Source organism: Thermomonospora sp. CIF 1 (assembly GCF_001896795.1).
Classification (GTDB): domain Bacteria; phylum Actinomycetota; class Actinomycetes; order Streptosporangiales; family Streptosporangiaceae; genus Thermomonospora; species Thermomonospora curvata.
Map to the genome: position 1 here is coordinate 1 of NZ_MOYN02000023.1, position 221,198 is coordinate 221,198.

The following is a 221,198-nucleotide window of genomic DNA, read 5'->3' on the forward strand; positions in this document are numbered from 1 at the left end:
GGTCTGCTACCGGCGGCGGGGCCACAACGAGTCCGACAACCCCTCCTTCACCCAGCCGCTGATGTACGACCTGATCGACGCCAAGCGCTCGGTGCGCAAGCTGTACACCGAGGCGCTGATCGGCCGGGGCGACATCACGGTGGAGGAGGCCGAGCAGGCGCTGCGCGACTACCAGGAGCAGCTGGAGCGGGCCTTCACCGAGACCAGGGAGGCGCTGGCCAAGTCGCCGGAGCCCGGTTCGGTGATCAAGCCGGCCGAGCCCGAGCACGTCCCGATCGACCACGGGGCGGCCGGGACCGCGATCGATCTGGAGACCATCAAGCAGATCATCGAGACCCAGGTCGACCTGCCCGAGGGCTTCACCGTGCACCCGCGGCTGCAGCCGATCCTGCAGCGCCGCGCCCAGGCGATCTCCGACGACTCGGTGGACTGGGCCACCGCCGAGCTGCTGGCGTTCGGCTCGCTGCTGATCGACGGGCACCCGGTGCGGCTGGTCGGCCAGGACTCCCGGCGCGGCACCTTCGGCCAGCGGCACGCGGTGCTGGTGGACCGCAAGACCGGCGAGGAGCACACCCCGCTCAAGCGGTTCGACAAGGGCGTGTCGAAGTTCTACGTGCACGACTCGCTGCTGAGCGAGTTCGCCGCGATGGGCTTTGAGTACGGCTACTCGCTGACCCGCCCGGACGCGCTGGTGTGCTGGGAGGCGCAGTTCGGCGACTTCGCCAACGGCGCCCAGTCGATCATCGACGAGTTCGTGGTCTCCGGGGAGCAGAAGTGGGGCCAGCGCTCGTCGGTGACGCTGCTGCTGCCGCACGGCTATGAGGGCCAGGGCCCGGACCACTCCTCGGCCCGCATCGAGCGGTTCCTGCAGCTGTGCGCCCAGGACAACGTGACGGTGGTCTACCCGACCACCGCGGCCAACTACTTCCACCTGCTGCGCTGGCAGGTGCTCTCCCAGCGCCGCAAGCCGCTGATCGTGTTCACCCCCAAGTCGCTGCTGCGGCACAAGGGGGCGGCCTCGCCGGTCGCGCAGTTCACCTCCGGCGCCTTCCAGCCGGTCATCGGCGAGCAGGGCGCGATCGAGCCGTCCGGCGTCAAGCGGGTGCTGATCACCACCGGCAAGATCTACTACGAGGTGGTGGAGCGGCGGGCCAAGAAGGGCGTCACCGACACCGCGGTGATCCGGCTGGAGCGGCTGTACCCGCTGCCGGTGGCGGAGCTGAAGGCCGAGCTGGCCAAGTACCCCGCCGACGCGCAGCTGGTGGTGGTGCAGGACGAGCCGGCCAACCAGGGCGCCTGGCCGTACCTGGCGCTCACCCTGGGGCCGCTGCTGGAGGGCCGGCCGCTGCACCGGATCTCCCGCCCGGCCAGCTCCTCGCCGGCGGTGGGCTCGGCCAAGATGCACGCCATCGAGCAGGAGGCCCTGCTGCAGCAGGTCTTCCCGGACTGAGCACGCCGAGCCGTCCACACGGTTTCCCTTGGAGGGCCCCGGAAGCGTCTTCCGGGGCCCTCGCCCATGTCACCGTGCCGAACCGGGCGCGGTTTCCGCGGGGAAAACGGTTCGCTGAAAGGATCGGTACATGTACTTCACCGACCGTGGAATCGAGGAACTGTCGCAGCGGCGCGGTTCGGAGGAGGTCACCTTGGACTGGGTGGCCGAGCGGCTGCGCGAGTTCGTGGATTTGAACCCCGAGTTCGAAACGCCGATCGATCGGCTGGCCACCTGGCTGGCCCGGCTGGACGATGAGGACTGAAACCGTCACGGGCCGCTTCCGCGCCGGTGACTCGCCGAAAAGCGACATGTCTTGACTTTGCCAGGACGCGACATATCGTGTTACTCGGCACAGTCCGGTCGCGTCATCCCCAAGGCACGGGCACGAAAGGCGGCATGCGATGTCGCGTTGGACGATCGACAGCACGGCGACGCTGGAGTTCGACGGCGTGGTCGCCCTGAAGGCCACCATGATCGCCGGCAACATCAACGTGCTGGCCTCCGACGAGGCGCCGTCCGTGCTGGTCAGTGAGGTCCACGGGCCGCCGTTGCTGGTCAGCCACGAGGCGGGCATGCTGACCATCGCCCACGAGCGGATCCTGGAGGGCATGCTCGGCTGGCTGCGCAACCAGCGGGCCCGCGCCACCGTCACGGTGACCGTCCCCCGCGAGTGCCCCGTCCAGCTCAACCTGGTCTCCGCCGACGCGGTCATCACCGGCCTGTCGGCCCGCGCCGCCATCAAGAGCGCGACGGGCGACGTCACGCTGGACGGGGTGAAGGGACAGATCGACGCCAACACCGTCTCCGGGCGGATCGAGGCGCAAGGGGTGGACGGCGCGGTGAACTTCACCTCCGTCTCCGGCGACCTCACCCTGGCCGGAGGCTCGCTGGAGAGCCTGGGCGCCCGCACCGTCTCCGGCCGCATCGCCGCGGACGTGGCGCCGGTCAACGGGTGCGCCATGACCGTCAGCACCGTCTCCGGGGAGGTGGCGCTGCGGCTGCCGGAATCGACCTCGGCGAAGGTCCAGCTCGGCTCGGCGGCCGGCCGGATCGACACCTCGTTCCCCGGTCTGCAACGGTACGACCGCCCGGTGGCCACGAACGTCAGCGGCACGCTCGGCGACGGAGCCGGGCAGCTGGTCGTCAACACGATCTCCGGCGGCATCACGCTGCTCAGCAAGCCCGATGATCCGGCCAAGGCCGGCACGGGAGTGGAGGACAAGTGAGCCCCGTCTTCGGCCACGGCCGGCTGCGCCTGTACCTGCTCAAGCTGCTGGAGGAGAGCCCGCGGCACGGCTATGAGGTGATCCGGCTGCTGCAGGACCGCTTCTTGGGGGTCTACTCCCCCTCCCCCGGCACCATCTACCCGCGCCTGGCCCGGCTGGAGGCCGACGGCCTGGTCACCCACGAGGTGATCAAGGGCAAGAAGGTCTACTCGCTCACCGACGCCGGCCGTGCCGAGCTGGAGCGCCGCATGGACGAGCTGGCCGACCTGGAGGAGGAGATCGCCGCCTCGGCCCAGCAGTTCGCCCGCGAGCTGCAGCAGGACGTCCGCCAGACCGTCCGCTCGCTGCGCGAGGAGCTGACCCAGGCCGCCCGCGAGATGCGCAAGCAGGGCCGTACCGCCTCCAAGGAGACCTGGCGGGAGGTCAGGGAGCGGCACAAGGAGGAGTGGCGGCGGCACAAGGGGCACTGGCGCGAGCAGAGCCAGGCCCTGATGGAGGAGTGGCGGCAGAGCTGGGACGAGGCCTGGTGCACCGCCACCGGCACCGCCGAGGAGGCCAACCGCATCAAACTGGAGCGCGCGCTGCGCAAGTTCGCCGACAACGTCCGCAAGAGCGCCAGGCGCTCCGGCCTGACCGAGGCGGACCTGGCGGCGGTCCAGTCACTGCTGGAGGAGACCGCCGCCCGGATCCGCACCGAGATCCTCGACCGCTAGTCCTTCCAGGGCCGCCACAGCTCGGTGGGGATCTCGATCCCGAACGGCTCCGGCAGCTTGACGGTCTCGCCGAAGTTCCATACCCGGTGCTGCAGGTAGGCCCCGGCGGCCCGGTCCGGCGCCGAGTACAAGGTGACCTGAGCGGCCCGGGGATCACGGTCGACGAGCAGATAGCAGGGGATCCCCAGGCGTGCGTAAAGCTGCCACTTGGTGTTGGGGCGCAGGCTCGTCGGCTGGCGATCGGCCGCCGCGTTCGATTTGGAGGTGACCTCGACGGTCATCTCCACCTGGTCGGGCGTGAGATAAGGGGCCCCTGCCTCCCAGGCGGCGTTGAGGATCTCGGATTCGGCCACGATGAGGTCGGGCACGCAGCCCGTCTCCCGCTCCGGCACACGCAGGCCCGTGCCCTGCGTGCACTCCCACACGCACTCCGGATCAGCGGCCCGCGCGGCCCAGAACGCCTCAGCGATCTTGTCGATGATCCGGTTGTGCGGCATGACCGGAGCCGGTGATACGTAGATCTCCCCATCGATGACCTCGACCCTGGTGCCGTCGTGAGGAAGGGCGAGCACCTCGTGGAGTTCACCGCGCTCCCACAGCCGGTAGGGGGTGTCCGGGAGCAGGCACGCGCTGTGCACCTCGGCGGCGACCCCGTGGGACGGCGCGCCGCCGGCACGTCCGGAAGCGGCCATCGAAAGCCCGGCGGCGACGCTCACGCCGGGTGACTCCTTCCTCACGATCGGCTCCCGGTCATCATGGGAGTCATACGCACTCAGCGTACCCACAGCGGTGCGATCCGCTAGGGAGCCCGCCGTCAGGGCGTGAAGACGATCTTTCCGAAGAGGTCGCCTTCGGCCATGACGGCAAAGCCCTCGCGGGCCCGCGCCAGCGGCAGGGTGCGGTCGATCGGCGGGCGGAGGCCGCTGGTGACCAGGAAGCGGGACAGGCGGACCAGCTGGTCGCGGGTGCCCATGGTGGAGCCGACCACCGACAGCTGCAGGAAGAACACCCGGTTGAGCTCGGCGGGGGGCAGCTGGCCGGTGGTGGCGCCGCTGACCACGATGCGGCCGCCGGGACGCAGCGACTTCAGCGAGTGCGACCAGGTGGCCTGGCCGACGGTCTCCATCACCGCGTCCACCCGCTCCGGCAGGCGCGCCCCGGGCTCGAAGACCGCCTCGGCGCCCAGCTCCAGCGCCCGCTTGCGCTTGGCCTCGCTGCGGCTGGTGGCCCACACCCGGTAGCCGGCGGCCGCGCCGAGCGCGATCAGGGCGGTGGCCACCCCGCCGCCGGCGCCCTGCACCAGCACGGTCGCGCCGGGCTGCAGCTCGGCCTTGTCGAACAGCATCCGGTAGGCGGTCAGCCAGGCGGTGGGCAGGCAGGCCGCCTCCTCGAACGACAGCTCCTTGGGCTTGGGCACCAGGTTGCGGCGCGGCACGATCACCTGCTCGGCGAAGGTGCCCTGGTGGCGCTCCGACAGCAGGGAGCGGCGCGGGTCGAGGGTCTCATCGCCGCCGCCGGCGTCCGGGTCGCCGATCACCGAGTGCACGATGACCTCGTTGCCGTCGGCGTCCACCCCGGCCGCGTCACAGCCGAGGATCATCGGCAGCTGCTCCTGGCGGATGCCGACGCCGCGCAGCGTCCACAGGTCGTGGTGGTTGAGGGAGGCGGCCTTGACGGTGACGGTCGTCCAGCCCTCGGGCGCCTCGGGTTCGGGGCGCTCCCCCAGCTCCAGGCCGTTCAGCGGGTTGTCGGCGTCGAAACGTGCAGCGTAGACAGCGAACATGGCGCCCACCTTAGACGCCGGCGGCCCGCGCCGCCCGACCGGGGGCGCGGGCCGCCGTGCCCGGCCTCACAGGACCTTGGACAGAAAGTCCCGGGTCCGCGGATGTTGCGGGTTGGCCAGCACCTCGCGCGGCGGTCCCGACTCGACCACCACGCCGCCGTCCATGAAGACCAGCGAGTCGCCGACCTCGCGGGCGAACCCGATCTCGTGGGTGACCACGATCATCGTCATGCCGTCCAGGGCCAGCCGCTTCATCACCTCCAGCACCTCGCCGACCAGCTCGGGGTCGAGCGCGGAGGTGGGCTCGTCGAACAGCATCAGCTTGGGCTGCATGGCCAGCGCGCGGGCGATGGCCACCCGCTGCTGCTGGCCGCCGGACAGCTGGGCGGGGTAGCTGTGCATCTTGTCGGCCAGCCCCACCCGCTCCAGCAGCGCCCGCGCCCGCTCGCGGACGGCGTCCTTGGGCTCCTTCTTCACCCGGACCGGCGCCTCCATGACGTTCTCCAGCGCCGTCATGTGGGGGAAGAGGTTGAACCGCTGGAAGACCATGCCGATGTCGCGGCGCTGCGCGGCCACCTCGCGGTCGCGCAGCTCATAGAGCTTGCCGCCTTTCTCCCGGTAGCCGACCAGATGGCCGTCCACCCACAGCCGCCCGGCGTCGATCTTCTCCAGGTGGTTGATGCACCGCAGGAAGGTGGACTTGCCCGAGCCGGACGGGCCGATCATGCACATGACCTCGCCGGGCTGGACCTCCAGGTCGATGCCCTTGAGCACCTCCAGGTGGCCGAAGCTCTTGTGCACCTGCTCGGCCTTGACCATCGGGGGACGCTCGGCCTTCGAGTCTGTGACGGTCGTCTTGTCAACGGTCACTGGCCACCTCCTCCGCGCAGCGCGCGCAGCCCGCCCCTGCCGCGGCCGGAGTTCCCCACGCCCCGGCTGAAGTGCCGTTCCAGGTAGTACTGGCCGATCATCAGCAGCGTGGACAGGAACAGGTACCACAGGCACGCCATGATCAGCATCGGGATGATCTGGTAGGTGCTGGCGTAGATGGTCTGCGCGGTGAAGGTCAGCTCCGCGTACGGCACCGCCGCCACCAGCGAGGTGTTCTTGAGCATCGAGATGGTCTCGTTGCCGGTGGGCGGCACGATCACCCGCATGGCCTGCGGCAGCACGATGCGGCGCATGGTCTGCATCCGGGACATGCCCAGGGCGCTGGCCGCCTCCTGCTGGCCGGGGTCCACCGACAGGATGCCGGCCCGGACGATCTCGGCCATGTAGGCGGCCTCGTTGAGGATCAGCCCCAGCGCCGCGGCCAGCGCCACGTTGATCAGCTTCTGGGTCTGCCAGGTGTGGAACTCCGGGCCGAAGGGGATGCCGATGCCGATGGTGGGGATGAGCGCCCCGATGGCGCCCCAGATCAGCAGCTGGGTGTAGAGCGGAGTGCCGCGGAAGAACCACAGGTAGACGAAGGCCGCCCCCTTCAGCAGGGGGTTGGGCGACATCCGCATCAGCGCCAGCACGACGCCGAGCGCGATCCCGCCGGCCATCGCCGCGACCGTCAGCCAGATGGTGTTGCGGACGCCTTTGAGGACCGGCTCAGAGAACAGGTACTTCCACTGCTCGCTCCAGTTGAAGGCCGGGTTGTAGAGCAGGAAGTGCACGAACATCGCGGCCAGGACCAGCACCACCGCGGCCCCGGCCCAGCGCCCGGGATGCCGGACGGGGACGGCCCGGATCGCCTCGGGCCGTCCCTTCTCCACGTCTCCGTTGACGGTCATGAAGTCAGCTCTGGGCTCCGTTGATCACCGGCTCGGTGATGGCGCCGGACTCCACGCCGTGTTCCTTGAGGATCTTCATGTAGGTGCCGTCGGCGATCAGCGCCTTGATCGCCCCCAGGACGGCCTCCTTGAACTGCCCGGCGTTCTTGTTGATCGCGTAGCCGTAGGGTGCGGTGTCGTAGACCTGACCGATGATCTCCAGCTTGCCGGTGGTCTTGACCGCGCCGCCCACCACCGGGGAGTCGGCCGCCATGGCGTCGATCTTGCCCGCCACCAGGTCGTTGTTGACCTCGGTCTGCTGCTTGCGCACCACGGTCTTGATGGCCGGCTTGCCGGCCTCGGTGCACTTCTTGCTGCGCTCCTCCAGGTCCTTCACCTGAACGGTGCCCTGCTGCACGCCGATGGTCAGGCCGCAGGCGTCGTCGGGGTTGACGTTCTTGGGGTTGCCCCTGGGGGCGGCCCAGGCGGTGCCCGCCGAGTAGTAGGTGACGAAGTCGACGGCTTTCTCGCGTTCCTTGTCATCTGTGAAGGACGACACGCCGATCTCGTACTTGCCCGACTGGACGCCCGGGATGATGGTGTCGAAACCGGCGTTCTCGAACTCGGCCTTCAGGCCGAGTTTGGCCGCCACGGCCTTGAACAGCTCCACATCCCAGCCGACGATCTCCTGGGTGGACGGGTCGATCGACTCGTTCGGCGGGTAGGAGGCGTCGGTGCCGACCTTGATCTTGCCGTCGCTCTTGATGGCATCGGGGACCATGGCCGCCAGCGCGGCGTCCTGGGTTACGGTGGTGTCGGAACCGGCCCCGGATTCCCCGCCGTCGTCGCCACAGGCGGACAGGACCAGGGCACCCGTCAGCAGGAGAGCACCCGCCGCTACGGCGCGGCGGCGCAGAGAACCAGTGTTCACAGGTCCCCCTTCAACTAGTTCGTAGCACCTTCGCCGATCGAAGGCATTGCAGGACATCTTGTCCTAGACCACCGGTGGTCTCTATTAAGGTCAAGAAACGATCGCACAACAGGTCGCCCAGCCCTCCTACCTGGGAACATCCTGGATGGACCGCTCCAAGTACCGGTAGCGTACGCCGTTGGGAGTGACGGGTAACCCAAAACGGGGCACACCCTGCCCTCATGGAGGGAACAGACAGAGAACGGGCATCGTGGCACAGACCACTCCACCCGCCCGACGGTCGCCTGGAAGGCGTGTGGCACAATCGGACAGCGGGTGACCCCCGTACGTCAAGAGATGACCACCCGGAAACGGCCACCTAGACCGCACTGCAGGGGTGGCATCGCCCACACGCTCCATCGAGAGCCGTTTCGTCATGACAGGGGTCGCTGTGGCTGCTGAGTCCGATTCAAGCTTCGATTACGACAACGATCCGGCGTTCGTCCTGCACAAGGGTGGCAAGCTGGAGGTCCGCTCCACTGTCCCGGTGCGCAACAAGGACGATCTGTCCCTGGCCTACACGCCCGGCGTGGCGCGCGTGTGCACCGCCATCGCCGACAATCCGGAACTGGCCTACGAGTACACCTGGACCTCCAAAGTGGTGGCCGTGGTCACCGACGGCACCGCGGTGCTGGGGCTCGGCGACATCGGCCCCGCCGCCTCCATGCCGGTCATGGAGGGCAAGGCGCTGCTGTTCAAGCAGTTCGCCGGCGTCGACTCGGTGCCCATCGCGCTGAACACCACCGACACCGACGAGATCGTCGAGACCGTGATCCGGCTCGCGCCCAGCTTCGGTGGCATCAACCTGGAGGACATCAGCGCGCCGCGGTGCTTTGAGATCGAAGACCGGCTGCGCGAGGCGCTGGACATCCCGGTGTTCCACGACGACCAGCACGGCACCGCCATCGTGGCGCTGGCCGCGCTGCGCAACGCGGCCCGCCTGATCGGCAAGCCGCTGTCGGAGCTGCGCGCGGTGGTGGCCGGTGCGGGCGCCTCCGGGGTGGCGGTCAGCCGGATCCTGCTGAACGCCGGCATCGGCGACATCGCCGTCTCCGACAGCAAGGGCCTGATCTACGAGGGCCGCGACGGGCTCAACCCGGTCAAGCAGGCGCTGGCCCGCGACACCAACAAGCTCGGCCTCAAGGGCTCCACCGAGGACGCGCTGCGCGGCGCCGACGTGTTCATCGGGCTGTCGGGCAGCACCGTCCGCGAAGAGAGCATCGCCACCATGTCCGACAACGCGATCGTGTTCGCGTTGTCCAACCCCACTCCGGAGGTCCACCCGGATGTGGCGCGGCGGCACGCCAAGGTGGTCGCCACCGGCCGCAGCGACTTCCCCAACCAGATCAACAACGTGCTGGCCTTCCCCGGCATCTTCCGCGGCGCGCTGGACGTGCGCGCCCACAGCATCACCGAGGGGATGAAGCTGGCCGCCGCCGAGGCGCTGGCGAACGTGGTGGGCGATGACCTGAGCCCGGATTATGTGATCCCCAGCCCGTTCGATGAGCGGGTGGCCCCGGCCGTCACCGCGGCGGTGGCCGAGCAGGCCCGCAAGGAGGGCGTCAACCGGATCTGAAAAGCCGGTCTTTTCGGGCGGCCCGACAGGGCCGCGCACCAGCGGGCCGGACGGCCTTCACCGGGCCGTCCGGCCCGCCGCGCATCGGGAAAGCTCCGGGTGCGCAGCCGCGGGGGCGGCGCAGAGCACCGGCCGGGAACGGCTTGGATCGCTCCACACGGCGGGTTGTCAATTTTTAACAACACCCGTATATGCACGGACGATTATGGAAATATTTTGCGTGCATACCGCACAATATTTCATATTCCCGGCCTTCTCGCGGTGCCATCCCGCACAGCGCATGTGATACTCGATACCGGCGACGGACCGCCGCCGACGGACCGGGGTCGGCACATAAGGAGTGCCGGTGGACTTCGCTTCTTACGCAGACCTGGCGATCGAGCTGGTCAACAGCTCCGCCCCCGCCGAGGACTCGTTGCGCGACCTGGACTCCCTGCAACGGCTGCTGAAGATCAGGCCCCATCTCAGCGGCCGGGTCACCCACCGTGATCTGGACGCCATGCGCCAGCTGCGCGAGTCACTGCGCGCGATCTTCGCCGCCGCCGCCCGGGGCGATGAGGAGGAGGCCGTCGAACGGCTGAACACGCTGCTGATCCAGCACCCGATCCAGCCCCAGCTGTCCGGCCACGACGGCCAGCGCTGGCACCTGCACCTCACCGAGGGCGGCTCGGTGCCCGACCGGTACGCCGCCGGCGCCGCCATGGGGCTGGCCGTCAAGATCAGCGACCATGGCCTGGACCGGCTGGGCACCTGCCGGGCCGCCGGCTGCGACAACGTCTTCTTCGACACCACCGCCGACCGCTCCCGCCGCTACTGCAGCGAGCACTGCGCCGCACGCTCCGACGACCCGCGGCCCGCCCACGCGCCACCCGGCCCCGACGGCGAGTCCCCCCGGTGAGCCTTGGCGCCGGAAAAGCCGGCGTCAGCCGCCCCTCCCCCGGCGCAGCAGCGTGATGCGCGACGGCGGCCAATAACGCGCCACCACCCGTCCCTCGATCAGCTCCTCGGGGACGGCGCCGAAGTCCCAGCTGTCCTGCCGGCCCGCGGCGCGCTGGTTGTCGCTCTCCAGCCACCAGCCCTCCGCGGTGCGGCGTACGGCCCGCTTGACGATCAGCAGCCCCGCCCGCCGCGGATGCCGGGCCACCACCACGTCCCCGGCCGCGACGGGACGGCCCCGGCGCCGCACCAGCAGCCAGTCCCCCGGCCGGAGCGCGGGCAGCATCGACTCCCCGGACACCTCCACCGTCTGCCACACCGGCGGCTCCCTTCCGGATACCCGTGCCCCTACTCGCGCGAACGCCAGGCCATCGGGGTAATGTCGGTGACCTGAGCATGATCCGCTACCGAGAAGGGACGATGCAGGTGCTGGCAAAGCTACTGCGTCCGAAGACCACGGTCTTTGCGCACTGCGACCTGCCGTGCGGCGTCTACGACCCGGCGCAGGCGCGCATCGAGGCCGAGTCGGTCAAGGCCATCATCGAGAAGTACCACGCCAACGAGGACCCGGTCTTCCGCACCCGGGCGCTGATCATCAAGGAGCAGCGCTCCAACCTGGTCAAGGAGCACCTGTGGGTGCTGTGGACCGACTACTTCAAGCCGCACCACTTTGAGAAGTACCCGCAGCTCCACCAGCTGTTCAACGAGGCGACCAAGCTCGCCGGGGCGGCCGGCACCAAGCAGAGCGTGGATGTGAAGGTGGCCGAGGAGCTGCTGGCCAAGATCGCCGAGATCGACAAGATCTTCTGGGAGACCAAGCAGTCCTGACCCGGCCCAAGGCCGATGCCTCGGCAAGGCCCGCCCGGCGCGCCGGGCGGGCCTTCGCCGTCCCGGCGGCCCTCGATCGGATCATCCCTCGCGTCCCCGGCTTTCGCCCGATTCCCCCGTCCTGCACACCCCCTGCGGGGGCGCCCCCTACGCTGTCGGTGGACCGACCAGAGAGGGACGGGAGGCCGGTCGGTCCTCATGTGACAGGGGGCTATATCGTGGGGAAGCATTCCAAGCCGGCGACGCGCAGGTGCCCGGGATGCCGGGGCACCGGCACCAGCACGGCGACAGGACGGCAGTGCACCATCTGCTGGGGGGAGGGGAAGATATGAACTATCCCCCCGAGGGCTGCACCTACGAGGTGCGTTACTCCCTCGGCAGGCGCGGGCATACGCGGGAGTCCTTCCCCAACGAGTTCGCCCTGATGAAGTGGTTCGCGAAGATGACCGATCTGGGCGTGTTCGACCCGCTGGAGTTCGCCCGCCCCGACGAGGACGGCCGCAACGGCTACCAGATCTTCTGTGTCACCGGCGACGAGCGCGTCGGGATCAGCTACTTCCACCCGCGGCTGGTGCGAGCCCGCATCGAGGCCGCCCGCCCGGCCTCCGGCCGCGCCTGAGGGTCCGGCGCAGTGGGCGGCGGCGGTAGCCTCTGCCTGTGATTCGACCTGCTGTTCCCCAAGATGTCCCGACGATCCTGCGTCTGATCCGCGAGCTGGCCGACTACGAAAAGGCGCTCGAGGAGGTGGAGGCCACCGAAGAAGACCTGCAGCGCGCCCTGTTCGGGCCGCACCCGAAGGTCTTCGCGCACGTGGCCGAGCATGAGGGCGAGGTCGTCGGGTTCGCCCTGTGGTTTGAGAACTTCTCCACCTGGAAGGGCACGCACGGGATCTACCTGGAGGACCTGTACGTGCGGCCGCAGGCCCGGGGGCACGGGTACGGCAAGGCGCTGCTGACCGAGCTGGCGCGCATCGCCGTCGAACGCGGCTACCGGCGCGTGGAGTGGTCGGTGCTGGACTGGAACGAGCCGGCCATCGGTTTTTACAAGTCCTTGGGCGCGCTCCCGCAGGACGAGTGGACGGTCTACCGGCTGACCGGCGAGGCGCTGCGGGAACTCGGCCGCCGCTGAGCAGGGCCGATGGCGCGCGTCCGGCTATGGGCGGTTTCCCGCGGGGTGCGAAGATCTCCGGCACCGACCGCCGGCGCGATGCGCCGGCAAGTGAGAAACCCACGCGCGGCGAAGCGTCACGGCACGCGAGACAGGCGGTAGTTTCGAAGGAGGCGTGCCCAGCCAAGGGAGAAATGTGACCGAGGAAACCACTGCCATGCCAGCAAAGACGCCGGCCGACACCAAATCGGCGGTCCGTGACGTGGTGACCGTCAAGCTGCCCGCCGACAGCGCGTATCTGTCCGTGCTGCGCACCGCCACCGCCGGTTTGGCCGCCCGGCTGGACTTCACCCTCGATGAGATCGAGGACCTGCGCATCGCGGTGGACGAGGCGTGCGCGATGCTGCTCGCCCAGGCCGTGCCCGGCACCGATCTGGAATGCCAGTTCGAGCTGAGCGGGGACGCCATGCGCATCGCGGTGTCCGTGCTGACCGTGGACGGCGCACTGCCCAGCCGCGACACCTTCGCCTGGACGGTGCTGTCCTCGCTGGCCGGCGATGTGGACTCCGCGGTGGGCGCCGATGACCGGGTGACCGTGACGCTGCGCAAGCGACGTGGAGCGGCGGGGGCACAGTGAACCTTCATGAGCTTGCCTGCAGCCCGTCCGCCGAGGGCTGCGGCCGGGTCGGCACCGGCCCGGTGATGACGGCGGAGCGACCGCTGCGGCGACCGCCGGGCGAGGTGGCGCGATGACCGAGAAGATCACGCTGCCGGAGGGCAGTGTGCCGGGTCCCGCCGACGAGCGGCCGGACACCGGCGGAGTACCCGACCGCGCCCGGGCGCGGGTGCTGTTCGAGCGGCTGCACCAGCTGCCCGAGGGCGACCCGGAGCGCCAGCGGGTCCGCGACGAGCTGGTGGAGCTGCACCTGCCGTTGGTGGAGTACCTGGCCCGCCGGTTCCGCAACCGCGGCGAGTGGCTGGACGACCTGATCCAGGTGGCCACCATCGGTCTGATCAAGTCGATCGACCGGTTCGACCTGGACCGCGGGGTGGAGTTCTCCACCTACGCCACCCCCACCATCGTGGGGGAGATCAAGCGGCACTTCCGCGACAAGGGCTGGGCGGTGCGGGTGCCCCGCCGGCTGCAGGAGCTGAAGCTGTCGCTGACCAAGGCGATCAGTGACCTGGCGCAGCGGGAGGGCCGCGCGCCCACCGTCAGCGAGCTGGCCGAGCATCTGCAGATGAGCGAGGAGGAGGTGCTGGAGGGCCTGGAGTCCGCCAACGCCTACTCCACCGTCTCGCTGGATGCGCCCGACTCCGGGGACGAGGACGCCCCTGCGGTGGCCGACTCGCTGGGGATGGTGGACGACTCGCTGGAGGGCGTGGAGTACCGCGAGTCGCTCAAGCCGCTGCTGGAGAAGCTCCCGGCCCGGGAGAAGCGGATCCTGCTGCTGCGGTTCTTCGGCAACATGACCCAGTCGCAGATCGCCAACGAGCTGGGCATCTCCCAGATGCACGTGTCGCGGCTGCTGGCCCGCACCCTGGCCCAGCTGCGCGAGGGGCTGACCGCCGAGGAGTGAGCACAGCACACCGCCGGCCGCAAGGACCCGGCCTGAATCGACGCCGGTGAGCCGGGAGGGACCGCGGCGCCCTCCCGGCTCACCGGCGTTCGGACGATCGCGGCGGCGAGCCGGCCGGTCAGGATCGGGGACGGCCCTGCCCGGCCTCGGCGCTGTCCTCCGGCTCCTCCTCCTCCGCCAGCAGGAAGCGGGTGCTGGGGCCGCTGAGCACCAGCACCAGGGCGAGCACCGCCGCGGCCATCAGCGGCACCCCGTAGCGGTACTGCTCGCTCTGCAGCAGCGACCAGGACACCGGGAGCGCGAACAATTGGGTCAGCACCAGCGGGGAGCGGCTCCAGCGCTCGGCGGCCAGCAGCCCGCGGGCGACCGCCAGCATGCAGCACCCGCCCAGCAGCGCCATCCCGGTCACGGCCCAGGCGGTCACCACGTCCATCGGCTCACCGACCAGGGTCTCCCAGGCCACGAACGCACCGAAGCCGAGCGCGGCCACGCCTTCGGCTCCCTCGAGGGCGGCGGCCGCGGTCACGGTGAAAGGTCGGCGTCCGGACACAGAACCGAACCCTACTCGCCTTGGCCGCCACTGCGGGAATCACCCCCGCCGGCCGGGCGGATCCTCCCGCTCACCCTGCTGCGGCGGCCGGCCCTACCGTGGGTAACCTGGCGCCGTGCGCGCCCTGCTGATCGCCAATCCCAAGGCCACCGCCACCTCGCAGCGGATCCGTGACCTCCTGGTGCGGACGTTCTCCGGCGCTGTGGATCCGGAGCTGGTGGAGACCGCGCACCGCGGCCATGCCGCCGAGCTGGCCCGCCGGGCCGCCGAGGAGAAGTTCGACGTGGTCATGGCGCTCGGCGGCGACGGGACGGTCAACGAGACGGTCAACGGGCTGCTGGCGCACGGCCCGTCCGCCGAGCTGCCCGCGCTGGCGGTGGTGCCGATCGGCAGCACCAACGTGTTCGCCCGGGCGCTGGGGCTGCCGGGCGACCCGGTGGGCGCGACCCGGCGGGTGCTGGACGCGCTGCGCGCCGGGCGGTACCGCTCGATCGGGCTGGGGCTGGCCGACGACCGCTACTTCACCTTCTGCGCGGGGCTGGGACTGGACGCCGAGGTGATCCGGGCGGTGGAGCGGCGGCGCCGGGCGGGGGGCAACGCCAGTCCGGCCCTGTATGTGGGGATGGCGCTTCGGCAGTTCTTCCGCACCGACCGCCGTCATCCGGCGCTCACCGTGGAACGGCCGGGACGCCCGCCGATCGACGGGGTGTTCCTTTCCTTCATCGCCAATACCGCTCCGTGGACTTATATCCGCGGCTATCCGGTGAATCCGAGTCCGCGCGCGCACTTCGCCGGCGGGCTGGATCTGTTCGGGATGCGTTCTTTGCAGGTGCTTCCGGTGCTGTCGGCGGTGGCGGGGATGTTGCGGCCGGGCGGCCGTCCGGTGATGGGCCGGCATGTGGTGAACGTGCACGACGCCGAGGAGATCACGGTGCGCGCTCAGCGGCCCATGGCCTTTCAGCTGGACGGCGACTACCTGGGAGAACGCCGGCAGATCACATTCCGCTCCGTGCCCAAGGCGATACGCGTCGTAATCTGACTTCGCTCGGGCGGGTATTGTTAACGCGAAAGTCACACGTTTGACCCGCCGATGTGACACATATGACAGCCCATACTTTGAGAAACGTTTCTCAAAGGTCTTGCGTGCCACGATGGCGCCCTGACACGCTCAAAGTGCGCCAGTCGACATCAGGCCAGCTCAGCGGCCTCATGATCGAAAGCGCCACAGACAGACCTCCCCGGGACCCGACCAGGGTCCGGGTCGCCCGTGACATGTGAAGCAGTTCACAAGTGGAGCCACCCCTCCACCCTGACGAAGGAGTTGAACGCATGGACTGGCGCCACCTCGCCGCCTGCCGTGACGTGGACCCCGAGCTGTTCTTCCCCATCGGGAACACCGGCCCGGCCCTGCTGCAGATCGAAGAGGCCAAGCAGGTCTGCCGCCGTTGCGAGGTCATCGACGCCTGTTTGCACTGGGCTTTGGAGTCCAATCAGGACGCCGGCGTATGGGGCGGCATGAGCGAAGACGAGCGCCGCGCCATCAAGCGCCGCAAGGCCCGTGCCCGCGCCCTCGGCCGCGCGTACTGACCACCACGCCGCGACGGCCCGCAAGCGGTCTGCAGCACTTTCCCAAGGTCCCTCCTCGAAGACCTGAAATCCGGGCCTGAATTCCACATCGATTCCCATGGAACGGCCAAGTTTCAGCGGAGCGGTTCCAGCGGACAGGCGGCCTCCGGGAGGTTTTGCCGTGCAGATGTGGTCCCTTGAATCCAGACAGCTCCTCGAAGTGGCGTCCTGCGGTCTCCCTCCGCCGGGAATGCTTCTGGCGGCCGGCCGCGGCCCACGCCGGCCGTCGCTCGTTTCGACGTTCCGGTGAGCCCTTCGGTTCACGTGCCGGGCCGTTCGGTCCGATCGTAGCGGCAGGCAGTCTCAGCCCGTCCCGGTGGGGCGCTTGACGGAGGTCAGCGGGATGCCGACGAAGACCTCGGTCCCCCCGCCGGGGCGGGCTTTGAACTCCAGCCGCCCGCCCAGTTCCCCGACCACCAGGGTCCGGACGATCTGCAGGCCGAGGCTGGTGGTGCGCTCGGGATCGAAATCGGCGGGCATGCCGACGCCGTTGTCGGAGACGACCACCTCCAGCCTCGGCTGCGCGCCCTCCCGCCGGGCCGCCAGCACCTCCAGCTCCCCCTGACGGTCGGGAAGGCCGTGTTCCAGGGCGTTTTGCAGCAGCTCGGTGAGGACCATCGCCAGCGGGGTGGCGATCTGGGCGGGCAGCACCCCGAACGACCCGATGCGCTTGGGGACGACCTGGGTCTCGGGCGCGGAGACCTCGCCGGCCATGGTGATGACGCGATCGGCGATCTCGTCGAAGTCGATCATCTCGTCGGGGGTGAGCGAGAGGGTCTCGTGGACGATCGCGATGGAGCCCACCCGGCGGACCGCCTCCTCCAGCGCGGCCCGGGCCTCGGGGACCTGCAGCCGGCGGGCCTGCAGCCGCAGCAGGGCGGCCACGGTCTGCAGGTTGTTCTTGACCCGGTGGTGGATCTCCCGGATGGTGGCGTCCTTGGTCATCAGCTCCCGGTCGCGCCAGCGCAGCTCGGTGACGTCGCGCAGCAGCACGATGGCGCCGATGCGGGAGCCGGAGACCACCAGCGGGATGGTGCGCAGCTGCACCACCGACCCGTTGGCCTCCACCTCCACCTCGCGGGCCACGGTGCCGCCCAGCACCCGCACCAGCGACTCCTCCATCGGCTCGCCGGTGTCCACCAGCCGCTGCGTCAGCTCCCCCAGCGGTTCGCCCACCAGGTCCGCCGCCATCCCCAGCCGGCGGTAGGCCGACTGGGCGTTGGGGCTGGCGTAGGTGACCCGGCCCGCCTTGTCCAGCCGCAGCAGCCCGTCCCCCACCCGCGGGGAGCGCACCAGATTGGGCTCCTGGTTGGGGATGGGGAAACGCCCCTCGGCGATCATCTGGGCGAGGTCGCTGGCGCTTTGCAGGTAGGTCAGCTCCAGCCGGCTGGGGGTGCGGGCGGAGCTGAGGTTGGTGCTGCGCTGGATCACCCCGAGGATCTTGCCGCCCCGGCGCACCGGGATGGACTCCTCGCGCACCGGGATGCCGCTGCCCCACTCCGGGTCGCCCTCCCGGACGATCCGCTCCTCCCGCCAGGCCACGTCGATCAACCCGCGCCTGCCGGTGCGCACCACCTTGCCGACCAGGTCCTGCGGGTAGGCGGTCGGGCCGGTGGTGGGCCGCATCTGCGCCACGCACACCCAGCCGGGGACCTGGGCGCGGGGGACCGCGCCGCGCTCAGGAAGCCACAGCACCAGATCGGCGAACGACAGATCCGCCAGCAGCTGCCAGTCCGAGACCAGCGCGTGCAGCCATTCCAAATCGGCGGCGTCCAGATCTGTCCGGGTCCGCACTAGATCAGACATCGTGGGCACCCGACCATCATTCCAGGCCAGGTGGGAGCGGGAGCGAACCCGGTCGCCATCGCAAGCGGGCCGGACGGTGTAATGGGCCATACGGCCTTGCAGAGGAGGGAAGCACAGGTGGGGGATCCGCTGGCACGGCTGCGCGAGGCGATGGAACGGCGGGAGGCGGCCGGGCTGCAGCGCAGTCTGCAGCCGCGCACCAGCGACCATGACGGGCTCATCGACCTGGCCTCCAACGACTACCTGGGGCTGTCGCGCGACCCCCGGCTGATCGAGGGGGCGATCTGCGCCGTCCGCCGCTGGGGCACCGGTTCCACCGGATCCCGGCTGGTCACCGGCACCACACAGTTGCACGCGGAGCTGGACCGGCGGCTGGCGGCCTTCGTCGGCGCCCCGGCGGGGCTGGTGTTCTCCTCCGGCTACCTGGCCAATCTGGGGGCGATCGCCGCCTTGTCGGGTCCGGGCGTGCTGGTGGTGTCCGACCAGGTCAACCACGCCTCGATCGTGGACGCCTGCCGGTTGTCGCGCTCGCGGGTGGCGGTCGTCCCGCACCGGGACGTGGCGGCGGTGGAGCGGGCGCTGGCCGACCGGGACGAGCCGCACGCGCTGGTGGTCACCGACGCGGTGTTCTCCGTGGACGGCGACCTGGCGCCGCTGGGCGAGCTGCACCGGGTGACGCGGCGGCACGGAGCGCTGCTGGTGATCGACGAGGCGCATGCGCTCGGCGTCGTCGGCCCGGGCGGGCGGGGCGCGGCGCATGAGGCCGGGCTGGCCGGGCAGCCCGATGTGGTGCTGACGGTGACGCTGTCGAAGTCGCTGGGCTCACAGGGCGGCGCGGTGCTGGGGGCGCCCGAGGTGATCCAGACGCTGGTGGACGCCGGCCGCTCGTTCATCTTCGACACCGCCCTGGCCCCGGCCGGCGTGGGCGCCGCGCTGGCCGCCCTGGACGTGCTGGAGGCCGAACCGCGGCTGCCGCAGCGGGCGCGGGAGCGGGCCCGGCGGCTGCACGAGCTGGCCTCGGGGCTGGGTTTTGAAACCTGCGGGCCGCAGGGCCCGGCCGCCGCCGTGGTACCAGTGGTGCTGGGCGACCCGCACGCCGCGGTGCGGGCCCGGGACATCTGCGCCGAGCACGGCGCGCGGGTGGGCTGTTTCCGTCCCCCCTCGGTGCCGCAGGGCCGCGCGTGCCTGCGGCTGACCGCCCGGGCCAGCCTCACCGAGGCCGATCTCACAGTGCTGGAGGAGGCGTTGCTGAAGGTTAGGGCGGAAATCGGCCCATAAGCTTCCCGCGTAACATCAGGGCCAACCAACGGTGAATCCCAGGAGACGCGTGACGGTGTGCGGCCCGTTGTGTGCCGCCCTGCGAGCGGAGCGAGGCGCATGAGCATTGAGCGGGTCCCCATCAGCGGGCTTGGGCCGTCCGCCGGCGCACCCCGCATCCCCAAGTACTACAAGCTCAAAGAGCTGTTGGTTGAGCTGACGCAGTCGCTGCCGCCCGGCAGCCCGCTGCCGCCGGAGCGGACGCTGGCCGAGCGCTATGAGACCTCCCGCACCACGGTGCGGCAGGCGCTGGCGGAGCTGGTGGTGGAGGGGCGGCTGCAGCGCATCCAGGGCAAGGGGACCTTCGTGGCCAAGCCGAAGGTGGCCCAGGAGCTGCAGCTGACCAGCTACACCGAGGACATGCGCCACCACGGCCTGAACCCGGAGACCAAGATCCTGGAGATCGGGTACGTCAGCGCCGACGAGCGGCTGGCCCGGCTGCTGGGGATCCGGCCGGGCGGGCGGGTGCTGCGGCTGCACCGGCTGCGGCTGGCCGACGGGGAGCCGATGTCGATCGACACCTCCCACCTGCCGGCCCGCCGCTTCCCCGGGCTGCGCCGCGAGCTGCCGCGGCACCGCTCGCTGTATGAGACGCTCAGCACCGCCTACGACGTGCACCTGGCCGAGGCCGAGGAGACCATCGAGACCGTCCTGGCCACCCCGCACGACGCCCAATTGCTCGGGGTGGACGTGGGACTGCCGATGCTGCTGCTGTCCCGGCACGCCTTCGACACCCACGGCGAGCCCGTCGAGTGGGCCCAGTCCCTGTACCGGGGCGACCGCTACAAGTTCATCACCCGCCTGCGCAGGAACCGCTGACGCGCCGCCCCGGAACCAGGCCGCGCCGTCAGATCGTCTGAGAGAGCGCCTTGATGGGCATCTGCAGCTCGCTGAGCAGCTCCAGGTCCTGCTCGGCGGGGCGGCCCAGGGTCGTCAGGTAGTTGCCGACGATGATGGCGTTGATGCCGCCGAGCATGCCGGAGCGGGTGCCCAGGTCGCCCAGGGTGATCTCGCGCCCGCCCGCATAGCGCAGCAGGGTGCGCGGCAGCGCCAGCCGGAACGCGCCGATGGTCTTGAGCGCCTCACCGCCCTCCACCAGGCCGTAGTGCTCGAAGGGGGTGCCGGGGCGGGGGGCCAGGAAGTTCAGCGGGACCTCATCGGGCTCCAGTTCGGCGAGCTGGGCGGCGAACTCGGCGCGCTGCTCGACGGTCTCGCCCATGCCGATGATGCCGCCGCAGCACAGCTCCATGCCCACTTCCTTGACCAGCTTGCAGGTCTCCCAGCGCTCCTCCCAGGTGTGGGTGGTCACCACGTTGGGAAAGTGCGAGCGGGCGGTCTCCAGGTTGTGGTTGTAGCGGTGCACGCCCATCGCCACCAGCTCTTCGGCCTGCTGCCGGGTGAGCATGCCCAGCGAGCAGGAGACGTTGATCTCCACCGCCTCCTGGATGGCCTTGACGCCCTCGCGGACCTGCGCCATCAGCCGCTCATCAGGGCCGCGCACCGCCGCCACGATGCAGAACTCGGTGGCGCCGGTCTTGGCGGTCTCCTTGGCGGCCTCCACCAGTTCGGGGATGTTCAGCCACACCGAGCGCACCGGGGAGTCGAAACGGCCGGACTGGGAGCAAAAGTGGCAGTCCTCCGGGCACCCCCCGGTCTTCAGCGACACGATGCCCTCGACCTCCACCTCGGGGCCGCACCAGCGCATGCGCACCTGGTGGGCCAGCGCCAGCAGGTCCTCCAGCCGGTCGTCGGGCAACGTCAGGCACTGCAGCACCTGCTCGGCGTCCAGGCCCTTGCCTTCCTCCAACACCTGGCGGCGGGCCACCTCGAGAATGTCGGTCACGGCTTCTCCTTCATGTCGAGCGCAAAGGCGTTACGGAACGTAGCAGCATCGAAAGTGCCGCCCAGCGCCGGGGCCAGCCCCGCACGCGCGGCCAGCAGGAACTCGGCCGGGTCGAGCCGCCCGGCCGCCTCCGGCAGCACACCGGCCAGCGGGCGGGCGGAGATGGTCTCCAGGTCGGTGATGTTGCTGCGCATGGCCAGATCCGGCTCCCGCGGCCACTGGCCGATCACCACCCCGGCCAGCTGCACGCCGCGGTGCGCCATGGCCTCCAGGGTCAGCGCGGTGTGGTTGAGGGTGCCCAGGTCGGGGCGGGTGACCACGACCATGGCGGCGTGCAGCCAGCGGGCCAGGTCGGCGAAGGTGGTGCCGTCGTCGTCGTAGCGGACCAGCAGGCCGCCGGCGCCCTCCACCAGCACCAGGCGGCGCGTTTCGGCCAGCTCGCCGATGCGCTCGGCGACGTCGCTCAGCCGCAGCGGGGGCACCCCCGCCCGCCGGGCCGCCGCCGCCGGCGACAGCGGGTCGGGGAAACGGGCGAACTCGTGCAGGTCCTCCACGCCGGCCAGGCGGCGCACCACGTCCAGATCGCCGGGCTCATCGGGTCCCACCCCGGTCTGGCCCGGCTTGACCACGGCCACCGACGCCCCGCGCGCCCGGGCCACCGTGGCCAGCGCGGCGGTGACGATCGTCTTGCCGACCCCGGTACACGTCCCGGTCACCATGAGAACGCTCACGTCCCGCAGGCTAACGTGAGCCACTCGAGCCGGGCCTTCGCCGAATCCCACAGCTTCGGCGCGGGAGATTTGTACCGATCGCCACGGTGGCCCGGCCGCTCAGCGGTGGCGGGCGTCCAGCTCCTCGGCCACCTGGCGGGTCAGTGCGGCCAGCTCCGGGTCCAGCTGGTCCAGCCGGGAGTCCAGGTCGTCGGCGAAGCGCAGCCGCTCTATGCCCGGGTCGGCGGGCCGCGCCTGCGGCATCCACGCCGAGTGGATCAGGAAGGGGACGGTGGTGCCCTGCGGTGCGGCCAGCACGGCGATCGGGCCGCGCGAGACGTCGGCGGCGTCGAACAGCTCGATCCGGAAGCGGTCGTCGTTGTGCACCGCGACCAGCAGGTAGCCGTCGTGGCCGCCCGGGTCGGCCCCGGCATAGCGGGTCCGGCCCGGCGCGCCCGGGCCGCGCGGCACGAACACCGGGGAGGTCGGGTAGTCCTCCAGCGCGAAGGTCCACTCGGCCACCGGCCGGAGGGTGTGCCAGTCGAGGCTGCTGAGCACCGCCGGGGTCTCCTCGGCGGGGAACAGCTCGGGGTTCACCCGCCCCTCGTAGTTCTTCAGCGCCCGCTGGTTGATGGCCTCCGGGTGGAAGCCCAGGTGGATGAGGTGGTGCCGGGTGGGGTTGGTCTGTCCCTCAAAGCTCCAGTCGATCGCCGACAGCTCGGCCTGCCAGTAGCGCTCGGGGTCGAACAGGCGGGCCCGCTCGTGCACCCGCCCGGTCTCGGGGTCGAAGCGCAGCAGCGTGGTCAGCGCCGGGGACATGCCGTGGCAGTACATGCCGCGCAGCGCCGGGTCGATGGGGCGGCCGAAGGCGTCCAGGTCGTCTTCGCGCAGGTACATGCCGATGTCCAGGCCCGGGGAGTGCTCCATGATCACCTGGACGCCGTCGGTGTCGTCGTAGCGGGCGTAGAAGTGGTTGACCTCGGGGGCGATGCGGAAGGTGCGGCAGGGCACGCCGGCGCGCCCGGGCACCAGGTCGTCCTTGCGGATCAGCAGCACCGGGCCGTCGGGGTTGTTGGCGACGGTGCGCTCGGCGCCGAAGACCTCCTCGGGGTCCACCTTGTAGGCGGTGTCGGCCAGCACCAGCCAGTGGCGGGTCTGGGTGATGGTGTGGGTGGCCTGCGGCAGCACGGCGTCCTCGACCGCCCAGCGCTGCACGTGTTTGCCGTGCCCGTCGTAGCGGATCACTGAGACCTCGCCGGTGAGGACGTCCCGGCTGACGCTCCACAGGCAGCCCCGTTCGGGGTCGATCACCGGGTGGGCGGTGGTGGAGATCAGCGGCAGCACCGCCTGGTCGATGGCCGGCTTCCAGTCGTCGCGGTGCCCCACTTCGGCCACGAATTCCAGGGAGAGCGGGTCGATCTCGACCGGGCGGCCGGCGTCCCAGGTGGCCAGCAGCCGGTCGCCCCAGGGCAGCGGCGCGGTGTTGGCGGCGTTCACGAATCCCCACGGCGAGCTGGTGCCGACCGGCCCGGCGGTGAACAGGTCGGGACGCTTGCGCCGCAGCCGGACCGAGGGGGTGTCGATGACCCGCGCCCGCCAGGGGAAGCGCCCCCGCTCGTCGGGCCGCAGCTCCAGGCGGATCACCACGCCGTCGCCGAAGAAGGCGTGCAGCGGGCGGGTGCGCTGGTCGGAGGTGCAGATCACGTAGTGGCCGGTGATGTCCTGCGGCCAGGCTCCGGCGATCAGGGACAGTTCGAAGTCGGAAAAGTCGGTCCGGCTGAGGATCGAGCGTGGGATGGGCATGACGGCCGCCTCTGCTAGAACCGGATTCGGACGCTGGTGATGCAACTGAATCCCGGTTCACCGGAGCCGTCAAGACATGAGCTGCTTCGGCCGGGCGCCTTGAGAAGGCCCCGGCCGAAGCGCCGCGGCCGCTTTCAGGCCGAGGTGAGGGTGCCGTGCTCGACGCAATGGGCCGTCCAGCCGCCGGGCGTCACCTTGACGACCATGCGGCGGGCGCAGCGGGTGCAGTAGCGCGGCGGCTCCAGCGCCCGCGCGGCCCGGCAGCGCTCGTGCTCGGGGTCGGTGCCGGTGGACGGCCCTCCACAGCGGTCACAGTAGGTCGTCTCCACGGCCGGACGGCGCTCCTTCCCCTCCCTGCCGGCGGGCTACTCGATGACGGCGATCAGATCGCCCTCGCGGACGACGTCGCCCTCGCTGACCTTCAGGTGGGTGACCACGCCCTCGTCCTCGGTCAGCACCGGGATCTCCATCTTCATGGACTCCAGGATGACCAGCGTGTCACCGTCTGCCACCCGGTCGCCCTCGCGGGCGACCACCTTCCACACGTTACCGACTATCTCGGCGCGAACCTCGGCCACCCCGGGCTCCTTTCCCCTCGCGTTTCCTCTCGCGGTTCCCCTCGCGATCGTCGGCGGGCCGGCGGCCGCTCAGCGGCGCATCCGCGCCACCAGCCCGGTGTCGTACGTCCCGGCGACGAACTCCTCCTCGCCGAGCAGCTCGATGAAGAACGGCAGATTGGTCTTGGGACCTTCGATCTGGAACGCCCCGACCGCCTGCGCGGCCCGGCGCAGCGCGCTCGGCCGGTCGGCGGCGTGCACGCACAGCTTGGCCAGCAGCGAGTCATAAAACGGGGTGACGGTGTTGCCCTCGGCGTATCCGGCGTCGATGCGGATGCCCTCGCCGACCGGCTCCTGCCAGATCTTGATGTCGCCGGGAGAGGGCAGGAAGCGCAGCGGGTCCTCGGCGCAGACCCGGAACTCCACGGCGTGCCCGCGCGCCTCGGTGGAGGTGAACGTCACCTGCTCCCCGGCGGCGATCAGCAGCTGCTGCTCCACCAGGTCGATGCCGGTGACCAGCTCGGTGATCGGGTGCTCGACCTGCAGCCGGGTGTTCATCTCCAAGAACACGAACTCGCCGCTGTCGACGTCGAGCAGGAACTCCACGGTGCCGGCGCCCCGGTAGCCGACCGCCTCGCCGGCCCGCACCGCGGCCTGCGTCATCCGGGCCCGCAGCGCCGCATCCACCCCGGGCGAGGGGGTCTCTTCCACGATCTTTTGGTGGCGCCGCTGGACGGAGCAGTCCCGCTCCCCCAGCGCCACCACGGTGCCGTCGGCCAGGCCGAGGATCTGCACCTCCACGTGCCGGGCCCGTTCCACATAGCGTTCCAGCAGGATGTCGGGGTTGCGGAAGAACCGCTCGGCGCTGCTGCGGGCGCTTGCGTAGACCTTGACCAGCTCGGCCTCGTCACGGGCGGCGCCCATGCCGATGCCGCCGCCCCCGCCGGCGGCCTTGACCATCACCGGGTAGCCGATCCGCTCGGCCTCGGCGAGTGCGGTGGCGGCGTCCGGCACCGGCTCCCACACCCCCGCCGCCACCGGCACGCCGGCCTCGATCATCAGGTTGCGGGCGTTGATCTTGTCGCCCATCCGGGCGATGGCCAGCGGCGGCGGGCCGATCCACACCAGGCCCTGGTCGGTGACCCGCTCGGCGAACTCGGCGCTTTCGGCCAGGAACCCATAGCCGGGGTGGATGGCCTGGGCGTTGGTGCGCCGGGCGGCCTCCAGCACCCGGTCGGCGTCCAGGTAGCTGCCGGCGGGATGGGCGGGACCGATCAGGATCGCCTCGTCGGCCTCGGCCACGAACGGCAGGTCGGCGTCGGCTTCGGAGTACACGGCAATGGCCTTGAGCCCCATCGCCCGCACCGTGTGGATCACGCGGCTGGCGATCTCGCCGCGGTTGGCCACAAGCACGGACTCGAACATCGCTGTCCCCTTCCGCATCCCGACTTCGGTGACGATAGTGCGCGGCGTGAGCGGGAACCGGTCGCGCCGGCGACAAATCTGGACCGCGTGGTTTGGACGTCTCCGCACCACGACGTCCGCGCTCAGCTCCGGGCGCGGCGTTCGACGACCCGGGCCAGCGCCTCCACCACCGTCGGGTCGTACTCGGCCGTGGACTCCGCCCGCAGCCGGTCCAGCACCGCCGCGCCGCGGTCCCGGTCGGAGGAGTCGCCGACCAGGTCGTCGTAGGCGTTGGCGGCCTTGATGATCCGGCTGGCCAGCGGCGGCGGGGGCTCGGGCGGCGCCTCCCCCGCCGGGTCGCTGCGATAGGGGTCGGCCTGGCGGCGGACGATGTAGGCGACCCGGTCCAGCACACCGGTCTCTTTGATCACCTCGGCGCCCAGTTCGGCGATGCGGCGCCGCTCGTCGGGCGAGGCCAGCACGGTGGCGCCGCCGGGGATCGGGTCGCCCAGGGAGAGCTGGCCGATGTCGTGCATCAGCGCCGCGTACTCCAGCTCCAGCAGCTCCCCTTCGCTCATCCCCAGCTCGCGGCCCATCGCCACGGCCAGCTTCGAGACCCGGCGCGAATGCCCGGCCTCGACATAGCCGCCGACCTCGGTGACGCGCGACAGGGCCCGCACCGTCTGCAGGTAGGTGGCCCGGATTCCGGCATAGCGGCGGAAGGCGAACTGGGTGACCAGGATCGGGGCGGTGAACACCAGCAGCGCCGCCCGGCCCATCACCGAGGTGGCCACCACGATCAGCATGGCGGTCGCCCCGATCGCCGCGCACAGCGCCATCTTGGCGGCCATCTCATCGCGCAGCGCGATGCCGAACCGGGCTCGCACCGCCTCGGCCCGGATCAGCGCCGCCACGCACACCTCCAGAAAGCAGGCCGCCACGATCGTCACCGTCATCAGGCACAGCAGCGCCGTCCAGCCCAGCTCGAGGGAGGCCAGCGGACGGAACGCCACCGCCACGACGGCGACGGTCAGCAGGCGGCGGGCCATCGCGTCCGGCCGGGGCGCGCGGCCCACCGCGATGTGCGGCAGCGAGCCCGCCAGCATCCCGACCGCGGTGACCGCGATCGCCTGCAGCGCCGAGTGCCCGGCCGGTTCGGGGCCGACCGTGGTCAGCATGGCGTAGCCCAGCGCCCCGGCGGCGGCGATCGGCGCCACCTCGCGGTTGCCGGGGATCACCATGCGGAACAGCTCGCCCAGCGCCACCAGCGCCCCGAAGATCACCGCGACCTCGGGCTGCACCAGCCCGTCGGCGGTGACCTTGGCGACGGCGGCCACCGCCAGCGCGGCGGCGACGGCGATCACCACCGGCCGGCCGACGTCCGCCCGGTGCCGGCCGGGCCGGGCGGCCGGGCCGGTCTGTGCGGAGACGCTCATGAGCCGGCTATCTTGATCGGCACGCTCGGATCGTCGTGATCTTGCTGGGTGGTCTCCACCACGTCGTCCTTGGGCAGCACCACCGGCCCGGGCGGATCCCAGCCCTCGCGCTCCAGCGCCCGCAGGAACGCCTGCACCATCACCGGGTCGAAGTGGTCGCCGGCGCCCCGGCGCAGCTCCTCGACGGCCTCCTCCACCGTGCGGGCGGCCCGGTAGGAGCGGGTGGAGGTCATCGAGTCGAACGCGTCGGCCACCGAGATCACCCGGGCGAACTCGGGGATCTCATCCCCGGCCAGTCCCATCGGGTAGCCGCGGCCGTTCATCTTCTCGTGGTGGTGCATGATCCCGGCCAGTGCCTCGTCCAGGAAGCCGATCTCCCGGACGATCTCCAGTCCGCGCATCGGGTGCAGCTGAATGGCGGCGAACTCCTCCTCGGTGAGCGCGCCGGCCTTCTGCAGCACCTTGGTCGGCACGCCCAGCTTGCCGACATCGTGCAGCATCCCGGCGTACCGGATGGCCTCCACCCGGTCGGGGCGCATGCCGATCTCCTTGGCGATCATCACCGAGCCGCGGGAGACCCGTTCGCTGTGCCCGCGGGTGTAGTAGTCCTTGGTCTCCACCGCCTGGCACAGCGCGGCCAGCGTGGCGGCGTGCGCCTGCTGCTGGGCGTGGGTCTGGGCCAGCGCCCAGCGGGCCACGAACAGCGGCAGCAGCACCAGCACCGCCGACAGCGGGCCGAGCGCGTCCCACAGCCCGGCGATCAGCAGGCCGAACATGCCGTAGCCGAGGCAGACGAAGACCAGCTCGCCGCTTTCGCGCCGCAGCTCTTGAACGGTGGCCTGGCGGCTGAGCAGCAAAATCCCGGCCATCAGCAGCAGGTTGACGGCGACGAAGGTGACCAGCGCCCCCAGGAACGGGCCGATGATCTGCTCGACCCACCGGGCCCGGCCGGGGTGGAAGCCGCCTCCGCCGAGCGCTTGGAACACCACCCCGGACGCATAGCCGCTCAAGGCGAACTGCGCGCCGTTGAACAGCCGCTTGACCGGTGCGAAGAACCGCTGCCCGGTGACGACGGCGCTGGCCCCCACCAGTGCGGCGCCGCCCGGCCCGAGCAGCACCACCGAGGCCAGGCTGGCCGCGTAGCTGAGCGAGACCCGCGCGCTTTCGACGTTGAGCTTGACCGACGCCGAGTCGCAGATCAAAAACAGCGCCACCAGCACGGCCAGCACCTGCACGTTGAGCTCGGCGAACGAGGCCGTGGCCACGGCGGCCGCGGCGAGTGCGACGACGACGCTGACGTACGCCCAGGCAGCGGGAGGTAGTCCCCGCATGTGCCGCCCCCTCGGGAGTCGACGGTGGGCGGGGCAGCCGCTGATCGGCCGATTCTCCGCAATGCCGGGCGCAGACATCCGGCCACCGTGCCGGGAACGCGATCCGGCGGGCCGTCAAGGCTCCCCGCCGCCAACGGCCCCCAGCCTAACCGCCGAGCCCCTCCTCCCACAGGGAGACGGAGAATCGAGAGCGAAGCGTGAACAAATCGTCACCTCAGGCGACTCGCACCGCTCGCGCCTTGCCGGGCGGCCCGGTGCTGCCGGGCCCACTCGGCGGTCGCGGCCAGCCCGTCGCGCAGCTTGGTGCGGGGGAACCAGCCGAGGGCCTTGTGGGTGAGCGCCGGGTCGATGGCCATGGCGCGCAGGTCCCCCGGCCGGGGCGGGGCCAAAGCCGGCTCGTCGGGGGCCCCGACGGCCTCGGCGACCAGCGAGTGCAGCTCCAGGTCGGTGGTCTGCTCCCCCGTGCCGACGTTCAGCCGCATCCCGCTGCCCAGCTCCCCGCACGCCAGGGCGAAGGCGTCCACCACGTCCTGGACGTAGACATAGTCGCGGGTGTTGCCGCCGTCGCCGTACACCCGGGTGGGCGCGCCGGCCAGCAGGGCGTCGGTGAAGATCGAGACCACCCCGGCCTCCCCCTCCGGGGACTGCCGCGGGCCGTAGACGTTGGCGAGGACGAGGATGGTGAAGTCCAGGCCGTGCAGCTCGCGGTAGGTCTGCACGTAGATTTCGCCGGCCTTCTTGGAGGCGGCGTAAGGGGAGGCGGGCCGCAGCGGCGCATCCGACGGCACCGGCAGCTCCTCGGGCACCCCGTACACCGCGCAGCTGGAGGCGAACAGGATCTTGCGGGAGCCGGCGGCGCGGGCGGCCTCCAGCACGTTCACCGTGCCGAGCACATTGACGCGGGCGTCCTGCCGCGGGTCCTGGACGCTGGAGCGCACGCTGACCTGCGCGGCCAGGTGGCAGATCAGTTCCGGGCGACGCGCGGCGGCCAGTTCCACCAGCGCCGGATCGCACACGTCCATCCGGTGGAAGTCGATGTCGGGGCGCAGGTTGCGGCCGGTGGACAGGTCGTCCACCCCGATCACCTCATGGCCGTCGGACAGCAGCCGATCGACCAGGTGAGATCCGATGAAGCCGGCCGCGCCGGTGACGAGAACGAGCACCTGAGCACGATATCCCCGCCGCCGTCCGGCCGTGCGGCGGGCCCGCCGGGCGGGTCATGCCTCACTCCGCCGGGATGAACGCCCCGGTCAAGAGCGGGTGGAGGCCGGGTCAGATATCGGTGTCGACGGTTTCGGCCACGGGCTGCGGGCCGGCCTCGGCGCACAGCCGCTCGATGCGTTCCATGACCTTGGCGCGCAGGTCGGCGGGTACCGGCTCGCACCCGCAGGTCTTGTTCACCAGTTTCTTGACCGCCTCTTCGAGGCCGTACTCGCGCAGGCAGGGACCGCACTCATCGAGATGGCGGCGCACCTGGGCGCAGCCGTGCTCGTCCAGCTCCCCGTCCAGATAGGAGTAGACCCGGGCCAGCACCTCGGTGCACGGTGTCTCATGGGGTTTTCCGCAGCTCATCGCTCACTCACCTCGTCGTGCCGGAGACCTGCCCGGCGGGCGCGTCCCCGCGCGCCCGCCCGCCGATCATGACCCGTTCCCCGCCCGAGTCAGGCCGCGCTCGCGGGCGTAGTCCTCCAGCCTGGATCGGAGCTGTCGCCGTCCACGGTGCAGCCGTGACATCACGGTACCGATCGGCGTGCCCATGATGTCGGCGATCTCCTTGTACGCGAAGCCCTCCACGTCGGCGAGGTAGACCGCGATGCGGAACTCTTCGGGCAGTTCCTGAAGGGCGGTCTTGACGTCGGAGTCCGGCAGGTGCTCCAGCGCCTCGGCCTCGGCCGACTTCAGCCCGCTGGAGGTGTGCGACTCGGCCCTGGCCAGCTGCCAGTCCTCGATCTCCTCGGTCGCCGACTGCTGCGGCTGCCGCTGCCTTTTGCGGTAGCTGTTGATGAAAGTGTTGGTCAGGATCCGGTACAGCCACGCCTTGAGGTTCGTGCCCTCCTTGAACTGGTGGAAGGAGGCGAACGCCTTGGCGAAGGTCTCCTGGACGAGGTCTTCGGCGTCGGCCGGATTGCGCGTCATGCGCAGGGCGGCCGAGTACAGCTGGTCCAAGAACGGGAGCACATCGCGCTGGAAGCGTTCCTGCCGCTGCTCCACGCTCTCCGTCGTACTGGGGACCTGACCCACCTCCTCGATGCCGGCGGCGCTTTCACCGCCACACCTGTCAGAAGATATCGGTCCGCGCTGCCGCGCCACGAGGGCGACCCCTGTGGGCTCGGCAACTGCACTGGGCGTCGGCGCCACTTGGTCTCCAACCTCCCGGCCCGCCCGCGCGGGGAGGATTCCCCACTTCGTCGGCGTCACGGACGGCTACAGGCGTGTGCAACGCGCCGATGGGCCTTACCATTCCCTGACTCGGTGACCTGCGAAACCGGCAGGTCATCCGGCGGAGGAGAGCTCTGCGATCCCCCGGCGGGGCGACCCGGCCCGCCGAGGGCTCCGCCGCACCCGCTCGCCGACCGATCGTGACCCATCGGCAACACACACGGAGGGTGATGGCAGGCGTTGCGGGGGGAAGAAGTCACGTACATGGTGAGAACAGGAGCAACCTTGCTGCCGCTGCCGGCCACGCCCCCCGAGCGCTCGATCAGCAGCCTGCGCAACGCCTCGGGTGAAGGCGACGATCTGGGACTGTACTGGACCTTCTATTGGGCCGTGGCCGCGGCCCAGTTGCAGCGTTGGCTGCCCAAGAAGCGGTCGCGGGTGCTGGACATCTCCGGGGGACGCACCCTGACCTCCACGCGGGCCGCGGCGGCCGGCCATTCGGTGATCGAGGTGCTGCCCGCGCCCGCAGAACACCCGCCCGGCCGGGCCGACGCACCGATGGTGCCTCCTCCCGCGGCGGGTGAGACGGAGCAGCGGGGGCGGCACCGCAGCGGGATCCCCCCGGGCAGCCGGCACCGGGTGATCGCCGATGTCTCCTCGCTGGGGTTCCTGGCCGACGCCTCGGTGGACGCGGTGATCGCCGAAGACCGGGTGCTGTCGCGGCATCTGGTGACCGAGGCGATCGTCGCGGAGATCGCCCGGGTGCTGCGCCCCGGCGGCCGGGCGCTGCTGAGCGTGGACTCGCTGATGCTCGGCATGGCGATCCTGGCCGAGCAGAAGTTCTGGGCGCACCTGTCGGACGTGCCGCGCGCCGAGGTGGTGCTGGTGCCCTGGCCGGACGGCACGATCACCCGGTGCTTTTGGTCCGAGCAGCTGCGCGAGCTGCTGAGCGAGGCGGGGCTGGAAGTCGAGTGGATCCGGCCGCGCACGGTGCTGTCGCCGTCCACCGTCGAGCATGTGCTGACGGCGGACGCGCACGCGCTGGGCCGGCTGGTGCGCACCGAGCTGACCTCCCTGGTCACCGACGAGTCCGTGGGGATCCATCTGCTGGCCAGCGCGGTCAAACGGTGAGGCGGCCGGCCGCTTTCAGCGGCGGGCCCGGTCGTAGCGGGCCTGGCAGGTCAGGCAGCGGGCGGCGTCGGGACGGGCCTCCAGCCTGCCGGCGGCGATCGGCTTGCCGCAGGTGACGCACCGGCCGTAGGTTCCGGCGGCGATGCGCTGCAGGGCCGCCAGCACCGAGTTGCGCTGCCGCCGCAGCCTCTCCAGCGCGGCGTCGGCCTGCTCGGCGTCCGACAGGTGAGCGCCCACGTCGGCCGGGTGCGCCTCGAGGCGGGCACCCGCCACTGCGGTGCGCTCGCCCCTCAGCAGGGCCATGGATCGATCCAGATCGGCGAGCATCACCTCGAGCCGGCGGCGGGCGGCGGCGGTGTCCACGGCGGTCCGAACTCCCATCGGTCAGCCCCCGTAGTCGGGTCCGGTGGCGCCTCGCCGCGGCCGTCCCCGGCTGTTTACCGGGACGAGACCTCAGAACAAGGTGCCGGAACCGGAGTTTTCACCTGGAATATGCCCATCTGTGAGGGGCTGCAAGAGTTCTGGACCATTGTTTTTGACGTTGTTGACGGCCCTGGAGACCGGGTATGCCTCCATGGTCCCGCTCATGGCCGGCGTCAGCAGGTCGCGCACCCGCGCCACGTCGGTCAGGGCGGGGTCCAGCCAGGCGTCCCAGTCGTCGGGCCGCACCACCATGGGCATCCGGTCGTGGATGCGGCCCACGTCGTCGGAGGCCTGGGTGGTGATGATCGTGCAGGTCCACAGCCACTGGTCGTCCTCGGGGGAGCGCCACAGTTCGTACAGCCCGGCCATGGCCATCACCGCGCCGTCCCGGGGCCGGATGAAGAACGGCTGCTTGGCCGGCCGCCCGCCGTTGCGTTCCATCGTGTACCACTCATAGAACCCGTCGGCCGGCAGCAGGCAGCGCCGCTTGGCGAACGCCCTGCGGAAAGACGGTTTCTCGTGCACCGTCTCGGCCCGGGCGTTGATCAGCCGGTTGCCGATCTTGACGTCCTTGGCCCAGGAGGGCACCAGCCCCCACCGCAGCGCCCGCAGCTGCCGCACCGCCGGGACGGAGGCCTCGGCGGCGTGCGTCTCCTCTTGCGGAGGCCTGGCCAGCACCGCGAGCACCTCCTTGGTGGGCGCGATGTTGTAGTCGGGTCTGACGGCGTCGCCGGCGGCGTCGAGCTGGACGTGGAACTGTTCGATCAGTTCCCGCCGTGTTCTGGAGAGCGAGTATCTACCGCACATGCCCTCCATACTGCCCCTCCCCTCCGACAGGCGGCCGCGGACGCAAAAGGCGATAAACAAAAGGCGATAAATTCGCGCCGCGGTGGGCATGTAGGCGGACATGCAGCCCATCAGGATCGTGGCCCGGCCTCTTGTGGCCGCCTATTTCATCGCCTCCGGGGTGGAGGCACTGCGCGACCCGCGTCCACGCGCCGAGCAGATGGCCCCCTCCCTCAAGCCGGTCGCCGACCGGCTGGAGTGGCTGCCCGCCAAGGACCCCGAGACCTTGGTGCGGGTGCAGGGCGCGATCGGGGCGGGCGCCGGCGCACTGCTGGCACTGGGGAAGCTCAAGCGGCTGTCGGCGCTGGCACTGGCGCTGTCGCTGGTGCCCACGGTGCTGACCGAGCACCAGTACTGGACCGAAGACGACCCTGAGCGGCGCGAGACGCAACGCACCCTGCTGCTCCTCAAGGGCGGGCTGCTGGGCGCGCTGCTCACGATGGCCACCGAGCCGCGGCGCACGCGGCGCCTGGCGGAGCTGCGGCGGCAGACGCGCCAGGCCCGCGCGCTGGCGGCCGGGCAGACACGGGCGGTGCGCAGGCAGGCCCGGGCCGAGCTCCGGCAGGCCAGGCGCGAGGCCGCCCGGCAGGTCCGCCAGGCGCGCCGCCGGGCCGCAGGCGGGGTCCGGCGCTGAGGGCTCGGCGCCCTGCCGCCCGGGCGCGGCCGCCGGCCGTATCGTGATCGCCCGGGGCCGCCGCGCGCGGCACCCGGGCCGTGCCGTGCGCGGGATTCATCACCGGTGGCGGGACGAGGAGGCCGGTATGGACGGGCGGGTGGAGCACACCGACGTGGGCGCCTACGTTCTCGGCCTGCTCGAAGAAGGCGACCGGCGGACCTTCGAGGAGCACCTGGCCGGCTGCGCCCGCTGCCGGGCCGAGCTGGAGAGGCTGTCGGGGCCCGCCGAGGCGCTGCGCCGCATCCGGGACGAGGGCGGTGACGGCGGTCGCTAACCTTGCGGTTATGTCCACCCCGAACTGGCCCGCACCCACGGCCCGCGGCCCGCTGGCGGCGACGGTCGTGCTGCCGGGCTCCAAGTCGATGACCAACCGGGCGCTGATCTTGGCGGCGCTGGCCGAGGAGCCGACCCGCATCGTGCGCCCACTGCACAGCCGAGACACCGAGCTGATGGCCCAGGGCCTGCGCGAGCTGGGCGTACGGGTGGACGCCGAGGGCGATGACTGGCTGGTGACGCCGGGCGACCACGCCGGGCCGGCCGGGCCGGTGCACGTGGACGTGGGCCTGGCGGGCACGGTGATGCGCTTCCTGCCGCCGGTGGCGGCGCTGACCCGCGGCCAGGTCACCATCGACGGCGACCCGCGGGCCCGGCAGCGGCCGATGCGGCCGATCATCGACGCGCTGCGCGCCCTGGGCGCCGAGATCGACGACGGCGGCCGCGGCTGCCTGCCGTTCACGGTGCACGGCCGTGGCTCGCTGGCCGGCGGGTCGGTCACCATCGACGCCTCCGCCTCCTCCCAGCTGGTGTCCGGGCTGCTGCTGGCCGCGCCCCGCTTCACCAAGGGCGTGGAGGTGCGGCACGAGGGACCGCCGGTGCCGTCGGCCCCGCACCTGGCGATGACGGTGCGGATGCTGCAGGACGCCGGGGCGGTGGTGGAGACCGGGCGGAACCTGTGGCGGGTGGCCCCGGGGCCGCTGCGCGGCGGCGAGCAGGTGATCGAGCCGGACCTGTCCAACGCGGCGCAGTTCCTGGGGGCGGCGCTGGTCGCCGGCGGGCGGGTGACCGTCCCGGGCTGGCCGGCCGAGACCACCCAGCCCGGCGACGCGCTGCGGCACCTGCTGGCCGAGATGGGCGGGCGGGTCTCGCTGGGGCCGCAGGGGCTGACCGTGCACGGGGACGGGACGCTGCGCGGGCTGCGGGCCGATCTGCGCGATGTGGGCGAGCTGACCCCGGTGATCGCGGCGCTGGCCGCGCTGGCCGACTCCCCCTCCCGCCTGACCGGCATCGCGCACCTGCGCGGCCATGAGACCGACCGGCTGGCGGCGCTGGCCGATGAGATCAACGCGCTGGGCGGGGACGTCCGCCGGCTGCCGGACGGGCTGGAGATCCGGCCGCGTCCGCTGCACGGCGGGCTGGTGCGCACCTACGACGACCACCGCATGGTGATGGCCGCCGCCGTGCTGGGCCTGGCGGTCGAGGGCATCGTGGTGGAGAACGTCGCCACGGTGGGCAAGACCCTGCCCGGCTTCACCGAGCTGTGGACCGGCATGCTGGAGGGTTGACGCTGGCACGCCGTCTGAGAGATTTCGACGAAGACGATGTCCGGGTGCGTCCGGGCCGCCGTGGCTCCCGGCCGCGCACCCGCCGCCGTCCCGCCCACGAGGACGCGGTCACCGGTTTCGTGACCGCGGTCGACCGGGGCCGCTACCGGTGCCTGGTGGAGGACCGGACGGTGACCGCGATGCGCGCCCGGGAGCTGGGCCGCAAGAGCGTGGTGGTGGGCGACCACGTGGCGCTGGTGGGGGACGTCTCCGGGGACCCCGACACGCTGGCGCGGATCGTGCGGGTGCAGCCGCGCCGTTCGGCGCTGCGCCGCACCGCCGACGACGCCGACCCGTTCGAGCGGGTCATCGTGGCCAACGCCGACCAGATGGTGATCGTGACCGCGCTGGCCGACCCGCCGCCGCGGCCCCGGATGATCGACCGCTGCCTGGTGGCGGCCTATGAGGCCGGGCTGGACCCGCTGCTGTGCCTGACCAAGTCGGACCTGGCCGGTCCCGAGGAGCTGCTGGCGATCTACGCGCCGCTGGGCGTGCCGTATGTGGTGACGCAGCGGGGCGCCGACCTGGGAGAGCTGCGAAAGCGGCTGCGCGGGCGGCTCAGCGTGCTGGTGGGGCACTCCGGGGTGGGCAAGTCCACGCTGGTGAACGCGCTGGTGCCGGGCGCCGGGCGGGCGGTCGGGGAGGTCAACGCGGTGACCGGCCGGGGCCGGCACGTCTCCTCCTCGGCGATCGCCTTCGAGCTGCCGGAGGGCGGCTGGATCATCGACACCCCGGGGGTGCGCAGCTTCGGGCTGGCCCACGTCAAGCCCGAGGACGTGGTGGCCGCCTTCCCCGACCTGGCCGAGGGCGCCGAGCACTGCCCGCCGCACTGCAACCACCTGCAGGAGCATTGCGCCCTGGACGAGTGGGTCGCCGAGGGGCACGCCGAGCGGGCCCGGCTGGATTCGCTGCGCCGGCTGCTGGCCAGCCGGGAGCGCTCCGCGGAGGACTGAACCTCCCCGAGGGGCGGCCTGCGCCCGTCCCGGGCCGGAGAGGCGGGTCAGTCGGTGCCGCCGAACCAGCGGCCCGCCGTCCGGTGCTCGCCGGAGATCCGCGACGGCTTGATGATCGGCGGCGGGCCTGCGTTCCGTTCCGTCCTCCCGCCGGTCTCGGGCCCGTCCGCGGGGCGTTCCCGGGCCGCCCGGTCCGGCCCGTGCGCGGGATCTCCCGCCGGCAGGGCGGGCATCGGCCGGTCCGGCTCGTCCCCGGCGGCCAGCCCAATGATCAACAGCAGCAGCATGGCCAGGACGCTGATGCCGACGATCAGCGGCAGCAGGAAGTCGAACGCCGCGGCGCCGCTCGGCCGGCCCAGCGCGGGGTCGGGGTGGACGCGGACCGCGGCCATGCCGGTGTAGTGCATGCCGCTGACGGCCACTCCCATGCCCGCCGCGGCGCCCATGGTCGCCCAGGTCCCCGCCACCCGGGAGGCGAACCACAGGGCGGCGGTCGCCGCCACGATGGCGATCACCACCGACAGCGCGACGAACGCGGCGTCGTAGGAGATGCGCCCGGGCAGGCGCATGGCCCGCACGCCCAGGTAGTGCATGCCCGCCACGCCGAGCCCGGCCGTCACCCCGCCGGTCACCAGCGCGGGCGGGCGCATGCGGCCGAAACTCACGATGAACAGGCCGGCGCCCACCACGGCCACCGCCAGCAGGGCGCCGGCCAGGGTCAGGGGGACGTCATAGCGGATCTCCATGCCCGGCACGTGGAAGCCGAGCATGGCCACGAAGTGCACCACCCAGATGCCGGTGCCGCCGATGGAGACGGCGCCCAGCGCCAGCCAGGCCGCCCTCTTGCCGGCCGTTCCCTCCCGGCCGCGGGCCGCGCAGAGCAGGCCCAGGAACGACCCGATGCAGGACATCAGATAGGCCAGAACCGGCGTGAGAATCCCGAAAGAAAAATGCTGCACTTCGGCCATCGGCCTGTCCCGTGACTCCCCTTATTCCCCTATTACCCCGTCAAATGACGGTAATCGTAGAGGCCACGGCGTTCACAGGCCATACCCGAAAGGGGACACCCCCGAAGGCCCGTGCGGGACCCGCCGCGCCCGCGCAAAGGGGCACGGCGGTGCCGCATCGATGTGCCTGCAGAACCTCCCCGCTGGGGGCGGGCCGGCCGTACCGCTAAGAGCCCGCCGATGCCGCGAGCGCGGCGATCGAATCGTCGTCGCAGTCCGCCCAGAACGTCCCGACCACATCTTCCAGGTGGTCCAGCGACTCGGCGCAAAACAGCACGTCCTGGTACTTGGTGATGTCGTAGCCGGTGGTGCCCATGGCGGCGATGTCCAGCGGCCGGATGTTCATCTTCTGAAACTCCTCGATCTCCCCGTAGGAGGACAGGATCCCGGCGCCGTAGGCTTTCACTTCGCCGCCTTCGGTCATCACCCCGAACTCCAAGGTGAACCAGAAGACCTTGGAGACGAATTCCAGCGCCTCCTGACTTTCCACCCGGCGGGCCGCCCGTCCGGCCAGCCGGTACAGCTCGGCGAACCGGTCGGAGGCCAGGGTGTTGCCGTGCCCGATGACCTCGTGGATCACATCCGGCTCCGGGGTGTAGAACGGGGCGGAGTGGTGCCGGATGTACTGGGTGGAGTGGAAGAGGGAGTCGGCCAGCGAGCCGTAGAACTCCCGCAGCGGCACCAGTCCGGCGGCCGGCAGATAGCCGAACCCGGTCAGCTCCCCGAGCCGGTCGGAGACCTCCTGCAGCTGCGGGATCCGGTCCTGCGGCAACGCCAGCCTCTCCTTGGCCTCCAGGAACTCCCGCACCGCATAGCGGCGGTGCTTGGCCTGCAGTTCCCGGCTGACCAGGCGCCAGACCTCGTGCTCTTCGGCGGTGTACTCGACCACCGGGACGGGGTCGCCGCTCCGGTGCTCCAGTGCCAGCCGCGCGATCGCGTTGCGCCTGCTGCGATAGACGGGGTCCGCGAAACCAGGGTGGCTTTTGGCCAATTCCACGGTGACCTCACCGTGCTCGTCCTGGATCACGGGCGCGAAGTACTGCGCTTCCTCCATCATCTGCCGCCTCCTCATTGAAGCGATGCCATGCTTCCGAGAAGACCAGCTCTGGAAGGGGATGGCAAGAGCGTCCGGTTGCTCTCGCAGCGGGCGGTTCAGATCCGGGCCGGACGGCGGGCCCGGCGGAAAGCGGTTCCCCCGTGCGGCGCGGCGGGTGTGTCGGGGCGGGGGGTGATCGCGGTAGCGTGGCACCTCGTGGCGGACTACTCCGATGACCTGCGGCTGGCGCACGTGCTGGCGGACGCGGCCGATGACATCACCACCAAGCGGTTCCGGGCGCTGGACCTGCGCATCGACACCAAGCCCGACCTGACGCCGGTCAGCGACGCCGACCGTTCGGTCGAAGAACAGGTGCGCGGCACGCTCAAACGGGCCCGGCCGCGCGATGCGGTGCTCGGCGAGGAGTACGGGCGCTCCGGGCAGGGAGAGCGCTGCTGGGTGATCGACCCCATCGACGGCACCAAGAACTTCGTGCGCGGCGTGCCGGTGTGGGCCACGCTGATCGCGCTGATGGAGAACGAGGAGGTCGTGGTCGGCCTGGTGTCGGCCCCGGCGCTGAACCGCCGCTGGTGGGCGGCCCGCGGCGGCGGCGCCTGGACGGGCCGCAGCCTGTCGCAGGCCACCCGGATGCGGGTGTCGTCGGTGGCCGAGCTGTCGGACGCCTCGCTGTCGTTCTCCAGTCTGAGCGGCTGGGAGGAGCAGGGCCGGCTGGAGAACTTCCTGGACCTGACCCGTGCGGTGTGGCGGACCCGGGCCTTTGGGGACTTCTGGTCGCACATGATGGTCGCCGAGGGCGTGGTGGACATCTCCGCCGAGCCGGAGGTGTCGCTGTGGGACCTGGCCGCGCTGCAGGTCATCGTGGAGGAGGCCGGCGGCGTGTTCACCAACCTGGCGGGGGTGCCCGGCCCCGGCGGCGGCAGCGTGGTGTGCACCAACGGCCTGCTGCACGCCCGGGTGCTGGACATGCTGGGCGGCCGGGACGCATCGTCGCCCGCCTGAGCCGGACGGACCCGCAAAAGACGGCGCCCGGAACCACCGGCGGGCCGCGGTCGTTCTCCCGGTACCGGCTTGTGGGAGGTGTCGGCATTGGCCAACAAGGCTGTCATCGTCATCGGCGGGGTCGCCGTGGCGTTCATCGCGCTGAAGCTGCTGGGGCCGCTCATCGCGACGCTCATCGTGCTGGGCGTCATCGCGCTGCCGGTGGCGGCCTACCTGATGCTCGACCCCTCGCAGCGCCGCCGGCTGCGCGGCCAGGCCCGCAAGCGCCTGGGGAGCTGAGGGACGCCGGCGCGCCTCAGCCGGCGCGCCGGACGGCCAGGTCCGCGTGCGGGCGGACGGGCGGGACGGCCTCCAGCTGCACCAGCAGCAGCGCCGCGTCGTCGGCCGGCCGTCCCCCGGTGTGGCGCCGCAGGTCCCGCTCCAGCGCGGTCAACAGCCGCCCGGGGCAGTGGCCCTCTTGCCCGCGCGCCAGTTCCTCCACTCGCCGCGCCAGCGGGTAGCACATCCCCTCGCCGTCGCGGGCCTCGCTCACCCCGTCGGTGTACAGCAGCAGCCGGTCGCCGGGCCGCAGCGGCAGCGGCTCGCCGGCGCACCAGCCGCCGGCCAGCTCCAGCAGGCCCAGCGGCGGGAACTGCAGCACCGGCTCGACGCAGGCGGCCCGGCCGTCCCGCAGCAGCAGCGGGGGCGGATGCCCGCAGTGCACGATCTCGGCCGGCCGGTCGCCCTTGGGCAGCCCGACCAGCAGGGCGGTCACGAAGCCCTCCGCACCGCCCAGACGGTCGCGCACCAGCGCATCCAGCCGCATCGCCACCGCGGCCAGCGACGGTTCGCGCCGCGCCAGCTCCCGGAAGGCGCCCAGCACGTCGGCCGCCCCGCTCACCGCCTCCAGGCCCTTGCCGCTGACATCACCGATGATCAGCCGGGTGCCGAACGGGGTGGACAGCACGTCGTACAGGTCGCCGCCGACCTCGGCGGCGGCGTCGGCGGCCAGGTAGCGCACCTCGGTGCGCAGGTCGCCCAGCCGCTTGGGCACCGGCCGCAGCAGCGCCTGCTGCACCGCCTCGGCGACGCGGCGCAGCTCGGCCAGTTCCCGGTCGCGGCGGGTCACCGAGCGGGACCACAGCCAGGCGGGGACGGCCACTGCCGGGGCCGCCGCGGCCAGCGCCGGGGCGTTCCCCCAGTGCAGTACCGCCAGGGCCGTCGCCGCCCCCAGTGCCGCGGCCCCCGCCGCCACCTGCCGCATAGCGCCCCCATCCGCTTCGAACCCCCGACAGGCAGATCAATGAGGCGAATGGTAGTGAAATGATCACCAATGGTGAGGAGATTCCCCGGATTCGCCCGGACCGGCGCGATGCGCATCAGCCGATGGCCGGCGGCAGCAGGCGGAGCAGGTGACGGCGGGCCAGCGCGCGGGCGCTGTCGTCGTCGTAGACCGCCAGGCCGCCGCCGGGGACCAGCAGCAGCGACATCGCCACGCGCAGCAGGATCTCGCAGACCGCGTTCAGGTCCTCACCGTCTTGGGGGTGGTCGCGGCCCAGCCGCTCGGCCAGGATGTCGCGGGCGGCCAGCATGATCGCGCCGCCGTTCATGCTGAGCTGAGGCAGGAACACCTCCGGCTCGCTTTGCAGGACGCGGGTCAGCAGGGGGTTGGACCGGGCCTCCCGCAGCCCGGCCACGAACCCCTCCACCAGCGCGTCCCGGGCCGACAGCCCTTCGGTGGCGGCGGAGATCTCCGACAGGAACCGCCGGCACTCGCGCAGGATCACCGCCTGCAACAGCTGGTCTTTGTTGCTGAACCGCCGGTAGATGGTGGTGCGCGCCACCCCGGCCCGCCGGGCGACGTCCTCCACGCTGACCCGGCGCAGTCCATAGGTTTCGAACTCCGCCAGCGCCGCGTCCAGGATCCGCACATCCAGCGCGTCCGGCTCGGCCTCGGCCCGGCGGCTCAGCAACCCCTCCATCAGGCGCGGATCCGGGAGTCGTAGCCCTTGCGGGCGTTGCGGTCGAAGTCCAAAAAGAGGGTGTCCAGCCCGTAGTAGCGGGCCACGGCCCGCTTGACCGGGTCGGGAATGAGCCCCATCAGCCGCAGCTGGGCGGTGAGCCTGCGCGGCACCACCAGCTGCGGCACCGGCTTGGCGATCATGCGGGCCACCGCGGCGGCGATCTCCTCCGGCCGGCAGTTGCGCTGCCCGCGGGGGCTGCGGGTGCCGGCGATCAGCTCGGTGTCGGTGAAGGAGGGCAGCACCGCGCCGACCTTGATCCCGCGGTCGCGCACCTCCAGCCGGGTGGCCTCGGTGAACGCCACCACCGCGGCCTTGCTGGCGTTGTAGAGGGCCAGCCCGGGGGTGGGCAGCACCCCGGCCACCGAGGCGATGTTGATGATGTGGCCGTCGGCGCGCGGCAGCATCCGCTCCAGCGCCAGCTTGGTGCCGAGCATCACGCCGTGCACGTTGACGTCCAGGCAGCGGCGGGCGTCGGCGTCGCTTTCGCCGGTGACCGGGCCGATCGGCATGATGCCGGCGTTGTTGACCAGCACGTCCAGCCTGCCGAGCCGGTCCTCCACCGCCTCCAGGAAGGCGGTGAAGGAGTCCCGGTCGGTGACGTCCAGTTTCAGCGCCGGGATGTCCAGCCGCTCCCCGGCCTCCTTGACCGCGGTCTCGTCGATGTCGCCGATGGCGACCTTGGCGCCCTTGGCGACCAGCGTCCGGGCGGTGGCGTAGCCGATGCCGCGGGCGCCGCCGGTGATGGCGATGACCTTGCTCATAGGCGCTCCAGCCTGACCGGGAGGCCGTCCTTGGGGGACGGCAGGGAGGTGGTGTCCAGCGGCCACTCATAGCCGCGGGGGACGCTCCAGCGGTAGTTCAGCAGCACCTGGTGCAGCACGGACTTGATCTGGACGCCGGCGAAGTGCATGCCGATGCACTTGTGGGCGCCGCCGCCGAAGGGGGCCCAGGCGTAGCGGTGCACCTTGTCCTCGCGGCGGTGCTCGGCGAACCGCTCGGGGTCGAAGCGCTCGGGGTCCTTCCAGATCTCCGGCATGCGGTGGTTGGTCAGCGCCGCCACCACCACGGTGGTGCCCTTGGGGATGTGGTAGCCGAGGATGGAGGTGTCCTTGACGGCCCGGCGGGGCAGCGCGGGCACCGGCGGCACCAGCCGCAGCGCCTCCTTCATCACCAGGTCCAGGGAGACCAGCTTGTCGATGTCGTCGAAGTCCAGCGTGGGCTTGCCCAGGGCCTGGGACTCCTCGCGCACCCGCTCCTGCCACTCGGGGTGCTTGGCCAGGTAGTAGGCCATGGTGGTCATGGTGATGGTGGAGGTGTCGTGGGCCGCCATCAACGCGAAGATCATGTGGTTGACCACGTCCTCGTCGGTGAAGCGGTGCCCGTCCTCGGTCTCGGCCTGGCACAGCGCGGCGAACAGGTCGTCCCCGCCGTCGCGCCGCTTGGCGGGCAGGTGCCGGTAGAAGAACGCCTCCAGCTCTTTGCGGGCCTGCAGCCCCTTGTGCCAGCGCAGGCCGGGCACGGAGGTGCGGATGATGGCGGTCCCGGCGCGGACGGCGTCGATGAAGGCGCCGTTGAGCCGGTCGATCTCGGCCTGCTCCAGGTCGACGCCCACGAAGACGTCGATGGCCAGGTCGAGCATGAGCTGCTTGATGCGCTTGTAGAACTGGAAGCCGTCCCCGGTGGGCCAGGCCTTGATGCCCCGCGTGATGCCCGGAGTCATGATCTCCAGGTAGCTGCGCATCTTGGGCCTGGTGAAGGCCTGCTGCATGATGCGCCGGTGGTGCAGGTGCTCCTCGAAGTCCAGCAGCATGATGCCGCGCCGGAAGAAGGGACCGATGTAGTAGGTCCACGCGGGGCCGTTGGCGAACGCCTTGTCCTTGTTGACCAGGATCGCCTCGGCGCCTTCGGGGCCCTGCACCATCACCGTGCGCAGTCCCAGCGTCCATCCCCAGGTGACCGGGCCGAACCGCAGGTACCGGTTGCGCGCCATCCCGAACGGGTCGCGCATGGTCTGGAGGGTGTTGCCGATGAGCGGGAGGCCCGGGTCGCCGAGGACCGGCTTGAGGTCGCTGCCGGGAGGCGGTGGCGCGAGGACTTTGGGCATGGCTCCCCCTGGTGAGGAACAGAAGAGCAATTTCTGTAACTTCGTTGTATCGCGCCACAATCCGAACGTCTAGGGGCATGCAAGCCCTTACTTATGACAGTTGGATAAAGTTCGGCCTCTCCCCCAAGCACACCGCCCCCGGGACGGTCCGTCCCGGGGGCGGTGTTGACGGGCGTCTGGATCAGCCGATGATCCGCGCGCCCTCCATCCGTCCGGCCTGCAGGCGCTCCCACATGTAGCGGCGGCGCGGCTTGCCGCTGGAGGTGCGCTGGATCAGCCCGGAGCCGATCACGATCGTCACCGTCACGTCCCCGCCGAGCCGGCGCCGCAGGAACTCGCGGACCCGGCCCTCCCAGTCCGCCGCGTTCGTCTCGGCGAACAGCGCCACGCCCTTGCTGCCGGCGCCCGGCACGCTGGTCAGCACGATCCGGCCCTTGCCCAGCCCGGTGAGCTCGGCGATCTTGGCCTCCAGGTCCTCCACGTAGACGCTGCGCCCGCGGACCTTGATGCTGTCGCCCATCCGGCCCAGCACGAACAGCTGCCCGTCGTAGAAGAACCCGGCGTCGCCGGTGTAGACCTTGCCGTCGATGAACCGGGTCGACTTGCCCTGGGCCCCGGCGTAGTAGCCCCGGCAGGCCGAGGCCCCGCCGACCACGATCTCCCCCAGGTGCCCCTCGGGCAGCTCCCGGCCGTCGTCGTCGACGATGGTGACCGGCACGTCCTCCTCGGGCGTCCCGGTGCCGACCACCCAGCCGGACTTGGCGCCCACCGAGGCCGGGCCCAGGGTGTGGCGGTCCAGGATCCGCACCGGCTGCCCGAAGGCCAGCGACTCCGGATCGGGGTGCACCGCCAGCGGCTCGCGCAGCGCGTTGTCCATGGTCACCAGCAAGGTGGTCTCGGCCATGCCGTAGGCGGGCTTGAAGGCCTTGCGGGAGAACCCGAAGGGCTCCAGCAACTGGGCGAAGACCTCCAGCCCGTGCGGGTCGATCGGCTCGGCCCCCACCAGCGCCGTCTCCCAGCCCGACAGGTCCAGCCCCTCCAGCTGCTCGGGCTTGACGCGGCGGGCCACGTAGGCGTAGGCGAACGGCGGGGCGGCGGTGTGCTTGGCGGTGGCGAAGCAGCGGATCCAGCGGGCCGGGTCGCGGATGAACTGGTCCGGCCGCATCAGCCACAGGTCGCCCTGCCGGGAGATCGGGGTGATGAAGCAGCCGATCAGCCCCATGTCGTGGTAGAGCGGCAGCCAGGAGGCGACCTCGTGGCCGTCCTGGAAACCGGCGGTGCGGGCGATCAGCTCGCAGTTGGCCTCCAGGTTGTCCCAGGTGACCATGACGCCGCGGGGCTCGCCGCTGGAGCCGGAGGTGAACTGCAGCAGCGCCAGCTCCCCCGCCTCCTGCACGTCCGCCTCCGCAGCGGCCTGACGGGGCAGCCACGGCTCGCCCTCCAGGCCGGCCGCCTGCATCGCCCGCCCCACCAGCTCCGCCAGCCCGGCCGAGGAGATGGTCAGCTTGGGCCGGGCCTGGCGCAGGATGGCCGCCACATGGGCCACATAGTCGTCGCCGTCCTGGAACAGCGGCGGCGTGATCAGGCAGACCGTGGCCCCGGCCGCCCACACCCCGAAATAGGTCTCCACGCACGTGAAGTCGGTGGGCAGCACCACGCACACCACGTCCCCGGGCCGCACGCCCGCCTCGATGAGCGCCGCCGCGGTACGCCGCGCCGCCGAAGCCAGCTCCCCATAGCCCCGGTACTCCCACCCGCCGTCGTCGGCCGCCAGTCGGATACCGCGATCGACCTGCGGCTTGTCCAGCCAATCACGCAGCGCTGAGCTCATGGCCATCCCTTTCGCAAAAGCCCGCCACAGGCGTTCCCCGCCCCCATGTGACTAGGGGGTAACTTCATCAGCGAGTGAGTATTCACGTCAACAGGCCCCGGCGCAGGCACTCTCCACCGTGTCCGCCGCGCCTTGCGTTCGGCCGGCCGCTTCCCGCCTCACCAGCGCTTTCTTTTTTGTGAGCGGAATGACAAAAAAATTTCCCGCATTGTCGCCATTGATCAAGTTCCCCGGGCCCGCTCACCCGGATCTTCCGCGGGAAGAGTGGCGTGCATCACATCACCCCTGTCCCGCTCCCTGGACGAGGCACGTCCCGCCCGTGCGTTCGCATGCCGATGTGCCCTGCTGAGCGACACCCGCTCCCGCCAAGACCCGCGGATCCACCGCACGCACCGCCTCAGGGGTATCAACGGCACGCCGGCACACGTTCAGCGGACCTCCTCCGGCACACGTCTCCGTCGGCCGGGGCGGGCTCCTCACGCTCCAAGGACGACGCGGCGAGCCGGAAGAACGAAGAACGCCGCCGAGGCCCCCACCGCCGGCTCTTAAGACCGCACGGCGAAAAAGTTCAGCCCTCAGGCGCGTCCGTGTTCCCGCCGCCCGGCGGCTCCGTGCCGTTCGGCCAGTTGCACCACCGCCCGCCAGCCGATCAGCGCCAGCGCCAGGAAGATCCCGGCGACGATCACGAAACTGACCGCGACACCGCCCCCTGACAGGGCCCGCAGCACCATGCCCCCCGCCAAGGTGATCCCCCAGACGCCCAGCCCGATCGGCGCCGGCTCCGCCGGCCGCCGCCAGGCGCGCAGCACCGCCCAGCCGATCGCCAGCGCCGCCAGGAACGGCCAGGCCGTTCCCGCAAGCTCGGCCACTCCGCCCGACTCACCATGGCTGGCCCGCCCGATGGCCACGAACGCGACCACGCCGACGACGTCCAGCCCACCGGCCGTCCAAGCACGCATATCCCGAGGCTATCGGCCCTTCCCCGACCCCCCGGCCACGCCCCGTCCCCGCAGACGGCCGCCCGAGGCCGCGGAGGCACACACGCAAAGACCCGGCCGCTCACAGACGAATCTGCGACCGACCGGGTCTTCGACCTTCGTAGCGGGGGCAGGATTTGAACCTGCGACCTCTGGGTTATGAGCCCAGCGAGCTACCGAACTGCTCCACCCCGCGGTGACGTGCCCTAACTCTATGGGGCCTCCACTGTTTGTGCAAACCGAAGCGACCGACCGGCTCAGCCACCCGCCGGTACCGCCAAGACCACCACACCGTCACGGCAGCCGCGGCGGACCCGGCCGAAGGCGCCACCGCAGGTGATCAGGCGCAGCTCCAGCCGGTCACCCGCAGCGCGGCAGGCCACCTCACCGGACACGGCGATCTCGGGACAGCGAGCCGGCCACCGCACAACGAACGTGGCGGCCGCCCCCACCATCGACGTGAATCCGGTCGCCGCACCCAAGCTCACGCAACCGGCAGAAGACGGCGCCGGAACGGAAGCACTCATACCCGGCGATCACAGCGACACCCGGCTCAAGCCCGGCAGCCGACCAGGTCGCACCGCTCCGGAGCGATCAACCGGCGATCACGGTCGAGTTCCGGCCGACGCCCCGAGCGGACGGCCCCAACGCGGGAATGCACAGCCCCACCGGACCGGCCATCTGCCGAGACAGCGGCAAGGGCCGATTCGACCGACCATGCCCCTTCGACGAGAGGGTCTTAACGCAAACCCCCACCGCAAACACCCACCCGAAACAGGACACCTGCCCGTACCGCCCAGGACACCCCGCTCCCTAACCTCCCCCTCATGAAACGCAACGCTCCCACCCTCACCGCCCTCTGCCTGGCCGCCGCCCTCCCCCTCACCGCCTGCCAAAGCCACACCCAGAGCTGCTTCAACGGCACCTGCCACGTCACCGTCAAGGGCGCAGGCCAGACCATCGAGGTCAACGACTACGACGTCCGCATCAGGGAAATCGGCCCCGACACCGTCCGCCTCCAGGTCGAAGGCACCCCCACCGTCACCCTGAGGACCGGCTCCCGCACCCCCCTGGGCCCCCTGACGATCCAGGTCACCTCAATCGAGGAGAACACCGTCAAATTCGACGCATTCTTCCGCTGACCCCCACACGCAAGCACCCCCCACCCTCACGACCACAACTCCGCAAGCACCACGGAAGACCGCTTCATGGTTCTTCTCAAACGACCTTGAAAACACCCCCACACCCACCCAAAAAACAAGAACTTCCCGAACAAAACCCTCAAACCAGGAACAAACACCCAGCCCCTAGAATCACCAGGTCTTCATCACCGGGAACCTTGCACCCACCCGGGGGCGTGGGGGCAGAGCCCCCACACCGGGGGGCTCCGGGGGGTCGCCCCCCCGGACCAACACAAACGAAAGTCCCGACCGGAAGCAGCCAAAAGCTGCGACCAGCCGGGACCGGACTTTCGTAGCGGGGGCAGGATTTGAACCTGCGACCTCTGGGTTATGAGCCCAGCGAGCTACCGAACTGCTCCACCCCGCGTCGAGTGCGTATTCACTGTACGACCATTCGGGGCCGAAGGCCAAATCGTTTTCAGTTCCGGGGGCAGGAGGGGACCTCTCCCTGGCCGGTGCGCAGGGCGTCCAGGGCCTTGATGGCCCCGTCCAGGGTTTCCACGCGCACCAGCCGCAGTCCCTTGGGGGCGGCGGGCACGGCGTCGCCGCAGTTGTCGGCGGGGGTGAGGAAGATGGTGGCGCCCGCCTGCCGGGCGGCGATCATCTTCTGCTGGATGCCGCCGATCGGCCCGACCCGCCCCTCGGGGGTGATGGTGCCGGTGCCGGCGACGAACTTGCCGCCGGTCAGCGGGCCGGGGGTGAGCTTGTCCACGATGGCCAGGGAGAACATCAGCCCGGCGCTGGGGCCGCCGACGTCGCCGACGGTGATGGTGACCTTGAACGGGAAGCGGTAGTCCTGGCCCAGCAGCACGCCGACGACGGCGCGCTTGCCGTCGGAGGAGGCCACGGTGGTGACGGTGACGTCCTGCTGCTTTCCGCCGCGCACCACGGTGAGGGTGACCTTGTCGCCGGGTTTGCGGGAGCCCATCTCGGTGGTGACGGCCTCGACCCCGGTGACCTTGCGGCCGTCCACGGCCACGATCTCATCGCCGGGCCGCAGCAGCCCCTCGGCGGGCATGCCCGCTTGCACCGAGTCGACCAGGACCCGGGTGCCGATCGGGATCTTGAGCTGGTTGAGCGCCGCGGCCACGGCGTTGCTCTGGGAGTCGGCCATCTGCCGGGTGTTCTCCCGCTCGACGTCCTTGACCGACTCGTTCTTGGGGAAGATGGTCTCTTCGGGGACGATCGCGGTCTCATCGTCCAGCCAGCCGCGCAGCGCGGTGAGCAGGTCGATGCGGTTGCCGGGGCCGCCCCGGTAGGCGACCGTGGTGAAGTTGAGGTGACCGCCGTCCTCGTAGACCCGCCGCCCGTCGATGAGGATGCGGGGCTTGCCGTCTTCGGTCTTGTCCAGCGTGTTGTAGGTCGGGCCGGGGGTCAGCGCCACGTACGGCACCGGCAGCAGCACCCCGACGATTCCGAGCACCAAGATCAACGCGCTGGCGACGACCAGCGTGGCGGCACGGCGAGACATGCGCCAAGGCTATCCGGCGGTAGGTACCGGCATGCCCGGCTGAGCCCGGTTACCCGGCCTTCGCCCTCCTGTCAGGGCCGCTGTCAGCACGCGCCCACCCACTCGTCGGTCCCGTCGGCGAAGAACTGATGCTTCCAGATGGGGACCTGGGCCTTCAGGTCGTCGATCAGGCGGCGGCAGGCGGCGAACGCCTCGGCGCGGTGCGGGCAGGACACCGCCACCACCACCGCCAGGTCGCCGACCCGCAGGTCGCCGACCCGGTGCACGGCGGCCATGGCGCGCACCGGGAAGTCGGAGGCGACCTTCTCCATGACCGCGCGCAGCTCCCGTTCCGCCGTGGGGTGGGCGCTGTAGGACAGGCGGGTGACGGGACGGTCGTGGTCGTGGTCGCGGACGGTGCCGACGAACAGCGCGGTGCCGCCGGCGGAGTCGTCGCCGACGGCGGCGAAGACCTCGTCCACCGACAGGGGGGTCTGGCGGATGCCGGCGAGACGGATGACGTCCACGGGAAGCTACCTCCGTTCGGCCTGTTCCGGCTCCTCCGGCAGGTCGGGCTCCAAGGTGGCGGCCAGCTGGTCGGCCAGGGCGGGCACCAGGTCCGGCCCCGACAGGACCTCCTCGTCGGTGTCGTGGCGGCGCACCCGCAGCACCGAATGCCGCTCCCCGTCGCGCAGGACGCCCACCACGATGCGCACGTCGTCGTGCCGCGGGTGGGAGGCGGCCCACTCCAGGGCGGCGGCCTCGTCCTCGGGCATCTCCTCCTCCACGTCGGGAGGCAGGATGATCCGCTCGATCACCAGGGCGCAGCCGGCGACGGTCGGCGGCCAGGCGATGCGGGCCAGCGCCTCCTCGATGGAGTGCGAGTGCGGCAGCGCCTCCTGTTCCAGGACCACCAGGGTGTTCTCGTCCTCCGACAGGTGGAACCGCTCGGCCAGCGCCGGTTCCCGCCGCAGCAGTTCGGCACTCTCCACCAGCGCATACAGTCGTGGGGGGGCGTCCCACCCGGCCGCGGCCGCGTGGCGTTCCAGATCGAGGACGGCTTCTTCGAGCAGAGTCACGGGGTCCATCTTTCCCGCTTTGGGACGCGGACCGGAACGGGAACCCTGCTCTTCCTCGATAAGTTGCATATGAACACGGCGGCCCGGCCGCACGCCCCGAAGCGGAGGCCGCCGAGCCGAGCGACGAAGCGGAGGGACCCGTGACCTTCCGGACTCCCGGATTCAGCCGGCGGCTGGGTACCGGCCGGACTCGATTGCTGTTGCCCATATTGGCGACATTGGCCGCGCTGGTCGTGGCCTATCTGGTGTTCACCACCGTCTGGACCGACCTGCTGTGGTACCGGTCGGTCGGCTTCTCCTCCGTCTTCACCACACAGCTGTGGGCCAGGGTCGGCCTGTTCGTGGGGTCGGGCCTGCTGCTGGCACTGATCGTCGGTGCCAACATGGTGATCGCCTACCGGCTGCGGCCGTCTTACCGGCCGCTGTCGGTGGAGCAGCAGGGGCTGGAGCGCTACCGGGCCGCGGTGGACCCGCACCGCCGCCTGATCGGTTTCGGCATCGTGACCATGCTGGCGCTGCTGACCGGCTCGTCGATGGCCGGCCAGTGGCCGGTGTGGCTGGCGTTCGTGAACCGCACGCAGTTCGGCGTCAAGGACCCGCAGTTCGGCAAGGACGTCTCGTTCTACGTCTTCACCTACCCGTTCGCGCGGCTGGTGCTGGGCTTTTTGTTCGCCGCGGTGATCCTGTCGCTGCTGATGGCGCTGATGGTCCACTACCTGTACGGGGGGCTGCGGCTGCAGGGGCCCGGCGACAAGGCCAGCCCGCCGGCCAAGGCCCACCTGTCGGTGCTGGTGGGCCTGTTCGTGCTGCTCAAGGCGGCGGCGTACTGGTTCGACCGGTACGGGCTGGCCAACTCCGAACGCGGCGTGGTCAGCGGCCCCGGCTACACCGACCTGAACGCGGTGCTGCCGGCCAAGACGATCCTGGCGGTCATCGCGGTGATCTGCGCCGCGCTGTTCTTCGTCAACATCTGGCGGCGCGGGATGATGCTGCCGGGGGTCGGGCTGTCGCTGATGGTGGTGGCGGCGATCCTGCTCGGCGGCGTCTACCCGCTGCTGATCCAGCAGTTCCAGGTCAAGCCGGACGAGCTGGCCAAGGAACGGCAGTACATCCAGCGCAACATCGACGCCACCCGCCGCGCCTACGGGGTGGACAAGGCGGAGGTGATCCCCTACGGCGGGCAGCCCGAAAGCGACCCGGCCAAGCTGTCCTCCGAGGCGCGGGCGCTGACCGGGGTGCGGCTGCTGGACCCGAACGTGGTCGGCGAGACCTTCCAGCAGCTGCAGCAGGGCCGTAACTTCTACCGCTTCCCCGACACGCTGGATGTGGACCGCTACCAGATCGACGGCAAGACCAGGGACGTGGTGGTGGCCGTCCGCGAGCTGTCGGGCGCGCCGGCCGGGCAGCAGAGCTGGGTGAAGGACCGGCTGGTCTACACCCACGGCTACGGGTTCGTCTCCGGCTACGGCGAGCAGCTGGCCGGCAACGGCACCCCGCAGTGGGTGACCAAGGACATGCCGCCCACCGGCGAGCTGAAGATCGACAAGCCGCAGATCTACTTCGGGGAGCTGTCCAACAGCTACTCGATCGTCGGCGGCAAGGGCCAGCAGGAGCTGGACTACCCCGACGACAGCCCCGCCGGGCAGAAGAACACCACCTACACCGGCAAGGGCGGCGTGCCGGTGGACTCGCTGTTCAACCGGCTGCTGTTCGCCACCAAGTTCTCCGACCGCAACATCCTGCTGTCGGGGGCGATCAACGAGGGCGCCAAGATCCTCTACCACCGGACGCCGCGGGAGATGGTGCAGCGGGTGGCGCCCTGGCTGACGCTGGACGGCAACCCCTACCCGGCGGTGGTGAACGGCCGGATCGTGTGGATCCTGGACGGCTACACCACCTCCAACGGCTACCCGTACGCCGAGCGGATGAGCCTGGGCGACGCCACCCGCGACACCGTCACCGACACCCGTTCGGCGGTGGCCCGCCAGGCCAACGACCACATCAACTACATCCGCAACTCGATCAAGGCGACGGTGGACGCCTACGACGGGACGGTCCGGCTGTACCTGTGGGACGAGAACGACCCGGTGGCCAAGACCTGGATGAAGGTCTTCGACGGCACCGTGCTGCCCAAGAGCGCCATCTCCCCGGAGCTGATGCAGCACTTCCGCTACCCGCAGGACCTGTTCAAGGTGCAGCGGCAGGTGCTGGCGCGCTACCACGTGACCCAGGCCGACGCCTTCTACGGCGCGCAGGGCTTCTGGCAGGTGCCGCAGGACCCGACCTCGCCGGGCCGGGCCCAGCCGCCGTACTACCTGAGCCTGAAGCTGCCCGGTGACCAGAGCGCGCAGTTCTCGCTGACCACGGTGTTCAACCCGCGCGGCCGTCCCAACCTGGCGGCGTTCATGGCGGTGGACTCCACGCCCGGCCCCAACTACGGGCGGATCCGGATCCTGGAGCTGCCGCGCAACTCGCTGATCCAGGGCCCCGGCCAGATCCAGAACTCCTTCGAGGCCGACACCGCGGTCAAGGACGTGCTGTTCAAGCTGCGCCAGGGCGGCACCCGGACGGTGCCCGGCAACCTGCTGACGCTGCCGTTCGGCGGCGGGCTGCTGTATGTGGAGCCGATGTACGCCCAGGCGGCCGGCGGCTCGGAGCAGGAGCCCTACCCGGTGCTGCGGCAGGTGCTGGTGGCCTTCGGTGACAAGGTCGCCGCCGGCGACACCCTGGACGCGGCGCTGGAGCAGCTGTTCAAGGGCGGCGGCGCGGCCCCGCCGGCGCAGCAGGATGACGCCGAGCCGCCTTCCGGCGACGACCTGAACGCCGACGCCCGCCAGGCCCTGGCGGACGCCCAGCGGTACTTCCAGGAGGGCCAGGATGCGCTGAGCAAGTCGCCGCCGGACTGGGCGGCCTACGGCGAGGCGCAGCGGAAGCTGCAGGACGCGCTGAACCGCCTGGCCGAGGCCCAGCGGGCATCGGCCCAGCAGTCCCAGTCCTCCCCCAGCCCGTCCCCGTCCGGCTCGGCGAGCCCGTCCCCCGGGGAGTGAGGCCCAAGCGGCCGTGAAATGCGGAGACGGCCCCGACGCGCTGCCCGCGTCGGGGCCGTTTCCGTTTGAACGCCTCATGTCGCACAAGCGGCCCGCGCCACCGGTATGAACGTCGGCGCTGTGCCATGGGGCGTCCCGCAGCCACGCCACGCGAGCGGCTGCACCGCATGAGCGGCCCAACGCGCCATGGGGACGTCCGTGCCGCCGTCGCGTGAGCGGCTTGCGCCGGCGGGGCGGACGGGTCAGCGGCGGCGCCGGCGGGCGCGGCGGACGGCCGCGGCGGCGCCGATGACGGCGACGGTGGCGCCGGCGGCGGTGGCCATGGTGGCCTCCCTGCCGCCGAGCCGGCGGCCGGCCAGGGCGCGGCGGCCCGCGCTCTCCTCCAGCAGGGCGCGCAGCGCCGCGGCGTTGTCGTAGGCGGGCTTCCAGCCGGCGGAGCGGAGCGTGGCGCAGTCGACCACCCAGGGGTAGGCGACGTAGTGCAGGTCGGTGGCGGGCGCCGGGGTCAGGCCCAGCCGGTGCAGCCGCTGGGCGGTGCCGAAGGTCACCGCGGCGGGCAGCTCCAGGTGCCGCCTGCCGGTGATCTCCTCGACCTCCGCCATCTCCAGCCAGCCGTCGCTGCCGACCGCCACCACCGCGGGGGGACGGCCCGGCGCGGGACGGCCGGGCGCGGCGGACGGTCCCGCCGCCAGCGCGCCGACGGCGACCTGTTCCAGCGCGGCGGCCAGGTCCTCGATGTGGCAGAACTGCCAGCGGGGCGCGCAGCCTTTGACGGCCAGCAGGCGCGGTGCCTCAAAGTGCCGGGTCACCACCGTGTCCACGCCGGGCCCGGCCAGCGCGGCGGGGCGGACCACGGTGACCGCCAGGCCGGGGTGGGTGCGCGCCGCCTGGGCGGCCGTCTCCTCCATCTCCAGGTAGTCGCCGACGATGCCGAAGTCGGCCTCGGCTCTCGGCGGCGCGTCCTCGGGCAGGGGGACCGGGTTGTCCGGCGCCGCCCCGTACACCATCGCGCTGGTCACCAGCACCACGTGCCGCACCCGGGCGGCGGCGCACGCCGTCACCACCGTCTGGGCGCCCCGCACGTTGTAGGTGCGGCGTTCGCGCGGGTCGGTGTCGGGCGAGCCGTCCACGTCGGTGTGGACCAGCACGTCCACGTCGGCCAGCCGGCTGAACAACAGCGGGTCCCGCACGTCGGCCACCCGCCACAGCACCCCGGGCGCGTCCCCCCGGCTGCCGTCGATCGCCACGACCTTGCGCACCCGGCCGCCGGCGGCCAGGCGGCGGGCCAGCAGGCGGCCGACTCCGGTGGCCGCGCCGGTGACGGCGACGACCGGGGCCGTGCTACGCCGAGGGCGAACCTTTCCACTTGTCAAGGTCAGCGCCCCCTTCCTGAGTACGCCTCGTTGCCAGGACCGGCTAACGTGGCCGTATGGTCCCATCATGCCGCTTGGGGGCGAGACGATGAGTGATCTGCCCTTCGGCTTCAACCGGCCGGGTGACGAGGGCGACGACTCCTCGTCCGGCAAGCCGACCGATCCCTTCTCCGCCTTGGGCGGGGACATGCGGCAGTTCGCCGACATGCTGCGCCAGTTCGCCGACATGATCCAAAGCAGCGCTCCCGGCGCGGGCGGCACCGGGCCGCTGAACTGGGATCTGGCCAAGAACATCGCCCGTCACACGGTGGCCGGGCAAGGAGATCCCGCCGTCGTGGACGCCGAGCGCAAGCAGGTGATCGAGGCGCTGCGGCTGGCCGATCTGTGGCTGGACGAGGGCACCGTGATCCCCGCCGGCATCCGCACCCCGGAGGCCTGGAGCCGTTCGGAGTGGATCGAGCGGACGCTGCCGGTGTGGTCGACGATCTGCGACCCGATCGCCGCCCGGATGGTGGAGTCGATGGGCGGCGCCCTCAGCGGCGGCATCGGCGGCCCCATCCCCGAGGAGATGCAGGCCATGGCCGGCCCCTTGATCAGCATGGTCAAGCAGATGGCCGGGGCGATGGTCGGCGGGCAGGCCGGGCAGGCGCTGGGCGCGCTGGCCCGGGAGGTGGTCGGCTCCTCCGACATCGGGCTGCCGCTGGCCCCCGCGGGGGTGGGCGCGCTGCTGCCGGCCGGGGTGGCGGCCTTCGGCGAGGGCCTGGAGGTGGACGCCGAGGAGGTCCGGCTGTACCTGGCGCTGCGGGAGGCCGCCCACCAGCGGCTGTTCGCGCACGTGCCGTGGTTGCGCGCGCATGTGCTGGGCGCGGTGGAGGACTACGCCCGCGGCATCACCGTGGACCTGTCGGGCATCGAGCGGGCCATGACGGGGCTGGACCTGTCCGATCCGGAGGCGCTGCAGCGGGCGCTGGGCGGGGAGATCTCGCTGCAGCCGGAGGAGACCCCCCAGCAGAAGGCGGCGCTGCTGCGGCTGGAGACGGCGCTGGCGCTGATCGAGGGCTGGGTGGACACGGTGGTCAACGGCGTGGCCGAGGGGCGGCTGCCCAACACGGTCAAGCTGGCCGAGGCGGTGCGGCGCCGCCGCGCCACCGGCGGGCCGGCCGAGCGCACCTTCGCCACGCTGGTCGGCCTGGAGCTGCGGCCCCGGCGGCTGCGCGAGGCCGGTGCGCTGTGGCGGGCGCTGACCGAGGCCCGCGGCCATGAGGGGCGGGACGAGGTGTGGACGCACCCCGACCTGATGCCCACCGCCGACGACCTGGACGACCCGGACGGCTTCGTGCACGGCCGGGCGGAGAGTTCGGGGCTGTCGGACCTGGATCTGTCCAAGCTCACCGACGCTTCCGGCGAGGCGGACGGCGACGAGCCGGACGGCTCGGGCGACCGTCCGGAGGGGTCTTGAGCGTCTGGAGCGCGCACTGCGCGCTCAGCCGCCGTTTCGACGTCCACCGGCCGCCGCGCCGCCGGCCGCCGGGTTCCGGCAACGTCTGCCCGGGCTCGGCCGGGGCCGGCCGGACGTCCCTTCCCGGTGCCGGCACGGCCCGCCCGTTGCGCGGTGAGTGGCCGGAGGCGCCGTTCGCCGCACCCCGGCACGCCCCGATCCGGATCATGGCCGGGGCCGTCCGCTGGGAGCGCCCGCACGACCAGGAGCGCCGCCGGCGCCGGCTGATCGGAGAGGCGTGACGGCGCAGTCGCCGCGGCGCCCCCGCGGCCGGGAGGGCGGCGCCCTGCACGCGGACGCGGTGCGGGTGCTGGAGGGCTGGCGGGCGCCGGATGCCGCGCAGGAGCACTTGCGCCGGGAGTTCCTGCGGCATCTGGCGGCCCACCCCGATGGGGTGTGGCGCGAGTGCGTGCCGGGTCACATCACCGCCAGCACGGTGGTGCTGGACTCCTCCGGCTCCCAGGTGCTGCTGACCCTGCACCACAAGCACCGGCTGTGGTTGCAGCTGGGCGGGCACTGCGAGCCGGGCGATGAGTCGCTGGCCGCCGCCGCGCTGCGGGAGGCCACCGAGGAGTCGGGGATCGCCGGGCTGCGGCTGCTGGAGGATCCGGTGCAGCTCGGCCGGCACCGGGTCCACTGCCACCCGCAGGGCTCCTACCACCTGGATGTGCAGTACGTGGCGATCGCCCCGCCTCGGGCCCGGCACCGCATCAGCGCCGAGTCCGTCGATCTGCGCTGGTTCCCGGTGGACTCGCTGCCCGACCTCACCGACGACTTCGTCCGCGCTCTGGTGGCCTGCGCCGTCGCCGCTTTGTGACGGGCTCAAAGCGGCAGGCCGGGCAGGGGGTGGCCGGAGAGCAGGGCGCGGGTGTTCTCCCAGCCTTCCAGGCCGGGGTCCAAATACTCCAGGTCGGCGGGGGTGCGCAGGCGGTGCCAGGCGGGGGTGCGGCGGACCAGGCCGGCCCGGGGCGCGGCGGCGGTGAGGCGTGCCAGGGCGTCGGGGGCCTCCAGGGTGAGGCCGAGCGCCGGCAGCGTCTCGGTGAGCCAGGCGGGGGCCGGCAGCCGGACGGCCAGGGCGACCAGCCCGCCGCCGGTGGCGGGGCAGGCGGCGGCCGCGGCGCGGCCGAGGGCGCGCAGCAGCTTGCCGATCAGCAGGGGCGGCAGGTCGGGGGCGTCGGGGGCGACGAGCACGGCCTGGTCGGCTCCGCGTTCGGCCAGGGCGCGCAGGGCGGCGTCCGGGTCTTCCGCGTGCAGGATCGCGGTGCCCGGCCAGGTGACGTCCTCGGCGTCCGGCGGGTATGCGGGGTGCCGGATCAGGGCGGGGGTGAGCAGTTCGAGCCCGGCCACGACCTCGTAGACGTCCTCCAGCATGGCCAGGCGCAGCTTGCCGGGGTCGATGCCGGGCGGGGCGGGGTCGGCGGGGGACGGCATCGCCAGGACGGCGGCGAAGCGGGTGGTCACCCGGTGGCCTCCCGGCCGGCGTCGCGTTCGGGTTGCCGGGCGGTGGCGGGAGGTTCGTCGAAGGCGCTGATGGGCAGGTTGGCCGCCGCGGCCACGCCTTCCAGATAGCCGCGGGCCCGTTCGGCCTTGGGGTAGTTGGCCACCAGCTTCCAAAAGTGGGCGTTGTGGCCGGGGACGAGCAGGTGCGCCAGCTCGTGGATCAGCACGTAGTCGACCACCCAGGCGGGCATGCCGCGCAGCCTGCTGGACAGCCGGATGGTGCCGTCGTCGGGGGTGCACGAGCCCCAGCGGGTGCGCTGGTTGTCCACCCAGCGCACGCTGGAGGGGTTGGCCCGTCCGTCCAGGTAGCGCCGGGACAGCTCGCGCGCCCGGTTCAGCAGCGCCGCGTCGCTGGGGCGCCGGCGGCGTTCCCGTTCGGCCAGCCGTTCCAGGATGGTGGCCACCCAGTGTTCCGCCTCGGCCTCCGACAGCCGAGAAGGCAGCAGCACCACGGTCTTGTCTCCGTCTCGGTAGGCGGACACGGTCCGCCTGCGCCGGGCGCTGCGGCGAACCTCGACATTGGGGGGAGGCACACCTAGACGGTACCCAAGTTTTTGCTTTCTCCACAGGGGGGCATCCCTGTTTTACCTGGTCAGGAACGTGGATTTAACACATCCCCAGTTGTGTCCACAGCCGAGAGGCCTGTTGTCCACAGGTTTCACCCAGCTTGTCCACAAGTTATCCACAGGGTGCGGAGGGTCCATCCCGTCCCACGAGTCTCGCCGGTCACCCAAAGAGGCTTCCGTGAGCGCTTGATCGGGTACTCACCGTGACAGTCGAGCTTCGGGGGTTTGCGATGAGCCGGGACGGCGGGAGGAACGACGGCGGCGCGGCGGGCGCCCGGTGGCCGCTGGGCGCACGGATCGCGGCCGGCGCCCTCGGCGCGTTGAGCGGCGGGCTGGCCGGCCAGGCCGTGCGGAAGGCCGCACGGCGATGGGGGATTCCGGCCGGGTCGATGATCCGGGTCATCGAGATCACCGCACCGGTGGTGATGTCCCTGGCGGCCGGCCGGCTCGCCGAGCGCGGCGCCGCCTTGCGGAGCGGCGGCCCGAGCCGTGCCGGCGACCGGCCGCTCCCCCGGCGTCCTTCGGCGACGGCGGCCGGGAGCTGACGCCGGGCCGTCCCTCACCGCCGGCGAAAGCAGCCGCCGCGCGCGCCGTCAAGTGCCCGCCCACCAGGGTGAGAAAGTACACACTTACGTCCTTTGGCCTGGTAGACAGGGGTGGCAGCGGATTTTCTCAGGATTCCTTTGGCCTCACTGTGGCAGGAATGACATCGATACCTGACAATGGGCGGGTGAGTGATCTCCCCCGCCGCGCGGTGACGCGGTCAGCCAAGCTCGCGTCGCTGCCCCTCGGTTTCGCCGGACGTGCAGCGCTCGGCGTCGGGAAGCGGACGCTGGGCAAGCCCGCCGAGATGGTCGCGCTGGAAATCCAGCAGCGCACCGCCGAGCAGCTGTTCAAGGTGCTCGGCGAGCTCAAGGGCGGCGCCATGAAGCTGGGCCAGATGCTGTCCATCTTCGAGGCCGCACTGCCGCCCGAGATCGCCGGCCCCTACCGCGCCACCCTCACCAAGCTGCAGGAGGCCGCCCCGCCGCTGCCGGCCTCCACCGTCCACAAGGTGCTGGCCGAAGGGCTCGGCGAGGACTGGCGGGATCAGTTTCAGTCCTTCGACGACACCCCCGCCGCCGCGGCCTCCATCGGCCAGGTGCACCGGGCGGTCTGGAAGGACGGGCGCAAGGTCGCCGTCAAAATCCAGTACCCGGGCGCCGGCAAGGCGCTGATCAGCGACTTCAACCAGCTCGCCCGGCTGGGCAAGCTGTTTGCGGTGCTGATGCCGGGGCTGGAGATCAAGCCCATGCTGGCCGAGCTCAAAGAGCGGGTGATCGAGGAGCTCGACTACACCATCGAGGCCGAGTCGCAGAACGCCTTCGCCAAGGCGTACGCCGACGACCCGGACTTCTACATCCCCGAGGTGGTCGCCCAGGCCGGCAACGTGCTGGTGACCGAGTGGATCGACGGCACCCCGCTGTCGAAGATCATCAGCGACGGCACCCAGGAGGAGCGCAACCACGCCGCCCTGCTGTACTGCCGGTTCCTGCTGTCGGGGCCCAAGCGCACCGACATGCTGCACGGCGACCCGCACCCGGGCAACTTCCGCATCCTGCCCGACGGGCGGCTGGGCGTGCTGGACTTCGGCGCGGTCGACCGGATCCCCGGCGGCTTCCAGCGCCGGCTGGGCCTGCTGCTGCGGATCGGCACCATGGCCGAGATCGACGAGATCATGCAGGCGCTGCGGGAGGAGGACTTCATCCGCGAGGGCGTGGAGGTCGATCCCAAGGCGCTGGAGGCGTTCCTGGCCCCGATCACTGAGCCCTTCATCAACGAGACGTTCCGCTTCAACCGCGAGTGGCTGCGGATGATGGCCGCCAAGGTCACCGATCTGCGGCCCAGCAACGTGGTGCGCCAGCTCAACCTGCCCCCCGAGTACGTGATCATCCACCGGGTGCTGTCGGCCGGCACCGGGGTGCTGTGCCAGCTGGAATGCGAGATCCCGGCCCGGGCCGAGTGCCTGAAGTGGGTCCCGGGCTTCGCCGACGAGGAAGACGGCGACACCGACGACGAGCCGGCCGCCTGAACCGGCCGGATCCGGCCACGACGAGCGGGGCCCCGCCCCCCGGTGACGGAGGGGGCGGGGCCCCGTTGTCGGCGCGGGCCCGGCGAGGTAGGGGCACCGGGCGGCGCCGGCTCACCGGGAGGCGCCTCCCGCGAAACCATCCCGAAAGCGCGGGAGGAATCGGCCTGCTAACCGGTGAGCAGGATGCGGCGGACGCGGGCGTGGGCCTGCGCGGTGCGGCGGGCGCGCCGCAGGGCGCGCACCCGGGCCGCCGCCTGTGGATCGAGCGTCCCCGTCGCGGTCACGCCGGCGGCCCCGGCGGAAGGGCGCGGCGTACGAAGGGACGCGGACTGCCTGTCATGAGCCTGCTTGTCATGAGCCCGCTCGGGGGCGGGCGCCCGGTCGAGCAGCAGTTCTTTTCTCACCTGTGTGTCGTCCAGCCTCCGGGTGTTCCGTCATGTCGCGAAAGGCGCGCCGGCACGGACCTGGGCACGTTCCGGCGGAACCTCTCGGGGTGGTGGCCGCGGCCCCGCTTCCGGGGCCGCGGCGGTCGTTCACCGGCCCGTCCCCGCACCGGCGACCGTCAGACGGTCACCTCGGCGTTCTTGCGGGGACGGCCACGAGGACGCTTGCGGGCCACGATCTCGCCCTTGACGAACAGCTCGCCGCCCCACACGCCCCACGGCTCGCGGCGCTCGATGGCGCCGGCCAGGCAGGCCTTGCGGATCGGGCAGTCCCGGCACAGCGCCTTGGCCAGCTCGATGTCGGCGGGAGCCTCGGCGAAGAACAGCTCAGGCTCGGTCCGGCACGGAAGCGTGAGGTCCTCGTCGCTCATGGCGAGAGCCCCCTGCATCGCAGTCACCCTGGTTCCTCTCGTTGGTTCTCAACGGGTCGTTCGACGGGACTTGCGGCCAGAAACGAAGAGGCCGCGGATCCGGTGCCTGGATCCGCGGCCTGGGGGCCATGCCGGTCGTTTAAACCGGTTGCCTCCAGGAATACGGACCCGGCACGCCGCCATCGGCGGCGCCCATGCGGGCCGTAAGGGCGATCAGTTCAGCGGCGGTGCCTTCGCCGAAGACACTCCACCCCTGACGCTCGCCGACAACCTGCTGCAGCCGCACGTCGCACAGCGGCGCAAGACCGCCGTAGACCTGCCGCTTCCTGGCGTAGGGCTGATCGGCGCCCTTGTCGCCGCGTTCGATGGAGACGAACTCGGGCAGCGACGGGGGCATCAGCGCGGAGGACTCATGCGCAAAGTCGCTCCAGCCAGGACGCGGCGCGGTCCGGACCGGCTGCGATTTGCGCGTCATGCTGATCACCGGACTGCACACCACCTTCCTGGCTTCTTGGGCCTCGCGCACGAGCGCTCGGACGTTTGATTGCTCGGGCAGCAGACTACGTTCGCCGCCCGAAATCAATCAAGGCATTTTTGACCTGCGGTTTTGTGGGAGACTTCACCCAACTTCCGGGGCTTTGGAGGCGTCTGAGACCCGGACCATCCCTTCCTGCATCACCGACACCACCAACCGCCCGTCGGCGGTGAAGACCTGGCCGCGCGCCAATCCGCGGGCGCCGCCGGCGAACGGGGTGTCCTGGGCGTACAGCAGCCATTCGTCGGCGCGGAACGGCCCGTGGAACCACATGGCGTGGTCCAGGCTGGCCCCGATGGTCCTGCTGTCACCCCAGGCCAGGCCGTGCCGCAGCAGCACGGTGTCCAGCAGCGTCAGGTCCGAGGCGTAGGTCATCAGGCACAGGTGCAGCATCGGGTCGTCGGGCAGTTCGCCGTCCACTTTCAGCCACACCAGGGACCGGTCGGTCGCCAGTTTCGGGTCCCTGGCGGCCTCCCAGGTCATCGGGGTGACGTGCCGTACGTCGAAAGGATTGCGGCGGGTGAGTTTCTCGGCGGCCTCCTCGCCCCACAGCGCCGTCAGCCGCTCCTTGCCGGTGGGCAGGGTCTCCGGGTGGGGCGCCTCGGGCATGGGCGCCAGGTGCTCCGGCCCTTCCTCGGGCACTTGAAAAGACGCCGACAACGTGAAAATGGCCCGGCCGTGCTGGATGGCCGTCACCCGCCGGGTGGTGAAGGAGCGTCCATCGCGCACCCGGTCCACGGTGTAGACAATCGGCACCAGCGGGTCACCCGGCCGGATGAAATAGGCGTGCAGCGAATGCACCACCCGGTTGACCTGCACGGTGCGGCCCGCGGCGACCAGCGCTTGACCGGCCACCTGCCCGCCGAACACGCGCTGGCGGCGTTCCTGTGGGCTCCGCCCACGGAAAATGTCGTTTTCGATCTGCTCCAGGTCGAGCAGGTCCAGCAGTTCCTTCAACGACTCTTTCACGTGTCACCTACGGATTCGATGCCGGCCGACGAACGGGGGAAGGCCACCGCCCTGCGTGCGGGCGCGCCGCCTCGGATGTGACGCCGGGAAGGCGGCGAAAGTGCGCGGGATCCGTCCGGCCGGTCGCCGGGCCGATGCGCCGCGGATCTTTCTGCGTCCTTATGGTGCGGGCGAGCGGTGGCGTCCCCCGTCGTGCGGTGGATGACGTCAAGGCGGTCAGTCTGTCAGGCCGGGCGGTGTGGCCGGGGTCTCACCCCGGCACAACGCCAGTACCGCGTCGCCGTAGCGGATCAGCTTGGTGGCGCCGACCCCGGATATCCGGGCCAGCTGCTGCGGCGTTTCCGGGCGCTGCTCGGCGATGGCCTGCAGCGTCACGTCGGTGAATACCACATACGGCGGGATTCCCTGTTCTTCGGCGAGCGCGGCGCGCCACCGCTTGAGCGCCTCCAGCAGCTCCTCGTCGACGGCCGAGGGGCAGTCCTGGCAGCGGCCGAGCTTGCGTTCCAGCGCGGCGGTGAGCGGACGGCCGCATACCCGGCACGGCAGCGGCCCCTTGCCGGCACGGCGGCGGGGACGGCTCGCCGGCGCGGCCGGCGGGCCAAAGGTCTGCGGCCGCAGGCCCTCCAGGAAACGGGACGGGCTGCGGTTCTTGCGCCCGCCGGGGGCGCGGGAGAGCGCCCACGACAGCGTCAGGTGCTCGCGGGCGCGGGTGATGCCCACATACAGCAGCCGCCGTTCCTCTTCGATCTGCTCGGCGGTCTCGGCGTAGACGATCGGCAGCGTGCCCTCGGTCAGCCCGGCCAGGAACACCGCGTCCCACTCCAGGCCCTTGGCCGCGTGCAGGCTGGCCAGCGTGACGCCCTCCATGGTGGGGGCGTGCTGCAGGGCGGCCCGTTCCTCCAGTTCGGCCACGAACTGCGGCAGCGCGGCATCGGGGTCGGCGGCGGCGACGTCCTCGGCGAGGCGGACCAGCGCCGACAGCGACTCCCAGCGGGCGCGGGCGGCGCCGATTCCCTGCGGCGGCTGCTCGGTGAAGCCGACCCCGGCCAGCACGTGCCGGACGGTGGCCACCAGGCCCATCCCGTCGGTCTCGGCGTCGGCCCCGGCGCGGGCCGCGCCGCGCAGCCGCATCACCGCCTCGCGGACCTCCTGGCGTTCGAAGAACCGCTCGGCGCCGTGCAGCACCACCGGCACCCCGGCCGCCGCGAACGCCGCCTCGAAGTTCTCCGACTGGGCGTTGATGCGGTACAGCACGGCGATCTGAGAGGCGGGCACGCCCTCGTCGATCAGTTTGCGGGCGCGGCGGGCGATGTCGTCGGCCTCGGCGATCTCGTCGTCGTACTCGATGAACACCGGCTCGGGCCCGTCGGGGCGCTGGGAGACCAGCTCCAGCCTGTGGCGGCGGGCGGTCCGCCCGCGCGCCGCCCCGATCACCCCGTTGGCCAGGCGGACGACCTGCGGGCTGGAGCGGTAGTCCCGCACCAGCTTGATGACCCGGGCGCCGGGATGCTCGCGGGTGAAGTCCAGCAGGTATTGGGGGGTGGCGCCGGTGAAGGAGTAAATGGTCTGGTTGGGGTCGCCGACCACGCACAGCTCCTCGCGGCCGCCCAGCCAGGCGTCCAGCAGCAGTTTCTGCAGCGGGTTGACGTCCTGGTACTCGTCCACCACGAAGTAGCGGTACTGGTCGTGGACCTGCCGGGCGACCTCGGGGTACTCGGTGAGCATCGCGGCGGTCAGCTCCAGGATGCCCTCGAAGTCCAGCAGGTTGCGCTCGCGGCGCAGCTGCTCGTACACGGCGTAGACGCGGGCCACGTCGATCACGTCGGCGGGGGGTTTGCGGCCGGTCCGCTCGACGCCGGCGACGTAGTCCTCGGGGCGGTGCTGGGTGACCTTGGCCCATTCGATCTCGGCGGCGATGTCGCGCAGCTCGGTGCGCCCGTACGACAGCCGGCAGGCCCGGGCGGCCTCGGCGACCAGGGCGATCTTGGATTCGACGACGCGGGGCGGCTCGCCGCCGATCACCTTCGGCCAAAAGTAGGTGAGCTGGCGCAGCGCGGCGGCGTGAAAGGTGCGGGCCTGCACGCCGGGGGCGCCCAGCTGCCGCAGCCGCCCGCGCAGCTCCCCGGCCGCGCGGGTGGTGAACGTCACGGCCAGCACCCGCTGCGGCGCCACCACCCCCGTCAAGACGGCGTAGGCGATCCGGTGGGTGATGGCGCGGGTCTTGCCGGTGCCGGCGCCGGCCAGCACGCACACCGGGCCGCGCACCGCCTCGGCGACGGCGCGCTGCTCGGGGTCCAGTCCCGCCAGGACCTCATCGGCCTCCATGCTCATCGCTCACCCGCCCGTCACCTTCGTCAGCCGAGGCCGTTTCCTTCCCAGTGGTCCATCCTCGCACCACCGGCGCACCGCACCGAGCGGAATGTCCGGAGGTCAACGGCGGTTGATAATGCCCGAACAGGCTGAATCGTTTTTCAGCGCACGCCCCGCGGGCGGTCTTCAGCGCAAGACCCGGCCGCCGGGCGGGCGCTGAAAAAGGTTCATCGCACGCGACAGTGAAGGAGACCGGGCACCGATGGCGAACCCCGCGAGCACGCCGGACGGACGGCCGACCATGTACACCACGTCCTGGTGCGGGTTCTGCAGGCGGCTCAAGGCTCAGCTCGCCCGAGAAGGCATCTACCTGCGCGAGGTCGACATCGAGCGCGACCCGGAGGCCGCCGAGTTCGTGATGCGGGTCAACGGCGGCAACCAGACGGTCCCGACCCTGCTGTTCCCCGACGGCACGGTGATGACCAACCCGCCCGCCAAGAAGGTCAAGCAGCACCTGGAGTCCCTGGCGGCCTCCGGCAAGTGAGGCCGGCGGCGCGCCCTCCCCGGGGCGGGGGCGCGCCGCCGTACGGGCGTCAGCGGTGCTCCCACGAGTCCGGCAGCGGGCCGCCGTACCAGCGTTCGATGAGCTGGCGGGCGATGGAGACCCGGCCGGGCAGCATGATCTCTTTCTCTTCGAGGGCCCGCAGCAGCTGCGGGCGGGTGAACCAGCGGGCCTCGGCGATCTCCGCGGGGTCCGGGCGCAGCCGCCCGCCGTCGGCGGTGCGGCAGAAGAAGCCCAGCATCAGGCTCTGCGGCAGCGGCCAGGGCTGGCTGCCCAGGTAGGCGATCTCCCCGACGGCCAGGCCGACCTCCTCGCGGACCTCGCGGGCCACGGCCTGCTCCAGCGACTCGCCGGGCTCCACGAAACCGGCCAGCACCGACATCATCGGCTCCGGCCAGGCGGGGGCGCGGCCCAGCAGCAGCCGGTCGTGCTCGTCGCGGACGAGCATGATCACGGCCGGGTCCAGCCGGGGGAAGTGCTCAGAGCCGTCGGCGGAGCAGACGCGGGCGTAACCGGCTCTGGCCGGCCGGGTGGGCGCTCCGCAGCGCGGGCAGTGGGTGTGGGTGGCGTGCCAGTTGGCCAGCGCGACCGCCTGGGTGAGCAGCGCCGAGTCCCTGTCCCCCAGCACCGCGCCGACCCCGCGCAGCCCGGCGGCCCGGGCGCCCTCGATCGCCGGCAGCGGGCCGCAGACGGCGAAGTAGGCGGTCTGCTCGTCGTCGACGCCGAGCAGGTACCGCTCGCCCTCGGGGGCGGCCTGCGGCGCCAGCAGGATCAGCTCCGGGCGTTCCCCATCGCGCACCAGGGCCCGTCCGCGGTCGACCACCAGCACCCGGGTGGCCGGATCGGCCCACCGCCCGGCGAGCCAGCGCTCGTCCTCGCGCCGGTCGGCGACCCGGTCCAGGCCGCCGCGGGCCAGCGCCAGCCATTCCAGCGGAGCGTGCATCACCTGCGGTCCCTTCCGGCCGGGCGTCCCGTCTGCGGTCGCACGGTGCGCCCTGCCGCGTGCGGCGTTTTCCGTGGCACTCTAAAGGATCGACGTTCCGTCGCCGGGGAGCCCGCCTTGATCCTGATCGATCCGCCGCTGTGGCCGTTCCGTGGACGCGTGTGGTCGCACATGGTCAGCGACTCCTCCTATGAGGAGCTGCACGACTTCGCCGCCCGGCTGGGGGTGCCGCCGCGGGCGTTCGACCGCGACCACTACGACGTGCCCTCAGAGCTGTACCGGCGCGCGATCGAGCTGGGCGCCCGCCCCGTCGGCTGCCGGGAGCTGCTGGCCCGGCTCACCGCGGCCGGTCTGCGCCGTCCCAAGCGCCGCCGTCCGCTCACCGCCCAAGGGCCGACTCCAGCCGGCTGAGCTCCTGGTGCAGGTTGCGGCGGGCCCGGCGTTCGAAGCGCTCCCGGGCCGGCGGGGTGTGAAAGATCGTCGGCTTGGCCAGCAGGGAGCGCAGGATGTCGGCGCGGGCGGCGTTGAAGTGCTCTTCGGGGACGAAGGCGTACTCGCTGCGGACGGCGGCGGCGTAGGCGGCATAGCGCTCTGCGTCGGCGCCCAGGATGGCCAGGTCGGCGTCGCAGAGGACCTGCCCGTTGCGGTCGGCGGGGCCGGGGGTGTGGGTGGCGGTGAGGCGGACCAGGCGGGCGACCTCGGCGATGGCCTCCGGCGGCAGGTCGGTGTCGGCCAGGACCCGTTCGGCCTTGACCGCGCTGCGTTCTTCGTTGTCGCCGCGCCGGGGGTCGTAGACGGCGTCGTGGAACCAGGCGGCCAGGCGGACCAGGTCGGGGTCGTCGGCGTGGCCGGCCAGCTCGTCCACCAGGTCCAGGACCGCGACCAGGTGCTCGCGGGTGTGGTAGCGGCGGTGCTCTTCGCCGTAGCGGTCGGCCAGGTCGGCTCCGATGCGGCGGGTCTCTTCGCCGGCCAGCGCCACCCAGCGCGCGACAAGATCGTCCATAAGGCCCATCCTGCCGTGCGGATCAAAGGGTCCGACCGGCCGAAGGCGCGCAATTTTTCACCTCGGAACCGGCGACACAGGTGGGTTTCTTCCCGCGCTCGGGCCGGGCAGCCACTAGGGTAGCAGCGAGTTAGGCAAGGCTTACCTCACACGAAAGGCATAGCCTTGGACACCCGGCCCCATCTCGTCATCCTCGCCGGCAAGGTGACCGACTCGGTCACCTGCGGATTCCTGCCCGCCGCCGCCCGGCTCGGCCTGCGCGTCACCGTGCTGACCGACCGTCCCGCCGACCACCGGGGACGCTACGGCCCGGACGTGACGGTCACCGGCTGCCGGGTCACCGACTACCGGGAGGTGGTGGACGCGCTGTGCCGGTCGGATGAGCCGGTGCACGCGGTCTTCTCCAACAGCGACTTCCTGCAGGCCCCCGCCGCGCTGACGGCCGCCTACCTGGGCCTGCCGGGCAAGGACTGGCGGGCGGCCACCCGCGCCAAGAACAAGGCGCTGATGCGGCGCCACCTGGCGGAGATCGACCCGGTGTTCAGCGTGCAGGTCACCGACGAGGGCGTGCCGGAGGGCCCCTACCCGCTGGTGCTCAAACCCCGGGAGGGGGTGGCCAGCGAGGACGTGTTCCTGGTCGGCGACCCCGAGGAGCTGAAGGCCCGCTACGCGGAGATCCGCAAGCGGCGGGACGACCCGCTGGTGGCCGAGGAGTACCTGCCCGGCCGGCTCTACACCCTGGAAACCCTCGGAGACGGGGAACGGCTGCAGGTGCTGGGCTCCTTCCGCACCACGGTCTCCCCGCCGCGCTTCGCCGAGGAACGCCTGGAGTGGGCCCCCGTCCCGCCGGAGAGCGAGCAGATCCTCGCGCAGCTCAAAGCGCTGGGGGTGGGGTTCGGGGCCTGCCACACCGAGTTCGTGGTGCACGAGGGACGCGCCCACATCATCGAGGTCAACTACCGGATCATCGGCGACCACGCCGACTTCCTGCTGGCCGACCTGCTGCAGATCCCGGTGTTCGAGCGGGTGCTGCGCGTCCACCTGGGCGAGCCGCTGGGCGAACCGCCCGCCCGCCCCGCCGGCCACGCGGTGATCGACTCGGTGTTCGCCGACCGGCCGGGAGTGCTGCGCTCGGCCCCGGACCTCACCCGGTGGCGCGACGGCGAGGTGGATCTGGTCTACCGTCCCGTCCGGCGCGTGGGCGACACCATCACGCTGACCGGCACCAACCGCGACTACCTGGGCACCGTGCAGGCCATCGGCCCCGATGCGGCGGCGGTCGAGGCGGCGCTGGCGCGTTTCAAGGCCGGGCCGCACTGGGAGATCTCATGACCGCCGCCGATGCCCGCCTGGTGGAGTCCCTGCTGGCGGCGCGGGTGCTGGACGCCTTGCTGCAGGAGGACTACGGGGGCCTGCGCCGTTTCGCGGACGGCCGCGTGCTGCGCCTGCCCGGAGGTCCCGTGGTGCCGCTGCGGCGGCTGCCGGCGGACGCTCCCGCGCCACGCCCGGCGCAAGAGCCCGTCCCCGCGTCCCGGGCGGCCGCCGGGGAGCGCGACGCGCGGGCCGCCCGGCTCTCCCCGCCGCAGCGCCTCGCCCGGCCGGTGTCCGGGCCGTGGCCGGGATTCTTGTCGGAGACGTGCGTGGACCCGGACGCCGGGCTGCGCCTGGAGGAGGTGCTGGCGGCGGTCCGCCACGTGGCCGACCCGCGCGACGATGTGGCCTCCTTCGAGCAGGAGTGCCGCCAGGCCCTGGCCACGCTGCTGCTGCACCGGCAGATCCGGCCCGCGGTGCTGCGGCGGCTGCGGGGGGCCTCGCCGCTGGGCCCCGGCACGTTCTATGAGATCCCGGCCGCCTTCAACGACCACCCGGTCTACCCCACCGGCCGCTGCCGCGTCGGGCTCGGCCCCGACGACCTGCGGCGGTACGCGCCCGAGTGCGGCCCGGTGTTCGCGCTGCGCTGGACGGCGGTGCCGCGCGAGCGGGTGACGCTGGCCGGAAAGCGCCCCGCCTGGTGGCCGCGGCCGGCCGACGTCGGGCTGGCGGAGGACCTGGCCGGCACCCACGAGCTGCTGCCGCTGCATCCGCTCACCGGCGGCCACGAAACGGCCCCGCTGCCCTACCTGGAGGTGCGTCCCACGCTGTCGATGAGGACGGTGGTGGTGGACGGGCTGTCGCATCTGAAGGTGCCGCTGCCGACGAGCACGCTGGGGCTGCGCAACCGCCGCACGATCGTCCCCAGGACCCTGCACGACGGCGCGCTGGCCGAGCGGCTGCTGCGGCGGGTGCACGCCCGCGAGCCGCAGTTGCCGCTGCTGCTGGCCGACGAGCAGACCTACGGGCATGCGGGCGAGGCGACGCTGGGCTACCTGGTGCGGCGTTTCCCGCCCGAGACCGCCGCCGCCCATGTGATCCCGGTGGCGGCGCTGACGGCCGAGCACCCCGACGGCGGCGCGGTCATCGAACGCTGGGACGTGGCCGAGCTGTTCGCCGAGTACCTGGATGCGCTGTTCGCCATCAACGTGACCCTCTTCCGGTACGGGATCGCGTTGGAGGCCCACCAGCAGAACGTCTCCCTCGTCCTGGGCGCAGGGCCGCTCCGGCTGCTGCTGAAGGACAACGACGGCACGCTGGTGGACCCGCGGGCCCTGCCCGCCGAGATGGGCCCCTGCCGTTTCCTCGATGAGCGGATGACCGGCGGCGACCCGCACTCCCTGGCCCGGGTCTTCATCACCATCACCGTGCACCTGTGCGCCGGGGCGGTGGCGTTCGCGCTGGCCGAGCGGGGGCTGCTGCCGCTGCGCACCGGGCTGGCGCTGGTGCGGGACCGGCTGGCGGCGGCGCTCGGCGCGCACCCGGCCGACCGTTTCCTGCGCGCGCGCACGCTGGAGGCCGACCGCCTGCCCACCAAGGCGATGCTGACCGCCGGGACGCTGGTCGACAAGGCCCGCACCGGCGCCCGCGACATCAACAAGCACTACGGCCCCGACGGGCCCAACTACCTTCGCTACTTCCGGGACTGACTCGTGCTGCCGACCGGCTCTGCCGATCGCGTCCTGTCCGCCGACGACGCGACGGCCACCGCCCTGTTCAACTGCCTGGTGCGGGAGGTCTGCGCCCCCGACCACCAGGTGTGGCCCCGCGGGGGGCACCTGCTGATCCGGCTGCCCCGCCTGGATGTGCTGCTGCGCGCCCGGCTGGCCCGTCCCCCGCTGGGGTTCACCTACCGGCTGACCGCCCCCTACCAGGAGCTGCGCGCCGGCTCCGGGGAGTGGGCCGCCGTGGACTGGCGCCGCCTGGCCGAGCTGGTGGCCGGGGAGCTGGAGCTGGCCACCGGCCAGGCCAACCCGGAGTTCGTGGAGCAGGTCACCGCCAGCCACACCGCCTTGGCGGCGCTGCTGGCCGCCCGCGGCCCGGCCGCCCCTCCCCCGCCGCGCCGGCCGGCGGAGGACCGCGACGGCGTGCGGCCCTTCGCCCGGGGTTCCCGGCCCGCCCTGACGGAGGACGACAGGTGCGCGGTCTACCTGGCCTCGGAGCAGTCGCTGGTGGCCGGGCACCGGTTCCACCCCTCGCCCAAGGCCCGCCAGGGCAAACCGGAGGAGTGGCTGCCGTACGCGCCCGAGGCCGGGGCCCGGTTCCCGCTGCGCTGGCTGGCGGTGCGGGAGGAGGTGTTCGCCGAGGGCGGGGATGCGGCCGGGTTCGCCGCGCTGGAGGCGCTGGCGCCCCCTCCCCCGCCCGGGCACCGGCTGCTCCCGGCCCACCCCTGGCAGCTTTCGCTGCTGGCCGGCCGGCCGGTGCTGCGCCGGGCGCTGGAGTCGGGGCTGCTGGTCGATCTGGGGCAGGGCGGGCCGGAGGCGGTGCCGACCTCCTCGGTGCGCACCCTGTACGTGCCCGCCGCCGACGTGTTCTGCAAGTTCAGCCTGGACATGCGCATCACCAACTGCGTGCGCAAGAACTCCTGGTACGAGCTGACCGGCGCGGTGACGCTGGACCGGCTGCTGCGCCCGGTGTTCGCCGAGCTGGGCGAGCGGTTCGGCGGCTGCCGGCTGCTGCCCGAACCGGCCTACCGCAGCGTCCATCTGGCCGACCGGCGGCTGCACGAAGGGCTGGGGGTGATCCTGCGCGGCGGGGTGCGGGCGCTGGCCGGCACTCCGCTGGTGGCCGCCGTGCTGGCCGACCCGTACGGCACCGGCCCGGTGTCGGTGGCGACGCTGCCGTGCACGGCGGACCCCGACGGCGCGCTGGCGTGGTGGGCGCGCTATGTGGCGCTGGTGGCCCCGCCCGCCCTGGACGCCTACCTCACCCACGGGGTGGTGCTGGAACCCCACCTGCAGAACGTGGTGGTGGCCGTGGACGAGACCGGCATGCCCACGCAGGCGGCCTTCCGCGACCTGGAGGGCACCAAGCTGGTGGCCGGCCGCTGGGACGCCGCCCTGGCCGGCCTGCCCGGCCGGGTCCGCGAGGCGCTGACCTACAGCGCCGAGCAGGGCTGGAACCGGGTGGTGTACTGCCTGCTGGTCAACCACCTGGCCGAGATCGCCGCCGCCGTCGCCGACCGGCACCCCCGCCTGGAGGCCGAGCTGTGGCGCGTGCTGCGCGAGTGCGTCGCCGACTACGCCCGCGGCCGCCCCGGCGACGCCCGGCTGCGGGCGCTGCTGGCGGGGGTGCCGCTGCCGGCCAAGGCCAACCTGCGGGTCCGCTGGTCCCGTTCGGCCGACCGCGCCGCCGGTTACATCCCGGTCCCCAACCCGCTCGGCACCGCGCCCCACGACCGGGCCGCGCCGCCGCGAACCCCGGCGGACGCGGAGTTGATCCGGCGCCGGTGAACGCCGGGAGGGCGCCCTCTCTCAGCGGCCCAGGGCGCCGCGAAAAGTCAGGCCATAGTGCCGGCGGAGCCTGCGGACCTCCAGCCAGGCGATCCCCGTGACCGACAATGGGCCGCCCAGCAGCAACATCACCTGCAGGACGGCCGGGACGCCCGGATAGCCGCCGGAGGTCAGCTCCACCGGCACCATCGCCCACGTCACGGCGGTGGTCAGCAGCGGGGGCACCAGTTCGTGGATGTCGGCGGTGCGGAAGGCGTGGGTCACCGCCAAGAACCCGCCGTAGGCGGCGAATCCCAGCAGCCACAAGAAGAACAGCAGCGTGCTCAGCGCCGCCAGGAACCACCACAGGTTCTCGTACTCCGTCTTCTCGAGCAAGGAGAGGGGCACCATGATCAGCGGAGTGGCGAGCAGCGTCAGCATCGCCAGCAGCGGACGCACCGCCCGGCGCAGGTACAGCCGCCGGTTCGGCGGCCGGGCGGCCGCGATGAAGGCGAGCACGACGAACGGGCACAGCATGATGGAGAGCATCAGGTTCCCGACGAGCTGTTCCAGCCACTGGTTGACCGCCGCGTCGGTGTCCGTCGACTGGTAGGTCAGCGCGATCCCCACCAGCACGGCCATGCCCGTCCAGGCGCGCAGCTGCTGCAGCGCCCTGATCATGGGATCGACGATCCGGTCCGGACGCGACGGCAGGAACACGCACCGGGCCGGGACGGCGCAGAGGCGGGCCCACAGCACCACCAGCGGCGTGGTGTCCTCAGCGGTCCTGCGGTCGGCCGCCCCGCCCGGGTTTCCCCTCATGTCCATCCGTGTGCTTCCTTCGCCGAAGACGCAAGTCCACACTGTGGCCGCACACGACTCCGGCGAAAAGCGATCTTGGATGGCTGTCCTCTTCCGGTCACCGGTATCCGTTTTCGACCGGCTGGGGAACGCGAGTGAGCCCGGACCCGGGGGTGGGTTCGGGCCCGGGAACGCTCACGCAGGTCCGCGGCGGAAAGCCCGGGGGGCGTTCAGGGGGCGATGGCGCCGAAGTAGGCGTTGGCCTGGGTGATGCACAGCTCGCCGTCCACCATCACCGGGCGCAGGCCGGTGGCGGGGCCGCCGTCCAGTTCGGCGCGCAGCTCGGCGCGGATCTGCTCGGCGGTCTCGGCGGGCGTGCCGGACTTGGCCAGCCAGGCCTCGAGCGGGCGCACCACATCGAACCGGTCGGTCCGCTTGACCTCGGCCCCGGCCTCGGTGATCAGGTCGGTGATCTGCTGCACGGTGAGCAGCCGGCGGTGGGAGGGGTCGCGCAGCCGCTCCAGCCGGTCGGGGTCGGCGGCGCCGTCCTCCGGCCGCACCAGGTCCGCCACGACCAGCCCGGCGCCGGGCCGGCTCACCCGCACCAGCTCGCGCAGCACCGCCGCCGGGTCGTCGGCCTCGTGCAGCGAGAAACGGTTCAGCAGCAGCGTGAAGGAACGCCCGATGTAGGGCAGGGCGGTGGCGTCGCCCCGGGTGAAGGTGATGTTGGTGAGCGCGTCCCGGTCGGCCTCCCGCTTGCCCTCGGCCAGCTTGCCCTCGTCCAGGTCGAGCGCGGTGACGTGCCGTACTCGCCGGGCGATGGCCCGCGACAGCACCGCCGTGCCGGCGCAGGTCTCCAGCACCACGTCCTCGGGGTCGAGCTCGGGTTCGGTGAACTCCACCAGCCGCACCAGGTTCGCGGTGAAGGACATCCTCAACCTGGGATCCCCGCCCCGCTCCGGCCGCCCGCCGACCTCCCGGACGATCTTCTCTGCGCGCGTCACCGTCACTTCGACCTCCTCGCTCGATGCGGGGATCATCTCCCGAACTTCACTTTCTGGCCATAGGGGGTCCCTCACACCGGCGGGAGGCGGTGAAAGCGCTCCCCCGCAGCCGGTGCTCCCGGATCTGCGCGCCGGTTTCAGTCGATGGGGCGGATGTTCTCCAGCAGGGCGGTCAGGCCGGCGCGGTCGAGGAGGTCGGCGGGGCGGATGGTGCGGTTGTAGCGGACGTAGTGGAAGGCGGCGCTGACCTTCTCCAGGGGGACGCCGGCCAGGTCGGCCCAGGCCAGGCGGTAGGCGGCCAGTTGGACGGCGGCGTGGCGGAAGTCCTCGTCGGCGGGGGGCCGGCCGGTCTTCCAGTCGACGACCTCATAGCCGCCGTCGGGGGCGGTGAAGACGGCGTCCATGCGGCCGCGCAGCACGCGGTCGCCGAGGACGGTTTCGAAGGTGACCTCGATGTCGAGGGGGCGGCGGGAGGCCCACTCGGATTCTTCGAAGCGCCGCTGCAACTCGCTCAGCATCGAGTCGTCGGCGGCGCCCTCGTCGGCGGCGCCGGGCAGCTCGTCGGGGTCCAGCAGGCGCTGCTGGCCCCAGCGGGACTCCAGCCAGCGGTGGAAGGCGGTGCCGCGGCGGGCGTAGGGGGCGGGCGGGCGCGGCATGGGGCGGCGGATCGAGCGGGCCACCTCCTGGGGGTCGCGGGAGAGCGCGACCAGGGTGGAGACGGTGAGCTTGGCGGGCAGCTCGACCTGCAGGACGTCGCCGCCGCGGCCGCGGTCCCGCTCGGCCAGCAGCAGTTCCACATCCCGCGCCCAGGCGGTCATGCGGCGGCGGTCGGCCTCGGTGAGGCCGTCGTCGCCGGCCCAGGGGGCGGTGCGGCCGACCATGGCGTCGCGGACCATCTCGGCGCCCTCCACGATGGCGGCGTAGCGGCGGCCCTCGGGGGTGGCGGGCCACCGGCCGGGTTCCGCCTCGGCCTGCAGAGGGTTGGCGGCGCCTTCTTCGGGGGGGTCGGCCCAACTGACGACGCGGCCCGCCCCGGTCTCGCAGGCCTGGCGGATCTCCTCCAGGAACGGCGAGGGGTGCAGCGGGCGGGCGGTGGCGCCCCACCGGTGGCCGGTGGCGATCAGCAGGTGGGAGGCGCGGGTGACGGCGACGTAGGCCAGGCGGCGTTCCTCCCGCAGATCCCGATCGGCGCACTCGTCCTTGAAGCGGTCCAGGTCCGCCTTGGTCAGGCCGTTGAGTCTGGGCAGGTTGCCCTTTTCGTAGTCGCCGCGGAGCTCGAACGGCAGCAGGCGGGGGTTGTCGGTCCAGCGGGTGGACTGCTGCGGCGGGGAGGGGAAGATCGAGCCCTTGACGGGACGGCCGCTTCCGCTCGGCAGGTAGCACAGCCCGGGGACGACCACCACCGGCCACTCCAGGCCCTTGGCGGCGTGCACGGTGAGCAGTTTGACGCTGTCGCTCTCGCTGACCCGCCCCGCCGGCAGGCCGAACTCCTCGCTCTCGGCGGCCTTGAGGTAGGCCAGGAACGCGCCCAGGGTGGGGTTTTCGGACTCCTCGGCGAAGGAGGCGGCGGTCTCGATGAAGGCGTCCAGGTCGGCGCGGGCGCCGGCCGGGTCCAGGCCGGAGCGGGCGGCGACCTCGATGTCCAGGCCCAGGGTGCGTTCCACCTCGGCGACCAGGTCCGGCAGCGGCAGCCCGACCTGGGAGCGCAGCGTGCGCAGCTCGGCGGCCAGGCGGCGCAGCCGGGCCAGGCCCTCGGGCGAGTAGGCGGACGGGTCGCCCAGGTCGTCGAGGGCGTCCACCAGGCTGCCGGTCTCCTGGGTGAGCTCGATGACGACCTGGCGGAGCGGGTCGGTTTCCTCGGCGTTCGCTGCGGGCTCGGGCCGAAGCTCGGAGGCGTCGGGGGGCGGGGTGATGTCCCGGGTGTTCTCACTGGCCAGCCGGCGGGCGCGGCGGCCGAGCGCCACCAGGTCGCGCGGGCCGATCCGCCAGCGCGGGCCGGTCAGCAGCCGGGCCAGCGAGGCCCCGGCGGTGGGGTCGTGCACCACCCGCAGCGTGGCCACCACGTCCTGCACTTCGGGGACGGTCAGCAGCCCACCCAGCCCGACCACCTCGACGGGGATGTCGCGTTCCTCCAGGGCCTTGCGCAGCGGCGGGATCTGGGAGCGGCGGCGGACCAGCACGGCGATGTGGGAGTACTTCAGCGGCCCTTCGTCCCAGGGCAGCCCGTCGGGGGCGAGCTCGGGGTCGGCGGCCCGCAGGCGGCGGATGCGCTCGGCGATGTGCTCGGCTTCTGCGGTGACGGTGGGCAGCAGGGCGCACTCGACCCGGCCGCGGCCGCGGCGGCCCTCCCCCGGACGCAGCCGCGGCACGTTCGCGGTGTCGGCGCGCAGGCCTTGTTGGATGCGGGCGGCGACCTCCAGGATGCGTTCGCCGTTGCGCCAACTGATCGACAGCGTGGCCGTGGGGGCGGGACGGGCGTGCCGGGGCGGGCGCCGGCCGGGGCGCGGCGGGGGCACGGCGGCGACCCGGCTCGGGACGGCCGGGGCGAGGGGGAAGTCCTCGGGGAAGCCGGTCAGGTTGCCGGAGCCGGCGCCCCGCCACCCGTAGATGGACTGGCACGGGTCGCCCACCGCGGTGACCGGGTGGCCGCCGCCGAACAGCGAGGTGAGCAGGACGAGCTGGGCGTGACTGGTGTCCTGGTACTCGTCCAGCAGGACGACCGCATAGCGGGAGCGTTCGATCATCCCGACGTCGGGGTGGTCGCGGGCGATGCGGGCCGCCAACGCCACCTGGTCGCCGTAGTCGAGGACCTCCCGTTCGATCTTGGCCCGCTGGTAGGCCTCCACCAGCGGCAGCAGTCGCTCCCGGATCTCCTGGGTGGCCAGCACGTTCTTTGCGGCCCCCCGCCGTCCGGGCAGGGCGTCGAACTGCGCCCGGAGCCGCCGGCCGATCTCGCGGACGTCCTCGGGGGTGCGCAGGTGCTCGGCCAGCTCGCCGGACAGGTCCAGCACGGCCCGCACCACCGTGTCCGGCCGCCAGTCGATGCCGTCCATGGCGCCGTCGTAGTCGTCCACCACCCGGGCGGCGAGCTGCCAGGCCATGGCCGGGCTGATCAGGCGCATGGTGGGTTCCAGGGCGGCGCGCAGGGCGTGGTCGCCGAACAGCCGGGCGGCATAGGAGTGGTAGGTGGACACCGTCGGTTCGCCGTCCAGGGCCGCCTCCCCGCCCAGCCGGTCCAGTTCGTCCTGGGGCAGGCGGTCGCGGAGCTGGTCGAGACGGCGGCGGATGCGGGCGGCCAGCTCACCGGCGGCCTTGCGGGTGAAGGTCAGCCCCAGCACCCGTTCGGGCCGCACCAGGCCGTTGGCCACCAGCCACACCACGCGGGCGGCCATGGTCTCGCTCTTGCCGGAGCCGGCCCCGGCGATCACCGCCATGGGGGCCAGCGGCGCCGAGATCACCCGGGCCTGCTCGGGGGTGGGTTCGGGCAGCTCCAGCAGGCGGGCCAGTTCGACGGGGGTGATCACAACCCCACCTGCCCGCCCTCGTCGTGGACGGGACAGCAGGACCGCACCGGGCAGGTGCGGCATTTGTCGTTGGGACGGGCCTGGAAGACCTCGCCGGCCATGCCGGTGGCCACCACCTCGACCAGTTTCTTGGGCCAGTCGGGGTCGCCGTCCTCGGCGGGCGGCGGCTGCCGCTGCTCGCGCGCCTTGTTCTCGTACGATCCCTTGCCGACCTGCACCAGCACCGCCCCGCCCGGTTCGACCAGGCCGTGCCGTTGCAGGGCGCCCAGCGTCACCGCGTACTGGTAGACGCCCAGTTGGGGGTGGCGGGCCAGTTCCTTGTCGGGGACCTTCTGGGCGGAGGTTTTGATATCGACGACCACGGCGCGGCCGTGCTCGTCGCGTTCGGCCCGGTCGATGCGGCCCCGGATGACCACCCGGCCGAGTTCGACCTGGAAGTCCTCCTCCAGCGCCACGAGCTCGTTGGGGTTGGCGCGGTGCCAGGCCAGGAACTTATCGACCATCTTGGCGGCCTGTTCGCGTTGTTTGCCGGAGTACCAGGAGCTGCCGAAGTTCAGTTCCTTCCAGATCTCGTCCAGTCTTTGGGCCACGTCCTCTTCGGCGAGGTCGCCGTGGCTGCCGGCCAGCTCGGCGACGGCGTGCACGACCTTGCCCATGGTGGCCAGCTCATCGGGCCCGCCGTCCCGGGCGCCGACCGCCGAGGCCAGCAGCCAGCGCAGCCCGCAGGTGGTGAAGGTCTCCACCTGGGAGGGGGAGATGGTGATCTGCTCGTCGGCGGTGAAGGCCGGGCGGGGGTCCGACAGCGCGGTGATGGCGTACCAGGAGTCGGGGTGGGCGCCGCGTACCCCGGCGCGGGCCAGCCGGGCCAGGTGGGCGGCGGCGGCGCGGCGCAGCGGCTGGGGCCGGGACGGGTCGGTGACCACCGCGCGCAGGTCGGCGACCAGGGCCGGCAGCGACAGCCAGCGGGTTTTCTCATCCAGTTCGGAGCGTTCGAGGGCGCCGGGGGCCAGTTCGTTCAAAAAGCGGGAGGGGCGTTCTTCGGTGTCGTCGCCTCCCACGGCGGTGACGACCAGCCGGCGGCGGGCCCGGGTGACGGCCACGTAGAACAGCCGCCGCTCCTCGTCCAGCAGCTTGGCCGCCATGGAGGCGCCCGCGGCGGTGCCGCGTCCCCCCTCGGCGAGCAGGTCGGCGAGGTCGCTGCCGGCGTGGTGTTCGATCAGTTCTTCCACGCCCAGCAGGGAGCCGCGCAGCCGCAGGTCCGGCCACACCCCTTCCTGCACTCCGGCGACGATGACCACCTCCCACTCCAGGCCCTTGGCGCGGTGGGCGGTCAGGATCCGCACCGCCTCGCCTTCGGGGGCCTGGTCGGCGATGGTGTCCCCGGCGATCTCCTCGCCGGAGATCTCGGCCACGAACAGTTCGGGCCCGGCCTGCGGCATTCGGTCGGTGAAGCGGGCGGCGCGTTCGAACAGCACCACCACGGCGTCCAGGTCGCGGTCGGCGGCGGCGCCGCGGGCCCCGCCCTTGGCGCTCTGCTCCAGCCAGGCGTCGGCCAGGCCGCTGGCCTGCCAGACGTTCCACAGCACCTCTTCGGCGGTGCCGCCCTGGCGGGCCACCTGGAGGAGGTGGGCGACACGTTCGGCCGGGGCGCGCACCTTGGGGTGGACCAGCAGCAGTTCGCGGGGGTCCTCCAGGGCGGCCACCAGCAGCTCGCCCACGGGACGGTCGCCGCCGGAGAGCGTCTCCACCTCCCGCAGCGCCCGTTTGAGCCGCCGCAGGGTCAGCGCGTCGGCGCCGCCGAGCGGGCCGGTCAGCAGTTCCTCGGCGACCTCGCCGGTCAGGTAGCCCTTCTCCAGCGCCGCGCGCAGCAGCACCAGAAACGGCCGGACGGCCGGTTCGCCCATCAGCGGCAGCTCGTCCCCGGCCACCACCACCGGCACCCCGGCCTGGGCGAGGGCGCGGCGCAGCGGCGGGACCTGCCGGACGGCGCTGCGCACCAGCACCGCCATGCGCGACCAGGGCACTCCCTCCAGCAGGTGGGCGCGGCGCAGCTCGTCGGCGACCAGGGCGGCCTCCTGGCCGGGGCTGTCGGCGATGACGACGTGCACTTCGCCGTCCTCGGCGCCCTGGCGGGGGCGCAGCGCGCGGTGCTCGGCGGCCGACGGGCCGGCGGGCAGGCGGCGGGCGATGCGGCGGGAGGCCTCCAGGATCGCCGGGCTCATCCGGCGGCATTCGCGCAGCGCCACGACCGGGGCGGGCCGGCCGTCGGCGGTCGGGAAGCGGTGCGGGAAGTCCATGATGCCGCGCACGTCGGCGCCGCGGAATCCGTAGATGGACTGGTCGGGGTCGCCCACCACGACCAGGTCGCGGCCGTCGCCGGCCAGGTGCTTGAGCAGGTGTTCTTGGGCGGGGTCGGTGTCTTGGTACTCGTCGACGAACACCGCGTCGTAGGCGGCGCGCTCTTGAAAGCGCACCTCTTCTTCGGCCAGCAGCGCGGCGGCGGCCTCGATCAGGTCGGTGTAGTCGTAGGTCAGCACCGGGTCGACCGCGAAACGCTGCTCGTAGCGGTTCATGAACCGGCCGATGGCCACCCAGTCGTCGCGGCCCTTGAGGTAGCCGAGTTCTTCCAGCTCCTGGGGGCCGTAGCCGCGTTCGGCGGCGCGCAGCATGAAGTCGCGCAGCTCTTCGGCGAAGCCCCGGGTGGTGAGCGCCTCATGCAGGCGGCGCGGCCAGTGCACGGCGCCGTCGGCGGCCTCGCCCTCCAGCAGCCGCCGCACTTCCAGCAGTTGCTCGGGGGCCGACAGCAGGCGGGGCGGCTCCTGGCCGCGCCGGATCGCATCGCGGCGCAACAGGGCGTGGGCGTAGCCGTGGAAGGTCAGCGCCAGCGGGGCGCGGGTGGTGCGGCGCAGCCGCCCGGTGATGCGGTGCCGCAGTTCCTCGGCGGCCTTGCGGCTGAAGGTCAGGACTAGGACGCGTTCGGGGTCGCAGCCGCGGCGTTCGATGCGGTCGACCACCGCTTCGACGATGGTCGTGGTCTTGCCGGTGCCCGGCCCGGCCAGCACCAGCAGCGGCCCGTGCGCATGCTCGACCACCCGCCGCTGCTGCTCGTCGAGCTCGGGCGGGGCCGTCCGGATGAGGCCGGAGCGACGGACGAGGCGGTAGGACGCTGATGGCACAACAGACGATTCCAGCAGATCATCGGGTTTCGCCTGGCCTGAACACCCTTATGTCTCAAATGTGACATAAGGGACGCATGTGACGGCCGTGGCCTGTGGGTTCGGTGATCCTACCGGGCGGGGGTGACGCCGGCCGACCCGCTGCGGCGGCGTGCCTTCCCCCGCGTGCCGCCGCCGCGGGTCAGGAGCGGCCGTCCCAGCGGGCCCGCCGCATGTCCACGCGGGTCCCGTCCTGCCGCAGCGGGGTGCCCTCGGCGAGGTACTCCTGCAGGGCCCGCACCTCGTGGCCGGGCGGAGGGCTGCCGTCGGCGCGGATCACCCGCCACCAGGGCACGCCGCCGCCCCAGCGGGCCATGACCCGCCCGACCTGCCGGGGGCCGCCGCGTCCCAGCAGCTCGGCCACGTCCCCATACGACAGCACCCGGCCGGGCGGGATCCGCTCCGCCACCTCCAGCACCAGCTCGGCGAACTCGTCAGGCTCCTGCTGCATCGTCCGATTCTGGCCGTCCCGCCGCCGGGGCGCGAGGGAATCGGCGGCACCGGCCTGCTTCCGCCGGGCCTGTGGGCACGTCATCCGAGCACCGGCCGTGCTTCCAGAAAGCCCCGCCGCCCGGCCGGTCGCCTGTTACGCAGTCCTGTTTCCGTCCGGAGGGGGCTGCATCGGCCCGGGGGCGTTGGGAGGCGGCCACGGCGTTCCATACGGCGATGCCGGTGCACCCGGAGACGGCCATGGCCGGCCGGACGGCCCGTTCGGAGGCGGCCACGGCGTCCCGTATGGCGGTGCCGGTGCGCCCGGAGGCGGCCAGGGGCCGTAGGCGCCCACCACCGGCTGCAGCGGCGCCAGCGACGGGGCGACCGGGGCCGGCGGGTAGGGAGGCTCGAAGGTCGGCCTGCCCGCGCCGGGGGGCGGGTCCAGAACCAGCGGCACCCGTCTCTTGCGCTGGGCGGGCTCGGGCGGCGGAGGGCCGGGCGGCAGGTCGGGAGGCTCGAAGGCGGGAGCCTTGGGCCGCGGGCCCGTCCCGGGGACGTACGAGGGGACGGACACGGTGGCCTGCGGGCGCGGCGGGGCCGTCTCGACCGCCAATGGAACGTCCGCGGGCTCGAAGGTCACCGCGACGGGCACCGGTTCGGGCTCGGCGGGGGCGTCCGGATCGAAGATCAGGGGCGGGGGCGGCTCGGGCGGCGGCTCCTCGGCCGCGGCCGGGCGGGGGTCCGACGGCGCGGGCCTGGTGCGGCGGTACAGCGCGACGGAGACGGCCACGGCCAGGCCCGCCCCGGCGACGGTGAGCACGATGACGCCGACCGCCACCGGCTCGGTCCACGCCGGCTGGTCGATCACCTTCACCGGGCCCGGCGGCTCCCCGTCGGTGAAGCGCTCGTTGCTGGGCAGGGCGCCGCCGCCGCGGGGCGTGCCCGCCAGGCGGTCCGCCGCCCGCACCGCCGCCGCCGCGTTGACCTCGCCGAACCCCACCGAGGCGTTGTACTTGCCGGGCGGGCCGAACCGGACGCTCTCCAGCAGCGCCTGCTTGACCAGGGAGGGCTTGAGGTCGGGGTGGCGGGAGCGGATCAGCGCGGCCACCCCGGAGACCAGCGCGCTGGCGCCGCTGGTGCCCTCGGCCAGGAAGTAGGTGCCGTCCGGCCCGGCCATCGGCACATCGTCCCCCGGCGCGGCCAGCAGCACCGAGTGGTTGCGGGTGGAGAACGGCGCCCGCCGGTGCTTGGCGTCGGTGGCGGCCACCGCGATGACCCCCGGGTAGGCCGCCGGGTAGGAGTAGGGGGCGAAGCCGTCGGCGTCCAGCAGCTCGCGTTTGTCGCCGTCGTTGCCCACGGCGGAGACCACCACCACGCCCTTGGCGATGGCGTGCGCGATGGCCTCGCGTTCGGCCGGGTTGGGCCGGGCGTTGCCCAGCGAAAGGTTGATCACGTCGGCGCCGTGGTCGGCGGCGTAACGGATGCCGCGGGCCACCGCGTCCCGTGCCGCCCGGCTGGTGCGGTAGGCCAGGTAGCCGGGGTCCTCGGGTTCGGCGATCACCCGCAGCGACAGGATCCGCGCCTCGGGCGCGACCCCGATGATGCCGTCCCGGCCTCCGGGGCCGTGGCCGTGCCCGGCGATCAGCGAGGCCATGCCGGTGCCGTGCCGTCCCGCCGGAGCCCGTCCGCCGTCGGTGCGCGACAGCAGGTTGGGGCCGACCGTCACCGAGCCGCGCAGATCCGGGTGGGAGGGGTCGGCCCCGGAGTCGACGACCGCGACGGTCACCCCGCCGCCCCGGGTGTACTGCCAGGCCTCCTGCACGCCGAGGGTGTTCAAGATGGCGCGCTGCCGGTCGCGGATCTCATCGGCCCAGACCGGTGCGGGCACGCCGACGAACGCCAGCAGGGCGACGGCCAGCGCGGCCGCCCGGGCCCGCACCGCTTTCCTCATCGCCGCCCTCCCGTCGCAGGTCAGCATTGCCAGTCGGCGCTGGTGCAGTCCGGCAGCGCCCGGGTGGACAGATTCTGCGCGATGGCGTGCCCGAGCTGGGGCACCAGGCCGAACAGGTCGCCGGGCTGCTGCTTGCCGCGCACCGCGGCGGCCGGGCGTCCATCGGAGTGGCCCGCGGTGGTCAGCACCAGGTAGGGACCGCCGCGTTCGGCCGTGCCGACCTGGCGGGCGGCGTCGTCGAACCGGGCGGCGACGGTGCCGGGGAAGGCGGCGGCGCGCAGCGCCGTGGGCGATCCGGGGATCTCCCGGCGGGCCTTGTAGGCGGCCTGCTGGTCGGGGAAGACGACCACGCCCACCGTCACCACCACCCCTTCGAGCTGGTCGGCGTACGTGGCGCGCAGCACGGCGCGGCAGCCGTGGCGCTGCAGGATGGGGGCGATGGAGGCGTCCACCGCGCTCTTGCAGTCGGTGCCGGGCGCGATGCCCGCCCTGGTGGCGTACTCGACCTCGTCGGTGCCGGGCAGGTAGGTCAGCCGCTCGGGGAAGATCCGCCCGGCGGGCCAGGCCTGCCAGCGGCGGGCGACCTCGGCGTCGGCGGCCCGGCGCAGCTCGGCGTCGGTGGGTTCACGGGTGAGGATCTGCACGGCGCCGGTGACCGCGACCACGCCCAGCGCCAGGTATCCGGCCGCGACCGCGATCGCCGCCCACGCCCAGTGCCGTCCGCGCAGGCCGAACGCCTTGTGCCCGGCGGGGTGCACGGCGGGCCGCCGATCCGGCTCCTCCCGCGCAGGCTCAAGCTCCGGCGGGTCGCGAAACGGCTGGACGGCCACGTCTCACAACATAACGCCCATCGACGCTATCCGCGCATACGTGCAGAGCCCTCCGCTTCGAAGGGCTCTGCACCGCACGCCGTGGGCGAGGTCACTGCCCGAAGCCGCGCCGAACGTCCTTGGCCGCGTCCTTGACGCGCTCACCGGCCTGCTTCATGCCGCCGGTGGCGCGCTCGCCGCGCCCCTCGCTCTCCAGGCCGCTGTCGCCGGTGCGCCGGCCGACCTCTTCCTTGCCGCGCCCTGTGATCTGCTGCGCCTTGTTCTTGAGCTTGTCCAGAAAACTCATCCGAGCCCGCCTTTCACACCGTCGCCGGTTTCGTCACTGCCGCTTGGACGAGCGGATCTCCCGGCGGATCCGCGCCGCCTCCCGGTGAATGCGGCTCTCGGTGTCCAGCAGCCGCGCCTCGGCCTGCTCCGTCCGCAACCGGGCCCGCAGCTCTCTCAGGCTCGGCGTCCGCTCGCGGACGACCGGGCGCCGCATGACGCGTCGCAAGAACCGCATCGGGTCGACTCCTCACATGTCGGGTCGCCCATCGATGCCCGCTATCGCCCATTTCATGCCTGGCGAGGTCCGTGTTCGGGAATCAGCGGCGGCATGGCAAGGTTGTGCTGTGACGGGATCGCCGACGGGCGGCGTCCCACCCGCCCTTACAGGCTGAGCACAGGAGCATCACCGTGTCGTTGCCCCCTCTGGTCGAGCCCGCTGCGGAGCTCACCCGCGAAGAGGTCAATCGCTACTCGCGGCACCTGATCATCCCCGACGTGGGGATGGCGGGTCAGAAGCGTCTGAAGAACGCCAAGGTCCTGTGCGTGGGCGCCGGCGGTCTCGGCTCGCCCGCGCTGATGTACCTGGCCGCCGCCGGGATCGGGACGCTGGGCATCATCGACTTCGACGTGGTGGACGAGTCCAACCTGCAGCGCCAGGTCATCCACCGGCAGTCGTCGCTGGGCGTGCCCAAGGCCGAGTCGGCCGCCGCCACCGTCCGGGAGATCAACCCGCTGATCAACGTGGTGGTGCACAACGTCGCGCTGGACCGCGACAACGTGATGGAGATCTTCTCCGGCTACGACCTGATCGTGGACGGCACCGACAACTTCGCCACCCGCTACATGGTCAACGACGCGGCGGTGCTGCTCGGCAAGCCGTACGTGTGGGGGTCGATCTACCGGTTCGACGGCCAGGCCAGCGTGTTCTGGGCCGAGCACGGCCCGTGCTACCGCTGCCTGTACCCCGAGCCGCCCCCGCCGGGCATGGTGCCCAGCTGCGCCGAGGGCGGGGTGCTGGGCGTGCTGTGCGCCTCCATCGGCTCCATCCAGGTCAACGAGGCCATCAAGCTGATCACCGGTATCGGTGAGCCGCTGGTCGGCCGGCTGATGATCTACGACGCCCTGGAGATGACCTACCGCTCGGTCAAGGTCCGCAAGGACCCCGAGTGCGCCCTGTGCGGCAAGAACCCCACCATCACCGAGCTGCTGCCCGACTACGAGGCCTTCTGCGGCACCCTGTCGGACGAGGCCAGCGAGGCCGTCAAGGACTCCACCATCTCGGTGCACGACCTGAAGGCCATGCTGGACCGCGGCGAGGACATCTTCCTGGTGGACGTCCGCGAGCCGAACGAGCATGAGATCGTCTCCATCCCGGGCGCCACGCTGATCCCCAAGGGCGAGTTCCTGAACGGCTCGGCCCTGGAGCGCCTGCCCCAGGACAAGAAGATCGTCCTGCACTGCAAGTCCGGCGTCCGCTCCGCCGAGGCCCTGGCGGTGGTCAAGAACGCCGGCTTCTCCGACGCGGTGCACGTCGGCGGCGGCATCCTGGCCTGGATCAACCAGATCGACCCGAGCCTGCCGACCTACTGACCTTCGCACGGTGGCGGACCCCCGGCTTGTGGGGTCCGCCACCGTCGCGTATCCGGCCCTCGGTTTGAGGGGACCGCTGTCCGCCCGATGGTCCGGCGGAGTGGCAACCGCTCCCCCACCGGCCGACGGCATGCCCATGGGGACGCTTCGGATCTGCGTCCGTATGGAACGCGTCTTCGGCGCCGGGAATGGACATCAGGGTGGCTCTCGCGGGACGGGAACCGCCCTCAGCCCGGTGAACGCCGGGGGATGACACCAGACCGTCTCCGCCGGCGCGGCCGCACAGAGCCGGCGGATGCCAGCGCCCCGGCCGAACGCCACCGGACGCACACGGCATGCCGTTTTTGCGGCCGGACCGAGGATCAGACCAGCCAGACCAGCTCCGAGCCCAGACGCCGGGACGCGCTGTGCGGGCTCTGCCAGGTGTGGATGCCCGCCCCGGACGGCGTGACCGTCATGGTGTGCCCACCGGGCAGCGCCATCCCATAGGCGACGACCTCCCGCACCGGCCGGTCGTTGTCGTCGTCGAACTCCTGCACCAGGGCGAACAGCCGCGCGACCCGCCCTCCGGTCAGCTCGGCGACCTCAGCGGCGGCGATCCTGCTCTCCGGCTCGTCCCCGTGAGGAACAGACGGCCTTCCGGACCTGCGGATACCCTCCATTCGGGTGCTCCCTTCCGAGCATCCGGGCCGGGACGGCTCCGACTGGCACGCGATGGGTCCGTCCCGGCCCTTTTTGCTTGTTTTCGGTCACAAACAGTGTCGGATGACCTACAGTTGGTATCGTTTCACCAAGGCCCAAGGAGGACAAGTTGTTCCTCTTGATTTTTGTGGCCATCTTCATGACAGCCGGTGGAAGGAGACCCCGGGATGCGCACCCCACAGCGGGCGACACTGCGGTCCCAGTGGCTCGGCCAGCAGCTTCGCGAACTGCGTGAAAAGAGCGGCCTCCTGCTCAAGGACGCCGCCGAGTACCTGCAGCGGGACCCGGGAACCGTCAGCCGCTTCGAGTCCGGCTTCTACCCGATCCGCCGCCCCGACCTGCTGGCGCTGATGGACCTGTACGGCGTCTCCGACCCCCAGCGCCGCGAAGCGCTCCTGCGACTCAGCCAGGACGTCTGGCAAAAGGGCTGGTGGGACGGCTACGTCCACGACGTCGCAGGCTCCATGATCGACTTCGTCTGGCTGGAGGCCCGCGCAACGCACATCCGCTCGTTCGCGGCCATCGTGGTGCCGGGCCTACTCCAGACCCCCGAGTACGCCGAGCACGTGATCCGCGTCAATGAGCCCGGCGCATCCCCCGACCAGATAAAGCGCTGGCTCGAACTGCGAATGACTCGCCAGCGACTACTGGACGGCGACACTCCGCCCCGGCTGTCGGTGATTTTGGACGAGGCCGTCTTGCACCGCCAGATCGGCACCCCGGCGATCATGGCCGCTCAGCTCCGCCACCTCATCGAGTACGCAGCCAGGCCCACCGTAGACATTCGGGTCCTTCCCTTCCGCGCGGGCACACCGGCCGGCACGTACGGCACGTTCGACATATTCACGCTGCCCGACTCATTCCCTGAGGTGGCGTATACCGAGACACTGGCGGGTGCAATCTATATAGAGTCACCCGATACAGAACGTTTCATCCGAGCGTACGATGGACACGAAAGCCTAGCCCTTGGACCAGCCGACTCCATCGAACTGATCTCGGCGCTAGCAGAGGAATGGCAGTGATCATGTCCGAGACCCACCAGACCCTCAGCCCCGAAGAGCGCGCCCGCATCGCCTGGCACATCAGCACCTACAGCCCTCACAACGGCGGCAGTTGCGTCGAGGCCGGTCCCCTGAACGACGGCACTGAACGCGTCGCCGTCCGCCACAGCAAACGCCCCGACGCCGAAGTCATCATCTACACCCGAGCCGAATGGGAAGCCTTCCTCAAAGGCGTCCGCAACGGCGAATTCGACTTCTTCAACGATTAGGGAACCGGTTCATTAACCGCTGCGCAGCTCCACCGCAACCGGCAGGATCAGCAGGCGGTTCTCACCACGGAATGCAGCGTCCTGGTCTCTTCGCCCTGCCGGAACATCCAGCGGACATCCCGGGCAGCCGATGTCCCGGACGGCACCTCGGCAGGAGGGACGACGGGCAAGCTCGCCAGGCAGCAGAGCAACGGGCAGTGGAGGCACGGGTCGGGCAAGGAGAAGACCGGAGAGCAGAAGTGACGGGGCGGCTGGTCGAGGAGCTGGAGGAGGCCGGGGCGGTGCCGCCGCAGTGGCGGGAGGCGTTCCGGGCCGTGCCGCGGCACCTGTTCATCCCCGAGGTGATCTGGGTCGAGGGCGAGGAGGGCTGGCGTCCCCTCTCGCGCGCGGACGACCCGGACGGCTGGTGGCGGGAGGTGGACAGCGACGGGTATGTCGTCACCCAGGTCGATGATGGGCGCGAGCCCGTGCCGGGTGCACTGGGCGAGTGCTCCACCAGCAGCGCCAGCCAGCCGAGCCTGGTGTTGCGGATGCTGCATGAGCTGGGGGCGGAGCCGGGGATGCGGGTGCTGGAGATCGGCACCGGGACCGGCTACAACGCCGCGCTGCTGGCCGCCCGGCTCGGAACCGGCGGCGTGACCAGCGTGGAGGTGGATCCGCAGGTCGCGCAGCGGGCGCGCCGCGCACTGGCCGAGGCGGGCTGCCCGGTCGATGTGATCACAGCCGACGGGTTCGAGGGCCACCCGCCGGGAGCGCCTTATGACCGGATCATCGCGACGGCGTCGGTGCGGCGCATCCCCCCGGCCTGGCTCCGGCAGACCCGCCCGGGCGGCGTCATCGTCACCCCGTTCGGGAACGCCTACCACAACGATGCCCTGCTGCGGCTCGCCGTCGGCGCGGACGGCACCGCGTCAGGGCCGTTCACCGGGCCGGCCGCGTTCATGTGGATGCGGCAGGACCGGGTCCACCTGGGCAGGCTCTGTGACCACGTCCACCCGGGCGACGCCCCGGACGTCTCCGCCACCGGCCTCGACCCCCGGGAGATGTTCGGACGTCCCGGACCGGACTTCGCCATCAGCGTTCAGGTGCCCGACGTCTCCTGGCACCGCTTCGACGCCTCGGACGGCTCTGGTGAGTTCACCATCTGGCTGTTCGACGTCACCGGCGAACGGTCGTGGGCCTCGGTGGACTTCGAAGGCCGCGCCGCCCACCGCGTGGAGCAGTACGGACCCCGCAGACTTTGGGATGAAGTGGAAGCCGCCTACCGCCACTGGCTGGCACACGGCCGCCCGGACATGACGCGCTACGGCCTGACCGTCGCCCCGGACGGACGGCAGCACATCTGGCTCGACTCCCCCGATCACCGCGTGGCGCCGGTACCCGGGTGCGAGTGAAGCCCGGTCTCGCCACGCGCCGGCCCGTCCACCGTCCGGGCGGTCAGGGGACGCGGCCGATCCCGCCCAGGCAGGAGGGGGTGCCATAGTCGGGGACGTAGTCCTCGCGCAGGCCGTCGCCGTGGCGCCAGGCCTCCACCGGGACGAGGCCCGGGGGCAGCAGTTCGGTGCCCGTGAAGAATTCGCGGATCTGTTTCAGGGTGCGCACGGTGATCGAGCCGGTGGCCGTCCGGTGGTAGATCCGGCCGAATTCGGTGACCATCTCCTCGGCGACCTGGCCGGGGAACAGGTGGGACAGCACCAGGTGGCTGCCGGAGCACATTTCCTGGCGGAAGCGGGCGACGGCGTTCGCGGCCGCTTCGTCGTCGGGGATGAAGTGCAAGATGGCGCAGAAGATCACCGCCACCGGTTCGCCGAAATCGATTCGTTCTTGCAGGACGGCGTCGCCGAGAATGCTCTCCGGGTCGGTGAGGTCTCCCTGGATGACCGTGGTCTGGCGGTCGTCGGCCAGCAGGGCACGGGCGTGCGCCAGGACCGTCGGGTCGTTATCGACGTAGACGATCCGGGAGTCGGGGGCGTGCCGCAGTGCCACCTCGTGCACGTTCTCCTGGGTCGGCAGCCCGGTGCCGATGTCGAGGAACTGCCGGATCCCGGCCTCGGCCAGGGTGCGCACGGCCCTGACCAGGAAGGCCCGGTTGCTGAGCGCGGTCCCCTTGACGTCCGCGCCCGCCTGCCGGCCGAGCTCGATGACCTTCTCGGCGGCGATCCGGTCGGACTCGTAGTTGTCCTTGCCGCCCAGGTAGTAGTCGTACATCCGGGCGACGCTCGGAACGGTCGGATCGACCCCGGGCGGCACCTTGCCGTACCCGCTCATGCTCAAGCCCTTCCCAGTCGGGTCCCGCCCCTTAAGAAACCACATCCGGCAGCCGTTTTTGATCTTTTGGACAATTGGACAGAGCCGGATTCACAGCGCACTGAGCGGTCTGCTTGAAGAGGCTTTTCAGAGCGCGCATCCAGGGCGTGAGGCCGTGTTCGGCGCAGGCCGTACGGCGTCCGGTCGCCGAGCCGGCAGACCGCCGCATTGACGGGCACCCGAAAGGGAGTTCGAGAAAACCTTTTTTCGGCACGCCTTTTTCAAAGGCCGAGCCGGGGCGATGGGGCTACTCCTCGGGCGGGCTGTAGCGCAGGCCCAGCTGGGGGGCCAACTCGGCGAGCATCAGCTCGAACAGCGGGGCGGGGTTGTCCAGGGCGAAGCGCAGGTGGCCCAGCACCTCCAGGCTGACGCTGCCCTGCAGGCGCACCCAGCACTGGATGAAGGTGAGCATCGCCCCCAGCGGCAGCGAGACGCTCATCCAGTCGCGGTAGCGCTCCAGCTGGCGTCGCAGCTCCGGGTCGAGCTCCTCGTCGGGGCGGACGGGGAAGGGGCTCTTGTTCCACAGCTCCAGGAACAGCGTCATGAACACCCAGCCGAACCGGCGCCCGCACTCGGTGGCGAAGTCGTCCCGGTCGATGTCCAGGCCGGGCAGGGGGGTGCCGAACAGCAGGGCGTACTCGCGTTCGTGCGCCAGCGCCCAGCGGCGGAACGCGCGGGAGACGACCAGGAACTTGCCGGCCAGGTCGCCGGGCGGGACCGTGCACAGGGCGTCGTACAGGGCGTCGGTCAGGTCGTTGAACAGGTCTCCGACCAGGTGGCTGAGCAGCTCCTGGTGGCTGTCGAAGTAGCGGTAGAGGGCGGGGGCGGTCATGCCCATCTCGCGGGCGATCGCCCGCAGGGTCACCGCCTCCTGGCCTTGTTCGACCAGCAGCTTGCGGGCGGTCCGGATGATCTCCTCGACGGTCGCCGCGCGCAGCCGGTCGCGCCTGGTCTCGGCCATGATCTCCGCCCCTCCCTTCCTGACCTCGGTCTTTGCATGATTCCGCACAAACATCGTTGACGAAAGTTAACGCCGTATGCGAGAGTTTACGGGCGTAGCAGTTAACGTGTTTCATTCCCGCGATCATCGTTAACCGCCCGGCCGGGCCGGGCGATGGAGGACGCGATGCTGGAAAGCTGGGGCCGCCTGATCTACCGGCGGCGATGGCCCGTGCTGGTTGCGGCACTGGCCGCGGTGATCTTCTCGGTGGTCTGGGGCACCGGCGTGTTCGGGGCCACGACCTCCGCCGACGGCTTCGCCACCCCCGACAGCGAGAGCGCCCGGGCGATCGAGGTGGCCGAACGGGCGCTGCCCCGCGGCGAGGCCGACGTGGTGGTGCTCTACACCGACCGGGCCGGACGCACGGTCGACGACCCGGCGGTGCGCAAGGCCGTCACCGACGCCGTGGCCGCCCTGCCGGCCGACCGGGTCGCCTCGGCCCTGACCTACTACTCCACCGGCTCCCCGCAGTTCGTCAGCGCCGACCGCACCACCACCTACGCCGTGCTGCGGCTGGCCGGGCAGGACACCGCGCAGCGGGAGGAGAACTACCGGGCGATCCGGGACGACCTGACCCGCGCCGAAGGGCTGGAGGTCAAGGTCGGCGGCACGGTGCCCACCACCGTCACCATCAACGAGCAGGTCTCCGAAGACATCGCCCGCGCCGAGATGCTGTCCCTGCCGGTGCTCATGGTGCTGCTGGTGGTGGTCTTCGGCGGGCTGGCCGCCGCCGCGCTGCCGCTGCTGACCGGGATGGTCGCCATCCTCGGCGCGTTCACCGTGCTGCACGCCATCGCACTGGCCACCGACCTGTCGATCTTCGCGGTCAACGTCGCCACGTTCCTGGGACTGGGACTGGCCATCGACTACGGGCTGTTCATGGTCGCCAGGTTCCGCGAGGAGCTGCGGCGCACCCAGACGGTCGAGGACGCGCTGGGCGCGACCATGGCCACCGCCGGGCGCACCGTGCTGATCTCCGGGGTCACGGTGGCCATCTCCATGGGCGGCCTGGTCCTGTTCCCGCAGATCTTCCTGAAGTCGATGGGGTACGGCGGGGTGGCCACCGTGGTGGTCGACATGATCGCCGCGCTCACCCTGCTGCCCGCGGCGCTGGCGGTGCTCGGCCCCCGCGTCAACGCCCTGTCGCTGCGCCGCCGCTCCGCCGCGTCCGCCGCGGAGCCGGCCCGCGGAGGCGGCTGGCACCGGACGGCGAGCACGGTGATGCGGCGCCCGGTGCTGTACGCGGTGGCCGCCACCGCGCTGCTGCTGGCCATCGGGGCGCCTTTCCTGCGCATCAACTGGGGCGGGGTCGATCCCCGGGTGCTGCCGGAGGGCACCGAGGTCAGGGTCGTCAGCCACACCCTGGAACGCGACTTCCCCGGCAACGCCACCAGCCCCATCGACGTGGTGGTCCAGGGCCGCACCGACCCGGCCGCGCTCGCCGAGCGGCTGCGCCAGATGCCCGGGGTGACCGGCGCGGCCGTCACCGGGCAAAGCGCCGAGGTCTCCCGCATCGCGGTGACCTTCGACGGGGACGCGCAGTCCGACGCCGCCCGCGACCTGGTCGAACGCATCCGGCAGATGCCCGCGCCGCCCGGTACCACGATCTACGTCGGCGGCGTCACCGCCACGGTGATCGACCAGCTCGACAGCCTCGCCGACACGCTGCCGCAGGTGGCGCTGGTGGTCGGGACGGCCATCTTCGTGCTGCTGTTCCTGGCGTTCGGCTCGGTGGTGCTGCCGGTCAAGGCGATCGCGGTCAATTTGCTGTCGCTGGCCGCCGCGTTCGGCGCCGTGGTGTGGATCTTCCAGGACGGGAACCTGTCGGGCCTGCTGGACTTCACCGCCACCGGCAGCATCGCCCCCGCCATGCCGATCCTGATGCTGTTGCTGCTGTTCGGGGTGTCCATGGACTACGAGGTGTTCCTGCTGTCGCGGGTCCGCGAGCAGTACGACCTGACCGGCGACAACACCGCCGCCGTCGCCGCCGGGGTGCAGCGCACCGGCGCCATCATCACCGGTGCCGCGCTGCTGCTGATGGTGGCGATCGGCGCGATGGCCACCTCGGGGGTGTCCTTCATCAAGCTGATCGGCGTGGGCATGGCGATCGCCATCGCCCTGGACGCCACCGTGGTCCGCCTGATCCTGGTCCCCGCCGCCATGCGCCTGCTGGGCCGCGCCAACTGGTGGGCCCCCGGCCCCCTGGCCCGCCTCTACCGCCGCTACGGCATCCGCGAGGAGGAGAACCCCAAGCAGGAACGCGACCTCATCCCCGCCTGAGGCCGGCCCCATCACAGCCAGAGGTCCCGGAGCCGAATCGCTCCGGGACCTCCCACGTCCCGTCTCTCTGGACAGCGAAACCGCAGACCCCGGCCGGATCAGCCGAACAACTGCTCGCTCGACTCCACCGTCACCGCTCGCCTGATCCACCGCGCCAGTAGATCGAGATCATCACACCCGGTGATCCGTTCCCGAACCCGCTCCGAGACCTCCAGCCCCCGAGCCTCCAGGAACGCCACAAGAGCCCTGGCCTGCCCCTTCTTGAAGCCCTCCTTGAAGCCCTCCTTGAACCCCTCCCTGAAGGCCTTGCCGAGGAAAGGCCCCGTGTACTTGGGAGGCACAGTGCTCATGGCCCTCTCCAGGACCACCGAGGCGAGCTCAAAGCGGCTCGTCCCTCCGGGACCTCCGCTTCCCGGCTCACTGCAGCGACCAAGGCGCACAGCCTGTTCGAATCAGTCGAACAACTGCTCGGCCGACTCCACCACCGCCGCCCGCTCGATCCACCGCTCCAGCAGATCGCGATCGGTGCACCCCATGATCCGCTCCCGAACCCGCTCCGAGACCTCCAAACCCCGAGCCTCCAAGAACTTCACCAGAGCCTTGGCCTCACCTTCGTTGAAGGCCTTGCCGAGAAAGGTTCCCTTGTATTCGTAGGTCACGGTGTTCATGATCTCCTCCAGGGCTGCCAGGGCAGGCCCGGACAGTTGCGACAGGACATATTGATGGTATTGGAAGGCGGTGTCGGGGTCGGGGACGCTCAGGGCGGCGCAGTAGGCGTTCAGGACCTGAGTGCGTTCGGGGCGGTCACTGTGCGCCAGGGCGCTTAGAACCGACAATTCAGGCATTCGGCAGGCCTGTTCGATGTCGGTCACCACCGGCAGTTGTGCAGGTCCCAGGACCAGGGGTTTGAGCACCCATTCCGGTCCGCCTTCCGGGCCCAGGTCGATCGGTTCGGCGCAGGTCTCGGCCACCGCGTCCGTCGGGCACAGCACCAGCAGCGTCACCGGGCATCGGCAGCGGGCGCGCAATGCGGCCAGATAGGCCGGCCAGGTGTACCTCTTGTCCTCTTTGTACTGGAGCTGCACCTCCACGATGATTCCCAGGTCGGGCGGGGAGCCGTCGCCGACGAGGACGGTGGCGTCGCAGCGCAGCTCCTTGGGCTTGACGTCGTTGAAGGTCTCCGAGCCCAACGTGACCTTCGCGCGCTCGGGGACCTTCACCCCGTAGACCATCCGGAGCAGTTCGGGGGCGAGTGTCGGCCGGTTCCGGAACAGCTCCAGCGGCATCTCGTGTTCCAGAGAAGGCATGCGGAGAACAATAGCCGGATCAGTCCTTAGAAATCAGGTCAATATCAGAAAACCTGTTATTCATGGGATCATGCAGGACCAATTTCTAGGTGTTTGCCAAATTTGACCGCTTCGTCCATCGGCAGCGGGAATCACCTTGAACGACCGGACGGACGCGCTCTGATCGGTCAAGATTTTTGAAGTTTTCTCAACAAAACGGAGCCGAACCGCACCGTCTTTCCGCCAGGGCGAAGGCGCGCCGGCCGCTCCCAGGGAGCGACCTTCCCCCGGCGGGGGTGTGAGCCTTCGCGGATCTCCTCTGGACCGCCCCTCCCCCGCCTTCACCGGTGAACCCCCTTTTCAACACGTGGCCCAAGACAGCGGGAACGGGAGCCTCGCCGGTGTCCGGTGCGGCGACGTTCCAGGTCACGGCACCGTCCCCGCGTACGACCTGCGGACCGATGCCGCCTCCCGGCAACGCCGAATCGTCGAGAAACCCCAGTGCACGGCTCCGCGCCGCCCGGCAGGGCTCCTCGACCGGGACCATCGACACCGCGCCTGCTGCTCTGCCACTATGACCACCAGGTCATTCGACTTCTCACCAGGAGATTCATGCGCAGCATCCTCGTCACCGGTGCCGCCCGCGGCATCGGCCGGGCGATCGCCGAACTGTTCCTGTCCCGCGGCTGGCGGGTCGGCATGTACGACGTGGACGCCGAAGCCGTGGCGGAGGCCGCGGGCGGACGGCCTCACGCGGTCTCCGGGCGGCTGGACGTGCGGGACGAAGCGAACTGGCGCGCGGTGCTCGCCGACTTCTGCGGCGACGGCGGGCTGGACGTCCTGGTCAACAACGCGGGAGTGCTGTCCTCCGGGCCGTTCGCAAGCATCGACGCCGCCGCCCACCGCCGCATGGTGGAGGTGAACGTGCTGGGCGTGGTGTACGGCGCCCTGGCCGGTCACCCCTACCTCAAGCGCTCCCGCGGCACGCTGCTCAACCTGTGCTCGGCCTCGGCCCTGTACGGCCAGCCCGCCCTCGCCACCTACGGCGCCACCAAGTCGGCGGTCAAGTCGCTCACCGAGGCCCTGGAGCTGGAGTGGCGCGGCCAGGGCATCCGGGTGCGGAGCCTGGTCCCGCTGTTCGTGGCCACCGACATGGGCCTGCGGGACGTCCAGGGCGCCGCGAGCGTCAAGCGCCTGGGAGTGCGCCTCACCCCCGAGCAGGTCGCCGCCACGGCCTGGCGCGTGGTGCACGAACGCGACTTCCCGCTGCGCGCCCCGCACCGCGTCGTCGGTGCTCAGACCAAGCTCCTGGCCGCCGCGTCGGCCTTCTCCCCCCTGTGGATGGCCCGCCTGGTCGCCCAGCGCATCGCCCGCTGACCCATGGCGCCGTCCTCGTAAGGCGTCCGGCCAACAACACGGCTGCAAGAGAGCCGCGGCGCTCACACCGGGACCCGGCCGTCTCATAGGCCGCTCATCCGTCCCGGCGCATTGCCCCGATCAGCGCGCCTCTTTCCGCAGCCGGGGCGCAGGAGGCGGCCTCAGGCCACGGGGTGGCTGGAGTCCCGGCGCAGGACGGTCAGGATGTGGTCGGCGATGTCCTGGGCCTGGCGGTCGCGTTCGGCCTTGGTGAGGGGGCGGTCGCGGCCGGGGGTGCGGATCATCCGGCCGACGACGCTGCCGATCATCAGGTCGGAGACCAGTTCGGGGGTGACGTCGGGGGGCAGTTCGCCGCGTTCGATGGCGGCGTCCAGGACCTGGTGGACGACGGCGAAGCGGGCGCGGACGAGCTGCTGGACCTTCTCGTCCAGCCAGCGGGGGTAGTGCACGGATTCGACCAGGACGCGCGGCAGCACCAGGGCCTTGGGGCCGATGAACATGTCGACGACCTGCTCGGCGGCGTAGGTCAGGCAGGAGGGCAGGTCGTCCAGGTCGAGCCAGGGGGGCGGCATCTCGGCGACGCGTTCCAGGGCGGCCAGCAGCAGCTCTTCCTTGGTGGGCCAGCGGCGGTACAGGGCGGTCTTGCTGACCCCGGCGCGGCGGGCGGTGGCGTCGAGGTTGAACCCGGCCCAGCCGACCTGCCCGTAAAGGCTGAGCGCGGCTTTGAGGATCCGCTCGTCGATGGTGGGGTCGGCGGGTCTGCCGCGGGTCGTGGCCTTGCTCGACACCCGCCCAGTGTGGCACAGGGGGTTCGGGGTGGGCGGATCGGGCATAGGGGCGAAGGTCCCTTGACGTGGCCAGAACCGGATTCTACCGTCCCTTTAACGACGAACTTCGTCGTTAAAGGCGCCGGGACGGCCATCTCCGGCCCGAAGCGGCCGTCCCCGGTGCCGCCCCGCCCATCACCCCCGGCCGCGTCCCCGGCCCACGGCACGCGGCCCCTTGTGGAAAGGCAGCCGATGAGCACGACCATGACGGTTCAGGAGGCGGGACGGGCACTGGCGGACCCGACCGCCTACGCCGACGAGGCGAGGCTGCACGAGGCGCTGGCCCTGCTGCGCCGCGAAGAGCCGGTGCACTGGGTCGAGGCGCCGGGCTACAACCCGTTCTGGGCGATCACCAAGCACGAGGACGTGCTGGAGATCGAGCGCAACAACAACCTGTTCCTCAGCTACCCCCGCCCGATGCTGCTGACGGCCGAGCTGGACGAGATGCAGCGGCAGCAGCGCGAGCAGGGCATGGAGCTGCGGACCCTCGTCCACATGGACGACCCCGAGCACAAGAAGATGCGGGCGATCACCGCCGACTGGTTCAAGCCCCGCTCGCTGCGCCGCCTGGAAGGGCGCATCCGGGAGCTGGCCAAGCGCTATGTGGACCGCATGGCCGAGCTCGGCGGCGAGTGCGACTTCGTCACCGACGTCGCCTCCCAGTTCCCGCTGTATGTGATCCTGTCGGTGCTCGGGCTGCCCGAATCCGACTACGGGCGGATGCTCAAGCTCACCCAGGAGCTGTTCGGCGGCGACGACCCCGAGCTGCAGCGAGGCGCCAACGCCGAGGACACCATGGCGGCGTTGATGGACTTCTTCGAGTACTTCAAGGAGCTGACCGCCTCCCGCCGCGCCAACCCGACCGACGACCTGGCCTCGCTGATCGCCAACGCCGAGGTGGACGGCGAGCCGCTGTCAGACGTCCACACCTTCTCCTACTACACGATCGTCGCCTCCGCCGGCCACGACACCACCAGCTCGGCCATCGCCGGCGGCCTGCACGCCCTGATCGAACACCCCGACCAGCTCGCCCGCCTCCAGGCCGACCTGTCGCTGATGCCGCTGGCGGTGGACGAGATGATCCGCTGGGTCACCCCGGTCAAGCAGTTCACCCGCACCGCCGCCGAGGACACCGAGATCCGCGGGGTGCGCATCGCCAAGGGCGAGTCGGTGCTGCTGTCCTACCCGTCGGCCAACCGGGACGAGGAGGTCTTCGAAGACCCCTTCCGCTTCGACGTGGGCCGCGACCCCAACAAGCACCTGGCCTTCGGCTTCGGCGTTCACTACTGCCTGGGCGCCCGCCTGGCCAAACTGGAGGCCCGCATCTTCTTCGAAGAACTGGTCCCCCGCCTGGAGTCCATCGAACTGGCCGGCGAACCCCAACTGATCGCCACCACCTTCGTCGGCGGCCTCAAGCACCTGCCCATCCGCTACACCCTCAAGAGCTGACCCAGCCCCACCGCCCGGCCCGAGGCGTTCGGCCTCGGGCCGGGCGTCTATCCGGCAGCGGACTCGGGCCGAGCAGCGGCGGATTCGGGCGGGACGGCGGTGGAGCGCACCTGGTGGAGGACCGAGATCATGACTTTGACGTCCGCCTCCTGGAAGATGTCCTCCGGACCGCAGGGCGCATAGGACTGGTCGTTCCACGGCGGCACGATCCTCATGGAGATCTACTCGGCCGAGCCAGACCTCGCTCGATTGCCAGAGACCCCGTACGCCGGGGTGTTCGGGGGCGATGGTCTCAGCGGTCGCCACGATGCCGCGCCCGGAGTGATCTCAACCGGTGCCGTGCAAGGCCGCATCCCCTTCCAGGCAAATCACGCGAAAGCGAATTAACGCTTCCCGCTCTTTCCCGGGTGACCATTGCCGATCGTCCCCGGAAAAAAATATTTGAGAGCTTTCCTTGCTCAAGCCACGGCGCGCGCGTCATGCTCATTCCGACACTCGTCAAGCCTTCTCTCGGGACGGGCGCCCAAAAGGCTGAGGGATCTTCCGCACAGGACTTCAACCTTCACACGGCATGGCTCCTCATCCCGAGTGAATGTCTTGGAGGGGAGCGCCAGATGAGCAAAGAGCGAAGCAGGGACGGCGAGGGAGAGCGGGGGAAGCACCGGAAGCCGACGCCCTGTTCCATGTGCCACGGCACGGGCAAGGTCAAGATCTCGCTGGACAACAAGCAGGTCGAGCGCGGCTGCGTGGGCTGCGGGGGCACCGGGAAGGTCTGATGGACATCGAAGGGGCCGTCAAAGCGGTGCCGCGTGAGCCGTTCATTCCGGACACCATATGGGTGTTCGAAGGAGAGGGAATGGTTCCGCTGTCCCGGGCGGACGATCCGGAACGCTGGGCGGCCATCGTGCGGTCCGGGGAGCCGGTCGTCATTCAGGTGGATGACGGGAAGAGCTCTGAACTTCCTCTGTGGCCGACCAGTTCCAGTAGCGCCCCTGAGATCGTGGTGGAGATGCTCAAGGCACTGCGGCTCGAAGCGGGGATGCGGGTGCTGGAAGTCGGCACCGGCAGCGGATGGAACGCGGCGCTGCTGGCTCACCTGCTGGGGCCACAGAACGTCACCACGGTGGAAGTGGACGCGACGCTCGCCGTCCAGGCCCGGCGGGCGTTGCACCGGGCCGGCTACCCGGTCACGGTCGTGGCCGACGACGGGGAGAAGGGATACCCGCCGAACGCCCCGTACGACCGGATCATCGTCACCGCCGCCGCGTGCGAGGTCCCGTACGCCTGGGTGGAGCAGACCCGCCCCGGCGGATTGATCCTCGTCCCCTGGGGGCCGACCGTGCACCCCGACGACCCTCTGGCCGTCCTGACCGTGTCGGCGGACGGCATGGCAGAAGGCCGGTTCGTCGGCCCCGCCTGGTTCATGCCGCTGCGGGGGCAGCGGAAGTCTCAAGCCGTCGCCCACCAGACCCGAGAGCGATGGGTGAAGCTCGGCAAACCCGACTGCACCCGCTTCGGAGTCACGGTCTCCCCGGAGGGCCAGCGGATCTGGCTCGACAGCCCCCACAACGTTCTTTGACCACACTCAAAGGCATGCCGCGGCACGCGGGGATCCCACCGTCGCCAGGCCCATCGACCAGGTGAAGAGCTGGAAGTTCATGCCGTCACCAGTGGCAAGAACGACAACCGGTGATGCGGTTCTCCGGAGGAGTCAATACGGCTGCCGTACCTCTGAGGGGCAATCCTTGCCCCCGGTCCGGGGGCCGGACAGCGTCTACCAACCCTCGTCCGGAAGGTAGTAGGCGAGATACGTCAGCGCGCACCGCACCACAAGTCGTGGCGACCAGCTTTGATCTCAGCGAGCAGGGTTGTGAGATGCCGTCTGCCGATCGTGAGGTGTCCAACGTGAGGATTCTTGCTGTCACGGATGCCGATCACGTTCGGTAGGGCAGCCAGCTCGACGCACCCACCATGTTCACCTCCGCTGTGGCTGCTCTTACGCCAGGCAGCGCTACTGAAGACGTTCATCGCAATCTCCCACCCGGACGGCAAACTCATCCCAGTCCGAAGAGTCAATAACGGGCCGGCCCCGTCCGGAGGGCACCGGACGGGACACGTCGGCCCGTGCTGCGTCACAGGTCGTAGTGACCGGCCTTGATCTCACGAAGCAGGGCAGCAAAGTCCCGCTTACCGACCTGGAGGTGCCCAGCGGCAGGGTTCTTGCTGTCCCTAACCCCTACGACGCCCGGCGCGCTAGCCAGCTCGACACAGTCGCCGTACTCGCCGCCGCTGTGACTACTCTTACGCCAGGCGGTGCTGTCAAAGGTGCTCACCGCAGACTCCTCACTGGACGAAGAATCCAGCCCCTGATCCGAGGTTCTGTGACGGGGACCGGTCCCGCCTAGGAACACCAGGCGGGACGCACCGGCCCACACCACATCACAGGTCGTACCGACCAGTCTTGATCTCGCAGAGCAGCGCGGCAAAACTCCGCTTACCGATCTGAAGGTGTCCAGCGGCAGGGTTCTTACTGTCCCTGACCCCTACGACGCCCGGCGCGCTAGCCAGCTCGACACAGCTACCGTGATCGCCGCCGCTGTAGCTGCTCTTACGCCAGGTGGCGTTGCTGAAGGCACTCATCACGGACTCCCTGCCCAAACGGCAATCCCTCTTCACCCGAAGGGTCGATGAAGCGAGTCAGTCCCACCCTGAGGGAATCAGGGAAGACATGTTGGCCGGCGCTGCATCAGAGGTCGTAGTGCCCGGCCTTGATCTCACGGAGCAGGGCAGCAAAATCCTGCTTTCCGATCTGGAGGTACCCAGCGGCAGGGTTCTTGCTGTCCCTGGCACCGATCATGCCCTGGAAGGTCGTCAGCTCCACGCAGTCACCACTACCGCCGTAGCTGTGGCTGCTCTTCCGCCAGGCGGCGCTACTGAAGACGTTCATCGCAATCTCCCACCCGGACGGCAAACTCATCCCAGTCCGAAGAGTCGATAACGGTCCGGTCCCGCCGGAGGGCACCGAACGGGACACGTCGGTCCGTGCTGCGTCACAGGTCGTAGTGACCGGCCTTGATCTCACGAAGCAGGGAAACAAAGACCCGCTTACCGACCTGGAGGTGCCCAGCGGCAGGGTTCTTGCTGTCCCTGATGCCGACTACACCGGGCTTGGCAGCGAGTTCGACGCAGTCGCCACTGCCCACATCGCTGTAGCTGCTCTTACGCCATTCAGCGTTCCTAAGCTCGCTCATAGCTCCTCTCGGATCTGTCTGATCATCTGAGCGGTGGCCTTGGTTGGCAGGGCTACCGCCCGGGATAGATCGAACGTCTCATCAAGAGCGGCTAGGTGACTAGGGGAGTCCACCATGTGTCCCGTGCCGCCCGGTCCCTCCACATAGGCAAGAGGGGCTTTCCCGGTAAACGAGAGTATCTCGAACCCACCTACGAGCCCAGGGTACTCACCAGCGTCTGCCGGGACGACTTGCAGGGTAACGTGAGGTTTATTCATCTCTGCCTCAAGGCGTTCGAGCTGAGCTCGATGCACATCCACCCCACCGACGACTCGGCGCAATGCAACCTCGTCCAACACAACGACGAGGCGTGGCGGGTGCTCCCGGGTCAGAACTTCTTGCCTTCTCATACGCTCGGCGACGATCACATCCACGTTATTGCGGAACGGACCAGACATAACTATTGCCCGTGCGTACTCCTCGGTTTGCAGGAGCCCGAAGATCAGGTTGGGCATGCAGGCCCTGATGACAGCAGCCTCGAACTCATGCTCAGTCTGCGCGCGGCCTGGCTGCGACAGCCGCTCTCTCAGCACGAGCTGCCAATGCTCACTGAAGTACGTAGTGCCGAGTGCAGCATCTAGCTGGCGAGCAACCGCCTCGTCCGGAGACTTCACACCACGTTCAAGCCTGCTCAGGTAGCTGGCGCTGCACGCGACTTTGTTACCTAGCTCCTCCAGCGACCAGCCCCGTTGTTCTCGAAGAGTGCGAATCTTCCAGCCAAACCTTGCAGCGAGTGAGCTGTTGGGATCAATCGGGTTGGGAGGTCTGCCCACGTTTACCCCTTTTGTTTTTGCCATCGGGGGTAGCCACGAAAAGCACTCACAAGGTTACGTCGCATGAGTGACGCTGTGGGGGCGTTTCGACACACAAAACGATCGAATCCTTCCCGTCCCGAGGACTCCCAGATGACCCGAATGGCATTCGCCCCTCAGTGCAAGCAGACCCTCGCTCTCGTCCGTCCCGATGCCGATGAACGGGCGCCCGGAAGAGTGCGGGAATGGGCCGCGAAGACATTGGCGCGCTGGGGCCTGTCCGGCGGCCTCGCCGCCGATCTCAACAGCGTCCTCACGGAACTGGTCACGAACTCCTGGCAGGCCGGTGCGGACGAGCTGCTCGTCCTCATGGAACTGCACCGGGAGCGAGGGCTGGTGGACGTGGCGGTGTGGGACGACGCGCCGGGTTTCCCGGTCAAACGGGAGCCGGACTTCGCCGCCGAGAGCGGGCGAGGGCTGTACCTGGTGGAGGCGCTGACCGTCGCATGGGGGTTCGAGCCCGACCCCGGCGGCGGGCCGGGCAAGACGGTGTGGGCCACCCTGCGCCTTGGCGGGGACGGCGATGCGGCCTGAACGGGTCGCGGCCGAGCTGGATGCGCGTACTCCCGGCTGGGCCATCCTCTTCGGCCGCTACAGCGGGCAGTTGGTCGCCCTGCACCTGAACGGGCCGGGCGTGGTGGCGGCGAGCAGCGTCGCCGAACTTCAGCGGCGCATGGCGCTCGTCGAGTCCGCCGCCCCGGCACGCCGGGCCCGTCATCTCCCGCGCCATGCCGCCCGGCACGGGCCGGACGGTGCTTGGGCGCCGCCGAGACCGGCCGCACCCCCGGGTGACAGTGTGCGCGGACCGGGGAACGGCTATCGGTGAAGCACTCCCCATCCCCGCCTTGTGGACGGGTATCGGCCGGGTCGAAAGCCTTTCGCCCCTCACTGGCGGGTCCGTGGCCCTAGCATGGCGGGGTTGAACCGTTTGTAACGGAAGAGGTACGCATGAGTGAGCAGGAAGCCTCCGACGGCGTCATCATCGAGTTCATCGACGCCGCCGACGTCCCGGACGAGCACCGCAAGGACAACAAGATCTTCGCTCCCGGCACCAAGGCGGTCACCATGCGGAGCGCCAACGACCCCGACGGGCCCACGCTGTACTTCACCGAGGCCGAATGGGACGCGTTCGTGGCCGGGGTGAAGGACGGCGAGTTCGACGACCTGCTGGAGGACCTTCCCCCGGAGGACTCCCCCCAGAAGTGACCGGCGAGCCGCCGAGGCCCGCCCCGAGCCTTCGGAAACCACGGGCCGGAGCGTCGCCGGTCATCTCGTGCGGCACGCCCGTCCCGGGGAGCTCGCCGGTCGGCTCACGGTTCCCGGTCATCGCCCCCTGGTCCCCGCCGAGACAGCGGCGGGGACCGTGTGTTCTTCGGCAGGTCAGCTCTTCAGCAGGGCGGTGACGCGGGCGGCTGCCTCGGGGATGGGGACGGTGTCGGTCCGGCCGGTGGCGCGGGTCTTGATCTCCACGGTTCCGGACTTCAGGCCGCGTTTGCCGACGGTGACGCGGTAGGGGATGCCGATCAGCTCGGTGTCGGCGAACTTGGCGCCGGGACGCTCGTCCCGGTCGTCCAGGATCGTCTCCACGCCGGCGGCGGCAAGGGCGGTGTAGATCTGCTCGGCGGCCGCGGTGACCTGGTCGTCGCGGGGGTCCAGCAGGGTGACCGCGACGTCGAACGGGGCGATGCCGGCCGGCCAGCGGAGGCCGGAGTCGTCGTGGCCGGTCTCGGCGATCGCGGCGATGGCCCGTTCGACGCCGATGCTGTAGCGGCCCATGAGCGGGGTGATCTCGGTGCCGTCGGGGCCCAGCACCCGGGCGCCCAGGGCCTCGGTGCAGCGGCGGCCGGGCTTGCGCAGGTGGGCGACCTCGATGGCGGGGGTGGTCTCCAGGGCTTGCCCGCAGGAGGGGCAGGGTTCGCCGGCGCGGGCCCGGCGCAGGTCGGCCCAGGCGGTGACGGCGATGTCGCGGGCGATGTCCACGCCGCGCACGTGGACGCCGTCGGTGTTGGCGCCGGTGGTCATGTCGCGCCGGCCGCGCAGCGCCTCGTCGGCCAGGATCGGCAGGTCGCTGCCGGGCGGCAGGGTGGCGGTGACCGCGCCGAGGCTGCCGGGGTGGGCGCCCAGGGTCTGGAAGATCTCCTCGGGGTCGGCGGGGCGGACGGCGGCGGCGCCGGTGGCGTCGGCCAGTTTCCGTTCCGCCAGGGCGTGGTCGCCGCGCAGCAGCACCAGGGTGAGGCGGCCGTCCACCCGGTAGACCAGGGTCTTGATCTGCCGGTCGGCGGGGACGCCGTGCCGGGCGGTCAGCTCCTCGATCGTCTTGGCGTGCGGGGTGTCGAAGCGTTCGGGTTTCTCCGGGCCGGGGCCGTCGGTCACCGGGGCGAGCCGGGAGGCGGCCGTCTCGGCGTCGGCGGCGTACCCGCAGGCCGGGCAGCGCACCACCGCGTCATCGCCGGCTTCGGAAGGGCACAGGAACTCCAGTGAGCCGCCGGGGCCCTGGGCTTCGATGACGGGGAGGCCCAGCCGCTGGAAGATCCGCCGGTAGGCCTCGCGGTGCGCCTGGAACGAGCCCTCCAGCGCGGCCTCGTCGGCGTCCAGGCTGTAGGCGTCCTTGAGGGTGAACTCGCGGAGCCCGAGCAGGCCGGAGCGGGGGCGCGCCTCGTCGCGGAAGGCGGTCTGGAACTGGTACCACAGCTGCGGCAGCCGCCGATAGGAGCCGAGTTCGGTGGCCAGGGAGGCGACGACCTCCTCGTGGGTCGTCCCTAGCGCCGCCTCGGCGCCCTTGCGGTCGGTCAGGCGGAACGTCTCCTCGCCTGAGGCGTCCCACCGGCCGTTGCGCCGCCACAGCTCGGCCGGTTGCAGGGCGGGCAGGAGGACTTCCTGCGCGCCGATCCGGTCCATCTCCTGCCGGATCACCTCGATGATCTTCGAACGGACGCGGGCGGCGGGCGGCAGCAGCGAGTAGTGGCCCGCCGCGAGCCGCCGGATGAACCCGGCGCGCACCAGCAGCCGGTGGCCGGCCGTCTCGGCGTCGGCCGGGTCCTGTCGCAGTGTCGGCGCATAGAACCGGGACCAGCGCATGCAGGACGCCCCTATGACCTCGCTCGACGATCGCTGAGGAGAGGAAGTCTAGGCGTCCTGTGCCTGGGGCCGGGCTCGGCGCACCAGGGCGTCGGCCTGCATGCGGATCTGGTCCGCGCCTTCGATGACGCTCTCGAGCGCCCGCTTCCACCCTTCGTAGATGACGCCGTCGGTGAGGACCGGGGCGCTGCTGATCAGCCGGTCGAGCCGGCGTCTTCCCTCTGATACGTCGTGGCCGCGCTGCTGCGCGAGGTCCAGGGCGCCCCTGGCCGCGTCCACGTGCTGCATGGCCCGCACCCGCAGCGAGTCGCAGTCCGACAGCCTTTGGAACACCGTCGCGGTCAGACCGCTTATCGACGCCGCGAGAGAGTTCATCGCCGCCGCCAGCTCGTCGAACCTTGCGGCCATTCCCCAAAGCGTCTGCGTGCACTCCTTGCGCAGGTGCTTTTCCCGTGAGGCGGCGATGATGGGGACGTCTTCCGCCAATCTGGCGTATACGTCCATCAGTTCTTGAGAGGTATCCCTCACGGGGGCGAACTCCCGTGTGAAGTCGTTCACGATCTTCTCACGGTAGGCGGCGGGAAATCTGTGGAGTTGCGGCAATCCCGCCAGTTCGCGAAGCCGCTCGTCCGCGGTGCGCAAGGCGGTGTCGAGCTTGCGGAACGCGTCCGCCGCCACGGCTGCCGCCTCTGCCATCTCCTTGTTCCGGCGGCCGAACATTGACCCCTCCCCCGGCAGGAATCAAGAGCTGGTCCATGATGGATGATCTTGCCTTGAAAGGTCAATGAGTATTTTTCAACACATGCCCCATGGGAGTGCATGAAACCACGCTCAAGGCATGACGGGAGGCGACCAACATACCAATGAAGCGGAAGCGCGGGAGACCAAAAACATCCAATAGCGCTTCCGATAATTACAAACGGACACACCGCAACAAACGCGCCAGATGCGCCGAGAATTCCACGTGTCGTCCTCGCGGCGCCCCTTGAAGGCCCTTAGCAGACCGGCTGGTGCTACTGAGCGTCCCTTCGCGAGGTCTTCTCGGTGACCGAGGTCGCCGGAAGGTGAGGACGTTCAGGATCTGACACAGAACGCTGACAAGAGCGCAAACGGGAGGGAATCCAACGCCGGTGGCGCCCGCCGGAGAAGCGGTCACGCCCGAGGGCGGCCCGGGCACGCTCTCCGCGCGTTGGGACGTCCTCAAGAAGGCACTCTCAGCGGCCTATGCCGTCGAAAACCCAAGTGCCGGCGAGGCCGCGAACGGCATGAGGACCGGCGATGCGCGATGCCGGTGTCGTCCTCGCCGTACCGCCCCCTCTGGAAGGAGACGGCACGGCGAGGCACAAGCGACAAGTGGCACCGGGACCGGGCGTTCCCGGCGTCTCAGGTCAGGGTGTTTGCGGGCACCGCGTCGCCCACCGATGCGACGGTAGCGCCTGTGACCTGCGGAAACAGCGGGCCGAAAAGGTTCCTTCCAGCGCTTTGGGAAAACCCGCCAGGCCTTTTCAGCACCTCGCCCGCCGGTCCGCACAACGGGCGCGATGCCGGTCACGGAACCATCGGGAGCGCGCGGTCACAGACCGCCGTGTCAGTGAACGGAAAGAAGGGGAGCCGAAAAAGGCTCACTTGGCCGGGGCCAGGCAGAGCACATAGCCCGAGCCGCCGCGCTCGCCCTTCCAGAAGGCGCTGCGGGCCTCGGGGAAGGGCTTGCAGATGGTGGCGGAAGAGGTGTGGAACTCAAACTGGCTCTTGTCCTCCACCTTTCCGACCACCTTGTAGGTGACCTCCGGGTCGGTGCACTCCACCACTCGCAGCGCCTCGCTGCTGTTGCCGGCGACGCAGTCGCCCACGGCGGCGTAGTCGGGGCTGCCCTTCTGCAGGAAATAACCGGCGGCGATGAGCCCCAGCACGATCACGGCCAGCGCGATGAGACCGACCGAGCGCTTCTTACGACGCGGCCGGGCCTGCTGCGGCGAGGGCGGCGCGGCCACCTGCTGCTGCGGCCGGCCGGGGTACGGCTGGGGGGCGGCATACGGCTGGGACGGCGATCCGGGCTGCTGCGGGAAAGGCTCGCCCTGCGGCCGGTTGTACATCATCGTTCCCTGTGAGTGATTTCAGCGATGGGTGAATCGCTCGTTACCGGCAAAGGCCTGTTGCCGCATGGGCGCCGAAACGAATACCACCTGAGAAGCACGGGCTCAGCAGGGTATGCGGCCGCGGGGCACTCCTCCGGTTCGGGAAAGTGAACCGGACGCACCGGCGGCTTCGAACACCTTGCGGGGGGCGTGGAAACCGTCCGAGCGGCGGCAAGGCGCGGCCCGCGCACCGGCCCTGGGGCGGGGCGGGCGCGTCCATCACGACAACCGACTCGTTCATCACCACTCATGACTCGCGGAAAAGCATTCGGGTTCAATGAGCGGCCCGGGGAAAGGTGTTCATGTTCAAATCGTTACATTGGCGCCGTGGGCGGGCGGGGTCGCCGCAGCCCTCCGGCGCTCCCCGCAGGACAAGCGCTCACGTGCGAAAACTCGCCTCCGGGGCGGTCTTTTCAGACCGTCGGGGGCTGGGCGCTGATGTCGGACAGCACGGAGTGGGCGTCGCGTTCGATGGCCATGTCGCCCAGGGAGATCACCCCGACGGGCCTGCCGTGGTCGATCACCGGGACGCGGCGGACGGCGTGCTCGCGCATGATCCGCACCGCCGCATCGGCGTCGTCGGCCGCCGAGACGGTGAACACCCGGCGGCTGCAGACCTCCCCGACGGTGGTGGTGGCCATGTCGCGTCCGGCCGCCACCGCGCGGACCACGATGTCGCGGTCGGTCAGCAGCCCGCGCAACTGGTCGTCCTCGGTGACCAGCACGTCACCGATGCCGTGCCGGCGCATCTGCGCCGCGGCCTCCATCAGGGAGCAGTGGGGAGGCACCGTGACCGGCGCCGGGGTCATGACCTCGCTGGCCCGCCGCGCCATCGGACCCTCCTTGAGTCGGCGTCGTCGCGTTCCGCCTACCCGGCAGAGGAGGATGTATGTCCCTGATGTCTGGTTCCTGGGGGGTGTTCGTCCCGGCGGGCCAGGAGGCGCGCACCGTGGCCGACTCGGGCGGCGCGCATGAGGATGCGTGAGCGAATGGCGGCGGCTCATACGGTGGGTGGCCGTCCGAGTCGAAAGCCAGGCGGGACGTTCCTCCCCGCGCGGTGATCGCTCTCGCGTTCGTCTACACGGTGGGATGAATGCGGCACACGGCGGGGCGCAATACCCCGGCAACGCCCTTGCTCCTGCCGTGCCGGGGACCACACCGGCGCGTCCTTCCCGCCGCTGGAGGAGCCCGAGGCCTGCTTCTTCTATGTGGCCGGCCTCAGCCGTCACCCGCTTCGAGGTCCTCTGCGCAGGTATGGACGCCACCCGCGTCCCCAAGCGCACCGTCCGGCTCCGATGCGGACGGCTGCCGGTCGCCACCGGCGGAGACGGGCAGGTCCGTTCTGCCGAAGGCGGCACCGCACGGTCAGACGGTCCCGGCGGGCAGTTGCGGGGGCAGGCCGAAGACCGCGAACAGGGCGGTGTCGAGGAAGTTGGCGACATGGCTGACGCGATCACCGGTAAGGGTGAGGACCTGCAGGTTGAACGGGCGGTATGCGCCGTCGGCCCGGTCGCGCAGGTACTGGGCCAAGGCGGGCTGGCCGTTGGCGGCCACCGGGACGATCCGCAGGCCGCCGGGGCCCGCCGGGCAGCGGCGGGCCAGATGGTGGCCGATGGCGGCAGGGCCGCGGTACCAGGCGGGGAACGGCGGCATCTCCCATACGGCGCCGTCGGTGAGCAGCGCCACGATGGCGGGCACGTCCTTGGCCTCGAACGCCCTGACGTAGCGGTCGAGCAGGTCGCGTTGCCCGGCGGTCAGCGGCCCGGCCGTCCCGTCCCGGCCGGGCGCCGCCCGCCGCAGCCGGGCGCGGGCCCGCTGCAGCATGCTGTTGACGGCGGCGGTACTCACCCCGACCGTCTCGGCGACCTCGGCGGCCCGCCAGCCCAGCACCTCCCGCAGGAGCAGCACGGCCCGCTGGCGGGGCGGCAGGTGCTGCAGCGCGGCCACGAACGCCAGCCGGATGCTCTCCCGTGAGACGACGACGGCGGCCGGATCGGCGTCATCGGCCCCCACCAGCTCGTCCGGGACCGGCTCCAGCCAGGGCACCTCGGGTCGTTCCACCAGGTCGCCGGCGGGGTCGGCGCTGGGGGCGCCCAGCCCGGCCGGCATCGGGCGGCGGGCCCGGCTCTCCAGGGCGGTCAGGCAGGCCCGGGTGGCGATGCGATACAGCCAGGTCCGCAGCGAGGAGCGGCCCTCGAAGCGGTCGTAGGCCCGCCAGGCGCGCAGGTAGGTCTCCTGGACCAGGTCTTCGGCGTCGTGGACGGAGCCGAGCATCCGGTAGCAGTGCGCCATCAGCTCACGCCGGAACGGATCGGCCAGCCGCGCGAACTCCTCGACGCCCGGCCGGTCCCGCGTCGCCGTCATGTCCTCCTCCACCTGCCTCGCGGCGACTGTAATCACCGGCACCGACAAAGCAGGGAGCCCGGCGCGGGGTGTGGAGATCTTCCAATGGGGCCGCTGCTGCCGGACGGCCCGTCCCGGCCAAGCCGGTGCTGCTCATCGCGCTGTCGGCGGTGGTGGCCTGCGGCTTCTTCTGGGCGGCCCGCCGCCGGCCGCCGCTTGTGCCGCGCGGGCCGCAGAACGTGGGCGAGGTGGTCTGCCCGTTCGTCCGCGACCGGATCGCCTGGCCGATGCCGGGCCGCCGGCCGGTGGATGCCCTTTCTGCTGCCGCTGTTCTGCCGTGTTTGAACCCGATGGGCACGGTGCCGCAGCATCCCGTCGCCTCGGGCTTTGCGGTGCCTCTGGTGCCGGCCGCGTTCGAGAGGTTCGTGCAGGCGCTGCAGGCCCGCATCTTCACGCCGCCGGCCGCCTCGTACATCAAGCGCCGGCTCTACTGAGCCTTTTATTCGCAGGTCGCTGTGAGGACGCCGCAGCCAGGGGCGATGGGATCGGCTCTCGTCCACGTCGCCGTGGGCCGGGTGGGGAAAGGGCTCACCGGGCCGGTCAGCCGATCACAGGGAGTCGATGGCCTCCAGCAGGGCCTGGCGGGTCTTGGGGCCGAAGCCGCGGACGCCGTCGAGGCGGCCCTGTCTGATGGCCTCCGCCAGGGCCTGCGGGGAGTCGACGCCCAGTTCGGTGTGCAGCTGCAGGGCCCGTTTGGGTCCCAGGCCGGGGACGGCCAGCAGGTTGCGGGCGCCGGCGGGGATCTTGCGGCGCAGTTCCTCCAGCTGCCGGAAGGTGCCCCGCTGCAGGGCCTCGGTGACCTTCTTGGCGATGGCCTCCCCCACGTCGGGCAGGGTGCGCACATCGATCCGGGTGAGGTCTCCGGGGTAGGAGGCGATCGATTCGGCGGCCTTCTTGTAACTGCGCACCCGGATGCCGTCCCCGCCGTTCATCGCGAACAGGTCGGCGTACTCCAGCAGCAGCGCCGCCACCTCGTCGTTGGTCCGGCCCATGGGGCCACCCTACCGGCGGGCACCGACAGAAGACCGGCGCCGTAGCGTTGTGACGGCGACCATCTCAAGAGGGCCATAACTGAAGGCGGTCACACCGGCTTCCGCACCGCGAAACATATAACAATGTGATCACGCACAATGTTATTTGTGCGCCATTACTTTTGAGCAGAGCGCCGCACAATCTCCATGGCCACCCCCATCAAAGGGCCTTACTTTCAGGTCGATTGCCGTGTTAGTCCTGGGAGCCCGAGGTGATCGCCTCATCTCGTGACCCTGTCACCGGGAGGTCCGCCAATGGATAACCCCGCCCCCGGCACCGGCGATTCACCCCTGGCGGCGATCTCCGCCGAACTGGCCGCGCCGCTGCGGCCGTACCTGGAGGCCGCGGCCGAGGAGATGGTCCTGGAGATCCAGGGGATGGTGCCCGAGTACGCCCGTCCGCTGGACAGCAAGTACGGCCGGCGGATGAGGTGGACCGTACGGGAGACGATCCGGCACTTCATCGACGCCATCGGCCGGCCCGATTTCGACTGGTCGGAGCTGGCCGGCATCTACGCCCGGATCGGCGCGCACGAGGCCCGCAGCGGACGGAACCTGGACGGGCTGCAAACGGCGATCCGGGTCAGCGGGCAGGTCGCCTGCCGCCGTTTCATCAAAGACGCCCAGCGGCTGAACTGGTCGCTGCAGCTGCTCGGCCAGATCACCGAATCGCTGTTCGTGTTCCTGGAACGGCTGGCCGGGGCCGCCGCCCAGGGCTACGCCGCCGCCCAGGAGCAGGTGGTCACCGAGCGGGAACGATCCCGCTGGCGGCTGCGCGACCTGCTGGTGGCCGACCCCCCGGCCAGCCGGGAGGCCATCGCCGAGCTGGCCCGCTCGGCCCACTGGGACCTGCCCCGCACCCTGGCCCTGGTGGCGGTGCGCCCGCCGCTGGGCCAGCCCCCGCCGGTCATGCCGCCGTCGATCCTGGCCGACTGGCACGGCTCCTCCCCTTACCTGGTGGTGCCCGACCCCGACGGCCCCGCCCAGGAGCGGCTGATCACCTCGCTGGTGCGCGACTGCGCCGCCGCCATCGGCCCGACCGTGCCGCTCACCCGGGGCGCGCTGTCCCTGCGCTGGGCACGGCACGCCCTGGAGCTGGTGGAGCGCGGCGTCATCCCGGAAAAGGGGCCGGTCCGCTGCCTGGACCACATCCCCACCCTGGTCACCGCCATGAGCGAGGAGATCATCGAGGTCGCCTTGGCCGAGCGGCTGGCCCCGCTGATGGAGCTGCCGCCGCACCGCCGCGAACCGCTGGTCCGCACCCTGCTGACCTACATGGAGAACCGCGACAACGCGGTCGCGGCGGCCGAGCGGCTGCTGGTCCACGAGCAGACCGTCCGCTACCGGATCCGCAGGCTGGAGGAGATGCTCGGGGACGCCCTGACCGACCCCGACCGCCGGCTGGAGATGCTGCTGTTGCTGCACACCTGGGTGCACTTCGGCCGCGAGCCCGCCGCAGAGGAGCCGCCCGCGCCGCGGCCTCTTTCAGTGCGTTTCGCGTAGGGAGCGCACCAGCCGCAGCGGGTCGGCCCGCACGCCGAAGCGCTGCCGCAGCGCCCGGGAGGCGGCGTGCAGCCCGCACATGCCGTGCACGCCCGGGCCCGGCGGGGTGGACGACGAGCACAGGTACACCCCGGGCAGCGGCGTGCGGTAGGGGTCCCAGCGGGGGACGGGACGCATGAGCATCTGCCAGGCCGTCATGGCACCGCCCGCGATGTCACCGCCGACGTGGTTGGGGTTGCCGGCGGCCAGCTCGGCGGCCGGCACCGCGCGCCGCGCCACGATCAGGTCGCGGAAGCCGGGGGCGAACCGCTCCACCTGGGCGATCACCGCTTCGGAGACGTCCCGGGACGAGCCCTGCGGCACGTGCGCGTACGTCCACAGCACATGGTGCCCTTGGGGGGCGCGGCCGTCGTCCACCACGCATGGCTGGACGGCCAGCACGTAGGGGCGGGCGGCGTGCCGCCCGGCGGCGACCCGTCGTTCGGCGGCGGACGCCTCCACTTCGTCGCCGATCAGGTGCAGGGTGCCGGCCAGGTCGCAGCCGGGCGCCGTCCAGGGCACCGGGCCCGACAGGGCGAAGTCCACCTTGCAGGCCGCTCCCCCGTGGCGGAAGCGCCGCAGGGCGCGCGCATACCCCTCCGGCAGCAGGTCACCGGCCATCTCCAGCAGCCCGGCGGGGGTCACATCCAGCAGGATCGCGCGGGCGCGGGGCAGTTCGGCCAGCGAGCGGACCCGGTGCCCGGTGATGATCCGGCCGCCGCGCGCCCGCAGCGCCCGCACCATGGCCGCGGTGATCGCGGCGCTGCCGCCGCGCGGCAGGGGCCAGCCGACCGCGTGCGCCAGCGTCCCCAGCAGCAGCCCGGCGCCCGCCGAGGCCGGGCGGTGCAGGGGCGCGATGGCGTGGGCGCCGAGACCGGCCAGCATGGCGGGGGCGACCCGGCCGCGGAAGCGGAACCGCCACAGCGGGGTGCCCTGCTCGGCCAGCCGCACCGCCAAGCGGGCCGCGCCGGCCGGGTCGCCGGGCGGATGCCGCAGGTCGGACATGGCCGCGCCGACGACCCCCCGCCACCGCTCCACCAGCGGTCCCAGCAGCCGGCGCCAGGCGGCCCCGTCGGCGCCCAGGCCCTCGGCCGTCCGCTCCAGATCGGTCCAGGCCAGCCCGGCGTGCCCGCCGTCCAGGGGGTGCGCGTAGGCGACCTGGGGGTGCAGCCATTCCACCCCGTGCCTCTCCAGGTCGAAGGCGCGAAAGAACGGGGACGCCAGCCCCATCGGGTGCACCGCCGAGCACACATCGTGCTTGAAGCCCGGAAGCGTCAGCTCCTCGGTGCGCATCCCGCCGCCGGGGGTGCCGGACGCCTCGTACACCTCCACCTCCAGCCCCGCCGCCGCCAGCACCAGCGCCGCCGCCAGCCCGTTGGGCCCCGAACCCACCACCACGGCATCGACCTGCACCCGCCCATCTTGACGCGGGCACGCCGATGAGTCCGTTTTCAGATGGGCGGGGCATCGCCTCGGGCCTGCCTTGTTCCGGGCAAGGTTTCGGCGTCCAGTCGGCTCGTCCGGCTTCGCGGGGAGTCTCCGGTCCGCAGTGGCCGGACGCCTTCTGCCGGTGAATCTTTCAGCACGCCGTTTCCGCGGGTCGCGACGGGAACGTCAGGGGCGGTGTCGCGGCTTGGAAGGCCGCGACACCGAACACCACTCGGGCTCCCGTCCCCCACGTCATTGGGCTACGTGCTGTGAAAGGTTCCGCGTGCCCTTTCAGCACGTGGTGTTGAGGTGCCGGGACGGTGCCCGGCGGTATCCGAGGTCAGGACGTCGCAGGTCACGGCTCTGTCCCGCCCGTGGGAAAGCCCCTATTCGGGGAACGCGGGCATCTCGTCGATCCCGTTCTCGTCGGCCTCTTTGATGCGCTCCGGAGTCCAGTACTCCTCAGCCGGCTGGTCTTCGTCGTTCGTCTTCTCGACGACGCCGAACGGGCCGCTCACCGAGTCATCGCCTCCCGGCTGCGACATCGCGGTGATTCCGACGGCCACCGTCACCGCCAGCATCACCGAGGCGGCCATGGCGCTGCGTCGTCTCGCCAAGTGATCCTCCTGAAAGCAGGGTCGGCGTCACCTTTACGATATGCCTCTCCCCACTCCCCTAGGCGATAGCCGGGTGATGGACGAGTCCGCGCGCCTTTTCCGTGGGCTCGATGAACCCATTGGAATCCGGCCGTTCCAAAACGTGCACCGCCGGTGAGAGCGCCCTGAAAAAGCGGGATTGAACAGCGCAAAGAGGCGTTGCGCCCCGCTTTCGCGAACCGGGGTGGGCTCTGTGGCGCACGGCCGCCGGGAAACACGACGCGAACAAGCCCCGGCTCGTCCGGCCGTTGTCCCCTCGCACGCCGGGAAGCCCCGGGCGGTGGCATGCGGCTTGGCGCTCCCCATCGCGGCACCGGGCCGCATCCGCCCGGGCGTGCGCGGACATGCGATGGCGGCCGCCGCCGGGCGGCGGCCGCCATCGCCGCGGACCGGTCCCTCCCGCCGGCGCGTCCTCGGCGGGAAGGACCGGTGCCCGCCGCGCCCGTCCGGCAGGCCATTTCCGTGTGCGCTCGGGGACCGGGGGAGCGCACACGGAAGGGACGGATGGCCTACGCGAAGGCGCCGGCGGACCATGGCCCGATCGCCTCATCGAGACGGAGCACCGGTCCCGCACGAGACCCGCCGGGCTTCAACGGCGCCGCACGTCCCCTCTGGGGCCGGCGCCGAAGCGCCGCATCGCTGTACGAGCGGCCGGTACCGGGACCGCCATCACGGCCCGGGTCGATCGTGCTCTCATACGGACTCGGTCCTCCGGAGCAGGGGGTGGAACTCAGTGTGACCAGCTCCGGCATTCATGGCTTCATAGCCGTCCTCATTGTTCGGCGTCGCCTTTTAGCGGCGGGCTGCCAAGCCCCCGCAGACTTCGGGGAACGAGATCCGGTGAACCTTTCCCAACACGTGGCCTTGAGACACCGGAGACGGGGCACCGGCGGCGTCCGAGACCATGACATTGCGGGTCACAGCACTGCCCCTGGCTTCGAGACCCCGCGGTCCCCACCTGCGGGAACGGGGCGTTGAGAAAGGTTCAGTGGCCGGCGCCGGACAGGTTGAGGCCGACGACGCCGGACAGCACCAGGGCGATCGAGACGATCTTGAGGGGGGAGGCGCTCTCGCCCAGGGCCACGATGCCCAGCACGGCGGTGCCGACGGCGCCGATGCCCGTCCAGACCGCGTACGCGGTGCCGACCTCCAGGCTCTTGAGCGCCAGTGACAGCAGGGCGAAGCTGAGCACGGCGAAGACGATGAAGCAGGCACTGGCCAGGGGGCGGGAGAAGCCGTCGCTGAGCTTGAGCGAGTAGGCCATGGCGACCTCGAACAATCCGGCCGCGATGATCATCAACCAGGCCATGCCCCGATCCCCCTCCAGCGAAGGCCCCGTCCGCACGGGTCGTGCCCATCGGATAAGTACACCAGGCGGTCACTTTTGTGACGATTCACCCCGGTAGCATCGCCGGAACGCCCTCAGCAGCGGATACCCGCCGACCCCGGCGGGACGCCGAGCGGGGCGGGGAGCGGGAGTGACACCTTGCGGCACAAGTCGATGATCCTGGTGCTCGCGGCGATCCTGGTGGCGGCGGCGGGCTGCTCCACCGAGAAGACCGCGTTGCGGCAGATCCAGCCCGGCGCCACCGTCTACATCGACGGCTGGGACCAAGACGGCGACCGAGGGGATCAGGCCCTGGTCGAGCAGAAGCCCTCCGGCATGTGGGTCGTCCCCGTCGACGCGCCCTTCCGGACCCGCCGGGTCGGCGAGTTCACCGTCCGGATCACCTTGGACCCCCGGCGCGGCTTCGTCATCACGGATCTGGGCGGCGTGAAGGTGGGCCGTGACCGCGACGACTGCCTCGAGGTGGGCGAGACCTATGTCTTCCTCGACGTCCCCGAAAGCTCCCTGAGCTGGGAGACGCAGGTCGCAGGCGACGGCGCCGCCGACGACGACTGCCACGTGACCGGCACCGGCTGAAAAAGCGCGCGGCGGCCGCGGTCAGGGGACGAGCGGGCGGACCTGCTCGGCGACGAAGCGGACGAAGCCCTCGGGGTCGGGTTCGTCGGCGGTGGGCTGCAGGACCACCGTATCGGCCCCGGCCTGCGCCAGGCGGACGACGGCCGCGGCGACGGTCTCGGCGTCCCCGGCGGCTCCCAGGTCGGCGGTGGGGGCGTCGCCCCAGCCCCGCAGCTCGGCCTCCAGGCGGGAGCGGGCGTCCGGGCCGGTCGCGGCGTGGAAGTAGACCACCAGGCGGTGCGGGTCGGTGCGGCCGGCCTCCGCGCGTCCCTCCTCGATCAGGCGGCGGGCCCGCCGCACGGCGTCGGGGGCGGTGCCCGCGGTGAGGATGGTGCCGTCGGCGGCCCGGCCGCTCAGCCGCAGCGTGCGCGGCCCGCTCGCCCCGGCCGGCACGGGGGGCGCGGCGGGCGGCGGCCAGTCGAGGGCGACGTCGTCGAGGCGGACGTAGCGGCCCTGCACGGTGACCCGCTCTCCGCGCAGCAGGGCCCGCAGCGCCGTCAGGTACTCCTCCAGCAGCGTCAGCGGCGAGTCCACCCGCGCGCCGACCTGGGCCATCCAGTCCTGGACGCCGTGACCGACGCCGACGATGGCCCGTTGCGGGAACAACCGGTGCAAGGTGGCCGCCTCCATCGCGGTCAGCGCGACGTTGCGCAGCGGCACCGGCAGCAGGCCGATGCCCACGCGCAGCCGGCGCGTCCAGGCCAGGGCGGCCGCGGCGGAGGCGATGCCGCTTTCCAGGAAGCAGTCCTCCCACAGCCACAGCTCCTCCAGCCCCGCCTCGTCGGCCGCGCAGGCCACATCGCGCAACCGCTCGGGAGGCAGCTGGGGGCGGAACACCACACCGAGAGCGGTCATGCGGGTTTTCTCCTTTCTCAAGAAGCGGTGCTCAAGTCGCAGCCCGTCCATGCTCCCCCGCCCGGGCGGCGCCCGCCACGGTGCTTTGGCCTGCACTGATGAGAGGGACGATGCGGAGGGGAACCGTCACCTGGGGTGACCCGTTGACGCAGTACCCGATGATTCGAGGAGGAGCACCATGAGTGTCAGCCTTTCCAAGGGCGGCAACGTCTCGCTCAGCAAGCAGGCGCCGGGCCTGACCGCGGTCACGGTCGGGCTGGGCTGGGACGTGCGGACCACCACCGGCGCCGACTTCGACCTGGACGCCAGCGCGCTGCTGGTGGACGCCTCCGGCAAGGTCCTGTCCGACCAGCACTTCGTCTTCTTCAACAACCTGCGCAGCCCGGAGGGATCGGTCGAGCACACCGGCGACAACCTCACCGGCGAGGGCGAGGGCGACGACGAGCAGATCAAGGTCGATCTGACCGCGGTCCCGCCCGAGGCCGCCCGGATCGTCTTCCCGGTCTCCATCTACGACGCCGACAGCCGCGGCCAGACCTTCGGGCAGGTCCGCAACGCCTTCATCCGCGTGGTCAACCAGGCCGACGGCACCGAGATCGCCCGCTACGACCTCACCGAGGACGCCTCCACCGAGACCGCCATGATCTTCGGCGAGCTGTACCGGCACGGCAGCGAGTGGAAGTTCCGCGCGGTCGGCCAGGGGTACGCCTCGGGGCTGGCGGGCATCGCCAGGGACTACGGCGTCAACGTCTGAGCGCCGGGAGGCGGGGGTCAGGGCTTGCGGCCGACGCCGCACAGTTCGGAGGCCACGGGGAGAAGCCCGTCGCCACGGGTGTCCGGACGCCAGTCGGAAGTGGTGACCACGCCGGGTTCCAGCAGCTCCAGGCCGTCGAAGAAGCGGATCAGGCGGGCACGGTCACGGGCCACGACCCGGGTGCCGCCGCACTGCCTGAAGCGCAGGATCGCCTTGCTCATGGTCTCGCCGCGCGTGTCCAAAGTGGGGTGCACGATCACCAAGTAGCTGCCCGAGGGGACGCTCTCCACCAGGTAGCGCACGATCCAGCCGGCCTCGGTCTCATCGGGGATGTGGCCGAGAACGCCCAGCAGCATCAACGCCACCGGCCGGGTCAGGTCGAGGGTCTCGGCCGCGTGCTTGAGGATGTGCTCGGGCCGGCGCAGATCGCCCTCCAGGTAGCTGACGGCGCCCTGCGGGGTGCTGGTCAGCAGCGACCGGGCATGTGCCACCACCAGCGGGTCGTTGTCGGCGTAGACGACCCGGGACTCGGGGGCGAGGCGCTGGGCCACCTGGTGGGTGTTGCCTCCGGTGGGCAGACCGGAGCCGATGTCGAGGAACTGGCGGACGCCCCGCTCAAGGATCAGGTGCCGGACACAGCGGCCCAGGAATGCGCGGTAAGCGCGGACCGAGGCCGCGACGCCGGGGGCGATGCTCTCGACGGCCTCCGCCGCCGCCCGGTCGGCGGGGTAGTAGTCCCGGCCGCCCAGCCAGTAGTCGGCGACCCGCGCTGGATGCGGCCTGTCGATGCCGGGCTCCACCCGGCCGTCGCAGCTGCTCATCATGAGAGGCACCGCCCATCGTCCGTTACGCCGGCCACAACGACCGCAATCACCTATGTCACCATAGATCCGGAATTTGCCAAAGTCACCGACGAAGGGGGGAACAAGCCGTCGATAAGGCGGCAGGGAGGCCCTCAGACCGACGTTCTCCGCACTCAAAGCCGCCGAGGAGACGCATATCGGCTATCGAGAAGCCGACCGCCGCATGGACCCGCACCACGGCCCGGGACGACGGCCGCACCACGCCAAAAGCACGAAAATCAGCGCAGCAAAATTCTCCTTACAAAGAGAGCAGGCCACAAAAAGAGATGGCCGCTCTTCAGTTCAGCGCAAGATATCCATGCCGGCGGGCAAGGCGCGTCACTTCGTCCGGCGTTCTTTCCGGCCCCCTCCCCAAGCGGCGGACCGGGCGGCTGCCGCCTGCTGCCGCCTCCCTGCGCCCCGGCGGCCGGCTCGCTCAAACCCCCAGGTCAGCGGGCAGGCCACCGGTGCCGGTGAGCACGATCACCGGCACCGGAACCTTGATCGTTAAAGTGCGCCGTGTGATACTTCGGCTGAGCAGCGGCCGCTGCCCGTGGCCACCGGGTCTTTTCCGGCACGCGGTCTCAAGGCGCCGAAAGCCTCGCCGTGGTGCGATTTCGCACCCGTGCAGGCGGCGGCATCGCCTTGGGAAACGGCGTGCCGAAAAAGTCCCCGATAACGGCCTGCGGCAACCGTCCCGGCGTGGCAAGGCCCTTCGACGCAGGAGGCCCACATGGCAGTACGCGCAGCGCAGCCGTCCCCCTTCGATGTGACGGCGACCGGCCCGGGAGCCGAAGCCGCGGCCAGGATCTGCACGGTGGCCGGGAAATTGCAGCGGCGCATGCGGGGATGGGCCGTGGAGTTTCCCGCCCCCTACGACCCCCGCTCGTTCGATCCGGGGCTGTACAGCATGCTCGCGCTGGCCGCCGCCTTCAGCGACCCGCACCGCACCGTGGACCAGCTGCAGCCGGCGGGCCGGATGAGCCTGTGGGTGCTGGGCCTGGGCCGGCGCGTCGCGCACCTGGCTTCTGAGCCGGAGCTGTGGCGGCTCATCGAGCACTATGAGGCGGTGGCGGACGGGGCCTCCCCCGACCCCGACGACGACCTGTCCCGTTTCCTGGCCGTGATCCACCGGGAGCTGGCGGCGCTGCCCGCCCATCCGGTGCTGTACGACGCCTGGCAGGAGGAGCTGCGGCGGACGCTGCGGGCTCTGGCCCGCTCCTGGACGACCGCCCGCGCCGGGCGGCGGCCCTCCTTCGAGGAGTACCTGCGCGACGCCGACGGCTTCGGGCTGGCCCTCACCTTCGCCGCGCACCGCATCGCCACCGGCGACAGCGGCCCCGCCGAGGACCTGGCGGACGCCGCCCGGGCGGTGCAGCGGGCGGTGCGGCTGTCGGCCGACCTGGGCGCGGCCGGACGCGGGCTGGATCCGGGCGAGCCGAACGCGCTCACCTTGGGCCTGCCCCGCCCGGCGGTGGAGCTGCGGCTCGCCGAGGCCACCGGGCAGGCCAGGACGCTGCTGGCCGCCGCCCGCGCCAGGCACCGGGAGCAGGCCGACTACATGGAACGCCACATGGACTTTTACGCCGGGTTCTTCGGCACCGCGCCGCCGCGCCGCTGAACGCCCCGGCGTTCAGGTGGCCACCGGTGCGATGCGCGCCCGCTGCGCGTGCTGCACCAAGGTGATCAGCACTTCCTTGCAGGAGTCCAGCTTGCGCGCGTCGCACAGCATCACCGGCACCTCTTCGGCGAGGTTCAGCGCCATGCGCACCTCCTCCAGCTCGTAGCGGCGGGCGCCGTCGAAGCAGTTGACCGCCACGATGAACGGGGTGCCGCGCCGCTCGAAGTAGTCCACCGACGGGAAGCAGTCGGCCAGGCGCCGGGTGTCGGCCAGCACCACCGCGCCGAGCGCCCCCAGCGACAGCTCGTCCCACATGAACCAGAAGCGCTCCTGACCCGGCGTGCCGAACAGGTAGAGCACCAGGTCCTTGCGCAGGGTGATGCGGCCGAAGTCCATCGCCACCGTGGTGGAGGCCTTGGCCTCCACACCGGCCAGATCATCGACCCCGATGCTGCGGTCGGTGAGGATCTCCTCGGTGCGCAGCGGGACGGTCTCGGAGACCGTGCCGACCATGGTGGTCTTGCCGACGCCGAACCCACCGGCGATGACGATCTTGACCGCGGTGGGCAGCTTGGGCACCGGGCGTGCCGCCCTGTCCTGCTCAGAGGGCGCGGAGTCCAACGATGATCTCCTTGTACAGATCGATGCGGCGCAGGTTGTCCGCCTCGGGTTCCTGGACCTGGATGTGCCCCCGCTCCAGCAGATCGCCGAGCAGGACGCGGACCACGCTGATCGGCAGGCCCGCGCCCGCGGCGGGCGATGCGGAGAACTCACCGGCCGGCTCGGCGCCGCGCCCGAACTGGGCGGCCAGCTCGGCCACCGACCTGGGTTCCTGGCACAGCCGCAGGATCTCCAGGTGCTCGGGGGAAAGCTCGCGATGCTCCTCCGGGGAGGGCTCCGACGTCGCCACCACCTGGGTGATCACGTCGAAGCTGCCCTGGCCCGGCTGGACGCGCCCACGCGTGAGCACATAGGGGCGCACCATCGGTTCGGCGGGATCGTGCCCGTGCCGTTGTCCCGTCATGATCGTTCCCCTTCCACCGCGGCCCGGGGCGGAGAGGTCAAAAAGTTACTAACTTTAGTGACCAGCAGTGCCATCTCGTAGGCGATGAGGCCCACATCGGTGGCCCGGTCGGAACCCTGGTCGGCCAGCACCGCCAGGCATGCTCCCGGTCCCGCCACGGTGACCAGCAGGAAGGCCGTCTCCATCTCGATGATGGACTGGCGGACCTTCCCATGGCCGAAGCGCTCACCGACCCCCCGGGCCAGGCTCTGCACGCCGGCCGCCACCGCGGCCAGGTGCTCGCCGTCGTCTTTGGCGAAGGCGCTGTCAGAGGCCATCAGCAGGCCGTCGGCCGACAGCACGATCGCATGCCTGGCGCCGTCCACTCTTTTGACCAGATCATCCAGCAGGAAGGTCAGATCTGTCGTGCCACTGTTGGGCATTGCAGTTCCTTATCGGGTCTCTGCCCTGGCGCGGTTGGGGCTGCTCGGTTCAGGCGGGGAGATCAGGCCGAAGACGCACCGTCGTCGCCGGGCCCGGCCTGCGGGGAGCGCTGCCGGGCCTCGGCCCGGCCGCGCAGGGTGCCTTGCTGGAAGGCCCCCACGATCCTGCGGATCTCCTCCGGGCTGCGGCCCCGCTCCTCCTCCTGCGGCGCGGCGGAGGAGACCAGCGGGGCGTCGGTACGCAGCTGCTCGACCAGATGCTCCTGCGGCTGCCGGATCGGCAGACCTCCGGGAGTGGTTGGCAGGGACATGGCAGAAGGCACCACCGTTTCTGCCGGCCGGGGAGCGTCGCCGGCGGGTTCGGGAACAGGGGACGCGTCAGAGGGCCGCCGAGCCTCCTCCCGGTGCGGGGCGGGCGCGGCGGAAGGGACCGGCTGCCGGGGATCTGCCACCTCCGGCTGCGGACCGGTCCTGCTGGGCAGGTCGCCCACCGGGGCCGGGACGACCGCGTGGCCGCCGGTGGCGTGGCCGGAGGGCGTGGGCAGCACCGTGACGGCGGCCCGGCGGTCCGGCTCGGCCGGGCCGCCGGTGCTCATCGCGGCGGCGCCGGCCGAGGCCACCACCGTCCGCACGTCCTCGCCGATCTGGTCGCCGATGAGGTCGTTGGGGATCAGCACGACGGCGGTGACGCCGCCGTAGGGGGAACGCTTGAGGCTGACGGAGATCTGGTAGCGGCGGGCCAGCCGGCCGACCACGAACAGGCCCAGCCGCTCGTCGGGCGCCAGGTCGAACTCCGGCGGGTCGGCGAGCATCTGGTTGGCCTCCTCCAGCTGCTCGCGCGTCATGCCCAGGCCCTTGTCCTCGATCTCGATGGCATAGCCGTTGGCGGCGGTCTGCCCGCTGACCACCACCTCGGTGCCGGGGCTGGAGAAGTTCAGGCCGTTTTCGATCAGCTCGGCCAGCAGCCGGGTGACGTCCACCACCGCCCGGCCGGCCAGGCGGGCGGCGTCGAAGCGCTGGAAGGCGACCCGCTCGTAGTCCTCCACCTCGCCGACCGCGGCGCGCACCACGTCGAAGATGGGCACCGGGTTCTTCCAGGAACGGGCCGGCTTCTCCCCGGCCATCAGCACCAGGTTCTCGGCGTTGCGCCGCATGCGGGTGGCCAGGTGGTCCAGCCGGAAGATCTCCTGGAGCTCCTCGCCCTCCAGGTCGCGGCGGCGCTCGATGCTGTCGATCAGCCGCAGCTGCCGGGTGACCAGGGCTTGGTTGCGGCGGGCCAGCGCCAGCAGGATCTTGCGGAAACCACTGCGCAGCTCGGCCTGCTGGACGGCGGTGGCGATGGCGGTCTCCTGCACCGCGTTGAACGCCTGACCCACCTGGCCGATCTGGTCGTCACCGAACCGCAGCGGCGGGGCCTCCACGGCCACGTCCACCTTCTCACCGTGTCCCAGCCGCTCGACCACGCTGGGCAGGCGCTGGTTGGCCAGCTCCCAGGCGGCGTCGCGGAGCCGCTCCAGCTGGCGCACCAGCTTGCGGGCGGTGGTGATCGACACCACGATCGAGGCGATGACCGCCAGCATGCCCAGGCCGCCGGCCAGCGACAGCCGCAAGATGACGCCGATCGCCATCGGCCGGGAGTGCTCGACGACCTCGTCACCGCCGGCCAGGACGATCTTGTCGATCTGCTCCAGCACCGGGTTGACCGCGCCGTCCCATTGGGCCTTGGTGACGGCGGGGCGCATCCCGGCGCGGGCGCGCTGGATGACCAGGTCCTCCACGGCGGTCAGCCGGGTGCCGACCTCACCGCGGGCCAGCCGCTCGTAGGCGGCCCGGGCCTGCTCCGGCATCCCTTCGGTGGCCTGGGAGAACAAGTACCGCTGGGTGTTGACCAGGCCGGTGAACTCGATGTGCTCGGTGTCGGTGAACTTCCCCTCGGCCAGCACACCCGACAGCAGCGCGTCCTCCCGGGCCAGGACCTCACGGGCCTGCAGCAGCGACACCAGGGCCAGACCCTCGCGGGCGATGCGCTTGTCGTCGATGACGTCGGAGTTGGCGGCGGTCAGCTTCAGCGCGGCGTCGATCGCGGCGCTGTAGGGGCGGGCCGCGTCGACCTGCTGGCTCCTGCGCTCGTCGATGTTCCGGCGCATGCCCTGCAACGAGTCCAGCAGCCTGGTGATCTCCGCGATGTGGGTGCGCTGGACGTCGCTGACCGCCCAGCCGCCCTTGCCGCTGGAGCTGCGAAAGCCGTTGATGGCCGCGTCGGTGCTCCTGCGCTGCTGCGTCAGCCTGTTCAGGTTGGCGCCGTCGGAGCGGCCCAGCCAGATCAGCGACAGCTTGCGCTCTTTTTGCAGCTCGGTGATGAGGGTCGCCGTCGGACGGCCGAGCGCCTGGTCCAGCTGGTTGACGGCCAGCAGGTTCAGTCCTTCACGGGCGGTCACCCAGGCCGCGAAGGCCCACAGCAGCGCCAGCGACACCAGCAGCGCGGTGATCTTGGATCTCAGGCTCCAGCGGGCAAGTCGTCGCAGCATGACTTCCTATCGCGGCCTATCTCATGGGGTTTCCGCAGCCGGTCGCCACAGACCGCCCCGGTGTCTCATCCGACCGAGTGCGATACGCGCCTAATCCGCCCATCGCACCGCAGCACCATAGCAACGACCCCTCAGGATGGATCGTGAAATAGCCACATGATGAGGAGTGCCCCATCTCACATCCTCGGGCCCGCAGATGGGGCACTCCCCCGCGTCTTCCCTGGTCAGGGCTCGACCAGCGAACCTTCCAGGCCCAGCAGGCCCCAGTAGTCGGCGCCGCTGCCGTAATAGCCGGTGCTGTAGCCGATCTGGCGCGCGACGAAGACCGCCCCCTGCGGGCACCGCTCATACAGCGGCTCCAGCATCCGGTGGCAGTGCTCGGTCAGCGCCTTGATGTGGGCGATCACGAACGGCACGTCGACGCCCAGCAGCAGCGCGTTCAGATCGCCCCAGGTGCGGTCGCGGTTCCAGGTGGCCAGGTCGTTGAGCAGCCGCAGCACCTTTTGGACCTGCCGGCTGACCTGGCGCAGCGGTTCCATGTGGTCGAGGATGTCGGGGTCGCCGACGTACATCCAGTGTGCGATGTTGCCCCAGACCGAGCCGAAGTTGTCGGCGTTGTCCAGGTAGCGCTCGTAGGTGGGCAGTTCGGCCTCGCCGCGGGCGTGGGCGTCCTTCCACTCCCACTCGCGCGCCATGCCCTCCAGCATCCGGCGCAGCTCCTCGCGCCACAGCGGGCCGAAGCGCGACCAGGCGGGGCCGGCCGCCACCAGGTCGCGCAGCTCCGCCAGGAACAGCCCCAGCTGGTCGCCGGGGGCGGGGTCGGCGCCGTCGCCGATCTCCAGGCAGCGGCCCACGGTGTCGCGGATCTGCTCCAGGGAGTCGGCGGCATGGTCCATGATCCAGTCCAGCGCGAACAGCCACGCCGAGGTGCGGTTGGACACCCGCAGCTGCGCGGCGCTGTACCAGGGGCCCTGCCCGCCGATGGCCTGGGCGACCTTGGTGAACAGCGAGGGCTCAAAGGGTGGGTCGGGGTAGAGGCCGCAGTAGGTGGCCGCGCAGTCGGCCAGGTCCCGGTCCAGGTCGACGATGAGGGCGGCCAGCCGCCCGGCCTCGACGGCGTCCACCACCGGGCCGGCGGTGGTGAACAGCGTGCGCTCGGTTCCGGTCGCCGTCACCGGTGGGCCTGCAAAGTCATCTGGACCGGGCGGCTGGGCCGTACGGTCAGGGTCAGCTGCGACTCGATGGGCCCGTCATTGCGCAGCACCGGCCGGGCCCGGCTCAGCAGGGACGCCATGATCAGCGTCGTCTCGATCTTGAACAGCTGCTCGCCCAGGCAGACGTGGTCGCCCCCGCCGAAGGGGAAGTAGGCGAACCGGCCATGCCGCTGGATGCGCGCCTTGATCCGCTCGGGGGTGAACCGCTCCGGGTCGAACTCCTCCGGCCGCTCCCAGATCCGCCGGTCCCGGTGGGTGAGGTAGGGGCTGAGCACCACGGTGGCGCCCTTCTTGATCGGGACTCCGGCGATCACGTCGTCGTCCACGGCGACCCGCGGCACCGCCCACCCGACCGCGTGCATGCGCAGCACTTCCTGCAGGAACATCTGGGTGTAGGGAAGCCGCCGAATGTGCTCGGGCCGGGCGGGGCCGTCGCCCACCTCGCTCCGGATCTCCGCATAGACCCGCTCGGCGATCTCGGGATACCGGTGCAGCGCCACCCACAGCCAGGTCAGCCCGTCGGCGGTGGATTCGGTGCCGGAGACGAACAAGGCCACCACATCGTCGCGGATGCGCTGGTCGGAGAAGGGCGTGCCGTCTTCCTCGCGCGCCTCGATCAGTTTCGAGACCACGTCATGGCCGCCGGGCGGGCGCTTGCGGCCCTCGGCGACCAGCGGCCGGAGGATCTCGTCCACCGTGCGGGTGGCGCGGCGGAAGGTCCGGTCACCGGGCATCGGCACCGCGTTGGGCACGAACGGCATGGCCATCCGCCACATGAACGAGCTCGAGGCGGCCGAGACCGCCGCACCCAGCCGGTCGATCTCCGCCACCGACAGCCGGTCGTCGAAGAACACCAGGCTGATCGCGCGGTGCATGAGCCGGTTCATCTCCCGGCGCACGTCCACCGGCTGATCGGCGGCACGGGCCAGCAAGTCGTCGGCGGCCGCGTTGATGGCCTCGGCCATCCGCTCGGTGAAGTGACTGATGTACTGCGCGGAGAAGACCCTGGCCAGCACCTGGCGGCTGGACCGCCACAGAGGGCCTTCACTGGAGATGCCGTTGCCGACCAGCCGGCTGACCGGCTTCCACATCACCACGCCGCGCTGGTAGTTGTCGGCCCGGTCGCGCAGCACATGCTGGACGTGGGCGGGGTCGGTGATCAGATAGGGCCGGAACAGTCCCAGATCGATCCGGGCGATCGCCCCCTCCGCCATGCGCCCGATCGATTCCAGAGCGTGCAGCGCGCCGCCCTGCCGGTACAGCGAGATCAGCCGCCGCAGCGGCACTCTCTCCAGCGAGGCGGTCGAAGCAGCCGAGTGCGCGCCGAGGGTTGTCGACATGACCGTCCCTTCACGGGGATTTGCACACAAACGACGGAGATCTCCTACAAAACGCTACGAAGTATCACACGAAGCCCACAAGCCAACAAGATCACCTTGACGAAACACCTCTCTTCCGGTAGGGGGGCCGGCCGCTCGACAGGGAGGGTTCACCTTCGCGTCAAGATCTTGCCCTGACGGAATTGATCATGTGATACTTCCACACAAGATCCGTTTGTCAGATTTGCAACGAAGGTGCGGAGTAGCCCGGCGATCCGTCTGGCAGCGGCCTGTGATGCCGACGATCGGCCCGGTTCCGGCACGCAGAATTGCGAGGGACGGCACAGGTGACCATCGACGGTACGGCCGAACGCACGACCCGCTCCCCCCGTCTTCTCTCCTCCTCTCAGCTCTCCGCGGCCGCCCGGCGGCTGATCGACGAGTCGCTCGCCGACCCGCTGGGAGGGATGTCCCCGTCGGTGTACGAGACCGCCCGGCTGGTGACGCTCGCCCCCTGGCTGACCGGGCACGCCGAACGGGTGCGCTTCCTGCTGCGGACCCAGCGGGCGGACGGCGGCTGGGTCTCGGCGATCCCCGGCTACCGGGTGGTCCCGACGCTGAGCGCCACCGAGGCGCTGCTGGCCGTGCTGCGCACGCCCGAGCGGCCGGTCCCCGGCGTCACCCGCCGGGAGCTGACCGCCGCCGCCGACCGCGGGCTGCGGGCGCTGCTGCCGCTGCTGGACGGCGAGCGCTCCTTCCCGCTGCCGGACATGCCGGCCGTCGAGCATCTGGCCCCGATGCTGATCGAGCTGATCAACGGCCATCTGGACGCGCTGGAGCCCTGGCGCGACGGCCCCCGGCTGCGCCCCAGCCCGCAGATGGCCCCCAAGACCGCCGCGCTGGTGCGCGAGCTGCTGCGGCGGGGCCAGGCGCTGCCGCAGAAGCTGCTGCACGCGCTGGAGCTGGGCGGCGAGGCCGCCCGCGGCGCCGCGACGGTGCGGCCCGAGCCGATCGGCACGGTCGGGGCCTCCCCCGCGGCCACCGCCGCCTGGCTCGGCGACCGGGAGCCGGCGGACCACGAGCCCGCCCGCCGCTTCCTGGAGTCGGCCGCCGCGCCGCACGGCGGCCCGGTCCCCTCGGTGCTCCCCATCACGGTCTTCGAGCGGGCCTGGATGACCAGCTGGCTGATCCGCTCGGGCGTTCCGCTGGCGGCGCCGCCGCAGCTGCCCGACTTCCTGCAGGCGTCACTGGGTCCGGCCGGCACGGGCGGCGGCGCCGGGCTGCCCTCGGACGCCGACACCTCCTCCGGCACGATGTACGCGCTGGCGCTGCTGGGCCGGCTGCAGCGGCCGGACCTGCTGTGGCGGTACGAGACCGACACGCACTTTTGCACCTGGCAGGGTGAGAACGGCCGGTCGGTCGGCACCAACTCCCACGTTCTGGAGGCCTTCGGCGTCCATCTGCGCGAGGCCGCGCCCGCCGAGCGCTCCGAACGCCATGCGGCCACCGTCCGCAAAGTCGTCTCCTGGCTGCAGGAGCAGCAGCAGGACGACGGGAGCTGGAGCGACCGCTGGCACTCTTCGCCCTACTACGGCACCGTCTGCAGCGCCCCCGCCCTCGCCGAGTTCGGCGGCCCGCAGGCGGCGCCCGCGGTGGACCGGGCCGTGGAGTGGGTGCTGCAGACCCAGCGTCCGGACGGTTCGTGGGGGCTGTGGGAGGGCACCGCCGAGGAGACCGCCTACGCGGTGCAAATCCTGCTGCTGACGCGGCGGGACGCCGATGGCCGCGTGCTGGCGGCGGCCCACCGCGGCGGGGAGTACCTGCGCACCGTCACCGCCGGCGGCACGGCGATGCCGCCGCTTCCGCCGCTGTGGCATGACAAAGATCTGTACACGCCTTTCCGGATCGTTCAAGCCGCCATCTTGGCGGCGCTGCACCTCACCTGCCCGGACGGGGCCGTGCCGCCTCCCCGGCGCCCCTCCTGACAATCAAGAGAAAGATTTCCGTAAAGTTAATTCCGGCACACCGGGGAGACATCGTAAATCAGGATAATTCACGCTTTTCCGATTGTGCCTTGAAGGGGCTTTCGCGCCGTTGGTAGGGTCCCGGAGTAACACGTACGGGACCACCCTGCCGGTGTCCTCACGCGCAAAGAACGCATCCCCATAAACCCCGCACCACCCTGGTGCGCGCTTTCAGGCGGCGCAACGCGCTCAGGCGACCGCGTCCCCGCCGCAAGACGGCCGGTGCCCCGGCGGCACGCCCCAAGGCCACCGGCCCGGCACCGCCCTTCCCCCGGAGACGCCGATGCCCGAGCCCTCATCGCCCGCACCCGGGAGGACCTCCCCTGCGGGCGCCGGCGGCGCCGCAATCGCCCACGAGAGCACCAGCGCGGAATACCGGGGCGAAGGGGCGATCCCCGGAGGAAAACCGTAAGATCATCGGAGCGTTCCAGGCGAGCACCCGACGCGGGCGCTCCGCCGCGGCTGAAGTCCTCGGCGAGCAGGTTCCGGGCGCCCCGGCCGCCGGCGGACGAGCGCCGCGACGACGTGGACCCCAAGCCGCGCCGGCGACAAGCGACGAGAAGGAGGGCTAGTGATGCCGCAGACAGGTTCCTCCACCGACCTGGCGTGGTTGCTGGACGACCTGGTCAAACGAGTGGCGGACGCCCGCCATGCGGTGGTGTTGTCGGCCGACGGGCTGCTGATGGCCGCCGACAGCGCCTTCAGCAAGGACGACGCCGAGCACCTGTCGGCGGTGGCGGCGGGCATCCAGAGCCTGGCCCGCGGCGCCGGCGAGCGCTTCGGCGGCGGCTCGGTGCGGCAGACCATCGTGGAGATGAACTCCGGCTTCCTGCTGGTGTCGGTGGCCGGCCAGGGCGCCTGCCTGGCGGTGCTGACCACCGAGGACGCCGACGTGGGCCTGGTGGCCTACGAGATGGCGATGCTGGTCACCAGCGTCGGCCGGCACCTGAGCACCCCGGCCCGCTCGGCGGCGGCCAAGAGCTGATGCCATCGTCCACGCCGCCGTGGGAGGGGCAGCAGCCGCCCGACGGCGAGCATTTCGTGCGCCCCTATGTGCTGACCAGCGGCCGCACCCGCCCGGCCCACGGCCGGTTCGACCTCATCTCGCAGGTGGTGACGGTCGGCCCGCCGCCTGAGGCCGATGCCGGGCTCGGCCCCGAGCACCTGTCCATCCTGCGGCTGTGCCGCATCGCGATGTCGGTCGCCGAGCTGGCCGGACGGCTGAACCTGCCGGGCGCCGCCGTCCGGGTCCTGCTGGGCGACCTGTTGGAACGAGGTCATGTGCTGATCCAGGAACCGGCGCCGGAGACCGCCATCACCGACGCGGACATCTACGAGGCGGTGATCGATGGACTCCGCGCGATCTGACCGGGCCCGCCGCCTGCCCACGGCCGTCAAGATCCTGATCGCCGGGGGCTTCGGAGCGGGCAAGACCACCATGGTCGGCTCGGTCTCGGAGACCGTGCCGCTGCGCACCGAGGAGATCCTCACCGACCGCAGCACCGGGGTCGACGACCTGTCCGGGGTGGAGAACAAGGCCACCACCACGGTGGCGATGGACTTCGGCCGCATCACCCTGCGCAAGGACCTGGTGCTCTACCTGTTCGGCACCCCCGGGCAGGAGCGTTTTTGGTTCATGTGGGACGACCTGGCGCTGGGCGCCCTGGGCGCGGTGGTGCTGGCCGACACCCGCAGGATCACCGACTGCTTCCCGTCGGTGGACTACTTCGAGCGGCGCGGCACCCCGTTCATCGTGGCGGTCAACTGCTTCGACGGCGCCCGCCGCTACGAGCTGGAGGAGGTGCGCATGGCGCTCAGCCTGGCGCCCTCGGTGCCGATCATGACGTGCGACGCCCGGGACCGCTCCTCCTCCAAGGAGGTGCTGATCACGCTGGTCCAGCACGCCATGCACCAGCGGCTGGGCACTCCGGCGGCCCGCTGAGCGGCCGCCTCCCATGCCGGGACCGCCCGGCGGCGGCCCGGCATGGGCGGGGTCATGCGTCCCGGTCCCCGTGCAGGACCACGATGGGGCACTTGGCGTGGCGGATGCAGTAGTCGCTGGTGGAGCCGAGCAGGGCGCCGACGATGCCGCCGCGGCCCCGGCTGCCCACCACCAGCAGTTCGGCGTCCTTGGAGGCCTCCACCAGCGCCCGGGCGGGCTGGCCCTGCACCACCGTCGGCCTGACCGGGACCGCCGGCCGCTCGCCGAGCACCTCCGCCACGGTCTCCTGCAGCACCTGCCGCGCCGCGTCCGCCAGGTCGACGTCGTCGGCGTAGACCGGCACGCCGAAGGTGACCGGGATGTCCCAGGCGGTGATGAGCTCCAGTTCGGCGCCGACCAGCTGCGCCTGCCGCGCCGCCCAGCGCAGCGCCCGCTTGGACTCCTCAGAGCCGTCCACGCCGACCACGATGCGTTTGGCCGCCATCGATCCCCCCTTGATCAACTCGTGCCCACCGTAGCGCGGTACCCGGGGCCCGCCCGTCCTCACCCCGGGGCGGTCAGGCCGAGCGCCGCTGCTCCCGGGTCTCGGCGCCGTCCAGTCCGGGGATGGTCAGCAGCTTCTGGGTGACCACGGTCTCCTCCCGGACGATCCCGCTCTCCAGCATGGTGTTGCGGTGGCGGAGCCGGCCGTTGTCGCGCAGCAGCTCGTCCACCTCGGCGCGCAGCCGGGTGATCCGCCTGCTCAGCCGGGTGTAGGTCACCATGACGCCCACGGTGACGCCGATGGCGAACGCGGCGAGGGAGGGCGCCCACAGCGCCCCGATCGTCAGCACCGGCAGCAGGACGAGCATCGCCATCAAGCGACCGTGCTCTTCGGCCCAGTCCCAGACGGCGTTGACGGGCTTGGGAATCCTCACGCCCTGCTCCCTTCTAACCGATCCGACACTTCCGTTGTCGACCGTATGTCACGCCTCCGGTGCCTCTGCCGCACGGACGGTATCAACCAGCACAAACGCCCCCTCAGAGGGACATATGTGACGAACATCCCATCGCTCGGAGTGTGCAACGAATCCCGTGCGATACCGGAAGAACACGCAACAAACCACCATCAACGTGCAAGAACATCATCTTGGAGGCCGGTAGGGGCCTGCATAGGCTTTCGTTTCGTAACCTCTATAGCCGAGAGTGGGAGCCTGCATGACCGTATCGCCGGTAACGGAGCCCACACCCCTGGCCTCCGCCGTGCAGAAGCGGACGGCACGGCCCCGCCGCTTCCTGATGTGCCCTCCCGAGCACTTCGCCGTCACCTACGCGATCAACCCCTGGATGGACCCGGCGTCCGGCGCCGACCGGGCCCGGGCGCTCGCCCAGTGGGAGCGGCTGCACGAGGCCTACCTGGAGCTCGGCCACCAGGTGGAGCTGATCGAACCGGTCGAGGGCCTGCCCGACATGGTGTTCGCCGCCAACGGCGGGCTGGTGGTGGACGGCCGCGTCTACGGGGCGCGCTTCCGCCACCCGCAGCGGCGCCCGGAAGGCCCCGCCTACCTGGAGTGGTTCCGGCGCAACGGCTTCACCGAGATCCTGGAACCGGCGCACGTCAACGAAGGCGAAGGCGACTTCGCCGTGCTGGACGGGCTCATCCTGGCGGGCACCGGCTTTCGCACCGAGCAGGCCGCCCACACCGAGGCCCAAGAGCACCTGGGCCGCCCGGTGGTCACGCTGCGCCTGGTGGACCCGCGCTTCTACCACCTGGACACGGCGCTGTTCCCGCTCGGCGACGACAACATCGCCTACTACCCGGGCGCCTTCTCCCCCGGCAGCCGCGCGGTGCTGCAGCGCCTGTTCCCGGACGCGCTGGTGGCCGAGGAGGCGGACGCGGCGGTGCTGGGCCTCAACGCCGTCTGCGACGGCCGCCACGTGGTGATCAACGCCGAGGCCACCGGGCTGATCGCGCAACTGCGCCGCCGCGGCTTCGAACCCGTCCCGGTGGACCTGTCGGAGCTGCGCAAGGCCGGCGGCGGCCCCAAGTGCTGCACCCTGGAGCTGCGCGTGTGACCCACCCGATCCGCCCGGACTTTGCGGTCGGGATGCGGCTGCCGCCCGAGGCGAATATGGTCCGAAGAATGAGCACTCACTTTGACGTCGTGGTCCTGGGCGCGGGCCCGGGTGGATATGTCGCTGCGATCCGTGCCGCTCAGCTGGGGCTGCGGACGGGGATCGTTGAGGAGCGCTACTGGGGCGGGGTATGCCTGAACGTGGGCTGCATCCCCTCCAAGGCCCTGCTGCGCAACGCCGAGCTGGCCTACCTGTTCAACAACGAGCGCAAGCTGTTCGGCATCGAGGTCGACGGGCAGGTCCGCTTCGACTTCGCCGCCGCGGTGCAGCGCAGCCGCCAGGTGGCCGACGGCCGGGTCAAGGGCGTCCACTACCTGATGAAGAAGAACGGCATCACCGAGTTCCACGGGCGCGGCGTCTTCACCGACCCGCACACCCTGCAGGTGACGCCGACCGACGGCGGCCAGGCCCAGACCGTCACCTTCGACCACTGCATCATCGCCACCGGGGCGCACCCCAGGCTGCTGCCGGGCACCTCGCTTTCAGAACGCGTGGTGACCTATGAGGAGCAGATCCTCGCCGAGGAGCTGCCGGAGAGCATCGTCATCGCCGGGGCCGGGGCGATCGGCGTGGAGTTCGGCTACGTGCTGCACAACTACGGCACCAAGGTCACCATCGTGGAGTTCCTGGACCGCATGGTGCCGGGCGAGGACGAGGAGGTCTCCAAGGAGCTGGCGCGCCGCTACCGCAAGCTCGGCATCGACGTGCTGACCTCCACCCGGGTGGAGGCCATCGACGACTCCGGGGAGAAGGTCAAGGTCACCGTCACCGGCTCCGACGGGCAGCCCAAGACCCTGGAGGCCGACAAGGTCCTGCAGGCCATCGGCTTCGCCCCCAACGTGGAGGGCTACGGGCTGGAGAAGACCGGGGTCCGCCTCACCGACCGCGGCGCCATCGACGTCGACGCCCGCTGCCGCACCAGCGTGCCGCACATCTTCGCGATCGGGGACGTGACCGCCAAGCTGATGCTGGCGCACACCGCCGAGGCGATGGGCATCGTGGCGGCCGAGACCATCGCCGGCGCCGAGACCATGGAGATCGACTACCGGATGGTGCCGCGGGCCACCTACTGCCAGCCGCAGATCGCCAGCTTCGGGCTGACCGAGGCGCAGGCCCGCGCCGAGGGCTACGACGTCAAGGTCGCCAAGTTCCCCTTCACCGCCAACGGCAAGTCCCACGGCCTGGGCGACCCCAACGGGTTCGTCAAGCTGATCGCCGACGCCAAGTACGGCGAGCTGCTGGGCGGCCACATGATCGGCCCGGACGTCACCGAGCTGCTGCCGGAGCTGACGCTGGCCCAGCAGTGGGACCTGACCGTGCACGAGGTGGCCCGCAACATCCACGCCCACCCGACCCTGAGCGAGGCGGTCAAGGAGGCCGTGCACGGCCTGGCCGGGCACATGATCAACTTCTAGGTCCTCTTCCCGGCGGCGCCCCGCACGGCCTCGAACCCTCCCGGCGCCGGCGCGCGTACCACCTGCGGACGATCGCGATCACGCAGCCGGGAGGTGGAGCGTGCGGGGCCTTCCCCCATCGGGCGGCGCGACGGGCGACGCGGCCGTGCGCACGGCCGGCGGTGCCGCTCCCCCACCGGGCGAGGAGGCCACGCCGCCGGAACCTGAGGGGACGCCCGGATCGCGAGGGCTGCTGCACCTGGGGGTGCTCGCCGCGGCGGCGGCGCTGTGCGCGCTGGCCGCCGCGCTGTATTTCGGGGGCGCGCTGACCACCACCGTGCCGTGGCTGGAAGGCTCGGGCGGGCTGACCCGGGGCGGGCTGCCCGTCGCCGAACTGGCGGTGACCGGGGCCGGGACGGTCACGGTGGGGCTGCTGCTGGCCGGGGCGGTGCTGCTGGCCGGGCCGGACGGGCGGCTGCCGCCGCCGGGGCTGCGCTGCCTGCGCCTGGCGCGGGTGAGCGCGGCGATCTGGGCGGCGGCGGCGCTGGTCAGCGTGGCGCTGGGGACGTCCTACCTGCTGGGCAAACCGGTCTGGCAGGTCACCGACGGCGAGCTGCTGAGTTTTCTGACCGACCTGGTGCGGGGGCGGGCGCTGGCGGTGGTGGCGGCGGTGGCCGTGACGCTGGCCGCGGCGGCCGGACAGGTCCGCAGTGCCGCCGGGGCGGGGGCGTTGCTGCTGGTGGCGCTGGCCGGGCTGCTGCCGCAGGCGGTCACCGGGCATCCGGCCTCTTCCGACGATCACGCGCTGGCCACGTTCGCGATGGCCGTGCACGTGGTGGCCGCCGCGGTGTGGGTGGGCGGGCTGGTGGCGCTGGTGGCGCTGGCCCGGCCCGCCGCGCGGCTGCTCGCGGTGATCGTCCCGCGTTACAGCGCGGTGGCGGGTCTTTGTTTCGCGGCCGTGACGGTCAGCGGGCTGGTCAGCGCCTGGGTTCAGGTGGGCGGGGCCGAGGCGGTGCTCGGCACCCGCTACGGGCTGCTGGTGGTGGCCAAGGCGGCGCTGCTGGGCTGCCTGGGCTGGCTGGGGTGGCTGCACCGCCGGGTGAGCATCCCGGCGTTGCGCGCCCGCCGGGAGCGGTGGGTCTTCCTCCGGCTGGCCTCGGTCGAGGTGGTGGTGATGGCCGCGGCGATGGCGCTGGCCACGGGCCTGTCGTGGACGCCGCCGCCGGCCGAGGACACCGGGCCGACCAACCCGGCCGGGGTGCTGCTGGGTTTCACGCCTCCAGGGCCGCCGAGCGCGGCGGCCTATGCGTTCGGCCGGCTACCCGACCCGATGTTCCTCACGCTGGTCGCAGCGGGGGCGGTGCTGTACCCGCTCGGGGTGCTGCGGCTGCGGCGGACCGGGACCGGCTGGCCGTTGCGGCGGACGCTGGCCTGGTACGGCGGGCTGCTGATCGTGCTGGCGGCCACGTGCGGCGGGCTCGCCCGCTACAGCCCGGCCCTGTTCAGCGGGCATGTGGCCCAGCACCTGGCGCTGACGCTGGTGGCGCCGGTGCCGCTGCTGCTGGCCGCCCCGGCCGAGCTGGCCTTGACGGCGCTGCGGCCGGCGTCCGGGGCGGTGGGCCGCTCCCCCCGTGACCTGCTGGCGGCCCTGCTGGACAGCCGGGCGGTGCGGTGGGCGGGGCACCCTCCGGTGGCGCTGGCGCTGGTGGTGCTCACCCTGTACGGCTTTTACACCACCCCGCTGTTCGAGGCGTCGCTGCGCAACCGTTCACTGCATTCGCTCGCCATGGCGGTGTTCCTGCTGACCGGGGTGTTCTTCGTGCGGGCCGTCATCGGCGGCGCGCGGTGGCTGCCGCTCGCCCTGGCCTTCTTCCACCTGTCCTTCGGGTATGCGTTCTTGACGGCGGCGACCGTGTTCGCCGAGGACTGGTACACGGCGCTCGCCCTGGTGTGGGCCCCTCCGCCCGAGCAGGACCAGCAGAGCGCGGGCCTGCTCGTGTGGGCGATCGGCGGCCTGACCACGGTGGCGCTGCCGTTGCTGAGCAGGCGGCGCGGCCCTGCCGTGCCGCGTTCTTGAGGGGTGCTCCCTTCGATGCGCCGTTCCCGCGGGCGGGGGCGGCGCGGCATGGGGCACTGCCGGTGTTTCTTTCTCCGAGTCAGAGGCGGTCAGGCGCGGTGGTCCGGGAAGGCACGCCGAGGCCCCGTTTCCGGGGGCCGCGGCAAGGTGTTGATCCATCGTTGGAGGATGGACGAAAGAACAGGCCGGGGCCGTACCCGGCATTCACGCCCCGTCCGCGGGGCATCCGTCCAAGGGGGCGGAGCGGAGGGGGTGCGTCGCACATGAGCCGCCGGGTGGCCGGGCCCGGCACGGGTTGCGGGGGTGGCGATGCCGACCGCTGAGGAGTCGCGGTGGCGCACCGAGCGGGAACGGCTCAACCGGCGGCGCGCCGAGCTCGGCGAGGAGGCCGCCCGGCTCTACCGGGGGGCGCACCGGGTCGGCTCGACCTCGCTGCTGTGCCGGCCGGAGTGGATACCGGACGTTCCGCTCCCCCTGGAGCGCGTCGAGCTGGTGTGGGAGGAGACGCCCGAGCCGCCCGTGGTGACGGGCGCGCAGGCTCCCCTGCCCCCCGGGTACCGCGCCTACAGCCAGGCCATGGGGGCGCTGGCGGCTCCGGCCGTGTTCGAGAACCGTCCCGTCTACCGGCTGCTGGAGGCCGATCTGGCCGGCCGCGGCGGGTCCGGGGCGGTGTTGCGGCTGTCGGGGGCGCGGTACTTCGACGGGGTGGACGTCGGGGAGGCGGTCGCGCACGAGCTGGCGGCCCGCGTGGCGGGGCTGCCGCTGCGGACGCTGGTGGGGGACCCGTGCGACCTGGCGCGGCGGACGGCGGTGCCGGCGGTCACGACCGTGACGATCCGGCGGCGGGCGCGGGACGTGGTGCTGCACCGGCGGGACCCGGCGAAGGTCGCCCATGCCGGCGGGCTCTACCAGGTGATGCCGGTGGGCGTGTTCCAGCCCGTCACCGAAGACCCCCGCGAGGACCTGGATCTGTGGCGGTGCATGGCGCGGGAGTTCGCCGAGGAGTTCCTGGGGGCGGACGAAGAGTACCGGCCCGGGTTCTCCTACCGGGAGTGGCCCTTTTACCGGCGGCTGGAACAGGCGCGTGCGGCGGGGGCGGTGCGGGTCCACTGCCTGGGGATCGGTGTCGATCCGCTGTCGCTGGCCGTGGACGTGCTGACGGCGGCCGTCATCGACGATGCGGCCTTCGGGGAGCTGTTCGGCGGGCTGGTGCGGGTCAACGCCGAAGGACGGGTCGCCATGGCGCCGCTGGAGGGGCCGGCGCCGCGGCCGATGCAGCCGGCCGGGGCGGCCGCGCTGGAGCTGGCGCGGCGCCACCGGGACCTGCTGCTCAGCCGTCGATGAGGCCCCTCAGCTCCCCCAGGGCGTCGTCGAGGTGGTCCATGATCTCCCAGGGGTCGGGGATCATCTGGCGGCAGGTCACGATGCCGACGTCGAGCTTGCCGTCATAGGACAGCACGGTGATGTTCAGCCCGCCGGTCAGGTCGCTGACCACCGAGATCGGGAAGTAGCCGAGCACCCGGGCGCCGCGCAGGTACAGCGGGAAGTCCGGGCCGGGCACGTTGGAGACCAGCAGATTGACCGGGCGCAGGTACTCGCCCGGCCGGGCCTGCAGGGCCAGCCGCAGCAGCGGGCCGGCCAGCGGGGCGGGCACCAGTTCGCTCAGCCCCTCCAGCCAGGCGCCCGAGGAGCGGGCGAAGCGCCGTTTGGCCGCCGCCAGGTCGCCGCGGATCGCGGCGAAGCGCTCGGCCGGGTCGGCCAGATGGGTGGCCAGCGGCGTCACCATCGCCGACATCCGGTTGCCGCCCGCCGCATCGCCGTCCCGGCCGCGGCGCAGCGACACCGGCACCGCCGCCACCAGCGGCCGGTCGGGCAGCTCGCCGCGCTTGTCCAGCCAGCGGTGCAGCGCCGTGGCCACCAGCGCCATCACCACGTCGTTGACGCTGCCGCCCAGCTCCCGGCGGATGCGCCGGATCTCCGCCAGCGGCAGCTCGCCGAAGGCCACCGCCCGGCGGGCGCTGATCGTCCCGTTGAACGGGGTGGGCGGGGCGACGGTGCGGGGCAGCGGCACGACGCCGTCGCGGCCGAGCGCCCCCTGGATCGCCCGGGCCAGCGGCTGCACTCCCGGCAGTTGCGCAAGGCCGGGGATCTCATCCAGGTAGGGGGCGGTGCGGGCCAGCATGCGGGCGCCGCGCACCGGGTGGGCGAGCGCGCGCAGCAGCCCGGTGCGCACCCGTTCGGCCAGGGCCGGCGCCTGCTGCGGCACGGTGTCGTCGGGGGGCAGCTCGCGCGGCTGCGGGGACAGGTCCAGCAGGGCGGCCAGGGTCTCGGTGGCCAGGACCCCGTCCACCGCGGCGTGGTGGACCTTGATGTAGACGGCGGTGCGGCCGCCCTCCAGGCCCTGGATGACCACCGCCTCCCACAGCGGCCGGGCGCGGTCCAGCGGCCGTTCGTGCAGCATCGCCACGACCTCGGCGAGCTGGGCGGCGTTGCCCGGGGCGGGCAGCCCGACCTCGAAGACGTGGCGGGCCGGGTCGAAGTCCGGGTCGTCCTCCCAGTAGGGCCGGTCGATGCCCAGCGGCACCGCGGCCAGCCGCATCCGCAGCGGCCGGGGGGCCAGGTGGGCGCGTTCGCGGATCACCTCGATGAGGTCCTCGGCGGTGAGCCGGCCGCCGGGGCAGGCGACCGGGTCGAGGATCCCCAGGCCGGCGATATGGGCGTGCGTGGTGCCGGTCTCGACGTTCAGGAAGTTGGCGTCCACCGCCGTCAGCTGGCGCATCCTCGATCCCCACAGTCCTCAGGTGCCTGGCCTGTCTCCTGAGCTATGCGGTACCGGGCGGTAGGTCAATGAAGGCGGGAAGGAAGTAACTCGAACTTAACGTAGTTATTCAAATGCACAGAGTAACAAAAGATGGCGCGGCGACGCCGATGGCGGCCTCCGGAACACCGCTCCGGGAGAACCCGGCGGGCGCCCGCCTGAGACGATCCGGGCCATTCGGTTCACCGCCGGGCGTTCCCGGCAGCCGCGACGATCGGGCTGCGGCACCATGATCGCGGCACTAGGGTTACCGGACATGACGGCACGACCGCTCTCGGAGATCGTCGAGGCCGGCTGGGCGCGCGCCCTGGAGCCGGTGGCCGACCGCATCGCGGCGATGGGGAACTTCCTGCGCGCCGAAGTGGCCGCCGGGCGGCGCTATCTGCCGGCCGGGGAGCACATCCTGCGGGCCTTCCAGCAGCCGTTCGCCGATGTGCGGGTGCTGATCGTGGGGCAGGACCCCTACCCCACCCCGGGGCACCCGGTGGGGCTGAGCTTCTCGGTGGCGCCGCATGTGCGTCCGCTGCCGCCCAGCCTGATCAACATCTTCACCGAGTACACCGCCGACCTGGGCCACCCCGAGCCGAGCACCGGCGATCTGACGCCGTGGGCGCAGCAGGGCGTGCTGCTGCTCAACAGGGTGCTGACGGTGCAGCCGTACAAGCCCGCCTCGCACCGCGGCAAGGGCTGGGAGGAGGTCACCGAGCAGGCGATCCGGGCGCTGGCGGCGCGCGGCGGCCCGCTGGTGGCGATCTTGTGGGGCCGGGACGCCCGCAGCCTCAAGCCGCTGCTGGGCGGCGTCCCGTGCATCGAATCGGCGCATCCCAGCCCGATGTCGGCCGACCGGGGCTTTTTCGGTTCCCGTCCGTTCAGCCGCGCCAACCGGCTGCTGGAAGAGCAGGGCGGGCAGCCCATCGACTGGAAGCTCCCCTGACGGAAGGCGGCTGTGACCGCGCGCACGTTTCCCGCGCGGTCTTCTCCGCATAGGTTGCTCTCATGACGGAGGTCGCCCGTCCGGCCTCGTCTTCACCTACCCGACAAATCAACCTTTTCGTGCATATTTCGCCAGATTAACCACGAAGATTCCCAGGTGGTTCGATAGCCCCGATAAAGCTCGTGCGGCGTAATTCGGTGGACGTTCCGCCCTGGACGCCCGATCATCGGAGGCATGTCGATGTCGCAGGAAAGGCCGCAGGAGATACTGCACCTGGTCGAAGTCTCCGCAAGCGAGCCCGACCTGGCGATGTCGGTCGTCTTCAACCTCAGCGACAACAATTCCCCCGCCGACGTGCTGGACGTGCTGTCGCTGCGCCCCTTCGCCACCGGCGAGCAGCCCTGGTCCAAGTCGACCCGGCTGGAGCATGTGAAGGCCGACGCCCCGCTGTGCCCGGAAGGCGGCCGGGTGCTGCGCACCGCCAGCGAGGACGACAAGCACTCGGTGCTGGCCGCGGGCGACGGCTGGACGCTCCTGGTCAACCGGTGGGACAGCGGCAACGCCTACGTGGCGGTCTCGGCGGTCAGCCGGGAGCTGGCCGAGGCGGTGCTGGCCGAGACGGTCCGGGACGCCACCGAGCCGCCGTCCCCCGACGAGACCCAGGTGGAGATGGGCTTTTGGCACATGGCCAGGCACGGCCCCAGCCGCCGCGAGCGGATCATCTCCGCCGACACCTGGGCGGACATCCGCGGCAACTACACCGCCCCCGTCGCCGAGGCCCTCGACCGGGTGATGCGGCTGAACCCGTCCCAGGTGTCCGGGCGGCTGCTGTTGCTGCACGGCCCGCCCGGCACCGGCAAGACCACCGCGCTGCGGGCGCTGGCCCGCGCCTGGGTGGACTGGTGCCAGGCCGACTGCGTGCTGGACCCGGAGGTGCTCTTCAGCGACCCCGGCTACCTGATGCAGGTGGCGGTCGGCGCCGATGACGACGGCGGCAAGCGGCGCTGGCGGCTGCTGATCCTGGAGGACTGCGACGAGCTGATCCGCGGAGAGGCCAAGCAGTCCACCGGCCAGGGCCTGTCGCGGCTGCTCAACTTGACCGACGGGATGCTCGGGCAGGGCCGGGACGTGCTGGTGGCCATCACCACCAACGAGGACCTGACCCGGCTGCACCCGGCGGTGATCCGCCCCGGCCGCTGCCTGGCGCAGATCGAGGTGGGCCCGCTGACCCGGGACGAGGCCCTGCGCTGGCTGGGCCAGGACGCCGACCCGTCGCTGATCGGCCCCGAGGGCGCCACGCTGGCCGAGCTGGCGGCGCTGCGCAAGGGCGAGCAGCCGGCCCCCGCCGCCGAGGCCTCCGGCCCGGCCACCGGGTTCTACCTGTGAGAATCCGCGGGGCCGAGCGGGCCAATAACGGCGATTGGATCTGTCGCCGCCGCCGGGGCGTCCGCACCCTGAAGGCATGGACGACCTTCACCGCGACCTTCACCCGCGCACCCGCGCGGCGCATCCGCCCCTGATCCGGCCGGTCGGCAGCCTGCCGCTGTCCACCCCCATCTACCAGGGGCATTTGTTCTCCTTCGAGGACGCCGAGGCGATGGCGGCGGCCTTCGAGGGGCCGGCCCGGGCCGATGAGGACGGCCATCGCGCCTTCTACTACAGCCGGATGGGCAACCCGACCGTCCGCATGTTCGAGGAGGCCGTCAACGACCTGGAGGGCGGCGCCGGGGCGCTGGCCACCGGCTCGGGCATGGGGGCGGTGAACGCCGTGCTGATGTCGCTGCTGCGCTCGGGCGACCATGTGATCGCCCAGCGGTCGCTGTACGGGGGCACCTACACGCTGCTGCGCGACCTGGCCGAACGGTGGGGCGTGGAGGTCACCCACGTCTCCGGGGACGACCTGCGGCAGGTGCGCGCCGCGCTGCGTCCGCGCACCCGGCTGCTCTACCTGGAGACGATCACCAACCCCACCACCGAGGTGGTGGACCTGCCCGCGCTGGCCGCACTCGCCCGGGAGGCGGGGGTGCTGACCGCGGTGGACAACACCTTCGCCACCCCGGTGCTGTGCCGGCCCCTGGAACACGGCATCGACATCGTGATCCACTCGGCCACCAAGTACCTGGGCGGGCACTCGGACGTGCTGGCCGGGGTGGTGGTCTGCGCCGACGCGGACCTTTACCGCCGCATCTGGCACCACTCCCTGGAGCTGGGCGCCGGCATCGACCCGATGACCGCCTGGCTGTCGGTGCGGGGAATGGCCACGCTCCCGCTGCGGATGGCCCAGCACTGCCACAACGCGCTCGGCCTGGCCCGGCGCCTGGCCGGGCATCCGGCGGTGGAGCGGGTGCACTACCCCGGCCTGGAGTCGCACCCCCACCACCGGGTCGCCCGGCGGCTGCTGGACGGCGGGTTCGGCGGGGTGCTGTCGATCGACCTGGCCGGCGGGCGGGAGGCCGGGCGGGTGTTCGCCGAGAGCCTGCGCCTGGTGCGCATGGCCCCCTCGCTGGGCGGGACCAAGACGCTGGTGCTGCATCCGGCCAGCACCTCGCATCGGGGGCTGGACGAGCGGGCGCTGGCCGAGGCCGGGATCGGCGCCGGCACCGTCCGGCTGGCCGTGGGCATCGAGGACCTGGACGATCTGTGGGACGACATCGAGCAGGCTCTGGCCAAGGCGAGCCGGACGGGCTGACCGGCGCCTGCGGCCGCCGGGCCGCGGCGTGGGAAACCGGGGCCGGGTGAACCCGGCGGCCCGGCGCGGATCCCCCTGCCCCCACGGCGCCGGGCCACGGGCCCGGTCAGGGGCTGCGCTCCCCGCTACGCAGCCTTGCGACCGCCCTTAGGATCGCCGCTCCGCGGCACGCCGAACATCCGGGATTCCACGGTCAAATCCTTCGGGCGACACGCAAATTCCGCCTACCGCCACGCAACCCGGGACGGAGGCCACGAGGCGGCGAGGGCCGGGGAGATCCCTGACCGGTGCGGGAACCCCACGTACAGTCCCAGGGCTTCGCCGCCGTCCAGGCGGCAAAGTCACAGCCCGCGGCCGCCCAGCGCCGCCGGCCGCACCGGCGCCTCCCTCGCCCGCCATCGCGATCGCGCCGCCCGCGATCCCGTAGCCCATGGTGCGCGCCCGTTCGGCCGTCTCACCGGATCGCCCAATGACTAAGGCAAGCCCCATCCAGATGAGGCTTGCCTTAGTTGCATCGGGCGGGTGCAGTTCTCCTCGGCTGCTCAGTCCTTGGACTTGTCCTCCTTGCCGCCGGTGTCCTTGGAACCGCCGGCGTTCTGCCCGCCCTCCAGGTCGGTCACGTCGGTGGTGCCGTCGCTCTCGCGGCCGGCGGGCTTTTGCTGGCTGATCTTCCAGGTGCCGTCCTGGCGGACCAGGCTCAAGCTCAGATAGTTGCGCTTGACCTCCTGGGTGCCGCTGGTGCTCTGGAAGGTGATGTCGAAGACCAGCACGGCGCTGGCGAACATGTCGTCGACCCCGGCCACATAGACCTGGCTGGTCTTGGACGTCACCGAGAAACGGCTCTCATCCAGGCTCTTTTGCAGCTGGTCGATGTCGATCTGCCGGGCCTTGGTGAGGGCGTCGCCGGTCAGGAAGGAATGCGCCCGCTCCACCGAGTTCTTCAAGTCGGTGCGGTCGTAGCTGAGCACCGCGTTGCCGTAGTCGGTGACCACCTTGATCACCTCGCGGCGGGCCTCCTCCCGCTGCGACAGCTCGTGCTGGGACCGCCACAGCACGATCGACAGCGTGGCCAGGGCGGCGATGAGCACCACCGCGACGGCCGCCGGGACGGCCGGCAGGCCGAACAGCGACGCCCTGCGGGCCGGGACGTCTTCGGCCGGCTTCGGCTTGACCTTGGCCGGTTTCTTCAAGGGCTTCGTCTTGGACCCGGCCTGCTCGGGCTCGGTGTCCGACCCCGCCGGGGAGGCGTTCCCGTCCTCAGCCTCGGCCTCGGTCTTGGCCTCGGTCTTGTCCTCAACGGTCCGGTCGGTTTCGGTCTCGGCGGCCTCCCGCCCGTCCCGATCCGCCCGCTCGGCGCCCTCGCCCGGCTCCTCCTGCCGGTCGAGGACCTCCAACACGTCCCGCAGGTCGTCGTCCTCACCGTCGTCGATGACCTCGATGACCCGGACCCGGCGGACCTTCTTGCGCGCCGGACGGGCCTTAGCCGCGGCGTCGGGCCGGCCCTCCGCCGCGGCGCCCTCGGCGTCCTCGGCTGCGTCCTTGCTGGTCTTGGCTGTCATGTCGGCGCTCCTTGGGGGGTCACCTGCGTCGGCGCAGGCGGGACAGCACGGGGATCGAGCCCACTATGACCTTGGCCAGCACCAGCAGCGCAAGCAGCGGCGGCAGATACACCAGCCACATCGGCGGGCCGCCGGGCTCGGGCGCGGCGCCGGAAGCCGGGCGGGCCAGGTGCCGGCCGGCGGTCTGCTGCTGGGCGGACGGGTCATGGGGGGGCAGCGTATCGCCGGGGTCCTTGCCTTGGAAGTCCTTCTGCTTGGCCTTTCCGGGCTGGCGGCCGTCCGCGCAGGTGGGGATCTCGGCGACCGTCGGCTGCGGCAGCGGCTTTTTGTACTCCAGCGTCGCCTTGGCGTTGAAGGTCATCATGAACACGATGTTGAGGACCTTCTGGCCCTGGTCCTCGCCGATGATGTTGGTGAGCACGTTCACCAGCGGCCCGGCCATGACCAGGGTCTGCCGCAGGTCCTCATACAGGCCGGGGTTGTGCTTGGTGAGGTCCATGCCGGCCAGCGCGTCCACCGCGCAGTTGATGTCGGGGCCGGTCTCGGCCAGCAGCCCGTTGACGGTGGCCAGCAGGTTCGGGCCGCGGTCGCGCAGCCGGGCGATCTCCCCGCGCACCTGCCGCAGCGCGGCGGTCAGCGCCGCCAGATCGTCGATCCCCGAGCCCAGCTGCCGGCGGTTGTCGGCCAGCACGGCGGCGATCCGGCCCATGTCCGCGGTCAGCTGGTCCACCAGCTCGGTGTCCCGGGCGAACGTGGCGGTGATCTGGTCGCTTCCGGTGATGATCTGCCGCAGCGAGTCCTCCCGGCCGGCCCAGCCCACCGCCAGCTCGTGCAGCAGGCTGCCGGCCGAGTCGGGGTCGATCGCCTTGAGGGTCTTGTTGACCGCGCCGAACAGGTCGCCGTACTTGGGCGGGACGGAGGTGTCGGTGACCGGGATCAGCCCCGAGCCGTCGGTGGGCATCCGCGGGCCGTCGGCCTGGCCCGGCTTGGGGGTCAGCTCCACCACCGGCTCGCCGACCGCCGACTTGCGGGCCGCCGCGGCGGTCACCGCGCGCGGGATCCGCACGTTGCGGTCGATGTCCAGCTTCACCACCACCTGGCCGTCGCGCAGCCGGACCGAGTCGATCTTGCCGATCCGGGTGCCCAGGTAGTCCACCTCGAAGTTGGGGTGCAGCCCCGGCGAGGACTCGAACACCACGGTGATCTGGTAGGGCCGTTCGATGAAGTCGAACCGCACCACACTGCTGAAGGCCCAGACCACCAGGACCACGCCCAGGGCCGCGAAGGCCGCGACGTTGATCAGGATCCGGCTGTTCATCGGGGCCGCTCCCAGATGTCGTCGAGGTTGGGCATCGCCTCCCGGACCTTGGGCGGCACCGGGTCGGCCGCTTTGGTGCGCCGGACGCCGCCGCGGGCGGCCCGGCCGCCGGCCGAGCTGGGCAGAATCGTCCCGTCGTCCAGGACGAACCGCAGCAGCGGGTACAGCAGCAGCTGGCCGTCGTAGGTGGCCAGCGGCAGCTCGCGGGTGAACACCTCGATCCCGTCCACCAGGGCGCCCAGCCGCCTGCGGTCACCGGCCAGCTGGTCGAGCACCGGGTCCACCTGGCGGATGAGGTTCTTCAGCCGCAGCACCCGGCCTTCGAGGACCTCATCGCCCAGCAGCCGGGCGGTGCGGGTCAGCTTCTCGACGGCGCGCAGCATCTCCTCGGCGTTCTGGTTGAGCATCCGGGTGGTGCGCTCCAGCTCCTCCGGCGCCCGCCCCAGCGCGTCAGAGCCCTTGGCCAGGGCGCGGCCCAGCCGGGCGAACTCGTCGACCGCCGTGGTCAGCTCCGCCCGCTGGTCGGCGAACATATCCAGCAGCTTGGCGGATTTGGCGACGGCGGCATTCAGCTTGGGGCCGTTGCCGCCCAGGGCGGTGGCCCCGGCCTCGACGATGGCGGCCAGGTCGTCGCCGGCCAGCGCGTCCAGCAGCGGCCCGGCCCGGCCCACCACCTGTTCGAAGGACGGCTGGGTGCTGGTCTGGGTGATCCGGTCGCCGCTTCGCAGGAACGGGCCGGTGGACATGTCCCGGCCGGGCGGCAGCCGCAGCTCCACGAAGTTCTCCCCCAGCAGCGAGGTCACCTTGATCTCCGCCGAGGTGCCCTGCGGGATGCGGTGCCCGTCGACGATGGACATGGTGACCTCGGCCTTGTAGCCCGACACCAGTTTCACGTCGGTGACCGAGCCCACCTTCACGTCCGACAGCTGCACGCTGTGCCCGACGGTCAGCTGCTGGACGTCGTCGAAGACGGCGACCAGCGTGAGACCGCCCTTGGGCGCTCCGAAGGTGCGCACCGAACAGCCGGTGGCCAGCAGGACGGCCGCCAGGGTGAGGATGAGCGTCCGTCGCATCAGTCGCCTCCCTGCTCCCAGGGGCAGTTGGAGTTGGGCGGGGGCAGCGGACAGGGCACCTCATCGGTGCCCAGCAGGCCCGTCAGCCAGGTGCGCAGGAACACGTCCGTGGCGAAACGCAGGTTCAGCGCCTTGTACTTGGGGTTGTAACCGCCCAGCAACGCCGCGTCCACCTCCGGCAGCGACTTGATCAGCAGGGCCACCCGCTCGCTTTGGCCCTGCAGCAGCAGCGCGAACCGGGTGAGCACCGCCAGGTCGTAGGGCAGCTGTCCCTTGTACTTCTTCAGCAGCTCATCGCCGTGCTCGGTGAGCTTGAGCACCCCGCGCACCAGCTCCTGCAGCTGGCCGCGTTCGGTCGCCAGCACCCGGGTGGCGGTGCCGAAGTCGTTGATGATCTGGCCGAGGACCTCTTCGCGTCCGCGCACCACCCCGGCCAGCCGGTTGAGGTTGCGCGCCACCTCCAGCAGCTCCTCATCCTGGCCGGCGACGTTCTCCACCAGCCGGGCGGCCTGCTCCAAGGTGGCGTTGAAGGTCTTGCCGTTGCCGGCGAAGGACTCGGCGGTGCCTTCCAGGGCCTTGTTGACCTTGGTGGGGTCCAGGGCGTCGCTCAGCTCGGTGAACGAGGCGAGCGCATCGTCCACCTCCACCGGCACGCTGGTGCGCTCGATGGGGATCTCGTTGCCGGTCTCCTTGGGCTGGCCGGGCTTCCAGGCCGGGTGCAGCACCAGATTGCGCTCGCCGACCAGGTTCAGCGGGACGATGGAGGCCCGCACCCCCTTGGGCAGCGGGATGTCGGAGCGGACGTGGAAGCGGACCTCGATGTGGTCGCCGCGGTTGCGGACGCTGTCGACCCGGCCGACGTCCACTCCCATGATCTTGACCTTGGAGCCGGGGTAGAACGAGCGGGCCTTGGTGAAGCGCACGGTCATCTCCCGGCGGCCGCTATCCCCGCCGAGCACCGAGCAGCCGCCCAGCGCGGCGGCCAGCGAGACGGCCAGGGTCGCCGCCGCGGCCGCGGTGAGGAAGCGTCTCATCAGTCGCCCCCCTTCTTGGGCGTGGAGATGGGGCCGGGCGGCTGGAGCGGGCCCAGGCCGGTCATCATGCCCTCCACCCAGTTGCCGTTGCCCTTGACCTTGGCCACCTGGCTGAAGGTGGGGCCGAGCAGCGCGAACGCGGTGTTGAGGGCGTCGGTGTTGGAGGAGATCCGGGTGGTCAGCAGGTGCAGGTCGTCCAGCAGGGTGTTCAGCTCGCGCTGGTGGCGGGCGATCACGTTGGACAGCGTGCGCACCGTGCGCCCGCCGTCGCCGATGGCCGTGGCCAGTTCCTGGCGGCGCTGCACCAGCATGCGCAGCAGCGCCTGGCTGTGCTCGATGATCTTCTTCAGCTGGGCGTCCTTGGCCGCCAGCGTGCCGGAGATGTCCCGGCTGGCCGCGATCAGCCGCTCGATCTGCGGGGCGGACTCGTTCAGCGCGACCGCCAGCTTGCGGAAGTTCTCCAGCATCTGCTGCAGCCGGGCGGCGCTGGGCGACTCTATCTTGGCGACCGACTCCAGCAGCCGGTCGATGGTCTGCTCATCGAGCCGGCGGGTGAGCTCGGTGGCCTCGTCCACCGCGTCGGTCACGGTGTAGGGGACGGTGGTGCGCTCCAGCGGGATCCGCCGCCGGGACTTGGGAAGCTGGTGCAGGAAGGGGCCGTCGGCGGGGACCGGGCCGGACAGCTTCAGGTAACGCCCGCCCAGCAGGGTGGCGGTCTGGATGTCGGCGCGGGTCTGCAGGCCCAGCTCGACGCCGGAGTTCACGCGCCAGGTGATGACGACGTGGCCTTTGCCGAAGTCCGGTTCGATCCGCAGCACCCGGCCGGCCTTGACCCCGGCCACCCGGACGTCGTCGCCCTCTTTGATCCCGCCGGTGTCGGTGAACACGCCGCTCACCTCATAGCCGCGTTCCAGCAGGTGCAGCTGGCCGACGGCGAAGGCGAACACGCAGGCGGCGCCGATCACGCTCACCGAGACCAGGGCGACCACCCGCTGGTTGACGTCGCGCAACGACTTGAGCGCCATCAGCGGCCTCCCGTCGTCGAAGCGGCGGTGAGCATCTGCTTGAGCTTGTCCAGCTCCTCCTTGGTGGGGGCCTTGCCGGTGCGGGGGAAGCGCATCTCGAACGGGCAGGGGCCCTGGACGATGTTCAGGCACAGCGCGTTGCTGCGCAGGAAGTGGCCGCCGTTGACGGAGGCGAACAGCTGCCGCAGCGCCAGCGGGAGCTGCTGGACCATCCGCTCCAGGTTGTCGATCTTCCAGCGGGCGGTCTGGGTGAAGGACGCCAGGTTCTCCACGATCCGCGACAGCTGCTGTTCGTTGTCGCCCAGCACCTGGTCCAGGTCGGCGGTGAGCCGGGAGACCTCCACCAGGGCGCCGTCCAGCAACCGGCGGTTGGCGGCGAACACCTCCGTCAGCTTCTCCAGGTTGTCCACGGCCGCGGCGATCTGCCGGTCCCGGGCCTGCACCGCCTCGGCGACCGTCTGGTAGTCCTCCACCATGCGCTGGATGGTCTGGGCGCGCCGGCCGAAGGCGGCCAGCAGCACCTCCATGTTCTGGATCATCGTGTTGATGTTCTGCTCGTTGCCGTCCAGCGCCTGGGCGAAGCCCTGCAGCAGCTTGTTGAGCATGTCCGGGTCCAGGCTGCCGGTCAGCGGGCCGAGCGAGTTGACGATCTCGCCCAGGTCCACCACCGACTGGGTGTGCGGGATCCGCCCGCCGTCGGCCAGCATCCGCTCGCTGGTGCCGGGCCGCAGGTAGACCACCCGCTGGCCCATGACGTTGCGCCACTGCACCGCGGCGGTGGAGTCGTCGGGGATGCGGACCTTGCGGTCCACCTCCATGACCACCTCGGCCCGGCCCCGCCGGATCTCGATCTTGTTGACCCGGCCCACCGGCACCCCGGCCAGCTTGACCTGGTCGCCGGTGAGCAGCCCGGTCACGTCGTCGAAGGTGGCGGTCAGCTCATAGCGGTCGCCCCAGCCGGTGGCCAGGATCTGCTGGGCGATGAAGACGGTCAGCGCGGTGGTCAGCGCGGCGAAGACGGTGAACGACAGCAGGGAGCGGGTGTCGGGGCCGCGGCCCCTTCTTCCCAGTCCTTTCCTGCTCAGCCGGCTCATCGCACACCTCCGGTGAGCCTCAGGTAGGTTCCGGCGGAGGCCGGGTCGGCCCGGCAGACGTCCACGATGATCTTGCAGACGTCCAGCGGGAGGTAGTCGACGGCCTGGGCCAGCAGCGAGCCTTCCGGCCCGGGGACGCGGATGATGTCCGACAGCAGCGTGAAGAAGCCGGTCAGCCCGCTGATCAGGGTGGGGATCTCCGCGCGTTCCCGGTAGAGGACCTCGACCGCGCGGCCGCCGCCGTCGATGATCTCGCCGATGTCCCTGCCGTGCCGCTGCAGGGTGCTCGAGACCTGGTCCGACAGCCTGCCGGCCTCGTTCAGCAGCTGGCCGACCTTGTCGGGACGGTCGCTGAGGGCCGGGGAGACGGCGTTGAAGTCGCCGGCCAGCGCGGTGATGGCGGCGCCCCGGCCGCCGAGGGTGCCCGACAGGGCGGCGATGTCGTCGATCAGCCGCTGGATCTGGGCGCGGCGGCGGTAGGCGACCTCCAGCAGCTTGGTGCCGTTGTCGATGGTGCGGCGCAGCGCGGGTCCCTGCCCGTTGAGCCCTTCGGAGAAGGTGTGCAGCAGGGTGGCGATGTCCTGGGGGTCCAGCGCCTGGGTGAGCCGGTAGGCGGGCCAGGCCACGTCCGCCAGTTCCTCGGGGTCCTTGGTGCGGGTGATGGTGCCGCCGTCCGGCAGGTAGGGGCCCTTGCCCTCCTCGGGGCCCAGGTCGATGGTCAGGTCTTTGGGACCGAACACCGAGACCGGCTCGATGGCGGCCTGCGCGTTGCGGGTGATCTTGATGTTCTCGTCGATGCGGATGCGGACGGCGACCCGCCCGTCGGGCCGCAGCGTGACCTGCTCGACGCCGCCGACGGTGATGCCGCGGATCTTCACGTCCGACCGCTTGTCCAGGCCCTGGCCGGCCTTGCCGAAGGTGGCGTGGTAGTAGGTGGCGCCGGAGTGGTCGGGCTGGGTGCCCGCCAGCGCGTAGCCCGCTCCCGCCACCAGGACCGCGGTGCCGATCGCGCCGTAGAGCAGGCGCGACCGCAGGGACAGGTTCTCATCGTTCATCCGGTCAACCTCACGGTGCCGCCGTGGCCCCAGAAGATGTAGGACAGAAGCAGGTTGATCACGATGATCGCGACGCTGGACTCCCGGATCGCCCGGCCCGCCGCGACGCCCACCCCCACCGGGCCGCCGGTGGCGTAGTAACCGCGGTAGCAGTGGATGAACATGACCACGAACGCGAACACCGCCACTTTGATCCCGCTGTAGAGCACGTCGATGGGCGGCAGGTAGAGGTTGAAGTAGTAGTCGTAGATGCCCGGCGACAGCCCGAAGTACTGGACGGTGATCAAGCGGGTGGCGAAGAAGCTGGCGAACAGCGCCAGCAGGTACAGCGGGACGAGCGCGATGACGCCCGCGGCGACCCGGGTGCACACCAGGAAGGTCAGCGAGTTGATGCCCATGACCTCCAGGGCGTCGATCTCCTCGGAGATCCGCATGGCCCCGATCTCGGCGGTGAAGGCCGAGCCGACCTGGGCGATGAGCGCCACCCCGGCGATGATCGGGGTGACCTCGCGGACGTTGGCGAAGCTGGCCATCACGCCGCTGAAGGCCTCGGCGCCGATGCGCTCCAGCGACGGGTAGCCCTGCATGCCGACCATGGCGCCGGTGGCCATCGCCATGGTGGCGACCACGAAGATCATGCCGCCGCCGATCACCAGGGCGCCGACGCCGACGGTGATGTCGCTGATCTGGCGGAGCAGCATCTTGCCGTACTTGCGGCGCAACACGATGTCGACCACCAGGTGGTAGAGCACCCGGCCGAGGAAGACCGGCATGTCGAGGGCGGTGCTCAGGCCGGCCAGCCGGTCGCGGGCGGCCCGGCCGGCCCGGCGCAGCGGCGACAGTGCGGGGGATGTGGCGACCATCAGAACCTCGGGGGGACGAGGACCTGGTAGAGCATGGTGATCACGTAGTTGGCCGAGAACACCAGGATCGAGGTCACCACCACCGCCTTGTTGACCGCGCGTCCCACGCCCACCGGGCCCAGGTCGCAGTTCATGCCCGCATAGCAGGCCACGGCGGCGGCGATGAACCCGAAGATCCACGCCTTGAACAAGGTGACGACCAGGTCGGAGAACTGCAGCAGCGAGGTGGCTCCGTCGAAGTAGGCGCCGGGGCTGACCCCCTGCTGGATGACGTTGAAGTAAAAGCCCCCGGCGGTGCCCGACAGGATCACCACCGAGCACAGCAGCACCGCCACCGTGCTGGCCGCCCACAGCCGGGGGGTGACCAGGCGGTGCACCGGGTTGATGCCCATGACCTCCATGGCGGCCAGCTCGTCGCGGATGTTGCGGGCTCCCATGTCGGAGGTGATGGCCGAGCCGCCGGCGCCGGAGATCAGCAGCGCCGAGGCCAGCGGCGCCACCTGGGTGATCATGTTGGCCACCACCAGGGCGCCGGTGCCGGACTGGGCGCCCAGCTGGCGGGCGATGTCACCGGCCTGCAGCGAGATGGTGGCGCCCAGCGGGATGGCGATCAGCAGCACCGGCATGCTGGTGACGCGGGCGATGAACCAGCACTGCTCGATGAACTCGCCCCACCAGGTCCGCACGTCCCAGGTGCGGCGCAGTCCCTCCAGGAAGATGACGAACAGCAGTCCGGTCTCATCCAGCGCCTTGCCGGCCCGGCGCAGCACGCGGTCGGGCGCGTTGTGCAGGCTCACTGCCATGTCAGCCGGTGCCCTTGCCTATGGGGGCCAGATCAAGGGTCAAACCAGCCTCCTTCGCTTTCGGACGCGGTGCCCATCCGATGTGACCGCCCTGGCTGGACGGCCTGCTCCGGTGGTGCCGACCGAGGTCGGTTGGATCACGGAAGGGTTGAAGGTCACACGTGTCGCTCCTAACCCACCCTGTGATCTGCAGCACTCTATTAGAACATGTTCTAAAAAGCGAGTACTTACCTTCCGCTGTCTCATTCACTAGGATTCGCCGGGTGTGCACTTCTCCGGCTCGCTCCGCATTTGCGCTGGTCACAGCAATGACATGGGGGCGAGACCGGATATGGAAGCCCCTCTGCCCGCCGCGACCTTTTTGAGCCCCCATGCCGGAACCCGGCCGCATGCCCCGCCTCGACCCGCTCGCCGTCACCCGGGCGCGCTGGGCCGAGCAGACCCTGCCCGGCGACCCGTGGCCCTTCCTGGCCACCGGGTCCCTCAGCCGGCTGCACCAGATCGTCAGCCGCGCCCTGGACGACCGGCTCAAGCCCTTCGAGCTCAGCCGGACCGGTTACTTCCTGCTGACCACCCTGTCGTTGATCAAGGGGGAACGGGCCCGGCTGGGCACCCTCAGCCGGTACCTGATGATCCATCCGACCACCGTCACGCTCACCGTCGATCAGCTGGAGCGGGCCGGGCTGGTGACCCGCGAGCGCCACCCGCACGACCGCCGGGCCACCCTGGTGCGCCTCACCGGGTCGGGGCTGGAACGGGTGCGGCAGGCCAACGCCGCGCTCCAGGACGACGCCGCCGAAGGGCCGCTGGGCGAGCTGACCGGGCGCTACCGGAAGCTGTTCGAGGCGCTGCAGGAGGTGCGGGCGGCGGTGGGCGACACCGATTTCTGAGCCCCCGGACTGGTCGTCACAACACTCTGCGTCACTTTTCGCCCGGCCGAACCGAGCACACGTCACAATGCGTATCGTTAAACGGCGAGCAGTCCACCGGTCAAAGGCAGGGCGGTCCATCCCCATGCGACATAGTCCAGGCCGAATTCCCGATCCGCCGCGGCGGCCCGCACCCCGGCCCGGGGCGGCGCACCGTCCGCCGCGCCCGCCGCATCCCCCGCTTCCTCCGGCCGGACGGTCCGGCCGGCGCCGCAAACGCCGGCGGCTGCGGCTGGTCCGGCGCGTCCTCACCAGCAACGTCACCATCACGCTGGCGGCCATCGCCGGGCTGCTGGCGGTCGCGCTCAACATCACCTCCCTCAATCCCTCCGAACCCAAGCCGCCGGCGCTGGCGGCCGAGCTCGACCTGTCCACCAACGAGCTGGTGGCGCTGCTGACCCGCACGGACATGGACGCGGTCGCCGCCGACGCCATCGCCCAGGCCAAGCGCCGCGCCCACTTGCAGCAACTGGAGGAAGAGCGCAAGGCCCGCGAGCGCGCCGAGTGGTACCGCAAGAACCGCGACAAGATCGAGGCGGCCAAGCAGGCCGAGAAGCTGCGCGCCATCAACCCCTCCGCCGCCCAGAACAAGGCCTACGGCAAGCTGATGAACAAGCTGAAGGGCTGGGAGGAGTGCTGGCCGTCGCTGGAGAACCTCTGGGAGCGCGAGAGCAACTGGAACGAGCGGGCGCGCAACCCCTATAGCGGCGCCTACGGCATCCCGCAGGCGCTGCCCGCCGAGAAGCTCGCCTCGGCGGGTGCCGACTGGCGCACCAGCTCCCCCACCCAGATCGCCTGGGGGCTCGGCTACATCAAGGCCCGCTACGGCAACCCCTGCAAGGCCTGGCAGTTCTGGCAGGCCAACCACTGGTACTGAGCCGAGGTCTCCGGCCGGGCGCCCCCGCCCGCTCAGGTCCCCGGACGTGCCACCGGGAGGCGGTGAGACCATGAGGTCATGGGGACCAACGGCCATGAAGGAGGCAGCGGACGGCAGTGGGCACGGGCCGACGCCACCCGGCAGGCTCTGCTCCAGGCCGCTCAGGAGGTCTTCGCCGACCGCGGCTACCACGACGCCGGGATCGCCGAGATCGTCGAGCGGTCCGGGATCAGCGTCGGCAGCCTCTACCACCACTACGGCGGCAAGGCCGGCCTCTTCATGGCGCTGTGGGAGCACTACAACCGCGCACAGGAGGAGGGGGCCACGCGCGCGGTCGCCCAGGCCCGTAAGCGCGGTGAGAAGGACCCGATAGCGCTCTTCATCGCCGGGGCCCGCGCCTATCTGCGGGTGTGCTGGGAGCAGCGGGACGTGGCGCACCTGTTCCACGAGGGCGAGGGGCCGTCGGGGTTTGCGCTGATGCGCCGCAGCCGGGCCCGGCAGTGGGTGGCGCAGAACACCAAGCTGCTGCGCGGCCTCAACGGCGATGGCGAAGAGCGGGGCGGACGCCGCCGCCAGGTGCTCAGCCTGGTGCTGACCACCGTGATCGGGGAGGCCGGTCGGGAGATCGCGACGGCCGAGAGCGAGGAGGCGGCCAACGAGATCGTCGAGGAGGTGTGCCGGATCCTCATCCGGCTGGCCGGCGGGTCGGCCGACTGACCGGCCGGGCGGCGGCCGGAAGCAGTGGCCGGAATAGGCCTCACCGACCGGAATCCACCTGCCGCTTCGTAAAGACGCGCATACGCGCCGTCCGGCCGGAACCCGCTAACCTAACCGCCAGGCCATAACGCTCTGACGGAAAGCGAACTGTCAATGCCCACCTCCACCTGGTTCCGGCTGGACGTCGCCAAGCGCAATCGGGTGCTGCACGCGGCCATGCGGGAATTCGGGGAGAACGGCTACTCGACCGGCAGCCTCAACACCATCGCCCGTGAGGCGGGCATCGCCAAGGGCTCCCTGTTTCAGTACTTCACCGACAAGCTGGAGTTCTTCGCCTACGTCTGCGACGAGACCTCCCGGCGGATCCGGGAGGAGATGGAGCGCCGGATCGCCGCGATCGACCTCGACCAGCCCGTCGACGAGTGGCTGTTCGACGCCTTTTGCGAGTGGACCGAGTACATGGCCGACCATCCCCTGGAGCGGGGAGTCACCGCGGCCACCAACTTCGAGCTGGACAACAATGTGCGGGCGGTGGTGCGCGACACCGCCAACCAGCATTACCTGCAGGTCATCCACCCGGTGCTGGAGCTGTGGAAGGAGCGCGGCGACATCCGCCCGGACGCCGACCTGGACATCCTGGCCTCGCTGCTGCTGATGACGCTGCCGTTCCTGGCGCTGGCGCCCTATTACGACGGGCTGGACCCGGTGCTGGACATGCGCGGCCGCACCCCCGAGCAGCAGCGTCCGATCATCCGCCGGCTCATCGCCGGCATCACGCCGTTGTTCGTGGCGGCGAAGGAAGACGACTGAGGGAACGCACGGGGCTTTCTGCACGCCCATGCCGTCCGTGCCCGGGGACCCGTCGCGGTCCCCGGGCACGATGGGTCAGCTCACCACGTAGTCAGAGGCCTTGACCCGGCGGGTGCCCGCCCAGTACTCGAAGGCGAAGCCCGGCCACAGGGTGCGGTTGACGCCGTTCTCGTCCAGGTACCAGCTCTGGCAGCCGCCCTCGTTCCACACGCCCTTGCGCAGCCGCCGGTGCATCCGGTCGTTGTAGCGGCGCAGCGCCCGGCGGGTGACCTCGATGGTGTCCCCGCCCTGGCGCTGGATCAGCCGCAGGCAGCCCAGGATGTGCTGGAACTGGGCCTCCATCATGAAGATCATCGAGTGGTGGCCCAGCCCGGTGTTGGGGCCCATGAGCATGAAGAAGTTGGGGAAGCCGGGGATGGTGACCCCGTGGTAGGCCTCGGCGCCGTCGGCCCAGGCCTCCTGGATCTTCAGCCCGTTCCGGCCCACGATGTGCTGGGAGGCCAGCGTCTCGACGACCTTGAAGCCGGTGCCGTAGATGATGCAGTCCACCTCCAGCTCCCGGCCGTCGCCGGTGACGATGGCGTTCTCGGTGACCTCGCCGATGCCCTCGGTCACCAGCTCCACGTGGGGCAGGTTGAAGGTCGGGTAGTAGTCGTTGGACAGCAGGATGCGCTTGCAGCCGATCCGGTAGTTCGGGGTGAGCTTGCGGCGCAGCTCGGGGTCGGGGATCTGCCGCTTGAGGTGGGAGCGGGCGCTGTGCTCCAGCGGTGCCATCAGGCGGGGGTCGAGGGCGAACCCCAGGGCGCGTCCCTCCAGGATCCAAAAGAGGGCGTCGCGGAAGACGCGGGCGGTGCCGGGCACGTGCTCAAAGAGCCACTGGGCCGACTTGGGGATGGCCACGTCGGGCTTGGGCTGGATCCACGGGGCGGTGCGCTGGAAGACGTACAGCTGAGAGGCCTTCTTGGCGACCTGGGGGACGAACTGGATCGCCGAGGCGCCGGTGCCGATCACCGCCACCCGCTTGCCGGTCAGGTCGTAGTCGTGGTCCCACTCGGCGGAGTGGAAGGTCTTGCCCTGGAACTTCGGCAGACCGGGCAGGTCGGGGTAGGAGGGCACGTGCAGCGCGCCGATGCCGTAGATCACCGCCCGGGGCCGGTAGCGGCGGCCGTCGGCGACGATCACGTCCCAGCGGCGGGCCTGGTCGTCATACTCCAGGGCGTCGACCCGGCTGTCATAGCGCAGGTACTTCTCCAGGCCGTACTTGGCGGCCACATCCCGCATGTAGTCCCAGATCTCCTGCTGCGGCGCGAACAGCCGCGACCAGCGCGGGTTGAGTTCAAAGGAGTAGGAGTACATGTGCGAGGGCACGTCACAGGCGCAGCCGGGGTAGGTGTTGTCGCGCCAGGTGCCGCCCAGCTCCTTGTCCTTCTCCAAGATCACAAAGTCGTGGAACCCGGCCTTGATCAGCTGGATCGCCATGCCCAGGCCGGCGAATCCGGAGCCGACGATGACGACCGAGGGGTTTTCGCTCATACTGCCCGCCCTTCCCGATAACCTACTCGGAGTAAGTTACCACCAGTAGATTACTGGCGGTAGGGCCGGATCGGATAGGGTTTCGCCGTGAGTGGTGCCACGTCCCGGACCCGGCGACGGATGTCGCGGGCCGAGCGCAAGCGTCAGATGCTCGACGTGGCCGAGCAGGTTTTCGCCGAACGCGGCTACCGCGCCGCCTCCATGGACGAGATCGCCGAGCGCTGCGGCGTGTCCAAGCCGATGCTGTATGAGTACTTCGGCTCCAAGGACGGCCTGCTGATGGCGGCGATCGACCGCGCCAAGGCCGAGCTGTATGAGGTGACCAGCCGGGCCATGGCCGAGGCGGACACCCCGCAGGAGATGGTCTGGCGCGGCATGCTCGCCTATTTCGAGTTCATGGACTCCCACAGCCACTCGTTCGCGATGCTGCTGCAGGAGCCGATGGTCGGCCCGCCGGCCACCGGGGAGGCCCTGGAACAGGCCCGCCGCCAGCAGAGCGGGCTGATCGCGCCGATCATCGCCGCGCTGGCGCCGAACATGCCGCCGCAGGCGGTGGACGCCTACACCGAGATCATCATCGGCGCCTGCGAGCGGCTGGCGGTGTGGCGGCTGCGCCACCCGCAGGTGACCGCCCGCGACGCCGCCGCCTACATGGCCGACTTCACCTGGAACGCCATGAAGCACCACCTGCCGGAGCACGCCTCCCTCCCCACGGCCGTCCCCGGCGTGCCAAGATCGGAAAGCCCCGCGGACTGAAAGACACCGCACCCGGAGGTCGCCATGCCCGTAGCCCCGTTCGACGGTGCGCTGGCCGTGGTCACCGGAGCCGGCAGCGGCATCGGCCGGGCCACCGCGCTGGCGCTGGCCGGGCGCGGCGCCACCGTGATCGCCGCCGACATCGACGGCGAGGCCGCCGAGCGCACCGCCGCGCTGGCCGGCGCGCAAGGCCCGGCGGCCACCGCCTACCGGGTGGACGTGGCGGACGCGGCGGCGATGGAGAAGTTCGCCGCCGACGTGCGGGCCGGTCACCGGGTGCCCGACATCGTGGTCAACAACGCCGGCATCGCGATCAGCGGCCCGTTCCTGGAGACCGGCGTGGCCGACTGGGAGCGGATCCTCGGGGTCAACCTGTGGGGGGTGATCCACGGCTCCCGGCTGTTCGGGGCGCAGATGGCAGAGCGCGTCCGGGCGCTGCCGGTCACGCCCGACAAGGGCGGCCACATCGTCAACATCGCCTCGGCCGCCGCCTATGCGCCCAGCCGGGCCATGCCGGCCTACTGCACCACCAAGGCCGCGGTGCTGATGCTCAGCGAGTGCCTGCGCGCCGAGCTGGCCGGGGCGCGCATCGGGGTCACCGCCGTCTGCCCCGGCTTCGCCGAGACCTCGATCATCGACAACGCCACCATCGTCGGGGTGTCCGCCCCGCAGGCCGAGCGCCTGCGCGAGCTGGGGCGGCGCGGCCTGCGCCTGCGGCGCTACCCGCCGGAGAAGGTCGCCGAGCGCATCGTCGAGGCGATCGTCAAGAACAAGGCGGTGGTGCCGGTCAACTTCGAAGGCCACCTGCTGCGCGGCCTGTCCCGGCTGTCCCCGCGCGCCCTGCGCCTGCTGGCCCGGGTCCCCATGCCCACGCCCCGGGTCCGGTGACCCCCAAACGGGCTCAGGCCAGCAGTGAGGCGGCGTCCCGCTCATGGACGCGGGCGTCCGGCTGGTCGATGAGGGCCAGGCAGGCGGCATAGCCGGGCCCCGGTTCCAGGGCGTGCATGGTGATCCGGGAGGCCATGCCGGCACGGCCCTGCCAGTCCCGCAGGCGGGGGTGCTCGTCGGGAGCCGACACCCGAAGGTCGGCCAGCGGCACGCGCAGCCCGTCGCCGGTGGCCTTCACCACCGCCTCCTTGCGGGTCCAGTACTCCAGCAGGCCGCGGCGGCGGGCCTGCGGCCCCAGCCCGCGCAGGTCGGCGGCCTCCTCGGGGTCGAGCACCTGGGCGGCGATCTCGTCGGTCAGCCGGTCCGACAGCTCCTCGACGTCCACGCCGACCGGGCCGCCGCCGCTGAGGGCGACCACCACCCGCTCCCCCGAGTGCGACACCGACAGGTGGGGCCCGCCCTCGATCACCGGACGTCCGTGGGGGGCGCCGCACCCCGAGCAGGTGCGGTCCAGCGGCACCCGCTCGGGCGGCACGCCCAGCAGCTCCCCGGCCGCCAGCCGGGTGACGGCCGCTCCCAGGGTGAACCGGTCCCGGTCGTCCGGGCGCAGGTAACGCTCGCGGCGGCCCCGTTCGACCTCGTTGAGCAGCTCGGTGTGCCAAGGCCGCACATCGGTCAGCCTCGCCCACCACACCTGACACTCCAGCACGGGGCCAAGGTACACGTACCGGGACGAAAGGCTCTTGACTGTCAGTCTTATAGCGGTGACCTTGAAGGCCGGACACCGACCGATCGGTCGGGCGGGCACACACAACGGCAGGGGTCACGGCATGACGACGGGCGTACGTTTCGGCGAGCGCAAGCGGGCCTATGAGGAGCTGCGGGCCCGCGCGGCGCGGATCGCCACGGGGCTGGCGGATCTCGGCGTGGGCTCGGGCGACCGGGTCGCCGTCATGCTCCGCAACGAGCCGGCCTTCCTGGAGGTCACCGAGGCCGCGCAACTGCTGGGGGCGCTGCCCGTCCCGGTCAACTGGCACTGGCGGGGCGAAGAGCTGGCGCACCTGTTCGGCGACAGCGGCGCCAAGGTGGTGTTCGCGCACACCGATCTGGTGCCGAAGGTGGAGGAGGTGCTGCCGGAGGACGTCGGGCTGGTCGAGGTGCGGGTGCCCGACGAGGTGACCGCCGCCTACGGGCTGCCGCCCAACGGGGTGACCCGGCGCCATCCGACGCTGGAGGCGCTGATCGAGTCCAACGAGCCCTGGCGGGAGCCGGCCGCCCAGGCGCCGCCGAGCGTCATCTACACCTCCGGCACCACCGGCAGGCCCAAGGGGGTCCGCCGCAAGCCGCACTCCCCCGAGGACACGGTCAAGATGGCCATGGGGATCTTGGAGGTCTTCGGGCTGTCGCCCGAGATGCGCACGCTGGTCCCCGCGCCGCTGTACCACAGCGCCCCGAACGTGCACGCGCTGCTGGCGAGCAGGCTGGGCATCGATCTGACGATCATGCCGAAGTTCGACCCCGAGGGCCTGCTGCGCACCATCGAGCGCAACCGCATCGAGCACATCCAGATGGTGCCGACCATGTTCATCCGCCTGCTGCGGCTGCCGGAGAAGGTGCGCAAGAGCTATGACCTGTCGTCGCTGAAGGCGGTGGTGCACGCCGCCGCGCCGTGCCCGGTGGACGTCAAGCAGGCCATGATCGACTGGTGGGGGCCGATCCTGCGCGAGTACTACGGCGGCACCGAGACCGGCATCATCACCGCCAGCGACTCGCAGCAGTGGCTGGCCCACCCCGGCACCGTGGGCCGCGCCGTGTGGGACTGCGACGTGAAGATCCTGGACTCCGAGGGCAGGGAGCTGCCCGCCGGGCAGGTGGGCGAGGTCTACCTCAAGCCGCCGTCGTTCTGGCCCGACTTCACCTACATCGGCGATGACGCCAAGCGGCGCGGCATCGAGCGCGACGGGTACCTGACGGTCGGCGACATGGGGTACCTGACCGAGGACGGTTACCTGTTCCTGTGCGACCGGGCCGGCGACATGGTGATCTCCGGCGGGGTCAACATCTACCCGGCCGAGATCGAGGCCCATCTGCTGAAGCTGGAGGGCGTGCAGGACGCGGCGGTGTTCGGCATCCCCGACGCGGAGATGGGCGAGGCGCTGGCCGCGCACATCGTGGCCGATCCGGCGGCCGGGCTGACGGCCGAGCGGGTGCGCGAGCACGTGCGGGCGGGCATGGCCGGCTACAAGGTGCCCAAAGTGGTGGTCTTCGAGCAGTCGCTGCCGCGGGAGGAGACCGGCAAGCTGTTCAAGCGCAAGCTGCGCGACCCCTACTGGGCCGGCGCGGGGCGGCGGATCTGACGCCGCTGCCGGCAGAACCCGATTCTGCGGAAACCCTTTTCACTCTGGGTAATTCGTCGTCACGACGATAAGCGAGGGCAAAGCCGTTCGAAAATCTTGAAAAATCCTCATCTCCTGCCCCAGGAGATATGCGGCGATCACCATTTCACACGACCCCGACATGACTTTCTCACCGTGCGTGCCGGAGATGTCACGACAAGGCTCGCCCTCATCCGGCGCATGACGTCTGCGAGCGGGCCGAACGCCCCGGAGAAGACGGGCGCGCAATGGCACCAAGTGCAATAAAGCGAGGGCCGCCGGTCGGTGCACCGACCGGCGGCCCTGCCGCCGTGTTGTACTTTCTCTGCCGAGGCGCCCCGGGATCAGACCCAGGACACCCCACCCGGTCGCGCGGCCACCTTCTGTGTCTCCTCCTCCCGGGCACGAGCCTCCCCTCCGCCCGTGCCCGATGCCGAACGATACCCCCCGTGAATGGGCTTACACCCGCATTTACCGCAATATTCTAAAGGCGCTTCATCGGTGTCATGCCAGGTTCCGCCGGTCCGCGGGAACAAATGCCTTAACGGAGGTTCCGCAGCACTTCCCGGGCCACCGCGGCGGCCTCCTCCAGAGACCTTTGCCGCTGCCGGGCCGAGGGGGTCCCGCCATCCGTCCGCTCGGTGTAGCGCACCGTTATCACCACATTGCCGCTGCGCACCGCGACCTCCCCGATGGCCAGCGGCCGGCTCCGGTCCACCCGGAACCAGCGGTAGGCCTGGTCCCCCAGCCCGGGCTGCTCCTCCAGCGTCACCGTCCGCTCCTCGGTGACCTGGCGGGCCAGCCGCCACTTGATGTCGAAGTGCCGGCGGGCGCTGTCCACCGGCGTGATCGCGCCGGTGGCCGAGTAGAGCCGGCTGTCGATCTCCAGCCAGCGCTCCGCGCCCCGGCCGGAGGAGGGGCCGTACCCGCAGTAGCCGAAGGTGTTGTTGCCGCTGGAGGTCCGCTCGGCCCCCGGTACCAGCCGCTCGACCGTCGCCTCCGACACCGTCCGGCAGGCCGGCGGCAACGCGGTGTAGACCGGGCCGCCCGCCGCCTTGGTGGCCGCGGCCGGCGGACGCGACGCCGACGCTCCCCCACTCGGCCCGGACGCGGAGCCCTCCTCGTCGCCGCCCAGCGGCAGCAGCCACCACACCACCGCCACCGCGGCCGCGGCCACCCCCACGACCGCCGGCAGGGTCACCAGCCTCGACCGGTGTGCCGTATCCGGAGGCTCTGGAGGCGAGTAGATCCGGTCGAAGCCCCCCGGCGGCCGTGGCAGGCCCACTCTCACCCCTCCCGCGCTGCTGCTCCCCTCCGAAGGCTAGGCAAAGCCCGCAGCCCTGACCAGGCCGGTGGCTCAGCCGGAGAAGTGGATGGGGTTGACCAGGTCGGCGTAGATGAGCAGGGCGCCCATGAACAGCATGACCAAGGCCATCATGTAGGTGAGCGGCAGGGCCTTGGCGACGTCCACATAGCCGGGGTCGGGACGGCGCAGCAGCCTGGCGAAACCGCGCTTGACCGCCTCCCAGAGGGCACCGGCGATGTGACCGCCGTCCAGCGGCAGCAGCGGGATCAGGTTGAAGGCGCCGACGCCGAAGTTGACCGCGGCCAGCACCGAGATGAACCAGGCGATCTTGTCGGTGGTGGGGTGCTCGGAGGCGATGATCTCCCCGCCGATCCGGCTGGCGCCCACCACCCCGATCGGGCCCTCGGGGTCGCGCTCCTGCCCGCCGAAGGCGGCGTGCCACACGTCCACCATCCGCTGCGGCAGCAGCGCCAGCGCCACCACGGTGCGCTCGGTCATCTCGCCCATGTGGGCGGCCACCGCGCCCGGCCCCAGCCGCTCCCGCTCCACCAGCGGGGAGATGCCCAAAAAGCCGACCGTCTCGATCTTGTCGGGGTCGTCCAGAGAGCGCAGCCGGTTGGTGGTGACCGGCACCTGCAGGGTGCGGCGGACGCCGTCGGCGCCCTCCACGACGACCTGCACGGTGCGCCCGCCGGAGTCGCGGATCAGCTTCTGCAGCTCGGTGTAGTCGGAGATCTCCTTGCCGTCGTAGGAGATGAAGCGGTCACCGGGCCGCAGGCCCACCTGCGCGGCGGGGGTCAGCGGCTCGTCGGGACGGCACTCGCGGCCGGCCTCGGCGGCGGGGATGACGCACTTGGAGACCGAGCTGATCACCGGCTGCGGCCGCTCCACCCCGAACCCCATGATCAAGATGGCGAAGAACACCACCGCCAGCAGGATGTTCATGGCCGGCCCGGCGAACATGATCAGCAGCTTCTGCCACCACTTCTTGGCGTAGAAGACCCGGTTCTCATCGCCCGGCCCGACCTCCTCCAGCGCCGCGCCGCGGGCGGAGTCGATCAGCCCCTGGAACGGTCCGGTGCGCATGGAGCGCACCCGGATGGTCCCGTCCGGCCCGACGACGTCGCCCTTGCGGGGCGGCAGCATGCCGATCATCCGGATGTAGCCGCCGAGGGGCAGCCACTTGATCCCGTACTCGGTCTCCCCCTTGCGGACCGACCACAAAGTGGGCCCGAACCCGACCATGAACTGGGTGGTGCGGACGCCGAAGAGCTTGGCGAAACTGAAGTGCCCCAGTTCGTGCAGCGCGATCGACAGCATGAGCAGCAAGAAGAACAGCAAGGCGCCGCCCAGCACGATCAGCGATTCCATGTGCCCTCCGGGTTATCCGCAATGGGGACAAGCGTATGTCATGTCATACGGACGAACCCCCTGGCGAGATGCCCGCTTCCGGCCGCCCTCATGGGCGCCGCGGCGACCGTCCTGCATGCGACGGGGGTGGGGAAACCCGCCGGGAAGGCCGCGCGGAGAACTCAGGTGAGGAAACCGCGCAGCAGGGCGGCGGTGCCCTCCAGGTGCTCGACGACCGCGATCCGGGCCGCCTCCGGGTCGCCCTCCAAGATCGCCGCCACGATGGCCTCGTGCTGCTGGGCCGAGTGCTCGATGTTGCGCTTGAGCACCGGGATGGCGTTCAGCAGGTCGGTGACCCGCATCCGGGCGTCGGCGCAGGCGGCCGACAGCAGGGTGGAGCCGGTCAGCTCGGCGATGGTGAGGTGGAAGCGGGCGTCCAGCCGCCGGTAGTCGGCCTCGTCGGCGTTGTTGGCCTCCTCCAGCGCCCGCCGCAGCCGGGCCGTCTGCGTCTCGTTCAGCCGCATGTCGGCCAGCAGCTGGGCGGCGCCGGTCTCGACCGCCATCCGGTAGGTGAGGGCGTCGGTGAGCTTTTCGACCTGCCCCTCGGCGACGCGGGCCAGATCCCCGCTCTGCGGACGGGGCGTGCGGTAGATCACGAAGGTGCCGCCGGAACGGCCCCGGCGGGACTCCACATACCCCTCCTGCTGGAGCGCGCGGATCGCCTCCCGGAGGGTGACGCGGCTGACGCCGAGCCGGGGCGCCAGCTCCCGCTCCGGGGGCAGCCGCTCGCCGTGCGCCACCACTCCGAGCTTGATGATCTGCAAAAGCCGCTCGACGGTCTCTTCGAAGGCGTTGCCGGCCCGGACGGGGCGGAGCACCGCGGCGAGCGGGTCGCTGGGAGGCTCCTGCGGCGAACCGTGTGCCTGATCGTCGATCTCGCTCAGCATTACCGCCCTTCGGTGCTGGTTGAGGCCGTCCGGGGCAACGTTACCGCTCGATCGGCCGCTCGCCCATCGTCGCCGCTCCCGCCCGGGCCCGCCGCCGCGCGCGGCGGCGGCTACCCTGGCCCGCGTGGCGGTGCAGATCGCGGTGTGCGGGCCGGGCGAGTGCTCGCCGCGGGAGGAGCGGTGGGCCCGCCAGGTGGGCCGGCTGCTGGCCGAACGGGGCGCGGTGGTGCTGTGCGGCGGCTACGGCGGGGTGATGGCGGCGGCCGCCGCCGGGGCGCGCGCGGCCGGCGGCACGGTGGTGGGTCTGCTGTCGGGCGCCGACCGGCAAGGCGCCTGCCCGGATCTGACGGTGGTGGTCCCCACCGGGCTGGGGCAGGCCCGCAACGCGGTGCTCGTCAACTCCGCCGACGCGGTGATCGTGGTGGGCGGTTCGTGGGGGACGCTGTCGGAGCTGGCCCACGCCATGCGGCGCGGCACCCCGGTCGTGGCGCTGGGCGGCTGGCGGGTGATCGACGCCGCGGGCGGCCCGGTGCCGGGAGTGCGGCATGCCGCCACCCCGGCCGAGGCGGTCGAGTCGGCCTGGCCCGCCGCCTGACCGCCCTGTGACGGAAAGCGCGCTCTGCTCCGCTCCCGTGCCCATGGGGGCGGGCTGCTAGCCTGAGGCCCAGCCGTCGACCCCGTGCGGGAGAGTGCCCTCGCAGCCGGCGGGGGACGCCGAAGGAGCAACCCCTCCCCGGAACCTCTCAGGCCCACGGACCGCGCGGGACAGGCGACCTCTGGAAAGAGGGGACGCACGTCCCCCGCCGAAGGTGAAAGCGTCCCGGGCCGTGGGGCGTGAATCTCTCAGGCGCCGAGACAGAGGGGGAGGCACCGTCCACACCTGGTGCGGGTGGGAACATGAGACCAGCGCACCGTGACAAGGAGCCGACCCGTGTCTGCCGACAACACCACCGCCAAGAAGACGCCGCTATATGACGTCCACCGTGAACTCGGCGCCACCATCGTCGACTTCGCCGGTTTCCTGATGCCGCTGCGGTACGGCGGCGAGACCGCCGAGCACCGTGCGGTGCGCACCGCGGCCGGCCTGTTCGACCTGTCCCACATGGGGGAGATCTTCGTCCAGGGCCCGCAGGCCGCCCAGGCGCTGGACTACGCGCTGGTCGGCCGGCTGTCGACGGTGAAGGTCGGCCGGGCCCGCTACACCATGCTGTGCGCGCCGGACGGCGGGGTGCTGGACGACCTGATCGTCTACCGGCTGGCCGACGACCGCTTCCTGGTGGTCGCCAACGCCGCCAACGTGGCGACGGTGCATCGGGCGCTGACCGAGCGCGCCGCCTCCTTCCAGGCCGAGGTCGCCGACCGCTCCGACGACTACGCCCTGATCGCGCTGCAGGGGCCGCACTCGCAGCGGATCCTGTCGCGCTTCACCGACGTCCCGCTGGCGGAGGTGAAGTACTACGCCTGGGCCGAGGGCGCCGTCGCCGGCGTGCCGGCGCTGATCGCGCGCACCGGCTACACCGGCGAGGACGGTTTCGAGCTGTTCGTGGCCGCCGGCGACGCCGTCCGGCTGTGGCGGGAGCTGGCCGGGGCCGAGGGCGTGCTGCCGGCCGGGCTGGCGGCCCGGGACACGCTGCGGCTGGAGGCGGGCATGCCGCTGTACGGCAACGAGCTGACCGCCGAGACGACGCCGTACGAGGCGGGACTGGGCCGGGTGGTCAAGCTGGACAAGCCCGGTGATTTCGTGGGCAAGAAGGCACTGGCCGCCTACGCCGACACCCCCGCGGGCCGTAGGCTCGTGGGGTTGGTGGCGCGCGGACGCCGGGCGCCCCGCAAGGGGTACCAGGTGGTGCGGGCCGACGACGGCGCCGTGTGCGGCGTGGTGACCAGCGGCGCGCCGTCGCCCACGCTGGGCAGGCCGATCGCGATGGCCTACGTCGATCGCGGGGCCGTCGGGGCCGAGCTGGCCGTCGACGTCCGCGGCAGGCGGGAGCGGGTCGACGTGGTCGATCTGCCGTTCTACAAGCGTTCTGAGACGTCCTGAAGGCGCGTATCCGGGAGAGAGAGCAATCGTGAGCGTTCCAGAGCAGCTCCGTTACAGCGAGGAGCACGAGTGGGTGGCCGGGCTCGGCAACGAGGACGGGGTGGTGACCATCGGCATCACCGCGCACGCCGCCGACGCGCTGGGTGAGATCGTCTATCTGGAGCTGCACCGCAACGAGGGCGAGACGGTGGAGGCCGGGGAGCCCTGCGGGGAGGTGGAGTCGACCAAGTCGGTCAGCGACATCTACTCCCCGGTGACCGGCGAGATCACCGCGATCAACCAGGCGGTGATCGACGAGCCCAAGGTGATCAACGACGACCCCTACGGCGAGGGCTGGATCCTCAAGGTCCGGGTGGAGGAGGAGCCCACCGACCTGCTGGACGCCGAGTCCTACGCCAAACTGATCGAGGAGTCCTGATGAGCTTCGGCCTGCACGACTCGCTGGCGGAGGTGGATCCGGAGGTCGCCGAGGCCGTCCGGGCCGAGCTGCACCGCCAGCAGTCCACCCTGGAGATGATCGCCTCGGAGAACTTCGCCCCGGTGGCGGTGCTCCAGGCGCAGGGCTCGGTGCTGACCAACAAGTACGCCGAGGGGTACCCCGGGCGGCGCTACTACGGCGGCTGCGAGCACGTGGACGTGACCGAGCAGCTGGCGATCGACCGGGCCAAGGCGCTGTTCGGCGCCGAGCACGCCAACGTGCAGCCGCACTCGGGCGCCCAGGCCAACACCGCGGTGTACTTCGCGCTGCTGGAGCCCGGTGACACCGTGCTGGGCCTGGACCTGGCGCACGGCGGTCACCTGACGCACGGGATGCGGCTCAACTACTCCGGCAAGACGCTCAACTTCGTCCCCTACCACGTGCGCACCGAGGACGGCCGGGTGGACATGGACGAGGTGGAGCGCCTGGCCCGGGAGCACCGGCCCAAGATGATCGTGGCGGGCTGGTCGGCCTACCCGCGGCAGCTGGACTTCGCCGCCTTCCGGCGCATCGCCGACTCGGTGGGCGCGCTGCTGATGGTGGACATGGCGCACTTCGCCGGGCTGGTGGCGGCCGGGCTGCACCCCTCGCCGGTGCCGCACGCCGACGTGGTCACCACCACCACCCACAAGACGCTGGGCGGGCCGCGCGGCGGGCTGATCCTGTGCCGCGAGCAGTACGCCAAGAAGATCAACTCGGCGGTGTTCCCGGGCATGCAGGGCGGCCCGCTGGAGCATGTGATCGCGGCCAAGGCGGTGGCGCTGAAGATCGCCGCCTCCGAGGAGTTCCGCGAGCGGCAGGCCCGCACCCTGGAGGGCGCCAAGATCCTGGCCGAGCGGCTGCTGGCCGCCGACTGCGCCAAGGCCGGGGTGAAGGTGCTCACCGGCGGCACGGACGTGCACCTGGTGCTGGTGGACCTGGTGGAGTCGGAGCTGACCGGCCGGGACGCCGAGAACCTGCTGCACTCGGTGGGCATCACGGTCAACCGCAACGCGGTGCCGGGCGACCCGCGCCCGCCGATGGTCACCTCGGGCCTGCGGATCGGCACCCCCGCCCTGGCCACCCGGGGCTTTTCCGCCGACGACTTCGCCGAGGTCGCCGACATCATCGCGCTGACCCTGCAGCCCGACCCCGACATCCCCGCGCTGTCGGCCCGGGTCCGCGCCCTGGCCGAGGCGCACCCGCTGTACCCGGAGCTGTGACCGGCCCCGCCGTGGTCCCGCAGCCGGGATGCGCCCGGTTGCGGGACCACGTGCGGCCTTCCGAAATCGCAGACGATCGCGTTCGGTGTCGCGGCATATCCGACGCTGGAGGAAAAAGCCGCCGCGCCGCTTCACTCGATCATCTGCAACCATCCGTTCGTCGATGGCAACAAGCGAACGGCCTGGGCGGCCGCGGAGATCCTGCCGGTCGCGAACGGGCATGCCTCCGGCCTGACCGAGGACGAGGCGTTCGACCTCGTGCTCCGCGTCGCCACCGCGTGCTCTCAGATCGAGATCAAGGACATCGCGGCGTCGCTACGAGTGGTCCCCTACGATCCCGGGCGGTGAACGGCCGTCAGGGCGTGATGTTCATGCCGGCCAGGACGCGGGTGGCCAGCGTGGTGTCGCCGGAGACGGTGACGGTGACCTGGTCGGGGGTGCGGCGGCCGGTGGACAGCAGCAGGTAGGTCTCCCAGTCCATGCGCAGCGAGGCGGTCGGGTCGGTGAGCGGATCGACCTCGGCGGCGCGGCCGCTTTCCCCCACCGCCGCATAGCGGGTGAAGGCGATGGGGCCGGTGACCTCCAGCCTGAGGGACTGGCCGGGGCGGGCGCCGGCCCTCTTGGCCAGCACGTACGGCAGGCCGGACAGGAGGTGGTCGCGGGTGAGGCGGGCGGCGGGGGCGTCGAGGTTGCCGGAGCGGCCCACCGCGCGGCGGATGTCCTGTTCGTGGGTGTAGCAGTCGAAGGCGCGGATCCGGATGAACTGCACGTACGGGCCCGGCTTGCCGGTGGGCAGGATGACCTCCTGGTCGGGGTCCATGCCGGGCAGCTGGGCCAGCCGCCGGTCCAGCACCTCGGCCAGCTCGGCGACGACCTTCTCCGGCGGCAGCGGGCGGCGCACGTCCACGTCGATCTCCAGCATGCGGCCGAAGTCGTTGCGCACGTGCGGCAGGTGCTCGGGCAGGCGGTGGTCGGGCTGGGGCTCGCCGAGCATCATGCGTTCCACGCCGATCAGGTGGGAGAGGACGTCCTTGACCGTCCAGCCGGGGCAGTCGGTGGGCCGGTCGTAGTCGGAGGGCTGCAGTTCACCGGTCAGCGCGAGCGTCGAGCGCAGGGTCTGCTCCCAGGCCGCCACGCTTTGAGCCATGTCCTCTCTCATGGCATGGGAGGGTCTCACGAGAAGGTTGCTTCAGGCAACCCTTCAGTTCTCCAGCCAGATGTAGCCGGCGAACCGGCCGGTGCGGCCCTCCCTGCGGTAGGAGTACAGCTCCGGGGACTCCAGGGTGCAGCGCGCATCGTGCCGGACGTCGGCGACCCCGGCGGCCTTGAGCTGGGCCTCGATGCCGGCGCGCAGGTCCAGGGCGGGCGTGCCGCGGCGGGTGGTGGCGCGGGCCTGCGGGACCGCGGCGGCGACCTCCTCGCGCAGCTCGGCGGGGACCTCATAGCACAGCCCGCAGGCGGCCGGGCCGATCAGCGCCGTCATCTGGGCCGGGTCCGCGCCGCGCGCGCTCATCGCCTCCACCAGGGCGGGGACGACGCCGAGCGCGGTGCCGGCCCGGCCGGAATGGGCCGCGCCGACCAGCCCGGCGACGGGGTCGGCGACCAGGACGGGGGCGCAGTCGGCCACCAGGACGGCCAGGCCCAGGCCCGGCCGGTCGGTGAAGACCGCATCCAGCCCGGGCGGATCGTCCCCGAAGGGCTCGGTGACATAGCGGACCTCGGCGCTGTGGACCTGCCGCATGAAGACCACCCGGGCGGGGTCCAGTCCCAGCTCCCGGGCGGTGGCGTGGCGGTTGCGCCGGACCGCCTCGGGGTCGTCGCCGACGGAGCCGCCGAGGTTGCGTTCATCGAACGGCGGGGCGCTCACCCCGCCCTTTCGGTCGGTGATGGCCGCCCGCACCCGATCGCCCAGCCGCATCGCGCCAGCCCTCCGTCCCCGTGCGCCGGGCTTTTTCGCCATGCCGCCCGGCTGCAGACCCACCGGCTTCGCTTCGCCGGAGAGGTTATCCCACGGCGGGCGACGGGCCGGTGGCGCGCTCGGGCGCACCACCGGCCCTGAAGGATGCGCGCGGTTACTTCAGCTTGCCGCGGGCCTTGTCCCGGGCCTGCTGGGCCTTGCTGCGGGCGTCGTCCATGATGTCCTGGGCCTGACCGGCCTGGTCCTGCCGGTCGGGCCGCATGGCCTCGGCCCGCTCGCCGCTCTTCGACCGCTGCGCCTTATTGCTTTTCGCCACGACAATTCCCCCCATTAAGTGCGACGTGGCCTTGCGCCCCCTATATACCCGGGGAGTCGAAATCATGCACCGAACTTTCGAACTTTCCAGACGCCCGTCAAATGTGTTCAAATCGGATGATTATCGGCAGATCGGGCTTGTTCGTCAGGGCGCGGCAATGAGCGGCCGGTCCTTTTTCTATCGCCGTATAAAGCTCCGCCAGATCTGCTTCTTCGGCGCAGCCGACGGTCATGGTCACCCGCGGCCGGAAGGCGGTTCCGGCGACGCGGGCCCGGGCCGTGCGCACCCCCGGCAGCCTGCGCGTCTCCACCGCCAGGCGCCGGGACGCCGCGGCGATCGCCGCGGCGTCCCGGCGCGCCGCAGTTCTGCCGGCCCATGCCCGCATCGCGGCCCACCATGGAGCCTTGCTCCGCCTCTCCTTCAGGGCACCGGTTCGCATGCCCCTTTTCTCACCCGGGGAAGGGCAAAGACACCCATGGGCGCGGCGGATCAGCGGAACACGACGGTTTTGTCGCCGTTGAGCAAGATGCGGTGCTCGCTGTGCCAGCGGACGGCGCGGGCCAGCGCCAGGCATTCCATGTCGCGGCCGACCGCCATCAGATCGGCCGGGCTGTGGGTGTGGTCGACCCGGGCGACCTCCTGTTCGATGATCGGCCCCTCGTCCAGCTCGGGGGTGACGTAGTGCGCGGTGGCGCCGATCAGCTTGACGCCGCGGGCGTGCGCCTGGTGGTAGGGCCGGGCGCCCTTGAAGCTGGGCAGGAAGGAGTGGTGGATGTTGATGATCCGGCCCGGCAGCTTGCCGCACATCTCGTCCGAGAGCACCTGCATGTAGCGGGCGAGCACCACCAGGTCCACCCGGTAGTGCTCCACCAGCGCCAGGATCTCGGCCTCTTGAGCGGCCTTGCCGCCCGGCCCGATCGGCAGGTGGTGGTAGTCGATCCCGTACGACTGGGTGAGCGGGCGCAGGTCGGGGTGGTTGGAGGCGACCGCCACGATGTCGATGGTGGACAGCTGCCCGGAGCGGCGGCGGTACAACAGGTCGTTGAGGCAGTGCCCGGCCTTGGAGACCAAGATGAGCACCCGGGTGGGCACGGAGGCGTCATACAGCCGCCAGTCCAGGGCGAACTCCGGGACCAGCGCGGCCAGGGCGGTGCGCAGCCCGTCGGCGACGGCGCCGGGCTCGGGGCCGGGGACGGTGAACTGCACCCGCATGAAGAAGCGGCCGGTGATGGGATCGCCGTACTGCTGGCTTTCGACGATGTTGCACCCGCGCTCGGCCAGCAGACCGGAGACCGCGGCGACGATGCCGGGCCGGTCCGGGCACGACAGCGTCAGGATGTAGTCAGAACTCACGTCAAGGCTTTCTGAGCTGGCACTACGGGACGGGCAAGGCGCCGTCTTCTCGTGGTGTGACCAATGTATTACAGCCCTGCGGCGCCGCTTGAGCAGGTGGCCTGCGGTTTCGCCGGGCCCGGCGCGCTCCCTCGGCACACCGAGCCGCGACCGGATCACCCTGATTCGCCGGAATCACTCTCGCTTGAGTGTTCTCATGGCGCTCATCCCGGTTAGAGTCGCCGGCATGCGATGGGCCGCGCTGCTCGCGCTCGCCACCGTGCTCGTGACGGCCGCCTGCGAGGCGGAGACCGGCGCGAAGGGCGGTGCCGACCGTCCGACGCAGGGGACGCCAGGGACGCCGACGAAGACGCCGCAGAAGCCGGAGCGGGTGCCCGAGAAGGTGGCGGGCATCCCCACCAAGGCCGGCACCCACGTGCTCAAGCTGGACTTCGGCGGGCCGCTGGGACGCCAGTACCGCCTGCGCGTGCCGCCCCGGCTCGCCGGGGGCCGCTGGCGGGACGGCAGGCCCGCCAGACCGCTGCCGCTGGTGGTGGCCATGCACGGCGGCGCGGCCAACGCCGCGCAGATGGAGCGGCTGAGCGGCTTCAACCGGGTGGCCGACCGCGAGGGCGTCCTGGTGGCCTACCCCGAGGGGTTCATGTTCAGCTGGAACGCCGGTTTCTGCTGCGGGCCGGCCAAGCTGGCGAACAGCGACGACGTCGGGTTCGTCACCGAGCTGGTGCGCACGCTGACCGAGGCGGGGCTGGCCGATCGCAGGCGGGTGTACGCCACCGGCTTCTCCAACGGCGCCGGCATGGCCTACCGGCTGGCCTGCGAGGCGCCGGGCACGTTCGCCGCGATCGGGGTGGTGGCGGCGGCCATGGCGATGAAGCGGTGCGACCCGGCGCCGACCTCGGTGCTGATCATGCACGGGACGGCCGACCGCAACGTGCCCTACCACGGCGGCGGGCGGCGCGATTTCAACGACTCCCGGCCGTTCCCGCCCGTCTCGCACGCGGTGGACTACTGGCGCAAGGTCAACGGCCTGCCGCCGCCGCGGCGCGCCCTGACGGTGGCCGGCGGGCCGGACTGCCGTACCAGCGGCAAGGGCGAGGCGGGCACCGAGGTGGCGCTCTGCCGGATCGAGGGCGGCGGACACGTCTGGCCCAAGGGGGCACAGAACACCATTTGGGCGTTTTTCGACGCCAATCCGCGCCGCCGCTAGAATGTGAAGAGTTCTCATGTTAATTTCCCGTCCCCTGCACTCCCGGCGGTGACCTCCCGCATGAACCTCCGCAAGCGGTACGACACCGCTACGGCCGCGCTCGAAGCCCCCCTGGCGATCGTCGACCTGGACGCCTTCCGCGCCAACGCCGCCGACCTGGTGCGCCGGGCCGGCGGCAAGCCGATCCGGGTGGCCAGCAAGTCGGTGCGCTGCCGGGAACTGCTCACCCAGGTGCTGGCCATGGACGGCTTCCGCGGGGTCATGGCCTTCACGCTGCCGGAGGCCCTCTGGCTCGCCGCGCACCGGGTCAGCGACGACATCCTGGTCGCCTACCCCACCGTCGACCGCACCGCCCTGGCCGAGCTGGCCGCCGACGAGCACGCCCTGTCGGTGATCACCGTGATGGTCGACTGCGCCGAGCACCTGGAGCTCATCGGCCAGGCCGCCGCGCGGGCCAAGGCCCCGCTGCGGGTGTGCATCGACATCGACGCCGGCTACCGCCTGCTGGGCGGCCGGGTGCGCATCGGCGCGCTGCGCTCCCCGATCCACGACCCCGCCCAGGCCGCCGAACTGGCCCGGCGGATCGAACGCAACCCCGCGCTGCACCTGGCCGGGCTGATGGCGTACGAGTCCCAGATCGCCGGGGTCGGGGACGCCCCGCCCGGCAGCCCGCTGCGGGCCGGGGTGATCCGGGCCATGCAGTCGCGCTCCCGCATCGAGCTGGCCCGCCGCCGCGCCGCCATCGTCCGGGCCGTCCGGCAGGTGCGGCCGGACCTGGAGTTCGTCAACGGCGGCGGCACCGGCAGCGTGGAGAAGACCGCCGCCGAACGGGCGGTCACCGAGGTCGCCGCCGGGTCCGGGCTCTACCAGCCGCACCTGTTCGACTACTACACCAACTTCCGCGGCCGGCCGGCCGCACTGTTCGCCCTGCCGGTGGTGCGCCGGCCCCGGCCGGGCGTGGTGACCTGCCTGGGCGGCGGCTACCTGGCCTCCGGCCCGGCCGACCGGCTCCGCCTGCCCCAGCCCTACCTGCCCGAAGGGCTGTCCTATGACCCCAACGAGGGCGCCGGAGAGGTGCAGACCCCGCTGCGGGGCGAGGCCGCCGACCGGCTGGCCATCGGGGACCGGGTGTGGTTCCGGCACACCAAGGCCGGCGAGCTGTGCGAGCGGTTCGACGTGCTGCACCTGGTGGAGGGCGAGACGGTGACGGCCACCGTGCCGACCTACCGGGGCGAGGGCCGCACCTTCCTGTGAGCGGCCCGGCCCGTGGCGGGCGCGCGTAGATTGGGCACATGAGCGACGCTCCCGTCATCAGCGTGCGCGGCGAGGCCGTGCTGGAGGCCGACCCCGAGATCGCCCACCTGTCGGTGTACGTCCAGGCCGAAGACGACGACCGCCGTGCGACGCTGGAGCGGCTCACCGAGCGCAACCGGCGCTGCCTGGAGCTGGTGCGCTCCTACGGCGAGGCCGTCGAGCGCCTGGAGACCGGCGCGCTCACCATCACCCCGGTGCTGCGGCGCCGGCGCCGCGAGGGCGAGATCCGCCGCTACCAGGGCACCGTCTGGATCAAGATCACCATCGGTGACCTGAGCGTGCTCGGGGAGCTGGTGACCCGGCTCGGCGACCTGGAACGCACCCGGGTGGACGGGCCCGAGTGGGCGCTGCGCCCCGACAGCCCCGTCCGCGCCGAGGCCGCCCGGCAGGCCGTCCGGCAGGCGGTGCAGCGCGCCCACGACTACGCCGAGGCGCTCGGTTGCCGCCTGACCGGAATGGTGGAGCTGTCCGACGAAGGGCTCGGTCACGGACGTCCGGAACCCTTCGAGCCGGTGCCGGTGGCCTACGCCGCCGCGGTGGAGAGCGCCGACGCCGAACCGGAGGCCATCTCCCTGGAACCGGCCGTGCAGATCGTGCGGGCCGCGGTGGAGGCCCGCTTCACCGCCACGCAACCCCAGCTCATCACCCGTGGGGAACGAGCCGCCCGCACCCCCTCCGACAGTTAGGCCGCCCGGACGGGCATGGCCGGCGCGGGAGGCTTCGATGAACATTCGAGCCGATTCACCGGTGTCCGCCAAGTAATGTCAGTGCCATCGGTCAGGATCGTGCCCGGGGACGTCCGAAAAGGGCACGAGCCGGCGAAGGGCGGGAAAACAGGGCCTCGACGGGAGGTGCCGATGGCCGCACCGGATGGGCAAGCCGCGGCGCAGCCGCCCCTGGACGACCCCTGCGGCGAGCGGACGCAGGCCGGGCGGCCGCTGCGCGCCGGCGGCGCGCGGGCCGACGACGGCCTGGATGTGTTCCTGGCCGGGCGGGTGTTCATGGACATGATCTTCACCGGGCTGCCCGGGCTGCCGCCGCCCGGCACCGAACTGGTCACCGACGGGCTGGGCTCGGCGCCCGGCGGCATCGCCAACATCGCGGTGGCGATGAGCCGGCTGGGCCTGCGCACCGGGCTGGCCACCGTGATCGGCGACGACATGTTCGGCGCCTACCTGTGGCGGACGCTGTCGGAGCAGGAGGGGGTGGATCTGACCTGGTCGCGGCGGCCGGCCGGGTGGCCCACCCCGGTCACCGTCTCGCTGGCCTACGACTCCGACCGCAGCATGGTCACCTACGCCCGGCCGCTGCCGCTGACCGCCGACGAGCTGGTCGCCGTCCCGCCCCGGGCCGCCAGCTGCTTCGTCGACATCGACCGCCCGCTGCCGTCGTGGGCGCTGACCATGCGGCGCAGCGGGGCGCTGGTGTTCGCCGACATCGGCTGGGACCCCACCGAGACCTGGTCCACCGACGTGCTGGACCGGCTCGCCGAGGTCGATGTGTTCCTGCCCAACGCCGTGGAGGCCATGGCCTACACCCGCACCCGCACCCCCGCCGAGGCGCTGGAGGCGCTGGCCGAGCGGGTGCCGGTGGTGGTGGTCAAACAGGGGGCGCTGGGCGCCATCGCCATCGACTCCACCACCGGCGAGCGCGCCTCGGCCGCCGCCCTGCCGGTCCGGGCGCTGGACACCACCGGAGCCGGCGATGTGTTCGCCGCCGGGTTCGTGTTCGGCACGCTCGCCGGATGGCCGCTGATGCAGCGGCTGCGCTTTGCCAACCTGTGCGCCGGGCTGTCGGTGCGCCACCACAGCGGCTCGCTGGGCGCGCCCTGCTGGGGCGAGATCGCCGCCTTCGGGGAGACCTCCGACCTGCCCCCGGAGGTGCTGGCCGACTACGAGTTCGTGATCCCCTACATCCCCGCCGCCGAGCTCGGCAACGGCCCGGAGTCGGTCACCCGCGCCCAGCCCACGCTCCGCTGAAAGGACGCCCATGAGCATCAAGATCGCCATCGTCGGGGCGGGCAGCGGCTACATGCCGGGAGTGATCCGCGGACTGCTGCACCGGGCCGCCGACCTGGCCGGCGCCGAACTGGCCTTCCACGACGTCCACCGCGAGCACCTGGCGCTGATGGCCCGGCTGGCCACCGCCATGTTCGCCGCCCGCGGCGCCGACTTCACCGTCACCTCCCACACCGAGCTCAAGCCCACCCTGGACGGCGCCTCCTACGTATTCACCACCTTCCGGCCCGGCGGGATGGCCGCCCGTCACCTGGATGAGTCGATCCCCCTCAAATACGGCGTGGTCGGGCAGGAGACCGCCGGTCCCGGCGGGTTCCTCATGGCCTGCCGGTCGGTGCCGGTGCTGCTGCGGATCGCCGAACTCGCCGACCCGGACGCCTGGATCGTCAACTACACCAACCCCACCAACATCGTCACCGACGCGGTGCTGCGGTACCGGCCCGGCACCCGCATCATCGGATTGTGCGACCAGCACGTCGGCGACACCGAGATGTGGGCCGAGCTGCTGGGCCTGCCCGCCGCCGGGCTGGAGGCCGACTGGATCGGCCTCAACCACGCCACCTGGGCCGAGCGGGTCCGCCTGCACGGCGAGCCGCTCGACCTGCCGGCCCTGCTGGCCGACCTGGAGATCCCCGGCGGGGGCGCCACCCCGTGGCGCGACCCGTCCCGGATGGCCGAGCTGGCCCGCGCCCTGGGCCTGCTGCCCAACTCTTACGCCAAGTACTACTTCTTCCACGACGAGGTGGTGCGAGAGCTGCGCGCCAAGGGCACCACCCGGGCTCAGGACATCTCGGCCATGCTCCCCGGCTACTACGCCTCCCTGGCCGCCGAGGCCGCCAAGCCCGACCCCGACCCCAGCCGGGAGCGGGGCGGCGGCGAGCACGGCGAGTTCGCCGTGGACGTCATCTGCGCCCTGCACCGCGACGAGGACCGCCGCATGATCGTCAACATCCGCAACGACGGCGCGATCTCCTCGCTGGACGACGACGCCGTCGTGGAGGTGCCCGCCCGCATCGGCCGCAAAGGTCCTCTCCGGTCGGCCATGGGCCCGCTCCCCCTGCCGGTGCGCGGCCTCACCCAGGCCATCTGGACCTATGAGCGGCTCGCCGCCGACGCCGCGGCGACCGGCGACCGGCGCACCGCCCTGCAGGCGCTGATGGCCCACCCGTTCGTGCGCGACAAGCACACCGCCGAACGCATCCTCCACGAGGGCCTGGCCGCCCACCGCGACCACCTCCCCCAGTTCGCCCGCTGACCGCCCGGGTTGAACTGCACGGCCGCCGCGGCCGTACACCCGGGTGGGGATGCACCGGCGGCCGCCGGGCCACCGCGGGCGGCTTCACCGCGCAAGGCTCCCGGCGGCTCGTCATGGACCTGTCCTCCGGCATGGAGCCCCGGCACGCCGCCGCCTTCGGCCTGAGCACGGCCGGCGGCCGGCCCGTGCTGCGCACGCCCATCCCCCGTCCATGACGAAGCGCCGGCCCCGCACGGAGCCGGCGCTTTCTTGCGCACCCTCGGCTCAACGCCGGCGCCGCCGGCCGCGCCGCCACAGCATGAACGCGGTCACGACGACCACGGCGCCGACGCCCACCGCGATCACCCTGCGGTCGACCGGCCCCGCCTCGCCGTCGGTCTCCCCGGGCGGCGCCACCAGCGCGCCCACCGCGGCGATGACCTGCCCGGTCTCCTCTTTCAGCCGGGTCACGCCGCGCTGCGCCACGTTGCGCGGATTGACCCGGTCGACGATCTCGTCGATGGTGCGCGCCAGCTCTTCCCGGGTGCGCTCGATCTCCTTCTCCAGCGCTTCCGGATCGGGAGCCTTGTCAGCCATGCCGTGTCCTTATCGTCCGAGCCTCCTGCGGCAGACGATCAGTGTTGCAGGTACCGCGGCGCATCGCCCGTCACACCCCGCCGGACGCGCCGCCCGCACCGGTACGGTGGGAGCCGATCCATCGCGCCGGGGAGCGTCCGCGGCCCTGCCGGTTCGGGCCGGGCGTTCCCGAACCGCCGCGATCGTCCGTCCCTGCTGAACGAATCCGCTGAATGGAAAGGCACAAGCCGATGTCCGAACGGCTGCAGCCCGGCGACGTCGCCCCCGACTTCGAGCTCCCCGACGCCGACGGCACCACGGTCTCGCTGTCCTCGCTGCGCGGGAAGCGGGTGATCGTCTACTTCTACCCGGCGGCCATGACCCCCGGCTGCACCAAGGAGTCGGTGGACTTCCGCGACAGCCTGCCCGAACTGGAGGCGGCGGGCGTCGCGGTGGTCGGCATCTCCCCCGACCCGCCGGCCAAGCTCGCCAAGTTCCGTGAGCGCGACGGCCTGACCTTCCCGCTGCTGTCCGACCCCGACGCCAAGGTCCTGCGGGCCTATGGCGCCTATGGAGAAAAGAAGCTGTACGGCAGGGTCGTGGTGGGGGTCATCCGCTCCACCTTCGTCATCGACCCCGAAGGAAAGGTCGAAAAGGCCTACTACAACGTGAAGGCCACGGGACATGTGGCCCGTCTCCGCAAGGACCTCGGCTTGTAGCGGTTTCGCGGATTTGTGCGGGCGGGGGGACTCGAACCCCCACAGTGTTGCCACCAACAGATCCTAAGTCTGCCGCGTATGCCAATTTCGCCACGCCCGCCCGGCCGCGTGGAGGCCGTGATCACAGCTTAGCCTCCCTCGCGAGCCCGGTGCATGCGCTCACGGCGGGGCCGGTTACGGCCATCTGAAAAACTCGGGCGTACCGGCCTGTCGTATGGGATTACGCTGACTGGGGGTCCGAGCGCGGTCAGGAGGGCTTGGTGAGCGGTTGTTCCACCCGCCGGCTGCTCCCCTGCGGCTACCCGGGTCCCCTCCCGCCCGTTCTTCCCGGGCGCCTCGCCGCCCCGCCGGTGGCCGATGGCGCGTCGGCCCGCCCGGACCCGCCGCGGGCGTGCGCGGGCCGCTCCCCGTCGCCTTCGTCTCCGGTCCCGGCGAGGCCGCATCGAGCGGGCACGGGTGGCCCCCGGTGAGGTCGCCGTCCCCCCGTCCCGCAGACCGCCTGGAGCACGACGTGCTGGTGTACGGCGGCCTGGAGGAGTATCTGGCGGCGACGGTGCCCCATCTGCGGGAAGGGGTGGAGGCCGGGGAGGTGCCGCTGGTGGTGGTCCCCGAGCCGAGGCTGAGCGCGCTGCGGGACGCGCTGGGGGCCGACGGACGGGAGGCGACGTTCGTCGACGCCGACGAGTTCTATGCGCACCCGGTGCGGGCACTGCGCGACTATGACCGGATCCTGCGCCTGCACGCACCGCGCCGGCTGCGGGTGGTGGGCGAGCGGAACTGGTCCGACGATCCGCTGGAGACGGTGGAATGGGCCCGCTACGAGTCGCTGGTGAACACGCTGTTCGCCGCCTCGGGCGCCCGGGTGATCTGCGCCTATGACCGGGACGCGGTGCGGCCGCAGGTGCTGGAGCACGCCCTGCGCACCCACCGGCGGCTGATCGACGGCCGGAGCGAACGGCACAACGACGCCTACCCCGAAAGCGACTACCTGGAGCCGGCCGGGTTCGGCGCGGACGGCGCCTGGAGCCCTCCGCCCCCGGACGCCGCGCACCTGCCGTTCGGCGCGATGGAGGATCTGCAGCGGGTGCGCAGGTTCGTGGCGGCGCGGGCGAGCGGGCACGGGCTGGACGAGAAGCGGATCGCGGCCCTGGAGACGGCCGTCACCGAGGCGGCGACCAACGCGCTCAAACACGGCGCCGCGCCCAGATGGGTGCGGGTGTGGCGGCGGCCGGGCGAGTTCGTCTGCGAGGTGAGCGACCACGGCCGCTGGCGCCCGGGGGCGCTGGCCGGTTTCACGCCGCCGGTCTCGGCGCTGGAGCGCGGGTTCGGGCTGTGGACGGTACGGCTGCTGGTGGACGTGGTGCGGCTGCACGCCGGGGAGGACGGCACGTCCGTCCGTCTGCTGATGCGCAGGTGAGCCCCGTCCTTTCCGGGGCGGAAGAAGCGGAATTCACCGATTCCGCTGGGCGGAATGACCGCGCTTTTGCACGTGCGTCTCAGATAACCGCAAATCCTGTTTGCAATGTGGTCCCCAACGCGGTGAAGCCGGGCGTACTCTGGAGGCTCTCCCTGTGAAACGGCGGTGAGAGCGCGATGTTTTTCCCCGGCCCGGTCCGCAGGATGGTCAGTGATCTACGGCCGGGCGATCACGCCTGGTTGGCCTTCGCCGGTGAGGACGAGCGGAACCTGGTGGTGGGCTCGTTCATCGACACCGCCCTGGCCGGTGAGGACAAGGTGGTCGTGCTGGCCGGCCGGGAGGAGATCACCCTGCCCACCGGGGACCGGGTGACCGTGGTGCCGCTGAGCGAGCACCCCTCTCAGGCCCTGGATCCGCGCCGGCCGGCGCAGGTGCTGCGGACGGAGATCGACCGGGCGCAGCGGGCGGGCTACCGCGGGGTGCGGATCGTGGCCGATCTGACCTGGACGCTGCGCACTCCCGGCGGGGCCGGGCTGGTGCTGGACTGCGAGCGGCACATCGAGGAGGTGGTGGGCCCGAGCACGTCGGCCATCGCGATCTGCCAGGTGGACCGGCGGGCCTGCCGGCCCCGCGAGCTGGCCGCGCTGAAGGACGCGCACCCGGTCACGGTCACCGCCGACCCCGACTTCGCCGACTCGGTGCTGCGCATCGACCGCACCTTCCACCCGCTGGGGCTGGCGCTGAGCGGGGAGCTGGACGCCGCCCGGCACGCGGTGTTCGGGGAGGCGCTCTCACAGGCGCTGGCCCGCGCCAACGGCTCCCCGGTGCACGTGGACATGGCGGAGCTGAAGTTCATCGACGTGGGGGCGCTGGCCATGCTGGCCAGGGCGGCCGACGCCCGTCCCCGAGGCGGCCCGCTGGTGCTGGACCGGATGCCCGCCCCGGTGCGGTCGATGGTGGAGATGATCGGGCTGGACCGGCTGCCCGGCCTGCGGCTCGGCATCCCGCATCCGGACGTCCACGGCCCCGACCCTTAAGGGCCCGTCCCGCCGCTCAGGCGGGCCGGACGCCCAGGACCTCCGGGAGGATCTCGGCGAGCGCGCGCAGCGCCTTGCCGCGGTGGCTGACGGCGTCCTTTTCCTGCGGCGACAGCTCCGCCGAGGTGCGGGTGCCCCCGTCCGGGACGAAGATCGGGTCATAGCCGAAGCCGCCCTCGCCCCGGGGCCGGTCGATTATGCGTCCGGTCATGCGGCCCTCGACGATCCGCTCGATCCCGCCGGGGGTCACCAGCGCCACCGCGCAGGCGAAGTGGGCGCCGCGCCGCTCGGGCGGCACGTCGGCGAGCTGGTCGAGCACCAGCTCCAGGTTGGCGCGGTCCTTGTCGCCGGCGGCCTGGCCGAACCGTCCCGACCAGCGCGCCGACAGCACGCCGGGCATGCCGTTCAGGGCGTCCACGCACAGTCCGGAGTCGTCGGCGATGGCCGGCAGCCCGGTGTGGGCGGCGATGGCGCGGGCCTTCAGCAGCGCGTTGCCGGCGAAGGTGGGCTCGGTCTCCTGGACGTCGGGGGCGTCGGGGAACTCCTCCAGCCCCACCACCTCGATGCCGCCCAGGATGCGGCGCAGCTCGGCGACCTTGCCAAAGTTGCGGGTGGCGAGCACGATCTTGGTCATCGGTTCAGCGCCTCCTGCTGCAGCCGGGTCAGCTCGGCGCAGCCGCCGGCCGCCAGATCCAGCAACGCGTCCAGTTCCGCGCGGTCGAAGGGCTGCCCCTCGGCGGTGCCCTGGACTTCGACGAATTTGCCGTCCCCGGTGCAGACCACGTTCATGTCGGTGCCGGCCTCGACGTCCTCGGCGTAGCACAGATCCAGGCGGGGCTCGCCGTCGACCACGCCGACGCTGACCGCGGCCACCGAGCAGATCAGCGGGTCGCCCTTGATCAGCTCACGTTCGCGCATCCAGGCCACCGCGTCGGCCAGCGCCACATAGGCGCCGGTGATGGCGGCGGTGCGGGTGCCGCCGTCGGCCTGCAGCACGTCGCAGTCCAGCACCACGGTGTTCTCGCCCAGTTCCTTGAAGTCCACGCACGCCCGCAGGGAACGGCCGATCAGCCGGGAGATCTCCTGGGTGCGCCCGCCGAGGCGGCCCTTGACCGACTCGCGCTCGCCGCGGGTGTGGGTGGCCCGGGGCAGCATCGCGTACTCGGCGGTCACCCAGCCCAGGCCGCTGTCGCGGCGCCAGCGGGGCACCGAGTCCTGCACCGAGGCCGCGCACAGGACGCGGGTGGCGCCGAACTCGATGAGCACGGATCCCTCGGCGTGGTCGAGCCAGTTGCGCTGGATGCGGACGGGCCGAAGCTGGTCGGGTGCGCGGTCGTCAGGACGGGCCATGGCCTTCACCCTAGTACCCGCCCGCCCCCGCCACGTCCCGATGCGGCGAAGGCGCCGGCCGCGCTCAAAGCTCGTAGACGGTGCCGACCTGGGCGAGCTCGATCGGTCCCGAATAGTCGGCCATCTTGGCCTCGGCCAAGGTGACCGCCGGGTCGTTCCAGGGCAGCAGGTGGGTCAGCACCAGGCGGCCGACACCGGCGCGGGCGGCGTGCTCGGCGGCCTCCCGGCCGGTCAGGTGCATGTCGGGAGGGTTGGGACGGCTCTCCACGAAGGCCGCCTCGCACAGGAACAGGTCGGCGCCGCGGGCGATGTCGATGAGGGCCTGACAGCCTCCGGTGTCGCCGGAGTAGGCCAGCACCTTCCCCTCGTGCTCGACGCGCAGCCCGTAGGCCTCGACGGGGTGGTTGACCCGCGCGGCGGTCACCCGGAAGGGGCCCAGTTCGAACGGCTCGGCGGGGAATTCGTGGAAGGTGAACGCCTCCCCCATGTCGGGGTTGGGCTCCAGCTCATAGGCCTTGGCCATGTGCTCGGCGGTGCCCGCGGGGCCGTAGACCGGGATCACCGGCGCCTTGCCGAACGGGCAGTAGACGCGGGCGATCCAGTACACCGTCAGGTCCAGGCAATGGTCGGGGTGCAGGTGGGTGAAGCAGATGGCGTCGATGTCGAGCACATCGTGAAAGCGCTGCAGGGAGCCGAGCGCGCCATTGCCCAGGTCGAGCAGCATCGAAAAGCCGTCCGCTTCGACCAGATAGCTGGACGCAGGACTCTTCGGCCCGGGAAAGCTGCCGGAGCAGCCGATCACTGTGACCCGCACGCTCAACTCCTCCTTCGTGCCCCGAGGAATTCAAGGGGTCAGGGCGGCGCCCGCGACGGCCTCCACCAGGCCTATCTCGGGCCCCAGGAACCTGCGTCCCAGCCTCGCGAACTCCGCCGGATCCCCGGTGACAAGGAACCGGTGCACGGGTGGGGACGCGGTCTCGGCGCGGGCCAGACCCTGGTCTTGAAGCACTCGGTATACGTCCTTAGCGGTCTCCTCGGCACTTGAGACCAGTGTGACCCCGTCCCCTACCACGTAGGAAATGGCGCCGATGAGCAAGGGGTAGTGGGTGCAGCCGAGGATGAGGGTGTCGCAGCCCGCATCCACGATCGGCTGAAGGTAGGAGCGCGCCACCGACAGCAGCTCCGGCCCCTTGGTGATGCCGGCTTCGACGAACTCCACGAAACGGGGGCAGGCGACGCTGGTGAGCTCGATGTGCGGGGCGGCGGCGAACGCGTCCTCATAGGCCCGGCTGGTGACGGTGGCGTGGGTGGCGATCAGTCCCACCCGCCCGTTGGTGGTGGCCCGTGCGGCCCGCCGGGTGGCGGGCTTGATGACCTCCACGATCGGCACGTCGTAGCGTTCGCGCGCGTCCCGCAGCATCGCCGCGCTGGCGCTGTTGCAGGCGATCACCAGCATCTTGACGCCCTCGGCGACCAGCTGGTCGAGCATCTGGAGGGCGAAGGCGCGGACCTCGGCGATCGGCCGGGGGCCGTAGGGCTGACGCGCCGAGTCGCCGAGATAGAGGATCGGCTCGTCCGGCAGCTGATCGAGAATCGCACGGGCGACGGTGAGCCCTCCGTAGCCGCTGTCGAAGATCCCGATCGGCGCGTCAGACATGGTCCTTTAGGCTAGGCGACAGTTCCCTTGCAAAGCGCGTGTTGCGTCGCACATCACACGTTCACGTAACCGTCATATGACGTGTTCGTTCAAGGCGGCCCCGACATATTCGGCAGCGGTGGTCATATCGCACCTCTGGCGCGGTGCCGCCCGGTTTCGGCCCAGGGCGCGCCGAAGCGGCGGGCGGCCGGCGCGCATTCGTCCCGCCCCTTGCTCGAACGTGTTGTCGTCGCAGGTCGGACCGGGTGGTCAAGACGAGCCGCGGCCGACGCGGGCGATCTGGCGGCTTTGGGCGACCAGCCGGCCGGCGGAGTCCCACACCTCCACGTCCTCGTCGAACCAGCCGTCTCGCACCAGCCGTCCGGTGCCGTACAGGGTCAGCGTGCCGGGGGCGGGCAGGGCGCGCATGTGCCAGGTCAGCTCGACGGTGGGGGCCCAGCCGGAGAAACCGGTGTTGAGCACCACCGGCGGCAGCGCGTCCACCGCCAGCGCCAGCAGGAAGGGGTCGGGGGCGTAGTCGTCGTCGCGCAGCCGGAAGTAGCCGCGCATCTCCAGGCGGCCGTGGGGCCGTCCGTCGAGCCATCCCATGGTGGCCGGGTCGAAGCGCATGTCCACCCGGTCGGCGAAGCCCCGGTCCTTGGCGGGCGAGGGCATGCGGCCGACGCACTCGTCGATCGGCGGCAGCGCGGGGGGCGCCTGGTCGGCCCAGTGCGGTTCGGCGGCCGGGTCCAGGGTGCCGGTGACGACCTGGGCGTCGATGACCGGCTGCCCGTCCTGGGAGAGGGTGGCCCGGACGGTGGCGGCGGTGCGGCCGCTCTTGCGGGGCTCCACGGTGATCTCGGCCGGGCCGGGCCTGCCCACCCGCAGGAAGGCGGCGCTGGTGGAGATCGGGTGGGCGTGCGGGGCGGCGTCCATCGCCGCCCGCAGCAGGACGGCCATCAGGTAGCCGCCGTTGAGCGCCTCACCGATGCGGAAGCCCGCGTCGAGTTCGGCCTCATAGCGTCCCTCGGCGACGCGCTCGACCGCCGTGGCGTTCCCGAACCGGCTCATCTCAGCACCTCAGCTCCGCCAGATGGAAACCGTATCTAGAATCACATTCGAGAACGAACCCTACCCTCTTCCGTTCTGCGCACTTGATGCGGCCGGGAGGAAATCGTCCCGGCGTGACGGCACTACTCTGGTGATCCCACCGATGCCGGAGTAGATCTGTGACGCCGCACGAGCCCAAATCCACCGCCTACCACGATCCCGGTCACCTCGGCGGCCCGCACCCGTTCGGCGGCGCCGAAGGCGCCTCCCCCGCCGCCGCCGCGACGGACGCCCTGGGCGGCACCGGAGCCGCGGGGCTGCCGCCGTCCTATGGCGGCCCGCTCACCGGGTCGAAGGGGACGGACGATCCGCTGGCCGGGGTGAGCGGATCGGCGGGCACGGCCGCCGCGGGCTCCCGGGGACGCCACGCCTACCTGGAGGAGGCCGCGGCCTACCTGAGCGAGACGGCCGCCGCGGTCCCCCAGGCCCAGCCGGCATCCGCCCAGCCGATCTCCCGGCGCTCCCAGCGCGCCCTCTACAAGCACGCCACGCTCGGGCCGCTGCGGGCCGAGGACCCCTCGGCGTCCGGGGAGGACTTCTTCGACCTGCTGGCCCGGCTGGCCGAACCGGAGGAGTGGGGCGGCGCGCCCAGCGGCCCGGCCCAGGTGGCCCGCAGCGACGACACCTGGGTGCTGCGCGAGTACATCGAGCAGACCTTCGAACGGCTGTACCGGCAGCGCCGGATCCTCACCTCCCCCGACGGGGCGCACAGCGTCTTCAACACCGGCCTGGTCACCTCCCGCCAGGAGGAGATCTACGGCCTGTTCGTCCCCAGCCGCGACCCGGACGGGGCGCCGTGGCGGCTGCAGGGCTGGTACACCGAGTCCGAACGGGAGCTGCAGACCCACTTCCCCGAGCTGCCCCCGGCCGCCACCTACGCCGAAGAGCCCGCCGAGCTGGTCTACGACTGGCGGTGCGAGCTGGTCGTCAACGCCGGCCGGCTGCTGGAGTCCGCCGAGAACCTGGCGGCCCTGCCCGCCCCGCTGAACGCCAACCCCTACCAGGCCGGGCTGGTGCTGGAAGGGGCGGTGCGCCGGGCTCAAAGCCGGGCCCGGCGCGACTACCGCGCCGCGGTCCCCTGCTGGGACCCGCTCTCCGAACGGGTGCGGCTGCTGCTGCCGCTGTCGCTGACCAGCCCCGACGCGGTGGACGCGGCGCTGATGGTCGGCCGGGAGGACGCCCAGGAGGTCTACCGGGGACACCGGCTGCTGGCCCTGGACATCGCCTACGCCAGGGCGCGGCAGCTGGCCCGGCCCCACGACTGGCTCACCCCGCCCGCGGCGTCCTCCTGATCGGGCGACCGTTCACAGGTCGGGGTCGGTGCCGTAGGTCTCGAAGGCGGCCTCTTCATACAGCCGCATGTTGATGTCGTGCGCCCACTCGGCGGCAAAGCGCTTGACCCGCCGGATCCGTTCCGCATCCAGGCCGTGGCGCTCGAACTCGGCCTCGGGCATCTGCTCCTGGCAGGTCAGCCGGTCGGCCAGGCGTTCCAGGCAAAAGTCGGGGGCGTTGCAGCCGCCCAGCCACTCCAGCCGCTCATAGCCGTAATCGCCGGCCACCGCGGCCACGTCGATGAGGTCGCAGGCGACCAGCCGCCCGGCCAGCGCACCGACCTTCAGCCCGATCGCGTCCTCGTAGGCCACCACCGGGCAGCCGCCGATCCGCACCGGCCGCAGCCGCAGGGGGACGCGCAGCACGTTGACCCGGCAGGTCCGGCCGCCGCCGGGATCGGTGACCGCCAGGGTGAGGCACGCCTCATCCCTCCGATCGCCGCCCTGTACGCGCAGCCCCCGGTCCCGGTAGGCCGCGGTGATCGCCGCGGCGGCGTCCTCCAGCGGCAGCGGCTCGGCGGTGGCGAAGTCGACATTGCCGTGGGGACGGTCGATGAGCCCGTGCGCGCGCAGCGCATGGCCGCCGGCCAGCGCCAGGCAGAACTCGGCGCACACCGCCGCGGCGGCCTCGATCAGCAGACGGTGGAAGGGATCCATCACGGCGGGACGGCGGAGGGCGCACCGGCCGTCAGCGGACCGGCGACGGTCACGCCCTCACGCCCACAGCTGGCCTTCGAGACGCTCCTCGGCCTCTTCCAGGGTGCCCTCATAAGCCCCGGTGGACAGGTACTTCCAGCCGCCGTCGGCGACGATGAAGACGATGTCGGCGCGCTCGCCGGCCTTGACCGCCTTGCGGGCCATGCCCAGCGCGGCGTGCAGGGCGCAGCCGGTGGAGATGCCGGCGAAGATGCCCTCCTGCTCCAGCAGCTCACGGGTGCGGCGCAGCGCGTCCTGGGAGCTGACCGAAAACCGGGTGGTCAGCACCGACTCGTCGTACAGCTCGGGGATGAAGCCCTCGTCGATGTTGCGCAGGCCGTAGACCAGCTCGCCGTACCGGGGCTCGGCCGCCACGATCTTGACGTCCGGGACGTGCTCGCGCAGGTAGCGGCCCACGCCCATGAGCGTGCCGGTGGTGCCGAGCCCGGCCACGAAGTGGGTGATGGTGGGCAGGTCGGCCAGGATCTCCGGGCCGGTGGTCTCATAGTGCGCCTGGGCGTTGGCCTCGTTGCCGTACTGGTAGAGCATCACCCAGTCGGGGTGCTCGGCGGCCAGGCGCTTGGCCACCCGCACCGCCTCGTTGGAGCCGCCGGCCGCGGGCGAGGAGATGATCTCCGCGCCCCACATGCGCAGCAGCTGGCGGCGCTCCTCGGAGGTGTTCTCCGGCATCACGCACACCATCCGGTAGCCGCGCAGCCGCGCCACCATGGCCAGCGAGATGCCGGTGTTGCCGGAGGTCGGCTCCAAGATGGTGCAGCCGGGGGTGAGCAGCCCTTCCTTCTCCGCCTTGTTGATCATCCAGAGGGCGGGACGGTCCTTGACCGAACCGGTCGGGTTGCGGTCCTCCAGCTTGGCCCACAGCCGTACCTCCGGTGACGGGGACAGCCGGGGCAGCCCCACCAGCGGGGTACGGCCGAGGGAGTCCAGCAGCGAGTCGAAACGCATTACCGGGGGCCGCCGTGCGGTGCGCCGCCCGCCACCGCGGGCAGCACCGTGACCGTGTCCCCGTCGGAGACCTTGGTCTCCAGGCCGCCCAGGAAGCGCACGTCCTCGTCGTTGAGGTAGACGTTGACGAACTTCCGCAGCTTGTCGCCCTCGACCAGGCGGTCGCGCAGACCGGGGTGGCGGGAGTCCAGGTCGGTGAAGAGCTCGTCCAGCGAGCTGCCCTCGCCTTCGACGGACTTGGCGCCGCCAGTGAGGTTGCGCAGGATCGTCGGGATCCGGACCTCGATCGCCATCGCGATTGTTCTCCTTAGCGTCACAGGGGCCCACCGTCCGTGGGATGTCAACACGGGAGGGCGCCGGGGGATTCCGGGGCTGCTACGGGCGGCTTTCAGGAACAGTCGTAGACGACCTCGGCGCGGCAGTGCCCGAACAGGAAACTCTGCACAGGCGGGACACACATGGATTCGAGTTTACCGAGGACCTCACCGCAGGCCGGAAGCCGACCCCTGCGCCCTGACCGGTTCGGTGACCCTCGTCGGCCCGCGGTCCCGGCGCCTTTCCGACGAGACGGGCCGCCCAGGGTGCTCAGTACGAGTCGACGATGCGGACCTCTTCCTCGGTCACCTCCCCGTCCACGATCCGGAAGGAGCGGAACTCCGTCACCTCCGGATCCCGGGTGGAGACCAGCACGTAGTGGGCGTTGGGCTCGGAGGCGTACGAGATGTCGGTGCGCGAGGGGTAGGCCTCGGTGGCGGTGTGGGAGTGGTAGATGACGACCGGCTCCTCGTCGTTGTCGTCCATCTCCCGCCACACCCGCAGCTGCTCCATGGAGTCGAAGCGGTAGAAGGTCGGGGAGCGCTCGGCGTTCGTCATGGGGATGAACCGGGTCGGCCGGTCCGAGCCGATGGGGCCGGCGATCACTCCGCACGCCTCGTCGGGGTGGTCAGCGCGCGCATGCGCAACGATCTTCTCGTACAGGGCCCGCTCGATCGTCAGCATGCTCCGAAGGCTACCCGCCCGGCCGTCCCGCGTGATCGGCGGCCGCCGCGACAGTCCGCTCACCACACGGCCCGCACCAGCTGCTCTTGCAGCATGGTCAGCCAGTCGTAGGCGGCGTACATGGGAAAGCGCGGGTCGTCGCGGTCCAGCTCGGCGGCCTGCTCGTACCACTCCTCGGTGATGTCCAGCCGGGTGCCCAGCGCCAGCCGCACGTCGTTGAGGGCCCGCAGCCACGCCTGCGCCTGCTCGGCGTCCAGCACCACGTCCTCGCCGGGCCGCAGCGTGGCCAGCACCACCCCGGCGGCCTGGCGTTTGCCGTCGCGCAGCCCCGCCTCGGTGTAGCGGCGGAACTCCCGGGCCGCCTTGTCGTCTTCGGTATAGGCGTCGGGGAACAGCCGGGCCAGCACCGGATCGTCGGGCTTTTCGGCGTTCTCACGGATGCCGAGCGCGGCGGCCAGCGGGTCGGCGGAGGAGTCGGGCTCGCCGAGCAGGTCCAGCATCTGCTCGGTCAGGCTCCTGACCAGGGCCGCCTCGGCGTGGTCCAGCCGCAGCCGGACCCCCTGGCGGACGCGTTTGACCTGGCTCATGTTCCTCTTCCCGCGCGCCGTCCGGCCGCGATCGGTTCACTCATCGCGCTTGACGGTGGCCCACAGCCCGTAGGAGTGCAGGATCTCCACGTACCGCTCCATCTCCTCACGGCCGCCGCTGGCCACCACCGCCCGGCCCTTGTGGTGCACGTCCAGCATCAGCTTCTCGGCCTTGGGCTTGGGATACCCGAACACCGTCTGGAACACGTACGTCACATACGACATCAGGTTGATCGGGTCGTTCCAGACGATCGTCAGCCAGGGCAGGTCGGGCCGATGGTCCTCATCGGAGCGCGGCCGGTCCAGCTCCACCGGCGCCGGCGCGGTCATCGCGGATGCCCCCTTCCCCATGCGACTGACATGGCATACGACAGACCTGTGCATCCATGGTGCACACACCGGTCCGTAGTCTTCCACTTGTGGACCTTGGTTACAGTACGGCGCTGCTGACCGACCATTACGAGCTGACGATGCTGCAGGCCGCCCTGCGCAGCGGCACGGCCGGACGGCGCGCGGTGTTCGAGGTGTTCGCCCGCCGCCTGCCGGCCGGGCGGCGCTATGGGGTGGTGGCCGGGGTGGGCCGGCTGCTGGAGATGATCGAGCAGTTCCGCTTCGGCGAGCGCGAGCTGGAGTTCCTCACCTCCCGCGGCGTCGTGGACGAGTCCACCGCCCAGTGGCTGGCCGGCTACCGGTTCTCCGGCGACATCCACGGCTATCCGGAGGGCGAGTGCTACTTTCCGGGGTCCCCGATCCTGACGGTGGAGGCGCCCTTCGGCGAGGCGGTGCTGCTGGAGACGCTGGTGCTGTCGGTACTCAACCACGACAGCGCCATCGCCTCGGCGGCCTCCCGGATGGTGAACGCGGCCGGGGGACGCCCGCTGATCGAGATGGGGTCGCGGCGCACCCACGAGGCCGCGGGCGTGGCCGCCGCCCGCGCCGCCTACGTGGCGGGTTTCGCCACCACCTCCAACCTGGAGGCGGGCCGCCGCTACGGCATCCCCACCGCCGGAACGAGCGCGCACGCCTTCACTTTGCTGCACGACAGCGAGCGGCACGCCTTCCAGTCCCAGCTGGAGTCGCTGGGTGAGGGCACCACGCTGCTGGTGGACACCTACGACGTGGAACGGGCGGTGCGCACCGCCGTGGAGCTGGCCGGGCCGCGCCTGGGCGCGGTGCGCATCGACAGCGGGGACCTGGCGGTGGCGGCCGGCCGGGTGCGCGCGCTGCTGGACTCCCTGGGCGCCCGCGACACCCGGATCGTGGTCACCGGCGACCTGGACGAGCACGGCATCGCGGCGCTGGCGGCCGCGCCCGCCGACGCCTACGGGGTCGGCACCGCCCTGGTCACCGGGTCGGGGGCGCCCACCGCGGCCCTGGTCTACAAGATGGTGGCGCGGGCCGACTCACCCGACCCGGACGCCCCGCTGCGCCCGGTGGCCAAACGCTCGGTGGGCAAGCCCACCCGGGGCGGGCGCAAGACCGCGGTGCGGCGGCTGGACGCCCACGGGGTGGCGTGCGCTGAGGTCGTCTCCACCGGCGAGCTGCCCGCCGGCCCGCGCGACCGGCTGCTGCCGGTTCCGCTGGTCCGCGGCGGCGAGGTGGTCGGCCGCGAGCCGCTGGAGGCGGCCCGGGAGCGGCACGCGGCGGCGCTGCGGGAACTGCCGGCCACCGCGCTGCAGCTGTCGGACGGCGAGCCGGCGATCCCCACCGAGTTCATCGACGAGATCGTGTTCCCTTAGCGGTTCCCCTGAAGGTTTCCCTGAGCGGACGGGAGTCCCGGCCCATCCGGTCGGGTAGCGTCCCTATGCAACGGGGGTGATCGAAGGCAAGGAGCGGTCATGGGCAGGGCACTGATCATCGTTGACGTGCAGAACGACTTCTGCGAAGGCGGCTCGCTGGCGGTCGCCGGCGGCGCCGACGTGGCCTCGGCCATCTCCCGGTACCTGCAGGAGCACGGCGACTCCTACGACCACGTCGTGGCGACGCGGGACTTCCACCTGGACCCGGGCGACCACTTCGCCGACGAGCCCGACTACGTCGACTCCTGGCCGCCGCACTGCGTGATCGGGACGCCGGGCGCCGACTTCCACCCGAACCTGTCGCTGGCCCCGATCGAGGCGGTCTTCAGCAAGGGCCACCACAGCGCGGCCTACAGCGGTTTCGAGGGCGCCGCCGACGACGGCACCTCCCTGGCCGACTGGCTGCGCGCCCGCCGGGTGGACCAGGTGGACGTGGTCGGCATCGCCACCGACCACTGCGTGCGGGCCACCGCGCTGGACGCCGCCCGCGCCGGTTTCCGCACCCGGGTGCTGCTGGAGCTGACCGCCGGGGTCGCCGAGGCCACCACCGAACGGGCGCTGGAGCAGTTGCGCGCCGAGGGCGTCGAGCTGACCGGCGCCCCCGTGGTGCGCGCCTGACGATGCCCGCCCCGCTCCCGCAGGTCGTGGTGGTGGCCGGCGTGTCCGGCACCGGCAAGTCCACCGTCGGCGGGCTGCTGGCCCGCACCCTGGGCTGGGAGTTCGCCGACGCCGACGACCTGCACTCCGCGGAGGCGGTGGCCAAGATGGCCGGCGGCGTGCCGCTCACCGACGCCGACCGGCTGCCGTGGCTGCGCAAAGTCGCCGCCTGGATCGACGGCAGGCTGGAGTCCGGCGGGCAGGGGGTGATGGCCTGCTCGGCGCTCAAGCGCTCCTACCGCCGGATGCTGGTGCACGACGTCGAGCGGGTGCGGCTGGTCCACCTGTCGGCCGACCGCGCCCTTCTGCAGCGGCGGCTGACCGAGCGGACGGGGCATTTCTTCAAGGCGTCCATGCTCGACAGCCAGCTGCGCGACCTGGAGCCGCCCGCCGCGGACGAACGCGCCGTCACCGTCACGGTCACCGCCGATCAGACCCCGCACCAGGTCGTCGGCCGCATCATCGACGCGCTCGGCCTGCACCGCCCGCGGGCCGCCGGGCATTGAGCCGCCGCACCGGCCTTCAGCGGCGTTTGGCGGCCCACTCGCGGATCTTGGCGATGCGCTTGCTGATGTCCTCGGCGGACGCCTGCGCCACCCGCGGCCCTCCGCAGATGCGGCGCAGCTCGTTGTGGATGACGCCGTGCGGCTTGCCGGTGCGGTGGCTCCAGGCGCCGACCAGGCTGTTGAGCTCGGTGCGCAGCCGGTGCAGGTCCTCGGCGGCGGTGCGCTCCCCGGCGGGCTCGGCGGTCTCTTCGGCCTTTTGCTTTTTGCGGCGCTGGGCGGCCAGCTGCTCGGCCTGGCGGCGGCGCAGCAGCGCGGCCACCTGATCGGGCTCCAGCAGGCCGGGGATGCCCAGGTACTCCTCCTCTTCCAGGGAGCCGGGGGCGGCCTGGGTGCCGAACTCGCCGCCGTCGTAGACCACCCGGTCGAAGGTGGCCGAGGCCTCGACGGTCTCAAACGGCAGCTCCTCGCCGATGACGTCCTTGGTGTCGCGCTGCCGGTTGGCCTCTTTGAGCAGCTCGTCGTCCAGCCCCTCCTCCTGGCCCCCGACACGGTCCAGCACGTGGTCGCGCTCGGCCTCCAGCTCGGCGGCGTGCCCCATGAGCACCGGCACCGACGGCAGGAACACCGAGGCCGTCTCGCCTCGCCGGCGCGAGCGCACGAACCGGCCGATGGCCTGGGCGAAGAACAGCGGGGTGGCGGTGCTGGTGGCGTAGACCCCGACGGCCAGGCGGGGGATGTCCACCCCTTCGGAGACCATCCGCACCGCCACCATCCAGCGGTCCTGCGAGTCGTTGAACTGCTTGATCTTCTTGCTGGCGGTGGGGTCGTCGGAGAGCACCACGGTGGCCGGCTGCCCGGTGATCTCGCGGATCAGCCTGGCGTAGGCGCGGGCGTCGTCCTGGTCGGTGGCGATCACCAGCCCGCCGGCGTCGGGCACCCCGCGGCGGACCTCGGTGAGCCGCCGGTCGGCCGCCGCGAGCACCTGCCGGATCCAGTCGCCCTTGGGGTCGAGCGCGGCCCGCCAGGCCTGGGACATCTGGTCCTGGGTGAGCGGCTCGCCGAGCGTGGCGGTCAGCTCATCGCCGGCCCGGGTGCGCCAGCGCATCTCCCCGGCATAGGCCAGGAAGATCACCGGGCGGACCACCCCGTCGGCCAGCGCCGGCCCATAGCCGTAGGTGTAGTCGGCGCGGCTGCGCCGCACGCCGTCCGGGCCCTCCTCGTACTGCACGAAGGGGATCGGGTTGACGTCGGTGCGAAAGGGGGTGCCCGACAGGCCCAGCCGCCGCGTCGCCGGCTCGAACGCCTCCCTGATGCCGTCGCCCCACGACAGCCCGTCCCCGGCGTGGTGGATCTCATCCAAGATCACCAGGGTTTTGCGCATCTCGGTGCGGTTGCGGTGCAGCGCCGGGCGGGCGGCGACGGTGGCGTAGGTGACCGCCACCCCGTGGAACTCCTTGCCCACCTTGCCCTGGGCGTTGGTGAACTCCGGGTCGAGCCGGATGCCCACCCGGGCCGCCGACTCGGCCCACTGCCGCTTGAGGTGCTCGGTGGGGCACACCACGGTGACCGCGTGCACGACCTTGCGTTCGAGCAGTTCCTTGGCCAGGCGCAGGGCGAAGGTGGTCTTGCCCGCGCCCGGCGTGGCCACGGCCAGGAAGTCGCGGGGGCCGTTGGGGTGAGCCGGGCCGAAGTACTTCTCCAGCGCCTGCTGCTGCCAGGCACGAAGCGACGACGCGGTTCCCCAGGCTGCTCGCTCGGGGAAGGCGGGAGGCATGCTCGAAGCAGCGAAGGTGCTCACGGTCCTGAAAGGGTAGCGAGCCGTGCTGACAGCGCGTGGGACGGCGAAAAGGCCCTCCGGCTACCCGTCGGCCGCGGCGCGGAAGGCCGCCCACGAGGCGCGGATCCGGCGGCCCTGCCCTGCGGTGAACTCCCGCATGCAGGTGTCCCAGGAGTAGTCCATGAAGTTGTGGATGGGGTCGGCGCCGGGAGACGGGCAGGTGTCCTTGGTGTCGGGGCAGCCGTCGGTGGGCGTCGCCTCATAGGGGGTGTCGTCCACCCCGTCGCCGGGCTCGCTGCAGCCGTTTTCGAAGGTGTGGAACAGTCCCAGCCAGTGCCCGACCTCGTGAACGGCGGTGTGGCCGCGCGAGTACTCCTCATACGACCCGCCCGGCAGGCTGCGGTAGTCGACCACCACGCCGTCTTCGCCGGGCCGGCTGCTGTAGTACTGCGGGTAGGTGGAAAAGCCCAGGACGTCGATGCCCACCGCCGCCGTGTACAGGTTGAGGGTGGTCGCGCCGCCTTTGTTCAAAGCGGCCTTCATTTGCCGCTCGTAATGAATGGGGTATTTGAACCAGGTCGCGTTCGTGGTGACGTCGTAGCTCACCAGGCGGAACCGCACGCCGGTGTCGACCGCTCCTTTCCTGCGGCCGGCGTAGGCGGCGTTGAGGACGGCGATCTGCCGGGCGGCCCGCACCCGCGACACCTTCCCCCGCTCCCCGTCGGTGATGACATGGAACCGGACCGGGACGATGATCTTCCCGGTCCGGCGGGCGGCCCGGGCGGCGGCGGCCTCATTGGCGGTGCCGTACCGCTCGACCAGCTTGCGCCGCAGCTCGGCGAGCATCGCGGTGACCTGGTCGCCGCTGAGGGCGGCCGGGTCCCGGGCGGGGTCGCGGCCCGGCGGCGAGGGCCGCAGTCCCCGCGGCAACCCGGCGAACAGCCCCACGGCAGGCTCCTCGTGCGGCGCGGCCCGCCGCAGCGCGCGATCCCGCCCGCCGCCCGCCTGTGGTGGGCAGGAGTCGGCGGCCGCCGAAGCCGCCTGGGACGCCGGCCGAGCGGCGGACGAGACCTTCCAGGCACCGTGAGCGCTCAAGCCGGCACTGACGGTGACAGCCAGAGCGCACACCCCGATCCGGACGCCACACTGAACCATGACTCCCCCGACCCGTCGTAATCACATGGTGACAGGCCGAACTATCGCACGGTCGGCGTGGCGCCCGTCGGGGTTTTCCGCGACAGGGCGGCCGCAGAGCGCCGCTTCAGCGCCCCGAAGCGGGCGAAACGGTCACTCCTGGCCGTCGCCGTCGCCGGGCTGCAGCCCGTCGTAGATCTCCTTGCACTCGGGGCAGATCGGGTACTTGCTGGGGTCCCGGTTCGGCACCCAGACCTTGCCGCACAGGGCGATGACGGGGGTGCCGGTCACCGCGCTCTCGGTGATCTTGGCCTTCTGGACGTAGTGCGCGAAACGCTCATGGTCGCCGTCGCCATGAGACAGATCGGGCCGCACATCGCTGTCGGGAAGAATCTTGGTGCTCATCTCGACCAGGTTAGTTCAGGCTCGGGTCCTCCGGAAACGTGGCCACGAACGCCAGCTCGCTGCGCTGCCGCCGCAGCACCGTCTGCCACAGCCGCTCCGGCTCGCCGGCGAACACATCGGCCGCCTCGCCCGCCACCACGTACCAGGCCCCCTCTGCGATCTCGGCGCGCAGCTGGCCGGGGGCCCAGCCGGCGTAGCCGGCGAACACCCGCATCTGGATGATCTCGGCGGCGATCAGCGCCGGCGGGGCGTCCAGATCGACCAGCCCCACCCGGCCCACCTCGGTGTCGCCGTCGAGCGCCCGCCAGCCCAGCGGCTCCTCCGTGCCGGGCACCCGGGCCAGGGCCAGCGGCGTGTCCACCGCCACCGGGCCGCCCTGGAAGACCACACTGGGGCTGGTGGTCAGCTCGGCCCACGGCGGCAGCACCCGGTCCACGGGCACCTCCAGCGGCCGGTTGAGGACGACGCCCAAGGTGCCCTCGTTCTCGTCGTGCTCAGCGATCAGGACGACAGTGCGCCGGAAGTTGGGGTCCTCAAGATGGGGGGTCGCCACCAGCAGGCGTCCCACCGCGATGCCGTCGTCCATGCTTCCATGATGCTCGGGCCCGGCCGCCGGCGGCATGCGCCCCGGCGAGTTGAGCCGTAATTGATTCACGCCGACCCGGGTATCGGGAGAATATTGAACGACCGGGAAACGATCTGGCACTGGCAGCCGCGGATTTGACGCGGACCGACGGGGCGGGAGAACGCGATGCAATTGCCCAGGGTCATCATCGCGGCGGTGTTCTTCGTCATCGGGTTGCTGATCGCGGTGCCCGCACTGGTGCGCACCGCCTCCTCCAGCTCGAACGCATCGGAGAGCCCGTCATCGGTCGGCGGCTCCACACCGCCGGCCACCGAAAGTCCCAGCGCCTCACCCAGCGAGGGGCAGCCCAGCCGCTCCCCCTCCAAGAGCCCGTCACCGACCCCGACCCCCACCGGCACTCCCGCCCCGACCCCGACCACGCCGCGGCCCGGCACCCCCGCACCGCCGCTGAGCGTGACGATCGGCCGGGTCGACTGCCCCGGCCGCACGGTCGAGGTGACGGTCCGCAACACCGGCACCACCCCGCAGGACTACACCATCGAGACCGACGACGACAGCCCGCCCAAGGGCGACCGCCTGGAGGCCGGGCGAACCCGCACCACCGAGCTGACCCTGCGCGAGGACCGCCGCACCCGGGTGACCGTCACCTGGCGGAACGAACCGGTGAAGCGGGCCACCCGCACGGCCGACTGCCGGCGGGCCGCCCCGGCGCGCGAGGAGCTGCCGCACACCGGGTCCGACTCCGGCGTGCTGTGGACCCGCACCATCACCGGCGTGGCCGCCATGATCACCGGCGCCATCATCTTCTGGTACGGCGGCATCTGGCCGCGCCGCCGCGAACGCGTCTTCCCCGACAAGAAGAACGCCGCCTGAGGCGGGCCGGCCCGGCCCCCGTCCGGGCGGGGGCCGGTCAGGACCCGGCGCGGACGGCGGTGGCGGCCTCGCGGACCGCGGCGGCCACCGCGGGCGTCACATCCGGGTGGAAGACGCTGGGCACGATGTAGTTGGGGCCGAGCTCCTCGTCGCTCACCACCGCGGCCAGCGCCCGCGCGGCGGCCAGCAGCATGTCCTCGTCGACCCCCTTGGCCTGGGCGTCCAGCAGCCCGCGGAACACCCCGGGGAAGGCCAGCACGTTGTTGATCTGGTTGGGGTAGTCGCTGCGGCCGGTGGCCACCACGGCGGCGTGCTCGCGGGCCTCGTCGTAGGCCACCTCCGGCTCGGGGTTGGCCAGCGCGAACACGATCGCGTCGTCGTTCATGGCGGCGATGTCGGCGCCGGTGAGGATGCCCGGGGCGGAGACCCCGATGAACACGTCGGCGCCCTTGACCGCCCCGCGCAGGTCGCCGCGGTAGTCGCCGGCGTTGGTGTGCTCGGCGATCCAGCGCAGCGAATCGTCCAGGTCGTCGCGTCCGGCGTGGACGGCGCCGCGGTGGTCGCACACGATCACGTGCTTGGCCCCGGCGTGCAGCAGCAGCCGCAGGATGGCGCTGCCGGCCGCGCCCGCGCCGGCCATGGTGATGTGCACCGACGACAGGTCCTTGCCCACCACGCGCAGCGCGTTGGTCAGCGCGGCCAGCACGCAGATGGCGGTGCCGTGCTGGTCGTCGTGGAAGACCGGGATGTCCAGCAGCTCGCGCAGCCGGGCCTCCACCTCAAAGCAGCGGGGGGCGGAGATGTCCTCCAAGTTGATGCCGCCGAAGGCCGGCGCGATGATCTGCACCGTCCGCACGATCTCGTCGGTGTCCTGGGTGTCCAGGCAGATCGGCCAGGCGTCGATGTCGGCGAACCGTTTGAACAGCGCGGCCTTGCCCTCCATCACCGGCAGCGCCGCCTGCGGGCCGATGTTGCCCAGCCCCAGCACCGCCGAGCCGTCGGTGACCACTGCGACGCTGTTGCGCTTGACCGTCAGGCGCCGCACGTCCTCGGGGTTGCGGGCGATGGCCAAACTGACCCGCGCCACCCCGGGCGTATAGGCCATGGACAGCTCGTCCCGGGTGCGCAGCGGCACCTTGGAGCGCATCTCGATCTTGCCGCCGAGGTGCATCAGGAAGGTGCGGTCGCTGACCTTGTGGACGCGCACCCCCTCGATCGCCTCGACCGCCGTGACGATCGCCTCGGCGTGCTCGGTGTCACGCGTGGCGATGGTCACGTCGATGCGCATGGTCTCGTGGGCCGCGGTGTTGACGTCCAGGGCGGTGACGATGCCCCCGGCGTTCTCCACCACGTGGGTGATCTGGCTGACCGCCCGTCCTCCGGCCGGGACCTCCAGCCGGACGGTGATCGAATAAGACACGCTTGGCGCGGTGGCCACGACGATTGCCCCCTACTTACGACGTGATTGCACATCAGCCGGGGTGACAAGACCCCCGGTACCCCCGGCGCCGCGCCAGGAGAAAACGGCGTTGTCCCACCCTCATCGTCGCACGACGGCCTTGGTCGGCGGCTCGAATTGGAGTAGCGCACCGGGTGGTTCACAGCGACCGGGCGGCCGTGACGATCAGTGAGACGACCGTGTCCGCCGGCAGCACGGTGCTGTCGATCACCAGATGGTAGAGCCGAGGTGAGGCCGGGTCGACCCGATAGAAATGCTTGACATAGGCGGCACGGGCCCGGTCGTCGTCGTCCAGGAGGCGGCGCAGCGCCCGCCGCCGCTCCTCGGCGGGGTGCTCCCCGGCATCGTCCGCCGCGCCGCGCAGCGCCTGCTCCAGCCGCCGGTCGGCGGGGCCGTCCAGCCGGACGTGCAGGGTGCGGGGACGGTCGCCGAGCACCGCGGCGGCGGCCCGGCCCAGGATGACCCCGCCGTCCCCGGCGGCCAGCTGCCTGATCACCCGTTCGGTGTGGGCGACGAACTCCTCGTCGGGGATCAGCTCCCGGTCCGGCAGGTAGACGTCCATGCCGCCGAGCGTCACCCCGGGCACCCGGGCGGCGCCGGCCAGGATGCGGGCCAGGCCGTGGGCCGCCCGGTCGTCATGCGCCAGCGCCTCCTCCAGCGAGCAGCCGATCTCGGCCGCCACCGCCATCGGCACCGCCCGGTCCACGAACGGCAGCCCGAGACGCTCGGCGACGGCGGGGCCGATCACCTCGCCCCCGGCGCCGAACGTGGCCGAAATCGTCACCACCCGGGCGGGCACATCACCATCATGCCCGCCGGGTCCTCGCCTCCGAACGTCCCGCAAGGGGAGCGCCGGTCAAAACAGCGCGGTCTGCAGGCGGCGGCGGGCCTGGGACACCCGCGGGTCGTCCGGCGGCAGCACCTCAAACAGCGACAGCAGGTGCTTGCGGGCGGCGTCGCGGTCCTCGCCGGCGGTGCGGCGGACGGTGGCCACCAGCCGCTCGAAGGCCTCCTCGACCCGGCCGGAGAGCATCTCCACGTCGGCGGCCTTCGTCTGCAGCGCCACATCGGCGGGGGCGGCGTCCGCCTCGGCCAGCGCCCGCCCGGGGTCGAGCTGGCGGGCCCGCAGGTGCAGCTCGACCTCGGCCAGCCCGCGCTTGGCCCCGGCGTCCTGGGGGGAGGAGTTCAAGATCTCCTGGAAGGCCGTCTTGGCCGCCTCCAGGTCGCCGCGCTGCAGCGCCTCCTGCGCCTTGGCGTAGACCGGGTCGGGCTCGGGCTGCGCACCGGCGCCGGGTCCGCCCTGCGGCAGCATGCCCTCCCTGCGCAACGCGTCCATGAACTGGCCGATGATCTGGCGCACCTGCGGCTCGGGGTAGGCGCCCGGCAGCAGGGGCATCAGCCGCCCGCCGACCACCGCGGCCACGAACGGGATGCCGCGCACCCCCATCTGCTGCATGTAGGCGGCCAGCTGGGGGTTGGCGTCGATGTCGACCTTGGCGAGGATCCACTGGCCGGCGGCCTCCTCGGCGAGCCGCTCCAGGATCGGGCCCAGCTGCTTGCAGGGCCCGCACCACTCCGCCCAGAAGTCCACCAGTACCGGGACCGACCGGGAACGCTCGACCACCTCGGTGTTGAAGGTCGCATCGGTGACGTCCACGACGTAACCGCCGGCCGCACCGGGCCCGTTCCCGGAGGTCTGCGCGGCCCTGGCCGCCTGTTCCTGCTGCTTTTTGAGCGCGGCCTGGCGGGCACCGAGATCGATCGCCCCGCGTATCGAGAAGTCCCGAGAAGCCATGGATCCATCCTGCCCCATCGCGGCGGCGCGGCGTGCACCTGTCCGCCATCGGCGATCGAGGCCCGCCGGCCCGGTGCGGCGGCCCGCTCTGGGCGCTCCCGCCCCGGCTCGCCCCGTCAAATCCGCTCATCGAATGAATTCGAGCATTTTCTGAAGAGTAAACAATCACGTTCACCCGACACGCCTTCTCGAAAAGGAAGCTGACGACGCTCGCCAAGCGCGGTTATAGTGCTGGGGTCGATGCGTGTTGCGACGGCAAAGGGGCACGGCCCGCCGCCCGCCCAAGGTCAAAGAAATCGGCACGCACTTTGGGATGGCCGCATCCGTCGCGATGCATGGCATTTTTGGGGGTTCAATGATCGCGGACTGCTCCGCGATCGTGGCCCGCGGGATGGGCGTCCGCCGCGCTGGGCGGTGGCTGCTGCGCCCGGCGGACTTCGACGTCACCGGGGGCGTGATCGGCATGGCCGGTCCGCCGGGCACCGGCAAGTCCACCCTGCTGGCCACGTTCGCAACGCTGCGCCGGCACCATGCCGGCACACTGGGAATTCTCGGCCACGAGATTCGGAGCGCGCGCGATGCGCGCGCCATACGGTCCCGGATCGGTTATCTGCCGGCCGATTTTTGGTGGACGCAGGGATTCACCGTGGCCGAATTCGTCGCCTATTCCGCCTATTACCGGCGGGTTCCGGCCAGTGCCGGGCCGGCGATGCTGCGGCGGCTGGAACTGGCCGACGTGGCCGAAGTGGAGGTGGCGCTGCTGCCGCCGGAGGCGCGGCTGCGCGCCGGGCTGGCCGCGGTCTGCGTGCACGAACCCGATCTGGTGCTGCTGGATGAGCCGCTGACCGGGCTGACCGGCGGGGAGGCCGACGCGCTGACCGCGCTGCTGGGCACGGTGGCGCCCACCGTGGTGGTCACCGCCCGCCGCGTCGAGGAGCTGGCCGGCTGGTGCGACCGGGTGCTGGTGCTCAGCCGCGGCCGGCTCACCGAGCACACCGCCGCCTCCCCCGTCCCGGCCGAAGAGGGTCCCGCCCGCCCCGCACCGGCCGAGCCCGCCGGGCGGGCCGTCCAGCCCGTCTTGGAGCGGCCCATCCGGCCCGCTCCGCTGATCGTGGGCAGCGGCGCCTGTGTCTGAGCTGGGACAGGTGCTGCGGCTGGACGCCCGCCGCATCGCCCCGCTGGTGGCGGTGCCCTCCCTGGCGCTGGTGGGAGTGGTGGCCGCCTGGCGGGCGATGACCCCGGGAGTCGCCGGCTGGGACAACGCCCTGGTCGCCCTGACCGCCTCGGTGCGCTGGACGGGCCCGCTGGCGGCGATGCTGGCGGCCTGGCTGGCGGTCCGCGAGCACCGGCTCGGCTACCTGCGCGACCTGAGCGCCCGTTCGCCGGCCACCGGGCCGCTGCTGGACATGCTGCTGCTCACCCACACGGTGCTGCTGTCCTACGGGGTGACGGCGGTGGCGGTCATCGGCGAGACGGCGCTGACCCAGCGGCCGGGCCCGGCCCACCCGCTGGGCCTGCTGGCCGGTGCGCTCGCCCTGGTGCTGCACGCGGTGGTGGGGTATCTGGCCGGGCGGCTGCTGCCCTATCTGCCGACCGTCGCGGCCACGGGCGTGGTGAGCGGGCTGTGGGCGGGGCTGCGCGGGCCCGGGTCGTGGGCGGCTCTGCTGCCCCCCGCGGCGATCGGACGGCTGGAACCGTTCACCACGCTGCACGCCGCGGTGCCCGCCGCGCAGCTGCTGTGGACGGCCGGCCTGGTGGCGGCGCTGGTCACCGGCTATGTGTGGACGCTGACCAGGCGCCGGGCGCTGGTGGTGGCGCTGGTGTGCGCGCTGGCGGCGACCGCGCTGGGCACTCACCGGCTGGTCTCCCGGCAGGAGGCCGTGGTCCCGGCCCGGGTCGGGCATGTGTGCCGGCAGTGGCCGCTGACGATCTGCGTGCACCCGGCGCTGGCCGGGGCGCTGCCGGCGCTGGAGACCGCGCTGACCCCGCTGGCCGCGCGGCTCGGCGCCACCCCCGGGGCCTTCACCCGCGTGGTGCAGCGGCCCGACGGCGAGCCGACCGGCATCCACGGCGGGGTGGCCTTCGTCCACATCCCCTCGCTGAACCCGGGTTTCGAACGCCAGGTCGTCCGGCAGATCCAGACCGCGCTGACCGACCGGCGCTCCTGCGCCGACCCCCGGAACGCCCGGGGCCTGGCCTACCGGGCGCTGGTGGACGTCTGGCTGCGCGGCGAGGAGGCCCCGCCGGCGGCCCCCTCCTCCTCGCCCAAGCCGGCCACCGGCAACCTGGAGCGGGCGTCGGTGGCCGCCAGCGTCAGCGCCCCGGCCGTGGAGCGCCTCACGCTGGCCGCGCAGCGCTTCGCCGGCTGGGACGAGGCCCGCCGCCGCGCCTGGCTGGCCGAGAACTACAGCGCCTACCGCTCCTGCACGCTCACCCTCCGGCACTTCCGCTAAAGGATCGGACGGGACGTCCCGCGCCCGATCCCTTGGGGCTTTCGCGGCCGGTTCGGCGCGGGATGCCGGATGGCAGAAGGCGAGGTCAGGCGCTGTGCGGAGCGCTCTGCCCCGTTGCGTTCTCCTCCTCGAGGGGGCGCAGCCACTTGCGTTCCACGAAGAACGGCGCCACCGGCAGGACCGCGGCGCCCAGGGCCAGCACCAGCCGGCCGTTGCTCCAGCCGGTCTGCGGACGGGTCAGGAACGCCAGCCCCACATAGGCGATGACCAGCACTCCGTGAATGGGGCCGAGCACCGTCACGCCTTCGGGGAAGTCCGCGGCGCGCTTGAGGACGCTGGCCACCAGCAGCAGCAGAAAAGAGGTCGCCTCCACCAGCGAAACGATGCGGAAGACGCGCACAGAGTCCACGAGAACCTGCTCTTTCTCCGGAAAGACTTTCGGCTCCCAGGCTATGGGCACCCCCGCCAGGGTCCGTTCAGGGGTGCCCGCCGGCGCTCCAGTGAGTGTGTCCCCGCCGTCACGTGATGCGCTCTTGGCCGGGGGAATGCCCTCTGTTTCGGCAGGATCGAAAGCGGACGGCGAGAAGCGGGCCGCCCCGAGCCGGAACCGGCGGCGGCTTTACGCGCCGGCCGTTCGGCGCGCCCGGCAGGCCGCGGAAGAGAGCGGACTGCGCGAGCGCGCCGACCGCAACACCCGGCTCGTGCCGGAGGGCCCGCCGAGGTCGCTCGGCTTCCCCACCGTCACGGTGACCGCCGTGGACGCCCGGCGAGCCCCCGTGCGCCGGTGCTCAGGCGCGCGGGACGCGGACGATGAGGGCGTCGCCCTGGCCGCCGCCGCCGCACAGCGCCGCCGCGCCGACCCCGCCGCCGCGCCGCTTGAGCTCGTGGGCCAGGTGCAGCACGATGCGGGCGCCGGACATGCCGATGGGGTGGCCCAGCGCGATGGCCCCGCCGTTGACGTTGACCTTCTCCGGGCCGACGCCCAGGTCGCGCATGGACTGCACGGCGACCGCGGCGAACGCCTCGTTGATCTCGATCAGGTCCAGGTCGTCCACGCCGATGCCCTCCTTGGCCAGGGCGTGCTTGATGGCGTTGGACGGCTGGGAGTGCAGCGAGTTGTCCGGGCCGGCGACGTTGCCGTGGGCGCCGATCTCCGCCAGCGGGGTCAGCCCCAGCTCGGCCGCCTTGGCCGCCGACATCACCACCACCGCGCAGGCGCCGTCGGAGATCTGCGAGGAGGACCCGGCGGTGATGGTGCCGTCCTTGGTGAAGGCCGGGCGCAGCTTGGCCAGCGCCTCGACGGTGGTGTCGGGCCGCACGCCCTCGTCGGCGGTGAACAGCACCGGCTCGCCCTTGCGCTGCGGCACCGGCACCGGGACGATCTCCGCGTCGAACACCCCGTTCTTGATCGCCTCGGCGGCGCGCTGGTGGGAGCGGGCGGAGAACTCGTCCTGCTCGGCGCGGGTCAGCCCGAGCTTGGCGTTGAAGCGCTCGGTGGACTCGCCCATGGGCAGGTGGTCGAAGGCGTCGGTGAGGCCGTCGTAGGCCATGTGGTCGAGCACTTCGATCGACCCGTAGCGGAAGCCCTGGCGGGACTTGGGCAGCAGGTGCGGGGCGTTGGTCATCGACTCCATGCCGCCGGCCACCACGATGTCGAACTCACCGGCCCGAATGAGCTGGTCGGCCAGGGCGATGGCGTCCAGCCCCGACAGGCAGACCTTGTTGATGGTGATCGAGGGCACGTTCATGGGGATGCCGGCCTTGACCGCGGCCTGGCGGGCGGGCAGCTGGCCGACGCCGGCCTGCAGCACCTGCCCCATGATCACGTACTGCACCTGGTCGCCGGTGATGCCCGCGCGCTCCAGCGCCGCCTTGATGGCGATGCCGCCCAGGTCGGTGGCGGAGAAGTCCTTAAGCGAGCCGAGCATGCGGCCGATGGGGGTGCGGGCTCCGGCGACGATCACCGAGTTCGCGGGCATGACAGGGGGCCTCCACAACTGGTCCACAACGTCTTTGTCACGATACCCACAGCACCGTGGCCGGTTTCGGCCGGGCCGTCCCTGCGCCGGATCCGGCGCGCGGCCCGGCGCGCAGCCGGCCGCGCCCGCCGTGACCGGCCCCGACAAGGAGGACCCGCCCATGCTCACCCGGATCGACCACATCGGCATCGCCTGCCGCGACCTGGACGCCGCCGTGGAGTTCTACCGGCGCACCTACGGGTTCACCGACGTGCACACCGAGGTCAACGAGGAACAGGGCGTCCGGGAGGCGATGATCAAGATCAACGACGCCGGCGACGGCGGCGCCACCTACCTGCAGCTGCTGGAGCCGATCCGCGACGACTCCCCCATCGCCAAGTTCCTGGCCAAGAACGGCGAGGGCGTGCACCACATCGCCTTCGGCACCGACGGGGACGTGCAGGAGGAGGCCGACGGCATCGCCGCCAAGGGCATCCGGGTGCTGTACGACTCCCCCCGCCGCGGCTCGATGGGCTCGCGCATCACCTTCCTGCACCCCAAGGACTGCGGCGGCGTGCTGACCGAGCTGGTCCAGGCCGCCAAGCCCGCCGGGCACTGACCCGCCGCCCGGCCCGCGGGAGCCGGCCGCATGCCCGGTGAGCGGGCCGGGCGTCGAGCCCGCCGGTTCCGCCGCCCGCCCGGGCGGCGGAACCGGCTCGCGAAGCGATGAGGGCGCTTCCGGCCGCGGGGTGTTCCGCGGCCGGAAGCGCCTCAGCCGACCGGCAGGTCGTCGATGGTGCCGAAGGCCGGGATGTAGAACGACAGCCTGTCGGTCTTCTGGCTGGGCTGCGGGAAGAGCGCCCAGCCGTACTTGACCGCGCCGACCTTCTCGTTGCCGCCGAGCCAGTCGCGCATCGGCACGCCCCGGCCGGTGATCACCACGCTGAGCTCCTCGCCGTGCGCCTTGTCGATCAGCGTGGCGTGGTAGCCGTAGCCGTCGAACCCGTTGGTGTCGCCGTCGAACAGCGCCGGGTAGTTCAGCCCGCTCGTCCCCCGCTGGGCGACCAGCCGGGTGCGGTAGCCGACCTTCAGGAAGGGCCCCTGGCGGCGCAGCTCCACCACGTCCAGCCGGACCGTCCAGGTGCCGTTGATGGTCCGCTGGGTGGAGGCGAGCGGGGCGGGCTCTCCCGGCAGCGGGCGCAGCCCCGGGTCGGGGGCGGTCTCGGTCACCGGGACCGAGATGTAGCGGGGGTCGGGCCGGGGCGGAGGGTCGCCGGAGGCCTTGCCGTACAGGATGGACACCCTCCGGTTGCGCTGGCGCGCCTGCGGGGAGGTGCCCTTTTCGCGCGGCTCGCTCTCGCCCTTGCCCTCGGGGATCAGGGTGATGCCGGTGTTGGCGAGCTGAGGCTGCATGGCCTGGACCACCGCCTCGGCCCGTCGCTTGGACAGGGCGAGGTTGTCCTCCGGCTCGCCGACGTCGTCGGTGTGGCCGACCACCTGGACCTCTCCGGTGACGTTCGCCTCCTTGAGCTTGGCGACGACGTCGGCCAGGTACTTTTCGGCGGCCGCCGACAGGTCGGCGCTGCCGGTCTTGAACAGCACGTCGGCCTGGAGGGTGAAGGACTTGCGTCCCTTTTCGGTGGTCTCCTCGATCGGCGTGTAGTACTTGCGGTTCTGCTGCAGGGTGCCGGGCGGCGGGATCGCGATCGTCTTCGGCCGCCCCTCCCCCGCCCGCCGTCCGGAGCCGTCGGTGCCCGGCTCGGGCCAGGACGAGGGGGACGGGGAGGGGGCGGCGACGGCCGCCCCGCCGAGCGGCACGGCCAGCAGCGCGGCGAGGGCCGCCGCGGTGAGGGCGGTGCGGGTGCGCATCAGGAGATCTTCACCCCCGGCATGGGGCCGACCACCGGCATGACGACGGTCAGCTCCTTGACCTCCTTCGGCGGGGCGGGGTAGTCGGCGTACAGGACGGTGGGCTGGTCCAGCGGGTAGTCGCCCAGGCCGGTCGAGCAGGCGCACCGGGCGTCCTCGCCGCTGCCGATGGTCAGGCTGTCGTACACCCGCAGGTTCTCGGTGTCCAGGAGGAAGGGGGCGCCGGCGTTGCCGCTCTGCCAGTTGCCGCCGAAGGTCTCCTTGGGCAGCGCGTCGCTGTCGGTCTTGGCGCGCGGGGTGACGGCGTACACCAGCCGCAGCACCTTGTCGTGGCGCTGCAGTGACAGGACGTCGACGTAGACCTCCTTGCCCGCATAGGGCTGCACGGCCTTGGCGATGGCGCCCTTGACGTGGTTGTCGGGGCCGATCTCGGCCTTGGGCGCCTGGGTCGGGGGCGGCTCGCCGCCTCCCAGCAGGCCGCAGCCGGTCGCCGCCAGGGCGGCGAAGATGAGAACGCCGGCTCCGAGAGCACGACGCATTCGGTCACCTCCGTGGGGGAAGGAAAGTGATCATCCGGGGGCCGGACGGGAGCATGGGCCCCCGGAGCTTCGCGCTTCATACGACGACGATCCGCCGATGTCGGTTGATGACCGGATTGTGACGTGATCGATATCACAGACCCTACTGGGCGGTTGTGCGCGGTCACAGTGTGGTGATTCAGGCTGCAGTGGGGGGTTTGCCCCCGGCTTCAGAGGCACTCCCGGAACGCCTCCAACAGCCCGACAAAAGGGACATTCCACGCAGCACGTTAAGATGAGCCCCCAACGAGGCAGTGGCGGGAGTACGCTGCTCTCGCCGGAAGAGGTCTGGGGCCGTCAGGTACGAAACCGCAAGTCCAGGCGATCAACCGGTCCCGGAACCCCGTAGCCCCGTCACAGCCAGGATTGAGCCACATGCAGTCCGACATCGACGCCCAGCTCAGCAACTTCTTCGAGGAGACTCCCCCACGCGAGTTCGACGTGGTGCTTCGCGGCTACGACCGGCACCAAGTCGACGAGCACATCAAGCAGCTCGACAACGAGGTGCGCCAGGCCCGCGAGCAGATCCAGGCGCTGCAGCGCGAGCTGTCCGACGCCCACCGCCAGCTCCAGGAGCAGGAGCGGCCCACCTACGCCGGGCTCGGCGCCCGCATCGAGCAGTTGCTGCGGCTGGCCGAGGAGCAGGCCACCGAGCTGGTCCAGATGGCCCGCTCGGAGGCCAACGAGATCAAGGCCGCCGCCAAGGTGGACGCCGCCGAGCTGCGCGCCACCGCCGAGAACGAGGCGGCCGAGCTGCGCGCCCAGGCGCAGCGGGAGGGCGAGGACCTGCGCCAGGCGGCCGAGCGCGAGGCCGAGGAGGTGCGCACCGCCGCCCGCCGCGAGGCCGAGGAGCTGACCTCCACCACCGAGCGCGAGGTGGCCAAGCTGCGCGCCACCGCCGACCACGAGGTCGCCGAGAAGCGCGCCGCCGCCGAGCGGGAGATCGCCAAGCTGCGCACCACCACCGAGCGCGAGGTCGCCCAGCTGCGGGCGTCCACCAAGCGCGAGCGGGACGAGATCCTCACCACCGCCAAGCGCCAGGCCGACGAGATGCGCGCCCAGGCGCAGCGGATCCTGGAGGAGAGCGAGGCACAGCGGGCCCAGGCCGAGGCCGAGTTCGAGATCCAGCTGGCCGCCCGGCGCGAGGAGGCCGACCGGCAGGACGCCGAGCGGCACGCCGCCGCCCAGGCCGCCACCCAGAAGCTGGTCGCCGAGGCCGAGCAGCGCGCCGCCTCCGCCGAGCAGCGCGCCGCCAAGGCCACCCAGCAGGCCGAGCAGACCCGGCGGGAGGCCGACCAGCACGCCAAGCAGCTGCTGGCCAACGCCCGCAAGAACTCCGAGCAGATCATCGCCGAGGCCAAGGCCCAGGCCGAGCAGCTGCTGGCGGAGACCAAGGCCGAGGCCGAGCGGATCCGCACCGCCGCCCAGCGCCAGGTGGACGAGCTCACCCGCCAGCGCGACAGCATCACCAGCCACCTCAACCAGCTGCGCCAGCTGCTGGGCGGTGGCGGCCCGATGATGCCGCCGCTGGGCGCCACCCCCACCGAGGAGGTCTCCGCCGCTCCCGAGAAGCCGGCCCTGTCGTCGGCGGAGTCCAAGCCGAAGCCCAAGCCGGCCCCGGCCCAGGCCAAGCAGCCGGCCGCCGCCAAGGCCGCCGCCAAGAAGCAGGAAGACGACGACGAGGACTGGTGGCAGGAGTGATCGGCTCCCGCTGATCGGCGTCTTTTCAGCGCATACCGCGAACCGAGAAGCCTGGAGGGAAATCCCCTCTAGGCTTCTTGGCGTCTAAGGGGAATATCACTGAGGACACAGCCCCGGCCGCGGCGTCCGGCGCACCCCTGCGAGCAGGTAGAACGAGGAGAAGTCGTGTCAGACGACATTCCCGGCGCGAACCGACCGGTCACGCCGTCCGCCTTTCCCGCCGCTCCCCCCGACGACGCCGTGCCCCCGCCGGCGGGCCCGCAGGACGAGACGCCCCGGGCCGAGGGACCGGGCGGCCGTGACGAGGCCGCCGCTCCCCGAAACGACGCAAAGAGCACATCCCCCCTCCCGGAGGAGCCGGACGGTTCTCCTTCCGGCGAGCCGCCGGGCGGCCCCGATGAGCGCCAAGCCCGGCAGCGGCCCGCTTCCGCCGCCGGGGGTTCGGACACGGGGCCCTCACGCGAGCGGGAATCCGCCAAGGACCGGGACGCCGGCGAGGAGAAGCCCGCCCACGGGAGCGGCCAGGGCCCTTCGGCCGGGCGGGCCGGGGAAGAGCCGGGCACCGCCGGGAGGCGGGCCGGCGCCTCCTTCGCCGGTGACGGCCCGGCGCGGGAACAGGCGGTGGAAGAAGACCCGGAGCCCACCCCGGACCCGCTGGTCGACCTGGAGCAGCGGCGCAAGGAGGCCAGGGCCGACAACCTGGCGCCCTTCGGCAGGCCCGGGTCGCCCCTGGGCCGGACGCACCCGTTCATCTTCGGCTTCACCGGCGCGCTGGGGGTGATCTGCGCCTGGCTGCTGTTCGAGGCGGTCACCAGCGCCCGCGGCGTGATCGTGCTGATCGTGGTGTCGATGTTCCTGGCCGTGGGGCTGAACCCGGCGGTGGAGCGGCTGCAGCGGGCCAGGCTGCCGCGCCCCGGGGCGGTCGCGGTGGTGTTCCTGGGACTGGTGCTGGCGTTCGTCGCGGCGGGCTTCGCGGTGATCCCTCCGCTCACCGAGCAGATCACCAACTTCATCAACCAGCTGCCCTCCTACATCGAGCAGCTCGGGCAGAACGAGCGCATCCGGGAGCTGGACCGCGAATACCAGGTCCTGCAGAAGGCCCAGGAGGCCGTCACCAACCCCGACTTCGGCCAGTCGGCCATCGACGGGGTGCTGGGCGTGGGCCGCGCCCTGGCCGGCGGGGTCTTCAACACCCTGACGGTGCTCATCCTCACCCTGTACTTCCTGGGGTCGCTGCCCACCATCAAGACGTTCTTCTACCGGCTGGTGCCGCGCTCCCGGCGCGCCCGGGTGGCGCTGCTGGGCGATGAGATCCTCGCCCGCATCGGCGGTTACGTGGCCGGCACCCTCACCGTGGCTTCCATCGCCGGCACCACGGCCTACATCTTCCTGTCGATCATGCAGGTGCCGTTCGCGCTGCCGCTGGCGCTGTTCGTCGGGATCACCGCGCTGATCCCGCTGGTGGGCGCGACGATCGGCGCCGCGCTGGCGTGCACGGTGGCGTTCTTCGACGGGATGTTCACCGGCATCGCCTGCGTGATCTTCTTCGTGGTCTACCAGCAGGTGGAGAACTACATCATCCACCCGCGGGTGATGAAGCGGGCGGTGGACGTCCAGCCGGCCGTCACCATCATCGCCGCCCTGGTCGGCGGCACCCTGCTGGGCATCGTCGGCGCGTTGCTGGCCATCCCGACGGCCGCCGCCCTGGCCCTGATCATCCGCGAGGTGGTCCTCCCCCGCCAGGAGACCTTGTGAGGCGGCCGGCGCGTTGACCGGTCGGCGGCGTCCACCGCACGGGCCGACCGCGTCCGGTGGACGCCGCCGGGGCGTGTCGTCACAGCAGCCGCACGGAGCCCATGGGGGTCCCGGCCCCCGGGCCCCGGAAGGGGAGTCGTCACAGCAGTCGCACGGAGCCCATGCTGCCGGGACCGGCCCGCCGGCGGGACGCTGCGTCGTCACAGCAGTCGCACAGGGCCCGCTGAGCGCGGCCATGCCCGCAGCGCGCAGGTCACCCGCCGGCCGCGACCGGGCCGGCCGCCCCGCTTCGGCCGGCCCGGTGCCTTGGGGATCTCGACGACGGGCCCTAGCGGGGCGTGCGGGCCAGGGCCGCCACGAACTCGGCGACGATCTGGTTGAACAGGTCGGGCTGCTCGACCGCCGACAGATGGCCGGTGCGGGGGATCACCTGCAGTTCGGCGTTGGGCAGGGCCTCGACCATGGCGCGGGCGTCGGCCTGGGGGGACAGCTCGTCCTCGGTGCCGGTGATGACGAGCGCGGGGGCGTGCACCCCGCGCAGCGTCTCGAAAGAGTCCGGACGGGCGGCCATCGCCCGTTGCGCCCAGGCCGCCGCGGCGGCCGGCGCCGCCTGCACCAGGCCGCGCACCCTCCCGTACACCAGCGCCCGCTGCCGCATGGTGGTGGGGCCGACCAGGAGCGGCAGCACCTCCTCCACCAGCACCCGCGAGGTGCCCTCGCGTTCCAGCCGCTCGGCCTGCCGGAGCCGGTTGCGCCGGCCCTGCTCGGTGTCCGCGCTCGCTTTGGTGTTCGCCAGGATGAGCCCCAGCACCAGGTCGGGGTGCCGCCGGCACAGCGCCATCGCCACATAGCCGCCCATGGACAACCCGCCGATCACCGCGCGGTCGATGCCCTTGCGGCGCAGCAGGTGGGCCACGTCATCGGCCATCACGTCCACCGAGGGCTCCTGCTCGCCCAGCATCGAGCCGCCGAAGCCGCGCAGATCGGGAGTGATCACCCGGAAACGGCCGCCGAGCCCTTCGCGCTGCGCCAGCCACATCGCCGACGACAACGGGAACGCGTGCAGCAGCACAAGCGGCGTCCCCTCGCCGACGTCCCTGGCGTACAGCTGAACGACCATCGGGCCTCCCACACCCGGCACATCCGCCGATCCGTGACGGCGCGTGCCCTCTCCTCTCACTAATTCCGACAACCGCCATATACGTGACGGTCAGGTAATCGTCACCCGAATCGGTCGAACTCGAAAGGAGTGGCCACGATCGGACGCAGACGTTTCGGCCTCGCCGGCGTCTCCGAAAGCACCGGCCCACCCGGCGAAGGCGTTCAGCCCGCGGGCCACTCCTCCGGCAGGGGGTGGGCCTGCGGCGCCACCCGCTTGACGATCTCGTTCAGCACGATCCGCACATACGGCTCTCCCACCCACAGGTGCCTGGCGCCGTCCACCGCGACGATCTCGGCCTGGGGGATCCGCTTGAACCGCTCGCGCGCCTCGGCCGGAGGCAGGTAGTCGTCGTGCTCGGGCACCAGGACGATCACCGGCCGCCCGTCGGCGCCCCAGGCGTCCAGGTCGGCGTCGGTGGCCCGGTGCAGCGGAGGGCTGAGCAGCAGCAGCCCTTCCACCAGGGGGTCGCGCCCCCATTTGAGCGCCAGCTCCGTGCCGAACGACCAGCCGAGCAGCCAGGGGTGGGGCAGGTCGTGATATTCGGCGTACTCCAGCGCCGCGGCGACGTCGTACTTTTCGGTCTCGCCCTCGCCGAACTCGCCCTGACTGGTCCCCCGTTCGGACGAGGTGCCGCGGGTGTTGAAGCGCAGCACCGCCACCCCGGCCATGGCCGGCAGCCGGTAGGCGGCCTTGCGGAGCACGTGGCTGTCCATCATCCCGCCGTGCGTCGGCAGCGGGTGCAGGCACACCAGCGTGGCCACCGGCTCCCGGTCCACCGGCACCGCCAGTTCCCCGACCAGCTCCAGTCCGTCGGCGGTGTGCAACGTGATGTCCGTCCGCGTGGCGGGCAGCACCGTGCTCGCCTTGATTATCCCCATCACCCTCCTCTTCTCTGGGACAACCGTAATGCCCCGCCCCATCCCCGCCGGGCGGCCGACGCCACGCCGCAAAGCCGCCGAGGAGCACCTCTCTTCCCAGGCCGCCGTGCGCTTTTGCGCACCACCCCTCCGCACCGCGGCACCGCCTCACCGAGCCGATGCCGCCGATGCGAGTCCGGTCGGCGCTCAAGGTCCCGGCAAGCGCCTCGACCGGGCGCCTGGCGGCGGTTCACACCCTGTGGACGCGGCGACGCTCAGTAGCGGGGTGCGTTGCGCGACCTTTGGATCTTGGGGCCGCGGTGCAGGCGGGCACGCCAGCACGGCTTGTGCCAGTGACGACGCTCATCCGGCCCGCCCCAGTCGGCGGGCCAGGCCACGACATGCCCCACACCCGGCGCGATCTCCTGATCGCACCCCGGGCACCGGTAGACCTTGACGGCATTGGCCGGGGCGATCTCCCGGACGATCCAGTCCCCGTCCGGCCCCTCCTCGCGATTCTCCAGCCCGAATGACCAGGCGCCGCTGGAAGGCCGTGGGTTCTTCCGTGGACGACGCCTGTTCCTGCGCGGGCTCATGCCGATCAGCCTAAGGCCGCCCCGCCCCACCCAACGGCGGTACCGGCAGCGAACCTCCTCCGGCACGCGCTCCCGGAAACCTCAGCGCCCGGCCCGCGCATCCGCCCACCCACGCGAACACCCCACAGGCATTCCTCGGCGACACCAAAACGCAGCCCTGGCCATCCGGTCCTGGTTCGCCGATTTGTGGGCTTTGTGTTGGTCGGCGGCTACCGGTGTCTTCGGCGGCGGGCCGAGGGGGTGTGTGAGCGGCGGAGAGCGGCGAGTTCGGCCTCGATGCGGTGCAGCCGGGCGGGGGCGGGGTTCCAGCCGCGGTGCAGGAGGGTGGTCGTCAGGGCCTCCAGGAAAGGGACGGGGTTGAACAGGATGTCCTCCTTGGTGACCACGATGATCTCCCAGCCGTGGTGGTCGCGGATCCAAGTGCGGCGGGCGGCGTCGCGGTGGCGGCGGCCCCGGCCGGTGTGGAACTCCTCGCCGTCGTACTCGACGGCGGTGAGGTGCTCTGCGTACCCCATGTCCAGGAAGAACCTCGGGCGGTCGGGGCGCCCTACCGGGATCTGAGTGCGGGGGCGCGGCAGGCCGGCGTCCACGATGCACAACCTGGTGTAGGTCTCGCCGGGGAGCATCGCCCCGGGGTCGGAAAGGGCGAGGATCTCCCGCAGGCGCCGGGCATTGGGGCGGCCGGCCAGCAGCCGTGCGCGTCTGCGGAGCGACGCGGCGTCGACGCCGGCGCGTAAGAACTGGTCGAGGGCGGCCACCGCCTCCCGGCGGGGGAGCCGGCGTGCGCAATCCAGCGCGGTGCGTTCGAAGGTGGTCAGGCGTATGCCATCCACTTCGGTGACGTCCGCATCGGGCAGGTGAGTGCGGCGCACCCGGCAGCCGGGCGGGTCGGGAAGGGGGCGGTCGGCGGGGACGGCCAGTTCGATGGGCCAGGTGGCCCGGTCGGCGCCCATGGGGAGGGCGTCGATGCCCCACAGCCAGGCGGCGGCGCGTTCGGCGATCACGGCGTGCGCGGGCGCCGCCTGCCACAGGGAGCGGATACGGGCGGTGAGGACGTCGTCGGCGGAAGTGCATCGCATGCCCTCCAGCCTCGGCCCGGGGACACCCCGTCAACAGTGGAACGCGGTTCTGTGGACAACCCTCGAACGTGCGCCGACAACGCGACCGGCGGGCCGGTGAGCGGACCTCCCCCGGGCAGCCGGGTTCCGGGGCGTCCGCCGACAGGCGGCGAGCGGCCCACCGCCCCGGCGGAAGGCATCGGGACGGTGGGCCGAGGATGAGGCGTTACTGACGGAAAGAGCGGCCTGCGGTCAGGTACTCCTCCAGCAGGGGCGCCGGAGCGAAGGCGTTCTCGCGGCGCTCGGCGTAGAGGGCCCGCAGGACGGCCACGGCGCGGTCCAGGCCGAGGCGGTCCAGGTCGGCGATCGGACCCGTGGGGTAGCCGCAGCCGAGCCTCATGGCGGCGTCGATGGAGTCGGCGTCGGCGTACCCGGCCTCCAGCATCCGGACGGCGTCGTTGAGGTAGGGGAAGCGCAGCGCGTCCACGATGAAGCCGGCGCGGTCGCGGCAGCGCACGGGGGTCAGGCCGAGGGCCGCGGTCAAGGCCACGGCCCGTTCGGCGGCCCGCGGAGCGGTGAGAACGGTGGAGGCGACCTCCACCAGCGGGCCGTCCGCCTCGGGGAAGTGCAGGCCGACCACGTCGGCGGCGCGCGCTGCGGCCGTCGCCACCTCGATGACCCCGCCGGTGTCGGCGAGGCTGGCCAGCACCGCGTCCGCACGGGCCGCGCCGGCGACGGCGGCCAGCACCGGGCGCTTGGCCGCCGCGTCCCCGGCGGCCGCCTCGACGACCAGGTCGCAGTCGGCCAGCGAGCCGGGCTCCGTGCCCACGGTGACGCGGGACAGCTCGTCCGCCGACAGCTCGGCCTGCAGGGCCGCCTGCGCGGACTCGTCCTCGGTGACATAGCGGACCTGCGCGCCGGCGCGGGCGCACCGGGCGGCGAAGGCGACGGCCTGGGCTCCGGATCCCATCACGCCGACCAGCGGCTGGGGAGCCTCCTGCGCCGAAGCGGCGGTGCCGGCGTCGGAGGAGTCATAGGAGTAGAAGCCGCGGCCGGTCTTGCGGCCCAGCAGCCCGGCGGTGACCAGCTCGCGCAGGATGGGCGCGGGGGCGTGGCGGCGGTCGCGGGTCTCCCGGTAGATGGCCTCCAGCGCCTCCAGGCAGATGTCCAGCCCGATCATGTCCATGAGGGTGAAGGGCCCCATCGGCAGCCCGGCGCCCACCTTCATGGCGGTGTCGATGTCCTCGGCGGTGGCGTGGCCCTCCTCGTACAGGGCGGCCGCGTGGTTGAGGTAGGGCAGCAGCAGCCGGTTGGCGACGAAGCCGGCGCGGTTGCCGACGGTGACCGGAGTCTTGCCCAGGCTCTTCACCAGCTCGGCGACCCGGGCCAGGGCGGCGGGTTCGGCCAGCGGGGTGCCGATGACCTCCACCAGCTTCATCACCGGCGCCGGGTTGAAGAAGTGCACGCCGACGACCTGGGAGGGCCGCGCGGTGCCGACGGCGATCTCGGTCACCGACAGCGAGGAGGTGTTGGTGGCCAGCACCGCGTCGGCGCGGCAGACCTTGTCCAGCTCGGCGAACACCCGCCGCTTGAGGTCCATCCGCTCGGGGACGGCCTCGATCACCAGGTCGCAGTCGGCCAGGTCGGCGAAGTCGGTGGAGAAGGTGATCCGGTCCAGGATCTGCTGCTTGGCCTCCTCGGTGAGCTTGCCGCGTTTGACCGCGCGCCCGGTGGAGTTCTCCACATGCCCGCGGCCCCGGGCCAGCGCCTCGTCGTTGATCTCGATGCCCACGACGGCCAGTCCGCCCCGGGCGAGCACCTCGGCGATGCCCGCGCCCATGGTGCCCAGGCCGACGACCCCTGCCTTGCTGAACGAACCTCCACTCATGCCGGGCAGTCTCCCAAAGGCACCCGGGACCGCCCTCCCCGGGTCCGGGCTGACCCCCGGCCGGCAGCGCAGGAGGCGCCGGGACGCCCGTCGCGGCCGCTCTTTCCGCAGGAAGAGCGGAGGTGCCGCCCGGCCGCAACCATGCACACGGCCGTGCCGGCCACCTCACGGCCCGGCACGGCCGCGCTCTTGAAAAGGGGCGAGTAAGAAGCGGATAACCGGTTGGTCATAATTCCGGTTCGCCGCGTCGCCCGGCCGCAGAGCGGCGATCTCGTGTCAGCAGTCGCGCAGTTCCGGCGACTGGTTGAGGATCTGCTCACGGGGGGTGATGAAGCGCCGGTACGCCTCGGTGTCGGCGCTGGGGAAAACGGCGACCCGGTGGCAGTTCTGGAAGGCCAGCTTGACGCCGAAGTAGCGTTCCAGCGCGCCCCGCATGGCGTCGCTGGCGAGCACGCGCAGGAGCTGGCCGCGGGCCTGCTCGTCCGGCGGCGGGGTCTGGTTGTCGGCGAAGTCTCCGCCGTCCACCTGGTAGCGGGCCACCAGGCCGCTGATCACGTCCCAGGCGTACGGCAGCGAAGTGCGAATGCACTCGACGAACGCCGCATCATCGATCTCTCCGTGCTGGGCCTTTTCGAGCAGTTCCGGGCTCACATCGAGAGACATGGACCGATTCCCTTCGGTAACGGCGGAACGGAACGTCGCACAACAGGTCCGTCTCCGGTGACGCTAACCAGCGTCCCGAGAGAATTCCAGCCTTGACAGGAAGAGGAATTGGTATATGAAGGCCCGGATCAGCCGTCCAGCGAGCGGCCCATCAGGATGTCGTCGACATAGCGGCCCTCGATGTGAAACTCACCGGGCAGGATGCCGTCCACGGTGAAACCCGCCCGCTCATACAGCCGCCGGGCCCGGGGGTTGGTGGACAGCACCCGCAGCCTGATGCGGCGGGCGCCCTCCCGCCGGGCGCGTTCGCACGCCGCGATCACCAGCGCGTACCCCACTCCCCTGCCCTGTTCGGACGGGTCGACGGCCAGGCCCTGGATTTCGCGGATGTGGGCGTTGCTCGGCGCCGGCACCGGCTGCACCAGCCGGACGTAGCCGACGATTCGTCCCTCCCGGACGGCGAGCGTGTACTGCTCGGGTCGATGGGCCGGGTCGAAGAGCACCGCGTCCGGGCCCGGGCGCGGGAACACCCCGACGTCCGGGGACCAGGTGCGCCGGTCCAGGTCGAGCAGCGCCGCTTCGTCGCTCTCCACGGCCTCGCGCATCCGGATGCCCGCAGGCTGCTCCATGTGCCTCCTTCCCTCCCGCCTGAGCGGGGCTCTTCACGCGGTGAACGGCCGCCGGCGCGCGGTGCGTCCATCGCATCCGCCCACCGGATCGGCCGAAGGCTCACCGAACCCTTCACCACGCCGTCTCCGCAAGACGCGACAGGGCGCTGCCGCTGCCTGGAACGCCGTAGTACGGGACATCTTCGTGGTTCCCGCCCGCGCCGTCTTGGGCCATGCGCCGGCAAGAGTTCACTAGGCTGTGGCCCCGTGCGCCTCGTCATCGCCCGTTGCAGCGTCGATTACGCCGGGCGGCTCACCGCCCACCTGCCGCTCGCCCCGCGGCTGATCATGATCAAGGCCGACGGCTCGGTGTCGGTGCACGCCGACGACCGCGCCTACAAGCCGCTGAACTGGATGAACCCGCCGTGCTCGCTGCGCGAGGAGCGCTTTGCCGACTCCCCGGACGGCCTGGTGGCCCGCTGGACGGTCACCCACGGCAAGTCCGGTGAGCGGCTGATTTTGAACATCACCGAGTTCCTGCACGACTCCACCCACGAGCTGGGTCCCGACCCGGGGCTGCGCAAGGACGGGGTGGAGGCGCACCTGCAGGAGCTGCTGGCCGAGCACATCACCACGCTGGGCGAGGGCTGGACGCTGATCCGCCGGGAGTACCCGACCGCGATCGGGCCGGTGGACATCCTGTGCCGGGACGCCGAGAACCGGACCGTCGCGGTGGAGATCAAGCGGCGCGGCGAGATCGACGGCGTCGAGCAGCTCACCCGCTACCTGGAGCTGCTCAACCGCGACCCCCTGCTGGCCCCGGTGCGCGGCGTCTTCGCCGCCCAGGAGATCAGGCCGCAGGCGCGGGTGCTGGCCGCCGACCGCGGCATCGAATGCGTGACGCTGGACTATGACGCCCTGCGCGGCATCCAGCACGAGGGCACTTTGTTCTGAGCAAAGGCCCGGCGCCCGCCGCGCGGAGAATGTCGGTGCCCTCCGGGACGATGGGCCGATGAGCGTGAAAGCGAGCGGCACCTTCGATGTCACCGGCTGGGACGAGCAGGCCAAGGACACCAGGCCCGACGGCACGGTGGTCACCCGGGTCCGGGTGACCAAGACCTTCCACGGCGACCTCGCCGGCACCAGCGTCACCGAGATCCAGACCGTGACCACTGCGGCCGGGCCGACGGCCTATGTGGGCGTGGAGTGCTTCGAGGGAACCCTGCACGGCCGCAAGGGGACCTTCGTCCTGCAGCACAGCGCGGGCAACGACGCCGCCGGCAAGGAGTGGCTGAGGTGGCAGATCGTGTCCACCTCGGGCACCGGCGAGCTGGCGGGGCTGCACGGCGAGGGGCAGATCACCGTGGACGGTGACGGCCGCCACTTCTACGCCCTCGACTACGAGCTGCCCTGATCCGGGCGTCCTCGGCGCGGTCTCGGCCGGGGAGGGCGAACGGTAATCTTCCATGCATGGCGTCGGCGACCACGGACAGCACCCGGGAAAGGATCATCGACGCGGCCGAGGAGTGCTTCGCCCGATACGGAATCGCCAAGACCACCGTGGAGGACATCGCGGCGGCCGCCGGGCTGTCCCGGGCCACCGTCTACCGAAGCGTCACGGGGGGCCGCGACGAGCTGATCCTGGCGGTGATGCTGCGGGAGCTGACGCGGGTCCTGGACCGCCTGGCGGCCCTGCTGCGCCGCTCGGGGCCGGTGCCGGAGGCGGTGATCGAAGGCATCATGGACGTGGTCTCCCACGTGCGCAGCCAGCCGCATTTCGCGCACTTCCTGGTGCCGGAGGCGGCCGGGCACACCCAGGCCGTGGTGGCCGGGGCCGCCGAGCGGATCCTCGACATGTGCTGCGAGTACGTGCGCCCCTACTTCGAGGCGGCACAGCGCGAGGGCCAGATCCGCGAGGGCATCGAGGTGGAGGGCACCGTCGAGTTCCTGTTCCGGATCATCACCTCGCTGATCGTCCTGGACCGCGGCCGGGATCCCGAGGCCACCAGGAACTTTCTGCGCTCTTATGTCGTCCCGGTGATCGTGGGACCGTAAGGCGCCCCGCCATGGCCGAGGTGACGGCCGTCACCGAACGACGCATGCGAAGGGACGATTCATGGGAACGGTGCACACGGCGAAAGGCGGCCGGGCCGCGGTCAGGCCGAGCCCGGTGTTCCTCGC

The 221,198-nt window shown here is 71.6% G+C and carries 227 protein-coding genes, 3 tRNA genes, 1 pseudogene and 2 riboswitches (1 of these 233 running past the window's edge); of the genes and pseudogenes, 96 read left to right on the plus strand and 135 right to left on the minus strand.

The genetic code is table 11. The features are described from left to right. The 4 genes from BUE48_RS18265 to BUE48_RS18280 all read left to right on the plus strand — a co-directional run. A partial coding sequence (locus tag BUE48_RS18265; RefSeq protein ID WP_286990628.1) for a thiamine pyrophosphate-dependent enzyme occupies nucleotides 1-1,450 on the plus strand: 1,450 nt, incomplete at its 5' end. A 130-nt stretch (nucleotides 1,451-1,580) separates the two neighbouring features. Then, nucleotides 1,581-1,754, plus strand: coding sequence for a DUF6104 family protein (locus tag BUE48_RS18270; RefSeq protein ID WP_012853993.1), 174 nt, complete (start codon nucleotides 1,581-1,583; stop codon nucleotides 1,752-1,754). Between the two features lie 139 nt (nucleotides 1,755-1,893). After that, the gene (locus BUE48_RS18275; protein WP_012853994.1) at nucleotides 1,894-2,718 is read left to right on the plus strand and encodes a DUF4097 family beta strand repeat-containing protein; all 825 of its coding nucleotides are present in this window, start codon (nucleotides 1,894-1,896) and stop codon (nucleotides 2,716-2,718) included. Beyond that, nucleotides 2,715-3,431, plus strand: a complete 717-nt coding sequence (locus tag BUE48_RS18280) for a PadR family transcriptional regulator (protein ID WP_012853995.1) — start codon at nucleotides 2,715-2,717, stop codon at nucleotides 3,429-3,431. Before BUE48_RS18275 ends, BUE48_RS18280 begins: the two co-directional genes overlap by 4 nt. Here BUE48_RS18280 and BUE48_RS18285 read toward each other — a convergent pair. The 5 genes from BUE48_RS18285 to BUE48_RS18305 all read right to left on the minus strand — a co-directional run bounded on the left by BUE48_RS18285 (nucleotide 3,428) and on the right by BUE48_RS18305 (nucleotide 7,902). Continuing rightward, nucleotides 3,428-4,147, minus strand: coding sequence for a Uma2 family endonuclease (locus tag BUE48_RS18285; protein ID WP_012853996.1), 720 nt, complete (start codon nucleotides 4,145-4,147; stop codon nucleotides 3,428-3,430). The genes BUE48_RS18280 and BUE48_RS18285 overlap by 4 nt on opposite strands. 98 nt (nucleotides 4,148-4,245) lie before the next feature. Continuing rightward, nucleotides 4,246-5,214: a zinc-binding dehydrogenase gene (locus BUE48_RS18290; protein WP_012853997.1), complete on the minus strand. Its 969-nt coding sequence runs from the start codon at nucleotides 5,212-5,214 to the stop codon at nucleotides 4,246-4,248. Between the two features lie 66 nt (nucleotides 5,215-5,280). Then, the gene (locus BUE48_RS18295) at nucleotides 5,281-6,033 is read right to left on the minus strand and encodes an amino acid ABC transporter ATP-binding protein (protein WP_041442243.1); all 753 of its coding nucleotides are present in this window, start codon (nucleotides 6,031-6,033) and stop codon (nucleotides 5,281-5,283) included. Nucleotides 6,034-6,080: 47 nt separating this feature from the next. After that, nucleotides 6,081-6,992, minus strand: coding sequence for an amino acid ABC transporter permease (locus BUE48_RS18300; RefSeq protein WP_012853999.1), 912 nt, complete (start codon nucleotides 6,990-6,992; stop codon nucleotides 6,081-6,083). 4 nt (nucleotides 6,993-6,996) lie between these two features. After that, the gene (locus BUE48_RS18305; RefSeq protein ID WP_012854000.1) at nucleotides 6,997-7,902 is read right to left on the minus strand and encodes an ABC transporter substrate-binding protein; all 906 of its coding nucleotides are present in this window, start codon (nucleotides 7,900-7,902) and stop codon (nucleotides 6,997-6,999) included. A 415-nt stretch (nucleotides 7,903-8,317) separates the two neighbouring features. Between BUE48_RS18305 and BUE48_RS18310 the strand changes: the two genes are divergently transcribed. Together BUE48_RS18310 and BUE48_RS18315 are read left to right on the plus strand one after the other, a co-directional pair. Beyond that, the gene (locus tag BUE48_RS18310) at nucleotides 8,318-9,517 is read left to right on the plus strand and encodes an NAD(P)-dependent malic enzyme (RefSeq protein ID WP_012854001.1); all 1,200 of its coding nucleotides are present in this window, start codon (nucleotides 8,318-8,320) and stop codon (nucleotides 9,515-9,517) included. A gap of 346 nt (nucleotides 9,518-9,863) precedes the next feature. After that, entirely contained in the window at nucleotides 9,864-10,415 is a 552-nt protein-coding gene (locus BUE48_RS18315; RefSeq protein ID WP_012854002.1) for a CGNR zinc finger domain-containing protein, read from the plus strand. 24 nt (nucleotides 10,416-10,439) lie between these two features. On the opposite strand, the gene sodX is transcribed toward BUE48_RS18315, so the two are convergent. Next, nucleotides 10,440-10,772 (minus strand): nickel-type superoxide dismutase maturation protease, encoded by a 333-nt coding sequence (sodX, locus tag BUE48_RS18320; protein WP_012854003.1) that lies wholly within the window; start codon nucleotides 10,770-10,772, stop codon nucleotides 10,440-10,442. Nucleotides 10,773-10,879: 107 nt separating this feature from the next. Between sodX and sodN the strand changes: the two genes are divergently transcribed. The 5 genes from sodN to BUE48_RS18345 all read left to right on the plus strand — a co-directional run bounded on the left by sodN (nucleotide 10,880) and on the right by BUE48_RS18345 (nucleotide 13,968). Next, nucleotides 10,880-11,281, plus strand: a complete 402-nt coding sequence (gene sodN / locus BUE48_RS18325) for a superoxide dismutase, Ni (RefSeq protein ID WP_217265544.1) — start codon at nucleotides 10,880-10,882, stop codon at nucleotides 11,279-11,281. Nucleotides 11,282-11,609: 328 nt separating this feature from the next. Beyond that, nucleotides 11,610-11,900, plus strand: coding sequence for a hypothetical protein (locus BUE48_RS18330; protein WP_012854005.1), 291 nt, complete (start codon nucleotides 11,610-11,612; stop codon nucleotides 11,898-11,900). 38 nt (nucleotides 11,901-11,938) lie between these two features. Continuing rightward, a complete protein-coding gene (locus tag BUE48_RS18335) occupies nucleotides 11,939-12,409 on the plus strand; it encodes a GNAT family N-acetyltransferase (protein WP_012854006.1) in 471 nt (156 codons plus the stop codon). A 175-nt stretch (nucleotides 12,410-12,584) separates the two neighbouring features. Beyond that, complete coding sequence (locus BUE48_RS18340; RefSeq protein WP_425358345.1) at nucleotides 12,585-13,025, plus strand: ATP-binding protein; 441 nt, start codon at nucleotides 12,585-12,587, stop codon at nucleotides 13,023-13,025. A 112-nt stretch (nucleotides 13,026-13,137) separates the two neighbouring features. Next, complete coding sequence (locus BUE48_RS18345; protein WP_012854008.1) at nucleotides 13,138-13,968, plus strand: RNA polymerase sigma factor SigF; 831 nt, start codon at nucleotides 13,138-13,140, stop codon at nucleotides 13,966-13,968. 118 nt (nucleotides 13,969-14,086) lie between these two features. On the opposite strand, the gene BUE48_RS18350 is transcribed toward BUE48_RS18345, so the two are convergent. Continuing rightward, nucleotides 14,087-14,518 (minus strand): hypothetical protein, encoded by a 432-nt coding sequence (locus tag BUE48_RS18350; RefSeq protein WP_012854009.1) that lies wholly within the window; start codon nucleotides 14,516-14,518, stop codon nucleotides 14,087-14,089. Nucleotides 14,519-14,633: 115 nt separating this feature from the next. On the opposite strand from BUE48_RS18350, the gene BUE48_RS18355 reads away from it, so the two are divergent. Both BUE48_RS18355 and BUE48_RS18360 read left to right on the plus strand, forming a co-directional pair. Then, nucleotides 14,634-15,557: a diacylglycerol/lipid kinase family protein gene (locus BUE48_RS18355; RefSeq protein ID WP_012854010.1), complete on the plus strand. Its 924-nt coding sequence runs from the start codon at nucleotides 14,634-14,636 to the stop codon at nucleotides 15,555-15,557. A gap of 290 nt (nucleotides 15,558-15,847) precedes the next feature. Then, complete coding sequence (locus tag BUE48_RS18360) at nucleotides 15,848-16,105, plus strand: WhiB family transcriptional regulator (RefSeq protein WP_012854011.1); 258 nt, start codon at nucleotides 15,848-15,850, stop codon at nucleotides 16,103-16,105. Between the two features lie 342 nt (nucleotides 16,106-16,447). On the opposite strand, the gene BUE48_RS18365 is transcribed toward BUE48_RS18360, so the two are convergent. Then, complete coding sequence (locus BUE48_RS18365) at nucleotides 16,448-17,959, minus strand: sensor histidine kinase (RefSeq protein ID WP_012854012.1); 1,512 nt, start codon at nucleotides 17,957-17,959, stop codon at nucleotides 16,448-16,450. Nucleotides 17,960-18,067: 108 nt separating this feature from the next. On the opposite strand from BUE48_RS18365, the gene BUE48_RS18370 reads away from it, so the two are divergent. Both BUE48_RS18370 and BUE48_RS18375 read left to right on the plus strand, forming a co-directional pair. Next, on the plus strand, nucleotides 18,068-19,228 hold the full coding sequence (locus BUE48_RS18370) for an 8-amino-7-oxononanoate synthase (protein ID WP_286990629.1): 1,161 nt from the start codon (nucleotides 18,068-18,070) through the stop codon (nucleotides 19,226-19,228). Between the two features lie 99 nt (nucleotides 19,229-19,327). Next, nucleotides 19,328-20,086 carry a GntR family transcriptional regulator gene (locus BUE48_RS18375; protein WP_012854014.1) on the plus strand — a complete coding sequence of 253 codons (759 nt, stop codon included), beginning with the start codon at nucleotides 19,328-19,330 and terminating at the stop codon, nucleotides 20,084-20,086. A 28-nt stretch (nucleotides 20,087-20,114) separates the two neighbouring features. On the opposite strand, the gene bioB is transcribed toward BUE48_RS18375, so the two are convergent. The 11 genes from bioB to BUE48_RS18430 all read right to left on the minus strand — a co-directional run bounded on the left by bioB (nucleotide 20,115) and on the right by BUE48_RS18430 (nucleotide 30,601). Continuing rightward, nucleotides 20,115-21,110, minus strand: coding sequence for a biotin synthase BioB (gene bioB, locus BUE48_RS18380; RefSeq protein WP_012854015.1), 996 nt, complete (start codon nucleotides 21,108-21,110; stop codon nucleotides 20,115-20,117). Next, nucleotides 21,107-21,841 carry a dethiobiotin synthase gene (bioD, locus tag BUE48_RS18385; protein ID WP_148233055.1) on the minus strand — a complete coding sequence of 245 codons (735 nt, stop codon included), beginning with the start codon at nucleotides 21,839-21,841 and terminating at the stop codon, nucleotides 21,107-21,109. The genes bioB and bioD overlap by 4 nt, the downstream gene beginning before the upstream one ends. A gap of 99 nt (nucleotides 21,842-21,940) precedes the next feature. After that, entirely contained in the window at nucleotides 21,941-23,623 is a 1,683-nt protein-coding gene (locus BUE48_RS18390) for a carotenoid oxygenase family protein (protein WP_012854017.1), read from the minus strand. A gap of 134 nt (nucleotides 23,624-23,757) precedes the next feature. Further along, nucleotides 23,758-23,952: a biotin synthase auxiliary protein BsaP gene (bsaP, locus tag BUE48_RS18395; RefSeq protein WP_012854018.1), complete on the minus strand. Its 195-nt coding sequence runs from the start codon at nucleotides 23,950-23,952 to the stop codon at nucleotides 23,758-23,760. A 36-nt stretch (nucleotides 23,953-23,988) separates the two neighbouring features. Next, nucleotides 23,989-24,201 (minus strand): biotin/lipoyl-binding carrier protein, encoded by a 213-nt coding sequence (locus BUE48_RS18400; RefSeq protein ID WP_012854019.1) that lies wholly within the window; start codon nucleotides 24,199-24,201, stop codon nucleotides 23,989-23,991. Nucleotides 24,202-24,270: 69 nt separating this feature from the next. Continuing rightward, nucleotides 24,271-25,605 carry an acetyl-CoA carboxylase biotin carboxylase subunit gene (locus tag BUE48_RS18405; protein WP_012854020.1) on the minus strand — a complete coding sequence of 445 codons (1,335 nt, stop codon included), beginning with the start codon at nucleotides 25,603-25,605 and terminating at the stop codon, nucleotides 24,271-24,273. Nucleotides 25,606-25,727: 122 nt separating this feature from the next. Beyond that, nucleotides 25,728-27,020 (minus strand): HD-GYP domain-containing protein, encoded by a 1,293-nt coding sequence (locus tag BUE48_RS18410; RefSeq protein WP_286990630.1) that lies wholly within the window; start codon nucleotides 27,018-27,020, stop codon nucleotides 25,728-25,730. Continuing rightward, complete coding sequence (locus tag BUE48_RS18415) at nucleotides 27,017-28,351, minus strand: HD-GYP domain-containing protein (protein WP_012854022.1); 1,335 nt, start codon at nucleotides 28,349-28,351, stop codon at nucleotides 27,017-27,019. The genes BUE48_RS18410 and BUE48_RS18415 overlap by 4 nt, the downstream gene beginning before the upstream one ends. Before the next feature lie 209 nt (nucleotides 28,352-28,560). Then, on the minus strand, nucleotides 28,561-29,514 hold the full coding sequence (locus tag BUE48_RS18420; RefSeq protein ID WP_012854023.1) for an NAD-dependent epimerase/dehydratase family protein: 954 nt from the start codon (nucleotides 29,512-29,514) through the stop codon (nucleotides 28,561-28,563). Nucleotides 29,515-29,623: 109 nt separating this feature from the next. Next, the gene (gene rsrA, locus BUE48_RS18425) at nucleotides 29,624-29,923 is read right to left on the minus strand and encodes a mycothiol system anti-sigma-R factor (RefSeq protein WP_012854024.1); all 300 of its coding nucleotides are present in this window, start codon (nucleotides 29,921-29,923) and stop codon (nucleotides 29,624-29,626) included. A gap of 66 nt (nucleotides 29,924-29,989) precedes the next feature. Next, nucleotides 29,990-30,601, minus strand: a complete 612-nt coding sequence (locus BUE48_RS18430; protein WP_086014641.1) for a sigma-70 family RNA polymerase sigma factor — start codon at nucleotides 30,599-30,601, stop codon at nucleotides 29,990-29,992. A gap of 414 nt (nucleotides 30,602-31,015) precedes the next feature. Here BUE48_RS18430 and BUE48_RS18435 point away from each other — a divergent pair, with 414 nt between their 5' ends. Beyond that, the gene (locus BUE48_RS18435) at nucleotides 31,016-31,861 is read left to right on the plus strand and encodes a class I SAM-dependent methyltransferase (protein ID WP_012854026.1); all 846 of its coding nucleotides are present in this window, start codon (nucleotides 31,016-31,018) and stop codon (nucleotides 31,859-31,861) included. Between the two features lie 15 nt (nucleotides 31,862-31,876). Here BUE48_RS18435 and BUE48_RS18440 read toward each other — a convergent pair whose 3' ends face one another. Both BUE48_RS18440 and BUE48_RS18445 read right to left on the minus strand, forming a co-directional pair. Continuing rightward, nucleotides 31,877-32,242 (minus strand): TraR/DksA family transcriptional regulator, encoded by a 366-nt coding sequence (locus BUE48_RS18440; protein ID WP_012854027.1) that lies wholly within the window; start codon nucleotides 32,240-32,242, stop codon nucleotides 31,877-31,879. Nucleotides 32,243-32,314: 72 nt separating this feature from the next. Next, nucleotides 32,315-33,100, minus strand: a complete 786-nt coding sequence (locus tag BUE48_RS18445; protein ID WP_353745303.1) for an SOS response-associated peptidase — start codon at nucleotides 33,098-33,100, stop codon at nucleotides 32,315-32,317. Nucleotides 33,101-33,191: 91 nt separating this feature from the next. On the opposite strand from BUE48_RS18445, the gene BUE48_RS18450 reads away from it, so the two are divergent. The 4 genes from BUE48_RS18450 to rsgA all read left to right on the plus strand — a co-directional run bounded on the left by BUE48_RS18450 (nucleotide 33,192) and on the right by rsgA (nucleotide 36,360). Then, nucleotides 33,192-33,764, plus strand: a complete 573-nt coding sequence (locus tag BUE48_RS18450; protein ID WP_012854029.1) for a DoxX family membrane protein — start codon at nucleotides 33,192-33,194, stop codon at nucleotides 33,762-33,764. Nucleotides 33,765-33,891: 127 nt separating this feature from the next. Next, on the plus strand, nucleotides 33,892-34,080 hold the full coding sequence (locus tag BUE48_RS18455) for a zf-HC2 domain-containing protein (protein ID WP_286990631.1): 189 nt from the start codon (nucleotides 33,892-33,894) through the stop codon (nucleotides 34,078-34,080). Between the two features lie 10 nt (nucleotides 34,081-34,090). Further along, a complete protein-coding gene (gene aroA / locus BUE48_RS18460; RefSeq protein WP_012854031.1) occupies nucleotides 34,091-35,368 on the plus strand; it encodes a 3-phosphoshikimate 1-carboxyvinyltransferase in 1,278 nt (425 codons plus the stop codon). Further along, nucleotides 35,365-36,360 carry a ribosome small subunit-dependent GTPase A gene (rsgA, locus tag BUE48_RS18465; protein ID WP_012854032.1) on the plus strand — a complete coding sequence of 332 codons (996 nt, stop codon included), beginning with the start codon at nucleotides 35,365-35,367 and terminating at the stop codon, nucleotides 36,358-36,360. Before aroA ends, rsgA begins: the two co-directional genes overlap by 4 nt. A gap of 47 nt (nucleotides 36,361-36,407) precedes the next feature. On the opposite strand, the gene BUE48_RS18470 is transcribed toward rsgA, so the two are convergent. Continuing rightward, the gene (locus BUE48_RS18470; protein WP_245536895.1) at nucleotides 36,408-37,271 is read right to left on the minus strand and encodes an MHYT domain-containing protein; all 864 of its coding nucleotides are present in this window, start codon (nucleotides 37,269-37,271) and stop codon (nucleotides 36,408-36,410) included. A gap of 262 nt (nucleotides 37,272-37,533) precedes the next feature. After that, the gene (locus BUE48_RS18475) at nucleotides 37,534-38,424 is read right to left on the minus strand and encodes a phenylalanine 4-monooxygenase (protein ID WP_012854034.1); all 891 of its coding nucleotides are present in this window, start codon (nucleotides 38,422-38,424) and stop codon (nucleotides 37,534-37,536) included. A gap of 195 nt (nucleotides 38,425-38,619) precedes the next feature. On the opposite strand from BUE48_RS18475, the gene hisN reads away from it, so the two are divergent. Together hisN and BUE48_RS18485 are read left to right on the plus strand one after the other, a co-directional pair. After that, complete coding sequence (hisN, locus tag BUE48_RS18480; RefSeq protein ID WP_286990632.1) at nucleotides 38,620-39,423, plus strand: histidinol-phosphatase; 804 nt, start codon at nucleotides 38,620-38,622, stop codon at nucleotides 39,421-39,423. Between the two features lie 87 nt (nucleotides 39,424-39,510). Further along, nucleotides 39,511-39,702 carry a tail-anchor membrane protein gene (locus BUE48_RS18485; RefSeq protein ID WP_012854036.1) on the plus strand — a complete coding sequence of 64 codons (192 nt, stop codon included), beginning with the start codon at nucleotides 39,511-39,513 and terminating at the stop codon, nucleotides 39,700-39,702. Nucleotides 39,703-39,718: 16 nt separating this feature from the next. Here BUE48_RS18485 and BUE48_RS18490 read toward each other — a convergent pair whose 3' ends face one another. The 7 genes from BUE48_RS18490 to BUE48_RS18520 all read right to left on the minus strand — a co-directional run bounded on the left by BUE48_RS18490 (nucleotide 39,719) and on the right by BUE48_RS18520 (nucleotide 46,534). Beyond that, nucleotides 39,719-40,666, minus strand: a complete 948-nt coding sequence (locus BUE48_RS18490; RefSeq protein ID WP_012854037.1) for a PP2C family protein-serine/threonine phosphatase — start codon at nucleotides 40,664-40,666, stop codon at nucleotides 39,719-39,721. 115 nt (nucleotides 40,667-40,781) lie between these two features. Then, nucleotides 40,782-41,384 (minus strand): TetR/AcrR family transcriptional regulator, encoded by a 603-nt coding sequence (locus BUE48_RS18495; protein WP_012854038.1) that lies wholly within the window; start codon nucleotides 41,382-41,384, stop codon nucleotides 40,782-40,784. Continuing rightward, a complete protein-coding gene (locus BUE48_RS18500) occupies nucleotides 41,384-42,187 on the minus strand; it encodes an SDR family oxidoreductase (protein WP_012854039.1) in 804 nt (267 codons plus the stop codon). The genes BUE48_RS18495 and BUE48_RS18500 overlap by 1 nt, the downstream gene beginning before the upstream one ends. Next, entirely contained in the window at nucleotides 42,184-43,530 is a 1,347-nt protein-coding gene (locus BUE48_RS18505) for a cytochrome P450 (protein ID WP_012854040.1), read from the minus strand. The genes BUE48_RS18500 and BUE48_RS18505 overlap by 4 nt, the downstream gene beginning before the upstream one ends. A 181-nt stretch (nucleotides 43,531-43,711) precedes the next feature. Continuing rightward, a complete protein-coding gene (locus BUE48_RS18510; RefSeq protein WP_012854041.1) occupies nucleotides 43,712-45,361 on the minus strand; it encodes an AMP-binding protein in 1,650 nt (549 codons plus the stop codon). A gap of 575 nt (nucleotides 45,362-45,936) precedes the next feature. Then, complete coding sequence (locus tag BUE48_RS18515) at nucleotides 45,937-46,320, minus strand: DUF3054 domain-containing protein (RefSeq protein WP_286990633.1); 384 nt, start codon at nucleotides 46,318-46,320, stop codon at nucleotides 45,937-45,939. A 140-nt stretch (nucleotides 46,321-46,460) separates the two neighbouring features. After that, nucleotides 46,461-46,534 (minus strand) — tRNA-Met (locus BUE48_RS18520). Between the two features lie 631 nt (nucleotides 46,535-47,165). Here BUE48_RS18520 and BUE48_RS18525 point away from each other — a divergent pair. Continuing rightward, entirely contained in the window at nucleotides 47,166-47,480 is a 315-nt protein-coding gene (locus BUE48_RS18525; protein WP_012854043.1) for a hypothetical protein, read from the plus strand. Nucleotides 47,481-47,812: 332 nt separating this feature from the next. On the opposite strand, the gene BUE48_RS18530 is transcribed toward BUE48_RS18525, so the two are convergent. The 4 genes from BUE48_RS18530 to BUE48_RS18545 form a co-directional block, all read right to left on the minus strand. Continuing rightward, nucleotides 47,813-47,886, minus strand: a tRNA-Met gene (locus BUE48_RS18530). A 51-nt stretch (nucleotides 47,887-47,937) separates the two neighbouring features. Beyond that, a complete protein-coding gene (locus BUE48_RS18535) occupies nucleotides 47,938-48,990 on the minus strand; it encodes a YlbL family protein (RefSeq protein WP_012854044.1) in 1,053 nt (350 codons plus the stop codon). 83 nt (nucleotides 48,991-49,073) lie between these two features. Next, the gene (locus BUE48_RS18540; RefSeq protein WP_012854045.1) at nucleotides 49,074-49,496 is read right to left on the minus strand and encodes a molybdenum cofactor biosynthesis protein MoaE; all 423 of its coding nucleotides are present in this window, start codon (nucleotides 49,494-49,496) and stop codon (nucleotides 49,074-49,076) included. A gap of 6 nt (nucleotides 49,497-49,502) precedes the next feature. Beyond that, complete coding sequence (locus BUE48_RS18545; RefSeq protein WP_041440046.1) at nucleotides 49,503-50,057, minus strand: PPA1309 family protein; 555 nt, start codon at nucleotides 50,055-50,057, stop codon at nucleotides 49,503-49,505. A gap of 131 nt (nucleotides 50,058-50,188) precedes the next feature. On the opposite strand from BUE48_RS18545, the gene BUE48_RS18550 reads away from it, so the two are divergent. Next, the gene (locus tag BUE48_RS18550; RefSeq protein WP_012854047.1) at nucleotides 50,189-53,095 is read left to right on the plus strand and encodes a UPF0182 family membrane protein; all 2,907 of its coding nucleotides are present in this window, start codon (nucleotides 50,189-50,191) and stop codon (nucleotides 53,093-53,095) included. A gap of 242 nt (nucleotides 53,096-53,337) precedes the next feature. On the opposite strand, the gene BUE48_RS18555 is transcribed toward BUE48_RS18550, so the two are convergent. Continuing rightward, nucleotides 53,338-54,468, minus strand: a complete 1,131-nt coding sequence (locus BUE48_RS18555; protein WP_286990634.1) for an NAD-dependent epimerase/dehydratase family protein — start codon at nucleotides 54,466-54,468, stop codon at nucleotides 53,338-53,340. Between the two features lie 88 nt (nucleotides 54,469-54,556). Here BUE48_RS18555 and BUE48_RS18560 point away from each other — a divergent pair, with 88 nt between their 5' ends. From BUE48_RS18560 to BUE48_RS18570, 3 genes are read left to right on the plus strand one after another with little or no spacing between them, the layout of a single operon-like run. Then, nucleotides 54,557-55,927, plus strand: coding sequence for a zinc-dependent metalloprotease (locus BUE48_RS18560; RefSeq protein WP_012854049.1), 1,371 nt, complete (start codon nucleotides 54,557-54,559; stop codon nucleotides 55,925-55,927). Next, a complete protein-coding gene (locus BUE48_RS18565; RefSeq protein WP_012854050.1) occupies nucleotides 55,924-56,208 on the plus strand; it encodes a hypothetical protein in 285 nt (94 codons plus the stop codon). Before BUE48_RS18560 ends, BUE48_RS18565 begins: the two co-directional genes overlap by 4 nt. Nucleotides 56,209-56,267: 59 nt before the next feature. Further along, nucleotides 56,268-56,783, plus strand: coding sequence for an NUDIX hydrolase (locus tag BUE48_RS18570; RefSeq protein ID WP_286990844.1), 516 nt, complete (start codon nucleotides 56,268-56,270; stop codon nucleotides 56,781-56,783). 5 nt (nucleotides 56,784-56,788) lie between these two features. Here the strand turns inward: BUE48_RS18570 and BUE48_RS18575 are convergent, their stop codons facing one another. Next, nucleotides 56,789-57,427: a DUF2064 domain-containing protein gene (locus tag BUE48_RS18575; protein ID WP_286990635.1), complete on the minus strand. Its 639-nt coding sequence runs from the start codon at nucleotides 57,425-57,427 to the stop codon at nucleotides 56,789-56,791. Further along, nucleotides 57,424-57,948, minus strand: coding sequence for a M48 metallopeptidase family protein (locus BUE48_RS18580; protein WP_012854053.1), 525 nt, complete (start codon nucleotides 57,946-57,948; stop codon nucleotides 57,424-57,426). Before BUE48_RS18580 ends, BUE48_RS18575 begins: the two co-directional genes overlap by 4 nt. A 287-nt stretch (nucleotides 57,949-58,235) precedes the next feature. Between BUE48_RS18580 and BUE48_RS18585 the strand changes: the two genes are divergently transcribed. Together BUE48_RS18585 and BUE48_RS18590 are read left to right on the plus strand one after the other, a co-directional pair. Beyond that, entirely contained in the window at nucleotides 58,236-58,577 is a 342-nt protein-coding gene (locus BUE48_RS18585; RefSeq protein ID WP_148233056.1) for a hypothetical protein, read from the plus strand. Nucleotides 58,578-58,762: 185 nt separating this feature from the next. Beyond that, nucleotides 58,763-60,103: an ABC1 kinase family protein gene (locus BUE48_RS18590; RefSeq protein ID WP_286990636.1), complete on the plus strand. Its 1,341-nt coding sequence runs from the start codon at nucleotides 58,763-58,765 to the stop codon at nucleotides 60,101-60,103. A 562-nt stretch (nucleotides 60,104-60,665) separates the two neighbouring features. Here the strand turns inward: BUE48_RS18590 and BUE48_RS18595 are convergent. The 4 genes from BUE48_RS18595 to BUE48_RS18610 all read right to left on the minus strand — a co-directional run bounded on the left by BUE48_RS18595 (nucleotide 60,666) and on the right by BUE48_RS18610 (nucleotide 64,746). Next, a complete protein-coding gene (locus tag BUE48_RS18595; protein WP_041440054.1) occupies nucleotides 60,666-60,935 on the minus strand; it encodes a WhiB family transcriptional regulator in 270 nt (89 codons plus the stop codon). 121 nt (nucleotides 60,936-61,056) lie between these two features. Then, the gene (locus BUE48_RS18600; protein ID WP_286990637.1) at nucleotides 61,057-61,500 is read right to left on the minus strand and encodes a hypothetical protein; all 444 of its coding nucleotides are present in this window, start codon (nucleotides 61,498-61,500) and stop codon (nucleotides 61,057-61,059) included. Between the two features lie 36 nt (nucleotides 61,501-61,536). After that, the gene (locus tag BUE48_RS18605) at nucleotides 61,537-62,421 is read right to left on the minus strand and encodes an acyl-CoA thioesterase (protein ID WP_012854059.1); all 885 of its coding nucleotides are present in this window, start codon (nucleotides 62,419-62,421) and stop codon (nucleotides 61,537-61,539) included. 216 nt (nucleotides 62,422-62,637) lie between these two features. Then, nucleotides 62,638-64,746 carry an ATP-dependent helicase gene (locus tag BUE48_RS18610; protein ID WP_012854060.1) on the minus strand — a complete coding sequence of 703 codons (2,109 nt, stop codon included), beginning with the start codon at nucleotides 64,744-64,746 and terminating at the stop codon, nucleotides 62,638-62,640. A 247-nt stretch (nucleotides 64,747-64,993) separates the two neighbouring features. On the opposite strand from BUE48_RS18610, the gene BUE48_RS18615 reads away from it, so the two are divergent. Beyond that, a complete protein-coding gene (locus BUE48_RS18615; RefSeq protein WP_012854061.1) occupies nucleotides 64,994-65,275 on the plus strand; it encodes a mycoredoxin in 282 nt (93 codons plus the stop codon). 49 nt (nucleotides 65,276-65,324) lie between these two features. Here the strand turns inward: BUE48_RS18615 and nudC are convergent, their stop codons facing one another. After that, nucleotides 65,325-66,236: an NAD(+) diphosphatase gene (nudC, locus tag BUE48_RS18620; protein ID WP_286990638.1), complete on the minus strand. Its 912-nt coding sequence runs from the start codon at nucleotides 66,234-66,236 to the stop codon at nucleotides 65,325-65,327. 117 nt (nucleotides 66,237-66,353) lie between these two features. On the opposite strand from nudC, the gene BUE48_RS18625 reads away from it, so the two are divergent. Then, nucleotides 66,354-66,647, plus strand: a complete 294-nt coding sequence (locus BUE48_RS18625) for a DUF4031 domain-containing protein (RefSeq protein WP_012854063.1) — start codon at nucleotides 66,354-66,356, stop codon at nucleotides 66,645-66,647. Here the strand turns inward: BUE48_RS18625 and BUE48_RS18630 are convergent. Next, nucleotides 66,616-67,239 (minus strand): HD domain-containing protein, encoded by a 624-nt coding sequence (locus BUE48_RS18630; RefSeq protein WP_012854064.1) that lies wholly within the window; start codon nucleotides 67,237-67,239, stop codon nucleotides 66,616-66,618. The two genes, BUE48_RS18625 and BUE48_RS18630, sit on opposite strands and share 32 nt — an antisense overlap. Before the next feature lie 165 nt (nucleotides 67,240-67,404). Here BUE48_RS18630 and BUE48_RS18635 point away from each other — a divergent pair, with 165 nt between their 5' ends. The 3 genes from BUE48_RS18635 to BUE48_RS18645 are packed head-to-tail and all read left to right on the plus strand — an operon-like array spanning nucleotide 67,405 to nucleotide 72,062. Further along, a complete protein-coding gene (locus BUE48_RS18635) occupies nucleotides 67,405-68,571 on the plus strand; it encodes an ATP-grasp domain-containing protein (protein WP_012854065.1) in 1,167 nt (388 codons plus the stop codon). Then, nucleotides 68,568-70,259: an IucA/IucC family protein gene (locus BUE48_RS18640; protein WP_286990639.1), complete on the plus strand. Its 1,692-nt coding sequence runs from the start codon at nucleotides 68,568-68,570 to the stop codon at nucleotides 70,257-70,259. Before BUE48_RS18635 ends, BUE48_RS18640 begins: the two co-directional genes overlap by 4 nt. A gap of 3 nt (nucleotides 70,260-70,262) precedes the next feature. Further along, nucleotides 70,263-72,062 carry an IucA/IucC family protein gene (locus BUE48_RS18645; RefSeq protein ID WP_286990640.1) on the plus strand — a complete coding sequence of 600 codons (1,800 nt, stop codon included), beginning with the start codon at nucleotides 70,263-70,265 and terminating at the stop codon, nucleotides 72,060-72,062. 21 nt (nucleotides 72,063-72,083) lie between these two features. On the opposite strand, the gene BUE48_RS18650 is transcribed toward BUE48_RS18645, so the two are convergent. The 9 genes from BUE48_RS18650 to BUE48_RS18690 form a co-directional block, all read right to left on the minus strand. Next, nucleotides 72,084-72,869, minus strand: coding sequence for a hypothetical protein (locus BUE48_RS18650; protein ID WP_012854068.1), 786 nt, complete (start codon nucleotides 72,867-72,869; stop codon nucleotides 72,084-72,086). Between the two features lie 203 nt (nucleotides 72,870-73,072). Beyond that, nucleotides 73,073-73,882: a class I SAM-dependent methyltransferase gene (locus BUE48_RS18655; RefSeq protein WP_052305544.1), complete on the minus strand. Its 810-nt coding sequence runs from the start codon at nucleotides 73,880-73,882 to the stop codon at nucleotides 73,073-73,075. A 101-nt stretch (nucleotides 73,883-73,983) separates the two neighbouring features. Further along, nucleotides 73,984-77,370, minus strand: a complete 3,387-nt coding sequence (locus BUE48_RS18660) for an ATP-dependent helicase (protein ID WP_286990641.1) — start codon at nucleotides 77,368-77,370, stop codon at nucleotides 73,984-73,986. Further along, the gene (locus tag BUE48_RS18665; RefSeq protein WP_286990642.1) at nucleotides 77,367-80,546 is read right to left on the minus strand and encodes an ATP-dependent helicase; all 3,180 of its coding nucleotides are present in this window, start codon (nucleotides 80,544-80,546) and stop codon (nucleotides 77,367-77,369) included. The genes BUE48_RS18660 and BUE48_RS18665 overlap by 4 nt, the downstream gene beginning before the upstream one ends. 181 nt (nucleotides 80,547-80,727) lie before the next feature. Then, on the minus strand, nucleotides 80,728-81,036 hold the full coding sequence (locus BUE48_RS18670; RefSeq protein WP_286990643.1) for an MGMT family protein: 309 nt from the start codon (nucleotides 81,034-81,036) through the stop codon (nucleotides 80,728-80,730). A 135-nt stretch (nucleotides 81,037-81,171) separates the two neighbouring features. Then, a complete protein-coding gene (locus BUE48_RS18675; RefSeq protein WP_286990644.1) occupies nucleotides 81,172-82,968 on the minus strand; it encodes a S8 family serine peptidase in 1,797 nt (598 codons plus the stop codon). A 20-nt stretch (nucleotides 82,969-82,988) separates the two neighbouring features. Further along, nucleotides 82,989-83,798 (minus strand): hypothetical protein, encoded by an 810-nt coding sequence (locus tag BUE48_RS18680; protein ID WP_012854074.1) that lies wholly within the window; start codon nucleotides 83,796-83,798, stop codon nucleotides 82,989-82,991. Between the two features lie 91 nt (nucleotides 83,799-83,889). Next, nucleotides 83,890-84,084 carry a CsbD family protein gene (locus BUE48_RS18685; protein WP_012854075.1) on the minus strand — a complete coding sequence of 65 codons (195 nt, stop codon included), beginning with the start codon at nucleotides 84,082-84,084 and terminating at the stop codon, nucleotides 83,890-83,892. Between the two features lie 33 nt (nucleotides 84,085-84,117). Next, complete coding sequence (locus BUE48_RS18690; RefSeq protein WP_012854076.1) at nucleotides 84,118-84,300, minus strand: hypothetical protein; 183 nt, start codon at nucleotides 84,298-84,300, stop codon at nucleotides 84,118-84,120. A gap of 173 nt (nucleotides 84,301-84,473) precedes the next feature. On the opposite strand from BUE48_RS18690, the gene moeZ reads away from it, so the two are divergent. After that, entirely contained in the window at nucleotides 84,474-85,655 is a 1,182-nt protein-coding gene (gene moeZ / locus BUE48_RS18695; protein WP_012854077.1) for an adenylyltransferase/sulfurtransferase MoeZ, read from the plus strand. 362 nt (nucleotides 85,656-86,017) lie between these two features. Here moeZ and BUE48_RS18700 read toward each other — a convergent pair whose 3' ends face one another. Further along, entirely contained in the window at nucleotides 86,018-86,317 is a 300-nt protein-coding gene (locus BUE48_RS18700) for a hypothetical protein (RefSeq protein WP_286990645.1), read from the minus strand. A gap of 207 nt (nucleotides 86,318-86,524) precedes the next feature. On the opposite strand from BUE48_RS18700, the gene BUE48_RS18705 reads away from it, so the two are divergent. The 3 genes from BUE48_RS18705 (at nucleotide 86,525) to BUE48_RS18715 (ending at nucleotide 89,021) form a co-directional block, all read left to right on the plus strand. Next, a complete protein-coding gene (locus BUE48_RS18705) occupies nucleotides 86,525-87,379 on the plus strand; it encodes a helix-turn-helix domain-containing protein (protein WP_012854079.1) in 855 nt (284 codons plus the stop codon). Between the two features lie 2 nt (nucleotides 87,380-87,381). Next, nucleotides 87,382-87,627: a DUF397 domain-containing protein gene (locus BUE48_RS18710; protein ID WP_052305703.1), complete on the plus strand. Its 246-nt coding sequence runs from the start codon at nucleotides 87,382-87,384 to the stop codon at nucleotides 87,625-87,627. A 239-nt stretch (nucleotides 87,628-87,866) separates the two neighbouring features. Further along, the gene (locus BUE48_RS18715; protein ID WP_286990646.1) at nucleotides 87,867-89,021 is read left to right on the plus strand and encodes a methyltransferase domain-containing protein; all 1,155 of its coding nucleotides are present in this window, start codon (nucleotides 87,867-87,869) and stop codon (nucleotides 89,019-89,021) included. 43 nt (nucleotides 89,022-89,064) lie between these two features. Here the strand turns inward: BUE48_RS18715 and BUE48_RS18720 are convergent, their stop codons facing one another. Further along, nucleotides 89,065-89,895, minus strand: a complete 831-nt coding sequence (locus BUE48_RS18720) for an SAM-dependent methyltransferase (RefSeq protein WP_286990647.1) — start codon at nucleotides 89,893-89,895, stop codon at nucleotides 89,065-89,067. Between the two features lie 286 nt (nucleotides 89,896-90,181). Continuing rightward, nucleotides 90,182-90,895 (minus strand): TetR/AcrR family transcriptional regulator, encoded by a 714-nt coding sequence (locus BUE48_RS18725; protein WP_012854083.1) that lies wholly within the window; start codon nucleotides 90,893-90,895, stop codon nucleotides 90,182-90,184. Between the two features lie 165 nt (nucleotides 90,896-91,060). Here BUE48_RS18725 and BUE48_RS18730 point away from each other — a divergent pair, with 165 nt between their 5' ends. After that, a complete protein-coding gene (locus tag BUE48_RS18730) occupies nucleotides 91,061-93,214 on the plus strand; it encodes an MMPL family transporter (RefSeq protein ID WP_286990648.1) in 2,154 nt (717 codons plus the stop codon). A gap of 98 nt (nucleotides 93,215-93,312) precedes the next feature. Here the strand turns inward: BUE48_RS18730 and BUE48_RS18735 are convergent, their stop codons facing one another. Both BUE48_RS18735 and BUE48_RS18740 read right to left on the minus strand, forming a co-directional pair. Further along, complete coding sequence (locus BUE48_RS18735; RefSeq protein ID WP_012854085.1) at nucleotides 93,313-93,564, minus strand: hypothetical protein; 252 nt, start codon at nucleotides 93,562-93,564, stop codon at nucleotides 93,313-93,315. A gap of 102 nt (nucleotides 93,565-93,666) precedes the next feature. Continuing rightward, entirely contained in the window at nucleotides 93,667-94,521 is an 855-nt protein-coding gene (locus tag BUE48_RS18740) for a hypothetical protein (protein WP_041440059.1), read from the minus strand. 591 nt (nucleotides 94,522-95,112) lie between these two features. Here BUE48_RS18740 and BUE48_RS18745 point away from each other — a divergent pair. After that, on the plus strand, nucleotides 95,113-95,877 hold the full coding sequence (locus tag BUE48_RS18745) for an SDR family oxidoreductase (protein ID WP_286990649.1): 765 nt from the start codon (nucleotides 95,113-95,115) through the stop codon (nucleotides 95,875-95,877). A gap of 161 nt (nucleotides 95,878-96,038) precedes the next feature. On the opposite strand, the gene BUE48_RS18750 is transcribed toward BUE48_RS18745, so the two are convergent. Then, complete coding sequence (locus BUE48_RS18750) at nucleotides 96,039-96,665, minus strand: TetR/AcrR family transcriptional regulator (RefSeq protein WP_286990650.1); 627 nt, start codon at nucleotides 96,663-96,665, stop codon at nucleotides 96,039-96,041. 243 nt (nucleotides 96,666-96,908) lie between these two features. On the opposite strand from BUE48_RS18750, the gene BUE48_RS18755 reads away from it, so the two are divergent. Beyond that, nucleotides 96,909-98,153, plus strand: a complete 1,245-nt coding sequence (locus BUE48_RS18755) for a cytochrome P450 (protein WP_245536897.1) — start codon at nucleotides 96,909-96,911, stop codon at nucleotides 98,151-98,153. 47 nt (nucleotides 98,154-98,200) lie between these two features. Here the strand turns inward: BUE48_RS18755 and BUE48_RS18760 are convergent, their stop codons facing one another. Then, nucleotides 98,201-98,368: a hypothetical protein gene (locus tag BUE48_RS18760; RefSeq protein WP_012854090.1), complete on the minus strand. Its 168-nt coding sequence runs from the start codon at nucleotides 98,366-98,368 to the stop codon at nucleotides 98,201-98,203. A gap of 399 nt (nucleotides 98,369-98,767) precedes the next feature. On the opposite strand from BUE48_RS18760, the gene BUE48_RS18765 reads away from it, so the two are divergent. Further along, nucleotides 98,768-98,929 (plus strand): hypothetical protein, encoded by a 162-nt coding sequence (locus BUE48_RS18765; protein WP_169313040.1) that lies wholly within the window; start codon nucleotides 98,768-98,770, stop codon nucleotides 98,927-98,929. Beyond that, nucleotides 98,929-99,732: a methyltransferase domain-containing protein gene (locus BUE48_RS18770; protein ID WP_012854091.1), complete on the plus strand. Its 804-nt coding sequence runs from the start codon at nucleotides 98,929-98,931 to the stop codon at nucleotides 99,730-99,732. Before BUE48_RS18765 ends, BUE48_RS18770 begins: the two co-directional genes overlap by 1 nt. Nucleotides 99,733-99,965: 233 nt before the next feature. Here the strand turns inward: BUE48_RS18770 and BUE48_RS18775 are convergent, their stop codons facing one another. The 6 genes from BUE48_RS18775 to BUE48_RS18800 all read right to left on the minus strand — a co-directional run bounded on the left by BUE48_RS18775 (nucleotide 99,966) and on the right by BUE48_RS18800 (nucleotide 102,216). Further along, complete coding sequence (locus BUE48_RS18775; RefSeq protein ID WP_353745304.1) at nucleotides 99,966-100,211, minus strand: DUF397 domain-containing protein; 246 nt, start codon at nucleotides 100,209-100,211, stop codon at nucleotides 99,966-99,968. 74 nt (nucleotides 100,212-100,285) lie between these two features. After that, entirely contained in the window at nucleotides 100,286-100,486 is a 201-nt protein-coding gene (locus BUE48_RS18780) for a DUF397 domain-containing protein (protein WP_286990652.1), read from the minus strand. A gap of 106 nt (nucleotides 100,487-100,592) precedes the next feature. Then, nucleotides 100,593-100,793, minus strand: a complete 201-nt coding sequence (locus tag BUE48_RS18785) for a DUF397 domain-containing protein (protein WP_286990653.1) — start codon at nucleotides 100,791-100,793, stop codon at nucleotides 100,593-100,595. Nucleotides 100,794-100,899: 106 nt separating this feature from the next. Next, nucleotides 100,900-101,100 (minus strand): DUF397 domain-containing protein, encoded by a 201-nt coding sequence (locus BUE48_RS18790; protein WP_286990654.1) that lies wholly within the window; start codon nucleotides 101,098-101,100, stop codon nucleotides 100,900-100,902. A 103-nt stretch (nucleotides 101,101-101,203) separates the two neighbouring features. After that, complete coding sequence (locus BUE48_RS18795; protein WP_012854096.1) at nucleotides 101,204-101,404, minus strand: DUF397 domain-containing protein; 201 nt, start codon at nucleotides 101,402-101,404, stop codon at nucleotides 101,204-101,206. Beyond that, the gene (locus BUE48_RS18800) at nucleotides 101,401-102,216 is read right to left on the minus strand and encodes a helix-turn-helix domain-containing protein (RefSeq protein ID WP_286990655.1); all 816 of its coding nucleotides are present in this window, start codon (nucleotides 102,214-102,216) and stop codon (nucleotides 101,401-101,403) included. Before BUE48_RS18800 ends, BUE48_RS18795 begins: the two co-directional genes overlap by 4 nt. A 141-nt stretch (nucleotides 102,217-102,357) precedes the next feature. On the opposite strand from BUE48_RS18800, the gene BUE48_RS18805 reads away from it, so the two are divergent. From BUE48_RS18805 to BUE48_RS18815, 3 genes are all read left to right on the plus strand, one after another. Next, the gene (locus BUE48_RS18805; RefSeq protein WP_286990656.1) at nucleotides 102,358-102,789 is read left to right on the plus strand and encodes an ATP-binding protein; all 432 of its coding nucleotides are present in this window, start codon (nucleotides 102,358-102,360) and stop codon (nucleotides 102,787-102,789) included. Then, nucleotides 102,779-103,081, plus strand: a complete 303-nt coding sequence (locus BUE48_RS18810) for a hypothetical protein (RefSeq protein WP_286990657.1) — start codon at nucleotides 102,779-102,781, stop codon at nucleotides 103,079-103,081. The genes BUE48_RS18805 and BUE48_RS18810 overlap by 11 nt, the downstream gene beginning before the upstream one ends. 122 nt (nucleotides 103,082-103,203) lie before the next feature. After that, the gene (locus tag BUE48_RS18815; protein ID WP_012854100.1) at nucleotides 103,204-103,461 is read left to right on the plus strand and encodes a DUF397 domain-containing protein; all 258 of its coding nucleotides are present in this window, start codon (nucleotides 103,204-103,206) and stop codon (nucleotides 103,459-103,461) included. A 174-nt stretch (nucleotides 103,462-103,635) separates the two neighbouring features. On the opposite strand, the gene BUE48_RS18820 is transcribed toward BUE48_RS18815, so the two are convergent. The 5 genes from BUE48_RS18820 to BUE48_RS18840 form a co-directional block, all read right to left on the minus strand. Continuing rightward, complete coding sequence (locus BUE48_RS18820; RefSeq protein WP_012854101.1) at nucleotides 103,636-105,333, minus strand: proline--tRNA ligase; 1,698 nt, start codon at nucleotides 105,331-105,333, stop codon at nucleotides 103,636-103,638. Between the two features lie 48 nt (nucleotides 105,334-105,381). Beyond that, nucleotides 105,382-106,053: a hypothetical protein gene (locus BUE48_RS18825; protein ID WP_286990658.1), complete on the minus strand. Its 672-nt coding sequence runs from the start codon at nucleotides 106,051-106,053 to the stop codon at nucleotides 105,382-105,384. Nucleotides 106,054-106,955: 902 nt separating this feature from the next. Beyond that, nucleotides 106,956-107,429 (minus strand): LppU/SCO3897 family protein, encoded by a 474-nt coding sequence (locus BUE48_RS18830; RefSeq protein WP_286990659.1) that lies wholly within the window; start codon nucleotides 107,427-107,429, stop codon nucleotides 106,956-106,958. Between the two features lie 452 nt (nucleotides 107,430-107,881). After that, nucleotides 107,882-108,301, minus strand: coding sequence for a CBS domain-containing protein (locus BUE48_RS18835; protein ID WP_012854104.1), 420 nt, complete (start codon nucleotides 108,299-108,301; stop codon nucleotides 107,882-107,884). A 532-nt stretch (nucleotides 108,302-108,833) separates the two neighbouring features. Then, nucleotides 108,834-109,844 (minus strand): sigma-70 family RNA polymerase sigma factor, encoded by a 1,011-nt coding sequence (locus BUE48_RS18840; protein ID WP_286990660.1) that lies wholly within the window; start codon nucleotides 109,842-109,844, stop codon nucleotides 108,834-108,836. Between the two features lie 113 nt (nucleotides 109,845-109,957). Between BUE48_RS18840 and BUE48_RS18845 the strand changes: the two genes are divergently transcribed. Then, complete coding sequence (locus BUE48_RS18845) at nucleotides 109,958-110,305, plus strand: hypothetical protein (protein WP_052305552.1); 348 nt, start codon at nucleotides 109,958-109,960, stop codon at nucleotides 110,303-110,305. Between the two features lie 114 nt (nucleotides 110,306-110,419). On the opposite strand, the gene BUE48_RS18850 is transcribed toward BUE48_RS18845, so the two are convergent. Then, nucleotides 110,420-110,863 carry a helix-hairpin-helix domain-containing protein gene (locus tag BUE48_RS18850; RefSeq protein ID WP_286990661.1) on the minus strand — a complete coding sequence of 148 codons (444 nt, stop codon included), beginning with the start codon at nucleotides 110,861-110,863 and terminating at the stop codon, nucleotides 110,420-110,422. A gap of 294 nt (nucleotides 110,864-111,157) precedes the next feature. On the opposite strand from BUE48_RS18850, the gene BUE48_RS18855 reads away from it, so the two are divergent. Further along, entirely contained in the window at nucleotides 111,158-112,405 is a 1,248-nt protein-coding gene (locus BUE48_RS18855; protein WP_012854108.1) for a PucR family transcriptional regulator, read from the plus strand. Here the strand turns inward: BUE48_RS18855 and BUE48_RS18860 are convergent. From BUE48_RS18860 to BUE48_RS18870, 3 genes are all read right to left on the minus strand, one after another. Beyond that, complete coding sequence (locus BUE48_RS18860; RefSeq protein WP_286990662.1) at nucleotides 112,388-113,857, minus strand: phytoene desaturase family protein; 1,470 nt, start codon at nucleotides 113,855-113,857, stop codon at nucleotides 112,388-112,390. The genes BUE48_RS18855 and BUE48_RS18860 overlap by 18 nt on opposite strands. A gap of 401 nt (nucleotides 113,858-114,258) precedes the next feature. Then, nucleotides 114,259-114,489 (minus strand): hypothetical protein, encoded by a 231-nt coding sequence (locus BUE48_RS18865; protein ID WP_012854110.1) that lies wholly within the window; start codon nucleotides 114,487-114,489, stop codon nucleotides 114,259-114,261. A gap of 1,024 nt (nucleotides 114,490-115,513) precedes the next feature. Continuing rightward, nucleotides 115,514-115,837, minus strand: a complete 324-nt coding sequence (locus tag BUE48_RS18870; protein ID WP_286990663.1) for a DMT family transporter — start codon at nucleotides 115,835-115,837, stop codon at nucleotides 115,514-115,516. A 177-nt stretch (nucleotides 115,838-116,014) separates the two neighbouring features. Here BUE48_RS18870 and BUE48_RS18875 point away from each other — a divergent pair, with 177 nt between their 5' ends. Beyond that, entirely contained in the window at nucleotides 116,015-116,452 is a 438-nt protein-coding gene (locus tag BUE48_RS18875; protein ID WP_286990664.1) for a hypothetical protein, read from the plus strand. 21 nt (nucleotides 116,453-116,473) lie between these two features. On the opposite strand, the gene BUE48_RS18880 is transcribed toward BUE48_RS18875, so the two are convergent. Then, nucleotides 116,474-117,346, minus strand: a complete 873-nt coding sequence (locus BUE48_RS18880) for an LLM class flavin-dependent oxidoreductase (protein ID WP_012854113.1) — start codon at nucleotides 117,344-117,346, stop codon at nucleotides 116,474-116,476. A gap of 178 nt (nucleotides 117,347-117,524) precedes the next feature. Between BUE48_RS18880 and BUE48_RS18885 the strand changes: the two genes are divergently transcribed. After that, on the plus strand, nucleotides 117,525-118,100 hold the full coding sequence (locus BUE48_RS18885; RefSeq protein ID WP_286990665.1) for a TerD family protein: 576 nt from the start codon (nucleotides 117,525-117,527) through the stop codon (nucleotides 118,098-118,100). 17 nt (nucleotides 118,101-118,117) lie between these two features. On the opposite strand, the gene BUE48_RS18890 is transcribed toward BUE48_RS18885, so the two are convergent. After that, the gene (locus BUE48_RS18890; protein ID WP_148233059.1) at nucleotides 118,118-118,921 is read right to left on the minus strand and encodes an SAM-dependent methyltransferase; all 804 of its coding nucleotides are present in this window, start codon (nucleotides 118,919-118,921) and stop codon (nucleotides 118,118-118,120) included. 754 nt (nucleotides 118,922-119,675) lie between these two features. Between BUE48_RS18890 and BUE48_RS18895 the strand changes: the two genes are divergently transcribed. Next, nucleotides 119,676-120,563, plus strand: coding sequence for a terpene synthase family protein (locus tag BUE48_RS18895; RefSeq protein ID WP_012854116.1), 888 nt, complete (start codon nucleotides 119,676-119,678; stop codon nucleotides 120,561-120,563). 12 nt (nucleotides 120,564-120,575) lie between these two features. On the opposite strand, the gene BUE48_RS18900 is transcribed toward BUE48_RS18895, so the two are convergent. The 6 genes from BUE48_RS18900 to BUE48_RS18925 all read right to left on the minus strand — a co-directional run bounded on the left by BUE48_RS18900 (nucleotide 120,576) and on the right by BUE48_RS18925 (nucleotide 127,091). Then, nucleotides 120,576-121,184, minus strand: a complete 609-nt coding sequence (locus BUE48_RS18900) for a GTP-binding protein (protein ID WP_012854117.1) — start codon at nucleotides 121,182-121,184, stop codon at nucleotides 120,576-120,578. Next, nucleotides 121,165-121,587, minus strand: a complete 423-nt coding sequence (locus BUE48_RS18905; RefSeq protein ID WP_012854118.1) for a DUF742 domain-containing protein — start codon at nucleotides 121,585-121,587, stop codon at nucleotides 121,165-121,167. Before BUE48_RS18905 ends, BUE48_RS18900 begins: the two co-directional genes overlap by 20 nt. After that, nucleotides 121,584-122,009, minus strand: coding sequence for a roadblock/LC7 domain-containing protein (locus tag BUE48_RS18910; RefSeq protein ID WP_012854119.1), 426 nt, complete (start codon nucleotides 122,007-122,009; stop codon nucleotides 121,584-121,586). Before BUE48_RS18910 ends, BUE48_RS18905 begins: the two co-directional genes overlap by 4 nt. A 62-nt stretch (nucleotides 122,010-122,071) precedes the next feature. Then, nucleotides 122,072-124,537 (minus strand): sensor histidine kinase, encoded by a 2,466-nt coding sequence (locus tag BUE48_RS18915; protein WP_286990666.1) that lies wholly within the window; start codon nucleotides 124,535-124,537, stop codon nucleotides 122,072-122,074. Nucleotides 124,538-124,761: 224 nt separating this feature from the next. Further along, nucleotides 124,762-125,712, minus strand: a complete 951-nt coding sequence (locus tag BUE48_RS18920) for a terpene synthase family protein (protein WP_012854121.1) — start codon at nucleotides 125,710-125,712, stop codon at nucleotides 124,762-124,764. Continuing rightward, nucleotides 125,709-127,091, minus strand: a complete 1,383-nt coding sequence (locus BUE48_RS18925) for a cytochrome P450 (RefSeq protein ID WP_012854122.1) — start codon at nucleotides 127,089-127,091, stop codon at nucleotides 125,709-125,711. Before BUE48_RS18925 ends, BUE48_RS18920 begins: the two co-directional genes overlap by 4 nt. 326 nt (nucleotides 127,092-127,417) lie before the next feature. Between BUE48_RS18925 and BUE48_RS18930 the strand changes: the two genes are divergently transcribed. The 4 genes from BUE48_RS18930 to BUE48_RS18945 all read left to right on the plus strand — a co-directional run bounded on the left by BUE48_RS18930 (nucleotide 127,418) and on the right by BUE48_RS18945 (nucleotide 131,036). Further along, nucleotides 127,418-129,055: a prenyltransferase/squalene oxidase repeat-containing protein gene (locus BUE48_RS18930; protein WP_286990667.1), complete on the plus strand. Its 1,638-nt coding sequence runs from the start codon at nucleotides 127,418-127,420 to the stop codon at nucleotides 129,053-129,055. Between the two features lie 613 nt (nucleotides 129,056-129,668). After that, a complete protein-coding gene (locus BUE48_RS18935) occupies nucleotides 129,669-130,079 on the plus strand; it encodes a roadblock/LC7 domain-containing protein (RefSeq protein WP_012854124.1) in 411 nt (136 codons plus the stop codon). Next, nucleotides 130,079-130,462, plus strand: a complete 384-nt coding sequence (locus tag BUE48_RS18940) for a DUF742 domain-containing protein (RefSeq protein ID WP_012854125.1) — start codon at nucleotides 130,079-130,081, stop codon at nucleotides 130,460-130,462. Before BUE48_RS18935 ends, BUE48_RS18940 begins: the two co-directional genes overlap by 1 nt. Beyond that, the gene (locus BUE48_RS18945; RefSeq protein ID WP_012854126.1) at nucleotides 130,443-131,036 is read left to right on the plus strand and encodes a GTP-binding protein; all 594 of its coding nucleotides are present in this window, start codon (nucleotides 130,443-130,445) and stop codon (nucleotides 131,034-131,036) included. The genes BUE48_RS18940 and BUE48_RS18945 overlap by 20 nt, the downstream gene beginning before the upstream one ends. A 52-nt stretch (nucleotides 131,037-131,088) precedes the next feature. Here BUE48_RS18945 and BUE48_RS18950 read toward each other — a convergent pair whose 3' ends face one another. Both BUE48_RS18950 and BUE48_RS18955 read right to left on the minus strand, forming a co-directional pair. Then, nucleotides 131,089-131,520, minus strand: a complete 432-nt coding sequence (locus tag BUE48_RS18950; protein ID WP_012854127.1) for a universal stress protein — start codon at nucleotides 131,518-131,520, stop codon at nucleotides 131,089-131,091. Nucleotides 131,521-131,593: 73 nt separating this feature from the next. Beyond that, nucleotides 131,594-131,953 carry a hypothetical protein gene (locus BUE48_RS18955; protein WP_012854128.1) on the minus strand — a complete coding sequence of 120 codons (360 nt, stop codon included), beginning with the start codon at nucleotides 131,951-131,953 and terminating at the stop codon, nucleotides 131,594-131,596. Nucleotides 131,954-132,233: 280 nt separating this feature from the next. Between BUE48_RS18955 and ddaH the strand changes: the two genes are divergently transcribed. The 4 genes from ddaH to BUE48_RS18975 all read left to right on the plus strand — a co-directional run bounded on the left by ddaH (nucleotide 132,234) and on the right by BUE48_RS18975 (nucleotide 137,966). Then, on the plus strand, nucleotides 132,234-133,091 hold the full coding sequence (ddaH, locus tag BUE48_RS18960; protein WP_012854129.1) for a dimethylargininase: 858 nt from the start codon (nucleotides 132,234-132,236) through the stop codon (nucleotides 133,089-133,091). A 68-nt stretch (nucleotides 133,092-133,159) separates the two neighbouring features. Continuing rightward, nucleotides 133,160-134,566, plus strand: a complete 1,407-nt coding sequence (gene lpdA, locus BUE48_RS18965) for a dihydrolipoyl dehydrogenase (RefSeq protein WP_012854130.1) — start codon at nucleotides 133,160-133,162, stop codon at nucleotides 134,564-134,566. Between the two features lie 100 nt (nucleotides 134,567-134,666). Beyond that, nucleotides 134,667-136,622: a bifunctional copper resistance protein CopD/cytochrome c oxidase assembly protein gene (locus BUE48_RS18970; RefSeq protein ID WP_286990668.1), complete on the plus strand. Its 1,956-nt coding sequence runs from the start codon at nucleotides 134,667-134,669 to the stop codon at nucleotides 136,620-136,622. 309 nt (nucleotides 136,623-136,931) lie between these two features. Next, the gene (locus BUE48_RS18975; RefSeq protein WP_012854132.1) at nucleotides 136,932-137,966 is read left to right on the plus strand and encodes a hypothetical protein; all 1,035 of its coding nucleotides are present in this window, start codon (nucleotides 136,932-136,934) and stop codon (nucleotides 137,964-137,966) included. Here BUE48_RS18975 and BUE48_RS18980 read toward each other — a convergent pair. Next, nucleotides 137,953-139,401: a WS/DGAT/MGAT family O-acyltransferase gene (locus tag BUE48_RS18980; protein ID WP_286990669.1), complete on the minus strand. Its 1,449-nt coding sequence runs from the start codon at nucleotides 139,399-139,401 to the stop codon at nucleotides 137,953-137,955. The two genes, BUE48_RS18975 and BUE48_RS18980, sit on opposite strands and share 14 nt — an antisense overlap. 295 nt (nucleotides 139,402-139,696) lie before the next feature. Between BUE48_RS18980 and BUE48_RS18985 the strand changes: the two genes are divergently transcribed. The 3 genes from BUE48_RS18985 to BUE48_RS18995 all read left to right on the plus strand — a co-directional run bounded on the left by BUE48_RS18985 (nucleotide 139,697) and on the right by BUE48_RS18995 (nucleotide 143,063). After that, a complete protein-coding gene (locus BUE48_RS18985) occupies nucleotides 139,697-140,374 on the plus strand; it encodes a uracil-DNA glycosylase (protein WP_012854134.1) in 678 nt (225 codons plus the stop codon). Between the two features lie 234 nt (nucleotides 140,375-140,608). Continuing rightward, nucleotides 140,609-141,760: a DUF5925 domain-containing protein gene (locus tag BUE48_RS18990; RefSeq protein WP_245536898.1), complete on the plus strand. Its 1,152-nt coding sequence runs from the start codon at nucleotides 140,609-140,611 to the stop codon at nucleotides 141,758-141,760. Nucleotides 141,761-141,836: 76 nt separating this feature from the next. Next, nucleotides 141,837-143,063, plus strand: a complete 1,227-nt coding sequence (locus BUE48_RS18995) for a trans-sulfuration enzyme family protein (RefSeq protein WP_012854136.1) — start codon at nucleotides 141,837-141,839, stop codon at nucleotides 143,061-143,063. A 542-nt stretch (nucleotides 143,064-143,605) separates the two neighbouring features. Here BUE48_RS18995 and BUE48_RS19000 read toward each other — a convergent pair. From BUE48_RS19000 to BUE48_RS19040, 9 genes are read right to left on the minus strand one after another with little or no spacing between them, the layout of a single operon-like run. Further along, nucleotides 143,606-144,622, minus strand: coding sequence for a hypothetical protein (locus tag BUE48_RS19000; RefSeq protein ID WP_286990670.1), 1,017 nt, complete (start codon nucleotides 144,620-144,622; stop codon nucleotides 143,606-143,608). 19 nt (nucleotides 144,623-144,641) lie between these two features. Beyond that, nucleotides 144,642-145,940 (minus strand): MCE family protein, encoded by a 1,299-nt coding sequence (locus tag BUE48_RS19005; RefSeq protein WP_012854138.1) that lies wholly within the window; start codon nucleotides 145,938-145,940, stop codon nucleotides 144,642-144,644. Then, nucleotides 145,937-147,013, minus strand: coding sequence for an MlaD family protein (locus tag BUE48_RS19010; protein ID WP_286990671.1), 1,077 nt, complete (start codon nucleotides 147,011-147,013; stop codon nucleotides 145,937-145,939). Before BUE48_RS19010 ends, BUE48_RS19005 begins: the two co-directional genes overlap by 4 nt. After that, nucleotides 147,013-148,047 (minus strand): MCE family protein, encoded by a 1,035-nt coding sequence (locus tag BUE48_RS19015; protein WP_012854140.1) that lies wholly within the window; start codon nucleotides 148,045-148,047, stop codon nucleotides 147,013-147,015. Before BUE48_RS19015 ends, BUE48_RS19010 begins: the two co-directional genes overlap by 1 nt. Beyond that, nucleotides 148,047-149,072: an MlaD family protein gene (locus BUE48_RS19020; protein WP_012854141.1), complete on the minus strand. Its 1,026-nt coding sequence runs from the start codon at nucleotides 149,070-149,072 to the stop codon at nucleotides 148,047-148,049. The genes BUE48_RS19015 and BUE48_RS19020 overlap by 1 nt, the downstream gene beginning before the upstream one ends. Continuing rightward, nucleotides 149,072-150,166: an MCE family protein gene (locus tag BUE48_RS19025; protein WP_012854142.1), complete on the minus strand. Its 1,095-nt coding sequence runs from the start codon at nucleotides 150,164-150,166 to the stop codon at nucleotides 149,072-149,074. The genes BUE48_RS19020 and BUE48_RS19025 overlap by 1 nt, the downstream gene beginning before the upstream one ends. Next, complete coding sequence (locus BUE48_RS19030; protein ID WP_012854143.1) at nucleotides 150,163-151,221, minus strand: MCE family protein; 1,059 nt, start codon at nucleotides 151,219-151,221, stop codon at nucleotides 150,163-150,165. Before BUE48_RS19030 ends, BUE48_RS19025 begins: the two co-directional genes overlap by 4 nt. After that, nucleotides 151,218-152,084 carry an MlaE family ABC transporter permease gene (locus BUE48_RS19035; RefSeq protein WP_286990672.1) on the minus strand — a complete coding sequence of 289 codons (867 nt, stop codon included), beginning with the start codon at nucleotides 152,082-152,084 and terminating at the stop codon, nucleotides 151,218-151,220. The genes BUE48_RS19030 and BUE48_RS19035 overlap by 4 nt, the downstream gene beginning before the upstream one ends. Further along, nucleotides 152,084-152,887, minus strand: a complete 804-nt coding sequence (locus BUE48_RS19040) for an MlaE family ABC transporter permease (RefSeq protein WP_012854145.1) — start codon at nucleotides 152,885-152,887, stop codon at nucleotides 152,084-152,086. Before BUE48_RS19040 ends, BUE48_RS19035 begins: the two co-directional genes overlap by 1 nt. A 371-nt stretch (nucleotides 152,888-153,258) precedes the next feature. Here BUE48_RS19040 and BUE48_RS19045 point away from each other — a divergent pair, with 371 nt between their 5' ends. From BUE48_RS19045 to BUE48_RS19060, 4 genes are all read left to right on the plus strand, one after another. Continuing rightward, entirely contained in the window at nucleotides 153,259-153,777 is a 519-nt protein-coding gene (locus BUE48_RS19045) for a MarR family winged helix-turn-helix transcriptional regulator (RefSeq protein ID WP_012854146.1), read from the plus strand. 124 nt (nucleotides 153,778-153,901) lie between these two features. After that, on the plus strand, nucleotides 153,902-154,693 hold the full coding sequence (locus BUE48_RS19050) for an aggregation-promoting factor C-terminal-like domain-containing protein (protein WP_012854147.1): 792 nt from the start codon (nucleotides 153,902-153,904) through the stop codon (nucleotides 154,691-154,693). Between the two features lie 78 nt (nucleotides 154,694-154,771). Beyond that, entirely contained in the window at nucleotides 154,772-155,410 is a 639-nt protein-coding gene (locus tag BUE48_RS19055; RefSeq protein ID WP_012854148.1) for a TetR/AcrR family transcriptional regulator, read from the plus strand. 153 nt (nucleotides 155,411-155,563) lie between these two features. After that, complete coding sequence (locus BUE48_RS19060; RefSeq protein WP_012854149.1) at nucleotides 155,564-156,220, plus strand: TetR/AcrR family transcriptional regulator; 657 nt, start codon at nucleotides 155,564-155,566, stop codon at nucleotides 156,218-156,220. Between the two features lie 75 nt (nucleotides 156,221-156,295). Here the strand turns inward: BUE48_RS19060 and BUE48_RS19065 are convergent, their stop codons facing one another. Next, the gene (locus tag BUE48_RS19065; protein ID WP_012854150.1) at nucleotides 156,296-157,753 is read right to left on the minus strand and encodes a flavin-containing monooxygenase; all 1,458 of its coding nucleotides are present in this window, start codon (nucleotides 157,751-157,753) and stop codon (nucleotides 156,296-156,298) included. A gap of 87 nt (nucleotides 157,754-157,840) precedes the next feature. On the opposite strand from BUE48_RS19065, the gene BUE48_RS19070 reads away from it, so the two are divergent. Both BUE48_RS19070 and BUE48_RS19075 read left to right on the plus strand, forming a co-directional pair. Next, nucleotides 157,841-158,509, plus strand: a complete 669-nt coding sequence (locus BUE48_RS19070) for a TetR/AcrR family transcriptional regulator (protein ID WP_245536899.1) — start codon at nucleotides 157,841-157,843, stop codon at nucleotides 158,507-158,509. Between the two features lie 24 nt (nucleotides 158,510-158,533). Then, nucleotides 158,534-159,397 carry an SDR family NAD(P)-dependent oxidoreductase gene (locus BUE48_RS19075; protein ID WP_052305555.1) on the plus strand — a complete coding sequence of 288 codons (864 nt, stop codon included), beginning with the start codon at nucleotides 158,534-158,536 and terminating at the stop codon, nucleotides 159,395-159,397. A 13-nt stretch (nucleotides 159,398-159,410) separates the two neighbouring features. Here BUE48_RS19075 and BUE48_RS19080 read toward each other — a convergent pair whose 3' ends face one another. Next, nucleotides 159,411-160,106 carry a 4'-phosphopantetheinyl transferase family protein gene (locus BUE48_RS19080; RefSeq protein ID WP_148233061.1) on the minus strand — a complete coding sequence of 232 codons (696 nt, stop codon included), beginning with the start codon at nucleotides 160,104-160,106 and terminating at the stop codon, nucleotides 159,411-159,413. Nucleotides 160,107-160,227: 121 nt separating this feature from the next. Between BUE48_RS19080 and BUE48_RS19085 the strand changes: the two genes are divergently transcribed. Then, the gene (locus BUE48_RS19085) at nucleotides 160,228-161,754 is read left to right on the plus strand and encodes an AMP-binding protein (protein ID WP_012854153.1); all 1,527 of its coding nucleotides are present in this window, start codon (nucleotides 160,228-160,230) and stop codon (nucleotides 161,752-161,754) included. Nucleotides 161,755-162,313: 559 nt separating this feature from the next. Here BUE48_RS19085 and BUE48_RS19090 read toward each other — a convergent pair. From BUE48_RS19090 to BUE48_RS19100, 3 genes are all read right to left on the minus strand, one after another. Further along, the gene (locus BUE48_RS19090; RefSeq protein ID WP_286990673.1) at nucleotides 162,314-162,973 is read right to left on the minus strand and encodes a hypothetical protein; all 660 of its coding nucleotides are present in this window, start codon (nucleotides 162,971-162,973) and stop codon (nucleotides 162,314-162,316) included. Nucleotides 162,974-163,129: 156 nt separating this feature from the next. Beyond that, nucleotides 163,130-164,449, minus strand: a complete 1,320-nt coding sequence (locus tag BUE48_RS19095; RefSeq protein WP_012854156.1) for a M50 family metallopeptidase — start codon at nucleotides 164,447-164,449, stop codon at nucleotides 163,130-163,132. Between the two features lie 161 nt (nucleotides 164,450-164,610). Continuing rightward, the gene (locus tag BUE48_RS19100; protein ID WP_012854157.1) at nucleotides 164,611-165,375 is read right to left on the minus strand and encodes a FadR/GntR family transcriptional regulator; all 765 of its coding nucleotides are present in this window, start codon (nucleotides 165,373-165,375) and stop codon (nucleotides 164,611-164,613) included. Between the two features lie 124 nt (nucleotides 165,376-165,499). Between BUE48_RS19100 and BUE48_RS19105 the strand changes: the two genes are divergently transcribed. From BUE48_RS19105 to BUE48_RS19125, 5 genes and pseudogenes are all read left to right on the plus strand, one after another. Further along, the gene (locus BUE48_RS19105) at nucleotides 165,500-165,970 is read left to right on the plus strand and encodes a TIGR00725 family protein (RefSeq protein WP_012854158.1); all 471 of its coding nucleotides are present in this window, start codon (nucleotides 165,500-165,502) and stop codon (nucleotides 165,968-165,970) included. Between the two features lie 77 nt (nucleotides 165,971-166,047). After that, nucleotides 166,048-166,144: riboswitch (glycine riboswitch) on the plus strand. Between the two features lie 4 nt (nucleotides 166,145-166,148). Then, nucleotides 166,149-166,237, plus strand: a riboswitch (glycine riboswitch). Between the two features lie 69 nt (nucleotides 166,238-166,306). Then, complete coding sequence (gcvT, locus tag BUE48_RS19110) at nucleotides 166,307-167,416, plus strand: glycine cleavage system aminomethyltransferase GcvT (protein WP_012854159.1); 1,110 nt, start codon at nucleotides 166,307-166,309, stop codon at nucleotides 167,414-167,416. A gap of 28 nt (nucleotides 167,417-167,444) precedes the next feature. Then, a complete protein-coding gene (gcvH, locus tag BUE48_RS19115) occupies nucleotides 167,445-167,834 on the plus strand; it encodes a glycine cleavage system protein GcvH (protein WP_012854160.1) in 390 nt (129 codons plus the stop codon). Further along, nucleotides 167,834-169,096 (plus strand): serine hydroxymethyltransferase, encoded by a 1,263-nt coding sequence (gene glyA / locus BUE48_RS19120; protein WP_012854161.1) that lies wholly within the window; start codon nucleotides 167,834-167,836, stop codon nucleotides 169,094-169,096. Before gcvH ends, glyA begins: the two co-directional genes overlap by 1 nt. A gap of 51 nt (nucleotides 169,097-169,147) precedes the next feature. Further along, nucleotides 169,148-169,444, plus strand: a pseudogene (locus BUE48_RS19125) (type II toxin-antitoxin system death-on-curing family toxin); the annotation flags it as partial. A gap of 7 nt (nucleotides 169,445-169,451) precedes the next feature. On the opposite strand, the gene BUE48_RS19130 reads toward BUE48_RS19125, so the two are convergent. The 5 genes from BUE48_RS19130 to purU all read right to left on the minus strand — a co-directional run bounded on the left by BUE48_RS19130 (nucleotide 169,452) and on the right by purU (nucleotide 172,683). Beyond that, on the minus strand, nucleotides 169,452-170,243 hold the full coding sequence (locus BUE48_RS19130; RefSeq protein ID WP_012854162.1) for a maleylpyruvate isomerase family mycothiol-dependent enzyme: 792 nt from the start codon (nucleotides 170,241-170,243) through the stop codon (nucleotides 169,452-169,454). 54 nt (nucleotides 170,244-170,297) lie between these two features. Beyond that, complete coding sequence (pgeF, locus tag BUE48_RS19135; RefSeq protein WP_012854163.1) at nucleotides 170,298-171,014, minus strand: peptidoglycan editing factor PgeF; 717 nt, start codon at nucleotides 171,012-171,014, stop codon at nucleotides 170,298-170,300. Nucleotides 171,015-171,168: 154 nt separating this feature from the next. Then, a complete protein-coding gene (locus BUE48_RS19140; protein ID WP_169313043.1) occupies nucleotides 171,169-171,330 on the minus strand; it encodes a hypothetical protein in 162 nt (53 codons plus the stop codon). A 97-nt stretch (nucleotides 171,331-171,427) separates the two neighbouring features. Then, entirely contained in the window at nucleotides 171,428-171,715 is a 288-nt protein-coding gene (locus BUE48_RS19145; protein WP_012854165.1) for a hypothetical protein, read from the minus strand. A gap of 104 nt (nucleotides 171,716-171,819) precedes the next feature. Further along, complete coding sequence (gene purU, locus BUE48_RS19150; RefSeq protein ID WP_012854166.1) at nucleotides 171,820-172,683, minus strand: formyltetrahydrofolate deformylase; 864 nt, start codon at nucleotides 172,681-172,683, stop codon at nucleotides 171,820-171,822. Between the two features lie 226 nt (nucleotides 172,684-172,909). Here purU and BUE48_RS19155 point away from each other — a divergent pair, with 226 nt between their 5' ends. The 5 genes from BUE48_RS19155 (at nucleotide 172,910) to BUE48_RS19175 (ending at nucleotide 178,477) form a co-directional block, all read left to right on the plus strand. Then, nucleotides 172,910-173,890, plus strand: coding sequence for a CE1 family esterase (locus BUE48_RS19155; protein WP_041440087.1), 981 nt, complete (start codon nucleotides 172,910-172,912; stop codon nucleotides 173,888-173,890). Nucleotides 173,891-173,950: 60 nt separating this feature from the next. Beyond that, nucleotides 173,951-175,144: an amino acid deaminase/aldolase gene (locus BUE48_RS19160; RefSeq protein ID WP_012854168.1), complete on the plus strand. Its 1,194-nt coding sequence runs from the start codon at nucleotides 173,951-173,953 to the stop codon at nucleotides 175,142-175,144. 38 nt (nucleotides 175,145-175,182) lie between these two features. Then, nucleotides 175,183-175,890, plus strand: coding sequence for an SIMPL domain-containing protein (locus BUE48_RS19165; RefSeq protein ID WP_012854169.1), 708 nt, complete (start codon nucleotides 175,183-175,185; stop codon nucleotides 175,888-175,890). A gap of 171 nt (nucleotides 175,891-176,061) precedes the next feature. Next, a complete protein-coding gene (locus BUE48_RS19170) occupies nucleotides 176,062-177,183 on the plus strand; it encodes a carbohydrate kinase family protein (RefSeq protein WP_012854170.1) in 1,122 nt (373 codons plus the stop codon). Between the two features lie 10 nt (nucleotides 177,184-177,193). Next, nucleotides 177,194-178,477, plus strand: coding sequence for a family 4 glycosyl hydrolase (locus BUE48_RS19175; protein ID WP_286990674.1), 1,284 nt, complete (start codon nucleotides 177,194-177,196; stop codon nucleotides 178,475-178,477). A gap of 264 nt (nucleotides 178,478-178,741) precedes the next feature. On the opposite strand, the gene BUE48_RS19180 is transcribed toward BUE48_RS19175, so the two are convergent. Further along, nucleotides 178,742-179,053 (minus strand): DUF3618 domain-containing protein, encoded by a 312-nt coding sequence (locus BUE48_RS19180; protein WP_012854173.1) that lies wholly within the window; start codon nucleotides 179,051-179,053, stop codon nucleotides 178,742-178,744. Nucleotides 179,054-179,283: 230 nt separating this feature from the next. Between BUE48_RS19180 and bcp the strand changes: the two genes are divergently transcribed. Beyond that, nucleotides 179,284-179,751 (plus strand): thioredoxin-dependent thiol peroxidase, encoded by a 468-nt coding sequence (gene bcp / locus BUE48_RS19185; protein WP_012854174.1) that lies wholly within the window; start codon nucleotides 179,284-179,286, stop codon nucleotides 179,749-179,751. Nucleotides 179,752-179,767: 16 nt separating this feature from the next. On the opposite strand, the gene BUE48_RS19190 is transcribed toward bcp, so the two are convergent. Next, a tRNA-Leu gene (locus tag BUE48_RS19190) sits at nucleotides 179,768-179,851 on the minus strand. A gap of 366 nt (nucleotides 179,852-180,217) precedes the next feature. On the opposite strand from BUE48_RS19190, the gene BUE48_RS19195 reads away from it, so the two are divergent. Beyond that, nucleotides 180,218-181,168: an anti-sigma factor RsbA family regulatory protein gene (locus BUE48_RS19195; protein WP_012854175.1), complete on the plus strand. Its 951-nt coding sequence runs from the start codon at nucleotides 180,218-180,220 to the stop codon at nucleotides 181,166-181,168. Nucleotides 181,169-181,407: 239 nt separating this feature from the next. Continuing rightward, nucleotides 181,408-182,205, plus strand: a complete 798-nt coding sequence (locus tag BUE48_RS19200) for an STAS domain-containing protein (protein ID WP_052305558.1) — start codon at nucleotides 181,408-181,410, stop codon at nucleotides 182,203-182,205. A 16-nt stretch (nucleotides 182,206-182,221) separates the two neighbouring features. On the opposite strand, the gene rdgB is transcribed toward BUE48_RS19200, so the two are convergent. The 5 genes from rdgB to BUE48_RS19225 form a co-directional block, all read right to left on the minus strand. After that, the gene (rdgB, locus tag BUE48_RS19205) at nucleotides 182,222-182,839 is read right to left on the minus strand and encodes an RdgB/HAM1 family non-canonical purine NTP pyrophosphatase (protein ID WP_012854177.1); all 618 of its coding nucleotides are present in this window, start codon (nucleotides 182,837-182,839) and stop codon (nucleotides 182,222-182,224) included. Continuing rightward, complete coding sequence (rph, locus tag BUE48_RS19210) at nucleotides 182,836-183,555, minus strand: ribonuclease PH (RefSeq protein WP_012854178.1); 720 nt, start codon at nucleotides 183,553-183,555, stop codon at nucleotides 182,836-182,838. The genes rdgB and rph overlap by 4 nt, the downstream gene beginning before the upstream one ends. Before the next feature lie 64 nt (nucleotides 183,556-183,619). Continuing rightward, nucleotides 183,620-184,369, minus strand: a complete 750-nt coding sequence (locus BUE48_RS19215; RefSeq protein WP_012854179.1) for an MBL fold metallo-hydrolase — start codon at nucleotides 184,367-184,369, stop codon at nucleotides 183,620-183,622. Nucleotides 184,370-184,399: 30 nt separating this feature from the next. Beyond that, the gene (gene murI / locus BUE48_RS19220) at nucleotides 184,400-185,212 is read right to left on the minus strand and encodes a glutamate racemase (RefSeq protein WP_012854180.1); all 813 of its coding nucleotides are present in this window, start codon (nucleotides 185,210-185,212) and stop codon (nucleotides 184,400-184,402) included. 249 nt (nucleotides 185,213-185,461) lie between these two features. Beyond that, the gene (locus BUE48_RS19225) at nucleotides 185,462-186,262 is read right to left on the minus strand and encodes a thioesterase family protein (RefSeq protein WP_012854181.1); all 801 of its coding nucleotides are present in this window, start codon (nucleotides 186,260-186,262) and stop codon (nucleotides 185,462-185,464) included. A gap of 158 nt (nucleotides 186,263-186,420) precedes the next feature. On the opposite strand from BUE48_RS19225, the gene BUE48_RS19230 reads away from it, so the two are divergent. Further along, complete coding sequence (locus tag BUE48_RS19230) at nucleotides 186,421-187,593, plus strand: DUF3825 domain-containing protein (protein WP_286990675.1); 1,173 nt, start codon at nucleotides 186,421-186,423, stop codon at nucleotides 187,591-187,593. A 12-nt stretch (nucleotides 187,594-187,605) separates the two neighbouring features. On the opposite strand, the gene BUE48_RS19235 is transcribed toward BUE48_RS19230, so the two are convergent. The 6 genes from BUE48_RS19235 to clpS all read right to left on the minus strand — a co-directional run bounded on the left by BUE48_RS19235 (nucleotide 187,606) and on the right by clpS (nucleotide 191,210). Then, a complete protein-coding gene (locus BUE48_RS19235; protein WP_286990676.1) occupies nucleotides 187,606-188,289 on the minus strand; it encodes a hypothetical protein in 684 nt (227 codons plus the stop codon). Nucleotides 188,290-188,346: 57 nt separating this feature from the next. Continuing rightward, on the minus strand, nucleotides 188,347-189,294 hold the full coding sequence (locus BUE48_RS19240) for a PLP-dependent cysteine synthase family protein (protein WP_012854184.1): 948 nt from the start codon (nucleotides 189,292-189,294) through the stop codon (nucleotides 188,347-188,349). Further along, entirely contained in the window at nucleotides 189,294-189,587 is a 294-nt protein-coding gene (locus tag BUE48_RS19245; protein WP_012854185.1) for a MoaD/ThiS family protein, read from the minus strand. Before BUE48_RS19245 ends, BUE48_RS19240 begins: the two co-directional genes overlap by 1 nt. A gap of 292 nt (nucleotides 189,588-189,879) precedes the next feature. After that, nucleotides 189,880-190,293 carry a M67 family metallopeptidase gene (locus BUE48_RS19250; RefSeq protein WP_012854186.1) on the minus strand — a complete coding sequence of 138 codons (414 nt, stop codon included), beginning with the start codon at nucleotides 190,291-190,293 and terminating at the stop codon, nucleotides 189,880-189,882. Nucleotides 190,294-190,352: 59 nt separating this feature from the next. Continuing rightward, nucleotides 190,353-190,880: a DUF2017 domain-containing protein gene (locus tag BUE48_RS19255; protein ID WP_012854187.1), complete on the minus strand. Its 528-nt coding sequence runs from the start codon at nucleotides 190,878-190,880 to the stop codon at nucleotides 190,353-190,355. A gap of 36 nt (nucleotides 190,881-190,916) precedes the next feature. Beyond that, the gene (gene clpS, locus BUE48_RS19260; protein WP_012854188.1) at nucleotides 190,917-191,210 is read right to left on the minus strand and encodes an ATP-dependent Clp protease adapter ClpS; all 294 of its coding nucleotides are present in this window, start codon (nucleotides 191,208-191,210) and stop codon (nucleotides 190,917-190,919) included. A 56-nt stretch (nucleotides 191,211-191,266) separates the two neighbouring features. Here clpS and BUE48_RS19265 point away from each other — a divergent pair, with 56 nt between their 5' ends. From BUE48_RS19265 to BUE48_RS19275, 3 genes are all read left to right on the plus strand, one after another. Further along, nucleotides 191,267-192,619: a nicotinate phosphoribosyltransferase gene (locus tag BUE48_RS19265; RefSeq protein WP_012854189.1), complete on the plus strand. Its 1,353-nt coding sequence runs from the start codon at nucleotides 191,267-191,269 to the stop codon at nucleotides 192,617-192,619. A 99-nt stretch (nucleotides 192,620-192,718) separates the two neighbouring features. Then, a complete protein-coding gene (locus BUE48_RS19270) occupies nucleotides 192,719-193,297 on the plus strand; it encodes a nicotinamidase (RefSeq protein WP_286990677.1) in 579 nt (192 codons plus the stop codon). A gap of 2 nt (nucleotides 193,298-193,299) precedes the next feature. Beyond that, a complete protein-coding gene (locus BUE48_RS19275) occupies nucleotides 193,300-193,842 on the plus strand; it encodes a gluconokinase (RefSeq protein WP_012854191.1) in 543 nt (180 codons plus the stop codon). A gap of 16 nt (nucleotides 193,843-193,858) precedes the next feature. On the opposite strand, the gene BUE48_RS19280 is transcribed toward BUE48_RS19275, so the two are convergent. The 4 genes from BUE48_RS19280 to BUE48_RS19295 form a co-directional block, all read right to left on the minus strand. After that, on the minus strand, nucleotides 193,859-195,616 hold the full coding sequence (locus BUE48_RS19280; protein ID WP_286990847.1) for a DEAD/DEAH box helicase: 1,758 nt from the start codon (nucleotides 195,614-195,616) through the stop codon (nucleotides 193,859-193,861). A gap of 84 nt (nucleotides 195,617-195,700) precedes the next feature. Next, nucleotides 195,701-196,567, minus strand: a complete 867-nt coding sequence (locus BUE48_RS19285; protein ID WP_012854193.1) for a zinc metalloprotease — start codon at nucleotides 196,565-196,567, stop codon at nucleotides 195,701-195,703. A gap of 339 nt (nucleotides 196,568-196,906) precedes the next feature. Next, entirely contained in the window at nucleotides 196,907-197,158 is a 252-nt protein-coding gene (locus tag BUE48_RS19290) for a DUF3039 domain-containing protein (protein ID WP_012854194.1), read from the minus strand. Nucleotides 197,159-197,168: 10 nt separating this feature from the next. Beyond that, entirely contained in the window at nucleotides 197,169-197,744 is a 576-nt protein-coding gene (locus BUE48_RS19295; RefSeq protein WP_012854195.1) for a YqgE/AlgH family protein, read from the minus strand. A gap of 165 nt (nucleotides 197,745-197,909) precedes the next feature. Between BUE48_RS19295 and BUE48_RS19300 the strand changes: the two genes are divergently transcribed. After that, nucleotides 197,910-198,617, plus strand: a complete 708-nt coding sequence (locus tag BUE48_RS19300) for a hypothetical protein (protein WP_286990678.1) — start codon at nucleotides 197,910-197,912, stop codon at nucleotides 198,615-198,617. A 37-nt stretch (nucleotides 198,618-198,654) separates the two neighbouring features. On the opposite strand, the gene BUE48_RS19305 is transcribed toward BUE48_RS19300, so the two are convergent. The 3 genes from BUE48_RS19305 to BUE48_RS19315 form a co-directional block, all read right to left on the minus strand. Then, the gene (locus BUE48_RS19305; protein ID WP_012854197.1) at nucleotides 198,655-200,055 is read right to left on the minus strand and encodes an NAD-dependent malic enzyme; all 1,401 of its coding nucleotides are present in this window, start codon (nucleotides 200,053-200,055) and stop codon (nucleotides 198,655-198,657) included. Nucleotides 200,056-200,215: 160 nt separating this feature from the next. Next, nucleotides 200,216-200,863 carry a cytidylate kinase-like family protein gene (locus tag BUE48_RS19310; RefSeq protein WP_148233062.1) on the minus strand — a complete coding sequence of 216 codons (648 nt, stop codon included), beginning with the start codon at nucleotides 200,861-200,863 and terminating at the stop codon, nucleotides 200,216-200,218. Nucleotides 200,864-200,932: 69 nt separating this feature from the next. Then, on the minus strand, nucleotides 200,933-201,871 hold the full coding sequence (locus BUE48_RS19315) for a tetratricopeptide repeat protein (protein WP_012854199.1): 939 nt from the start codon (nucleotides 201,869-201,871) through the stop codon (nucleotides 200,933-200,935). Between the two features lie 355 nt (nucleotides 201,872-202,226). Here BUE48_RS19315 and BUE48_RS19320 point away from each other — a divergent pair, with 355 nt between their 5' ends. Both BUE48_RS19320 and BUE48_RS19325 read left to right on the plus strand, forming a co-directional pair. Further along, nucleotides 202,227-203,006 (plus strand): ATP-binding cassette domain-containing protein, encoded by a 780-nt coding sequence (locus BUE48_RS19320; protein ID WP_012854200.1) that lies wholly within the window; start codon nucleotides 202,227-202,229, stop codon nucleotides 203,004-203,006. Next, nucleotides 202,999-204,324, plus strand: a complete 1,326-nt coding sequence (locus tag BUE48_RS19325) for a hypothetical protein (RefSeq protein WP_041440104.1) — start codon at nucleotides 202,999-203,001, stop codon at nucleotides 204,322-204,324. Before BUE48_RS19320 ends, BUE48_RS19325 begins: the two co-directional genes overlap by 8 nt. Nucleotides 204,325-204,409: 85 nt before the next feature. Here the strand turns inward: BUE48_RS19325 and BUE48_RS19330 are convergent, their stop codons facing one another. Both BUE48_RS19330 and BUE48_RS19335 read right to left on the minus strand, forming a co-directional pair. After that, on the minus strand, nucleotides 204,410-204,733 hold the full coding sequence (locus BUE48_RS19330) for a DUF3817 domain-containing protein (protein ID WP_012854202.1): 324 nt from the start codon (nucleotides 204,731-204,733) through the stop codon (nucleotides 204,410-204,412). A gap of 379 nt (nucleotides 204,734-205,112) precedes the next feature. Beyond that, on the minus strand, nucleotides 205,113-206,303 hold the full coding sequence (locus BUE48_RS19335; RefSeq protein WP_012854203.1) for an acetyl-CoA C-acetyltransferase: 1,191 nt from the start codon (nucleotides 206,301-206,303) through the stop codon (nucleotides 205,113-205,115). Nucleotides 206,304-206,463: 160 nt separating this feature from the next. On the opposite strand from BUE48_RS19335, the gene mce reads away from it, so the two are divergent. Beyond that, nucleotides 206,464-206,901, plus strand: a complete 438-nt coding sequence (mce, locus tag BUE48_RS19340; RefSeq protein ID WP_012854204.1) for a methylmalonyl-CoA epimerase — start codon at nucleotides 206,464-206,466, stop codon at nucleotides 206,899-206,901. A gap of 152 nt (nucleotides 206,902-207,053) precedes the next feature. Here mce and BUE48_RS19345 read toward each other — a convergent pair whose 3' ends face one another. Both BUE48_RS19345 and BUE48_RS19350 read right to left on the minus strand, forming a co-directional pair. Continuing rightward, nucleotides 207,054-208,151 (minus strand): OmpA family protein, encoded by a 1,098-nt coding sequence (locus tag BUE48_RS19345; protein WP_286990679.1) that lies wholly within the window; start codon nucleotides 208,149-208,151, stop codon nucleotides 207,054-207,056. Then, nucleotides 208,151-208,690: a hypothetical protein gene (locus tag BUE48_RS19350; RefSeq protein ID WP_012854206.1), complete on the minus strand. Its 540-nt coding sequence runs from the start codon at nucleotides 208,688-208,690 to the stop codon at nucleotides 208,151-208,153. Before BUE48_RS19350 ends, BUE48_RS19345 begins: the two co-directional genes overlap by 1 nt. Nucleotides 208,691-209,104: 414 nt before the next feature. On the opposite strand from BUE48_RS19350, the gene BUE48_RS19355 reads away from it, so the two are divergent. Together BUE48_RS19355 and BUE48_RS19360 are read left to right on the plus strand one after the other, a co-directional pair. After that, on the plus strand, nucleotides 209,105-210,430 hold the full coding sequence (locus tag BUE48_RS19355; RefSeq protein WP_012854207.1) for a DivIVA domain-containing protein: 1,326 nt from the start codon (nucleotides 209,105-209,107) through the stop codon (nucleotides 210,428-210,430). Between the two features lie 165 nt (nucleotides 210,431-210,595). After that, a complete protein-coding gene (locus BUE48_RS19360; protein WP_286990680.1) occupies nucleotides 210,596-212,185 on the plus strand; it encodes an AI-2E family transporter in 1,590 nt (529 codons plus the stop codon). 328 nt (nucleotides 212,186-212,513) lie between these two features. Here the strand turns inward: BUE48_RS19360 and BUE48_RS19365 are convergent, their stop codons facing one another. From BUE48_RS19365 to BUE48_RS19395, 7 genes are all read right to left on the minus strand, one after another. Beyond that, nucleotides 212,514-213,305, minus strand: coding sequence for an alpha/beta fold hydrolase (locus BUE48_RS19365; protein ID WP_012854209.1), 792 nt, complete (start codon nucleotides 213,303-213,305; stop codon nucleotides 212,514-212,516). A 203-nt stretch (nucleotides 213,306-213,508) separates the two neighbouring features. Further along, nucleotides 213,509-214,225 carry an alpha/beta hydrolase gene (locus BUE48_RS19370; RefSeq protein ID WP_012854210.1) on the minus strand — a complete coding sequence of 239 codons (717 nt, stop codon included), beginning with the start codon at nucleotides 214,223-214,225 and terminating at the stop codon, nucleotides 213,509-213,511. 254 nt (nucleotides 214,226-214,479) lie between these two features. Then, nucleotides 214,480-214,800: an Rv1322 family protein gene (locus BUE48_RS19375; RefSeq protein WP_012854211.1), complete on the minus strand. Its 321-nt coding sequence runs from the start codon at nucleotides 214,798-214,800 to the stop codon at nucleotides 214,480-214,482. Nucleotides 214,801-215,009: 209 nt separating this feature from the next. Further along, nucleotides 215,010-215,879 carry a type IV toxin-antitoxin system AbiEi family antitoxin gene (locus BUE48_RS19380; RefSeq protein WP_286990681.1) on the minus strand — a complete coding sequence of 290 codons (870 nt, stop codon included), beginning with the start codon at nucleotides 215,877-215,879 and terminating at the stop codon, nucleotides 215,010-215,012. 205 nt (nucleotides 215,880-216,084) lie between these two features. After that, the gene (locus BUE48_RS19385) at nucleotides 216,085-217,746 is read right to left on the minus strand and encodes a 3-hydroxyacyl-CoA dehydrogenase family protein (RefSeq protein ID WP_286990682.1); all 1,662 of its coding nucleotides are present in this window, start codon (nucleotides 217,744-217,746) and stop codon (nucleotides 216,085-216,087) included. Nucleotides 217,747-218,022: 276 nt separating this feature from the next. Further along, nucleotides 218,023-218,409, minus strand: coding sequence for an SCO5389 family protein (locus BUE48_RS19390; protein ID WP_012854214.1), 387 nt, complete (start codon nucleotides 218,407-218,409; stop codon nucleotides 218,023-218,025). 128 nt (nucleotides 218,410-218,537) lie between these two features. After that, nucleotides 218,538-219,038, minus strand: coding sequence for a GNAT family N-acetyltransferase (locus tag BUE48_RS19395; protein ID WP_012854215.1), 501 nt, complete (start codon nucleotides 219,036-219,038; stop codon nucleotides 218,538-218,540). 246 nt (nucleotides 219,039-219,284) lie between these two features. Here BUE48_RS19395 and nucS point away from each other — a divergent pair, with 246 nt between their 5' ends. The 4 genes from nucS to BUE48_RS19415 all read left to right on the plus strand — a co-directional run. Then, entirely contained in the window at nucleotides 219,285-219,971 is a 687-nt protein-coding gene (gene nucS, locus BUE48_RS19400) for an endonuclease NucS (RefSeq protein WP_012854216.1), read from the plus strand. A gap of 58 nt (nucleotides 219,972-220,029) precedes the next feature. Beyond that, nucleotides 220,030-220,431: a DUF3224 domain-containing protein gene (locus BUE48_RS19405; RefSeq protein ID WP_286990683.1), complete on the plus strand. Its 402-nt coding sequence runs from the start codon at nucleotides 220,030-220,032 to the stop codon at nucleotides 220,429-220,431. A gap of 56 nt (nucleotides 220,432-220,487) precedes the next feature. Then, complete coding sequence (locus BUE48_RS19410) at nucleotides 220,488-221,072, plus strand: TetR/AcrR family transcriptional regulator (RefSeq protein ID WP_012854218.1); 585 nt, start codon at nucleotides 220,488-220,490, stop codon at nucleotides 221,070-221,072. Between the two features lie 61 nt (nucleotides 221,073-221,133). Further along, a protein-coding gene (locus BUE48_RS19415; protein ID WP_012854219.1) for a site-2 protease family protein crosses the window boundary here: on the plus strand, nucleotides 221,134-221,198 show its start. It continues 739 nt past the right edge of the window; only the first 65 of its 804 coding nucleotides appear in the window; it begins with the start codon at nucleotides 221,134-221,136; the stop codon falls past the right edge of the window.

Coding starts and splice junctions, on each gene's coding strand:
- BUE48_RS18270 (WP_012853993.1), top strand. CDS start 1,581: ATGTACTTCACCGACCGTGGAATCGAGGAACTGTCGCAGCGGCGCGGT.
- BUE48_RS18275 (WP_012853994.1), top strand. CDS start 1,894: ATGTCGCGTTGGACGATCGACAGCACGGCGACGCTGGAGTTCGACGGC.
- BUE48_RS18290 (WP_012853997.1), bottom strand. CDS start 5,214: ATGTTCGCTGTCTACGCTGCACGTTTCGACGCCGACAACCCGCTGAAC.
- BUE48_RS18295 (WP_041442243.1), bottom strand. CDS start 6,033: ATGGTCAAGGCCGAGCAGGTGCACAAGAGCTTCGGCCACCTGGAGGTG.
- BUE48_RS18300 (WP_012853999.1), bottom strand. CDS start 6,992: ATGACCGTCAACGGAGACGTGGAGAAGGGACGGCCCGAGGCGATCCGG.
- BUE48_RS18310 (WP_012854001.1), top strand. CDS start 8,318: ATGACAGGGGTCGCTGTGGCTGCTGAGTCCGATTCAAGCTTCGATTAC.
- BUE48_RS18330 (WP_012854005.1), top strand. CDS start 11,610: ATGAACTATCCCCCCGAGGGCTGCACCTACGAGGTGCGTTACTCCCTC.
- BUE48_RS18345 (WP_012854008.1), top strand. CDS start 13,138: ATGACCGAGAAGATCACGCTGCCGGAGGGCAGTGTGCCGGGTCCCGCC.
- BUE48_RS18360 (WP_012854011.1), top strand. CDS start 15,848: ATGGACTGGCGCCACCTCGCCGCCTGCCGTGACGTGGACCCCGAGCTG.
- BUE48_RS18375 (WP_012854014.1), top strand. CDS start 19,328: ATGAGCATTGAGCGGGTCCCCATCAGCGGGCTTGGGCCGTCCGCCGGC.
- BUE48_RS18390 (WP_012854017.1), bottom strand. CDS start 23,623: ATGCCCATCCCACGCTCGATCCTCAGCCGGACCGACTTTTCCGACTTC.
- BUE48_RS18405 (WP_012854020.1), bottom strand. CDS start 25,605: ATGTTCGAGTCCGTGCTTGTGGCCAACCGCGGCGAGATCGCCAGCCGC.
- BUE48_RS18410 (WP_286990630.1), bottom strand. CDS start 27,020: ATGAGCGTCTCCGCACAGACCGGCCCGGCCGCCCGGCCCGGCCGGCAC.
- BUE48_RS18415 (WP_012854022.1), bottom strand. CDS start 28,351: ATGCGGGGACTACCTCCCGCTGCCTGGGCGTACGTCAGCGTCGTCGTC.
- rsrA (WP_012854024.1), bottom strand. CDS start 29,923: ATGAGCTGCGGAAAACCCCATGAGACACCGTGCACCGAGGTGCTGGCC.
- BUE48_RS18440 (WP_012854027.1), bottom strand. CDS start 32,242: ATGGGAGTTCGGACCGCCGTGGACACCGCCGCCGCCCGCCGCCGGCTC.
- BUE48_RS18445 (WP_353745303.1), bottom strand. CDS start 33,100: ATGGAGGGCATGTGCGGTAGATACTCGCTCTCCAGAACACGGCGGGAA.
- BUE48_RS18450 (WP_012854029.1), top strand. CDS start 33,192: ATGCAGCCCATCAGGATCGTGGCCCGGCCTCTTGTGGCCGCCTATTTC.
- BUE48_RS18455 (WP_286990631.1), top strand. CDS start 33,892: ATGGACGGGCGGGTGGAGCACACCGACGTGGGCGCCTACGTTCTCGGC.
- aroA (WP_012854031.1), top strand. CDS start 34,091: ATGTCCACCCCGAACTGGCCCGCACCCACGGCCCGCGGCCCGCTGGCG.
- BUE48_RS18470 (WP_245536895.1), bottom strand. CDS start 37,271: ATGTCCTGCATCGGGTCGTTCCTGGGCCTGCTCTGCGCGGCCCGCGGC.
- BUE48_RS18475 (WP_012854034.1), bottom strand. CDS start 38,424: ATGATGGAGGAAGCGCAGTACTTCGCGCCCGTGATCCAGGACGAGCAC.
- BUE48_RS18490 (WP_012854037.1), bottom strand. CDS start 40,666: ATGCGGCAGGTGGCGGCGGGGGCCGCGGCACTGGGGGCGGCGACGGCC.
- BUE48_RS18495 (WP_012854038.1), bottom strand. CDS start 41,384: ATGGAGGGGTTGCTGAGCCGCCGGGCCGAGGCCGAGCCGGACGCGCTG.
- BUE48_RS18500 (WP_012854039.1), bottom strand. CDS start 42,187: ATGAGCAAGGTCATCGCCATCACCGGCGGCGCCCGCGGCATCGGCTAC.
- BUE48_RS18505 (WP_012854040.1), bottom strand. CDS start 43,530: ATGCCCAAAGTCCTCGCGCCACCGCCTCCCGGCAGCGACCTCAAGCCG.
- BUE48_RS18510 (WP_012854041.1), bottom strand. CDS start 45,361: ATGAGCTCAGCGCTGCGTGATTGGCTGGACAAGCCGCAGGTCGATCGC.
- BUE48_RS18515 (WP_286990633.1), bottom strand. CDS start 46,320: ATGCGTGCTTGGACGGCCGGTGGGCTGGACGTCGTCGGCGTGGTCGCG.
- BUE48_RS18525 (WP_012854043.1), top strand. CDS start 47,166: ATGAAACGCAACGCTCCCACCCTCACCGCCCTCTGCCTGGCCGCCGCC.
- BUE48_RS18535 (WP_012854044.1), bottom strand. CDS start 48,990: ATGTCTCGCCGTGCCGCCACGCTGGTCGTCGCCAGCGCGTTGATCTTG.
- BUE48_RS18545 (WP_041440046.1), bottom strand. CDS start 50,057: ATGGACCCCGTGACTCTGCTCGAAGAAGCCGTCCTCGATCTGGAACGC.
- BUE48_RS18560 (WP_012854049.1), top strand. CDS start 54,557: ATGAGTGATCTGCCCTTCGGCTTCAACCGGCCGGGTGACGAGGGCGAC.
- BUE48_RS18595 (WP_041440054.1), bottom strand. CDS start 60,935: ATGCAGGGGGCTCTCGCCATGAGCGACGAGGACCTCACGCTTCCGTGC.
- BUE48_RS18610 (WP_012854060.1), bottom strand. CDS start 64,746: ATGGAGGCCGATGAGGTCCTGGCGGGACTGGACCCCGAGCAGCGCGCC.
- BUE48_RS18615 (WP_012854061.1), top strand. CDS start 64,994: ATGGCGAACCCCGCGAGCACGCCGGACGGACGGCCGACCATGTACACC.
- nudC (WP_286990638.1), bottom strand. CDS start 66,236: ATGCACGCTCCGCTGGAATGGCTGGCGCTGGCCCGCGGCGGCCTGGAC.
- BUE48_RS18630 (WP_012854064.1), bottom strand. CDS start 67,239: ATGGACGATCTTGTCGCGCGCTGGGTGGCGCTGGCCGGCGAAGAGACC.
- BUE48_RS18640 (WP_286990639.1), top strand. CDS start 68,568: ATGACCGCCGCCGATGCCCGCCTGGTGGAGTCCCTGCTGGCGGCGCGG.
- BUE48_RS18650 (WP_012854068.1), bottom strand. CDS start 72,869: ATGGACATGAGGGGAAACCCGGGCGGGGCGGCCGACCGCAGGACCGCT.
- BUE48_RS18655 (WP_052305544.1), bottom strand. CDS start 73,882: ATGATCCCCGCATCGAGCGAGGAGGTCGAAGTGACGGTGACGCGCGCA.
- BUE48_RS18670 (WP_286990643.1), bottom strand. CDS start 81,036: ATGCAGCAGGAGCCTGACGAGTTCGCCGAGCTGGTGCTGGAGGTGGCG.
- BUE48_RS18675 (WP_286990644.1), bottom strand. CDS start 82,968: ATGAGGAAAGCGGTGCGGGCCCGGGCGGCCGCGCTGGCCGTCGCCCTG.
- BUE48_RS18685 (WP_012854075.1), bottom strand. CDS start 84,084: ATGAGTTTTCTGGACAAGCTCAAGAACAAGGCGCAGCAGATCACAGGG.
- BUE48_RS18690 (WP_012854076.1), bottom strand. CDS start 84,300: ATGCGGTTCTTGCGACGCGTCATGCGGCGCCCGGTCGTCCGCGAGCGG.
- BUE48_RS18700 (WP_286990645.1), bottom strand. CDS start 86,317: ATGGAGGGTATCCGCAGGTCCGGAAGGCCGTCTGTTCCTCACGGGGAC.
- BUE48_RS18705 (WP_012854079.1), top strand. CDS start 86,525: ATGCGCACCCCACAGCGGGCGACACTGCGGTCCCAGTGGCTCGGCCAG.
- BUE48_RS18710 (WP_052305703.1), top strand. CDS start 87,382: ATGTCCGAGACCCACCAGACCCTCAGCCCCGAAGAGCGCGCCCGCATC.
- BUE48_RS18720 (WP_286990647.1), bottom strand. CDS start 89,895: ATGAGCGGGTACGGCAAGGTGCCGCCCGGGGTCGATCCGACCGTTCCG.
- BUE48_RS18725 (WP_012854083.1), bottom strand. CDS start 90,895: ATGGCCGAGACCAGGCGCGACCGGCTGCGCGCGGCGACCGTCGAGGAG.
- BUE48_RS18730 (WP_286990648.1), top strand. CDS start 91,061: ATGCTGGAAAGCTGGGGCCGCCTGATCTACCGGCGGCGATGGCCCGTG.
- BUE48_RS18735 (WP_012854085.1), bottom strand. CDS start 93,564: ATGAGCACTGTGCCTCCCAAGTACACGGGGCCTTTCCTCGGCAAGGCC.
- BUE48_RS18740 (WP_041440059.1), bottom strand. CDS start 94,521: ATGCCTTCTCTGGAACACGAGATGCCGCTGGAGCTGTTCCGGAACCGG.
- BUE48_RS18745 (WP_286990649.1), top strand. CDS start 95,113: ATGCGCAGCATCCTCGTCACCGGTGCCGCCCGCGGCATCGGCCGGGCG.
- BUE48_RS18755 (WP_245536897.1), top strand. CDS start 96,909: ATGACGGTTCAGGAGGCGGGACGGGCACTGGCGGACCCGACCGCCTAC.
- BUE48_RS18760 (WP_012854090.1), bottom strand. CDS start 98,368: ATGAGGATCGTGCCGCCGTGGAACGACCAGTCCTATGCGCCCTGCGGT.
- BUE48_RS18765 (WP_169313040.1), top strand. CDS start 98,768: ATGAGCAAAGAGCGAAGCAGGGACGGCGAGGGAGAGCGGGGGAAGCAC.
- BUE48_RS18770 (WP_012854091.1), top strand. CDS start 98,929: ATGGACATCGAAGGGGCCGTCAAAGCGGTGCCGCGTGAGCCGTTCATT.
- BUE48_RS18775 (WP_353745304.1), bottom strand. CDS start 100,211: ATGAGTTTGCCGTCCGGGTGGGAGATTGCGATGAACGTCTTCAGTAGC.
- BUE48_RS18785 (WP_286990653.1), bottom strand. CDS start 100,793: ATGAGTGCCTTCAGCAACGCCACCTGGCGTAAGAGCAGCTACAGCGGC.
- BUE48_RS18790 (WP_286990654.1), bottom strand. CDS start 101,100: ATGAACGTCTTCAGTAGCGCCGCCTGGCGGAAGAGCAGCCACAGCTAC.
- BUE48_RS18795 (WP_012854096.1), bottom strand. CDS start 101,404: ATGAGCGAGCTTAGGAACGCTGAATGGCGTAAGAGCAGCTACAGCGAT.
- BUE48_RS18805 (WP_286990656.1), top strand. CDS start 102,358: ATGGCATTCGCCCCTCAGTGCAAGCAGACCCTCGCTCTCGTCCGTCCC.
- BUE48_RS18810 (WP_286990657.1), top strand. CDS start 102,779: ATGCGGCCTGAACGGGTCGCGGCCGAGCTGGATGCGCGTACTCCCGGC.
- BUE48_RS18815 (WP_012854100.1), top strand. CDS start 103,204: ATGAGTGAGCAGGAAGCCTCCGACGGCGTCATCATCGAGTTCATCGAC.
- BUE48_RS18820 (WP_012854101.1), bottom strand. CDS start 105,333: ATGCGCTGGTCCCGGTTCTATGCGCCGACACTGCGACAGGACCCGGCC.
- BUE48_RS18825 (WP_286990658.1), bottom strand. CDS start 106,053: ATGTTCGGCCGCCGGAACAAGGAGATGGCAGAGGCGGCAGCCGTGGCG.
- BUE48_RS18830 (WP_286990659.1), bottom strand. CDS start 107,429: ATGATGTACAACCGGCCGCAGGGCGAGCCTTTCCCGCAGCAGCCCGGA.
- BUE48_RS18835 (WP_012854104.1), bottom strand. CDS start 108,301: ATGGCGCGGCGGGCCAGCGAGGTCATGACCCCGGCGCCGGTCACGGTG.
- BUE48_RS18850 (WP_286990661.1), bottom strand. CDS start 110,863: ATGGGCCGGACCAACGACGAGGTGGCGGCGCTGCTGCTGGAGTACGCC.
- BUE48_RS18855 (WP_012854108.1), top strand. CDS start 111,158: ATGGATAACCCCGCCCCCGGCACCGGCGATTCACCCCTGGCGGCGATC.
- BUE48_RS18870 (WP_286990663.1), bottom strand. CDS start 115,837: ATGGCCTGGTTGATGATCATCGCGGCCGGATTGTTCGAGGTCGCCATG.
- BUE48_RS18880 (WP_012854113.1), bottom strand. CDS start 117,346: ATGACCGCTCTCGGTGTGGTGTTCCGCCCCCAGCTGCCTCCCGAGCGG.
- BUE48_RS18885 (WP_286990665.1), top strand. CDS start 117,525: ATGAGTGTCAGCCTTTCCAAGGGCGGCAACGTCTCGCTCAGCAAGCAG.
- BUE48_RS18890 (WP_148233059.1), bottom strand. CDS start 118,921: ATGAGCAGCTGCGACGGCCGGGTGGAGCCCGGCATCGACAGGCCGCAT.
- BUE48_RS18895 (WP_012854116.1), top strand. CDS start 119,676: ATGGCAGTACGCGCAGCGCAGCCGTCCCCCTTCGATGTGACGGCGACC.
- BUE48_RS18905 (WP_012854118.1), bottom strand. CDS start 121,587: ATGACGGGACAACGGCACGGGCACGATCCCGCCGAACCGATGGTGCGC.
- BUE48_RS18910 (WP_012854119.1), bottom strand. CDS start 122,009: ATGCCCAACAGTGGCACGACAGATCTGACCTTCCTGCTGGATGATCTG.
- BUE48_RS18915 (WP_286990666.1), bottom strand. CDS start 124,537: ATGCTGCGACGACTTGCCCGCTGGAGCCTGAGATCCAAGATCACCGCG.
- BUE48_RS18925 (WP_012854122.1), bottom strand. CDS start 127,091: ATGTCGACAACCCTCGGCGCGCACTCGGCTGCTTCGACCGCCTCGCTG.
- BUE48_RS18935 (WP_012854124.1), top strand. CDS start 129,669: ATGCCGCAGACAGGTTCCTCCACCGACCTGGCGTGGTTGCTGGACGAC.
- BUE48_RS18940 (WP_012854125.1), top strand. CDS start 130,079: ATGCCATCGTCCACGCCGCCGTGGGAGGGGCAGCAGCCGCCCGACGGC.
- BUE48_RS18945 (WP_012854126.1), top strand. CDS start 130,443: ATGGACTCCGCGCGATCTGACCGGGCCCGCCGCCTGCCCACGGCCGTC.
- BUE48_RS18950 (WP_012854127.1), bottom strand. CDS start 131,520: ATGGCGGCCAAACGCATCGTGGTCGGCGTGGACGGCTCTGAGGAGTCC.
- ddaH (WP_012854129.1), top strand. CDS start 132,234: ATGACCGTATCGCCGGTAACGGAGCCCACACCCCTGGCCTCCGCCGTG.
- lpdA (WP_012854130.1), top strand. CDS start 133,160: ATGAGCACTCACTTTGACGTCGTGGTCCTGGGCGCGGGCCCGGGTGGA.
- BUE48_RS18975 (WP_012854132.1), top strand. CDS start 136,932: ATGCCGACCGCTGAGGAGTCGCGGTGGCGCACCGAGCGGGAACGGCTC.
- BUE48_RS18980 (WP_286990669.1), bottom strand. CDS start 139,401: ATGCGCCAGCTGACGGCGGTGGACGCCAACTTCCTGAACGTCGAGACC.
- BUE48_RS18985 (WP_012854134.1), top strand. CDS start 139,697: ATGACGGCACGACCGCTCTCGGAGATCGTCGAGGCCGGCTGGGCGCGC.
- BUE48_RS18990 (WP_245536898.1), top strand. CDS start 140,609: ATGTCGATGTCGCAGGAAAGGCCGCAGGAGATACTGCACCTGGTCGAA.
- BUE48_RS18995 (WP_012854136.1), top strand. CDS start 141,837: ATGGACGACCTTCACCGCGACCTTCACCCGCGCACCCGCGCGGCGCAT.
- BUE48_RS19000 (WP_286990670.1), bottom strand. CDS start 144,622: ATGACAGCCAAGACCAGCAAGGACGCAGCCGAGGACGCCGAGGGCGCC.
- BUE48_RS19005 (WP_012854138.1), bottom strand. CDS start 145,940: ATGAACAGCCGGATCCTGATCAACGTCGCGGCCTTCGCGGCCCTGGGC.
- BUE48_RS19010 (WP_286990671.1), bottom strand. CDS start 147,013: ATGCGACGGACGCTCATCCTCACCCTGGCGGCCGTCCTGCTGGCCACC.
- BUE48_RS19015 (WP_012854140.1), bottom strand. CDS start 148,047: ATGAGACGCTTCCTCACCGCGGCCGCGGCGGCGACCCTGGCCGTCTCG.
- BUE48_RS19020 (WP_012854141.1), bottom strand. CDS start 149,072: ATGGCGCTCAAGTCGTTGCGCGACGTCAACCAGCGGGTGGTCGCCCTG.
- BUE48_RS19025 (WP_012854142.1), bottom strand. CDS start 150,166: ATGAGCCGGCTGAGCAGGAAAGGACTGGGAAGAAGGGGCCGCGGCCCC.
- BUE48_RS19030 (WP_012854143.1), bottom strand. CDS start 151,221: ATGAACGATGAGAACCTGTCCCTGCGGTCGCGCCTGCTCTACGGCGCG.
- BUE48_RS19035 (WP_286990672.1), bottom strand. CDS start 152,084: ATGGTCGCCACATCCCCCGCACTGTCGCCGCTGCGCCGGGCCGGCCGG.
- BUE48_RS19040 (WP_012854145.1), bottom strand. CDS start 152,887: ATGGCAGTGAGCCTGCACAACGCGCCCGACCGCGTGCTGCGCCGGGCC.
- BUE48_RS19045 (WP_012854146.1), top strand. CDS start 153,259: ATGCCGGAACCCGGCCGCATGCCCCGCCTCGACCCGCTCGCCGTCACC.
- BUE48_RS19050 (WP_012854147.1), top strand. CDS start 153,902: ATGCGACATAGTCCAGGCCGAATTCCCGATCCGCCGCGGCGGCCCGCA.
- BUE48_RS19055 (WP_012854148.1), top strand. CDS start 154,772: ATGGGGACCAACGGCCATGAAGGAGGCAGCGGACGGCAGTGGGCACGG.
- BUE48_RS19060 (WP_012854149.1), top strand. CDS start 155,564: ATGCCCACCTCCACCTGGTTCCGGCTGGACGTCGCCAAGCGCAATCGG.
- BUE48_RS19065 (WP_012854150.1), bottom strand. CDS start 157,753: ATGAGCGAAAACCCCTCGGTCGTCATCGTCGGCTCCGGATTCGCCGGC.
- BUE48_RS19075 (WP_052305555.1), top strand. CDS start 158,534: ATGCCCGTAGCCCCGTTCGACGGTGCGCTGGCCGTGGTCACCGGAGCC.
- BUE48_RS19085 (WP_012854153.1), top strand. CDS start 160,228: ATGACGACGGGCGTACGTTTCGGCGAGCGCAAGCGGGCCTATGAGGAG.
- BUE48_RS19095 (WP_012854156.1), bottom strand. CDS start 164,449: ATGGAATCGCTGATCGTGCTGGGCGGCGCCTTGCTGTTCTTCTTGCTG.
- BUE48_RS19100 (WP_012854157.1), bottom strand. CDS start 165,375: ATGCTGAGCGAGATCGACGATCAGGCACACGGTTCGCCGCAGGAGCCT.
- glyA (WP_012854161.1), top strand. CDS start 167,834: ATGAGCTTCGGCCTGCACGACTCGCTGGCGGAGGTGGATCCGGAGGTC.
- BUE48_RS19130 (WP_012854162.1), bottom strand. CDS start 170,243: ATGGCTCAAAGCGTGGCGGCCTGGGAGCAGACCCTGCGCTCGACGCTC.
- pgeF (WP_012854163.1), bottom strand. CDS start 171,014: ATGCGGCTGGGCGATCGGGTGCGGGCGGCCATCACCGACCGAAAGGGC.
- BUE48_RS19145 (WP_012854165.1), bottom strand. CDS start 171,715: ATGCGGGCATGGGCCGGCAGAACTGCGGCGCGCCGGGACGCCGCGGCG.
- BUE48_RS19155 (WP_041440087.1), top strand. CDS start 172,910: ATGCGATGGGCCGCGCTGCTCGCGCTCGCCACCGTGCTCGTGACGGCC.
- BUE48_RS19160 (WP_012854168.1), top strand. CDS start 173,951: ATGAACCTCCGCAAGCGGTACGACACCGCTACGGCCGCGCTCGAAGCC.
- BUE48_RS19165 (WP_012854169.1), top strand. CDS start 175,183: ATGAGCGACGCTCCCGTCATCAGCGTGCGCGGCGAGGCCGTGCTGGAG.
- BUE48_RS19170 (WP_012854170.1), top strand. CDS start 176,062: ATGGCCGCACCGGATGGGCAAGCCGCGGCGCAGCCGCCCCTGGACGAC.
- BUE48_RS19175 (WP_286990674.1), top strand. CDS start 177,194: ATGAGCATCAAGATCGCCATCGTCGGGGCGGGCAGCGGCTACATGCCG.
- BUE48_RS19180 (WP_012854173.1), bottom strand. CDS start 179,053: ATGGCTGACAAGGCTCCCGATCCGGAAGCGCTGGAGAAGGAGATCGAG.
- bcp (WP_012854174.1), top strand. CDS start 179,284: ATGTCCGAACGGCTGCAGCCCGGCGACGTCGCCCCCGACTTCGAGCTC.
- rdgB (WP_012854177.1), bottom strand. CDS start 182,839: ATGACCAAGATCGTGCTCGCCACCCGCAACTTTGGCAAGGTCGCCGAG.
- rph (WP_012854178.1), bottom strand. CDS start 183,555: ATGGCCCGTCCTGACGACCGCGCACCCGACCAGCTTCGGCCCGTCCGC.
- murI (WP_012854180.1), bottom strand. CDS start 185,212: ATGTCTGACGCGCCGATCGGGATCTTCGACAGCGGCTACGGAGGGCTC.
- BUE48_RS19225 (WP_012854181.1), bottom strand. CDS start 186,262: ATGAGCCGGTTCGGGAACGCCACGGCGGTCGAGCGCGTCGCCGAGGGA.
- BUE48_RS19235 (WP_286990676.1), bottom strand. CDS start 188,289: ATGGATCCCTTCCACCGTCTGCTGATCGAGGCCGCCGCGGCGGTGTGC.
- BUE48_RS19240 (WP_012854184.1), bottom strand. CDS start 189,294: ATGCGTTTCGACTCGCTGCTGGACTCCCTCGGCCGTACCCCGCTGGTG.
- BUE48_RS19245 (WP_012854185.1), bottom strand. CDS start 189,587: ATGGCGATCGAGGTCCGGATCCCGACGATCCTGCGCAACCTCACTGGC.
- BUE48_RS19250 (WP_012854186.1), bottom strand. CDS start 190,293: ATGCTGACGATCGAGCGGGCCCTGTACGAGAAGATCGTTGCGCATGCG.
- BUE48_RS19255 (WP_012854187.1), bottom strand. CDS start 190,880: ATGAGCCAGGTCAAACGCGTCCGCCAGGGGGTCCGGCTGCGGCTGGAC.
- clpS (WP_012854188.1), bottom strand. CDS start 191,210: ATGACCGCGCCGGCGCCGGTGGAGCTGGACCGGCCGCGCTCCGATGAG.
- BUE48_RS19265 (WP_012854189.1), top strand. CDS start 191,267: ATGGTGCACACACCGGTCCGTAGTCTTCCACTTGTGGACCTTGGTTAC.
- BUE48_RS19270 (WP_286990677.1), top strand. CDS start 192,719: ATGGGCAGGGCACTGATCATCGTTGACGTGCAGAACGACTTCTGCGAA.
- BUE48_RS19275 (WP_012854191.1), top strand. CDS start 193,300: ATGCCCGCCCCGCTCCCGCAGGTCGTGGTGGTGGCCGGCGTGTCCGGC.
- BUE48_RS19280 (WP_286990847.1), bottom strand. CDS start 195,616: ATGCCTCCCGCCTTCCCCGAGCGAGCAGCCTGGGGAACCGCGTCGTCG.
- BUE48_RS19290 (WP_012854194.1), bottom strand. CDS start 197,158: ATGAGCACCAAGATTCTTCCCGACAGCGATGTGCGGCCCGATCTGTCT.
- BUE48_RS19295 (WP_012854195.1), bottom strand. CDS start 197,744: ATGGACGACGGCATCGCGGTGGGACGCCTGCTGGTGGCGACCCCCCAT.
- BUE48_RS19300 (WP_286990678.1), top strand. CDS start 197,910: ATGCAATTGCCCAGGGTCATCATCGCGGCGGTGTTCTTCGTCATCGGG.
- BUE48_RS19315 (WP_012854199.1), bottom strand. CDS start 201,871: ATGGCTTCTCGGGACTTCTCGATACGCGGGGCGATCGATCTCGGTGCC.
- BUE48_RS19320 (WP_012854200.1), top strand. CDS start 202,227: ATGATCGCGGACTGCTCCGCGATCGTGGCCCGCGGGATGGGCGTCCGC.
- BUE48_RS19335 (WP_012854203.1), bottom strand. CDS start 206,303: ATGCCCGCGAACTCGGTGATCGTCGCCGGAGCCCGCACCCCCATCGGC.
- mce (WP_012854204.1), top strand. CDS start 206,464: ATGCTCACCCGGATCGACCACATCGGCATCGCCTGCCGCGACCTGGAC.
- BUE48_RS19345 (WP_286990679.1), bottom strand. CDS start 208,151: ATGCGCACCCGCACCGCCCTCACCGCGGCGGCCCTCGCCGCGCTGCTG.
- BUE48_RS19350 (WP_012854206.1), bottom strand. CDS start 208,690: ATGCGTCGTGCTCTCGGAGCCGGCGTTCTCATCTTCGCCGCCCTGGCG.
- BUE48_RS19355 (WP_012854207.1), top strand. CDS start 209,105: ATGCAGTCCGACATCGACGCCCAGCTCAGCAACTTCTTCGAGGAGACT.
- BUE48_RS19365 (WP_012854209.1), bottom strand. CDS start 213,305: ATGGTCGTTCAGCTGTACGCCAGGGACGTCGGCGAGGGGACGCCGCTT.
- BUE48_RS19370 (WP_012854210.1), bottom strand. CDS start 214,225: ATGGGGATAATCAAGGCGAGCACGGTGCTGCCCGCCACGCGGACGGAC.
- BUE48_RS19375 (WP_012854211.1), bottom strand. CDS start 214,800: ATGAGCCCGCGCAGGAACAGGCGTCGTCCACGGAAGAACCCACGGCCT.
- BUE48_RS19380 (WP_286990681.1), bottom strand. CDS start 215,879: ATGCGATGCACTTCCGCCGACGACGTCCTCACCGCCCGTATCCGCTCC.
- BUE48_RS19385 (WP_286990682.1), bottom strand. CDS start 217,746: ATGAGTGGAGGTTCGTTCAGCAAGGCAGGGGTCGTCGGCCTGGGCACC.
- BUE48_RS19390 (WP_012854214.1), bottom strand. CDS start 218,409: ATGTCTCTCGATGTGAGCCCGGAACTGCTCGAAAAGGCCCAGCACGGA.
- BUE48_RS19395 (WP_012854215.1), bottom strand. CDS start 219,038: ATGGAGCAGCCTGCGGGCATCCGGATGCGCGAGGCCGTGGAGAGCGAC.
- BUE48_RS19405 (WP_286990683.1), top strand. CDS start 220,030: ATGAGCGTGAAAGCGAGCGGCACCTTCGATGTCACCGGCTGGGACGAG.
- BUE48_RS19410 (WP_012854218.1), top strand. CDS start 220,488: ATGGCGTCGGCGACCACGGACAGCACCCGGGAAAGGATCATCGACGCG.